We start from the raw sequence: 230,686 nt of genomic DNA on the forward strand, positions 1-230,686 counted from the left end.
CCAAAAACCATGGTATATCATTCCTAGCAATTAAAAAATCTACCTCTTTCCCATCTTTATTTCTAATAAAATATAATTCATATTTACCCAAACCTCTATCACTCCAACAGTTTAGTGCTTTTAATAAATGAGAAGCAATAAAATTTTCAAACCTTCTACCTTCATCCTTTATTAATGACCAGTCTACTAAATAAATTTTTGGCTCTTTAATTATACTCCTAGATATATTAGTGGACCATGGCTTGACAATAAAGCAATAAAAAAACTTTTCCAATACACTAATCCATTTGGAAATTGTTGGGACACTTACCTGTATTTTTTTACTCAAACTAGTTCTATTGAGAAGCTGTCCCGTTTGTTCTTTTAACAACTCTGCTAAAATTTCCAGTTGGCTTATTTCGTGTATATTGGATAAGTTTCGTATATCCTCATATAGTAGCTGTTTTTCTCTTAAAGAATGCCATTTATAAGTAAAATTTTTCGACGCTTTTAAAAAAGGTTCAGGAAAGCCTCCCATTTCATATAGATTGCGAAATTTTTCAGTATTGATTTCTAGGGATGCACCTATTTCATTTAAGGAAACACTAATTTCTTCTAATTCACGTCCAGATAGGGGATGAATACGCTGTAAAAAATATCTACCCATTAAACTATCTCCTCCTGCTTGATACACGTCAAGCCTGCTACTCCCTGTTACTAGAATGTGATATTTACCTTTATACAAATCATAAAAACCTTTTAAATAATTTTTCCAACTTTTAAATTTGTGTATTTCATCAAAAATTACTAACGGCTTTTCTTTTCGTAACTTATTTAAAGGTAAAATTTCTTCTATAAAGGTTTGACCTTGTAGGATAAGTGTCCTATCTTTTATCGTATCCCAATTTAAATATACATGTTCTAGATATTCTTTAGCAACAAGCTTAGCAATTGTAGTTTTGCCTACTTGCCTTGATCCTACTAAAAATAACATTTGTTCATTACTAGCAAAATGCTCTTGAACTAATAATATATATATTCGTTTCATTTATACTATACTTTAAATTAGACGCGGCTAATTTAAAGTATAATTAAATTTAGGTAAAAGTAAATATCTAATTGACTTAATTGGATTGTTAAAGAATCAAAAGTAAGCAAATAAAATTGTAGCTGACATAAAGAAATCTCTAATTTCTTCTAAAATAGAATAGTGCTTACAAAGCAATATCATTTAATATCTATGCTTTATTGCTTCGTTTTAGTAATATAAATTTAGTTTTTATATTATATAATTTCTCAAGTGTTTCTATAATCAATAAAGAATTTTGTATTGGTACATTAATTATTATTTCTTTAAAAGATTCTAAAACTTCAGAATTTTTGCTTTCTTTACTATGAAGAGGAAAATAACTTTTTATTGCTACTCCAAGTGTGCCAAGAATGCAGAATCAGAAGAAGAGGATGCAATGCTGTATTTGACATGGTGGAAGGTCCACCGGAATCGAGCTGGTATGAGCAGATTCCAAACAACCTTAAGCTGCTGTATTCTAAGGAATATGGTAGTGAGCGTTAAGGAAAAGGCCCGCAAGGGTCATGTGAGATTTATGTAGGTAAACGAAAGTGAATTGCTGTAATTAAGTGTCGAAAGAGGGTTAAGTTCTCTGTCAAAACCTTTGGCTTTTGGGGGCTGAAGGGATAAGTTAGCTAACTGTCATACAATAGTTGAGCTATCGGCGAGCGGCACAGGAGGCAGTACGAACATAAATTAGGGTCAGATATGGAACTTGGGAATCAATAGCACTTTCCAGCTATTGAGGCAGATGCAGTTGTAGTAGTGAAGAAGCTTCTGTAATGGGAGTGGAGCGAAGGGCTGCATGTGGAGCGACATAAAAAAAAAATTAACAACTAAGCTAATTAAAGAAGGATTAATTAATATTATGTCAAAGAGGTACAACATTGCCTCAAATCCACAAAGAGCCGTATGAGGCGAGAGTCTCACGTACGGTTCTGTGAGCACCTCTGGTCAATACAGGGGTGACTCGATCCGGCTTTCTTTGAAATAGTTGAGAAAGAAGCCGATCCACTTATGAAAGATTATGTCTATATTTCATTATATACCGGAGCAAGAAAAAGTAACGTATTATCAATGGAATGGCAGGAAATTAACCTAACGGATAAAACTTGGCACATACCGGCGCATAAAAGTAAAAACGGCATTCCTCACTTATTACCTCTTGCTGGAAAAGCTATCGAAATTTTAAGTGAAAGGAATAAAGAAAAAAATAACGGTTGGGTATTTCCAAGTCCTCGAAAAAGTAAAAGCGGACATTTTCAAGAACCTAAAAAGAAGTGGCAAAAAATTGTTAAAAAAGCAGGGCTTGAAGATTTTAGAATACATGATATTCGTAGAACTATGGGGAGCTGGATGGCGATTAACGGCGCAAGTCAGTATATAATCGGCAAAGCCCTTAACCATAAAAGCCCAAAATCAACTAAAATTTACGCAAGGCTTAGCATCGATCCGGTAAGAGCATTTATGGAAAAAGCTATTGATTCTATAACAGATTCAAAAGTTAAAAAATCTGCTTAGAAGATCAATTTATTTAATAATTAGTTACTACAACTTCTGTAGAGGTTTTAGTTTGACCGCTTATTAAATATTTAATTTCAACAGTGTTAATATTGTAATTCTTATAAAGATTTCTAATAAACGGCGTATCACTATTAGAAATTATAAATTTTATGGTTTTGCTATCTAGCTCCGTAGCAAAATCTTTTAGGTGTTCTGACGTAGAATCTCTTTTTTTTCCGGAAAAATTGTAAAAAAAATGTTTGGATAAGTTATTGAGAGTTTAATTTTCAGGTATTAGTAAATATTGACAATAATAAGAATAAGATTATTATTCAGGTACAGAAAATTCTGCTGTTTAACAAGTTTATTTTTTTGCATCTTTGGGCTGTTGGAGTCAAATATGCATTTATCGAAATTCATAAAGAAGAGTTGTAAGGGTATTAATAATTAAGATCGATATTTTCCAATATTTGCTTTATATTTATGGAATGATTTTTATTTTGAAACGTATATTGACCAAGAAAGTGAATATGATGATGCCAAGCAACGGGTGATATTTTTTTAATCATTGTTAGAAATCTTTTATTATTGGCAAGGTTTTCGTATTTCTCAAGAACTCCGGAGAGAATAATGGAATTGTAGTAAATAATTGCCAGAGCAACAAGTCTACCGCATTGATTGCTAATTTCTATATCAATATCTGTTTTACCGTATAATTGTTTCTTACCGCCAACCTTTGAAATAGCAGTTCGTAATTGGTGATATGATTCAATTCTATTCTGCGATTTACGGACAATTTTCTGTAATTGGATATCCATCATATATTTAAGGGTATAAATACTTCTCACTAATTTGTCGTATTCAAATACGGCTTTACGCAAGCTGTTTTCCAGCGGTAAATGACATAATTTTTTAATTAAGTTAGCTTGATTCATCTCTTTAAGTGCTAAGGTAGCAACCAGTTGATCAATACTATTTTTTTGTTCGATAATCACTTGGAGGTTGATCTGAGCAATGGGTTTAATCAAGCAATTGGTATATTCTTTAATATCATCGCCGCAATAAAGATTTTTTAGTTGATCATTAAGGTTGGTGAATCTTGGGTTTAGTGCTACTCCGAACCACTTCATGATAGCAAAGTTTGCTTTATTTATAACATGCATATCACCGGTAATTACCTCCGGAATAATTTCTGAGGTGTTATTGTACCAAATATCAAAGGCAAAATAACTTTCATGTTCATGGCTGCCGATAAGTTCACATTGCAAAGGCATATGATTTGCAAGTATAGTGTAGGCACTAACACCTTGACCATCTCTTAAATACTTACGTGAATAACGTGCTTTTATATTAGGGGTGTCCAATTCAAATTTCTGACCGTCAACGCTGCTATAAATTAATTCCAAATCTAAAGAGTAGTAAGGAAAAATCTTAAGCTTTGAAATGGTGTTGCTCATTATGTCAGTTGCTTCTTTCAATGTTGATAACCGTAAATATTGTTGGTATGTTGTTTCAAGTGAACGGTAAGAAATATCGCTAATTTGAGACATTTTATAATTGCCGTGGTTAAAAGCTTGAGCAAGAATCGTAGCTATTAATCTATCTTTATTATTTGACTCTTGTTTAGCATAACGTGGTTGTAAGGGAATAAAGGCTGATAAAAAGTTACAATCATCATTTACAAAGTTCAATACGTCACTGATATCGCAAACCGGCAATTGTCTAAAAAATTTATTTTGTAATTTTTCATCTTTACTAGCTTTAATTTTATTCCAGCAAAGTTTCTTCTTTTTTATATTGTATTTTAAGTGCGTAAACTTATCCTGTTTTAGATTTTTATTAAAAAGTAACCAAAGTCCGTGTAGTTCCTTTGTTAAATTATCTAATTGTTGATTAATTGGTTGTTGTAACCACGGGATATTTAATTTGTTTAAGATTTCTTCTTTTTGATTTATCACTACCAATTCATGATTAAAACAACGGTGATTGAGGCTATTTTCGATATAAAGCCCTCCTGTACTAATCTGTTTATTAATTTGGCAATAAACCCAATATTCATAACGATTACTATTAATAATTTTATTCTCTTCAGTATTACTCGCTAAAAGGTAACGTTGTAAATATTTTGGAATAGTGTCGTTTGGGCATTCATTAAAAGGTCTATCGGAAAGTTTTTGATTATTGGTAAATACTTAGTGTAGCCAGTTAGCGGATTTAAGCCATGGGTTATTTGTTAATTCACTGGAAAAACTGAGCTTCATAAAGAGTGATCGTAAACTTTTTCTGTAGCTTTTTTGAGCTTTATCAATTTCTTGCCATTTAAACTCTTTTTTACGATATGGCTTATTAAGCATATTTTGCCCAAGAGCTTGAATATTTTCTTTGGGCATAATTTTAAAAGCACAGTTACGAACATTACCAAATAAAGTTACATCGTCAAATTGTTCATCTACATAAAGCAATGGCTTTGTTGCATGGCTCGCAAGTAGAGTAGTCTCTTCGTTAAGGAAGAGGCGCTAAAAGTTAAGCGGCGTTAATAAAATTGATAACTTTGCACTTAATTTTAGCCTGAGTTGCCCTACTATCTTCACGTTTATTGGTTAAACGATCGCGGCAATGACTCTTGATTTGCCACATCGTAGTCTCCACCAACGAGCGAGCATGATAACTGCTTTTCTCCTTCCAAGACTTGCGAGCAAGGCTCTTGTCTCCGTTTATACTATTATAATTTATGTAATTAATTGCTTCATCTCTTTCCTGTAATTTTTCTCTATCTTCCTTCTTAATATTTCGATTCTTACTAGATATTCTAGCTGTTCTTTTTGGAGGTATCAGCTGCCTTGCTCCTGATTGCTTAATTGCCTTCCGACAGTCCACACTATCATATGCCATATCCCCACATACTGCCGTTATATCTTCTTCTATTGCTTCTAAAAGAGACGCTAGTTCTACACAATCATTAACCGTTGATTTTGTATATTTCCCTTCTAATATCTCACCGGTTTCTACATTAATTGCTACATGCAGCTTCCGCCATTTCTCATAGCCTGGCTTCTTCTCTTTATGTTTCAACCTTCTCCATTCGCTCGACCAATATAATGATAATCCTGTTGAATCTATTGCTACCGTTATACTTTCTTTTCTACTATTTATTAGCTGCTTCTTGTCTCGTATTTTTACCTTTAGACTCCCAGCTCTTCTTGATAGTGTCGTATAGTCGGGTATTGCTAATTTTACTTCCAGCTTCTCTAACACTGACTCTACAAATCCTTCCGTTTGCCTATAAGCTAGCTTATAAAATTCTTTCATTAACAAGCATAACTCTATTACATGCTTGCTATATATTACTTTACCTCCAGGCTTCCGATATCCTCTATAATGCCATCCTTCGATTGCCTCTTCGGAAATAAAAAATTCTATTCTTGCTATTTTCTTTAATTTCTGGTTATATAACGACCAGTTGCGCTGTTGTCTGTACTTTTTCATCATACTTTCTTAATAGCGCAACTACTCTACTCTTTCAACCTCTTTTATACTCTTTCAATCTCTCTTCTCTTTTTCTTCCTTTTTTACAAACTCCTAATCATCTTTACAACAGCCATGCAGCAACGCCTCGCCTGCGCGGGAATGACATACTGCTGCTTTTATCGAGCCATGCAACAACGCTTGCAGTCGCTCGCAATGACGTTTTGGGTATCCACCCAACAATGCCGCGCGGGTATGCCATCGAAAACTTAAAATTATGGAATATTTGAAGAATAAATTAAGGATTTAAATCAGAGCTACTAACAAATTTATAAGCAGTGGGGTCGCTAAATATTTGTCGTAAAAATTCATTATTTAATGTATGGCTAGTTTTATAACCGTTAATTGCTCCGATAAAATTAGCGCCGCTAGTATATAAATCACCGCATAAATCTAGGAGTTTATGACGAACAAATTCATCTTCATGCCGCAGACCGGCAGGATTTAAAATAATATCTCGGTCGATACCTATAGCGTTATCAAGAGAAGCTCCTTGCGCAAGACCTTTACTTTTTAAATAATCAACATCTTGTACAAAACCGAAAGTTCGAGCGTCGGCAATATTTTTCTCAAAAGATTCTTTTCCGGAAAAAAATAAATTTTGTCTGCCGATAACTTTACTAGTAAAGTCTATAGTTAAATCTATAGTCATATTAGGGGAGGGATAGCAAAATAACTTACAATCTTTATTACTTACTTTTATTTCTTTTAAAATTTTCAAATATTTCTTAGAAGCTTTTTGTAATTTTTTACCCGCGCACTCAATCATAAAAACAAACGGTTTACTACTACCGTCCATTATCGGTACTTCCGGACCGTCAATTTCTATTATAGCGTTATCGATTCCGCAGCCCCAAAGCGCCGCCATTAAATGTTCAATCGTTGAAACATATACGCCGTAGGAATTTTTTATACTTGTAGATAGCAAAGTGTCGGAAACGTTTAAATAGCTACTTTGGATATAATTGGTTTCCTCTACCGATATATCGGTTCTAACGAATACAATACCCGTATCTTCTTTAGCGGGTTTTAAAGTTAATTGAGCAGTCTTACCCGAATGAACTCCTATTCCATAACAACTAACCGGTTTCCGTAGTGATACTTGCATTAATTTATATCATATTAAAAATATGATAGAATATTAATATTTAACGCTGATATGTACAAGCTATATTATGTTACAAAATATTACATACTAACGTCCTAATGTCATTCTGCTAAAAGCGGGAATCTAGAAAATAATAGTCATCCTGAATTTATTTCAGGATCTATTAAAAGAGATGCTGAATCAAGTTCAGCATGGCATAGAAAAGCCTGGATTCCTGCCTTCGCAGGAATGACATAAGGAGCAGCAGGAATGACATAAGAGGCAGCGGGAATGACATAGAACACGTGCAAAAACCATAACAACTATTAGCGTCTATATAATCTATGTTTAATAAAGTACCAAAAATAATAAACTACAAAAGTTCCTACCACGGCAAAAATAGAAAATAAAAAGTCATCTCCTTCAACTAATCCATACGGTGTGCTGGCAGATAAGGCGCCGGCATATATTCCTACTGCATACATGGAAAAATATGAAAATATTGCGGTTCGGAGATCATATGCTTTAAACTTATCTAATAATATTAATAGATTGCAGATAAAAATCGAGCATAGGCAAATACCGATTAGTATTATAAGTAATATATTCCGGTTTTGATTCATCCCGTATAGAGGTAATAAAATAAAACATCCTAAAAGTATTAATATTAACAGTAGGTTAGCAAAATATTTGTTAACTTTATTTAGTATATAAGACATTGGTATTATAGAAAAAAATATAGCTTTGAATATGTAAGCAAATATAATGTTTGAGCTTATTAATACTAATTCTTGTTTAAGAGCAAAAGCTTCATAATACCATAATATGTCAAAAGCAACATAAGCTACTATAAAACCCGTTAATAATTGTAATTCTATATTTTTTATTAATAAGGAAAATTTGGAATTTGATTCTAAGTTGTGAGGAGTTTTATTAGTATGCAATAATTCCGTTAAAATATTGATGCAGTAAAGTAAGGCGCAAATTACCATCGTATAAGAATTAGGTTTTAATAAGGGTTTTAGAAAAGATACGGCAATATGTCCGCCCGCCCAAAAAAAAATGATAAGAGATAAAAAAAGATATTTTTTATCATTTGTGGATTCAATAATATGCATTATTACAGCGGTAAAATAGGCAAATGCCGCACAGTTCATTACGACAAGACTAATTTTAATTATAGTATAATTATTGAATATAATAAGATTTATTATATTAATTATAACTATAAATAAGCTAATAATTATGATTTTCTTATTGCTTAATTTATTAATTAATTGGGTCAAAGAAAAGGCGGCTATTATAAAACCGAGAAGTCTCGTTTGAGCAAGGTGTTCTAGTTGTTCCCCGTTTAAACCTTTAATTAGTAAAAAAGGTTTAAGTATATAAAAGTAAGTACTATTAATACAAGAGAAGAAAAATATTCCCAGCAGAGAGAAAAAAATTGTTTTATAATCGACTTTTAAAGGCATAAATAATTGTTTGCTAAACACAAATACATGGTATATAAATTATGGTCAAGAATATGATTATTCTTGCCTTCAAATTATATAGCTCATAATTAAATTTAATATAATTTATTTCCCCTAAATCTATATTTTATTGTTATCTATATTTTATGATTGTTTAATAAATTCATATACTTACATGTATATTATGTTAAAGTATTATATTTGATTTGTATATAACTTTATCTAAATCTCATAAAGATTTTAAAAATACATGTAATGTAACTATATATTTAACCCCAACTATGGATAAGTTTTTAAGCTAAAACTTATCCATAGTTCGCGTTATTTAATTTTACGGTAAATATAAAAATTCTAATAAAAATAATAATATGAGGATATAGCAGGTAGCTGTTCTTTAATTATATAAAAATTCAAACCGAAATAGGACAATAATAAACTTATAGATTATTACTATTTTGTGTTTAAGTCATAGTGAGCAAAATTAATGAGTAAAAAAATTATAATTGACGCTAATTTTCCTAATGAAACAAGAGTAGCATTATTAGGACATAGCGACAATATAGAAGATATTGAATATGAAACGTCAATAAAACAACAAAATAAAGGTAATATTTATTTAGCAAAAATAACAAGGGTAGAGCCGTCTTTGCAAGCTGCTTTTATAGAGTACGGTATGGATAAAAGCGGATTTTTACCTTTTAGTGAAATCCACCCTAATTATTATAATTTACCTCAGACGGAGAAAAATTTTCCCGTTAATGAATTTCCGGAAATAATATCGCACGATATTATTTTAGAAGAAGGCGATGAAATCCCTTTAACGGCTTCTTACGATCCTTTAATGGATAGTGAAGAAATTGATTTAAAAGTTATAGAAGAATTAGTCGACAATAAATTTCAGTCGGAATTTAATTTAGAGGCAGCTGACGATGTCGAAATTATTACTAATATTAAAGAAGAAAATACGCCGCATAAACAGTATAAAATTCAGGAAGTAATAAGAAAAAATCAAATATTATTAGTCCAAGTCACCAAAGAAGAAAGAGGTAATAAATGCGCCTCTTTTACCACTTATATATCGCTTGCCGGAAAATATTGTGTTTTAATGCCTAATAAACCAGCTCAAAACGGTGTATCACGAAAAATATCTAATGCTGACGAGAGGAAGAGACTTAAGAATATTATTAGTAAAATAATAAATAACGAGAATGCTAAAAATATCTCTAGCGTAATTGTTCGCACTGCAGGTAAAGGGTGTACTACTCTTGACTTAAAGAAAGATTATAATTATTTAGTGCAATTGTGGAATAAAATTCGCAAAACTACTACCAAATTTCCGGCTCCCTGTTTTATACATGCAGAAGATAGTATAATTCGTAAAACTATCAGGGATATGTGTGATCACAGCGTCAAAGAGGTCATAATCCAAGGGAAAGATGCTTATCTGGCTGCCACACGATTTATGCAAGATATTTTACCTTCGGAACTTGTAAAGCTTAAAGAGCATAAAAATAAAATACCGATTTTTACTAAATTTCAAGTTGAAGAGCAATTATCCAAACTTTATCAACCGGTTGTTACTTTACCTTCCGGTGGGTATATCGTAATTAACCCAACCGAAGCACTTATTTCTATCGACGTAAATTCCGGTAAATCAACTTCTGAAAAAAATATAGAAGAAACGGCATTAAAGACTAATTTAGAAGCGGCAAAAGAAATAGCAAGGCAAGTTAAGCTTAGAGATTTATCGGGCTTGCTAGTCGTGGATTTTATCGATATGAGTGAGCTTAGAAATCGTAAAATCATCGAGCGATCTTTTAAAGAGTTTTTAAGTCGTGATCGCGCTCGCATACAAACCGGTCATATTAGTCAATTCGGTTTGCTTGAATTTTCTAGGCAAAGATTGCGTTCCTCTTTCTTGGAAGCTAATTCGGCAATTTGTTCTCATTGTAACGGTAAGGGGATAGTACGTGCCGATGAATCCAATGCCATGTTAATTTTACGGACGGTAGAAGACGAAATTTGTGAGGAAAAGGTTGATATAGTAAATATTTTTGCAAATATTTCTTCAATAATTTATCTGCTTAATAGCAAACGCCGAGAAATTAAATTTATTGAAGAAAAATATAATATAAAACTTAATTTTTATTCCGATCCTAATGCTACCTCGGATAATTATTCTATTGAAAAAATAAAATTGCTTAAAAAAAATAATGTCAACGAAGCAATAAGCAAACCGATGATCCAAAATGATAGTGCTAATTATCATGAAGCTAACAATCATGAGGGAGCCGGACAAAGGAAAGAGGTACTACGCAAAGGTAAACAGAAATGGAAAACTAATAATAATGAATCGGTAGCTTCTGAAGAGTTAAAAAATAAAGATGCGGAAGCGGTAAAAATTCTAAAAGAACCTGTTACAAACGATATTGAAAACGTACCGCCGGTAAATGATTCAGAGGGAGAGGGAAATTATACGGCACCTGATGATAAAGCAATAGAGGGAGTTGAGGCAAAAGCGATGCCGAAACGTAAATATCGCAATAGAAGAAATTATAAGCGTTCACCTGCCGGTAATTTTAATAAAGATACTTCTAAAGAAAATAGTGAGCAACCGCCGATAACTTAAATATATTGTTGATGTCATTCTTAGGTCAGCACTTAGCGGCGTTGTTGTATGACTCGATCTTACCCCGTCATTGCGAGGAGGGACGTAGTCCCTACGTGGCAATCCAGGAAAAAATAGCAAAAAATGCTATGAAACTTATTATTTTCTAGATTGCCGCGCTCCTTCCAGTCGCGGCGTTGTTGCATGGCTCGAATTTTTGCAAAGCGTTCGGTGTTATCTAGTTGCTTGACCACGGCATCCAGTCTTTTTATTAAGGCTTTTTCCGGATACCGTGGGAGGGGCCTCGGTATGACACCATACTTGTAATAACTATATGCGGTAAATTATGAGCCATGCAACAAATCTTATTCCAGGCGGGAATTACATCTTCCGTATAACTTAGTCGATAATTATGTCCAAAACGTTAGTTACAAAATGGTTATCCCTATGTTGTCTTACGGTAATATTCATGATCTTTATCGGCGGGGTAACCAGGCTTACAGGATCAGGATTATCAATTGTTGAATGGCAACCTATAACCGGTATTATCCCCCCTCTAAATGCTCGGCAATGGCAAATAGAATTTGCCAAATATCAAACATTTCCTGAATATCATATTCGTTACGGTATGACCTTGCTCGAATTTAAATTTATTTATTGGCTGGAATTTATTCATCGTTTAGTCGGAAGAGCTACGGGTTTAATATATCTCCTACCTTTAATATATTTTTATTTAAAAAGAGAAATTAAAAGATACTCAATTTTACCGTATATCTCTGTATTAATATTGTTTTTCATGCAAGGTTTTATGGGATGGTATATGGTTAAAAGCGGGTTAGTTAATCATCCGGCAGTTAGTCATTTTAGGTTAGCTTGTCATCTAATTATTGCCGTTATTATTTATCATTTACTTTTTTATCAATTAATAAAAAATAGCTTTGATATTCTCTTAATTTCTCCGCAAATAAATTTAAAAATACCGTTATTCTTTTGTTTAGTTGCTATTGCTATAGTCTACGGGCAAATTTTCTTGGGCGGCTTAGTTGCCGGTTTAAACGGCGGTCTTATATATAATAGTTTTCCGTTGATGGGTGATAGTTTTATTCCTCTAGAGATAAAAAATAATTTTTCTAATATAAATAATTGGTACGATCCGGTTTTTGTCCAATTTATACATAGGTTAGGGGCTTATAGCGTATTTATTATTGTATCGTTCCTTATAGTGAGTTTATTAAAAATTCGGCATCCAAAATTAAATAAAGTAGCTTACTACTTAATTATTGCTTTGTTAATGCAAATGCTAACCGGCATTCTGACTATTTTATATGCTGTTCCACTTATAATTGCTCTTATACATCAAATTTTTGCTATAATTCTGTTATCTACTATAGTATGGTGCTATTTCCTAGTTTAAAGACACTTAAACTTGAGCTGTCATTCTCGCACGGCATTGGCGTTGTTGCACGGCTCGAAAATTAATAAAAAAACTCGTCATTGCGAAGCCACGAAGTGGCTGCGGCAATCCAGGCTATCCCGAATGTAATGAGGGATTTAATTAGAATACTAAACAAGTTTAGTATAAAAATATGTTTAACTGGATTGCCACGTCGGCATAAATGCCTCCTCGCAATGACGATTCCGGTATCCATGCAACAACGCCCACGGCATTGTTGCGTGGTTCGATAAAAGAGCAGTATGTCATTCCTGCGAAGGCAGGAATCCACGCTAAAAAGCCTTAGCTTGTAAGGCTTTTTCTATATAATTGTAAGTTATCATTACATCTTTATTTTAATTTTTCTGGATTCCCGCCTGCGCGGGAATGACATAAAGGGGATGTGTTTATTGATCTACGCAGACAATGCTAAGTTAAGAATGACCTTGGAGAGTTTTATTTAAAATGATTATCAAAGTAGATGTTACAATTCCCTGCAGGTTAGACAAATATCTAAGGCGTCTATATCCAAAACTTACTCAAGGAATTATTGAGCGAGCTTTACGACAAAAGCAAATAATTGTTAATGGTCAGAAAGCCGAAGCAAGCTTAAGGGTAGGAGAGAGTGAGGAAATTTTTATAAACGACAAATTAAATTTACCTAAAAATTTTCCGCAAGAAGAAACTTCAAAAATAATCTTTTCTGATTCGGTAATTAAATTGGCAAGCAAAATTACCGAAGATTATTTAACCTATGAAAATGAGTATTTTATAGCGATTAACAAGCCTGCCGGACTTGCAACGCAAGGCGGAACTAAAATCAATCTTTCTATTGATGATGCATTAAAATATTTAAATTATAAGTTAGTGCATAGGTTAGATAGGGAAACAAGCGGTTTATTATTAATTGCTAAAAATTATGAAACTAGTGTAAAGCTTACTGATGCTTTTAAAGAAAAGCTCATTTCAAAAACTTATATTGCCGCGGTTTTCGGTAGACCTCTTGAAAGCTTGGGAGAGATTCGCGGACTAATAGGAAAAAAAAGAGATGGAGCGTATGAAATTGTAACTAGTGATAATGAAAACGGCAAACTCGCAATTACTCATTATAAATTATTAAAACATCTTAATAATAACTTATCGTTAATAGAATTTACACCAATTACCGGTAGAATGCATCAGCTAAGATTTCATGCAAAATTATTAAATTGTCCGATAGTAGGCGATACAAAATATGGTTCTGCACAATCTTCTTCATATTCTAAACATATGTTGCTTCATGCAAGCAAGATAGTCTTGCATAAAAAAATATTCGGTGAAGAAATTACTTTAGAGGCAAAATTGCCGAATTATTTTATAAATATAAAATAATTTCTTTAACTTCATATTTTTTAGAAGATTTTACTTTATATGTATATATTATTAATCTGGATTGGCTTTGGTCGCTCGCAATGACGTTTGGGGTATCCACGCAACGAGGAAAGCATATTTTTTATAAGGAGTGATCGTGACACGTAAATATTTTTTGTTATTTATTTTTTTATTAATTAATAGCGTAGATAGTTTTGCAGATATGCAGGAAAGGATTATCGCTGCTGAAAAAAATTACTTAGCCAACAGATTTCTGAATGCAGTTTTTAAGTTTGAGGATGATGAAAAGATTTTAATAACAGGAGCTAAGGGAATTTTTTCTTTAAACGGTGATCAATTAAAGACTAATGAAGTAATGCCTGTTTCTTCCGGCATAAAACCGATCACGGCTGCAGGGATTTTAAGACTGCAAGATAAAGGATTGTTAAATGTTAACGATAAAATCTATCAATATCTTGATGCCGATATTTGGCAGGGCGTTATACCTGATTGGGCATATAAAATATCAATTCATAATTTACTAACTCATACAAGCGGTCTTGCCGAGTATTTTGGGCTTGTTAAGCTAGATTTTAATATGCCTCAGAAAGAGGTTAATAAAAAAATAATACAATATGTTACTACAAAACCTTTAGAAGTACAGATCGGTAAAAAATATAATTATAGTCATACTAATTTTATTTTACTAGGCATGATTATTGAAGAAGTAAGCGGTCAAAATTTAGCTGATTTCTTTCGAGATGAATTTTTTAATCCTCTACATATGAAATCTACAAAACTTGCTTCATTTCATGAAGCTATTGAATTTCAAAAGAATAATGTTAGTGCAAATTACCCTCTTAGATATTTTGTTGAACCTACTAACGGTAACAGTAAGCCTATATTTTCTTTAGCAAATCTTGATTTTGTTGCTCGTCCTTATGCAGATATAGGTATTGTTTCCAGTAGTTGTGACCTTATTAAATGGTATAAAGCTATAAATCAAGGAAAAGTTTTGTCTAAAAAATCGTATAAACTTATGACAACTAAATATTTTTTAGCAGAAGATGATAATGGGCATACCACATATACCGGTTATGGAATCTTTATTACTGAACTCGATAAAAAACATGTAGTGATTCATCATTCCGGAAATGCCTTAGGAATAAGAAGTGAAGTAGGGTATGTTGTACCCAACAATTTTTATTTTGCTATATTAAGTAATGTAATAGTAAAAATCCCTGACGAGAAAAAAGATAAAATTAATATGGATAATCCGGCAAATCAATTGGATATAGTTTATTTTAGGGATGCAATAATAAATGCCGCTATTGCTGAAGATGAAGACGAGTAGGGGCGGTATTGCGGTGGCGGATTATAAACTTAAGGAGTAACGTTTGTCAAGCCACGGTATGACAGTATTCCTTATATACAAACAGTATACAATGAAAATAGTTACTTGGAATATCAATTCCATCAGGTTCAGAATTAACCTATTAAAAAAACTGATTGATGAGCATCAGCCCGATATTATATCGTTGCAAGAAACAAAAGTTGAGGATGCGTTATTTCCTATTCAATTTATTAGAGATATGGGATATGAATATATAATTTATTCTGGACAAAAATCTTATAATGGAGTAGCTATTTTATCGAAATTGCCTTTTACCGACTCTTTATCGTTAGAATTATATAATAATGATAAAAGACATATTGCGGTTAAAGTCAAGGACATAGAGCTACATAATTTCTATGTTCCCGCCGGCGGCGATATAGCTGACATAGATATAAATTTAAAATTTAAGCATAAGTTGGAATATATAAAATTAATGCAAAGGTGGCTAACTAGTAATCGGAGTCAAAGCGATAAAATTATCATTACCGGAGATTTAAATATAGCGCCTCATGAACATGATGTTTGGTCAAGCGTTCAATTACGTAACGTTATTAGTCACACCGACATTGAACGCTCATTATTAATAGAGCTACAAAATTCTCTGGATTTTATTGATAGTGCTAGACATTTTACGCCGTTTAGTGAAAAATTTTATACATGGTGGAGTTATAGAAATATTGACTGGAAAAAATCTAATAGGGGACGGAGGCTAGACCATATTTGGATTAGTAGAAATCTAGAAGATAATTTATCTTCTATCGATTTATTAGCTAATGCTCGTGATTGGTTGCAGCCTTCCGATCATGTACCGTATTGTGTGACAATTAAATAAAACTATAAGGATAGTGAATGATTAAAGTTGGTATTTATAAGCCGAGTAAGGAGCAGTATCTAGAAGCTTACAAAAAAATGCTATTGCTACGGCGTTTTGAAGAAAAATGCGGTCAATTATACGGTATGGGAGAGATAGGCGGCTTTTGTCATTTATATATCGGGCAGGAAGCCGTAATTACCGCCATAGATATGATTAAGCAAAAAGGTGACAGCACTATTACCAGCTACCGTGATCATGCTCATATTATTTTAGCAGGTACTGAGCCGAAATACGTACTTGCCGAGCTGATGGGACGAGCGACCGGTTGCTCGAAAGGTAAGGGCGGCTCAATGCATTTATTTGACATACCGAATAAATTTTACGGCGGTCACGGAATCGTCGGCGCACAAGTGCCGATCGGTACAGGGCTAGCCTTTGCCGAAAAATATCTTGATACTGATAATATTTGTTTTACATTCTTGGGAGACGGAGCCGTTAATCAAGGGCAGGTATATGAAGCTTTTAATATGGCAGCCTTGTGGGGGTTGCCGGTAGTCTATGTTATTGAAAATAATGAATATTCTATGGGAACTTCCGTTGAGCGTTCTACCTTTATGCGAGAGCTGTACAAAAAAGGCGAATCATTCGGCATAAAAGGCTTTCAGCTTGACGGGATGAATTTTGCAGATATATATAACGGTGCTAAACAGGCTGCCGAATTTGTACGAAAAAATAGTTGTTCGTTAATATTAGAGGTAAAAACTTATCGTTATCGCGGGCATTCAATGTCCGATCCGGCAAAATATCGAAGTAAAGAGGAAGTGGATCAATATAAAGGACGCGATCCTTTATTATCGATAAAAAAAATAATATTAAGCAATGCTTATGCTAATGAAGAGGTTTTAAAGCAAATAGAGCAAGAAGTTAAGGAGATCATCAAGGAGACAGTAGAGTTTGCCGAAAACTCACCGTTGCCGGATGAAAAAGAGCTTTATACTAATATATACTGCTCGTGAATTGTTATGCACACTATCCTTTATGTCATTCCTAGCTAAAGGCGGCGTTGTTGCATGGCTCGAAAATTAATAAAAAACTCGTCATTGCGAAGCCACGAAGTGGCTGCGGCAATCCAGGCTATCCCGAATGTAATGAGGGATTTAATTAGAATACTAAACAAGTTTAGTATAAAAATATGTTTAACTGGATTGCCACGTCGGCATAAATGCCTCCTCGCAATGACGATTCTGGTAGCCATGCAACAACGCCGCTAAAGGCGGAATCTAGAAAAATACTTTTAAGTCATGCTGAATTTATTTCAGCATCTGTTGTAAAAGATCCTGAAACAAGTTCAGGATGACTATATATTTTCTGGATTGCCACGTCGGCATAAAGCCTCCTCGCAATGACGATTCTGGTAGCCACACAATAACGTTGGCATAGTAACAACTGATAAATAAATAGGAATAAAAATAAAATGCAAATAACGGTACGTGAAGCACTGCGCGATGCAATGAAGGAAGAGATGCTCCGTGATGAGAAAGTTTTTATTATGGGTGAGGAAGTAGCGGAATATCAAGGAGCATATAAGATAACTCAAGGATTACTTGAGCAATTTGGGGCCAAAAGGGTTATCGATACGCCGATAACGGAATACGGCTTTACAGGTATTGCGGTAGGTGCCGCATTTGCCGGTCTTCGTCCGATAGTGGAATTCATGACTTTTAATTTTGCTATGCAAGCGATGGATCATATAGTTAACTCGGCTGCTAAAACGCATTATATGTCCGGCGGGCAAGTAAAATGTCCTATAGTATTTAGAGGACCGAACGGTGCAGCAAGTAGAGTAGCGGCGCAACATAGTCAAAATTATGCCGCTTGTTATGCGCATATCCCGGGTTTAAAAGTCGTGGCTCCTTATAGTGCCGAAGATCATAAAGGTCTTTTAATAACGGCAATTAGAGATGATAGTCCCGTTATCTTTTTAGAAAATGAAATTTTATACGGTCATCATTTCGAGATGCCAGAAATAGTCGAGCCAATCCCGTTCGGTAAAGCAAGAATTTTATTAGAAGGAAATGACGTAACTATAGTTACATTTTCGTTGCAGGTGAAGCTGGCTATGGATGCAGCAAATGCTTTGCAAACCGACGGTATTAATTGCGAGGTTATTGATTTGCGTACTATTAAACCATTAGATACTATTGCGATAATAGAATCGGTTAAAAAAACTAATCGTTTAGTCGTGGTAGAAGAAGGTTGGTTTTTCGGCGGAATCGGTGCAAGCATAGCCGCTATTGTTATGCAAGAAGCATTTGATTATTTAGACGCACCGGTAGAAATTGTTAGCGGTAAAGACGTGCCGCTTCCTTACGCCGTTAATTTGGAAAAACTAGCACTGCCCACTAGTGACGATATAGTAAATGCCGTTAAAAAAGCGTGTTATAGAGGGTGATGATGTTTTGATTGTCCTTATGAAGGCATTGGGCATTGTTGCATGGCTCGAATTTTTGCAAAGCAAACCGGTGTCATGCCGTGGCTTCGCCATGACGATTCTGGTAGCCATGCAACAACGCCCTGCACGCTATCCAAATACAAATCCAACTTATTTAATCCAGTAAGATTTATCTACTAAACAGGCTTGACATTTTAGCTTTATCCTAGTAAATTTAACATTTACTAGGATAAAGATGATAGAACGTTCTTTAACAAATAATGTTGCATCTCTTTTAAATGAATTTCCTGCAGTGGCTATTTTAGGACCAAGACAAGTAGGAAAAACTACAATGGCAAGAGAAATAGCGCAGCATATATTGCCACCGCCTTTATACTTAGATTTAGAAAGACCTTCTGACCTTGTTAAATTATCTGATCCGGAGCTTTATTTTCAGACACATTCTAACCAATTGATTATTATTGACGAAATCCAAAGAATGCCTAAGCTTTTTCAGCTTTTGCGTAGTATCATTGATGAAAGACGCCAAAAAGGACAAAAAGTTAAGCAATTCTTGCTTCTTGGTTCTGCCTCTAAAGAACTGCTAAAACACTCTTCTGAATCATTAGCAGGACGTATAATTTATACGCAGTTAAGTGGTTTTACTGTTCAAGAAATTAGGAAAGCCGGTTATGATAATGACAACTTACTATGGCTTAGAGGTAGCTTTCCTGATAGTTTTCTTAGCCCTTCAGATAGTGTCAGTATGAACTGGCGACAATCTTTTATTATGACTTATTTAGAACGCGAAATACCTCAACTTGGCTATAATATATCTGCTGAAATTTTACGTAGAGCATTGACTATATTTGCGCATAGTCAAGGCGATTTGCTAAATGCAACTAAAATATCTGCAGGACTTGGGATATCAGTAACAACTATAATAAGGTATATAGATTTATTTGAAGATTTATTTCTTGTAAGATTACTTCGTCCGTGGTCAAGTAATGTAAAAAAACGATTAGTCAAAGCTCCAAAATTATATATTAGAGATAGCGGCGTAACACATGCGCTATTAAACATCAAATCATATGAGGAGCTACTAGGACATTATGTACTTGGAGGAAGCTTTGAAGGGTTTGTAATAGAAAATATATTATCCATTGTTAATAATAAAATGAGTAGTTGGTTTTATAGAACTGCTGCCGGTGCCGAGGTAGATTTAATACTTGAATCAGCAGCAAATAACCTGATAGCTATTGAGATTAAAAGATATCTTACTCCTTCTATGTCCAAGGGTTTTTATAATGCTTTACTAGACATAAAGCCTAATAAAGCTTATATTATATATCCCGGTAATGATAGATATTACTTAACTCCTCAAGTTGAAGTAGTATCTTTGCATTACCTTCTTAGCCTGCTAACGGAATATTAATACGCCGGTTTAGGATAACGGTAATATTTATAGATAATTATCTTCCCCCTACTTTCCGGCTCTTTTTCGGTCATTCGGATCAAGGAAAGCTTTCCGTAGGCGGATGGATTTTGGCGTTACTTCTACCCTTTCATCATTTTCGATATAACTGATTGCTTGCTCTAAAGTTAAAATTACCGGCGGCGTTAATCTCATTGCTTCGTCTTTGCCGGAAGCTCGGACGTTGCTTAATTGTTTTGCTTTCAGAGGATTTACTTCTAAATCGTTATCGCGATTATGTTCGCCGATAATCATCCCTCTATATACCGATTCCCCGGGATTTATAAACATTTTTCCGCGCTCTTCAAGATTCCATAAAGCATATGCTACCGACTGACCGTCGCCGTTAGAAATCAATACGCCGTTACGTCTTCCTTCTATAGGACCTTTGTAGGGTGCGTAACCGTGGAAAATACGGTTCATAATCCCGGTGCCGCGTGTTTCGGTTAAAAACTGACTATGATAGCCGATTAGGCCCCTAGAGGGACCAAGGAAGGTAACTCTACTTTTACCGCCGCCGGAAGGGCGCATATCAATCATTTCCGCCTTTCTAGATGCTAAGGATTTAACCACTACACCGACAAAATCATCATCAACGTCCACCTGGATTTCTTCCATAGGTTCTTGTTTTTTACCGTCCTTATCGGTTTGAAATAATACTTCCGGTCTACTAATTGATAGCTCGAATCCTTCCCTGCGCATAGTTTCAATTAATATGCCAAGCTGTAACTCTCCGCGTCCGGCAACTTGAAATGCGTTTTTCTCAGCAGTTTCGGTAACACGAAGTGCTACGTTACTTTCAAGTTCCCGCGTTAACCTATCACCTATTAACCTTGACGTAACTTTTGAGCCTTCCCGGCCCGCTAGCGGGGAGTCGTTAATGCTGAAAGTCATCGATAAAGTCGGTGGATCGATCGGGATTGACGGTAGAGCCGCTAATATTTCGGGAGCGCAAACGGTATCGGCAACGGTAGCATTTTCAATACCGGCAATGGCTATGATATCGCCGGCTTCTGCGGAATCTATCGAAACTCTCTCTAGTCCGCGAAATGCGAGTATTTTACTTATACGACCGTTTTCTAAGGTGTTATTTTCACGATTTAATACCTTAACGTTTTGATTTACTTTGACGATGCCGCTATATACTCTGCCCGTTAACACCCTACCGAAATAAGGATTATATTCTCTGGTAGTAATAAGCATAGAAAACGGCGCTTCCGTGTCTGCAATCGGCTGCGGTACATGTTTAACGATAAGGTCAAAAAGAGCCGAAAGGTTATCTGGCTGCTCTTCTAAATTAAGAGATGCCCAACCGGCACGACCCGATGCATAGACGATCGGAAAATCAAGTTGCTCGTCATTGGCTTCAAGAGCCATAAATAATTCTAATATTTCATCGACGACTTCCTTAACTCTTCGGTCAGGGCGGTCAACCTTATTAATAACCACAATCGGTTTTAGACCCAGCTTTAAAGCTTTGGATAATACAAATTTTGTTTGCGGCATAGGTCCTTCCGACGAATCGACAAGCAACACAACGCCGTCTACCATGCTAAGTATACGCTCTACTTCGCCGCCAAAATCGGCATGCCCGGGCGTATCGACAATATTGATGCAAATATCTTGCCACATAACCGAGGTGCATTTGGCAAGGATGGTAATACCGCGTTCACGTTCTAAATCATTGGAATCCATTGCTCGCTCGGCTACTGCTTGATTCGCTCTAAACGTACCGCTTTGTTTAAGCATATTATCAACAAGCGTAGTTTTTCCGTGATCAACGTGAGCAATAATGGCAATATTACGAATAGCGGGCATCTTTAAAATTCTCATAAATTAGTTATAATTACACGCATGATAACATAAAATGCTGCCAATTGGAATAAAGTTCTTGAAAAACTAATTAATTCAATTAAAAAATAAGACTATAGCAAGTTTTACAATTCAACTTTAAGGGAGATTTATGGGAAAAGGAAAAACAGAATTAAGAGCAACCAGTGAATTAATGGTTGTTGAACAAGATATAGTTAGAGATGATGATGTGGTATTTTGTTTTGATGTTGATGGTACATTAGTTAATGGGAATTCCCACAACGATGTAGGAAATAAGTTATTTCGGAAATACGGTAATGTTGCAGAGAAAGGGCGAGAAAATGAAATTAGAGGATATATGCAGAAATTTCTTGCTAATCCTATAGTGGGCTGGAAAAATAAAAAAGAGACAGAAGAGCTAATGAGCAAAATATTTGAAGCAGGTTATAAAATTGCTTTAGTAACTCATAATATTTTTCATGTAGCAATTGAATATTTAGTAGAGCAACTAGAGCTATCCGCCGGAGATAAAAGTAAAATATTTGTGGTTTTAGGTGATTCCGGTGGCAGTAGACAAAAGCAAATAGAAGAAGTAAAGAAACATTTTAAAATAGATAAATTTCAAAATATGGTTTTAATTGATGATAATGATGATAATATTATGGTTGCACAAGAAGCGAAAATGAAAGTAGTTATAGTTAACCAATATGGAAAAGAATATTTAGAATATGCCTATAAATTATTAAGAAGCTTCCTTAACCCTGATGATGTTTCGACTGAAAAAGTAAGTAGTGATAATTCAAGTGATGAGGCTATGGATATTAGTGCTGATTTTAAAAATTGGAATTTATCAGATAATTTATCAGATGGGGAATATACACCTTGGCTGGAAGACGCTATGCCATTAGGAGATATCCACCATTAATTTTTTTCGTAGTAGACAAATTATTATATATTACTTATTCTTATTTGATAAATTACGGGAGTTGTTACAAGTCATGATGTCATACCGTGGCTTGTCCACGGTATCCAGAAAAAACTTAGTAAAAAGACTGGATACCGTGGACAAGCCACGGTATGACATAGAACATGCTTTAGCCTATCCACGCAACAACGCTTAAATTACGGGATTATATTGTGCAATACTATAAACGAATATTATTTATTTGCCTCTTAATAATAAGTTTGCCTGTTTTTGCTAAGCAGGAAAACATTCAAAATAAAGAAGATAATTTTAAAGTTAGAGTGGCGGTCGTTGATATACAATCTATTTTAGAAGGCTCTATTGCTATACAAAATTTACGAAAAATTGTTGAGCAGTTTAATCAAAAAATTCAACAAGATATTGCAACAAAAGAAGCGGAATTTAAACCTTTGGAAGAGAAGTTAATAAAAGAACGTCAATTGCTAAGTGAAGCTGATTTTGAAAAACGAGTAAATGAATTTAACGCAAAAGTTAGTGAAGCTAAAAAAGAAATTCAGGTTAGAAAAACAAGACTTGAACAGGCACACGCGGAAGCTATGGGTATGATTCACGAAATGACTATTACTATCATTAGTGAGCTTGCGGAAAAACATAATCTGAACTTAGTAATTCCGAGTACTCAAATTTTATATGCCAAGAATAATCTTAATATAACTGCCGAAGTAACTTTTATTTTAAATGAGCGTTTAAAGGATGTTACGGTTAATTATTAAATATACGTTCGTTTTTCAAAAATTGGTCTTTCATTTTATCGCATGTAATTGTCACCCCGTGCCTTGACCACGGGGTCCAGTCTTTTTACTAAGTTTTTTTCTGGATGCCGTGGTCGTAGCCACGGCATGACACTGAGCTTAACCACGGTATGACACCATTAAAACCATAAGAGTACATAATATGAAAGAATTTACACCGATTACGGTTGCATATGGGGACGGTATAGGTCCTGAAATAATGGAGGCAGTGCTTTATATCTTACAAAAGGCAGAGGCTCGTATTCGTTTAGAGACGATAGAGGTCGGTGAAAAATTATATAAAAAACATTATACTTCCGGGATAAGTGAAGAAAGTTGGGAAGCTCTACAGCGCACTCATATATTACTTAAAGCGCCAATTACTACCCCGCAAGGCGGAGGATATAAAAGCTTAAACGTTACGATTAGGAAAGCTTTGTCTCTTTATGCTAATATTCGTCCTTCCGTTTCCTATCATCCATTTACTACAACCCTTCATCCTGACTTGAATTTAACAATCATCCGAGAGAACGAAGAAGATTTATATGCCGGTATTGAATACCGCCAAACACATAATATGTATGAGTCGCTGAAACTAATTAGCCGCATTGGGTGCGAGAAAATTATTAGATTTGCTTTTGAATATGCCGTAAAAAATAATCGTAAAAAAGTGACGGCGCTCAGCAAAGACAATATTATGAAATTTTCCGACGGAATTTTTCACAAAGTTTTTGATGAAATAGCAGAGCAATATCCACAAATTAATCATGAACATTATATTATCGATATAGGCACGGCACGACTTGCAACTAAGCCGGAATTATTTGACGTAATAGTAACTTCAAATCTTTACGGCGATATTATTTCCGACGTTGCGGCTGAAATTTCCGGCTCGGTCGGGCTAGCCGGTTCAGCAAATATCGGCGAAGATTATGCAATGTTTGAGGCGGTACACGGCAGTGCGCCCGATATCGCCGGTAAAAATATCGCTAATCCATCTGGTCTTTTAAATGCGGCAATAATGATGCTAATACATATAGGGCAGGGTGATGTTGCTAATTTAATAGAAAATGCTTGGAAAAAAACTATCGAGGACGGTGTGCATACGGCAGATATTTATAACGAGCAAACTTCCGGTAAGAAAGTAGGGACTAAGGAATTTGCCGATGAAGTAGTGAAGAGGCTAGGAGAATATCCAAGCGTGCTTACTAAAGCTGAATATCCGTTATCGGCAATAAGCACGAAAAATAATATAACTTATTCAATAAATATTGATGAAACTAAAAAGCTGGTCGGTGCCGATATATTTGTTAATATTAATGTCTCATCTGCTCATGATATAGCGGAAAAAATCGAAAAGCTTGATTTGGATAATTTAGAGCTAAAAACTATATCCTCTAAAGGTTTGAAATTATGGCCTAGAGATGTGAGGTTTGAGACTATTTCCGATCATTGGTGTTGTCGTTTTACGGCAAAAGACGGCGCAATCTTAGAGCATTTAGCTATAGCGAAGTTACTTGAAACATTAAGTAACGCGAATATCGACTTTATCAAAGTTGAAAATTTATTTGAGTTTGACGGCAAGCCTGGGTTTTCGCTTGCACAAGGAGAATAGGGTTCCGTTCGTCATTGCTATATGGATTGTTATAGCACTTTCTATGTCATTTCCGCGCAGGCGGAGCATTTGTTACATGGCTACCGGAATCGTCATTGCGAGCCGCTGTAGGCGTTGTTGCATGGCTACCGGAATCGTCATTGCGAGCCGCTGTAGGCATTGTTGCATGGCTACCGGAATCGTCATTGCGAGGAGGCATTTATGCCGACGTGGCAATCCAGTTAAACATATTTTTATACTAAACTTGTTTAGTATTCTAATTAAATCCCTCATTACATTCGGGATAGCCTGGATTGCCGCAGCCACTTCGTGGCTTCGCAATGACGAGTTTTTTATTAATTTTCGAGCCGTGCAACAACGCCGCCGCTGTAAGCGGTGTGGCAATCCAGGTTATCCCGAATGTAATGAGAGATTTAAATTAGAATGCTAACTAAACAAGTTTAGCATATCTGGATTGCCGCGCTCCTTCCAGTCGCGGTCTTGTTGCATGGCTCATAATTTACTGTATTATGGTTATTACAAGTATGGTGTCATCTAGTTGCTTGACCCACTACTGTACGAACGTTGAAAAAAGGCTGTGTCATGCCGTGACTTGATCACGGCATCCAGGAAAATAAAACCATATTAGACTTATTTTAGAATCTTTTTATGATATTATAAGCTGGATTCCGTGGTCGTAGCCACGGAATGACAGAATTTTTACCTCTTTATTTAAACGTTCGTACAGTAGTGGGCTTGACCACGGCATCCAGTTAGGCTTTTTTATTTTTTCTGGACCTAATTAGCAAGCCGCGGGGTGACAGTTTTAGGCACTTTTTACCATCCACGCAACAATGCCTGCGCGGGAATGACATAGAACAAGCTTAACCTATCTGGGCAACAATGTCATAAATTACATAACGCAAACATTAGGAGAATATTAATGGTATTACATTACATCGGTACATTATTAATAATGGGGGGAGGATTCGCCATATTTTCCGGTATCGTCGGACTTTTTCGGTTGCCGGATTTTTATACAAAACTTCATGCCGCAAGTGTTATAGAATGCGCAGGCGTACCTCTTTGTTTAATCGGTCTTGCTTGTCTGCAATCTAGTATCGGCAGTTGTTTTAAATTAATTTTAGCAGCTTTTTTAGTTTTTCTATTAAACCCGGTTTCAACTCATGCCTTAGGTAAGGCATCGTTATTGATGAAAGTTAGAGCTTATTATAATATAAACGCTCCTTCGATGTCATTCCCGCGAAGGCGTACGGGTGTTAACTTAAGAAATAAAAGTCTATATGTCCGTCATTGCGAGTAGGGACGAGCGTTGTTGCATGGCTCGATCTTACCCCGTCATTGCGAGGAGGGACGTAGTCCCGACGTGGTAATCCAGGAAAAAATAGCAAAAAATGCTATGAAACTTATTATTTTCTAGATTGCCGCGCTCCGCACAAATGCGGCGTTGTTACATGGCTAGAATTTTTGCAAAGCAATCCGGTGTCATCTAGTTGCTTGACCGCATAAGTGTTGAAAGTGAGAAGTAGTCAATTAAATTAGATGAAAAATATAGTATAAAAAGTTATAAAATAGTGTTTTTTTGTAGTGAAAATCATATTTTATACTATATCTTTCGGAGTTAAAATTATAACCCCTTCTCACTTTCAACACTTATGGGCTTGACCGGCGTTGTTGCATGGATCAAAAAAAGTGCCGTATGTCATTCCTAGCTAAAGGCGGGAATCCAGACTCTTCTTTGTCATGCTGAACTTGTTTCAGCATCAATTAAAGAGATCCTGAAATAAATTCAGGATGACTGTAATTTTTCTGGATTTCCGCCTGCGCGGGAATGACATTGAAAATTCGAGCCATGCAACAATGCTCGCAATGACGATTCCGGTAGCCATACAACAACGCCAAAATACTCAAAATATAGCAATTATTTCTGTAATTTTAAGTAAGTATCGGCAAGAGTGACATAATTTTTTACGTTATCTTTCATATATTCTAAATCTTGATCGGTTAAATGCCTAACGAATTTTGCCGGCGATCCCATCCATAATTCTTTTGATTTAATTATTTTATTTGGAGGAATAAGACTCCCTGCGGCAATAAAAGCATATTCTTCAATTATAGAATAATCCATTATAGTAGATCGCATACCGATAAATGCATTATTATGAATTGTGCAGGCATGTATAAGAGCAAGATGACCGACTGTTACGTTATTTCCTATCTCTACGGGACCGTTAAACCGAGAGGTATGAATTACCGTACCGTCCTGTATGTTAGTGTTACTGCCGATTTTGATCGAATTAACATCACCCCTAAGAACGGTATTAAACCAAATACTGGATTTACTACCGACTTTTACCGCTCCTATTAAAGTGCAGCTAGGTGCTATATAAGCTTCTTTATCAATTTCTGGAGTAACCCCTTGATAAGGAATAATATTAAAAGACATTTAATTAATTATTATAGTCTATCCAAGAAATATTACCGTCTTTGCGATAATAAACTATATTAATACGATCATTCTTGCTATTTTTAAATAATACAGCCGGTAGATCTTCTAAATCCATTTTCATTACTGCTTCTTTTACCGATAATGTTAATATTTCTAAAGATTTTTCAGCAATAATAATAGGATTATTATCGCTATCGTTATAATTTAGTTCTTCATCTTCATTTTCCGAATGTTTCTTGCTACTAATAATATATTTTGTTCCTTCAGAGGCTATTTCAGAAATTTTTACCTTGTCAGTATGATGATTTTTAAATTTTGACTTATATTTTCTAAGTTGTTTTTCAAGCTTTACAAGCGACATATCAAATGCAGAATATATATCGTCACAGCTAAAACCGCTTTTTACTATATTATGTTTTCCGGTGCCGTATTTTACTACGATATTGCAAGTAAAATGGGAATTATCTTTTGAAAAATGTATATTTGTATTTATTATATCGGCAAAATATTTTTTTACTATTTGGGTAGTACGTTCTTTTGAATGTTCCTGTAAGGCGCTACCGATAGAAATATGTTGCCCCGAAACTGATATACTCATAAATACCTCTATGATTTAGTAATAAAAAAGTTGATAAATATAATTTAATATCTATTTCCTAATTATACAATAATTATTATTATATAGGGAGCTAGAGCTTAAATACCCTCTATATAATTAATAGATAATTAAATTAAACTCAAGTCCTTATTATTAAATAAAATTTTGACTTTTAAGTTTATCATAAAAATACCGAAATAAGCTATATTAATAAGTAAATTTTTTTGTATTTTTATTTGTATTTTTAGTAGATTTTGATTTTAAAGATGTGTCCCTTTTATCTCCAAATCTCAATTTACTCTTATGTAATTTAATTAACTCTTTAGTAACTTTAACTACTAAAGAAGGGGTAATTTCTGCTTCAGAACAAGTTGAAAGAAACTCTTCACTTCCTCCAAAAATCCATTCTTTTGCCTCATATTCTATTTTTTTTGCCTCTCGTTTCGGTGAAGTATTAGTTGCATCAATCATTGCTTGTGTAATAATCGCTCTGCGAAGCGCAATTTCCGGTGAAACATTATATATTTTTATGCGCTCAAATGGGGTAGCCAATCTAATTACATTTGGTTTAGTCACTTCATGCCTCTTATATTAGTAAATTATTAAATTTTATTAGGGGTGAATCAGGTGAATTTGGTGATAGGCAGCGAGGGTAGAGCCTAGAGGTAATAAGCGAGACGACGAGCAACGAAGTACCAAGTTCAAATTAATTTGAAAAATTTTTTTAAATAACAAATATAAAATCTCCTTTTTAATGAATTTTAAAAAGTATAATAATTTTTTAAGGTGCAACTAATAGCTAGACTGTAAAATAATTGATCCATTCTAGGACTTAGATATTAAAGTGTGACTATCTTTGTTGGTTAGACCTTCTGCGTAACGGGCAGAGGGTCAAGGGTTCGAGTCCCGTCACGTCCTATTAAGCTTTCGTGGTTTTAGATGATTCTCCAAAAAAATTCATATCTTGCATTAGTTTAATTGAGCTAGACTTTAAAATAATTAATCTATTTGAGATTTTAGATATTAGGCTGTAGCTACAGCGTCATCTCGATCGCTTGATACAAGCGAATTTTTCGGCATTCGCCTGTACTTACGTACTTTAAGTACGGTAGCTTATCTTCCTTAAATTCATCTTGTCTGAAGCTTTCTGAATTTAGCTGTACCTTTGGCGTTGTTGCATGGCTACCGGAATCGTCATTGTGAGGAGGCATTTATGCCGACGCGGCAATCAAGTATAAACTTGTTTAGTATTCTAATTAAATCCCGAATGTAATTCGTGATAGCCCGGATTGCCGCAGCCACTTCGTGGCTTCGCAATGACGGTGTTTTTTTATAAGGATTTCGAGCCATACAACAACGCCTTTGACTTTAGGGGATGACTAAGTAATTTTTGTAAGAGATCAAAACTTTATTTGATATAATAAAATTTACTCTTGCAGGGGGAAGTTAATTGATATATATTACGCCTGTTACCCATTCATATTAGAAGGGGGTGTAGCTCAGTTGGTTAGAGCGTCTGCCTGTCACGCAGAAGGTCGCGGGTTCGAGTCCCGTCACTCCCGCCATAAAAAATAAAACTTTCTTTTAGAACTATAGTATCCATAACCTTCCAGCCTCTCATTGTAATTAATACCCGTAGCCTACTCAATATTGCCTTATCTGTTAATTGTCATCAAATACCGCATCAGTTTCCAATCAAACAGAACATATTTGGAACATCGAAATAGTATTTTTATTTATAATATTTTTCATTATTTAAATTAAGACTTGCAGACTCTTTTTAACAGCGGTATCTGTGCAATCCACAATTAAGTATTAAGTGCAGATTTTAAATAATAACAACAATATTAGGAGTTTACAAAATGAAGAAAAATTTATTTAATTTTACCCACAACGAGCTTATGAAAATAAAACCTCCTAAAAAAGGTCGAGACAAATATAAAGATGGTAAAGAGCAAGGATTAGTATTAATAGCGTCTTACGGCGGTAGTAAGGTTTTTTATTACGGTAAAAAAATAGACGGAGACTATAAATTACTATGGATAGGACATTTCCCTGAGATATCGCTTATAGACGCTCGAAAGAAAGCAATTGAATTTAAAACTCTAATTGCTAATGGTATTGATCCTACAGAAAAACCTAGTATTGTAGCTGAAGAAGTAGCTACTGAGTTAACTTTTAAAGAGCTTGTTGATAGATATATAAACGAATATGCACAATATAAAATAAAAAGTTATAAAGATGTTATTGCCGATATAAAAAGACAAGCAAGCCATCTTTTTGATAGGAAAATATCTACTATACAGAGAGAGGATATGCAAGAAATCTTTAATAACCTTACCAAGGAGGGTAAATTCAGAACGGCAAATTTAGCTATTCAAAGATTTAAAAGAATATTTAACAAAGCTATTGAATGGGAATTATTAGAGAAAAATCCGGCAATCGGTATAGCTCAACATAAGGAAGTAGAACGTGACAGATATATAACTTCCGAAGAAAAACCGGCTTTCTTTGAAATAGTTGAGAAAGAAGCAAATCCACTTATGAAAGATTATCTTCTTATCTCTTTATATACCGGTGCAAGAAAAAGCAACGTATTATCAATGGAATGGCCGGAAATTAACCTAACGGATAAAACTTGGCATATACCGGCGCATAAAAGTAAAAACGGCATTCCTCACTTATTACCTCTTACTGAAAAAGCTATTAAGATTTTAAGTAAAAGGAAAAAAGAAAAGAAGAATAATAAGTGGGTATTTCCAAGCCCTCGAAAAAGTAAAAGCGGACATTTTGAAGAACCACAAAAATCGTGGCATAAGATTAGACAAAAAGCCGGTATTCCGGATGTAAGAATACATGATATTCGTAGAACTATGGGAAGCTGGATGGCGATTAACGGCGCAAGTCAGTATATAATCGGCAAAGCCCTTAACCATAAAAGCCCGCGGGCAACACGAATTTACGCAAGGCTTAGCATCGATCCGGTAAGAGCATTTATGGAAAAAGCTACTAACTCTATAACAGATTCAAAAGCTAAAAAATCTGCTAAGAAGATCAATTTATCTAATAATTAGTTACTACAACTTCCGTAGAGGTTTTGGTTTGACCGCTTATTAAATATTTAATTTCGACAGTGTTAATATTGTAATTTTTATAAAGATTTCTAATAAACGGCGTATCACTATTAGAAATCATAAATTTTATGGTTTTGCTATCTAGCTCCGTAGCAAAATCTTTTAGTCTCGTTTGTTCGGCTTCATTAAAAGGTAACCTGGTATAAAACCTCTCTCCTACTTTATGGTAAGGCGGGTCAAAATAAACAAAATCGTCTTTTTGCGGTTCGATAAAAGAAAAATCTATCGTATAAACTGGTACGTCGCTTAAAAAGCTACTACATTGTTTTAACCTTTCCTCTAAATTATCATTATTAATTTTTTTAGTAGAAAAGGAAGAAGCAAAATCCCCTCGTTTGTTAATTCGGTAAATTCCCTTAAACGCATATCTATTGAGATATAAAAACCTAGCAGTAATTGCCGTCGGGTTATTGTTACAATCGTTATTTCTGATTTTATAATAATATTCTTTTGAGTGATTTTCGGTATAAGAACTATATAATTTGGCTACTTCGCTAGGATTCTTTTTTACCGCATTATAAGAGGTTACCAATTCATGGTTAATATCGGATAAAAAACATTTTTTAAACTTATCTTTAACGGCAAAGAATAAAGCCCCTCCCCCAAGAAAAGGCTCATAGTAATTATTTAGATATGAAGGAATATATGAAAGTAATTTATCGGCAAGTTTTCTTTTGCCGCCGACCCAGTTTATAAACGGTTTAATGTTAGGCTTAGCAATAGTTTTAGGCATTTCAATCTATTTATTTATTATTAAACAATAATTATATCATAATTAAAGCTTAAATACCATGAGCAATAGAGGGTTTGAGGACGAAGGCAGGTAATTTTATTAAGAAGATAAGGGGCAATTAATATTAATTACTTTTAATTAATTAGAGGCACCGGTTTAACTACTGTCTCGACTTTGCCACTCTTGGGAAATTTTAAAGGCACTATTTTTATTAAAATAAAAATGCACTGTACTTTAACAAACGATAGAGCTAGATGTATGAGATAATATTACATGGTGTAATATTAATAGAAAAACACAGAAGTTAGAACAGCTATCAACTAAACCTAACTCCTGCGTGCCATTCATTACAAAACAGCGAGGTAAATATTATGCCGAATAATCATCAGGCACAACAGAAAAATAAAATTAATAATCCTACTAATAAAACAAATTCTTTTGATGTGATACAAAAGCATCACAATTATTTACACACGACCTTTTCTGCTTTAAAGTCTAGTTTTCCGGAAGTTAATACGCTTAATTATAATGTAAATAAGGATGATAGCGATCCTAACGGTATTATTGAAAAACTACACTTACTATTTCACCAAGTTTAAGAAGCCGAGAAAAAGCTCCAAAACAACAACCGGCAACAGCCCCAATTTTTTACCGATATTGTAAATAATATAAAAGTCCATTGTCTTGCCGTTTATAAAGACTTACATCTTCTCTTTATAGATGCAAAAGATTTAGATGAGAAAAAAGATTTAATAGAAAGCGCCTTTCTTGTCGGGAAAATTCTTGATTACTATAACGGCTTAGAAATTTTATATAAAGCTTCTCTTGGGTTAATTCCCGTAACCTGCCAAGAAATTAATTTAAAAGAATTAGTTGATACGCTAATTACTAATGCAAGACCCATAGCCTCTTATAAACAATTGCAACTTGATTTTAAATTAGCAATCGATATGCCTGATTTAATAATAAGCGATCAATATAGATTACAGTCCATATTAGAATATTTAATTAAAGATGCCGTTAAGTCTAGCAATAAAAATAGTATTTTTTTAACTATTAATTTCTTTAAAAGCGACCAAGGAAAAGATAATGAAGACTTTACCTTACAGATAATATTTCGTAGTACCGGCTTAATTCTTGCAAAAGAAGAGCAGGAAGCTTTAAAAGACCGATTTATTTCTTTTAGCCGTTTTTTTGAGAATAAATCTAAAACAGTCGGGTCTGGGCTAGCATTAGTTAAGCAGTTTATTTATGATCTGAACGGCGAAATTGAAGTTACCAGTAACGAGAAAGGTACAGGTTTTTTCTGCTATATACCGGTAAAGTTATATAATAAGTAACCTATGATTAGGATAATAGAGAATTTTACAATTACATGTTATAATTAATATAGAAAAGGAATAATTTATGAAAAAACAAAATAATTTAGAATTAGAATTTAGGAACTGCTTTTATTCAACTCGATTATTAGATAAAATTTTTCATTTGAATAAAACAAGCATGCAACAAATAGATATCAGCGAAATTAACAAAGCTATCTATTATGCCAGAAAATACCACGGCAATCAGATAAGGCAAACCGGTGAGCCATATTATGCTCATCCGTTAGAAGTAGCGTATATGGTAGCAAATTATACTGCTACCATGGCACCTGAGTTTTATCAAACCTATATGCTAGTAACATCAATATTACACGATACTATTGAAGATACTGAGCTTACAGAAAAACTAATAACCGAAGGGTTTGGCTGCAAAATAGCAAATCAGGTTGAATCTTTAAGCAGAAATAAAATACATGGTAAAATTAGCTCTGAAGAAATTTTAAATATATTAGCGGCAAGCCGGAAATATGATACGATAATAATTAAATTCTTCGATCGAATCGATAATCTGCAAACCCTCGGTATAAAATCCCCGGAAAAAGCACAAAAAATTATCGATGAAACAAGGCACTCATTTATACCTTTAGCTGCTCAGTTAAATATGCCGGTAATAGAGAGGCAACTTAATGAGCTGTGTAATAGGCATTTAGCAAAAAATCACTCTTTGCTTCAAAATTTTCCTATGGCTATTTTTGAGGATAATTTTCAACCTTGTTGGTAACTTTTCAACTCATAATTTTATTAAATATTAAAAGTTGAAAATTTATTAAATTTCAGTTGCAAAGTTAAATTTAATAGCTTAGGGTTTTTAATAACTAAAGGTTTTGAATTTTTAAAAGCATATATATCCAAACATTTTAAGTTCATATTTATATATTTAACAAGCATCATAACCTTAAGTAAAGAATAATTATTCATAGGATATTTGATAAAATCTATTTCAGCCTATCGGTTAATTATTTTTAGCTAGTGAAATATTATCAATTTAACAAATAAATAAGGAGAAATAATATGTTTCCAAAAAGCCCCACCCCAAGCACTGCAGGACAATGCAGTAATGAGACAATTTTAATCGGTGAAAATTACGGTGATGAATCAGGCTATTCTGTCAGTAGCATAGGAGACCTAAATGGCGACGGAATACCTGAGGTGCTTATTGGAGCACCTGGCTATCCTAAAAATTATCAAGGAGCAACATATGTAGTATCAGGAGCTAATATTAACCTCAATGCTGGCGGTAGCTTTTCTATAGCTCCTGCTCCTGGTATTGTTAGGTTTATAGGAGAAAACAACAAGGACTTTTTAGGTGGTTCTGTCAGTAGCATAGGTGACCTGAATGGGGACGGAATACCTGAGCTGCTTATTGGGGCAATAAACTATCCTAGCGGTAATGGACAAGGAGCAACATATGTAGTGTCAGGAGCTAGTATTAACCTCAATGCAGGCGGTAGCTTTTCTATTGCTCCTGCTCCTGGTATTGTTATGTTTGTAGGGGAAAACAACGGTGATCAATCAGGCTTTTCTGTCAATAACATAGGAGACCTAAATGGGGACGGAATACCAGAGCTGCTTATTGGAGCACCTTACTATCCTAGCGGAAACCTTCAAGGAGCAACCTATGTAGTATCAGGAGCTAGTATTAACCTCAATGCAGGCGGTAGTATTTCTTTAACTGGCTGGTCTACTGCAGGTAATGGTATTGTCAGATTTGTCGGTGAAAACTCAGGAGATTTTTCAGGCTATTCTGTCAGTAGCATAGGTGACCTGAATGGGGACGGAATACCTGAGCTGCTTATTGGTGCAGACGCCTATTCATATGCCCAAGGAGCAACATATGTAGTATCAGGAGCTAGTATTAACCTCAATACAGGCGGTAGCTTTTCTATTGCTCCTGCTCCCGGTATTGTTAGGTTTGCAGGGGAAAACCCAAGAGATTTTTCAGGCTATTCTGTCAGTAGCATAGGAGACCTAAATGGGGACGGAATACCTGAGCTGCTTATTGGGGTACCTTACTATTCTAACGGAAACGAACTAGGAGCAACATATGTAGTATCAGGAGCTAGTATTAACCTCAATGCTGGCGGTAGCTTTTCTTTAACTCCAGTCACCGGTATTGTTAGATTTGTAGGAGAAAACGACGGTGATCAATCAGGCACTTCTGTGAGTAGCATAGGAGGCCTAAACGAAGATGGAATACCTGATCTGCTTATTGGAGCAGAGGGCTATCTTAATGGAACTGACCAAGGAGCAACATATGTAGTATCAGGAGCTAGTATTAACCTCAATGCAGGCGGTAGCTTTTCTTTAACTCCAGTCACCGGTAGTATCGACAGATTAGTAGGTGAAAGCAACAATGATTACTTCGGTGCTTCTGTAAGTAGTACAGGATATCTAAACGGCGACGGAATACCTGAGCTGCTTATTGGAGCACCTTTCTATCCAAGTGGTACTTCAAAAGGAGCAACATATGTAGTATCAGGTGCTGCACTTGGTTCTTGCCTCAGCAATTTACCTGAAGAAGTGTTTTCTGTCAATGAGGTTCATCAGCCTAGGATAGTAGATGAGATAAATACGGATGGGATACAACTACATATTCGTGATACCGAAAATGCTGATACACAGCTTCATAGAGCCATTCGCAATACGGACGATGATAGTTTTAGCTTAAAAACGCAACCGATGTGGCATGATTTACCTATTATACATGCAGCACAAATTCCACTAATTCAAACCGGAGTTCATTTAATAAAACAAGGCTATAATAAAATTATAAATTGGTGGCAATCAGATAGTAAAGTTGAGCAAACTACCGAAGCACCAAAACTAATACCTGTAGAGCAAGTAGCAGAGGCTTTAACCGGGTATAATAATGTTTCTCAGAAATTGGAGCATATTATAGAGCAGCTAGAGCCGGTTACTCTCACAAATAAAGACCTGTTAAGCTGGCTTAAAAAATCACTTCTAGAGCATAAAGTGCTGGGACAGCAATTATTAGATAAACCTGTTATCATGCAAGAACTTTTAGCAAGTTATTTTGAAAATGTTAAGGTTTTAACTAAAGATTTAAACGAATTTGTCAAACAACAAGGAGGCGACAACCTAGTTTTATCTTATATTAAAGCAGGATTAGCAGGCACAAATCAAGCACTAGAAAACTTGTCGCAAGTGCAGTTAGATACTGTTAAAAATATAGAAATGCTAAATGATCTGCCAGCTCAAACTCAAGCAGATAATATGCAGCCTATATTATGTGCTGATGCAGGTAACTTACCTACAAACAATATTACAGACTATTTGGTTGATTCTTCTCTATTAATTGGGGAAGTTCCTTTACTGCTTGGATAAAGGTATTTATAAGTTAAAACCTAGATGTCTTCCTTACTTTTTTAAGGAAGACATCTAATCCTTAAAATTTCATAGAAATATTTAAAATCTTTTTTTAATAATGAAGTCGGTATTTCTAGCTAAATATGTACTCATTAAAGATTGAAAACTCGCTCTAAACCCATTCGCTATTTTCATTTGAGGAATAATTACTTATACAGACTCTCTAGCAGTTTTCTAAAACTACCTACTTAAGGAACTTCAGTATTGGTTAAATCTACTCTCATCGAGCCGCTTAACGTCATCTCTTCTTCTCTAATATCATCAACATTATTTTCTTTAAGTTTTGCAGTCATATCATAATCAATTGTTGTTTCTTGCTTTTTCCTTAAAACTGATAAAGCTACTTCCTTATTATAGCAAGCAAAGGTATGATCCCGCTTATATTTGATAGCTTGATCATAAGCAATGACCGCTTCTTTATATCTATCGGAAGAAACCAAGGCATCGCCCTTACAATTGTAAGCATCTGCAAATTCCATATCTAGTTTGAGTTTTATTGCTTGATCATAAGCGATTTTAGCTTCTTCATTTCGCCCTAAAGCAAATAAGGCTTCACTCTTACCATTGTAAGCATCACTAAAATCAGGTTTGAATTTTATCGCCGTATCATAAGCAATAACTGCTTCTTCATAATAGCCTGAGAGAAATAAAACTATTGCTTTATTACAGTGAGCAAGCGTGTGATCATATTTATACTTGATAGCCTTATCGTAAGCAATAATTGCTCCTTCGTAGTCACCTAAAGCTGATAAAGCATTGCCCTTACCGTTATAAGCTTCAGCAAAATCAGGTTTGAATTTTATAGCCATATCATAAGCAATAATCGCTTCATCATTTCGTTCTAAGTCAGATAAGACGTTACCTTTGCAGTTGTAAGCATCTGCATAGTTTGGGTTGTACGTGATAATCCAATCGTAAATTGTTATTGCTTGCTGTTTATAATTTAAGGCAGATAAGGCATGAGCTTTAACAAACCAATCTTCACTACTATGACAGCCTAGCTTTTCTGCTAAATGAAACCATTCTAGAGCGGCTTCTTTTTCGCCTATAACAGATAAAACTCTAACTCGTTGATAATAAGCTATAACATAATTAGGACTTAACTCTATAGCTTGATTTATACATTCTAGTGCTTGCATATAATCACCTGAAAAACGTAAAACATTACCTTTTTCTGCGTAAGCTTGCACATACCAATGGCATAGGCTTATTGCTTTAGTAAAGCACTCTAAAGCCTCTTGTACTTTATTTTGTTTGTAATAATAATCTTTACCTTTTAGATAATACGTTTCTGCTATATCTTCTACTACTTTAGAAAAGGCAGAATTGCTGCGGTTATCCTGGTTATGAGGATTATATACAAATTGTTTCATAACTTTTTCCATAATTAAATGTTGCTATGAATATACTGTTCTTAACCTTATGCTTTTAACTAGGAGATTAAACTAGAAAGTATTTAATCTTTAAGAATGTCGTATTATGAACTGGTAAAACACTAATCTTTAAAACAAATATTTTCAACTATAATTTAATTAATATTTAATTTTTCAACCAATCATTAATTTATATTAAGTTTTAGGTGATAAAAGCAAAGGAACTTTAATTGCAGAGAAAAGTTTTTGACAAGAAGGAAAATATTTTGGTAAGAGGTTAATAGTTAGGATCAAGGATAGTATTTTTGTTTGGCTATTTGACTCTTAGCCCAATCTAAAGACTCTATTGCTTGATTCTTTCTGAAATAACTCGTACATCAAAGGATATTCAGTTTTGAAAGAGGTAAGGTCGAAGCTGCTGCGGCTGTGGCTTTTCCAGGTAACAAGGCATTTATTGTTAAAGGTTAGTTTGCTATGTAATTGCATGTAATTCATGACGCTCACCTTTAAAATGTCTTCTTTTTCCAGCAATTGTTTTTTTAACTCTTCTAATTTATTCAGATCTTCCACTATGGTAACGATATCCTTCGTAGCTTCGATGGTACTATCTAATGCGTTGCTATACAGATCCCGCGCTTCATTCGTTGTTATCGGTTCGCGGACTTTTGGTGCAGGGGACTTAGTAGAAGCTTTTGCGGTGTTTAACTCTTGATCCAGAACCTTTAAAGCTTCCGGTAAATTTTCAAGTGTAGTAGTGATTATAACGCTCATCTTAACCTTCGGTAATTTTATTTAATATTTCTTTTCTATATATTTATGTTTAAATATTTCAAGCCGGTTTAATTTTCTTGAAAAAGCCTTTAATTGCATTAGCAATAATGTTTAATAATGGAGTGTTGTGAGCAGACTGAAGAGGTAAGCTATTCGTATTTCTTGCAAAACTTATTACATTATTCGGCAAATATCCATTAACTTCCTCTAAAAATACTGACCGCTCTAATGCTCGGCGTTTAACGAGTCCCCGCAACCTTACACCTTTAGAATCATGCACCCATCTAAGTAGCTGATTAGCAGCTTCGTAGTATTCCTCTCGGTTTAATTTTTGCCGCAACGTCGACGCTTGAAACTTCCCACTACCACAATTGAATATAAACGAGATTAAGGCGACTTTTTGCGGTATGCTTAAATAGACACTGCAATATCTATATAGCACCGCTTGTGCCTGTTTTACATCTTCCTCAAGTAATAGCTCGGCTTGCTCTTTGGTGATTTTATTACCTATTTGTGCTTGTTCATGCCGTTTTATCACATGCCCGTAGCCGATTGTTCTTAAACCTGCAGGACAGCGATAAGCGGTTAGGCTCAAGCCCTCAAACTGCTTGATTAGTTCTTTTGCTAGTTTTCTAGTACCCATTAGCATTGCCCTTATTGCTTATTTTTGTTAAAGGCTCGATTGCCGAACCAGAAGCCTATAACCGTACCGAATATGCCGCGATCTTCATCATTCCATATTTCGGCTATAGCCACGTCATCACCTCCTCCGAAAAGGATAATTTTCAAGTAAACATACAGACCAAAAAAGGCGTAAGTAATAAAGGGACGCACTAAAGCAGCAAACGCATCAACCCATTTCACTTTACTAGGGGCGGCATGCAAATATAAATATTTACTTTCTTCCGTATCCGCTTGAATCTTCACCGCTTCGAGCTTAGTGTTTTCGTTGGCTTTCGCTGCTTCTATTTGCAAATTGATTAGTTTTAATTCGTGTTCCTTGTCTTTCTTATCCTTGAAGAAATTAAAAACTTCCGGCACAAAACTACTAAAGAAACCTACTAAACTGCCGATAATTGCTAACATATTGATTTACTCGTTATTTTTCATTATTTTTATCTTGCATCTACACTACCGCAACTGTTCCCGCCGATCGTCAAGCTTCGATTTGCAATATTAAGTACAACATTCCCTACTACATTATCAATTGTTGCACTATAATTTACATTTGTTCTGCTCATCGGACTGCAATTTAGACCAGCGCCCCCTGTGAGGTTACCGTTTATGTAACTTGGTATAAATATAGTCCAGTTTTGATTACTAACTTGGTTCTGTAAATTGTTGTTAGTATTACGTAAAGAAGTAATTTGACTATTTAAATTATTCACTTGAGCTTGTAGATTAGTTATTTGCGTAGTCTTGGCAGTTACGTCATTTTTAGCGTTGTTATAATTATTCTGTGCCACTTCTATTTCCTTTTTCAGCCGCTCTATTTCCTGTAATAATCCTTCAACGTTATCTTCGGTAAAACTATCATCAGACCAACTATAATCTTCTACCGACTGAGTAACCACGCTTAGAGCTTGAGTTATATCTTGGTTAGCTTGCGGTACCGGGTTAGTATTTTCCTCAAGATTAATATATAACGTATAAGTCAGGCTTTGAGGTATGAAGGGGATTTTTTTGATGATATTCTTTAAGATATCTTTGCCTTCTCTACTATTAAGCTCCCAAGGTAAGACGATATATTCACCTGCCAAATTTGAGTCGTTATCAATTATAGTAAAAGGCAGTTCAGTGCCGCTTAAAAATGTTAGGGAGTTTTTTGGCACGGTAATTAACTCTTTATGAGTTAGGCTTTTTATCTCAATCTCGGCTCGCTCTACTTGATGCGGAATTAAAGCCTTCTTTAGATTCAGTTTAGCAATATCGGCTATTTGATTTGACGCTGCCGAATAAACAGCCTTCATGATATCTTTTAACTTAATAATTTTCTTTCTTGATTTGAATGTTTTAATAATCTTATGCATCTCAAAACCTCTATAATATCAGCATTTAGAGCTGTTATTATAACATGGAAAAAATGTATTTGCATCAGATTAATCACATTTAGATCGCATTATTTGCTCATTTTTTCAATCGCAAATAGAGCGGGTAGTAGGTAAAATAAGTTTCGTCCGGGGATGTTTCTTTTTAGAGTTCTAGTTAACAATTCTTGGGCTTTAGGATCGCCGCTTTTTGCCATCACAGATAATTTGCCGAAATCTATTAAATCGCCGCCGAACGGTCCGGCTAACTCTTGAAGTAAATTATGGTTATAACGATTATATTCCCCAAAGAGAAAATCCCCATATATGCCAAGCCCGCCGCCTTTAAGTACAGAAGCAGTAAATGCTCCTTCATCGTTTGGAGCGAGTAATTCTTGCCCTCGTAGTAACCTTCCGGCATTAATCGATAAATAGCCAAGTCCGGTAGTACCCATTAATAACTGCGAAAGTATTTTTAAAGTAGTAGGGTTTTCTAAAGATTTACCTAAATCTTGCCAAGTACCCTTATCAAATAAGCCGTAGCCTCGTTGCTCATGAATCGGGATTTGATCGATAGTTGCAGCTTTAAGTGATCTTGCCGCATAAGTATAAGCAAAGGTTTTAAACTGCATCAGACATTTAACGACCGCCGCTATCGGTGTACCTTGCTGTATGCCGAGATTGCCGAGTTGCACGGCGTTCCTTTCCGCAGTATGAGGGGTAGGAATTGCCGTATCTACTCGATCAATTAAGTATCTACGAAGGTTATTGGTTATATTCTGCTTAAATCTTGTCCTATTAAGTTCGTTTATTCCCTTGCCCTCAAGTATTAAATGGGCGTTAATGAGCTTATCGGGTAATGAATTTAATAAATTAACATCGGGGATTAAATATTTTTTACCTTCGACAGTTTGGATAAGCTCTTTATATAAATGCCAATTATTTTCGTTAATATTATATCGCTCTAATAAAGTTTGTAGTCCTGTATATAAAGCTCTAAATGGTTTTTCTACTGACAACTCCATAGCCAAATTATGAGATAGTACGTTAGCAACAGCCCCCTTCCAAGCATTGTCCCACCATTCCATACAATTTAACTTAAAAAAAGCGTTCATTAATTTTGTTATACTGCCCGCTACTTCTCCCTCGCCGCTTAGTCTTGAATAAATACCGCCGAATAGTGAGTCGACCCCTACACCGAGTAGCATACCAAATTCCTTCTTTTGTTTAGGGTTAAAACTAGAGCTAAACACTTGAATAATATTACGATAGGACTCAAGGAAGGGGATGCCGTTATTTTGTAATTCAGCAACAAAAGTAGCAGCATCGGCAAAAGAGCTGATTACCGTACTGCCGAGATTACTGATACATTTCCAAGCACGGTAAGCTCCGAGTATCCTATCTACTCGCGGCACTTCAGAACGCACCCCTAACATTAAAGCTAGTTGATTATCAAATTTGCTATTACCCTTTAACCCTTCTAAATCCTTAAATATGGCGGTATTTTTAGTGGAAGCTGCTTGCAACTTGCCGGCATTTTTAGTGGCGGCTGCTTGTAATTCGCCGGTAGCAGTTTCTCTTAAAGTATTTAACATTTCTTGTGGATTTGATCCCATAGTTTCTAAAATGCCGATGCTTTTACTAAGTTTGCTTAAGTTACTAACAATAGATTCAGCTATAAATGATTTTGTAGGTATTAGGGGATTTAAAACTTTGTCAACAACATTAGGAGGAGAGTAATTACCGAACTCATATAAATATTTTAGTTCTGCTTCGGCAGTTTTAAAATGTAGCTTTCGACATGCCGATACCTTGTTGGCTACATTACCGATGCCGCCGCTTTTATTTGCTGTTTTATTGCTTTTAAACGATAATTCCGCTTTCCACTGCTCATTTTTAAAATGTAGCTTTCTGTCTTCCGGAGTCATATCGGCTATATTATCCTTGGTACTATTTTTATTCTTGCCTTTATCTCGTTTAAAAGTGAACACTAAATATTCGTCTACATCGTTTAAATGCGTTTCAGTTGCTAGATTATTATATATTTTCCTAAAATCTACTTTACCGGTCTTTTCACGGTCAAGTAACGGCTCTATAAACTTTAACCACTTCTCAAAGCCTGCTTCCAGTAGCTTTTTTGCATCATGAGTTCGCCTGGTAATATAGCCCTCGTACGGGATAATATAAGCTCCCGCCAAATTGGCACGATTAATTGCTTTCATTTGCCATTTATAAATAATAGATGCAATATCTTTAGCTCTATAACTACGGGTATCTTTTTTGTTTGGATGGGTTATATTCCACAACTCCTGCACTATATCAGCCTCATATTTTTTGTTGCTGAAATCGGCAGTTAAGCCGGCTTGTTCTAAATCTCGCAGCAATCCGTATAAAAACTCCCGCTCTACTGCTACTTGCCTTAAACACACTTGTCGCAAATACTCTAGAGTGCCTCTGGTCTTGTTGACAAACCTACGAATAAAACTCTCTCCTTCAGCTTGCTTAATTAATTTTAAAGCATTATCTCTTTTTCTTAAAAAACTTTTTTCTTTAAAGTCACTTACAAACATGTCGATCTCTTTATTTCGCTCCAATAGTGCTAATTTTCTGTTCCCGGTATAATCCTTATGAAGAGTTTTTAATTTCCCGACTAACTCCTTATCAACTATCGAAAGAGTATTTAAAAGAGCTGCTAGTGATTTTTCATTTCCTCGTTTTTTTATTCTGTTAATTACTTCACCGACGAGCTTTTCAATTTGTTCCTCGGTAATTAGCTCTTCCTTATAGCTAGCTTTATGCTCTTCAGGTAAATTTGCTACTTCATCTTTAAGCGAAGCTACTTGCTCTGCTAAGCTAGCTATTTCAGTATTTGTAGCATTGTCTATAGTTGTTTCTTCTTCTGCTCCTCTTTTTTTTCTTGTTTTTCTTGCTGTTCTTTCTCCTTCTACTGATCCATCTCCTTCATAAATAGACACTGCCTCGTGTGGATTATCTAGATTTATATGTTTTCCCTCGTTTATTTGGTTACGTGCTATATATAAATTTTCAGGTGATAAATCATAAGCTCGCAGCTCATACTGCTCTTTTCTTAGATTAACTTTTATCCGGTTGTTTAATTTCTTTTCTTCAGTTAAATATTTCTGAAATTCAGGCCGGTTAATATATTGCTCCTTCAATGTTTTCAACTTTGCCTTTTCCTGTTGTAAACTCTTCTTTAAATGTTTCGGCAACTTCTCTGTCTTATTGCCGGTATAAAACTGTTCATGTAACGATTGCTCTAGAGTAGCAAGTTTCTTATATTGATTAAAATACTGCGGAAATTGTTTTTCGGCTTTGCCTATTAATTTTAATTTTGCCGCCTGTAATTTTGCAAGAATAGGAACGGGTGAAAGAGTAGTAGAATCATTTAAAGCAGAATTATTTGAATCAAGGTTATAAGATTCAGTATTGTGGGGTTCGGTAGCTAATTGTTGTGGATCGCTTTCTGCAAGTACTGCTAAAGTATTTTCTTTAAATTGACTATCTACTATGGGATGATCGGTTTTAACTTCCGGAGCTAAAGTTTCGCTCGTGACAAAATAACGGTTTTTTAAATATTTAGCCGAATAGCCTAGACCATGTAATGCCCCGCCGAATAAACCGCTTTGCAGAATATTAACGACACTATCCTTTAAGCCGTATTCTCTTTGCTCGCGATTTCGCTCATAATGTGTAATAGGTTCAAGAAATACTTGTCCTGCCGCTCCGCCTACAACACCTTTAGCGAGTGTTGTTTTTAACGCTCCGTATTTTAAGGCTGCTGCCGCCCATCTAGCTTGCCCGCCGATCGGCACAAAAGACGCCGCTATATTTATCGGCGATAAATTGCTTGCCACTATTTCTACGCCAAACTTGCCGATTGCTTCAACGAGTCCCCCTTTGCCTCTTGAGATGATATATTCGTTTATTTCTCGCTGCTTGTCTTTCTCTAAAATACTTTTTATTTCATCTTCAGTAAAATTAGGATCGTATTTTAATCTTGTATCTTTATATTTTGCTTCAAATTCTTCTTGGGTAATTTTTTTCTCATAAGAGTAATCGTCTGAAACTAATATCCTCATACTTCGTAGCTGAAGACCGGTAAAATATTCTATATTTTCCGGATTAAATACACTGCTTAAGCTCGGGCTATCATCGTAAGCCTGATGTGCTGCGGCTCGCCAGACGTCCATTTTGCTACTGCCGGCAATATCAATTATGCTTTTATGCTCCGGTAAATCAGGAATATAAACTTGCAGGTACTTACCAAACATGGCTATTTCCTTTAATTTTCATAAGGGGTATTGGAGATGGCGTTTAAAAAATTTTGCTTTTGTCTCTCTAAGCTAGCCGGATTATTTAAATCAACTAAATCAAATTTTAATATTTTATTTGGTGCTGCCATTACCGGTAAATAGCTGCCGTCTTTCGTTAAATAAGTATAATAGACACTCTTTTTGTCAGGGGTCATTTTCCATCTACCTTGCCGCAATACTTCTGCTCTTATACGGCTAGCTGCCTCTTCACCTATAGCATCCTCCCCGGATATTCCAAAGCAAGTAGGGTAATCATATGGCACAGTGCCGTTAATAATTCCTCTTTGCAGTTCAACAAGATTTGCTTCAATATAATCTTCATCCAAATTATGGATCATATTACCGGCTATTATTTGCCTTGGGATCTGTAATTGTTTGTTTTCGATATTCATATATACTTCATCAATAAGTTTTTCTCTCGCTTTATTTACCGCTGCTTCCGGTGATAAACCTTGTTGTGAATGATAATAAGCCGCTAAATATTTAATGCCGTGTTTTACTTGTTCTATTTCTGCACCATTTTGAATATTCTGCCATTTTAAATTATTAGACCATTTTTCTACATTCTCATCTTCTTCAATGATTCGGTTAAACTCTTTCTCTTCAGTTTTGCTAAATAAATTATTTGCTCCTATCATCTCCATAAACGCCTCGGCAGTATCACGGTTATATAACCTATTCTCGGCATAGTGATGTATTAACAATGCTAACTTATCATTTTTATTAGTAGCTAAAAGTTCATCCATAACCTCAAGCCCATACCGGTTGCCGTTATCATCACGAAGGCCAATAATACTATTTACCGTATTTTTTATTTCGTTAATATCACCACTATTTAATTTTCTTAAAAACGCATTACTCTCGGCATTTATTAAATATTTCTGTGCATAAGAAGGTATACCTTTCTGCTCTTGTAATTGCTTGCGGAGTATATAACGCTGTTCCATAGATAAATTTTGCGGTATCTCATCTTTAAATAATTGCTCGACAAAAGCAGCTGGGTCAGTACCGGCTAGTCTCATCTGCTCGTGATGGTATTTTACTAACGTATGATGCATTCTCTCTTTACTGTCGTAATCAAGATCGCCGGCTTTAGGAGCAATTGCTTTTAAAATATTATCTCCTTCACTTAAAGGCACAGTTTTTAATTGCTGTGTTATAAGAAATGCTTGTTTATAAACTGCTTCATCCTGCTTTAGCTTATAAAGATTCGGATCATCACTACTGAAAGCTACCCGCAAAAGGTTATCTATGGCTTTAATACCTTGGCCGGTTTCAAGGATGCTAGCTAAATGAGGCTTCCATGATGATTTTACCTCCTGTTGCAACATTAATTGTTTATGATGAATTAGGTTATTTGCTTGATTCTCTAGCTTTATTCTTTGCTCAAATGATAGATGCTGTTGCCATAACGGCTGGGCTTCAGGTGGCAGAGCGTGTCCACGTATTATAGCTTCTGGTGAATGTGCTACTGCTCCCATTGCGGCCGCTCCCGCTAGTTCTTCTTTGGCTTGGTGTAATAACTGCTCTTTCTCTTGCGGTAGTAAGGATAATGAATTTACGGCAATAGAGCAGTCCTGTAAGTGACTCTCGTAAAGCTGTGGATTATCGTAAGTAGCACTTTTTGATTTCTCTATTGCTTCAATAGCCATATTATGACGTTTGCCGTCAATTAACCTTACTTCGGTATTGCTAACCTTATCTGCCAAATTTACTCGATAATCACCGATTTTGCTTTGTAGGATTTTCTTAGTAATTGGATTTTTAACATTCGCTAGATACCCCGCCGCTCTTTGATCGTATTTATCAAGAGTATATTTCAAAAACGGCTTGTTATTTTCTAAAAAATCCGGATGTAGCTCATCAAATTGTGTCAGAGCAGTTAAACTGCCTGTCTTCTCATCATTAGCGATTTCAAGATTGCTTTGTGATTGATGTAAATGTTTGGTAGTATCATTAATAAAATCCGACCAAATATCCGGAATTTGAACAGCAGCGTCTTTCTCAAACTTACGGACTAAATAGCCCCTAGCTTCCTCGTTAAGTTGACTTGTAACACCCGCTATTGCTTGCCATTTCATTGATCTACTCTCCGGTTCTAGCAATACTCGCCAAATCCCTAACACCGCCAATAAGTGTACCCAAATTTTGCCAAGGTGCAGCTGATTTTATGCCGCTTATATTGCGGTTTATTAACTCTTTGTTTAAATCTGACATTGCTGAATTGATATTTGATCTTGGCCTGCCACTATAATATTCAGCTTCGACAGACCGAGCTTTCATTTCGTCCATATAAGCCTGATGACGCAATAATAAACCTGCCGAATCCGTGCTAGTAATACCGATACCGCTTTTGAGGATATTATACCCTAGCTGCTGCCGATTCGATAATTGGTTTTGCCGAAGCATATCAACGTGATAATTACAGATCTCGCTATATTCTGCTTTACGCTCCTGTGATTGCCTTGAGTCAAATCTTTCTTGTTCTCTCAATACTCTTAACGCATGTCTTTGGCTGTATAAAGCATTTGCTGCTTGCTCCTTATTAGCCCTTAATTGTGCATAGCTATTAAGTAAAGACGCTCCCGTGGCAAACACCCCTGCACCGCCGCCAAAAAATTCCAGAAAATTAAACATAAAAATTAACCTTATGCATACCTGTCATTGCGAGGAGGTACGTAAGTACCGACGCGGCAATCCAGTTAAATAACTTCCTCATATAAATCTCTCCATTCTGAATTCAGTTGCTCAATAAATTCCATTTTCCTTTTTCTTGAACCTGCTTTAATTTGTTTTTCTCTTGTTATGGCTGATTCCATAGAGTCATGTAACTCATAAAATACTAGAATTTTACAATTATACTTTTTAGAAAATCCCTCTAAAAGTCCGTTTTTATGCTCATATATGCGTTTTATAAGATTAGAAGTTACACCAGTATAGAGAGTACCATTTCTTTTGTTTGCAATAATATATACTACTGGTTGTTTCATAATATTTTCTAGATTGCCACGTCGACATAAATGTCTCCTCGCAATGACGATTAGTTATTTTTCATAACCCCTTATAATTAGCTAATATTTTTGCCTTAGCATATATTTTTAGAATGCTGGCAGGATAAGGTTTATTGACGACAAAAGTAAAATCTACATCGGTTTGAATTCCGGAATTTAAAACAAAATTTACCCACCCAGATTTATAAGGCCTTGCAAGGACATTTGTAACTTCCTTGGTAGCTAAGTATTTCTTTTCATTGACGAATCTGATTAAATTGTCGGTATCTAAGTAGCTACTGTTAATATGCTGCTTATTAATCTCGCCGTTAGGTAGTTTTTCCTCAATATAGCCGCCTTTAGTGTTAAATAGCTTCAAGCCGATCTCAACGCTGCCTTTAGGCGCATGCTCAACTTCATCAGGGAAAATAAACGGAAATGTCTGTAACACCGAAGAATAGTTAAATCCTAATGACAAAAACCTAACAGGATATTTTAGTTTAATTAGTTCATTATCTAAAATCTTTATGCCGTGCAGTTCTTCATCGCCGATAATAGCAACTAGGTTATTTTGATAGATCTGTAAAATACCCGAAAGCTGAACTTGCTGAAAAGACGGCAGGCAATGCTTGGCTATTACTCCTATTTCATGTTGTCCTAAGCGTGGGAACATCTTTTTAAATAACGGCATATATTTTTTGGATAGTAATAAATACTTCTCAAGCTTGATGCTATTTTCATCTTCTAAGATATTTTTAAGTAAAGCAGCATTGTTATTTGGCATAATCAGCCCGCAATATTCAATGATACTTCGCTGAAAATTACTTAAATTTTCCTTTAGCTCTTGCATGAAAGTATATACTTCATCGCTTATTTTTTCCTCTTCATCATCTCCGCTTTGGGCATTTTCTGACCCGTCACTTCTTTCACTGCCATAAATTGGTTCAACAAATTCATAACTTTCAACTATTTCATTGATAATTTCGCTTAATTGATCATTAAGTAAAAACTCTTTATTTTTTTCATTTAAGTTTTTCTCTAGCATTATTGACTGCAATAACTTATATATCTCTTCCCGTCTTTTATCAGATACTATTTCCTCAAATTTTCTATTGCCGTATCCTTGTTCAAGCTTGGTAAGGAGCTGTTTAACTATTGCGGTAATTTTTTCCTTTAACTGCTCTTCGTTGGTATTTTGATCAATATCTGTCAAATGCTCCGTTATAAACTTCTTAATATCACTACCAAATAAATACTCCGTTAATGTCGGATGAGTGATATTTAACAACTCACTATAAAAACCGATCGTTTTTTGTTTAAAGAATTTTTTTATATTAACCGATAACTCCTGCTTATTATCATGATCCCGATTTGCATAATATAGCAGTAATTTTTTATTTAATTTTGCAACGCTTCTACGTAGTTCGTTTAATTCGTGTTCCTGCTCAAACTGTAGATTAATAACAGTTTTTGCGGCTTTAATTATTTCTTTCGCAAGTCGTAAAGTAGCTTTTATAGAATCAAGATTTAATTGTTTGATTTTTAGACAGATGGCAGGATAAAATGCAAATGCACTATTCGGTAGATATTCGATTAATTCGTTATTACTCAAACTTGTTGGAACTTGCCAATTTTGTTGTATTATATTATTTATAGTTTGGATTATATCACCGACAAGTTTTTCCCCTTCATAAAGTAATTGCTCGGCTTCAGCTAAACTTGCAGGCTCACCGCTAAAAACATTTTCTAAATTGGCATAGATTTTTGAGAAAATACGATAAAAGGCAAAAGAAACGCCAAGCAGCTCCATAATTGCCGGCATTTGCTCTTTGTAGTATTTCGTTAGAAAAGTTTTTATTGCTTCACTCTCAACGCCGTAATCTCTCACTAATTTATTGCCGTATTTAAAATTATTATCGATATCGATATTATCAATATTTAGCTTTAAAATATTTGCTGCTTGAGATTGGACTATAGTTTCCAGCTTAGTAATGCCGCCTCTAAATTCTACACTACTATCATCCTTTAAAGCTTGCATGATAGTATGATCTATTAATTGCTCGCCGGGTCTACTAATATTAATATGACAGTCTGCATATATAGGCTTATGCATCTCATTATTTTTAGCAGTAAAATATTTAGGGTGTAGTGCTTCTAGATATTCTTTTGTGCCAACACCTATATCGTCATTTCTTCGTACGTGAAAATATAATTTATCTTCATTATCGCCATAAATTGGTGCAACACTTAGTACGAGAGCATTGTTACCGCCGAGTAATTGGGGTGTCCAGCCCATAATTTTTAAATCTTGCGAATAGGTAAAACTATTAAATGACCCATCTTTAAGTACTGCAAAGACCATCGAGAATGGACTATTAATACCGACTATTTGCCTTATGCCGGAGGTAAACATGTGTTCTGCAAAAGCCGTTATATCGTATAACTGAAAGCCGCCTTTTTCTTGTGAGTAATATAAGCTATTAATCTTATTACCGCTGCCTTCGACAAAAAAGATTGTTTTACCGATGATAACCGGTTTTATCGGTGATACCGGCACATCCAGCTCTTTATGGATTTTGATAAACTCGCCTTTAGCTCGATCCCCTTCTTTTACTAAATATATGCCGTCTGTTGTCCCCAGCAATAACTCCGAAGAAAAAGGAATTGACCATAAAACATTATCAAAAGTAGCTGAAGAGAATGTTGCAGAGAAGGCTGTTAACGGATTACGTGCCTCTAGCAGCGTTTTATACGCCATACGGAAATCGCTAAAGTCGCCCTTATAGCTTGCCCAAATTGAGTGAATATTTTTATTAACCCCAAAACACCATAAGCGATTCTCAAATGTTACTAGGTGAGTGGCATATATTTGTGCTTGCTGTTGTTCATAGATATTAGCGGCACTTTGGGTATGCAGTTTTTTTAGCTCATCGTTTATTTTATCAATTTCAGCATTATATATTACTTCGTTAAACGGTTTTTGTATTGCTTGGTTATTTTGCTTATAATAATTCACATGACATTTTAGCGGTTCGATTATAAACATCTTATCTTTATCGGGAAAATTTACTGCCGTTGCTAGAGATGATGAAACAGCACCGCTTGAAGATGATAGCTGTTGCTGCGTTCCTAAATGAGCGTAAAACTTTTCAACAATTGCTGGATCGACTGAGAATTTAAATATTGGTCTATTGATACCAAAACTTATATAGGCTATTCCTTGAAAGCAGCAATAGGAAAAATCCTTAATTCGAAAGGTAAAATTCTGTCCGTTATCTAGCAGCGTTTTACTAGTTAAAAACAGTTCACCGCCGACAAAAAACGAGCAAGTAGTTTTGTCTCGATGAGCCTCAAAAATCAGCAAATAAGATAACTTCCTTGAGAACATTATACTTATTATTTTCCGTGGTACATTATCCTTAAATAAATGTACAAACTGCGTACCGTGCCGGCGCATAATACCGCCTGAAGGTAACAGCATGAAGTTAATTAATTTCTTCACGCCGTTTTGATATAACCCAAGCTCGGTGCGTCCTTCAATAGTCGGCGTTAGCTCACCGCCTGAAAAGTTATTTTTTTGTGAATAGATGAATTGTTCCGGCATAAAAGTTATTTATCAGTTACGCAAATAAGAATATTGATAGTTTGAAATTATCCATGAAATACGGTTTTATATTTCACCGGAATTGATTAAATTGTAACCGATAGAGTGGATGCGCCTCGCTTCCTCAAGCCTGATTAAATATTGTCTTTTTAAGCCGTCGGCAAATAAACTATCTGAATACATGGCAAAAGCTACTTGCGAGGCAAGTCCTAAACTACAAAGTAATTTGAAGCTTTGCGGTATCTGACGCCAAGCCGTTTTATCATTATCAAGTAAATATTCTATGCTCTGCTGCGAGTAATAAAAAATCGATGTTAACTTACCGCCTTTAAAATATACTCTTCCACTCTCAATATAAAACTCTAAGTTAGAGGGAACTATAACTGCTACTTTTACACAGTCATTTATCCCCGGTATCGGCTTAAAGCTACTTTCTTCACCTTCAATATTATCAATACGCTTTAATGCAAATCCCCATTTAACCGACAAGACATTTTCTTCAATTGCAGCTTCGACAAATTCCTCGCAAAGATTCTCGGCTTTATTAGCAGCATTGCCGCCGGAAATATTACCCTGAATATTACTATTTGAACCTAACAATACTAATGCTTTGCGGATTATTTCTTCTTTCATAGCTTACAAATTTTACTTTAATAATAACGGCTCCAATGCATCAACTACAATATTTGCCGTATTATCGACATTACGACATTGCGCTCCAATCATCTGCCGTGGGACGATACTTGCATGCACTGCACCGTTAAAATGCGCATCATCTGCTGCTGCCTGCCAATGTTCTCCCGTATGTCCTGCAACATCAGCCGGCTCTAAGCATTTAATGCAAACTATTTGTCCCTCTTCCGTACGAGTAGCCCCAAAGCTTTCGGAATAGTATAAACTCGGTGCATAGTGATATTGCACTAACCTATCTATTTGCCGCTCAACTGAACCGGTAACACTACCGAATCTTATAGAACTTTCCGTAAAGGCATAACAATCTCTTATGGAGTTGGTCGTACCTCTTATGCCTCCTAGCATCTCGGTAATGATAAAATTAAAGCCGACAAATGAGTTTATTTCCCCGCTTACTAAGGCTTTAACGCTGTTATAATCGTAGCTTGTTACTTGGCTATCTCGGAGTAAATTGCCGATTTGATGAGAGGAGCAAACTAAATAATATTTTTCATCTGCACCGAAACTGTGTTTTTTAAGTAATTGTTGAGTTTTAAGTAGTTTCTCGACTGTTAATCCGCCGGTTCGCATTGCTTCCTTGGCGTTTGCTCCTTGCTGCCCGTTATGAACCCCTGCTAAGCTATTTGCATGCAGTGCAAGCGTCGTATCAACCAGCTTAACACCGACCGGAATAACGTTATTTGCTACGTCAAAGTAAATAATATTTTGCCCCGTTCTACCGCCGTTAACAGGCGAGGCAAAGCTATTGATAATAATTTGATCTTGTTTCCTACCTATTGCCCAGCCTGCAAGTTTTGGGAATTTACTGGTCGGATCGCTAAGCAGATTAAGCTTATCGTTTCTATCCATGGCAGCCGTCCAATAATAGGCTTGCGCTGTTGCTTGGCGTCTAGTAATTCTTGGAGTTTTAAATTCGGTTAATTTTTCAAGTTTATTCTCATTACCGTCACCGGGTTCATGATAGCCTGCTGCCGTTCTATGTCTCGGCAAAGCTTCGTGAGTGTGCATCGTTTCAAATTGGATGACTTCCGTCTCTTGAGTTTCATTTGTAACGAACTTACGGAGTTTTGAGCCTTCTTGTTGAATAACGAGTCCGATATTGCGAGCGAATTGCTCTTTTAGACCATCGGTAATTTGTTCCATGTTTGTAACCTCTTAAAATTGTTAAACCTAAATAATTAAATATCCGGATATTAAAATATCTTGATATTAATACGTTGATAATTATTTGTGGCTTCTTTTTAAAAGGTTACCGCTATGTTAGCGACCTTACGAGAAGTTATCACTCGTGATTTATCACTTCTTATTGTAAGCAATATCGTATAATTGCTCCATCTGATTCACTGCTTCAGTGTGACCGGTATGATTTTTATCTTTAAATTTTACCATAAAACCCTCATCGGATTCAAGTCTTTTAATCTCTTTTAATGCCGATTCCGCTCCTGTAATTATAGGCTTCTCTGTTCCTGTTATAAGTGAATCGGATTTTAACGTTTCGCCGACTTTAACGAGCAAGTCTACCAGGGCAGGAGAGTAGCTTGATTCTTCTATTAATCCCGCCAATTCTTTCGTTCCGAATTTAGACAAAGCCGCCTGCATCACCTGCATTTTACTATCAAAACCGTCATTATAATGCTTTTTTAACCAATCTATATTTGAACGGCGCAATCCCTCTATTTCTTCCTGCTGTTTTTTTTGTAGATCCATCGAGAAATTATACAAGCTGCCGAGCAGCTTCTCTCCCTGCCTTTTGCTCAGACCGCTTTGGTAAAACATCTCTTCATATTGCTTTAAATACTCTTCATCTTCCGTAGTTCTTTTATCAGTATATTTTTTATCTTCAGGCAAACCTAAACGAGCATAAAACTTATTCCATTCTTCATCAGCTGCATCATTCTTTGGAATAGCAACACGACTATTTAAGCCCTTCTCGGCTTCCAAATAGCTGCTTGCCAACGAGGAAACATCTTTAAACTTACTCAACGATTCTGCTTTTTGCAGATCTTCCGGCAAAGCCGACAACCATGACGTGCTGGCTGCTTCCAGGGTATTATCACTTTGTAATTCTTGCTGTTCTTCCATTTTTCTTATCCTTTATTACCTAAAGAAATTGTAACGGTATTTTCAACCTATTCTTATAATTAATTCTTGTAGGTTGAATCTTTTAGTATTATAATAAACATACGCTGTGACTACGTCGTTTCGTAGGTTTAGGTACTTACCTAACACAGCGTCATAAAAAAGAGCATAAGCCGTTAACTGCGTAGCGGGTAACGACCTCCTTATAGCTATTCAGGCTTTTCGTTCCTTAATTTCTCGATCTCTTCTATAGATAAACCGGTTGCTTTTGAAATCGTGTTTACATTTACTCCATCCACTAACAAGTTTCTGGCTACTTCTTCGATGCCTTTTTCTCTGCCTTCTTCTCTGCCTTTTTCTTCAGCAGAAACAATATAATCACGCTCCTTTAAGGTTTTGTTCATATAGTCTCGATAAGCTTTTAATTCTTTAGGAGTCATCTTAAGTATGCTAAGCTTCTCGGCTATTTTCTTCATGTAAGGTGATTTAAAATCTTCTCTTACTTCTGAATGTTTTGCCATATATAGCCATTCATCCATTTCATCTTTTACAACATCATCAAATAAAGGTACAGATATTACAAAATACTCCGGAAACAAATTATAATTGTCAAATATTCTGCCGCCCATGTCGGCTAAGTGCAAGTGCATAGGATGTTTGTGGTCAACCTCTCTAAAAACAGTTTTTCCGTGATATAACGGTACTTTCATATTGGCAAACGGAAAATATAATAAATTAATATGGAATACTTTTTTGATAGTAGAGTAGTCCTCGCTTTTAGAAATACTATCGACGATTAAACGGCTGCTGTTAAAACAAGCTTTATTAAGGAAAAGATTAGTATGTGAGCGATCTATTTCCACTATATATTTATGTCCTTGTTCGTCTTCAACTACGACGTCTGCTACACTAGACTTTAATGTTTCTTTTTCCTTATTACTTTCACTTTCAAGTACTGCTGTTATTTTTACTGCACTATATCCTGCATCTTTAAGAATAATCGAAATAAACCCCTCAACTATGTCATAATCGCCTTTATTTCTTAATAAATTTTTAATAGCGTAATCAAAACTGACTATATTACTCATAAATTTCCTTCCATATTGTTAATGTTATTTTCCAGCTGCGAACAGATATATAAAAACAACGATCTTTGTCCTTCTAAATAAGCCGTGTGCCTATCATTATCGGCTATAAAGTTGCTTCTATACATGCCGCTCATATTTGCCAGATCTTCTAAGATCATTTTACCATCATTTGAGGTAAAAATTCTACTATAAATTTGTGTTAAATCTTTTGCCTTTTGAATTACTATATTTATATCAGAATTAATTTGCTCGCTTTGAGAGTTATTTGTTTCAATTAGAATTTTCATAATCTACTTATATTTTAAATTAAATCAATCTATTTTTTATTGTATCGGTAATTGCGATTGCTGAGCTTGCATTTGCTGTACCTGAGCCATTTTCCGTTGCTGTCTGATTTGCATTACTTCTTTGTCGGGTCTAAGGATCGATTGCGGTATCCCTCTATGTTCGGCAAGTAGTTTAAAACATAAATCCCAGTTGATATTGTCGTAAATCTCCGGGCAGAAATTACTAATACCGCTACGTTGGAAGAATCCTATTACTTGCTCAATACTATTAACTGCCGATGATTTTTGCGCTCTGGTTAAAGGTGAGACATAACTAACTTCAATGTCGGGTAGAGCATTTATTCCTTCTAATATCGGTAATTTGTTATACTTGGCTAAGATTCCGTAAATAGCTCTAATTAGCGGATTTAAAAACTCCGTTTCAATTCTGCCGACCATCGGCGACATCATCCGCATTTGCTCCTCATTTCTTATTTGCACCTCGGTTGCCGTCATTTCTTTATTTTCTTTCTGCATGCGAAATATATCAATATAAGAAGCCTTAAATATCGCATCTCGGCATTTATCTTGTTGCAGCTCCGTACACATAGGATTTTCCACTCTATTTAGCGGGCTTATCTTGTCAAGCGTGCCGTTGCGAAAAAAATTACTCGCTCCCGGCGTATCACGAAGCGGCAAGTGATAGCCGTCCTTCGGTATTAACCAAGAAGGTTGCTCCTGTTTTTGTACAACTTGTATGCCGGTTTTTCTAAAGGAATTTAACAGCTTAATATCCGGTAAAACGTGATGAGCAGGCGCATAGCCGTATACTTCACCTTCCTCCTTAATCCACCTGGTGACGAAAAACGGAAAGTAGGAATAACCGGACTCGGAGATAATTTTTTGCTCAGCTAAATAAATATATTCCGAGCTATAGCCGTGCTGATTGGTTTTACGATTAGTTTTGCTCTTTTCATTGGCAGGAGCTACGATATGTAATATCTCTATTTGTTCATCGGGGTCTTTTAGTAGCTTCTCTTTAAACGGCGCAAAGTCAGACCATTTGTTTGCCGCCGTCTTGACGTTCACCGTAAAAAGTCGATACATCGAATTAACAAAGCCGTATTTATCTTCTTCAAAATAACATTCTTTTAGACTAATATTGCGAAAAAACAGCCCTGACCGCAAATCCGGCTCTTCTTCGACATAAAATATACTAGTGCCAAATGCAGCAAGATTTAAAAAAAACTCGTGTATTTGATTATAAAAATTCGATCCCGGATTATTAAAAATATTTAAGATAGTGTTTTCTATCGTCTCCAACCATAATTTAACTTCCGGTAGCTCGTTTAATGGTTGTTCATCCTCGCTACCTTCTTGCTCTAACAAATTAATATTAAACCATTTAATAGCTCGATTAACCATTAAACTTTGCAAGCCTGAAGCTAATTGCTCCCTTGACCAAATAGAGGTTGAATCAAATATTTCCTTATTGCCGGTGGTTTGCGGACAGACATATTTTTTTAATTCGTCCCACACGGCGTTCCATTTCTCTCGTTTGGTCTTTAGCGTCTCAAAATATTCTATTTTATTACTTAATTCATCACGCATAACTATTTACTCTTTGGGAATAGGGATAATTTGTATTTGCTCTTAAATAAGGTGTTCCTAAACTTCTCGATACTTTTTTAAGTTTCTTCAAAAAATTCATATCATATAATACTTCCGAGCTGTATTTTTTGCCGTCTGCCGAAGTCATTTGCGGTAGCCCTAAACTTAAAGACTCAATATCTCCGAGCGAGGCAATTTTACCTAACGACTCCCCAAGCTGCGGCAAATCCTGTAATTTCGGTATTGTCGGCATATTAAAATGCGATAGCGATTGTTTTAAGCCGCCAAGCTCCGGAATTGCGGTTTTGTTACCGAATAAATCCTGCTGCCGTGAGAAAGGCGTATTACCGTATCCTCTTGCTCCTCTCTCAAACGTTGCTCTCTCAAGTCCTCCAAGACTTTTGCCTTTATTCATCATATTCATATAATGACCGATACCGAGTAAAGGTGCGGCATATTGTAACCCCGTTCCGAGTGACCCAAGCATAGAAGCACCGAAAGACCCGGATGTAGCAGCTGCACCTGCCGTAGCTCCGGTTGTTGCTGCTGCTCCGGTCGCACTACCCGCGGCAGCGGCAGGAGCAAGATACATACCTGCACCGAATGTTAAAGCTGCAAGTGCTGCTCCTTGCGTCAAACCCGTTAGCCTGTTAGCTTTTTTAAGTTTATTTGCCCGAAAACCTACCGCATTTCCCAAATTATCTAAATGTGCTTGGGCGCTATTGCTGTAATTATCTAACTGACTATTTAGGTTTTCAGTCTGTGATTTATGGCTGTTATATTCATTTTCTAATCTTTGTTGTTCATTCTGATAATTGCGGATAACATTCTCTAGTGTACTGCGAGCATTATTAAAATTGCCGGTATCTTGTAATAGCCTATTTTGTTGCGAGCTATAGGAGGACAACCTATTTTCTAAATTAGCTTTTTCACTCTCAAGCCCCGTATGCTCTTTGGTTATGGCGTCCATCTGCTGCCTTATGTTATTCTCTGCTTGCTCTCGCTGCTTCTTTAAATTATCCACGCTAGCGTGATATTTATTTATCTCGCCGCCGGCTTCTTCTTCGGTTAAACCTCTAAGCCTATCCTTTTGCTGTAAAACCGACTCGAACATTGATTGGAAATTACCCGGCAGCTTCTGCATTTCGCTTATTTTACCGGCAAGCGACGGAGCTTTACTTTTAAAAGCTTCAAAGGCTGCCTGCAATTCGTTTGCTTCCGATCCTAAACTTGTTTTTTGCTGCTCTAGATTCTGCAATCCCCTTTGATACTGCTCCACCTGATTTTGTAAGCGTCCGCTACTTTGTCCATGTTGATATTTCTGTTGTTCGATACTTTGCAATCTCTGTGCCGATTCGTATAATTGGTTGCTTAAATTATCAATAGCCGTTTGTGCTTCCGAGGCATAGCTGTTATATTCATTTAAGGCATTGTTATAATGGAATTTTTGCCTCTCGGTTTCTCTACCGGTTAAGTACTTGCCGCCCGGTACGTATTTACTTATCGCTCCGGTAATTGCCTTAAACGGCTTTTTAAATAATCCTCCCATTTTTTTAATCCCTTTTATTTATTATTTTTTATCTTTCTAAAGCGTTATAATCACTAATAACTTTATTATAGCGTAAATAATTAATATTAAAGCTTTCCTGCTGCGTGCCGGTTTTAGCATCCATTGCCAGATAACAAAAACTCTCTACTATATCGGTACATCTAGTCGAGCTTGAATGAGTACCACGCTTACTCGCATCAAACTCATATAAGCCGTTTAACCCTTCTCGGCATTTTCTCTCGTCTATTCGTAAATAGCTCGCCGTAAGTAAATTACGGGCTTTGTTTATCATTTCTTCCCGTAAGTATTTTCGTCCTAGCTCAAAAGGTACAAAGCCTAGCTTTTCCGCTATCTCGTTTGCTTGTTGTAATCGTGTATCCAAGGTCGGCATTTGACGCCTAGCCATATCATGAGGCAGCACATTTCTTCCATAAATATAGGGGCGAAGCCTTAAATGATTTAAATAAAACTCTAAGCCTTTGCCTCTGTTAATATAGAAATCTATAATATCCAGCCCCTTTTTCTTTTCCTGTACAAACCAAATACTAGTGTAATCAACTATGCCGATATCCCAATAAGTATTCACCTTGTAAGCCGGATCGTAAGGCAGCTGAGTTATGCGTCCTTCCGCTTCGGCAAGTCTTAACTGCTCGACAAACGTACCGCCTTGATCGGCGCGTTTGTAACGATAGGCTTCAAAGTCGCAATAAAATTCTCGGCGGATTTCTTCAGTTGTCATGTCTACTGATTTAAGGCTTGCAACCGCCACTAAAGGCTTGCTATCATGATCCGTAGTATCTTCAATGGTTTTTATTTCGCAAAATGCCGTTTTATCGTCTTTATATTTTAAATATAACTCTTCGCCGTGTATTAATTTTGGATCATCGGCAGGCGTATATAAATAAAGCAGCCACGAATTATTGCGTATTACCATCGGCTCTATTACCGAACTCATCGCCCTTGGGTCGTGATAAGAATATTCGGAAATCACTGCTCCTTTAATACCGCTTCCTCTAATACTACTATAGCGATCACTACCGACAAACTGAATTACCGAACCGTTTTTAAATACTATTCGCTGCTTATATTGCTGTGATTTAGCAATAGCTGCCTCCGGAATAAAAGACATATAAGGGCGCCCCTCTAAAGTCATACCCTGCCATATCGCCTTTTTAGCTTGTTCATAGGTTGGATATACATACCAGTACAGCCCAACTTCACGTAGTGCGGCTGCCGTAATCCAGTTAATACCCATTATGTCTTTACCTGATCTTCTATGCCATACCGCTATTGCTATCTTGCCGCCATTATACAGATAACGCCACAAAGGTAATTGAAACGGATAAGGTGACCAATTAACAGGGAATTTTATAGTTTTTTGTTTACTTGTTTTGTTATTACTAGTTATTTGCTTCTTCTTCATTTTCTGCTTCTGCTCTATAAGCTTCTATCTCAAAAATATCCATGTCATTTGAATTTATCTGCATATTATCCGGTTTTTTAATTTCGCTAACGTTTTTGATATTAGTTTGATATTTCGGTGAATTAGCCTTTAAATACTCCAGCAAACTCCTAGAACAATATTTTTTCTTACGTGCTATGCATTCACCTTGTTCGTTATAAGTTAATTCCTCATAGCCGTTAATAGCCCGATCATAGAGTACGGCTTCAGCTCTTTCGGATGCGTATCTAAGCGCAAGACTGACGCATTTAGTTAAATATTTGTCATCATGAATTAGTTTGTGTAAATGTATAGGAGATCCTACTATTACCTTCTTAGCAGCAAGACCGATATTGCCTATTTCGCATAGCTCTTGCAGAAAAATAACAATATTATCCCGGGAGCCGAATTTATCAATCGTGCTAGCTGCTATTTTATTTAAATGTTTATCAAATAATTTGTAATTTTTTGAGCTATAAATTTTAATCACAAAAATACCTCCAATCCCTGTATTATAGAGGCTTTTACCATGGATTACAAATGGAAGAGATCATAAAATATATCTTAATCATTGTTAAGCTTTTCTATTTATATGATAAAATACTCATATAAGATTATTATTTAGAATTTAAAAGAAGCTATACTTGCATCATACATTAAATATTAATAAAAAGTTATTGAGTAATATATCAAACTTGATATATTACCTATATGAAAAAATGGACTATAGAATTTATAAATAAAGTTGCAGAAAAAGAAGTAAAGAAGCTTACTTACGATCTGCAAGCCGATTTTTTATATGTATGCGAATTGCTTATTGAATTTAGCCCACATAATGTAGGGATGCCACATACAAGAAATATAGAAGGCAAATTTTGGGAATTAAGGTTACGTGGTAAAGATAATATAGCAAGATCAATATATTATTTAGCTATAGATAAGAAAATAGTTATATTGCACACATTTATCAAAAAAACGGAAAAAACCCCTAAAGCTGCCATTTTAATAGCTAAAACTAGATTAAAGGAAGGTTGTTATGAAAAACTTTGAGGAATTTAAAAAAGAGTTATTATTGAACCCTAAAGTAGCAAAAGCTTATGAAGAACGGAAAATAGAATTTGAGATAGCAGAAACTTTAATAAGAGCACGTATTGCCTCTCATATGACTCAAAACGATGTTGCTAAAAAAATGTCTACTTCTCAAGCTCAAATAGCAAGAATGGAAAGCGGACATCATATCCCTAATTTTCTAAGTATCCAAAGATATGCTAAAGCTGTAAAACAAAAAATTAACGTATTAATCACGCCATAGATTCTAATAATAATTCAGAAGAAACAGTTTAACCCAAGCTTATAATAATATCTTACTAGCTTGAATATTTTTTAATTTTTCTTCGATAAGTTATTACTAAAAAGAAACCAAAGAGATTTTTTAAAATCTGATATTCAAGATATTAATAAGCAAATAGAAGATGCTGAAGATCAATATTTTTGTTATAAAATACTTTCAACTTATGATAAAGACAGCTGTTGATTAATGTAGGTTATTGATTAATGATTAAACTACTAAACTTTAGAAAGGGATTATTTACGTGATTGAAACGCCTCAATTTTTTATAGATGATTATCATACATGGTTAAAAGATAAAACAGATTGGCAGCAATTAACAAATTGCATAGAGATCACTACTCCCTACCTTGATCGGCATAATGATTATATCCAAATTTATCTAAAGCAGGAAAAAAACTATTATATCCTGACTGATGATAGTTATACTCTTGAAGATTTAGAGCAATCAGGATATGCATTGGACTATCCCGCTAGACAAAAATTTTTAGAAACGACACTTAACGGCTTTGGAATAGAGAGGAACGACAACGAATTATTTACCGAAATTAACCATCGGAATTTTGCCTTAAATAAACATAACCTTATCCAAGCAATTTTAGCTGTTAATTATCTGTTTTATAGCAAGGTTGAATGTTAAATTATTATTTGAATAGATTAGCTATTTACAAAAATATAAATTTATCAAAAAACGGAAAATTTTTTTTTATTAACCGATTAATTCCCTCCGCAAAAATTTTTTTCAAACTCCCCCCAAGTGTGCCAAGAATGCAGAATCAGAAGAAGAGGATGCAATGCTGTATTTGACATGGTGGAAGGTCCACCGGAATCGAGCTGGTATGAGCAGATTCCAAACAACCTTAAGCTGCTGTATTCTAAGGAATATGGTAGTGAGCGTTAAGGAAAAGGCCCGCAAGGGTCATGTGAGATTTATGTAGGTAAACGAAAGTGAATTGCTGTAATTAAGTGTCGAAAGAGGGTTAAGTTCTCTGTCAAAACCTTTGGCTTTTGGGGGCTGAAGGGATAAGTTAGCTAACTGTCATACAATAGTTGAGCTATCGGCGAGCGGCACAGGAGGCAGTACGAACATAAATTAGGGTCAGATATGGAACTTGGGAATCAATAGCACTTTCCAGCTATTGAGGCAGATGCAGTTGTAGTAGTGAAGAAGCTTCTGTAATGGGAGTGGAGCGAAGGGCTGCATGTGGAGCGACATAAAAAAAAATTAACAACTAAGCTAATTAAAGAAGGATTAATTAATATTATGTCAAAGAGGTACAACATTGCCTCAAATCCACAAAGAGCCGTATGAGGCGAGAGTCTCACGTACGGTTCTGTGAGCACCTCTGGTCAATACAGGGGTGACTCGATCCCCCTTCCTAAAGCCAAACTACCCCCTACCGTAGATTTAAGTCTCAGATCCGGCAAAAAAATAAGAAAAAACGGCAAAAAGTGGCTAAAAAACAACAATATTTGCCTTAATTTGTTAAATTATCCTTAGCCCTCTGCTATTCCATCAGAGGGCTAAACACTTAGAACCCTAATAACTATAAGGATTTGATTAGGCTTTTAGTTTCATATGCTCCTTATATGTTCCGGGCAACGAATAACCGGGAAAATAAATATTATAATTACTATAATTTCTTCCTGCTCATACAATTAATCTATAAATATATAAATAACTACTTACTTATTATTAACTATTAATATAAATAATACTTTTATTATATTTAATAATTAAATATTAAATATTTCTTAATAAAGCTCCTCTAATTTTCTTTCAAAAAATAAAAAATTATAAGTTAATAATAATTAGTATTATTCTTTATTATTTCGTTGTTTTGTTCAATGTTCCCCTTATTGCCGCTGAAAAGTCACAAAATTTTTATAATTTTGGTAAATATTAAAAAAATTATAAAAATTATTATTTTATCCGCTGTACTTCAAAAATTTCCCACGGTAATGGTGGTCTAAAGCGTTATTTAACTAATAACGTTTTATATATTAATAATTACTAACTATAAACTTAACAATTAATAATAGGTTTTTTATGTTTAACGTTAAAATTGACGGTACTAATTTTTATAAGCTTCATAATATTGACAAACATGATTTGACTAGAGCTTTTTTTCAAGGCGAAGTAGAATTTAATTTTAAATTAATAATAGAATATTACAGAAAAAATAAACATTTTAATAATATATACCAAAAAATTTATGAGGATTTGACTGCTTGGAATATATATTATGAACCACATGAAACCCAAACTTTTAAAGAAGAATTAATTATGAAGCAAGGTTTTCTTCCTTTTAGTTATGAGGGTAAAAACTTGATCGCTTTATGTAGAGATTTAAATGATGGTTGGTTTCACTGTTACGAAACGCAATTAGAAAAATACGCTCAACAAGTAACTAAAAAAAGTACCGAAGTTTACAATGATAAAGTATTTTATTTAAATAGCTATCGTTGATAAAAAAAGCCTAAAGTTAAGCTAATTTATAAGCTTAACTTTTCTTTTATAAGCACTATATAAGTTTAATTTAAGCTTTATTTAATAATAATAATTTAATTAGCACAAAATATTATATAAGCGTTGTTATTGTTTCGGGGGTAGTAACCTAATTATTTTTTTACTTAAGTAATACAATTAATCTATAAACAGATAAGTAATTTATGAATTACTTATCATTAACTATTAATATAAATAATATCCTTATTATGTTTAGTAATTAAATATTAAACATTTCTTAATAAAAATCTTCTAATTCTTCTTTTAAAAATAAAAAATTATAAGTTAAATAATAATTAGTATTAATATAGCTAGTAATTAATAATTGCTAGCTATATTTAATTGCTAACGAAAAATAGCAAATTTATTATTTTATAGTTTTTATAATAAAATATAGCCCAAATATTTAAATTCCCTAACTTTGCCGCAAGAAAGAGACACTAATAAAAATAATTATAATAACAATAAAATAGTAATAAAAAATCGTAAATACTTATCTTTCCTACTTTATAAAGTTTGTAACAAACTTACAAATCCTTATTCTTATCAGGTTTTTACCCTTTTACCGCCAAAAAGAGACAGTAGTAAAAATAATTACAATAATAATAAAAATAATGATTTCCCGCCTTGACTTCAAAATTACTTCATGACATCGATAGGATAACGACAAAAAAACTAATAATTATATATAAGTAAAAAAATTACACTAACAATAGTAATAAATAAATTTATAAATAAATATTTTTTTATCGTTATGAAGTAAATAGATCACAATAACAACTTAACTATTAATAAATTGTGAAATTTAAAACTTTAATAAACTTAACAATTAATAATTAATAATAAAAAACGAGGTTAATTTATGATTATTTCTAAAGAGTGGACAGTGCCGGCTAATTTAAAATTAATAAAAGTTACCGAGTACAATTGTAACAAAGTGCTAGTCGGATTATTTGCGGAGGAATTTGAAGCGATTATAAGATACGTAACCGGAATAACACTAGCTAGCGAAGTACAAGTTGATATAGAAAATGACCAATACCTATGCTCACAGGGAGGAGGCAAATTTATCCTTACTATTGAACGTAAAAACTTTTCTATCACCCCCGACGATTATCAAGGCAAGCAATTAGAAACTAAAAATTTTGATTTGTTTATCGGTACGTTTAACCATAAGCGGGAAAATATAAATATTAAAATAGAAGCTATGCTTGTGGACACGATTACCAAAAAGCCGACCACTATAGATAAGGTCTTATAAATAATAATAATAAAATACGAGGTTAATATGGCTAAATATAAAATTACTAATACTAAATTAAACATCGATGATATTAAAACCAAAATTATTTACTCTAATAATAATGGTTGTACGGAAAAAGAAGTAAAAGAATTGTCAGATATATTTGAAACGCTAATAACGTGCATAGTGATAGCAAGAACGTCGGAAAATTTAAGCGAACGTTTTAATATTTATTTAAATAACAACAAAATATCGACGAAAGCAAGCGGCAAGTACGGCAACAAGTGCAGTAATTTTCAATTAAAAATCAATCGTGTAAGACAAGAATCCGACGATGACGAAGACCACGCTGACTTTTGGTTACCTTATGACTGTTTTAAGGGAGTATTTAAACATAAAATGACTAATAAAGCATTAGCAATAGGTGGGGCTATTACTGATAGCCGGGGTGAAGAACTTATATTTGAACAGATTGCACCTATTTAAACCGGCTTAAGCTACGCTAAATTATTTATTTAGCGTACCTTCGTAACTTTTTTAATAAACAATTAACAATAAAAAACGAGGTTAATATGACTAATGAAAATGATTATAACAAACTTATAGTACACAAAATAGACTTTACGGTTAATGATGATTTTGAAACAGTAGAATATAACGAGGAATTAATCGGCGAATATTATCAAGATGAATTAGAGCCGACCAATGACTATAACGACTGGGCTGATCAAATCAACGAAATGTTTTGGAGCGAAATAGGTTGCCAAGGCACGTATTATGAACCTAAAACTTTCAATGAAGCAATAGCTTTGGAATGCACTTTAATGCCTTTTAAATATCAAGGTAAAAATATGTTAGCTTTGCAGAATCGAGAGAAAGGTCATTATACTGCTCGGCTAAGGGCATATAAATTATTAACGGATGTTATAATTACTAATAATATATACTATTTTACCTCCGAAGGTAAATTTCATGATTACGCTGAAACTTTTATAGAAAAGGATATGCTTGATATGATTCAAAGAGCATATACACGAGCATTAAAGTATAACCACTTAGTCTCCGGCGATAAAATTCAAGACTATCAACTTCCAAAAACTAGCTCTTAAACCGAAGGTATTTTACTTTTTTAATAAACTAATAACAAACAACGAGGTTAATATGATTACTAACTATTTGAGCCGACTTAACAAAAAATTTTATATTATACGTAAAATAGACTTTACGACTAACAGCGAGGCTGAGGCGTTAGAATATAACGACGAATTAATTACTACGTATTACAAAGACAAGCCGGAAATAACTAATAAGAATAATTCGCTGGAGGATAGGCTTGATTTAATATTTTGTAATAATAACTTAGATTATGGCATATATTATGAACCTTTAATTTTTAACGAAATAATAGCTTTAGAATGTGGCTTAATACCTATTAAATATAATAAAAAGGGTATGTTAGCTTCGCCCTGTTACGGAATGGAGTTAATCACTTGGCTAGGAAATTATGAATTATTAGCGAACATTATAATTAATAACCGAGGTAACTTTTTTACCTCTACCGGTAAAATTTCTAAGAATTTCAAAAATCTTATGGACAAAAACCTAGCCGAGAAAATCCTAAAAATATATTTAAAAGTATCAAAAACCCTTAACAATAAAACTAAAGAGAATTAGGCTTTTACTAATTCAAAAGTAAAATTATAACTTTCGCAAGCCGCCCTTAGTGCTTGGGCGTAGTTGCCTGTAATCCAGCTACCGATAAAAGGTGTTTCCGGTTTAAGTTTTATTTGTTTTGAATCGTTATTTTCTTCAACCGCTTCTAATCTACTAAACCAAGATTTATCCACAGCCTCGCCGTAATGTGCTATCAAATATTGCCTTACTTTATACCATATCGAATTAGGATTTAACCCCGCAAGCCCGATATAGCCGTTGCTAAGCGTTTTTGCTGTTTGTTTAGGCGCATTGCCGGTAAAAGGCAAGATTTCCAAACGCTGTATTTCCTGCCCATACACCGCTTGTATTTCTTGAAGCAATCGAGTTTTAACATAATCGGACAAAGTAATATTTTTTGTTAATTTTAGTTGATAAGCCTCCGAGGCAATTTTAGAAAACTCACAAGAGCGTAATAAAGGCTCAGCGATATCCGGTTCAAAAACTGCCGCTATCTTTCGCTCTAATTGTGCCTTTTGACTTGTACCTAAGCTATATTCTTTTTCAGCTAAATACTCATCTCGTGCTTTAGTAGCTTCATCCGTTTTAAACCTAAAGCCCTCATTATTCACGACCGGTGCTTGTCGCAGCTCATAAGTCAAAGCTTTAGCCATGTAATTTAAAACCGCTTTTTTGTTATAAAATTTATTATTTGGGTATTGCTCAGCAAGTTTCATCAGTAATTTATTCATATAGCTTAAGTTAAATTCTCGATTTGATCGAAGCCGCAATATGCCTGCCTCTTCTTCGGTTAACGGATGGAATTCGGATAATTTCCTACCACCACACCATTTTTTTGCCTTATCGATAAGCGTAGAAATGGGATTAGAGGAAGCAGGAGGGGGAGCGGAAGCACTAGAACCGGAATCGGTGGAGTGAGAATTTGCTTCTGACGGGGGTGTAGGAGTTTTTGCCGGGTCGTTTTTATTACTTATTTCTAAATTTTTATTAACAAAATTAGATTTATCTATATCTATATCTTTATCTCTATATTTATACTTAGATATAGATATATCTATTATATTGTCTTGTTGAAAATTATTTTCGGTTAACCCGAAATTTTTTTCCGGTTCAGTGGAAATATTTTTCTTATAAGGTTCAAATTTTTTTACCAGCTTTATACACGGCACATTACGGCATTTTACATAATGTTTTACCACTGTATTTAAAGTAAGCTTAATAAAACCGCCGTCATGCAATTCAAGCAAGCACTGCCTTATACGTTTCTGACATACCCCTATTAGCTGCTCAAAATAATAATAACTTTCCTGCAATTCATTTAATTCATCATTTGCCCCCTCTAAAATCTTATCGTTTTGTAATCGCGAAACTATCAATGATAAAACTTGCCGTGCGGATTTACTTAAAACTTTACCCTCGCTAGAGGTCAGCGTACGCCACTCAGGAGGGATGAAATTACCGACTATATTATAAAAAATGGTATCGCTAGAATTAGAATTTTTAATAGAAATTGCGTCAAAAGGTGTAACTATTTTTGACATATTACCCCCCTCTGAAACCCAGTTAAGAAGAGGCTTGGCGAGCTATTACGCCGATCGAAAATTAAGTCAAAAGGCGAATAAAAGGAGCATATGGGGTTTTTAGTATATTTTAATAAAGCCCTAAAACCCGATAGTAATGCGGTGAGGCGAGGGGGGCTTGCACCCCAGACCTTCTGCCTGTCACGCAGAAGGTCGCGGGTTCGAGTCCCGTCACTCCCGCCAGTTCCTGCTGGGGTTTTCAGGGCTTTCTGGGGCTTTTCTAAATTTTCTAAAAACTCCGTATGTTCCTTTTATTCGCCTTTTGACTTAATTTTCGAGCGGTGTAATAGCTCGCCAAGCCTCTTCCTGACTGGATTTCAGAGGGAGGTAATATGCAAAAAATAGTTACACCTTTTCCTACTTCCACAACTGTAAATGATACTATTTTTTATAATTTAGTCGGTAATTTTATACCGCCTGAATGGCGTAATTTGACCTCTAGCGACGGTAAAATTTTAAGTAAAACCGCTCGGCAAGTTTTATCATTGATAGTTTCGCAGTTACAAAATGATCAGATTTCCGACGGGGTAAATGATGAGTTACAGGAAAGTTATTATTATTTTGAGCAGCTACTCGGGGTATGTCAGAAACGTATCAGGCAGTGTTTGCTGGAATTACGGGACGGCGGTTTTATTAAGCTTACTTTAAATACAGTGGTAAAACATTATGTAAAATGCCGTAATGTGCCGTGTATAAAACTAGCAAAAAATTTTGAGCCTTACCGGAAAAATCTTTCTGCTGAACCGGAAAAAAGTTTCGGGTTCAACGGAAAGATTTTAGAAGCAGACAATATAATAGATAATAGTATATCTATAAATAAATCTAGATATCTCGACGAATCTAATTTTATAAATAAAAATTTAGAAATAAATAATAAAAACAACCCTGCAAAAACTCCTACACCCCCGTCAGAAGCAAATTCTCACTCCACCGGTTCTGGTTCTAGTGCTTCCGCTTCTGCTTCCTCTAATCCCATTTCTACGCTTATCGATAAGGCAAAAGAATGGTGCGGCGGTAGGAAATTATCCGAATTCCATCCGTTAACTGAGGAAGACGGCATTTGGCTAAGAAATAAATCAGGACGTGAGTTTAACCTGCGATATATCAATAATCTACTGATGAGACTAGCCGAAAAACTCCCAGATAATCGATTTTACGGCAAAAAGTCGGTATTAAACTATATGGCTATGGCATTGCTGTATGAAAAGCGTACGGTAGAAGTTGCCAATAACGAAAGCTTTAATTTTGGGCTTGAAGCTGCCGTTAAGAAGAGGGAAGAATATTTAAAGAAAAAAGAATATAGCCAAGAGACAACACCGCAAGCACAATTAGAGCGAAAGATAGCGGCAGTTTTTGAACCGGATATAGCTTACCCTTTATTACGCTCTTGTGAGTTTTCTAAAATTGCCTCGGAGGCTTATCAACTAAAATTAACAAAAAATATTACTTTGTCCGATTATGTTAAAACTCGATTGCTTCAAGAAATACAAGCGGTATATGGTCAGGAAATACAGCGTTTGGAAGTCTTGCCTTTTACCGGCAATGCGCCTAAACAAACAGCAAAAACGCTTAGCAACAGTTATATCGGGCTTGCGGGGTTAAATCCTAATTCGATATGGTACAAAGTAAGGCAATATTTGATAGCACACTATGGCGAGGCTATTGATAAATCTTGGTTTAGTAGATTAGAAGCGGTTGAAGAAAATAACGATTCAAAACAAATAAAACTTAAACCGGAAACACCTTTTATAGGGGCGTGGATCATTAGTAAAAACCTAATTCTCTTTAGTTTTATTGTTAAGGGTTTTTGATACTTTTAAATATATTTTTAGGATTTTCTCGGCTAGGTTTTTGTCCATAAGATTTTTGAAATTCTTAGAAATTTTACCGGTAGAGGTAAAAAAGTTACCTCGGTTATTAATTATAATGTTCGCTAATAATTCATAATTTCCTAGCCAAGCGATTAACTCCATTCCGTAACAGGGCGAAGCTAACATACCCTTTTTATTATATTTAATAGCTATTAAGCCACATTCTAAAGCTATTATTTCGTTAAAAATTAAAGGTTCATAATATATGCCATAATCTAAGTTATTATTACAAAATATTAAATCAAGCCTATCCTCCAGCGAATTATTCTTATTAGTTATTTCCGGCTTGTCTTTGTAATACGTAGTAATTAATTCGTCGTTATATTCTAACGCCTCAGCCTCGCTGTTAGTCGTAAAGTCTATTTTACGTATAATATAAAATTTTTTGTTAAGTCGTTCTAAATAGTTAATAACCATATTAACCTCGTTTTTTATTGTTAATTGTTAATTTTAAGTTGTATTAAATTATACTTTTAAATTTGTTATTTTTTAGTTGCCTTCTATTTTATCGTTTTGTATACTAAGCTTTCATTTTGTTGTTATTGTTATTAATTTATTAAAAAGTTTCTAAGGGTTACGAAGGTACGCTAAAAACTAGCGTACTGCTAGTCCGTTGCTTTTAAATTATTTTTAAAATCCTCTCGGCTATGTCTTTCCCTATGACATCTTCGGCGTCCTTAGAAATTTCCCCTTCTCGTATAAAGAATTTACTTTTTGGATCAATTGTATTGCTAGTTAACAATTGATAAGCTTCTAGTCGCAAAGTTACGTTCATATTGTTACTACACAAAGCTAACATATTCTTACCCCGATATTGAAAAGGCGTTAAGTCGCACTCAAAAGCTATTGTCTCGTCGAAAATTGAGGGCTCGTAATATGTATTGTAATAGCTTAAGCCGTCCCAAAATGTTTGCTCTAATTCCGCCTCTAGTTCGTCAGGGTCAATATTTACGTCCTCTTCATCGCTGTGATATTCCGCAAATAATTCTTTGTTATATTCTACTTGCTCATAATTATATTTCGCTTCTTCACAATTATTTTCTTCTTCAAAGTTTATTTCGTGAATAGTATAAAATTGTTTTTCAAGTCCGCTATTTAAATGGTAGATAGTCATAAAAGCCCTTTTTATTAATTGTTAAGTTTATAAAGTTTTAAATTTCACAATTTGTTTTATAAAGTCCTTATTGTGATATATTTACTTTGTTAGACAAAAAATAAGTTATTTATAATTTTATTTATTACTATTGTTAGTGTAATTTTTTTACTTATATATAATTATTAGTTTTTTTGTCGTTATCCTATCGATGTCATGAAGTAATTTTGAAGTCAAGGCGGGAAATCATTATTTTTATTATTATTGTAATTATTTTTACTACTGTCTCTTTCTTGCGGCAAAGTTAGGGAATTTAAATATTAGGGCTATATTTTATTATAAAAACTATAAAATAATAAATTTGCTATTTTTCGTTAGCAATTAAATATAGCTAGTAATTATTAATTACTAACTACTAACTATATTAATACTAATTATTATTTAACTTATAATTTTTTATTTTTAAAAGAAGAATTAGAAGAATTTTATTAAGAAATGTTTAATATTTAATTACTAAACATAATAAAGATATTATTTATATTAATAGTTAGTAATAAGTAATTTATGAATTATCTATATATTGATAGACCAACCGTATTACTTAAGTAAAAAAATAATTAGGTTACTACCCCGGGAAACAATAACGACGCTTATATAATATTTTATGCTAATTAAATTATTATTATTAAATAAAGCTTAAACTAAACTTATATAGTGCTTATAAAAGAAAAGTTAAGCTTATAAATTAGCTTAACTTTAGGCTTTTTTTATCAACGATAGCTATTTAAATAAAATACTTTATCATTGTAAACTTCGGTACTTTTTTTAGTTACTTGTTGAGCGTATCTTTCTAATTGCGTTTCGTAACAGTGAAACCAACCATCATTTAAATCTCTACATAAAGCGATCAAGTTTTTACCCTCATAACTAAAAGGAAGAAAACCTTGCTTCATAATTAATTCTTCTTTAAAAGTTTGGGTTTCATGTGGTTCATAATATATATTCCAAGCGGTCAAATCCTCATAAATTTTTTGGTATATATTATTAAAATGTTTATTTTTTCTGTAATATTCTATTATTAATTTAAAATTAAATTCTACTTCGCCTTGAAAAAAAGCTCTAGTCAAATCATGTTTGTCAATATTATGAAGCTTATAAAAATTAGTACCGTCAATTTTAACGTTAAACATAAAAAACCTATTATTAATTGTTAAGTTTATAGTTAGTAATTATTAATATATAAAACGTTATTAGTTAATTAACGCTTTAGACCACCATTACCGTGGGAAATTTTGGAAGTACAGCGGATAAAATAATAATTTTTATAATTTTTTTAATATTTACCAAAATTATAAAAATTTTGTGACTTTTCAGCGGCAATAAGGGGAACATTGAACAAAACAACGAAATAATAAAGAATAATACTAATTATTATTAACTTATAATTTTTTATTTTTTGAAAGAAAATCAGAAGAGCTTTATTAAGAAATATTTAATATTTAATTATTAAATATAATAAAAGTATTATTTATATTAATAGTTAATAATAAGTAAGTAGTTATTTATATATTTATAGATTAATTGTATGAGCAGGAAGAAATTATAGTAATTATAATATTTATTTTCCCGGTTATTCGTTGCCCGGAACATATAAGGAGCATATGAAACTAAAAGCCTAATCAAATCCTTATAGTTATTAGGGTTCTAAGTGTTTAGCCCTCTGATGGGACAGCAGAGGGCTAAGGATAATTTAACAAATTAAGGCAAATATTGTTGTTTTTTAGCCACTTTTTGCTGTTTTTTCTTATTTTTTTGCCGGATCTGAGACTTAAATCTACGGTAGGGGGTAGTTTGGCTTTAGGAAGGGGGATCGAGTCACCCCTGTATTGACCAGAGGTGCTCACAGAACCGTACGTGAGACTCTCGCCTCATACGGCTCTTTGTGGATTTGAGGCAATGTTGTACCTCTTTGACATAATATTAATTAATCCTTCTTTAATTAGCTTAGTTGTTAATTTTTTTTTTATGTCGCTCCACATGCAGCCCTTCGCTCCACTCCCATTACAGAAGCTTCTTCACTACTACAACTGCATCTGCCTCAATAGCTGGAAAGTGCTATTGATTCCCAAGTTCCATATCTGACCCTAATTTATGTTCGTACTGCCTCCTGTGCCGCTCGCCGATAGCTCAACTATTGTATGACAGTTAGCTAACTTATCCCTTCAGCCCCCAAAAGCCAAAGGTTTTGACAGAGAACTTAACCCTCTTTCGACACTTAATTACAGCAATTCACTTTCGTTTACCTACATAAATCTCACATGACCCTTGCGGGCCTTTTCCTTAACGCTCACTACCATATTCCTTAGAATACAGCAGCTTAAGGTTGTTTGGAATCTGCTCATACCAGCTCGATTCCGGTGGACCTTCCACCATGTCAAATACAGCATTGCATCCTCTTCTTCTGATTCTGCATTCTTGGCACACTTGGGGGGAGTTTGAAAAAATTTTTGCGGAGGGAATTAATCGGTTAATAAAAAAAAATTTTCAGTTTTTTATAAAATTTTAATAATGTCCTTTGCAGCTTTCTATTTCTATAATTTGAGTTTTTTTATTAAAAGAATATACTAATCTATGCTCATTATCTATTCTTCGAGACCAAAAGCCGCTTAAGTTATATTTTAAAGGCTCCGGTTTTCCTTTTCCAGTGCAAGGAGTTAGAATAATATTATCTATCAAAAGCTGGATTCGTTTAATTATTTGAGGGTTATTACGTTTCCAAAACTCTAACTGCTCTAAAGCTTCATCAGACCAAATGACTTTCAATTTTTTTACCTTCTTTTTTCTGTTTAGCTTTTAAGAGCTGCTCTGTAATATCTTCGGCAGGTACACCACTATCATAATTCATCCACCATTGATCTTCAGCGTTTTCTATTTCTTCTATATCTTTTGGAAGCAGTAATAAAAAATTATCTTTGGTATAAGTATCAGTAAAAAACTTTTGAAAAAATTTATGCATTTCTTGCTTAGTAATTGTTGTGTCTTTTCTTTCTATTGCTTCTTGCCAAATAGAATGCATATGAGTTAAGTCACTTAAACGATGTGCTGAAATTTCACCATATATGGAATATATTTTATAAATGAAGTGTTTTTGTTGCTCAGTATAAATATCAAAGTCCATTTCACCAGGAGCTGGAATTGGTACTCTTTTTAGGTTGCCAAACGGTATACGTAATTTTGGTGCTACCGGTCCGAATTCCCAAGCTTCAATCTCTTCATTAAAAAGCGGTTTATCAAATAAAGCAAGGTGAATGCCTTGAGCAAAATAGATTAATTTTTGCAACTTTAATTGAGTTATAATATCTCCGGCTTCTCTATCTATTAAAACCAGAAAATAATTAGCTACATCGAAACAACTTAATATTGAATCTTTTTGATTTGTATCCATAATTATTCTTAATTCTACCTCCTGGTTATATTTTATTTTAATCATAATTTTACGACTTATAACACAAATAAATTATTATCAATAGAGTAATTTGAAATAATTAAAAAATAATTGTGTTAGTATTAAAGATTATTTGGAGTTGTAAAAAGGCTCAAAAACCTCTATAATACAGGGATTGGAGGTATTTTTGTGATTAAAAATTATAGCTCAAAAAATTACAAATTATTTGATAAATATTTAAATAAAATATCGGCTAGCACGATTGATAAATTCGGCTCCCGGGATAATATTGTTATTTTTCTGCAAGAGCTATGCGAAATAGGCAATATCGGTCTTGCTGCTAAGAAGGTAATAGTCGGGTCTCCTATACATTTACACAAACTAATTCATGATGACAAATATTTAACTAAATGCGTCAGTCTTGCGCTTAGATACGCATCCGAAAGAGCTGAAGCCGTACTCTATGATCGGGCTATTAACGGCTATGAGGAATTAACTTATAACGAACAAGGTGAATGCATAGCACGTAAGAAAAAATATTGTTCTAGGAGTTTGCTGGAGTATTTAAAGGCTAATTCACCGAAATATCAAACTAATATCAAAAACGTTAGCGAAATTAAAAAACCGGATAATATGCAGATAAATTCAAATGACATGGATATTTTTGAGATAGAAGCTTATAGAGCAGAAGCAGAAAATGAAGAAGAAGCAAATAACTAGTAATAACAAAACAAGTAAACAAAAAACTATAAAATTCCCTGTTAATTGGTCACCTTATCCGTTTCAATTACCTTTGTGGCGTTATCTGTATAATGGCGGCAAGATAGCAATAGCGGTATGGCATAGAAGATCAGGTAAAGACATAATGGGTATTAACTGGATTACGGCAGCCGCACTACGTGAAGTTGGGCTGTACTGGTATGTATATCCAACCTATGAACAAGCTAAAAAGGCGATATGGCAGGGTATGACTTTAGAGGGGCGCCCTTATATGTCTTTTATACCGCAATCGGCTATAGATAAAGTTTTAAAATCCGAACAAATAATACTATTTAAAAACGGCTCGATAATTCAGTTTGTCGGTAGCGATAGACATACAAAGCTTAGAGGTGTCGGAATTAAAGGAGCGATAATATCCGAGTACTCTTATCATGATCCGGTGGCGATGACTTCGCTAATAGAGCCGATGGTAGCTCGAAGTAATGCCTGGGTACTTTACTTATATACGCCTGCTATTAATCCACAATAACCTTAAGTCGTTAAGTATGAACATGGCTGAAAGGCGTAGAGAGCTTTATTGCGATTTTGAGGCTTATAAGTATAAAAAAGCCGATGAGGGCGGCACGTTTGTAGAGCAGCTGCGTATTGTGGAAAGCGAGGGGCGTATTACGCACATACCTTATGACCCTGCATATAGAGTAAATACCTATTGGGATATCGGTATAGTTGATTACACGGCTATTTGGTTTGTGCAGGAAAAGAAAGAAAGTATAGATATTATAGATTTCTATATTAACAGGGGTAAAAATTTAGAGTTTTATTTAAATCATTTAAGGTTTAGACCTTATAACTACGGACGAAATATATTGCCGCATGATATGGCTAGGCGTCAGATGCCGACTTTAGATACGAGGCTACAACAAGCAAACGAGATAGCCGAGAAGCTTTGCTTTGCTCCTTTTGAGTTAGGAAGAAAGTACTTACGTGAAGAAATGATAAACAAAGCTCGTAATTTACTGATGCAAAGTTATTTACGAATAGACGAGCGAAAATGCCGTGATGGTATAAACGGACTTTATGAGTTTGACGCAAATAAACGCACTGCTCATTCAAGCTCGACAAGATGCACGGATATAACGGAAAGTTTTTGTTATCTGGCAATGGATGCTAAAACCGGCACGCAGCAGGAAAGCATAAGTCACAATTATTTACGTTATAATAAAGTGATTAACGATTATAACCCTTTAGAAATATGATAAAGATAAGTAAGAAATTAAGAGTTTAAATATGGGAGGAATATTTAAAAAGCCGTTTAAGGCAATTACCGGAGCGATAAGTAAATACGTACCGGGCGGCAAGTACTTAACCGGTAGAGAAACCGAGAGGCAAAAATTCCATTATAACAATGCCTTAAATGAATATAACAGCTATGCCTCGGAAGCACAAACGGCTATTGATAATTTAAGCAACCAATTATACGAATCGGCACAGAGATTGCAAAGTATCGAGCAACAAAAATATCAGCATGGACAAAGTAGCGGGCATTTACACCGGCAGGCGGAGCAATATCAACGAGGCTTACAAAATCTAGAGCAGCAAAAAACAAGTTTAGGATCGGAAGCAAACGAATTGCAGGCAGCCTTTGAAGCTTTTAAAAGTAAAGCTCCGTCGCTTGCCGGTAAAATAAGCGAAATGCAGAAGCTGCCGGGTAATTTCCAATCAATGTTCGAGTCGGTTTTACAGCAAAAGGATAGGCTTAGAGGTTTAACCGAAGAAGAAGCCGGCGGCGAGATAAATAAATATCACGCTAGCGTGGATAATTTAAAGAAGCAGCGAGAGCAAGCAGAGAATAACATAAGGCAGCAGATGGACGCCATAACCAAAGAGCATACGGGGCTTGAGAGTGAAAAAGCTAATTTAGAAAATAGGTTGTCCTCCTATAGCTCGCAACAAAATAGGCTATTACAAGATACCGGCAATTTTAATAATGCTCGCAGTACACTAGAGAATGTTATCCGCAATTATCAGAATGAACAACAAAGATTAGAAAATGAATATAACAGCCATAAATCACAGACTGAAAACCTAAATAGTCAGTTAGATAATTACAGCAATAGCGCCCAAGCACATTTAGATAATTTGGGAAATGCGGTAGGTTTTCGGGCAAATAAACTTAAAAAAGCTAACAGGCTAACGGGTTTGACGCAAGGAGCAGCACTTGCAGCTTTAACATTCGGTGCAGGTATGTATCTTGCTCCTGCCGCTGCCGCGGGTAGTGCGACCGGAGCAGCAGCAACAACCGGAGCTACGGCAGGTGCAGCTGCTACATCCGGGTCTTTCGGTGCTTCTATGCTTGGGTCACTCGGAACGGGGTTACAATATGCCGCACCTTTACTCGGTATCGGTCATTATATGAATATGATGAATAAAGGCAAAAGTCTTGGAGGACTTGAGAGAGCAACGTTTGAGAGAGGAGCAAGAGGATACGGTAATACGCCTTTCTCACGGCAGCAGGATTTATTCGGTAACAAAACCGCAATTCCGGAGCTTGGCGGCTTAAAACAATCGCTATCGCATTTTAATATGCCGACAATACCGAAATTACAGGATTTGCCGCAGCTTGGGGAGTCGTTAGGTAAAATTGCCTCGCTCGGAGATATTGAGTCTTTAAGTTTAGGGCTACCGCAAATGACTTCGGCAGACGGCAAAAAATACAGCTCGGAAGTATTATATGATATGAATTTTTTGAAGAAACTTAAAAAAGTATCGAGAAGTTTAGGAACACCTTATTTAAGAGCAAATACAAATTATCCCTATTCCCAAAGAGTAAATAGTTATGCGTGATGAATTAAGTAATAAAATAGAATATTTTGAGACGCTAAAGACCAAACGAGAGAAATGGAACGCCGTGTGGGACGAATTAAAAAAATATGTCTGTCCGCAAACCACCGGCAATAAGGAAATATTTGATTCAACCTCTATTTGGTCAAGGGAGCAATTAGCTTCAGGCTTGCAAAGTTTAATGGTTAATCGAGCTATTAAATGGTTTAATATTAATTTGTTAGAGCAAGAAGGTAGCGAGGATGAACAACCATTAAACGAGCTACCGGAAGTTAAATTATGGTTGGAGACGATAGAAAACACTATCTTAAATATTTTTAATAATCCGGGATCGAATTTTTATAATCAAATACACGAGTTTTTTTTAAATCTTGCTGCATTTGGCACTAGTATATTTTATGTCGAAGAAGAGCCGGATTTGCGGTCAGGGCTGTTTTTTCGCAATATTAGTCTAAAAGAATGTTATTTTGAAGAAGATAAATACGGCTTTGTTAATTCGATGTATCGACTTTTTACGGTGAACGTCAAGACGGCGGCAAACAAATGGTCTGACTTTGCGCCGTTTAAAGAGAAGCTACTAAAAGACCCCGATGAACAAATAGAGATATTACATATCGTAGCTCCTGCCAATGAAAAGAGCAAAACTAATCGTAAAACCAATCAGCACGGCTATAGCTCGGAATATATTTATTTAGCTGAGCAAAAAATTATCTCCGAGTCCGGTTATTCCTACTTTCCGTTTTTCGTCACCAGGTGGATTAAGGAGGAAGGTGAAGTATACGGCTATGCGCCTGCTCATCACGTTTTACCGGATATTAAGCTGTTAAATTCCTTTAGAAAAACCGGCATACAAGTTGTACAAAAACAGGAGCAACCTTCTTGGTTAATACCGAAGGACGGCTATCACTTGCCGCTTCGTGATACGCCGGGAGCAAGTAATTTTTTTCGCAACGGCACGCTTGACAAGATAAGCCCACTAAATAGGGTGGAAAATCCTATGTGTACGGAGCTGCAACAAGATAAATGCCGAGATGCGATATTTAAGGCTTCTTATATTGATATATTTCGCATGCAGAAGGAAAATAAGGAAATGACGGCGACGGAAGTACAAATAAGGAATGAGGAGCAAATGCGGATGATGTCGCCGATGGTCGGCAGAATTGAAACGGAGTTTTTAAATCCGCTAATTAGAGCCTATCAGTAAATAAAAATTAAAGAATAAATAGTAGAAAAATAGAAGAAGAAATGTTATACAAGGTAGCAAAAAAGCAAAAGAATTATGAGCTATCCAAGTGAATTAGGGGATGAAGAGTGGGAAATAATAAAAGAATATTTTGCCTATAAGAAGAAAGGAAGGAAAATAAAAATAGATAGAAGATCAATAGTAAATGCAATATTTTATCAGAGCCGTACAGGGTGTCAGTGGCGATATTTACCAAAAGAATATCCAAATTATAAAATAGTTAATGAATATTATAATAAATGGAATCGTAGAGGATTATGGCAAAAGATAAATGAAGAACTGGTTTCAAGATGCCGAGAATCAATGGGGAAAAAAAGCAAATCCGAGAATTGGAATAATTGATTCGCAATCAATTAAGAATACGCAAAGAAGTGAAGTAAAAGGGTATGATGCCGGTAAAAAGATAAAAGGAATAAAGCGTCATAGTTATCTATAGTAAAGAGAAAATCAGAAAAATTTGAAATCTTACCGATTAGATGGATAGTAGAGCGTACTTTTGGTTGGTTAAATAATTTCAGAAGGTTAAGTAAACATTACGAACATACTGTCAAATCTGCTACTAATCAGATTTATATTGCTATGATTCGGTTAATGCTTAATAAACTGATTTGTTAACACTTATTTACTGATAGCCTCTTAGACCCGACAAAGAAGTAATGCAAATCAGACAGCAACGGAAAATGGCTCAGGTACAGCAAATGCAAGCTCAGCAATCGCAATTACCGATACAATAAAAAATAGATTGATTTAATTTAAAATATAAGTAGATTATGAAAATTCTAATTGAAACAAATAACTCTCAAAGCGAGCAAATTAATTCTGATATAAATATAGTAATTCAAAAGGCAAAAGATTTAACACAAATTTATAGTAGAATTTTTACCTCAAATGATGGTAAAATGATCTTAGAAGATCTGGCAAATATGAGCGGCATGTATCGCAGCAACTTTATAGTCGATAATGATCGGCACACGGCTTATTTAGAAGGACAGAGATCGCTATTTTTATATATCTGTTCACAGCTGGAAAATAACGTTAATAATATAGAAGGAAATAACTAATGCATACGTTATTTATTGATGAATCAGGAGTAACTTTACCTATAAATAAAAATGAAGAATCACCATTTTTTGTATTAGGAGGAGTAATAATACCGGAAGAATTTTGGCATAAAATAAAAGCTGATCTAGAACGTATAAAGAAAAAATTTAAAATAAATGGTGAAATCAAATGGCGATACTTTGCACCACACAATAAAGAATTAAAAAAACATTCTTTAAGTCATTTAACAGTAGAAGAAAAGGAATTAATAAGAAATAATTTATTTACAGTTTTAAGACGCTATAAATCAATAAAGACTATGTGCGTTATAACAGAAGTAAATAAAGCTTATAAACTTGAAAAAATAAAAACTCCTAATGATATATATTGGAATGCATATAAACAAATAATAGAAAGATTTAATTATTATTTACGAGATATAAGCCAAGTGGCGGGACAAAAAATAAACGGAATAGTAGTTTGTGACCATCGTGCGCCTAATGATGATAAACGTCTCCAAGAATTACACGCGTCACTTTTAACGGATGGCGAAGAGATAAATTTTGGTCATGATAACTTAATAGAAGGTGTGTTTATTGCTCCTTCTCACTTAAGTGTTGGAATACAATTTGCAGATTTGGTAGCGGGCGCAACATTAAGATTTGTAAAATCAAATGATGAAAGATTTTTCAATCAATTTTCAACAACTCTAAGAAGATCAGAAAACGGTGAGGTGGAAGGATATGGGTTGGTAAGGTTTCCTAAGGAATAGTAAGGCGTCGTGTCGGGCTAAAAGCCCAATCCTGCTAGACGACGCAGTCACGACGTACTTTTACTTTACCATTAAACAATTCAACATGCAAGAATTATTTATAGTAAAAAGATTGAATAAGCAAAATTTTTTTGATTAGGAATAAAAAATATGGTAGAAGAGCAACAAGAATTACAAAGTGATAATATCGGGGAAGCAGCTAGTACGTCATGGCTTGGGGCTTTGCCGGAAGATCTGCAAAAAGCAGAATCGTTGAGTAAGTTTAAAGATGTTTCCTCGTTGGCAAGCAGCTATTTGGAAGCCGAGAAGGGCTTAAATAGTCGTGTTGCTATTCCAAAGAATGATGCAGCTGATGAAGAATGGAATAAGTTTTATGCTCGTTTAGGTTTGCCTGAAGATAAAAAATATACTGATAAAAGAACTACGGAAGATGAAGAGTATTTAAAGCAATATGAAGAGATGTTTTACCAAAGCGGTCTGAGCAAAAGGCAGGGAGAGAAGCTGCTCGGCAGCTTGTATAATTTCTCGATGGATCTACAAAAAAAACAGCAGGAAGAAATAGAGGGATTGCGCCGTTCAAATATAGATTGGTTAAAAAAGCATTATAATGACGGTTTTGATAGTAAAATGCAGGTGATGCAGGCGGCTTTGTCTAAATTCGGAACGAAAGAATTGGCGGGATTAATAGAAGAATCAAGCTACTCTCCTGCCCTGGTAGACTTGCTCGTTAAAGTCGGCGAAACGTTAAAATCCGATTCACTTATAACAGGAACAGAGAAGCCTATAATTACAGGAGCGGAATCGGCATTAAAAGAGATTAAAAGACTTGAATCCGATGAGGGTTTTATGGTAAAATTTAAAGATAAAAATCATACCGGTCACACTGAAGCAGTGAATCAGATGGAGCAATTATACGATATTGCTTACAATAAGAAGTGATAAATCACGAGTGATAACTTCTCGTAAGGTCGCTAACATAGCGGTAACCTTTTAAAAAGAAGCCACAAATAATTATCAACGTATTAATATCAAGATATTTTAATATCCGGATATTTAATTATTTAGGTTTAACAATTTTAAGAGGTTACAAACATGGAACAAATTACCGATGGTCTAAAAGAGCAATTCGCTCGCAATATCGGACTCGTTATTCAACAAGAAGGCTCAAAACTCCGTAAGTTCGTTACAAATGAAACTCAAGAGACGGAAGTCATCCAATTTGAAACGATGCACACTCACGAAGCTTTGCCGAGACATAGAACGGCAGCAGGCTATCATGAACCCGGTGACGGTAATGAGAATAAACTTGAAAAATTAACCGAATTTAAAACTCCAAGAATTACTAGACGCCAAGCAACAGCGCAAGCCTATTATTGGACGGCTGCCATGGATAGAAACGATAAGCTTAATCTGCTTAGCGATCCGACCAGTAAATTCCCAAAACTTGCAGGCTGGGCAATAGGTAGGAAACAAGATCAAATTATTATCAATAGCTTTGCCTCGCCTGTTAACGGCGGTAGAACGGGGCAAAATATTATTTACTTTGACGTAGCAAATAACGTTATTCCGGTCGGTGTTAAGCTGGTTGATACTACGCTTGCACTGCATGCAAATAGCTTAGCAGGCGTTCATAACGGACAGCAAGGAGCAAACGCCAAGGAAGCAATGCGAACCGGCGGATTAACAGTCGAGAAACTACTTAAAACTCAACAATTACTTAAAAAACACAGTTTCGGTGCAGATGAAAAATATTATTTAGTTTGCTCCTCTCATCAAATCGGCAATTTACTCCGAGATAGCCAAGTAACAAGCTACGATTATAACAGCGTTAAAGCCTTAGTAAGCGGGGAAATAAACTCATTTGTCGGCTTTAATTTTATCATTACCGAGATGCTAGGAGGCATAAGAGGTACGACCAACTCCATAAGAGATTGTTACGCCTTTACGGAAAGCTCTATAAGGTTCGGCACTGTTACGGGATCGGTGGAGCGGCAAATAGATAGGTTAGTGCAATATCACTATGCACCGAGTTTATACTATTCCGAAAGCTTTGGGGCTACTCGTACGGAAGAGGGGCAAATAGTTTGCATTAAATGCTTAGAGCCGGCTGATGTTGCAGGACATACGGGAGAACATTGGCAGGCAGCAGCAGATGATGCGCATTTTAACGGCGCAGTGCATGCAAGTATAGTCCCACGGCAGATGATTGGAGCGCAATGTCGTAATGTCGATAATACGGCAAATATTGTAGTTGATGCATTGGAGCCGTTATTATTAAAGTAAAATTTGTAAGCTATGAAAGAAGAAATAATCCGCAAAGCATTAGTATTGTTAGGTTCAAATAGTAATATTCAGGGTAATATTTCCGGCGGCAATGCTGCTAATAAAGCCGAGAATCTTTGCGAGGAATTTGTCGAAGCTGCAATTGAAGAAAATGTCTTGTCGGTTAAATGGGGATTTGCATTAAAGCGTATTGATAATATCGAGGGTGAAGAAAATAGCTTTAAGCCGATACCGGGGATAAATGACTGTGTAAAAGTAGCAGTTATAGTTCCCTCTAACTTAGAGCTTGTCTGTAAATATCTATTAAGGGTTTAATCTATTAAGCATCAATCGGATTAAAGCAATATAAATCTGATTAGTAGCAGATTTAATAGTATGTTCGTAATGTTTACTCAATCTTCTAAAATTGTTCAACCAACCAAAAGTACGCTCCACTATCCACCTAATGGGCAGAATTTCAAATTTTTCCGCTTTTCTCTTTACTACAGATAACAATGATTTTGTATTCAAAAAACACCAATTTTGCAAATTTCCACTATATCCTCCATCAGCAAAAAATCTTTCAATGGATGGATATTTGTCCTTTGCTTTAACTAAGCTATCTTTAGCACCATCTCTATCCTGTACACTTGCTGAATGCACATTAACTGTTAGTATTAAGCCATTCGTATCTGTTATTATATGACGTTTTACCCCTTTGATTTTTTTGCCCGCATCATACCCTTTTTCTTCACTGCATTGCGTATTCTTAACTGTTTGCCAATCAATTATCCCTATTGTCGGTTTTGGTTTTTTTCCCCTTCAAAACTCGGCATCTTGATACCAAATCTTCATTTATTTTTTGCCATAATCCACTACGATTCCATTTATTATAATACTCGTTAACTGTTTTATAATTTGGATATTCTCTTGGTAAATATCGCCACTGACAGCCGGTTCGACTCTGATAGAATATTGCGTTTACTATTGCTCTTCTATCTACTTTTATTCTTCATCCTTTTTTCTTACTACCAAAATACTCTTTTACTATTTCCCACTCTTCGTCTTTTAAATCATTCGGATAACTCATATTTTTCTAGCCTTTTTGCTAGCTTTATAACATTTCTTTCCTTTATTTTCTACACCCTATACCTTAATTTTTCTTTACAGATAAGCTCTAAGTGCGCACTTTGTGAATTTTTACTATTTATGCTTTAATGTTATCTTCTATAATTTTCCATGCTCATAGTTCATATAGAGGGTGAGAGTAAGAGGGCTTATCACCCTCTTACTCTTGTTTTTTTTCCTGAAGAATGATTTTATTTATTAATATAACACTACTAACACATTATTGACACACTAAGTATAACTATATATAGTTACAATATGAGCCAACACAAAAAACTTTTTAGCAAAGCTGAACGAAATCCTTCAGGATTAGATTTTTCTGAGCTTCATACTTTAATGATACAATGCGGTTGGGTCAAAGATAGACAAAGGGGAAGCCATCAAATTTGGTATTCTCCAAAAGGTATGCGGCTTTCTATTCAGATGCGTAATGGAATGGCTAAAGGGTATCAGGTTCAACAATTTTTAAGTATTGTAAAAGAGGAAGGTAAAAATGAAAACAACTGATGAATTTGATGGCTTTACAATAGAGCTTTTTAAAGATGAAGAAGACGAGTGGCTAGCTCGTTTTGAGGAACTTCCAAATGTTTCAGCTTTTGGATATTCGCCAGAAAAAGCTTTACAAGAATTACAAGAAGCCTGGAAAGTTATGAAAGAAAGTTATTTAAGCCATAATAATCCTATTCCTTTAGCTCCTGCTAGGAAAGGGTACAGTGGACAGTTTAATATTCGGATTGATAAGCGTATTCATCGAGCTCTTACACTTGAAGCGACTAAAGCAAAAATAAGTCTAAACGCTCTTGTTGCCCAAAAACTAAGCTTGTCTGTAAAGCAAGTACTTTAGATTATCCAAATTAATTTTTATTGAATTTCATTGATAGCTAAAATTGCTTGGATAAGGTTATGTTTATTTAAGGCAAAATTCCGATGGTTAATTTCGGTAAATAATTCGTTGTCGTTCCTCTCTATTCCAAAGCCGTTAAGTGTCGTTTCTAAAAATTTTTGTCTAGCGGGAGAGTCCAATGCATATCCTGATTGCTCTAAATCTTCAAGAGTATAACTATCATCAGTCAGGATATAATAGTTTTTTTCCTGCTTTAGATAAATTTGGATATAATCATTATGCCGATCAAGGTAGGGAGTAGTGATCTCTATGCAATTTGTTAATTGCTGCCAATCTGTTTTATCTTTTAACCATGTATGATAATCATCTATAAAAAATTGAGGCGTTTCAATCACGTAAATAATCCCTTTCTAAAGTTTAGTAGTTTAATCATTAATCAATAACCTACTATTAATCAACAGCTATCTTTATCATAAGTTGAAAGTATTTTATAGCAAAAATATTGATCTTCAGCATCTTCTATTTGCTTATTAATATCTTGAATATCAGATTTTAAAAAATCTCTTTGGTTTCTTTTTAGTAATAACTTATCGAAGAAAAATTAAAAAATATTCAAGCTAGTAAGATATTATTATAAGCTTGGGTTAAACTGTTTCTTCTGAATTAAAGGTATTAGGAAGAATCGTGCGTAAATACACGCTAAGGGACAGGTTTAAGAAATCAAGCTGTTAAAGGTAACAGCTTTTTTCCTGGCTCTTTTAATGAGCCATCACTATTTACATAAGTATAAAGTGTTGCAGTGGTTATATTAAGTTGCTTAGCTATTTCAAAGGCAATAGTATTTGGGTCTGCCATGGCGGCTGATGCAATACGTAAAGTAGAAGCAGTCATTTTACGAGGGCGTCCTCCTAAACGACCTCTAGCACGTGCTGCTTTTAATCCTGCATGAGTTCGCTCGATAATTAATTCTCGTTCATATTCAGCAAGTGTTGCAAATAATCCAAATATTAATCTACCATTAGCAGAGGTAGTATCAATTTGAGTACCATGTCCTGCTAAAACTTTAAAGCCAATATTACGCTGACGTAATTCGTCTATAATAGTAATCAAATGTTTTAAATCACGACCTAAACGATCAAGCTTCCATACTACTAGAATATTACCTGGTTGCAAAGCTTTGAGACAAGCTTGTAAACCCAATCTTGCTTCTTTTTTACCGGAAGCAATGTCTTGATAGAGACGTTCCTCACTTACACCTGCAGAAATAAGAGCATCTCGTTGTAAATCGAAAATTTGTGAACCATCATTTTTAGAGATACGCATATAGCCAATTAGCATAGTACAATATTATTTTATTTGTTTGCTTAAAAACTTACTGGCATAATATCAAACTTAGCGTTATTTTTTCAATGAGTTTTTAAGTGGAAATTAGGTGCTTAAAACAAGCTATCTGCAACTACTTAAAAAACGCTCGTTTTTTGAGCGATTTTAAAAGAAATTTTTTAGGAAGTAAAATTTGAATAATCAAGAAATCGTTAAAGCATTACCAGAATCAGTTGTTATTCAGCTTGCTACATTATCCGAGCAAGATAGAAGTGTGATTCAAAAATGCCGAGGTCAACATAACCGTCTAGGTTTTGCTTATCAACTCATGTTTGTTAAGGTCTTTAATTATTTTCCTAATCAAGCTTTATTGGAAATTCAGCCACAGATAATCACATTTGCTGTTTTACAGCTTGGTATCAAAACAGAACTCATCAATGCCTATCAAAAACGCCAGCAAACAGTTTCGGAACATCAACAACAAATTCGTGATTATTTAAGGCTGAGTAGTTTTGATAAGTCTGCTATTGCTCAAGTCAGTGAATTTTTATTTATTGAAGCACAGCGTACGGACCATGTCAGTATTTTATTGATCAAGGCAGAGCAATTTTTAAAAGAACAATGTATTTTACAACCTGCACGTGATACGTTAGAACGGTTAATTATCATGCAAAGGCAAAAAGCACGGCAGTTTATTTATGATAAAATACTGACAAATCTAACTGAAGTACAATCTAAGCACTTAGATGACTTACTTAAAACAGATGAATCTCGCATATCTCCTTTGCAGCAGTTAAAGCAGCCGCCTGCCAAGCCTTCTCCAAAAGCACTTATAGCATTGACCCAAAAATTGGAATTAATTCATGTTATTGATATCGCTAAGCTAGATACCAACTGGCTGAATAACAACTATCAACGTAGCCTCACTAAATATGTCCTACGTTGTTCTGCTAAACGTTTAAGAGATTTGCAAGCCTCCTATCGTTATACTGCACTGATTTGTTTTTTAAAACAGTTAAATCTAGATACAATTGACTACATTATAGATATGCACCATAAATTAATGCTGAAAGTGTATAACCGTGCAGATATGCAAATGGATGAGGCACTAAGAAAACAGCGCAAGCATTTTAAGCAAGGGCAGGTTTTACTCAACACTATTGCAGAGCTTGTATTGGATAGCTCTATTGAAGATACTAAATTACGAAAAGCTATTCTTAACCAAGTAAATCGTGAAACCTTGGAACAGCACCTTTTAACCTCTCAAGCTTGGCTCACAGGTAAATTCAGTCATCTCTTTCACTTGGTAGTGGAACGATTTAGTTATTTGCGCCAATTCTCACCTGCATTAATTGCGCATTTAAAATTTGAAGCTAAAGGAGAACGAGCGACCAATTTGCTTAAAGCGATCGAACTACTGCATGAGCTGAATCAGCAACAAAAACGTAAATTGCCAGACGATGCCCCAATCGATTTTATTCCTAAAAAATTAAGATCATTGGTAAAACCGCAAGGTATATTGGATAAACCGGCATGGGAATCTGCTTTATTGACCAGTATCCGTGATGAAATTAAAATAGGTAACCTGACGGTCAAAGATAGTAAACGCTTTGGCAATTTTGATAATTTTTTTATGCCCTGTACAGAGTGGAAGAAAGAACGGATAGCTTTTTTTAAGAGAGCAGGATTACCTGAAAATCCACAAAGCGTTAAAGTTTACTTAACAGAGCGATTAAATAAGGCTTTTGATACATTTTTAGCCACTGAGTCATATAACACCTATGCTAAAGTGGAAAATGGCAAGTGGGCATTATCCATTGATCCAACAGAAGAAAACTTACCTGAGGAAAAAGAATCGCTGAATACCTTACAAACTTGGCTTAAAAAATATATGCGTTCCATCAAGCTACCACAGTTACTGATTGAAGTAGATAATGATTTAGGTTTTACAAAAGGATTCATGCTTCCGCACCAGCAAAGCAACCGTCAGGTTGATGATGTTTGTGCGATTTTGGTTAGCATTATGGCACATGGCTGTTTCATTGGTCCATACACCATGGCAAGATTAACGGAAGGTGTAACCTACGATCAAATTAGCCATATTACCGACTGGCAACTCACTGAAGAAACACAGCGTTCTGCACTTGCCATGATTGTAAATGCTATCACTAATCTTGATATTAGTAAGCAATGGGGCGATGGCAAAACATCTAGCAGCGATGCTCAACGCTATTCTTACTCACGACGTACGTTACAACAGACATATAGCACAAAATTCCGTGATTTTGCTCTAGAGTTTTATACCTTTGTCGCTGACAATTATGCACCATATTTTAGTCTTCCGATTGAGTGTACAGACAGAGATTCACCTTATGTGATGGACGGCATATTGTATAATGAAAGCGATTTAGTCATTGAAGAGCATTATGTGGATTCTCATGGCTATACCGAAATCAACTACGCTGGCTTTGCTATGATAGGCAAAAAATTGTCAGCACGTATCCGTGGTATACAGCATCAACGGCTTTACCGAATAGATGAAACCAAAAATTACGGCAGCTTAGTTTCTAGTTGCAGGTAAAGATAAATTAATTCGCATGGATTGGATTGAAGATCAATGGGACAAGATAGGGCATTTTTATGCATCCTTAGCAAGTGGACACACAACTGCCTCTACAGCACTAAAACGCTTGACTGGCTTTAGTCCCAAGAATCACTTTTACCGTGCAAACCGTGAGGTAGGACGTATTTTTAAAACAGAAAATATTTTAACTTATATGTCCGATCCGCTGCTACGGCAAAATAGACGGCGAGGTCTCTTAAAAGGAGAATAATTACACCAACTTGCACGAGAGGTAGGCTATGGCAAACGGGGGCGTATTAGTGCTAACGATTTACAAGCACAGCGCAATACTTGTAGCTGCTTAACCCTCATCATCGCTTGCATTATTTACTGGCAAGCAAAAGAGATTACCCATATTATCAAAATCTATGGCAATGAATTGGATGAGCGACATTTAGCAATGTTACCTCACATTAGTCCAATTGGCTGGGATAATATTATTTTATACGGAGAATATGTATTGGATAGAAGTTTAATCAAATAGCAAATAAATTTCTTAGCGTGTATTTACGCACAATTCTTCCTAATACCCTATAATAACTCTTTTTTAAATTCCTCAAAGTTTTTCATAACAACCTTCCTTTAATCTAGTTTTAGCTATTAAAATGGCAGCTTTAGGGGTTTTTTCCGTTTTTTTGATAAATGTGTGCAATATAACTATTTTCTTATCTATAGCTAAATAATATATTGATCTTGCTATATTATCTTTACCACGTAACCTTAATTCCCAAAATTTGCCTTCTATATTTCTTGTATGTGGCATCCCTACATTATGTGGGCTAAATTCAATAAGCAATTCGCATACATATAAAAAATCGGCTTGCAGATCGTAAGTAAGCTTCTTTACTTCTTTTTCTGCAACTTTATTTATAAATTCTATAGTCCATTTTTTCATATAGGTAATATATCAAGTTTGATATATTACTCAATAACTTTTTATTAATATTTAATGTATGATGCAAGTATAGCTTCTTTTAAATTCTAAATAATAATCTTATATGAGTATTTTATCATATAAATAGAAAAGCTTAACAATGATTAAGATATATTTGTGAGCGTTCACGGATATAAATAAAAAATAAATAAGGAGTTGAAAAAGGTTATAGAATTGTATAGAAATAGATAGGACAAGAATAAGTAGGAGCATCAATGAATAATGTTCTATCCGATCGAATTATAGAGTTAGAAAAGCTAGTAGAATTACTAGAAGTAACCAATCAACGGCTTTTACAAGAAAATAAAGAATTAAAGATTAAGCTAATAGAGTTGGAAGATAGGCTAAATAAGAATTCTAGCAACTCTGGTCTTCCTAGCTCTAAAGATATATACCGGATAGAGAAGAAGACAAGACCCAAGAGTGATAAAAATCCCGGGGGACAAGCAGGTCATAAATATAACGCTTATCAAATAAAAACGTCAGATATCAATGTTGATATTATGCCCGATGAAGAGATTTGTAAGTGCGGTGGTTCATTGTTATTAGAAGAAAAATATAGAACCCATCAAAAAATAGAAATTCCTATTATCAAGCTGGTTGTTACGGAATATAGGTTGTATAGGAAAGTATGCTCTTTATGTAATAGAAGATATAAAGCAAAACTAGATAATTACCGATTATTAGGGAAGAACGCTGAAAGTATAATTAGTTCTTTAAGTGGATTCTTTAATAATAGTAAGAGAGAAGTACAATCAATATTAAACCAAATATTTAACCTTGATATTAGTCTTGGCTTGATCTCAAATACGGAGAACAGAATATCAGTTAAGTTAGAAGATAAATATAATGAATTATTGAATAAAATTGAAGAAAGCAGTTACCTTCATTTAGACGAGACAAGTTCTAGTAATAAAGGTAGTAAACATTGGTGCTGGGTAGCTACGAACAAAGCTTTTACGGTATTTAAGCTAGCTAATTCAAGAGGACAAAAGATATTAGAAAGTTTTTTACCTGAATATGAAGGGAAAATAATAAGCGATAGATATGCGGCTTATAATATGTTTGACAGCAGCAATCGTCAAATATGTTTAGCTCATTTGCGTAGAGATTTTAAAAGATTCGCTCATAGTCACAATGCCTCTCTTGCTAAAATTGGTTCAGACCTTCTTTGCGTAACTGATACGATATTTAGGCTTTATAATTTACATAAAGAAAATAAGTTAGATAAACCTCGATATTTAACAGTAATGCAGAAAATTAAAAAGATTATGCTGTATTACTTGCAAGATGTCGCTAATACTGAATACTTACAAGCCCAAAGAGTAGCAAATAATATATCCAAAAGAAGTTTTCAATATATTACCGCAATAAATGTAAGCTACGTAAAAACACACAGGCCATATGCATTGTATTAAAAAGAATGACAAAATAGTTTTTTTATTAACTTTTTTATTCCATATTAAGTTATTTTGTAATATTTTCTCATCTACATTTAACTTTTCCAAAGTCTTTTTCATATATCGTTTTGCGTCTGCAAATTCTGGTGTTTCTCTAAGGGCTGTCCTAGCAGTTGTCCCAATTAATGCAACCCCTGCTCCAAACCAAAAAGCCATACGCCAATTAAAATCAAATGATGTAACTAGGGAAGCGATACCTAACGCAACCGCAGAACCTACACTGGCAAAAATAGACATTAGTGCGACTGCTGGGTATTGGATAGGAGGGTTAATTGTTTCAGTTAAATAAAGTTCTGCACCGACTATTTCTCCCATAGACGATATACCTTGAATAATACGGCATATTGTTACTAACCATGAGGCAGTAATCCCTATTTTGGCATATGGAGATAAATTAGCCATAATAAGACAAGAAATAGCCATCAAAAAAGCTGTAATAATAACTGTAGATTTACGACCTATACTATCCCCTATCCAACCAAAAATTAAGGCACCGACAGGACGAAAGATAAATGTAGAACAAAAAGCAAAAGAAGTAATTAAAGTATCAGAAAAAGAATTATCTGGAGAAAAAAATAGCTCATTAAGCAATACCGCCATATGTACGTAAAGCATTAGATCAAAATATTCTAAAAAAGTACCTATAGATAAAATACCTATTGCTTCTTTTTCTTCTTTTGTTAAGCTTCTTTGCTCTTTCTCATATCTTAACAATTTCTTTACATTTTTATTAAATTGCAAAGAAGTTATATTTTTTCTGTTAAAAGTCAATAAAAAATTTTGCGTTTCACGATAAAAAAATGAAGCGTGGCTTAAACGCTTCATAAGAATCAGAAATTTTTTGAGGTAGGCTTAGGATATTTCGCAATGCTCTTTAGCACCTTCTTGCCCCATAGGCTTAACAGCGTTATTATTAGCTGACATACTATCTTCAATTGGCTCTACATAGTATGCAAAAGATTTCATTCCTATATCATTTTTAGTATGTATGGTTTCACAATAAGAATGACCGGAATTTTTACTTATAAAATAGTCGAAAGCTTTAGCTCTAGCCATTATTTCTTCGCAACTAACATCTCTATTTTTTACGCCTGCTTCATGTTTCTTGATTTGAGCAATACATTTATCGGCAAATTGCTGAGTGTTTGAAGGAAGTGGCGGCTCACCTTCTAATAGTTTAATTGATCGCTCATCCCCAAGCTTGATACCTACAGCTAAGGTTAAGTTACTTAAAAACTCATCTCGATTAACACCATAACCGTTTATGTAGCTTGATGCTAGATAAAAAGAGGTTTCTTTGACTCCTATAGTAAAATTTAAGAATAAATCCCACGCAGTATCTTCAAACCCCTTTTCTCTTATTTCTCTTGCTTCTGGATCGGTTAAATATAATTCATGTTGTTCACATTTTCTATCATCTAAATATGTCTCTCTAATTTTTTGAAAATTTCCTTTTCGAGCGTAATTTTGACTTAAACAATTATCTACTACTTGATAATCATTTTTAGAAAGGGTAGACATATTAACTCTTTTAAATCTAAATGGCATAATCATTCTCCTTATTTTTATTCAATACCTTTTGTTTTATTAGCCAGTCTTTGCATATTCGGGCTTGGTCCAGGTGCTATAGGAAATTTAAACGGTGCAGTATTTACTTCGGTACCATTTTTAATTTGTTTTACCGCATGTATGGACCTCCCCAATAATGCAAGAAAAAAATAATATTTAATAGTCAACAAGCAAATGCAGTCATGTATTCGGCTTATAATTGATAAATTACTTTAAATTTATCACTTTAAATTTATCAATTAGCCCTGATGGAATTCGCTACCTACTAACTTTTACTTATCACTTTTCCGGCTTCATTAGAGCCTGTGCGGTAATCAGTTTTTTTGTAGGTTAAGGTTTGTCTTATTTACCATCAATATTATTATCTCACGCATATTTCAGGTTGGAATATATTAGTCTCTATTTTAGAGTAATACTTATTAATATTTTATTTACTAAATTTTGTTAACTTATCAGTTACAAACTTTAGTTTCATTATAATCATTGCCGGTGCGTAATACTGCAAATACTACTCGTGCTAATTTATTCGCTATTGCAACAGTAGTTTTATTATGCCCACATCGTTCTAATAAATTAAACATCCATTTAGTAAATTTACTAAAATCTTTTTTATTTTTTTGTGCTTCAGTTGTAAACCTTAGCTTAGCATTTAATACCGCTCTTGCTCCTTGAATTAATAAAGTACGTAAATAAGTATCACCTCTCTTGCTTATACTAAGTAACCTTTCTTTACCTCCACTCGAATATTGTTTTGGTACTAAACCAAGCCAAGTTGATAATTGTCTACCATTACTAAAATTTTTTGCATTACCTATCGAAGCTATTAATGCTGTAGCAGTAATTAAACCTATACCGGGTATAGCTGTTAATCGTTTATATTCTTCTAACTCACCTGCTAGTATTTTTAATCTTTTTTCTAACTCTATTATTTTTTTATCATTATCTACAAATTCTTCTTTCAACTCGCTAAACGTTTGATAACTAAGACGGCTTAAAGTTTCACTATCTAAAATCTCTGTTAATTTACTGATAACTTTATTTATCCCTTGTGGAATAATTAAGCCAAATTCATACAATAATCCTCTAATCTCATTAGCTAGTGCAGTACGATTTCTTACTAGCCTTGCTCTTATTCTATGAATTGATAAAATATCCTGCTGCTCTACACTTTTGATTGGTACAAATCTCATATTTGGTCTCGCTACTGCTTCGCATATTGCTTCTGCATCAGCTTGGTCGTTCTTATTAGTTTTAACATATGGTTTTACAAATTGTGGTGCTATCAATTTAACCTCATGTCCTAATTTTGTTATTTCTCTTCCCCAATAATTAGCTCCGCCGCATGCCTCCATTCCTACTAAACATTTTGGTAAATTAGCTATAAAGCTTAATACTTGATCCCTAATCAATTTTTTCTTTAATATTGTCTTGCCGTTTTTATCTACTCCATGTATTTGAAAAATTCTTTTTGCAATATCTATGCCAATTGTGTTAACTTCCATTTGGACCTCCTTATTGTTGTCTAGGATTAATTTCCTATTCTAGAACTATAACTACTGTTATTGATTCTGTATATAGGGAGGTCCATTCCATTACTTTTACTGCTTCATCTGAAATTTTGCCGTTTATTTTTCCTTTTAACAAATTTTCTGCAATGCTAGAGTTCGGTTTATTTTTTACTTTTATGACTTCGTGATTTGAGTTTTTGGAGGGTTGATCTTTAATGTTTTTTGAAGTATCCTCATTTTCTACCTTAGTAGAGGAGAGAGGGGGTGGTATATTTCTTTTTGCTGTGCCTAATTCTGTTTGAGGCTCTACTTTCTTTATTATTTCTTGTAATTTTTTTAATTCCTGATAGTCAGGGTTATTCTCAATTTGTGCTTTATATTGTTTATCATATTGTTCAATATGTTTTTCTATTTTTGCTTTAGCAAAATCAGGTGACTTTTCTGCTAATTTTAAAAGTGCTTCCCTTTCCTCATCTATTTTTTTGTTAATGGGTTCAAGCCGTTTGTTTAAAGCTTTATTTCTTTCCTCTTTTCTTTGTTGATATTCCTGCTTTTCTTGTTCTAAATCTTTTTTAACATTCTCATTTAGAGGTGCTTTTAATTTTTCATCAATTTCCTTAATTCTGCGATCATCATGCTCATTAGCTTTTTTCGTATCATCCATAATATTAGACAACACATTTAGGTGGCTGTGTTTTCTCTTTTCCTCACTTTCATAAGCTAATAATGCCTCGTCCAATTCCCCTGAATTAAATAATAATAGCCCTTTACAATAGTAAACTCCGGCACAGCACTTACTTATAGCCTTTTCATATGCAAGCAACGCCATATCTTCTTTTTCTGCTAAAGATAATGCTACACCCTTACACATGTAAGCAGTTCCCATTATATCTTGATTCTCTAACTCAATCGCTTTATCAAAAGCTACAACTGCCTCTTCATATTTTCCAAGATTATACAAAGCATACCCTTGATTAAAGTAATTTGTTTCTTCTTCTGTTATATGGTTTTTCATCTCTTCACCCATTGATCACTTTTAATTATTTTTTTTAGAAAATCTATTGCCTTCCCTGGCATATCTTTTTTATTTGCTAAATAGTATAATACTTGTTTTTTATTAAAAATTGCTCCTGTAAATTTAGGTTTCAGCTCTATTGCTTTATTATAAGCCTCAAGTGCTTCATCATATTTTCTAAGATGAAATAAAGCGTTTCCTTTATTACTGTAACTTTCTGCATAATCTTCCTTCAAGCTTATTGCTTTATCATATAATTTAATTGCTTCCTTATTTTTACCTAATGATTGTAATACATTCCCTTTACCATCATAAGCTTCAGCATAATCCGGCTTTAGCTCAACCGCTTTTTCATATGCTATTAATGCTTCTTCGTTCTTTTCTAGTGAATGTAACGCATTCCCCTTATTATAGTAGTACATGGCATGCGGTTTTAAACCTATCGCTTCATCAAAAACTATAATCGCCTCTTCATATCTTCCTGAATTATATAATTCATTCCCTTGTACATTATAATATTCTGCATTTTGTTTTTGCTTAATTGCTGATTCTAAAAATGCAATTGTTTTATCGTATGCATCTATTGCTTCCCTTTTTATAGATTCTTCTTTCTCTTTTAATGTTTCAGCATTTTCTGAATCCAGCTTTAATGCTTCCATAAACGTACTTATTCCTTCTTTGTATGTTTTAAGATTAAATATACTTTCCCCTCCTTTCCCAATAACTTCTGAATGAATTTTTTTCTTTGCTATTAGTTTACTACACATTTCCACAGCTATTTTGTATTGATCCGTGTCAGCTATTACATTCCTTTTTTCTTTCATAAAAAAACTCATAATTTATAAACTTATAGTTTTATGCTATTTGCTTATTTTTCAATATTTGTTGCCAAAAAATTAATTAATAAAACTATACCATTCTTAAATTACCTTCTCAAAATAGATTATTTAAAGTAGTAGTGTATTATACTATTACTAGTAACAATTATACACGTATGGGACTTTTCTTAATTTTTTAATCTCGATTTTTTTAGAAGTGAAAGGAATAAAATCTATTAGCTGTAATTATGTTGCTATTTAAATATTATTTGTTCATACGTAATTTTAACTTCCTAAGATAGAAAATAAATAAATTAAGTTGAAATAATAATAAATTATATTACTATAGGTTATTTATATCAGTAGCCGTTAAAAATATGCTTAATCAAATAAATATTTTATATCCGATATTATTTGCCGCTCTTATTGCCACAATTGTAATTCTTATTATTCAATTGTTGCATTACAAGAAAAAAATAGTAGAGAATGACTTGAGAATAATCCAATTTTATTTAGACAAAAAATTTCTTGATAATAAACTTACTAAAAACTTCGAGCTTCAAAATTCACAAAAATATCCTGATTCTTTTTTTGAAGACATTAAATTTTATTTTAAATTAGATGATGCGAGAATAATATCGATTCAAGACCTAGAGGAAGATAAAGAACTAAGTTTTTTATTTAAAGAGAAATTAGATTCTTCTATTGCCGCCTTTTTATCTGAACCGCAAAGAAATATAGCGGCTTTATACAAAGTTTTAGATAGGAAATTAAGTACTGAACCTGCTTATGTTCACAGGTTGTATGTATTTTTACCGCATGAAAAAATAAATCAAAAAGACCAAAAGACCCTTATTTATGCAAAGATTCCATATATTTTTAACAAAGACGAACTTGAAACTTTAGATATTTACATGCATCTTGTTAAAAGATTTTCTGAAAAAACGTAATTTTAAAATATGAGCTACATGATAGTTACATAATACGCTAACCCTGAACAACAAACCCATTATCTCATGGAAAAACTGCCATCGTAGCAGCCTCGACCTTCCAGCCTTCAAAACTGAATATCCTGAACTTTACGGGCTATTTCTCAAAGAAACGACTAGTAGATTTAGATTAAGCTAACCCCACTGAAATTTTATAATAATATTCCCTAGTTATTACTTCGCTTTTTAACGCCACTTTTTAACGTTATATTTTAATTTGTTAATCTTTTTTTATTTGACTTGTTACCGATATACTTGTAATTATTTTAGCAACTATAAAGGTTAACTCATGGTTAACAGATTTTAATAAACACAAGCTAAAGAGGTAATTATGTTTGTACGGAAAGGATTAACGAAAAAATCAGATGAAGAATTAACTAAAACGCCAAAGGAATTATTAATAGATTTTTTAGAGAAAAAAAGTTTTACTTCCTGCGTTGATAGCTTAAGAAATAACAATACTATTCTTGAACTTACATATAGGAATATAGGAGATGAGGGAGCAAAGGTACTTGCGGAAGAATTAAAAAACAATACTGTTCTTACTAGACTTATACTTTATCATAATGAAATAAAAACTGAAGGAGCAAAAGCAATTGGGGAAGCTTTAAAGATAAACAAGGCTTTAAAATTTCTTGAATTAAGGGATAATCAAATAGGAGATGAAGGAGCAAAAGCAATTGGGGAAGCTTTAAAAAGTAATTCTACTTTGCGGTATCTTAACCTTTATAGTAGTCAAATAGGAGATGAAGGGGCAAAAATAATTGGGGAAGCTTTAAAAAGTAATTCTATTTTGCGAAATGTTATTCTTAGCGACAATCAAATAGGAGACGAAGGGGCAAAAGTATTCGGAGAAGTGTTGAAAGGTAATTCTACTTTGCAGTATCTTGACCTTGGCATTGGTAGAATAGGAATTGAAGGAGAACAGTATTTGATAGAACCTCTTAAAAATAATACTTCTATTATAGGACTTAATTTTAGCTATCGTATAGAAGATGAAAGAGCAAAAATAATTAAAGAATATTTACAAAGAAATAAAAATTTAGCATTTGATAAAGTATTTTTAGCAATAAGAGAAAATAGGCTACAAGATGCAGAAAATTTAGCTAAAGGACATGGACTTCCAATTAGAGAAGTCGATAATAAAGGTAATACACTGTTGCATTATGCAGCAGAGAAAGGCATGGAGTCAGTATGTGATATATTTATCTCAAAACTATACCTAGGTGATCCAGATAATCCCCCTAATGTTTTTGATGTTACCAATGAAAAAAAAGAAACTATATTAATTTCTGCTGTCATAGGAGGTTTACCAAAAATATGTGAGTTGTTGATTCTTTGGATGGATTCACGGCAGATTAGTCGTGCTACCGATACCAATGAAACAGCATTAACTTTAGCTGCTAGTAAAGGCTTAGAAAAGGTTTGTGAACTATTAATACCCAAAATGACCGAGCAGGCTATTAATCAGGTTACTAATAACGGCAATACGGCTTTAAGTTTAGCTCAACAAAAAGGTTTTAAAAATATATGCGATTTATTGGAATTAAAAATAAATAAAGAATCTAGTATAATCACATTTATAGTAAAAGAAATAATTTATGACAAGTCGCTTTTGAATCACCCGGAATTACTAGGGGCTGCTATGGAAAAATTTAGCTTAAAGGAAATAGGCGAGCGGATTGATGAATTAAGCCCGCGTTTAATAGATGTAGCAATTAATAGTGAAGACGGCGAGCTTATTATATTAGGTGGTTTGATGAGTTTAGACAATAGCGCAGCACCTGGGAGCTAGTTTATATTAGAAGTACAAAAGAGAAAGGGGCAATTTGTCCCTCCTGTAACTAGGTTTTTGTTACTAGGTTTATTAGTAAGAGACTTTTAAATTACCGATATAATAAGGCTTTGTTAGGACATCAATCAACTTCAACCTATACTGATTTAGGGTTCGCATTGCGTACCACGCTCCCCGCCGGTTCCTACTGGGGTTTTGGGAGTTTATAGGATTCTTCGGAAAATTCATATTAACTATAACTAAAGGTAGAAAATTCTCATTAGATATTCTGCATATCGGTAACCCCAAACTTCCCGCGATAATGTTAATTTAATTTCTAAAATTTACAGCTCCCTTAGTGGATCAAATAAAGTGTTATATAATTTTTATATGTAATAAATATTTGAGACCATTATGATCAGGAAATATTTGAAGAATATTTTTAAAGACCAAAACCGTAAATCACAATCTTTTATTGAGTTTAATAATATAGCCTATAGTGATTTGCGAGAAATCAAAGTCGGTATAGATGCTTATCGAAAAAACGTCATAGTTTATAGATGCGTTAATTTAATAGCTCAATCGGCGGGGCATGTACCTTGGAAGTTAATGAGAAATAACAACGGTAATAATGAAGTAATTGCCGATCATCCGTTATATCATTTATTAAAAAGACCAAATCCGGAAAAAGCCGGAGCCGATTTTTTTAGTGAATTAATAGCCGGTAAATTATTATTCGGTAACAGCTATATTTTATCAACAACAGACACAAAGCCGCCGGAGATTTATTTACTTCATGCAACGGCTACGGAAGTGGTGTTAGAGCAGAATCAGGCAATTGCTTATAGATATAAGAGTAGCAACGGCGAAAAAATTTACCCTATTAATCCTATTAATAAAATGAGTAGGGTATTACATCTGAAAAACTACCACCCGACTAACTGGCATTATGGATTATCAGCTTTAGATGCTGCTTCTTTGCCGATCGATCTGCATCAACAAGCCACCTATTGGAATAATGCTTTACTGCGGAACGGCGCGCGTCCTAGCGGTGCATTGATAGTGAAAGACGGTAACGGTTATCTTAGCGATGAACAATTTGAAAGGCTGCAAGCGCAATTAGTCGATAAATTCACCGGTAGTAATAACTCCGGCAAACCCTTATTGTTAGAGGGAGGATTAGGGTGGCAAGAGATGAGTATTAACCCCAAAGACATGGATTTTATTGAATCAAAAAATTCAGCAGCAAGGGAGATAGCTTTAGCCTTCGGCGTACCGCCTCAATTACTCGGTATTAACGGCGACAATACTTATAGCAATATGCAAGAAGCACGGCTTGCTCTATGGGAGGAAACGTTAATTCCTTTACTTGATAAGCTAGCGGATGCTTTAAGTAATTGGTTTTCACATCTATATCAAGAGGAGATTGTTATCGATCTTGATCGCGATAATATCTCGGCATTAACCGAAAAACGAGAAAATTTATGGGCTAAAATAGCCGGTGCCGATTTCATGACGTTAAATGAGAAAAGGGCTTTTGTCGGGCTTAAACCTGTTGCCGGCGGCGATAATTTATGACTAAAGATATAATAGATACTATAGATAGCCTATATAATTTTATTGCTAAGCTTATTATTTTACTAGAAGACGAGCTTACTGTGCTGACCTTGCAAAGAAACGAGAATAATATAGTAGCTACGAAAAATATTGCCGAAACCCTGAATAAATTAGTAAATTTGATTGCTCAATTAAATAAGCTTTCTAATTTGACGCCGACTTCTACGGAAATAGGTGAAAAGGACAAAATAATTATTGATAATTTTTTAAAAAATTATCAGACTAAGATGTTGTTTTAAGTAAAATGTCATTCTAGCTAAAGGCGGGAATCTAGAAAAATATACAAAAAAGTCATCCTGAATTTATTTCAGGATCTACTAAAAAAAGATGCGGCAAACTTGTTCAGCATGACAATAAAAAAGCCGGATACCGTGATCAAGTCACGGTATGACACCATACTTGTAATAACCGTTCTTAACCAAAACCTTACGCAATAATATTACCGAAGCGATTAATATTATTAATAAGCTTATAAAAAAACACAGTGTTATAGGTAATGACTTAAAATTTTGCCATAATAACATACTAAAAAACGGCGTGGCAGAAGATAAAATTATACCCCCCAAAGAGTGGGATAAGCTATACATTCGCACTTTGCTTGTCGTAATAAATAATGATTGGATAATAATTTGTAACGGTACGGCATAGAATGCCGCTAGCCCTATAAGAATTACGGGACAGTAAATTATAAATATTTGATTATATAATAAAATTTGCATAATTAATGCGGTTCCAAGGCTCAAAGTCAAAGAAACTATAATTTGTTTTAAAGGGTTTATTTTGTCGGCGAGCAAACCGGAAAATATTGCAGCAATTGCGTAGGTAATAATTAAAATTATATTCATAGTTTGAGCTTGATTATGCTCAATGGTGCAAGCTATTTTTGATAAAAAGACTCCTAAAAAAATTACTAAAAAATGATAAACGCCGCCGATAGATCCGTTGATAAGCATAGCTATAATAAATTTTAGTTTGATATTTTGTAAGATTTGCCACAAGCCGTTATCATCTTTATTAGGATGTTTTTTTCGGTAATATAAAAATTCTTCGCTCTCCTTAAAAAATTTTCTCATTAAAATAGCAAGCATGCCAAAAATTCCGCCGACGAGAAAATTTAATCGCCATAAATATTCGGACGCGTTAAAGTTACTAGCATAATAATACATTATAGCGGCAAGTAACGCGCCGACTTGACTACAACTAACAACTAGCCCGTTAGTTAGATTTTTGCGGTTGCTGCCGGCTTTTTCAGCTACATAAATTTTTATGGCATCGACTTCACCGGCAAGGCTCATTAAAAAAACCATTCGGCAGAATATCAATATGATAACGGCAAAGTTGCCGATTTGTGCGAAGCTAGGAGTGATAGCGATTAGACTTGTTGAAATAGTAGCGACAATTACTGAGATTTTAACCGATTTAGTACGACCGTATTTATCTCCTATAAAACCGAATATTAACGAGCCTATCGGTCTTGCTACAACCGAACCTCCGAGTATCGCAAAGAAGCCGAGTATTTGCACATCATGCTCTAGAGGCGGTAAAAAATTCTTAGCTAAGATACTAGCCGAAAGACCGAATAAAGCATAATCATAATAACGAATGATCGTTATAAAAAAGGCAATTAAAAAAGCCGAATGTTGCATATAGTTATAATTCAGAGTATAATTAGTTTTATTAGTCTCGTAAGGCATTATTGCGTGGATACCCCAAACGTCATTGCGAGCGACTAAAGGCTTTGTTGCAGGGTTCAAATTTTTGATGTCATTCCCGCGAAAGCTAGAATGACACCGAGAGCGTTTTTAACCATTCATGCAACAAAGCCCCGCCTTTAGCTAGAATGACATCGATAATGTAACAACTCTTCATTCTAATATATAATTATAACAGTAATAGGAAATATTTATGAATTGTTTTTTTAAATTAATAAAATATTCGGCTTATGCTTTTCTATATTTAGCGGTTACCATTATAGTAGCCTATATTGTTTTTGCTGAAGGCATAACTGATGACGGGCAATGTCATGCTATGGAGCGACCTTTACTTATTCATTATATTTTAGCATTTATTATTACGGGATTGCCGATGCTTGCACTCATATATTGTAAAAACAAAAAATTAAAAAAAGATAAATAACAAATCATGATCGGTAAGTTAAGCGGTAAAATAGATTCTTGTTACGATGATTATATTATAATCGACGTGAACGGGGTAGGGTACTTAGTATACGCTTCCGGTAAAACTTTGCGTAAATTGCCGGAAGGAGAATTTTGTCGATTATTTATCGAAACCCATGTCAGAGAGGATCATATTCATCTCTACGGATTTTTATCTTTAGAAGAAAAAGCCTTTTTTAATTTATTACAATCGGTTAGCGGTATCGGTACCAGAATGGCTTTGTCTATTTTGTCTAGCTTGACGCCGCTAGAGATTCAACTAGCCGTAAATCAGGCGGATAAGAACAGTTTCAAAGCCGTTTCAGGGGTAGGAACAAAACTTGCCGAAAGGATAATTATGGAGTTGAAGGATAAAGTTTTAATAGGAACCGGCTCTAACGCCGCAATTAAAAGCGATTTAAATTTAGGCGGTATTAGCCCGGTTGCTAGCTCTGAAGTGATAAAGGCTTTAAGCAATCTCGGCTTTAATAGATTTGAAGCTCAAAATGTCGTGCAGGAACTTATTGCAAAAAATCCGGAAATCTCTATTAATGAATTAATTAAACTTGCCTTAAAAAATCGTGGTTCTAATGTCTGAAAAGGTTTCTGACAATATTTTATCGGCTGAAGAAAATTACAATGATCAACAAAATGATCAAGAATTTTCTTTAAGACCTTCCTATTTACAGGAATTTGTCGGACAGCAACAAATTAAAGAAAATTTATCAATTTTTATTAAAGCTGCTAAAGCAAGATCGGAACATTTAGACCATACATTATTTTACGGTCCTCCCGGTCTTGGTAAAACTACCTTGGCAAAAATTGTCTCCAACGAGATTGGCGGGAATTTTAAATCAACTTCCGGACCGGCAATATTAAAAGCTGCCGATCTTGCGGCAATTCTAACTAATTTAGAAAAAAATGATGTATTATTTATTGATGAAATTCATCGTCTTAACACTTCGGTTGAAGAAGTTTTATATCCGGCAATGGAAGATTTTGTCTTAGATATTATTATCGGTGAAGGACCGGCGGCTAGATCGGTAAAAATAAACTTACCGCCCTTTACCCTGATCGGTGCAACTACTAGGCTCGGATTATTAAGCAACCCTCTAAGAGATCGATTCGGTATCCCGTTGCGTTTAAATTTCTATAATATAGATGAGTTAAAATCAATATTAAATCGGGCAAGTAAATTACTTATAATTAATTTAACCGATTGCGGTTCCGAAGAAATAGCTAAAAGAAGTAGAGGAACGGCAAGAATTGCTCTAAGACTCGTTAAACGGATAAGAGACTTTGCCGCCGTTGAAGGCAAGCTAGAAATTGATAAAATTGTTGCAAACTCGGCATTAAACCGTTTGGAAGTTGATAGTATCGGGCTTGATAGTAACGACGATCGATACTTAAAATTTATTGCCGATAATTACGGCGGCGGTCCCGTCGGGATTGAGACAATTGCCGCAGCTTTGTCGGAACAACGTGATGCACTGGAAGAAACTATCGAGCCGTATTTAATTCAAATAGGATTTTTGCAGCGTACCCCTAGGGGAAGGGTAATAACGCTTAATGCTTTCCGGCATTTAGGATTACCGGCTCCGACTCGCAGCAATAGTGACAATAATAGTCAATATAACATTTTCAATGAAAATATTAACGAAGGATAAAATTTTGTCGTCAGTAAAAATATCAAATCAGGATTATAGTGCTACCAAAGTCATAAAAAGGCTACTTAAAAATTTTATTAAGCCTTATTCTAAAAAAATATTTCTGGCAATATTTTTTATGATTGTCTCGGCTATTTGTTCGGCAAATATTGTTAAATCTGTTCAGCCGATCATCGATCAAATATTTCTAACGCACGATAAGAAGATGCTTTTATTAATGCCTTTTATGATTACCTCAATGTTTTTTATAAAAGGAGTTTCAGAATATTATCAGAATTACTTAGTTAAATATATCGGACAATGTATTCTAACCGATTTGCAAATGAAGATGTATGAACATTTATTGTGTGCCGATATTTCTTTTATCCAGTCGCAATCATCGGCAAGGATAATATCACGCTTTACAAATGATATTACTATGATGCGTGGAGCAGTTTCAAATCTGCTTGTCGGCTGCGCTAAATATTTTTTTACCGTATTATTTTTAATAATAGTAATGTTTAAGTTAGAGCCGGTAATATCTTGCGTAACTTTTTTTGTTTTCCCTCTTGCTATTTATCCGGTGCAAAAATTAGGTAGAAGAATACGAAAAATATCGACGCAGTCACAAGAAGAGCTAGGGCATTATACTTCACGCCTTGATGAGACATTTCAATCGATTAAGATCGTAAAGTCTTTTGTCGGTGAGAAAATAGAAAGTAATAGAGCATTATTAATCGTCAATAATATTTTAAGCTTCTATAAAAAGACTTCAAAATTAGATGCTTTAGTTTCACCTATTATGGAGACGTTAAGCGGGATTGCTATCGGCGGTATTATATGGTATGGGGGCAGTTTAGTAATGGAGGGTAAAACTACCCCGGGTGCGTTATTTGCTTTTTTAACAGCTTTTGCTACGGCTTATAGACCTTTCAAAAGTTTAGTCTCGTTAAATGTTAATTTACAAGAAGGAATAGCTGCCGCAAAAAGGGTTTTTACTATTTTAGATACCGAGCCGGTTATAAAAGATCACGCAAATGCTTTACATGTCGATTTTACTAATGCGAAAATAGCTTTTAAAGAAGTTGGATTAAATTTTCAAAGTAAAGTAGCTATAAAATTAGTTGATTTAAAACTAACTCCTAATAAAATTATTGCCTTTGTCGGGCGTTCGGGAAGTGGAAAAACCTCTCTTAGTAATTTGCTAGTTAGGTTTTATGATCCAAGCGAAGGGACAATTTTAATTAATGATCATGATATTAAAGATATTAAAATTGCTTCGCTCCGAAAGCAAATTTCGTTGGTAACGCAAGATACCCATTTATTTGATACTAGTGTTGCCGAAAATATTGCTTACGGTAATATACATGCTACTAGGGAGCAAATAATTACCGCAGCAAAATATGCGGATGCCGATGAGTTTATTATGCGTTTGCCTGATGGCTATGATACCGTAATAGGCACGCAAGGGACGACTCTTTCCGGTGGACAACGTCAACGCTTATCGATAGCGAGAGCATTTTTAAAAAACTCTCCTATTTTAATTTGGGATGAGGCTACGAGTTCTTTAGACCAAAATTCCGAGCAAAAAATTATAGAATCATTAAAAAAACTTCGTCAAGGAAAAACTACTTTGATTATTACCCACCGCTTAGCAAGTATTACCGATGTTGACCATATAATTGTTATGAAAGCCGGCAGTATCTGCGAACAAGGTACCCATGCCCAATTGCTCGCAAATAAAGAGGAATATTACAAACTATATAATAAAGAACTGAAAGAAGGTAGTTGATACCCATGTTATTACAAATTCGGTGTCATGCCGTGGCTTGACCACGGCATCCAGAAAAAATCTTAGTAAAAAAGCTGGATACCGTGGTCAAGCCACGGTATGACACCGAGAGCTTTTTTTGATCCACACCACAATATCCTATCTACCCACCGAACTGTTCCTTAATAATTCGATCTTCCAGCGTGTGGTTTTTATTAAAAAGTAATTTAATAGCTTTGTCTTTTACTGATTTAATAGTCACCGATTTTATATTGTTAAATTCTTGGAAGTCTGCCGCTGCATTTATCGGTCTTTTATTCACTTCAAGTATTTCAAATTTGATGGAAGTAGAGGAGGGCAGTAACGCTCCGTGCCATCTTCGCGGTCTAAATGCACAGATAGGAGTTAAGCATAATACGTTTGACTCTAGCGGTAGAATAGGTCCACCTGCGGAAAGATTGTAGGCACTACTACCGGCAGGAGTGGCAACTATAGCCCCGTCGGCTATTAATTCACTCATCCGCTCAATTTGATTAACTTCAATTCTAAACTTGGCGGCTTGATTGGTTTTCCGAAATATTGAAACTTCATTTATCGCAAGAGCATGATGGCTATTGCCGTTAACATCTTCCGCGTGCATTGAAAGGGGATTTAAATAAGCAATCATACTTTCATGTAAATTTTCTAATAATTGCTCATTATTCACGGGGTTCATTAAAAAACCTAAACTGCCTAAATTAATACCGTAAAAAGGTAGATTAAGATTCATATAGCGATGAATTGCATGTAACAATTCGCCGTCTCCTCCTATTACGATAATCGCTTCAGCTTCTTCCGGCATACTAAAAGAAAAAAGTTTTTTAAGCTGCTCGGCAAGTGCAACGGATTTAGTAGTTTGTTTATAAACCACCGCTATTTTATTTATGTTCACTATACCTCTCTTAACTTTAAGTTTTGATGTCATTCCCGCACTCTATGTCATTCTCACGAAAGTGTTGTCGTGTGGATCGTATTTTGATGCCATTCCCGCGTAGGCGGGAATCTAGAAAAAAAATAGTCATCCTGAATTTATTTCAGGATCTATTAATGAGATGCTGAACCAAGTTCAGCATGACAAAGAAAAGTCTAGATTCCCGTTTTTACGGGAATGACATAGAACATGCTTAACCTATCCACGCAATAATGCCGTAGCTAGAAATGACCTCGCTGCAATTTTTGCCATGCTAAATATAATATATGATTAACTACTAAAATAATAAAACAAGACGCAGCGACATCGCTAAGAAAATGCCCGCCCATTAATATACGACTAAAGCCGACTAATGAACCGAAGAGTAGGGCGGTAATGTAAACCCATGAAAAATATATAGGCGGTAAAATATAAGCAAAGCTAGTGAAATAGTAACCCATCGCTGCATGACCGGAACAAAATGAGCAATTACGATCACATTGATCGGTTATTAACATAGCTCTAGTAAAATCTTTTTTGCCGCCGAAATTTTCTATTTGCGTTGGACGCGCTCTGCCGAAATTTTCTTTTAAGCCGTAATTAACTATTAGCCCCGGACCGATAGCCGCCGTAATAATGATATAAAAACTCCATGACAAAAAAATAGATTTTAATTTTTTATATTTAATAAAACCAAAAAATGCCCAAAATAAAGATATTATAATTAAAGCTTTTGTTAGTATCGGTATGGATAGAAATAAAAACCTCACTATATCGGTATTCTTATAAATAAAGCCGTTATTATTGTGATAAAAAAATGTGGAAAAATCTAGGTCTAGTGTAGGAAATAAAGTAAGTATAACTAAAATAGTTCCTGATATAAACATACTTATATAAACTAAACAATTATTAATCATAGACGATAGAACAAGAATAAGTTATAAGATAAGATTATAATAACTATAGAAATTAATTATGTCATCATTCAATATCAAAAACCATCAAAATGATTTACTCTTTTTGCCGCTCGGTGGAGCTAACGAAATAGGGATGAACGTTAACCTTTATCATTATAAAGGTAAGTGGTTGATGATTGATTGCGGTAGCGGGTTTGCCGATGATTATTTACCCGGCGTCGATATGGTAATTGCCGATATTAGCTTTATTGAAAAATATAAAAAAGATCTAGTGGGGCTTATACTTACGCATGCTCATGAGGATCATTTAGGGGGCGTACAATATTTATGGAATAGCCTGAAATGTCCAATATATGCTACTAGATTTACGGCAAATTTCTTAAAGCTGCGTTTAGCCGAATATAATTTTGCTAAAAATATCAAGATTCACGAAGTAGATGCCGGCGCGAAAATTAACATAGAGCCGTTTTCTCTTGAAATGGTGCCGTTAACACACTCGGCGCCGGAAATGCAAGCTATTATGATCCGTACCGAAATAGGCAATGTGCTTCATACCGGAGATTGGAAGTTTGACCATGATCCGGTACTTGGGCTTAAAGCCGATGAAGAGTTGTTAAAGAATTACGGTGATGAGGGAGTTTTAGCATTAGTATGCGATTCGACTAATGTATTTAATGAAGGTAGTTCCGGCTCGGAAGGCGAAGTACGTAAAAGCCTTATAGATATAATAGCCGGCTGTCCTAAATTGGTTGTAGTTTCAACTTTTGCCTCAAACCTTGCTCGATTAGATACTTTAATACATGCAGGGCAGCTAGCGGGTAGAAAGGTTGTTTTAACCGGCAGAAGCTTACACAGAATGATGAGCGCAGCACAAGAAAGCGGCTATTTTCAAGATATTGCACCCCTAATTAATGAACGAGATATAAGTAGATTTAAAAAAGAAGAATTATTAGTAATTGCTACCGGTTGCCAAGGAGAGCCGATGGCTGCGACCGCCAAAATGGCAAGTAATTCTCATCACTCAATAAAGCTTGCGCCAAAAGATACTGTTATTTTTTCTTCAAAAATCATTCCTGGTAATGAAAAGAAAATATTCCGGATGTTTAATATATTTGTTAAAGCGGGCGTTGAAGTGATTACCGAACAGGACCATTTTGTGCATGTATCGGGTCATCCCGCCATTGATGACCTTAAAAAAATGTATACTTTGATTAGACCTAACGTTTGCATACCTGTTCACGGTGAACCTGTCCATATTCACGAACATGTTAAGCTTGCTAAGAAAAACGGCATAAAACATGCAGTAGAGGTAGAAAACGGCAGTGTAGTATTGCTTGAGCCTAATAATTCCAGAGTAATTGCTAAGGTTAATAGCGGCTACTTAGCGGTTGACGGCAATTATCTATTACCGGTAGAGTCTTCAATCTTTAAAGCTCGTAGGCGCATGCGTGAGTCCGGCATAGTTATAGCTTCGGTGGTAGTAAATAACAAAGGCGCATTAGCGGCAAATCCTATGTTATCGATGCCCGGGCTACTTGACTCAAAAGAAGATATTAAATTAATTAATTTAATCAAAAACGATATTACTAAACTTATTGAAATTCAAAATAAGCAAGCAAAAAGAATTCTATCAACTGAACAAATTGAAGAAGCTATAAAGTCGACTATCCGCAAAACCTTAAAACATGAAATCAATAAATCTCCGATAATTAAAGTAAATATTGAAAAAATTATTGAATTATAGTACTCGTTCTTTTAGCTCATCTTAGTGGCTTTGTTGCATGGCTCGAATTTTCGATGTCATTCCTACACCCCATTATGTCATTCCCGCGTAGGCGGGAATCCAGACTTTTATTTGTCATGCTGAACTTGTTTCAGCATCTCTTGTAGTATATCCTGAAATAAATTCAGGATGACTTAAAGGCATTTTCTAGATTCCCGTCTTTAGCTAGGAATGACATACGGCACTTTTTAGAGCCAGGCAACAACGCCCGTATAATAGGAGGATGACCAAAACTTAAGAAAAAATTTGCAATAATATTCATAGTAATAATTTTATATATATTCTAATCTTGTATAGATATAAATTGCAAAAATGTATAGTCAAAAGTAATCTAAGAGTTGTAAATAAGGGATATTATGAATGAAGTATGTTTAATCGATAAGGTCTGTGTTCCGTGTCGAGGTGGCGTAGCTCCTTTAAATGATAAAGAAATAAACACATTTTTAACTCAACTTGAAAAGGATTGGCTAATTAATGAAATTGGGCATTTATATAGAAAATATATATTTAGTAATTTTATGGAGGCTATGGATTTTGCTAATAAAATAGCCGATCTTGCTGAAAAAGAAGCTCATCATCCGGATTTAACCGTATCGTACGGTATGTGTAAGGTAGAAATATGGACTCATAAAATCAAAGGTCTTACAGAAAGTGATTTTATATTAGCTGCCAAAATTGAAATCATTGCCGGTAGCAAAAAAATATAAATATGACGACAAACTAGCTGCCGCGTCGTGTAACGTTGTGCCTCCTAGCAAAACAACGCCCGCCTGGATCGGATAATATCAGCGTTGTTGCATGGCTCAATCTTACCTCGTCATTACGAGGCGGCGATGCTTGCGTGGATGTTAAACGTCATTGCGAGCGACCAAAGGCCTTGTTGCATGGCTCGAATTTTCGATGTCATTCCTACACCCCATTATGTCATTCCTGCGCAGGCGGGAATCCAGAAAGTTAATATGAGCAAATTAAATAGTAATTTATTATATAATTTTACTTATTTTAAGTATTTCTCTGGATTCCCGCCTGCGCGGGAATGACACCGAAGGCGTTTTTAACCATCCATGCAACAACGCCGGCTTGACCACGGCAGCCAGTCTTTTATTAAGTTTTTTTTCTGGATACCGTGGTCAAGCCCACTAGTGTACGAACGTTTAAATAAAGAGGTAAAAATTCTGTCATTCCGTGGCTACGACCACGGAATCCAGCTTATAATATCATAAAAAGATTCTAAAATAAGTCTAATATGGCTTTATTTTCCTGGATGCCGTGATCAAGTCACGGCATGACACAGCCTTTTTGTGAGCGTTCACGCCAATTTTAGTAAATGGCAGAAAGGGTTAATGCCTTGGAGTTTAGAAGTAGCATAAAGTGACTTAATCCTTTCTAAGAATCTGTCGCCCCTTAGTGACCATGTAAAAAAAGAATTCTTTCGATATTTAACAAAATGCTTTATCTGTCGTTCTGCCAAGTTATTAGTTAGCTCTATTTGTGAATCATCTAAAAAGAGCCATATCATATCGAATGATTTTAGTATATTATTTGCTACTCTTTGGGCTTGTAAGTATTCAGTATTAGCGACATCTTGCAAGTAATACAGCATAATCTTTTTAATTTTCTGCATTACTGCTAAATATCGAGGTTTATCTAACTTATTTTCTTTATGTAAATTATAAAGCCTAAATATCGTATCAGTTACGCAAAGAAGGTCTGAACCAATTTTAGCAAGAGAGGCATTGTGACTATGAGCGAATCTTTTAAAATCTCTACGCAAATGAGCTAAACATATTTGACGATTGCTGCTGTCAAACATATTATAAGCCGCATATCTATCGCTTATTATTTTCCCTTCATATTCAGGTAAAAAACTTTCTAATATCTTTTGTCCTCTTGAATTAGCTAGCTTAAATACCGTAAAAGCTTTGTTCGTAGCTACCCAGCACCAATGTCTACTGCCTTTATTATTAGAACTTGTCTCGTCTAAATGAAGGTAACTGCTTTCTTCAATTTTATTCAATAATTCATTATATTTATCTTCTAACTTAACTGATATTCTGTTCTCAGTATTAGAGATCAAGCCAAGACTAATATCAAGGTTAAATATTTGGTTTAATATTGATTGTACTTCTCTCTTACTATTATTAAAGAATCCACTTAAAGAACTAATTATACTTTCAGCGTTCTTCCCTAATAATCGGTAATTATCTAGTTTTGCTTTATATCTTCTATTACATAAAGAGCATACTTTCCTATACAACCTATATTCCGTAACAACAGGTTTGATAACAGGAATTTCTATTTTTTGATGGGTTCTATATTTTTCTTCTAATAACAATGAACCACCGCACTTACAAATCTCTTCATCGGGCATAATATCAACATTGATATCTGACGTTTTTATTTGATAAGCGTTATATTTATGACCTGCTTGTCCCCCGGGATTTTTATCACTCTTGGGTCTTGTCTTCTTCTCTATCCGGTATATATCTTTAGAGCTAGGAAGACCAGAATTGCTAGAATTCTTATTTAGCCTATCTTCCAACTCTATTAGCTTAATCTTTAATTCTTTATTTTCTTGTAAAAGCCGTTGATTGGTTACTTCTAGTAATTCTACTAGCTTTTCTAACTCTATAATTCGATCGGATAGAACATTATTCATTGATGCTGCTACTTATTCTTGTCCTATCTATTTCTATACAATTCTATAACCTTTTTCAACTCCTTATTTATTTTTTATTTATATCCGTGAACGCTCACGCCTTTTTTCAACGTTCGTACAGTAGTGGGTGGGGCCACGATATGACAGTATCAAGCTTTCTAAATGACGCTGTTACTTAATTAAAATATTTACGTTCTTTGATCACATTACCGTTTTCAGCGGTATTTTCTTCATTTCGTGTTCGTTTTTTGTTAGCTTCTCGTTGCTCTGTCTCGGTATTTTCCTTATCGTTGTTTTTCGGTTTTACATTAACTTTTGCCGTTTGTTCTGAAAGTACAACATTTTTTATAGTTAATTTTGCTTTGCCCTTATTATCAAAGCCGATAAGTTTAACTTTTACTATATCACCGTATTTTAACACACTAGCTACCGATTCAATTCTTTCTTCGGAAATTTCGCTAATATGCACGAAGCCGTCTTTGCTGCCGAGATAGTTAATAAATGCGCCGGAATCTAATACTTTTACTACGGTACCGTTAAATATTTCACCGATTTCAGGCTCAATGGCAATTGCTTTAACTTTATCGATGGCGATTTTTAATTTATCTTTGCCTGAAGCATAAATAGATACCGTACCGTCATCGCTGATATCGATTTTAGCACCGCTAGTTTCACAAATTTCTTTTATTACTTTGCCGCCGGCACCTATAACTTCTCTAATTTTGTCTTTATCAATTTTTATGCTTTGAGTACAAGGTGCATATTGACTGATATCCAAATTAGGTGAATTAATTACTTTATTCATTTGTTCAAGAATATGCAAACGACCGTTTTTTGCTTGCTCTAAGGCTTTTTTCATTATTTCAAAAGTTACGCCGGATATTTTTATATCCATTTGCAGCGCGGTTATTCCTTCACTACTACCGGCTACTTTAAAATCCATATCCCCTAAATAATCTTCATCGCCTAGTATATCCGATAATACGGCAAATTTACTGCCTTCCTTAACTAGTCCCATAGCAATACCGGCAATCGGTGCCTTTATAGGAACACCTGCATACATCAAAGCAAGTGAAGTACCGCAAACCGTTGCCATTGAAGAAGAGCCGTTAGATTCGGTAGTTTCGGCAACTATTCTGATTGAATAAGGAAATTGCGCTTTAGTCGGTAAGACGGAATTAATAGCACGCCATGCGAGTTTACCATGTCCAACTTCTCTTCGTCCCGGCGCTCTCATCGGTGTTGCTTGCCCAACGCAATAAGGCGGGAAAATATAGTTAAGCATAAACCGCTCTTTATACTCACCTTCTAGACTATCAACGATTTGTTCATCTTGAGTAGTGCCAAGCGTTGCGGTCACTAAACTTTGCGTTTCGCCTCTAGTAAATAAAGCCGAGCCGTGAGTTCTTGGTAAAACTCCTACTTCACAAGCAATTTGTCTGATATCGGTAGATTTACGTCCGTCAATACGAGAGTTATTTTTTAAAATATCATTACGTAATATATTAGCTTCAACTGATTTAAGAGCAGATTCAATTTGATAGCTGCTATAATTTTTATTAGCGATATCCTCGGCAAAATGCTCAAGAACTTTAGCAGGGATAGCATCTAAAGTAGTACTAAGTTCCTGTTTTGAAGTTATAGTAAAAGCTTCTTTTATTTCTTTACCAACCATTTGCTCGATTTGTTCTTTTAAATGAGCAGGGTATAAATCCTTCATTTGTAATTTTGGTTTACCGGCTTCTTTGCTAAGTTCTTTTATTATCTGAATTACCAGCTGAAATGCGTCATATCCGAACTTTACGCCTGCAAGCATTTGATCTTCGGACAATAAATTAGCTTCTGACTCAACCATCATTACGGAAGATTCAGTACCGGCAACGATTAATTCTAATTGACTAGATTTTAAGGCTTCAAATGATGGATTTAAGACAAATTCACCATTAATAAAGCCGACTTTACTAGCGGCAATAATTTCCGTATATGGAGCAGGGGAGAGTGCTAACGCTGCCGAAGCACCGATAACTGCAAGGATATCGGTACTACATTCAGGATCATATGAAAGAACAGTACAAACTACTTGCGTTTCATTAACAAAAGCGGGATGAAATAAAGGTCTGATCGGTCTGTCGATTAAGCGAGATATTAAAACTTCTTTATCTGATGCTTTACCTTCGCGTTTAAAAAATCCGCCCGGTATTTTACCGGCTGCACCTGCCATTTCTCTATAATGGGTAGTTAACGGGAAAAAACCTATGCCTTCTTTTGCTTCCTTAGCACTTACTGCCGTACATAATAATACGGAGTTACCCATTTTCACCATTACTGCGCCGTCTGCTTGCCTAGCAATCTTACCGGTACTTATCTCAAGGGTTTTCCCGCCCCATTCTACTGTTTTCGTTATTTCATTAAACATTTTATCTCACAATATTAATTGGTTTTTTTGTTAATTTAGCGTTTAAGCTTGTCATTGTTAGGAGGTGTTATTCCCGCTTTCGCGGGAATGACACCGCAAGGCGTTCTACCTTGGAACCCCTAACGCGTCTTTCTAATTCCGAGCTTACCTATTAGCTCTAAATAATTACTTACACTTTTTTTCTTAATATAATTTAGTAACCTGCGACGACGACCGACTAAGATTAATAATCCTCTTCTGGTGGTAAAATCTTTAAGATTAACCTTACAATGTTCAGTTAAGTTATTGATTCTCTCGGTTAAAATAGCACATTGTACTTCGCTAGACCCTGTATCGGCTTCCGTAAGTGAATATTCTTTAATTAGTTGTTGTTTACGCTCAGCTGTAATCGACATCGATAAATCTCCTTATTTTATTAAATTAAACACACGCATAGAATTAAAGCAATTCTTGTTTAAACTACCGATAGCAAGCAAAACACCTTCATAACGAACCCATAAAAGAGTAACGTCATCTTCAGACGGTCTAGAATTAAAATAACATTTCTGTCCGTATTTAATTTTTTGTGCTTGCTCAAAAGTAGCGTCAAGAACCAGGATGTCGTCCAGTATTGCCTCAATTCTTATACTCTTTTCCTCAAGAAACTCTTTTGTTATCTCTTGCTTTGATTCTTCAGGTTTTGACATTATAATAGCATTTTCCATTTTAAATGCCCCAACCTGAATACGGCGTAATTCTATCACAAATGCTAAACTTTGCAAGGATAATGCCATATCTTCCGCTAAACTTCTTATATAAGTACCTTTTGAGCATTCGACGCAGTAAGTAGCAGTCGCTTTTTCTTCATCGAAATTAATACATTTTAGGTTGTAAATCGTTATATTTCGTGCTTTTAATTCTGCTGCGAGACCTTGCCTTGCAAGTTTATAAGATCTAACGCCGTTAACTTTAATAGCCGAAAAAGCCGGAGGAGTTTGTGAGATTATACCGGTAAATTTAGAACTAACGCTGAAAACTTCTTCTTTAGAAGGAACATAACTAGCGGTATTTATTATTTTCCCCGAGTAATCACCGCTATCGGTTTGTGCGCCGAATTGCAAAGTGAAAATATAAGTTTTTTTAGCATCGATTAGTATTGGCATTAATTTTGTCGCTTCACCGACGGCTAAAGGTAAAATGCCTTCTGCCTCTACGTCCAAAGTTCCTGCATGACCGATTTTTACCTTACCGAGTGTTCTTTTAATTATCGCAACGGCTTTTGCCGAGCTTATACCTTTCGGCTTATAGATATTTAGCCAATAGTTGTTCATAGATTTTTAATAAAATTGTTACGTTGATACCCCAAACGTCATTGCGAGGAGGTACGAAGTACCGACGTGGCAATCTAGGAAAAAATACTTTGTTGTCATCCTGAATTTATTTTAGGACTACTAAGAGATGCTGAAACAAGTTCAGCATGACAAAGCCTAGATTGCCACGTCGCCTACGGCTCCTCGCAATGACGATGTTTTGATAATTTCCACTTGACTTAAATAAGAAAAATCTTTAATATAAGGTTCTAACCAAGCAACAAGTAGGTTAGGCTGAAAGATGACAATTATTCCGGACATTTCAAAAAATTCTTCTTCATCGTTAAAAACTAATCTAGACAAATCTGCTACCAAAATCAACAAATTTTTAGACTATATTTGGCCCATAGAGCGTGTTGAGCTTTCTAAGTTCTTAGCTATAACCTTATTAATGTTCTGTATTTTATTTATTCAAAATTTAATCAGAGCTTTAAAGGATAGCATCGTTAACACTATGATTGGTGTAGAGACTATTTCTTTCCTTAAATTTTGGGGAGTGATGCCGGCAGCCTTTTTAGTCACGGCTATTTACGTTAAGCTTGTTAATCACATGAAAGGGGAAAATATTTTCTACCTTATTATGTCAGTTTTCTTAGCATTTTTTGCACTATTTGCTTTTGTTATTTTTCCAAATTATGAAATGCTGCATTTAAATGCCGATACTGCTCGATCATTAATTCAATCTTTTCCTAATCTTAAATGGTTTATTCTCCTCTTATCGAATTGGAGTTTTTCCTTATTTTATATTATCGCCGAATTATGGCCTAATGTAGTTTTTGCCTTACTTTTCTGGCAATTCGTCAATAACGTTACTACGGTCGAAGAATCAAAAAGATTCTATCCGTTATTCGGTTTGCTCGGACAGACAGGGCTTTATCTAGCAGGACAGTTTTTAACAAATCTCGAATATATAAATAAATATTTTACCAATAAATTTGCTTTGCAAGCATCTTATAACACAATTTCAGTCCAAGTTATATTAACTATAGTTTTGATTTTAGGATTCATAGCTATTAAAACTTTTTGGTTACTTAATCATAAAATATTAGATAAGCAGCATCTTGCATTATTAAAGTTTAAAGTAAAAAAGAAGTCAATGACGCTTGTAGAAAGCTTTAAAATGATTGCATCGTCTAGACATATAAGATTAATTGCAACTTTACTTATTTGCTACGGGATAGCAATAAATTTAGCCGAAGGTCCTTGGAAAGCTGCCGCAACAAGAATTTATAAAACTCCTACCGAATATGCGGCTTTTATCGGTAGTTATTTAAGTTATACCGGTATATTTACTTTGATATTTGTTATTTTAGGTTCAAATATTGTCAGAAAACTTGGCTGGTTTACAGCGGCTATTATTACCCCGATAATGGTTTTTACCACCGGTTTATTATTTTTTTCCGTCAATAATTTTGAAGGATTTGCCGTGATAATAGCGGCTAGCTTTATCTTAACCGATCCGACTTTAATTGCCGTAACAATCGGCGCTATTCAAAACGTGCTTAGTAAATCCAGTAAATATACCTTATTCGATTCAACAAAAGAAATGTCTTATGTGCCTCTTGATAACGAATTAAAGATAAAAGGTAAAGCCGCCGCCGACGTAATAGGAACAAAACTCGGTAAGTCCGCTAGCGCATTTTTACAATCAATAGTTTTTATTATTTTGCCTTCTGCAAGTTATCAGTCGATTTCTCTGTGTTTAATGATAATATTTATTATTACTTGCTCAATATGGATTTGGGCAACAAAAGAATTAAATAAAGAATATAATGCGGCAATAGAAAATAGTGTTCAAAAAAATTGTCATTAGTAAGTTTTAACTTGAAATAATTAAATTTAAAACTTACTATTAAAATAGTTTAATTATTTCAATAATTATGGAGATGATATGAGTAAAGAAACCGATACCGGTAACGAGTCAGGTTATAAAACAGACACCGATGAAGTAGAGGCGATAAAGACTACTATAATACCAGCACGGGACGGTCTTTTTCAGTCGACGACGACATCAACACCGGAGCTTAATGTTTTATCTTCTTCTATAACTGACGAGGGAATAGTTGATCCAATTACTCAAGCTATAAGGGATCAAATCCTAACAGCGCAAAGGGAAATACTAAGACTGGAGATTAGTAGGCAAAACCCTGAGTTAGCAGAACAATTAGAAAATGATAAAAAGTTTAGAGAATTTTTAAAGAATCTTAAAGATGAGGAAGAAAAAAGAAAGTTAGTTTATGCAGTTCTCAATGATAAAGAGATTAAGGGGGAACTTGAAAAAATTGAAATAAATGGTTATAGAAATATCCATAAACAATTTGAAAATCGCTTTAAACCCATGTTGTGGGACGGTGATAAAGGAGAAGACGCTAATAAAAACACTACTCAATCCCAAAAAGTTACCAATGATGTCGGTGATGAAATTTGTACTTTAACCGAAACGACGCATGCAATTAACCCGATACAAATTTTAGACGGAAATAATCAGCCGGTAACAATTAAATCTTACCGTACCATAGATTTTCCGACAAAATTAGACGGTGCTGCCGGTAATATGCATTTATCGATAGTAGCGTTGGATAAAAACGGCAATAAGCCTTCTATAGATAAAGCAGTTTATTTTACCGCTCATTACGAAGAAGGGCCTAACGGTAAGCCGCTACTTAAGGAAATAAGCTCGCCGATGCCTATAAAATTTATGGGTGAAGGGAAAGAGGCAATCGGATATATTGAGCATGGCGGTGAAATTTATACGATGCCGGTAACACGCGGTAAATATGAAGCAATGATGCAAGAAGTCGCCGTAAATAAAGGTCATAGCGTAGATTTATCACAAACTGTGAAAGAAATAGCTAACGATAAAGTTATGAATATGAGCCAAGAGCAGGGCGGTAAAAGCATAGTGGACGGCTATAAAGCTATAGCTGAAAAATATGCTGATTTACAGAAAAATCCTGAAGGTAAATTGCCGGAAGAATTATCAAAAGAAGAATTGAAAGATAAAACGGCATTTATTAAAGACCTATCTAATAACAATAATTCATTAGGCGATAAAGATAAAGCAGTAATATTAGATGAGCTAGTAAAATATGAAACTGAGCGCGGCGAAAAGGCTATCGGTGACGGTAAAATAGCTATCGATAAAACAATTGAAATGTTAGATACTGAAAAAGGAATACTTAACGAAAGAATTACAGAGCAAGATAAAGCTAAGATAAATAGTGAGCAGCAACAACCTATTCTAAAAAACCAAGAGCAGGGCGGTAAAAGCATAGTAGACGGCTATAAAGCTATAGCTGAAAAATATGCTGATTTACAGAAAAATCCTGAAGGTAAATTGCCGGAAGAATTATCAAAAGAAGAATTGAAAGATAAAACGGCATTTATTAAAGACCTATCTAATAACAATAATTCATTAGACGATAAAGATAAAGCCGTAATATTAGATGAGCTAGTAAAATATGAAACTGAGCGCGGCGAAAAGGCTATCGGTGACGGTAAAATAGCTATCGATAAAACAATTGAAATGTTAGATACTGAAAAAGGAATACTTAACGAAAGGATTACAGAGCAAGATAAAGCTAAGATAAATAGTGAACAGCAACAACCTATTCTAAAAAACCAAGAGCAGGGCGGTAAAAGCATAGTAGACGGCTATAAAGCTATAGCTGAAAAATATGCTGATTTACAGAAAAATCCTGAAGGTAAATTGCCGGAAGAATTATCAAAAGAAGAATTGAAAGATAAAACGGCATTTATTAAAGACCTATCCAATAACAATAATTCATTAGGCGATAAAGATAAAGCAGTAATATTAGATGAGCTAGTAAAATATGAAACTGAGCGCGGCGAAAAGGCTATCGGTGACGGTAAAATAGCTATCGATAAAACAATTGAAATGTTAGATACTGAAAAAGGAATACTTAACGAAAGAATTACAGAGCAAGATAAAGCTAAGATAAATAGTGAGCAGCAACAACCTATTCTAAAAAACCAAGAGCAGGGCGGTAAAAGCATAGTAGACGGCTATAAAGCTATAGCTGAAAAATATGCTGATTTACAGAAAAATCCTGAAGGTAAATTGCCGGAAGAATTATCAAAAGAAGAATTGAAAGATAAAACGGCATTTATTAAAGACCTATCTAATAACAATAATTCATTAGACGATAAAGATAAAGCCGTAATATTAGATGAGCTAGTAAAATATGAAACTGAGCGCGGCGAAAAGGCTATCGGTGACGGTAAAATAGCTATCGATAAAACAATTGAAATGTTAGATACTGAAAAAGGAATACTTAACGAAAGAATTACAGAGCAAGATAAAGCTAAGATAAATAGTGAGCAGCAACAACCTATTCTAAAAAACCAAGAGCAGGGCGGTAAAAGCATAGTAGACGGCTATAAAGCTATAGCTGAAAAATATGCTGATTTACAGAAAAATCCTGAAGGTAAATTGCCGGAAGAATTATCAAAAGAAGAATTGAAAGATAAAACGGCATTTATTAAAGACCTATCTAATAACAATAATTCATTAGACGATAAAGATAAAGCCGTAATATTAGATGAGCTAGTAAAATATGAAACTGAGCGCGGCGAAAAGGCTATCGGTGACGGTAAAATAGCTATCGATAAAACAATTGAAATGTTAGATACTGAAAAAGGAATACTTAACGAAAGGATTACGGAGCAAGATAAAGCTAAGGTAAGTAAAGAAACAGAAACAGCTAAACTTTTTTCAGAGTTGCCGTTTCATGATAATAAAGCTAAAGAAGAAATATTAGGCGTTTCTGAAACAACAACTTCTCCGTTACAGCAAGTTAAAACTACACAACCTCCTCAACCATTGCATGCTGAAATGGATACAGTTAGTACTCCTTCATCTACTTCTGAAAATGTACAACAGGTAGAGGCGCTAACAGCTCAATTAATGGCAAATTTAGAAGGTAGTAGCTCAAACAGATCAACAGAGGAAGAAGCGGCAAAACAAAAATTTTATACATCCGCAAAAGCTGTTATAGATACAACAACAGAGCTAGTTGACAAAATACCCGACTCTAAAGTAATAGCTAAAGCCGATAATATAAAAAACATTCTTTCTAATTCTGCTCCTATATATTCAAAAGAAAATCAAAAAAAACAAATAATCGACGAATATAATAAGCAGAATACAATTGATGAGCAAAAAGTTTTTATTGAAAATAAATTAGTTCAAAATAAGGGCTTATCTAAAGAAGATCGTTTAGGCATAATAGATGACTTAATAAAGCAACAAGACAAAAGAAGATCAATAGCGGTTGAAGGTCCATATGATAAAGATAATAAAGCTGCAACTGTTAGTATTTCATTAGAAGAAACAGAATTAAAGCCGATTAGTGAGGAAAAACCGAATATAGAGAAAGCGCAAAGACAAGTCGATATAGACAAAGTCAATGTTAAAGGTGATGTATCAATAAGAGCTGTATTAACGGAAGCACGAGGTAAGATTAATGAGGAGCCGACTATATCGGTTCAAAATGTTGCTAATCCAAAAAGGCAAGAGATAAAAAGATGAAATTAATAAGTAGCCCGGTAAAAAAAGCTTTTTTAGAAGCTAGCCTTACTGCACAGAATTAATTTATCAACGTAAATTTAAAACCGAAGAGGAAGCTAAACATGTAATATTTGAATATATAGGTTGACATATCATTATTTAAAGGATGCATCTTAAAGGCAGCGCAAGAAATTTATCTGAAAAAGTGATTATTTCATTACCGTTATAAAGTATAATACCATGCATAATTCGCGGTGCTAGTGCTTCAGATAAATCTTTAAGCCCCATAAAATGCCGGCTCTGAATAGTTTCTGTGGCTTTACACTCTAAACCACAAAATATATCACCTTTATATAGAAGAAAATCAACTTCTTTTCCTAAATGTGTACGATAAAATGCTTGCTCTACACCCGTAGTTAAGGTTAATAACTTCCTAAGTTCTGCCCATAACCATGTTTCAAATATTGCCCCATAATAGGGGCTTTTTAACAACAAATTAGGAGTTGCTATACCATTTAAATATGAAGCATAGCCTGAATCATTCATATAGATTTTAGAGGTTTTAATTAATCTTTTACGCGTATTACTAAACCAAGGCGTTAATTGATTTACTTGAAAAGTTGTTTCTAGAATCTCTAAATATCTTGATATTGTTCTTTGATCTAACCCTATTTCAATACTTAGATTCTTTTGATTTAATAAATTACCGCTTTGTAAACCAATCAGGCGAAAAAGCTTAGCAAAAGAAACAACGTCTAAAAATCTATTTATATTTCGTACATCTCGTTCAATATAGGCTGATTGATAAGAAGAAAACCAACGCTCACGAAATCTTTCTTGCTTTTTTAATACAACTTCCGGAAATCCACCATAGAAAATATGTTCATTTAAAAATTGATTATTTATTTCCGGTTTATATCCTAATTCTTTAACCCATTTGTCTTTTAATTCATGAATAGTTAACCCTGAAAAAATATCTAATATAAAGGAAGAAGGTTTGTTTTGATTTAAAATTTCTCCTATGCTTAACCCTTCAAGATGTATTATATCAATGCGTCCTGCCAAGCTTTCAGATACTCCCGGGTAAGAAAAAATATTAGCCGATCCGGTTAAAAGGAAACGACCCGGTCTTTTATCTTCATCAATTGATTTTTTTATGGCTTTTAAAAGATCGGGAGCTCTTTGAATTTCATCAATAGCAAGAGGATAATTTGAATTTTTTATAAAGCCATGAGGATCGCCAGTAGCCGCTTCTAATTGAGAAATATCATCTAAAGTAATATATGATTTAAAAATTCCTTCATCATATAACTGCTTTACTACCGTAGACTTGCCCACTTGCCTAGCTCCAATAATAAGAACCGCAGAGAAATCTTTTAAAGATTGTTTTACAAACGATATTATATGTCTATTAATCATGTTGTAAATAATAACATATAAGTGCTATTATTTACAACAATAATTTTTACTTTTAATTTATCTCATTCAAATTTCTCTAAGATTTGCTTAGCATCCTGAATCTATAGGTCTGAAAGTTTTAAAAAACAAAGATACCCTATAATTATTAAAACATTTTCGTTATTTATGAAATAAAATTTTTAAAATGAAAAATAAAATCAAATGCTATTAAGGATATGTAGGGCATTGTTGCATGGCTACCGGAATCGTCATTGCGAGCATTTGCGCGGAGTGTGGCAATCTAGAAAAACATAGTCATCCTGAATTTATTTCAGGATCTACTAAAAAAAGATGCTGAAACAAGTTCAGCATGACAAGGACTAGATTGTCGCTCTAGACTACGCCCCTCCTCGCAATGACGGTGTTTTTTTATAAGGATTTCGAGCCATGCAACAACGCCGCATTTTTACGTAAATATTGCTAATACCCTTATTGAAGATAATATTAATTATCGTTTTTTTTGTTCTATGTAATTAATTTTATTATAAATTAGGAATCCGCGTAAAATTAAATAAGTAACACTACTCTTCAGATGAATTACCTCCCAATAAGGGATTGAACATTTCTTTTTTTTCTAATCCCGCTTCATCAATGTTATTATTATTTTCTATACAAAGTAATATTTTTCCATTTTGCCTTGATGCTTGTGCTGCTTCAACTGCTTTTGTTACGTTATCGATAGTATATTCTTTTTCTACAGGTAAAACAATTTTTAACTTTACAAAAGCTTTTATCATTTCTTGAATAATATTTTTACGATAATTTATTTCTTCGTTATACATCCATTCTCGTAAAAAATATGGTTTAATTGTTACATGTCTATAACTACTATTAGAATAACAGGAAGACGGAAGAGGAGTACCGGATAGTAAACCATAATTTAACATAACCCCACCGTTATTTACACATTCAGCTAATAATTCACCGTCTTTTCCACCAATTGCATCGAGAGCGTAATCTACACCTTTTCCATTAGTATATTCTAATATTACATTTTTAAAATCTTCTTCAGTTGTATTAATTACTAAAGAAGCCCCAATCTCTTTTAATTTTGTTATATAATCATTTTTACGTACAATAGATATTAAATTATACTCAAACAATTGTGCTAACTTAGCTATAATATAACCACAAGCTGAATTGCCTGCATTTATTGCTAAAGTTTTACCTTTTGTAATTTTTAACTCTTCCGTTAACATTAGCCATACGGTTAAAGGATTGATATATAGCTGTGCAGCGGTTTGATCGTTTATTTCCTTTGGTATGCAAATAACTTCTTGAGAAGAAGCTATATTATATTCTTGCCACGTCCCTTGTCCTTTTAACGGTAATACTCTAGCACCAAGCAAGTAAGAATCACGATCGTCTCCAATATCTTTAACAACACCTATTCCTTCAAATCCCGGTATTTTAGGCAATGATACTCGACTTTTATAAACCCCCTGGATAGTAAGTAAATCAGAATAATTAATAGAGCATAATTTCATTTGTACTAAAATTTCTCCTGCTCTAAGTTCCGGACGATTAACTTCTACAACCTTTAAAACGCTTGAAGGATTCCCAAATTCTTCATATATAACAGCTTTATATTTTTGAGGGATAAAATTTTTTATAGTTTTAGAATATTTCATCTACCTTTTCTCCACAAAGAAGGGTATTTTATTCTTTTTAAGTAGGATTTTCTCAGAAGGAACTAAAATATTATCTACAAAATCTTTAATCTTTGACTTTAAATTTAAATAATTTATATTCTTCTTCCGTCATCATATTTAATAATCTCTCTGTAAAGCAGAATGCTTATAATGAATTAATAATAGCAATATGTCAAAAACACACAATGAAATTCAAGGGAAATTTAAAAATAATAGTATCTCTTTAAAAGTAGCTTTGCTTACTTCATTAGGCTCCGGGCTTGAATATTACGATTTTGTTATATACGGAATGATGGCTAAATATTTATCGGATATTTTTTTCTCTATGCATGATAGCTTAAGCGGCATTATTCAAACTTTTATAGTTTTTGCCGTAGGATATTTAATTAGACCGTTTGGAGGAACTATTATAGGCATGATAGCCGATACTTACGGGCGAAAAAAAACATTTGTTGCTACTATGCTAGCAATGGGATTTTCAACAATGGGAATCGGCTTGCTACCGACCTATAATCAGGTAGGAATTATTGCACCTATTGGACTATTATTATGTCGCTTATGTCAAGGTATATCTTTAGGTGCTGAATTACCCGGCGCTACTACCATTATTAGCGAATATGCTCCTGCTAATAAATTAGGTAGATTATGTAGCGTAATGCTATCAAGTATCAGTATAGGCGCACTTATGGCTACAGCAATGGTGGCTATATTAAATAAACTATATAGCTATAAAGAAATTATTGAATGGGTATGGCGAGTACCTTTTATAATAGGAGGAGTATTGGCTATAATTTCTTACTATATTCGTAAAAATATTAGTGAAACACCGGAATTTCTACAAGAAGAGAATAGCCGAAATAAAAAAACTAACACTAATTTATTACTACCGTTAAAGTTATTACTGTCGCAAAACTTACCTACAATAGCTATAGGTTTCGGATTAGTATTTTTTCATGCTAATTTGGTTATTATAAATCTATATTTTCCTGTTTATATCAATAAATATTTTAATTATGAATTAGCTGATATCTACAGTAGTATGACGGTTAGTATGGTAACCTCTTTTATCTTTACAATTATTTTTGGCTGGTTGTCGGATTATATTTCAAAGTTAAAAATTTTATTATTCTCTTTAATATTTTTCAGCATATTTTTATTTTTATCGTTTACTTTACTTAATTATAAAACTTTTTGGTCACTGCAAATATTTTTTATAATCTATCAATTATTTATTTCTCTTTTTTTTACTAGCTACATGCCTATATTATCACGTTTATTTGCTACTAAAATGCGCTACACCGCTACAGCCTTAATTTATAATAGTGCTTATTCAGTAGCAAGCTTCATTCCGATTATAGCTTCTTATTTATTAGAAAAATATCAATCTCCTTTAATTTTAGGTATTTTCTTTATGGTAAGTATAACTCTTGCGCTTATTTCTGTTACAGCGATAATGATTCAAAATAAAAAGATAATATATTATTAGATATGTCTTACTAATAAACTCTAGTGTTTTATGACTTTAACAAACTTGGTTCAGGGTTTAGTTATAATGATAGTTAGATATGTCTTACTAATAAACTCTAGTGTTTTATGACTTTAACAAACTTGGTTCAGGGTTTAGTTATAATGATAGGCAGACTACCACCATCAAATAAAGAATCACAACCAAACGTAGAAGCAATAAAAAAATCTCTTCAAGAATTGGAAAAGTGGATTACTTAGTACTTTTTTTAATTTTATTTGTAAGCTTATAACGTGTAGCTTTACCTTGTCCTAATCGATTTAAACGTTTTAAATCCACTAATTTTTTAATTATAGACTCAACGGTACGTTCAGGAAACCCTAATGCGTTGACAGCATCTTTGCGGCTAAATTCTTCGATTCCTTCATTAATCCAGTTCCATAGAGCTAGCTGTTTTGCAGACAATAAATATTCTATATTATCCTCTTCAATAATTTGTAATGCTTGAGTACTTTGTAATTTAACGATATTTAAAAAAAATTTTAACCAAGAAGTAATATCTTCTAATTCTGTTTTCCATGTAGATTGAGTTTTATTAAGTGCTACATAATAATCAGTTTTATTTGCCTCTATAATGCGTTCATGAGAAACAATTTGAGTAAATAAATATCCATGCTTTAAAAGTAGTAGATTAGTTAACAATCTACTCGTCCTACCATTTCCATCTTGAAATGGGTGGATTGCTAAATACTCAAAAATAAAATTAGCAATAAGGATAAGCGGATGTTTTACTTTATTAGTAAAAGCCCAATTATACCAATCTATTAATTCTTGCATTTCTTTTTTTACCAAATAAGGTGGAGTCGGATCAAATATTACGCCAATTATATTACCATTATAATCTTTTGCTTCTACTCGGTTTGATCCAAATTTATAATTTCCTTTATGCCGTATATCCTTTTCACTATAAACCAACATGTCACTATGCAGCTTTAACACAAATGATTCTGTAATATAGATTTCTTGATAATTATTAAATATCAATTCAAGACATTGTATATACCCAACTATTTCCTGCTCATCACGCGTTTTAAATTTTTGAACACGCAAACCTCTGTATAAACTTTCTACTTGAGTATCAGTAAGCTTATTACCTTCAATACGATTAGAAGCCCCTGTAGATGTTATAATTACTGAACGTGTGAGTCGATCGATTGTTTGAGGTAAAAGCTTTTCGGTGATTTGCCAACTATTTTTTACTCCATCAATTTCAGAAATTGTAGTATATATTTCTTCAACAACAGAGGGGTTTAAATTTAGTCTTTTGTGTATACGAAAATCTTGCCAGTTCATTGTTTACCTCACATTACACTTATGTGAGATAATGTTAGATCATGTGGCTAAAGTCAATAAATATTGTTTATTTTTAATATAAAATAGAACAAAGAAAGGAGATAAAATAAGAAATATATTAACGGAGGCCCGAGCTGAAATTAATAAATATCTATGTTTTACTTTCCATAATATAGATTATAGAACTTTTGTAATATCTATATCTTAAATCTAATCTAGTCAAAGCTTAATTTTTGTAATATAATATTATTATGACCAATATGACCAAAAAGATTAATAATAATTATTCGGCTATTGCTAAAAGAGTTATCTTCGCAGAAGCTAGCGCTTTACAAAAATTATCCGACAATATACCGAATGATTTTGATAAAATTATAAATTATCTTTTACATTTTAAAGGCAGAGTAATTTTGACCGGTATGGGTAAAAGCGGTTATATTGCCAGGAAAATAGCAGCTAGCTTTGCCTCGACGGGTATGCCGGCTTTTTATCTTCATCCGGCAGAAGCAAGCCATGGCGACCTAGGTATGGTAACCTCTGATGATTTGGTTATTATGCTATCTAATTCCGGTGAGACTAAAGAATTAATTAATATAATTGAATATTGCCGAAACTTGTCCATAAAAATTGTGGCCATGACGATGAACGCTACTTCTAATTTAGCACAAAAAAGTGATTTTTTATTGATAGTTCCGAAATATGCGGAAGCTTCGTTAATCGGCGCCCCTACTATTTCTTCCTTAATAATGCTGTCACTCGGTGATGCTTTAATAACTGCAGTACATGAAGAGCGTGGCTTTACTAAAGATGATTTTCGGCTATATCATCCGGGCGGCAAGATTGGAGCAAATCTGACAAAAATCGGTGATTTGATGCGTACCGGTGATCAAATACCTTTAGTATATGAAGACACGCCTTTTACCGATACTATAATCATAATGAATGAAAAATGCTTGGGGTGTGCTTTAGTAGTTGATAAAGACTTACATTTACTAGGAATTATAACGGACGGCGATTTGCGTCGTCATATTAACGATAAGATAAATGCAAAATTTGCGATCGATATAATGACTAAAAATCCTACTTATATTTCGCCGTTTATCTTTGCCAAAGATGCATTGGATTTGATAAAAAACGAAAAGATCACTAATATACCGGTAGTTTTGAATAATATAGTTAAAGGTATTGTTCATATTCATGATTTACTAAGAAGCGGGGTTAGTTAAACTGGATCGTCATTTTTTTGATGTCCTTCCCGCTGCTTACTATGTCATTCCTGCGTAGGCGGGAATCCAGGCTTTTCTTTGTCATGCTGAACAAGTTTGCCGCATCTATTAAAAGATCCTGAAATAAATTCAGGATGACTATAATTTTTCTAGATTCCCGTTTTCACGGGAATGACATAGAACATGCTAACCGACCAGCCGGAAATAACACCATAACAACCCACATATAAATATCCGTATGTTATCTTATAAAATAAAAACTGCTTCATTAAAAATTTTCTCTTTTTTATGCATAATAGGAATTTTATATATCGGATATATATTAATAAAAAATACTTCTAATATGATTGAAAAACACGATCACAAGCTAAATACTCCCCTATCCTCTTCCGCCAAGGTCAATCATGCTACCGAGCATAATCTAGAATATAAAATTATATTAAAAGATTCTGTTTTTGAAGGGCTGAATAAAAATTTAAATTCATATACAGTTAAAGCCGAGCAAGCTATAAAAGATTCAGATGATAAATATAAATTAGATAAAATAAATGTATTGTATGAATTAAATGACAACCGCCTGCTTACTATTAATGCAAAAAACGGTTTTTTAAATAAGGAATCAAACATTTTAAACTTACAAAATGATGTAAAAGTTTTTTTAGAAGATATAGTATTTAATACTAATGACGCACAAATTGATTTAATTCAAAAAGATATAGTAAGTAACTCTTCCGTCACATTAACTTATAAAAATTCTAGTGTAATATCAAATAGTTTTAGTACTCAAAATGATAATAATCTTATAATTTTTAAAGGGAATGTTTTTACAACTATCAATCTATTAAATTTTTAATTGGAATTATGTTTATGTTCCGGTTTAGATTTAAATATAAGATACTATTTATTTTACTGTTTTTATTCGGAACGGAAATATTTGCAAAAGAGCAAGAAGTTAAAGCTCTTCCTTCTAATCTATATATACAATCCGATAGTTTAATTATCGATAGAATAAAGCAGAAAATAGAATATATAGGAAAAGTAATCGTATATTTTGAGGATGCAGTATTAAGAACAGAGATATTAGAAGTTATTTATAAAATAGAAGGAAATGAAAAAACCGTTGATCGTATTATTATTCCGACAAAATTAACGGTAAAGAGAGAAATGCATGATGAATTATTAATTGCCGATTCGGCAGAATATTTTTTAGACAATAAACAACTTATTTTACTCGGTAACGTAATATTACAGCATGACGGTAGTATTTTAAAAACCGATAAACTAATTTATTATATTGATTTAGACACTGCAATGAAAAAAAATTAATGGATAAATTAGAAATTAAAAATATATCAAAATCCTATAAAAAAAGGATGATACTGAGCGACATTTCTCTTGAGCTAAATAAAGGTGAAGTGGTTGGATTATTCGGTCCCAACGGAGCAGGAAAAACTACTTGTTTTAGTATTATTATCGGGTTAATGAAACCCGACAAAGGGAAATTATTATTAAATAATAAAAATATTACTAATTTACCGATATATTTAAGAGCAAGATTAGGTCTTGGTTATCTTCTTCAAGAACCTTCAATTTTTCGTGGGTTATCGGTCAAGGATAATATTAAGGCAATATTAGAAATATCCGAAAACGATAAAGAAATAATTGAACAAAAAACAAATGATTTATTAAAGAAATTTTCTATTTTACATTTAAAAGATTTACCTGCCGTAGGGTTATCGGGCGGGGAGAGGCGTAGGCTTGAAATTGCTAGAACTTTGGCTATCGAACCTAAATTTATTATGTTAGATGAGCCGCTTGCAGGGATTGATCCCCTTGCCGTTTCAGATATAAAAAACCTAATTACTTATTTACGTGAGTTTAATATCGGTATTTTAATTACCGATCATAATGTACGCGATACCTTAGATATTGTAGATCGAGCTTATGTTATTTTTGACGGCAAAGTACTATTAGAAGGTAATTCAAAAGAAGTAGCTACAAGCGCGGAAGTAAAAAAAGTATATCTAGGAAATACTTTTAGCTTATAATTTACTTAATAATCAAATAGTTATTGGAGATAATTATGAATGAGGGAAGTGAATCGGATAATTATTATGCTAAGGAACTATTTAATAAACTTGCTAAAAAAAATGAAATTGCAAAAAATAAAATAAATCTTAACGAAATCGAAAAAGCAATTTACTTTGCAAAAAAGTCTCACGGTGAGCAAAAAAGACATTCCGGAGAGCCTTATTATTCGCATCCTATGGAAGTTGCCTCAATGGTTTCGGATTATCTCTTTGATACGGATACTATTATCGCGGCTATTTTACATGACGTGATCGAAGATACCTCTTCTTCTCTTAAACAAATTGAATTACTTTTCAATAAAAGAGTAGCGGAAATAGTACCGAACACCAATTATCTAAAGAAGAAATCTTTTATAAAATCAATAACTTCCCTGACCTAGAGCGTAAAGCCTGCACTATTAAAGTTATAGATCGTTTACATAATATGAGGACTATTACTAATATAAAATCAATTGAAAAGCAAAAAAGAATTGCCAAAGAAACTTTGGATGTTTATATATCAATGGCAAACTGTGCGAATTTATCTGCGGTAGCAAAGGAGCTTAAGGAAATTGCAACTAGGGTTTACGAGGCGTAGGATGTCAGCAGTCGCGGCGTTGTTGCATGGCTAATAATTTACCGTATTATGGTTATTATAAGTACGGTGTCATACCGTGGCTTGACACCCAAGCACTTTGCAAAAATTCTAGCCATGCAACAACGCCCCGTTTTCACGGAATGACATCGAAATAAAAAACAAGCAAATATACTTTTAGAAAATAAATGCCCATCAATAAAGAAATTTTTAGAGCTTATGATATAAGAGGCAATAGCTTTACAGATATAACTGAAACAACCGCTTATAAAATTGGATTTTGTTTTGCCGAAACTACTATAAGCAATAACAATAATAAAATTTGTATCGGTCGTGACGGCAGGCTTAGCTCCCCTGCCCTTTATGATTCATTAATTAAAGGATTAGTAGACGGAGGCGCATCCGTAATTACAATAGGCATCGTACCGACGCCGATGCTATATTTTGCCGATAAACGACTAATGCCGGCAGCAAGTATCATGGTTACCGGTTCTCATAACCCAAAAGATGATAACGGCTTTAAGATGCTAGCAATGGGCAAGCCGTTTTTCGGTTCTCAAATACAAGATTTACTAACGAGGATTTTGGATAGCCGCTTCAATGTCATTCCCGCATCCCTTTATGTCATTCCCGCGAAGGCGGGAATCCGGGAAACAATAAAGAATAAACCGGATTCCTGCGATCAACGGAATGACATAGAGTGCGGTAATAACATAGAGTACAACAATGACATACAATCTAAATATCTAGAGCGAATTTTAAATAATATATCTATTAACCCTAAACTAAAAGTTGCTTGGGATCCGGGAAATGGAGCAGCCGGAGATATTACGGAAGCTTTAAAGACAAGGTTACCGAATAATAATATAGTTATAAATAGTAAGATTGACGGAAATTTTCCAAGCCATCACCCCGACCCGACAAGACCCTCCAACCTTAAGGAATTAATAGAAGTTGTGACTCAAGAAAATTGTGATATCGGTATAGCTTTTGACGGTGACGGTGATCGATTAGGCATTGTGAGTAGAACCGGCCAAATATTATTCGGTGATCAAATTGTTTGTTTATTTGCCGAAGATATTTTAAAGCAGCATCCTAACGCAACCATTATACTTGACGTAAAAGCAAGCCGGTCGATAATTGATCAAATTAAGTCATATGGCGGGCAGCCTTTAATATGGCGAACAGGTCATCCTTTTATAAAAAGTAAAATGCAGGAAACAAATGCTTTACTTGCCGGAGAAATGAGCGGTCATATATTTTTTGCCGATAAATATTACGGTTATGATGATGCGATTTATGCAGCTTTACGTTTTCTTGATTTATTATCTTGCTCAAACAAATCATTAGATGAGCTTATCCAAAATTTACCCAAATCATATAGTACGCCGGAAATGAAAATTTCTGTTTCCGACACGATGAAATTTAAAATAATTAGTGAGATAAAAGAACGGCTATTAAAAGAAGGAATAGAGTTTAACGATATTGACGGGATACGTGTCAATACCGAAACAGGCTGGTGGTTGCTGCGAAGCTCCAATACCGAACCTGCAATTATCGCACGAGCCGAGTCCACGACTGCTAAAGGATTAGAGGACTTAAAGTCGACTTTAGAGAAGTTGCTTACTAAGTATAGGCTGACTATAGAATAGTGTTCGATGTCATTCCCGCGCAGGCGGGAAGGTGTTGTTGTGTGGATCATAATTAATTTTAGTTATCCATTAAAAAACTTAAATTAAAGTGAAAAAAGAAGTAATTATTATATGCGGTCCGACGGCTAGCGGTAAATCTTATTTAGCCCACCATTTAGCTAAAACTTACAACGGCGAAATAGTAAATATCGACTCCATGCAGGTATATAAAGAAATTCCTATTATTACTGCATCGCCGCCGGAAAATTATAAAACCGAAATACCTTATCATTTATATAACTTTTTGCCTATCACCGAGGAATTTTCGGTAGTAAAATATTTGCAGTTAGCGGCAGAAAAAATAAAAGAAATAAGCTATAGAAATAAATTAGTAATATTAGTCGGCGGCACAGGTTTGTACGTTAACTCTTTGTTATTCGGTTATAATCAAATTCCGGAAATATCAAAAAATGTAAGAGAGCGGGTTAGAAGCTTACATGCTAAAATAGGTACAGCAGAATTTTTTAGTCAGCTGAAAAATATCGATCCTTTAGCGGCTGCTAAAATAAAGCCAAACGATACTCAACGTTTAGCTAGAGCTTATGAAGTATTTTTACAAACAGGCAAATCTATTTTTTTCTTTCAAACTCTTCCCAAGGAATCAGTTTTATCGGAATTTAATTTTAAGGTAATATTTCTTTCTCCTGAACGAACATTTTTATACAAAACATGCAATGAACGATTAGAAAAAATATTTAAGGAAGGGGCAATTACCGAAATAGCTTCAATGAAGGAAAATTTTGCAGGGTTTAACAGTTCTGCCTTAAAGGCTGTCGGAGTAAGCGAAATTTCGGCATATCTAAACGGCAATATAACTTTAGATGAAGCATTAATTTTAGCACAAAACAAAACTCGGCAATATGCAAAAAGACAAATTACCTGGTTTAAAAACCAAATAAAAGAAAAAACAACACTAGAATATTCTAACGAAAAGGAGTTTAATGAGCTTATTTCTGAAGGAATAGGCTTAAGTAAGCTAAAGAATGGTCACCCCGTGGCTTGACCCGCATTGTGTTGCATGGCTACCGGAGTCGTCATGGCGAGGCGCCTCTTGGCGCCGTGGCCATCTAAGTATAAACATATTTTTATACTAAACTTGCCACCTATATAAATTTTTTGGTATTCTAATTAAATCCCTCATATATTCGGGATAGCCTGGATGGCCACAGCCACTACGCGGCTTCGCCATGACGGATTTTTATTATTTTTTGAGCCATGCAACAACGCCTACGGCTCCTTAGCTCAGACGATTCCGGTATCCACGCCGGCAATAACTTCTTCGCAATGACGCTGTTTTTATTTTGACTAAAATATAAAGCTTCTCTATTATTTTTCAAATAAAACCCAATTTATTAATGGTGACCATGAAAAAGAATTTAAAATTATTTTTTTCAATGATTCTTATTACTTATAATATAAGTGCAAGTAGTAATATTTTAGCAGATGACGGCTATCCGCAAAGCGAGAGAGACAAAAAATGGGAAGAAATAGGGTCTGCGGCAGGCGGTGAAGGAATAATTTTTAGACCCGGTAAAGTTAAAAACGAATCAACCAAAGCAAGCGGATGTTTGGTTAACAAATATCTTTGGCAAGCTTCAATAGAAACTTTAAGCTTTGCGCCTTTAGCCTCAGTTGATTCAAACGGCGGGGTTATAATTACCGAATGGTATAGTCCTCGCGGTAAACAAAATTTTCGTTTTAAAATAAATATTTTTATTAAAGACGATGTAATCCACCCTGATGCATTAGAGGTAAAAATATTTGAAGAAATACTTAAAAATAATAATTGGCAGCAAAGTGATAGTAAATCCGACCTTGCTCTTATTCTTGAGGATAAAATTTTAAGAAAAGCACGTGCTCTTTACATTAATGCCGATAGAAAATAATAAAATTATGAAAGATATCGAAGAGAAATGGCAAAAAATTTGGCATGATGAAAAGGCTTTTGAAGTCTCAAATAATAGCAATAAACCCAAATATTACGTGCTGGAGATGCTACCCTACCCTTCGGGGAAAATCCATGTCGGACATGTACGCAATTACTCTATCGGTGATGTAATAGCAAGATTCATGACGGCAAAAGGCTTTAACGTACTTCATCCGATGGGCTGGGATGCTTTTGGGCTTCCTGCCGAAAACGCCGCTATCAAAAATAACTCGCATCCGAAAGAATGGACTTACGAAAATATCGCAACTATGCGTAAGCAGTTGAAGTTTATGGGTTTTTCCTATGATTGGGCTAGGGAGATAACTAGTTGCGATCCCGATTATTATAAACATGAACAAAAATTCTTTTTAGAGTTATATGAAAAGGGTTTAGCTTACAGAAAAGAATCGCTTGTTAATTGGGATCCCGTTGATAATACAGTGCTTGCTAATGAGCAGGTAGTAGACGGACGCGGTTGGCGCTCCGGCGCGTTAGTTGAAAAACGTTATCTTAAGCAGTGGTTTTTAAAAACCACTGCTTATGCAGAAGAATTATTAAACGAGCTACAAAATTTGACAGACTGGCCTGATTCCGTTCGTTTTATGCAAGAAAAATGGATAGGTAAATCAATCGGCGCTAATTTTCATTTTCAGATTAAGGATTATCAAGGTACTAGCATTGAAGTATTTTCAACTAGACCGGAAACTATTTATGGCGCAGCTTTTGTCGGAATTGCTTTTAACCATCCGATAATTGAGCAGTTAGTAGAAAAAACACCGAAAATAACTGATTTTATTACTAAATGTTCAAATGTCGTTAGTAACCTTGAGCTTGATAAGGCCGAGAAAGAAGGAATATTTACCGGTCTTTATGCGATTCACCCGTTTGATGCTAATATCGTTATGCCGGTTATTATTACCAATTTCGTTCTAATGGATTACGGCACGGGTGCAATTTTCGGCTGCCCTGCTCACGACGCACGCGATCATGAGCTGGCAATTAATATGAGTCTTCCTATCAAACGGGTAATAAATAATGATGATATTCTAATCAACTCTGATTTCCTAAACGGCTTAACTGCTTCGGATGCCAAACAAAAAGTTATCGAGGAGTTTGAAAAGCTTTCCATAGGTAAGTCCGTTACTAATTATCGCCTAAAAGATTGGGGGATATCTCGGCAAAGATTTTGGGGCTGCCCTATTCCGATGATTCACTGCGGGGCTTGTGGGGTAGTTCCTGTACCTTACAATAATTTACCCGTTACATTGCCTGATGACGTAACATTTGACGGGCATGGTAATCCGCTTGATAACCATCCTAGTTGGAAACATGTTAATTGTCCGAAATGTCAGCAACCGGCAATTCGTGAGACGGATACGTTTGATACGTTTTTTGAATCTTCTTGGTATTTTACCAGATATTGCCGACCTAATGCTGAAAAGATGACCGATAAAGCCGCTTGCGATTACTGGCTACCGGTAGATCAATATATCGGCGGTATCGAGCATGCCGTTATGCATTTACTATATGCAAGATTTTTTACCAAAGTAATGAATGAACAAAATTATTTAACTATTCGAGAACCTTTTACCGGCTTATTTACTCAAGGGATGGTCTTACATGCGACTTATCAAGATGCTAATAATAACTGGTTATACCCCGATGAAGTTATAAAACAAGGAGATAATTTTGTTCATAAAGACACCGGTGAGAAAGTAAAGCAAGGGCGCATCGAGAAGATGAGTAAATCTAAAAAGAATCTTATTGATCTTGAGACCATGCTAGCTAATTACGGAGCCGATGCAATCAGGCTATTCGTGTTATCCGATAGCCCGCCGGAAAAGGATTTAGAATGGTCGACAAGCGGCATTGAAGGCTGTGCACGCTTTATTATTAAATTTGAAAGTATGGGAATATTAGCGTCAGTAATAAAAATTGCCCCTAGTACTACGTATAATAAGGAACTCAATAGGTTAATTCACTCTACAATAAAACATGTCGGCGAGGATATAAAATATTTTCGCTTAAATAAAGCTATTGCTAGAATGCGTGAACTATTTAACGGCTTGGAGGACGAACTAAAAAAAGAAGAATTTGCAGATACAAGAACTTTTGAAAGAGGTTTTACTATTTTAACTCAGCTATTAAATCCGTTTATTCCGCATACTACTGAAGAAACTTGGCGAACGCTAGGCAATCAAACTCCTCTATATAAGGGAACATTTCCGGATTTTGATGAGTCTTTGCTTACGCCGGCGGCTTATATTATGGCAATTCAAGTTAACGGTAAGCTTCGAGATACCTATGAATTTACTATTTTTGCGGATGAAGAAGAAATAAAAAAAACTGTTACCTCTTTACCGAAAATCCAAAAATTTTTAGAAGGAAAAGAACCGAAGAAAATTATTTACGTACCGAAGAAGATCGTGAATATTATTTGTTAGAAATGGATACTCAAGTCAAAAATCTAAATCTGCATAGCAAATAGGGGGAGAGAAGCCGGGGATCCTATCTTGTAATAGCAATCTGAAAGACGGGCGTGACTTTATTAACGAATACCAGTGTTTAATATGAGGCCATTTTTCCCAATAAATTTCGCCAAAATAATCAAGAACCGATAAATGACAAGCACCGGCAATATCGGCGGCACTAAGAGAATCCGAAGCGATAAAGCTTCTTTGCTCAAATAGATTTGTCATATATTCTAAATGACGGTTTAAATTATTTTTAGCAGCACGCAAAAATTCCGTTCTTGGGCTACCCATATTTGAAATTGATCTTATTACTTTTTCATCGATAATAATTTTTGTTACTTCACGATAGAATTTATCGTTAAACCAAGAAAATAATCGACGAGTTTCACAACGTATATTTACGTCTTCATCTAAAAAATTAAAATTTGGATATTTTTCATGGATATACTCAATAAAAGGATAAATTCCGATTATAAATAATCCATAAGATTCTTCTAAAACCGGTAAAGTGCCGGCAGGATTTATTTTTAAAAATTCTTTATTGAATTGCCAATAATCTTCTTTAATCATTGTAAACTGAATATCCAGTTCTCTTAAAAATACTCTTGCTTGTCTTGATAAAGGGCAGATAGGATAATGGTATAATTTTTTCATTATTTTATGACTATTCAGTCTTAGTCGGCATCTTACTTTTCATTTCATAGGAGTATATAGCAAAAAGTACGCTGTCATACCGTGGCTTGCCCCACTACTGTACGAACGTTTAAATAAAGAGGTAAAAATTCTGTCATTCCGTGGCTACGACCACTTCAGTCCAGCTTATAATATCATAAAAAGATTCTAAAATAAGTCTAATATGGCTTTATTTTCCTGGATGCCGTGATCAAGTCACGGCATGACACAGCCTTTTTTCAACGTTCGTACAGTAGTGGGCTTGACCACGGTATGACACTGTACATATGGTCTATAAGCCGGATTCTGTAAGGACTATAGAGCGGTTAAGCTATTTCATCCATTGCAGTTATTTATCTGGGATAAATGTTACCATTTACCTCAAGCAATCCACCCGCGTTACAACCGGTTAGAGATGCCCGGGAACATGAAGTTCTGTAACGCCTATTTGATTTTGCTCCTGGCGGGGTTTTCCATGCGTAGTTTGTTACCAATCTACCGGTGCGCTCTTACCGCACCTTTTCACCCTTACCGAAAAAATCGGCGGTTTATTTTCTGTGGCACTATCCCTTAGGTGTTCTACCTCGCTGGGCGTTACCCAGCACCATATCTCTATAGAGTCCGGACTTTCCTCGTGAAATTCGGAAGAATTTAAACACGCAACTGCACGACCGTGTTAATTATGCTAAATTTTCCCCTTTTAGTCAATGATATTTAAAAAAAAATTTTATTCAGTAAATTCATATATTCTTAATTTATTATTGCGGCTATTTCCCTCATACTATATTATAAAATAGTTATAATTATTTTTGCTATATGAATAAATTAATTTACTATTTCGGGACTAGCGGCAGCGACGGTAATGCCGGCATGAAAAATATACTCGGTAATAAAGGCGCAGGGCTTGCCGAGATGTCTAATTTAAATCTTCCTATTCCCGATGGCTTTACTATTACTACCGAACTTTGTAATTATTTTTATAACCATAATCATAGTTTTCCTAAAAATTTCAGCAGTGAATTAAAAAAGGCTATTAAAAAGCTTGAGATAACTACCGGTAAAATTTTCGGCGATAGTAAGAATCCTTTATTATTATCGGTACGCTCAGGCTCAACAATTTCCATGCCCGGTATGATGGATACCATTCTCAACCTTGGTATGAACGATGAAGTTTGCACCGCACTTGCTATTTCTAGCAATGATAAACGTTTTGCCCTTGATAGTTATAAACGGTTTTTGGAAATGTACGGCTCGACCGTGTTATTTATACAAGCTGATTTATTTGATCAAATATACGAAGCGCATAAGATTCAAGCCAATATTTATAGAGATAACGATGTTACGATAGAAATTTTAGAAAAAATAATCGAAGATTTTAAAAAGATAATTATAAAATATACCGGTCAATTAATTAGCGATCCTTACAGCCAGCTAGAAGCAGCAATTAAAGCGGTCTTGCAATCATGGATGAGCAATAGAGCGGTAATATATAGAAGAATTCATAATATCAGTGAAACATTCGGTACCGCTATCAATATCCAATCTATGGTTTTCGGTAATTTAGGTGATAATTCGGCAACGGGTGTAGCGTTTACTCGCTCCCCTTCTACCGGTGAAAAAGGAATCTTCGGAGAATTTTTAATAAATGCGCAAGGCGAAGATATCGTATCCGGTACACGTACCCCCTTCCCTATCGTTTCAAAGGGTATAGGTTCAACTCCTTCGATGCAGATAGTAAAGCCGGAAATATTTGCCGAATTAGAAGAAATTTGTAAAAAACTAGAATTACATTATCTTGATATGCAAGATATAGAATTTACTATAGAAAATAATAAGTTGTATATTTTACAAACTCGCAGTGCCAAAAGAACTGCGCTTGCAAGTATTAAAATTGCCGTGCAGATGGTTCAAGAAAAATTAATTTCTAAAGATCAAGCTATAATGCGCATCGATCCTGAATCACTAAACCAGCTGCTGCATACAAGAATTGATTATAGTCAAAATCTTACTGCTATAACCGAGGGCTTACCGGCTTCCCCCGGAGCTGCGACGGGTATTGTGGTTTTTTCTCCTTATGACGCCGAAAAAATGTCTCATCACCATAAAGTAATTTTAGTTCGGCATGATACTAGCCCCGAAGATATCAACGGCATGCATGTCTCAAGCGGAATTTTAACCGTTAGAGGCGGCATGACCTCACACGCGGCGGTGGTTGCAAGAGGTATGGGGAAACCCTGTGTTTGCGGTACGAATAATTTAATAATAGACGAGAAAAATCAATTATTAAAAGCAGGCGGTATAACTATTAAACAAGGTGAAATGATAACAATAGACGGTGGAACCGGCAAAGTTTTTTTAGGGGCAGTGCCGTTAATTCAGCCGGTTTTTACCGAAGAATCGGAATTAATTTTAACTTGGGCTGATGAGATAAGTCATTTAAAAGTTCGAGCTAATGCCGAAACCGTCCTGGATGCGGCAGTATCTCTAAAATTCGGCGCTAGAGGAATAGGGTTATGCCGCACCGAACATATGTTTTTTGATAAAAATAAGATTCCGTTAGTTAGGGAAATGATTATTGCCCCTGACATAGAAAGAAGAAAACACGCAATAGATAAGCTATTACCTTTGCAGATTGAGGATTTTAAGGCATTATTTCGTATTATGCAAGGTAAACCGATAAATATTAGGTTACTCGATCCGCCTTTACATGAATTTTTACCGACAACCGAATTTGACAAACAAAATTTAGCGGATAATTTAAATTTACCGTTATCTTTAATTCATCAACGTTTGCATGCGATGCATGAAACAAACCCTATGCTTGGGCATCGTGGCTGCCGTTTAGGTATCTCATCGCCGGAGATTTATCAGATGCAAATAGAAGCAATTTTTACGGCTATGTATGAATTACACCGCGCAGAAAATATAGATTGCATTTTAGAATTAATGATTCCCTTAATTAGCAATGTTAATGAGATAAAAAAATTAAAATCTTATATCTACGAAATAGTGAATGACCTACAAAATCGCTATAAATATAAATTTTCTTTCATAATCGGTACCATGATTGAACTACCGAGAGCCGCTTTAAATAGCAGAGAAATAGCCAAGGAAGTCGATTATTTTAGTTTTGGTACTAACGATTTAACTCAAACTACTTATGGTATTTCACGCGATGACGTAGCTTCATTTTTTCCGTATTATCTAGAAGAAAAGATTTTTGATTTTGATCCTTTCACTATTTTAGACGAAGAAGGAGTCGGAGAACTAATAGGGATTTCTATAAAACGTGGAAAAGCTAGTAAAGCTAGTTTAAAACTCGGTGCTTGCGGAGAGCATGCAGGCAACCCGGCGTCCATAGATTTTTTTCATCGAATGAAATTAGATTATATTTCCTGCTCCCCTTACCGTATCCCCATCGCACGAATAGCTGCTGCACAAGCAAAAATTAAACATAATTAATTTCAATTAAGGTAAAAGTTAATTTAGATTAACTTTTACCTTGTTTCTTTTAAAAATAGTATTATATTATCATCCAATTTTTCTAATGAGATTGGCGTTGTCGCATGGCTCTAAAAAAGTGTCGTATGTCATTCCCGCAAAAGCGGGGTGTTGTTGCATGGCTCGAAAATTAATAAAAAACTCGTCATTGCGAAGCCACGAAGTGGCTGCGGCAATCCAGGCTATCCCGAATGTAATGAGGGATTTAATTAGAATACTAAACAAGTTTAGTATAAAAATATGTTTAACTGGATTGCCGCGTCGGCATAAATGCCTCCTCGCAATGACGATTCCGGTAGCCATGCAACAACGCCCAAAAGCGGGGATATAGGCTTTTTTTTGTCATGCTGAACTTGTTTCAGTATCTATTGAAAAAGATCCTGAAATAAATTTAGGATGACTATTAATTTTCTGGATTCCCGCCTGAGCGGGAATGACATCGAAAATTCGAGCCATGCAACAACGCCAATGAGATTTATAAATTAGAAAAATATATTTAGATAAGTTAAAAAGGAAAAATAACTATGGTCATTACAAACAAAGAAAAATACATAAATAAACCTATATCCTCTAGCTTAAAAGAAGAAAATACTTTTCCCTATCCTTCTGCTCCCTCTTACAATCCTCTTTATTCACCTCATCCTAACACTTATACGGTACTTTCTGATATTTTAGCGATATTATCCGATAGTTTCGATCAGTACCATATATTACCTCCTATATTAGAACGGTGCTTAGGAGATACAACATTTGATTGGGATCAAAAAAACCTAGAAGGATCATCTATTATTAAACAATTAGTAAAAACTGATTGTTCTGTATCATTACTAAAAAAAGTTTTAGACAAAGTTGATAATAAAAGTGATTTATATGAAGCACTAATAAATACAGATAATTCTATCGCAATTAAGTTGTTAGCTTCAAAAATATTAAATTCTAATGAAATAAGTCCTTATGAACATTATGCCTACGAACAACTAAAACATGACAAATTAGATTCTAGTATTTATAAAGATATACTAGCTCTTACTCCTGAAAAATATCTTGATTATGTTTTAAATTTAAAAAGTAACTCTCATTTAAAAGCTAAAGACATATATCAACTACAAAAAGATATATTAAAAATATGTTCCAAAGATAACGCGATTAATAAAACTATTCTTGATAAATTAGTAAAAAATGAGGATTCAAAATTACTAGAAAAGTTTTTAGAGATTCAAAAAGATATAGGAAAAACATCTTTAGAAGATAGCGTTAAGAATACAGATAATTATCATTTAGTTAAACCGTTAATCTCAAAAATATTCAAGGAGCATCACTCTGAAATAACCCCTTTAGAGGAGAAGGCACTTACCGCTTATTATAACTTCACAAAGGCAAAAGATCAGAATAATATAAACATGATGGTTCACTCTACACGTAAAATGACTGATAATCTTAGCAAGTTTTATATGAGTAGTAAAAAACATAATGAAGCTCAGTTAATAAATCCATTTATTAACAAAATGAAAGAGGAGTTAAAATCATCAATTGCAGGAGATGATATACCGTTAAGTAAAAAATCTTCAAAGAACTTAATAAAAATATTAGATGTTAATAATGATTCGGTAGTGATTAATAAGTTGATAAGTAAAAATCAGCATAGCGAAAAACACCTTATCAAGAAACTTTCTTCAGATTCTGAGAGTTATGAAGATGCACTTAATAAATTTATTTATATCAAGGATACAGATAAGATAGACTCAAGTAATAATGACGCTAACTATTATTCTTATTGTCAAAATATATTTGAAAATACCTGGGATAGTATACAAACTATAGGAGAAAACGTAGCATGGTATAGCAAATTCTTATCTTTTTAGAGTTGACTTTTAACCCCAACTATGGATAAGAATTATCCATAATTCGCGTTACTTTAACCTTAGCATCAGGGGGGCGGATATAAAGAGGTTCTATAGAATCGTTTATATCTTGCCCTGTATTGAGCTTGGCAGCTACATATTTACAAATAATTGATGCCTTGACTCCGGCAAAACGCGGTAGGATTATTAAATTCAGTAAATGCTTAATTTTAGAGTAAATAAATTCTGCACCGCTACCGGCGCAAACTATATTACCTTTTTCTTGTGCTAACAGATTAATAGCAAAATCATAATCTATTAGCACCGGCTTACTTGCCTCACCGATTTTGTTAAAAACTTGGCTATATAATTGCCCCCGATAAGCATTTAAGAATATGTATATCTTATCATAATCTTTAACCTGCTCTATTGCCCTAAAATAAGCAAATTCAAAATTACTTACCGCCACCCTATTGATTTTTGTACCGAATAAAATACCTTTAGCCACTGCCAAACCGATTCTAATACCCGTGAAGCTTCCCGGTCCGTTAGTTACGGCTAAATAATCAATATCATCATAGGTGCATTTACCGCTTTTAAGAACGTCTTCTATCATCGGTAAGATAGTTTCTGCTTGTCTAGAAGGCGAAAGCTCTTCTTGATAAGCTAAGATAGTTTCATTGTCCGAAAGTGCCACGGAAGCGCTATTATTTGCCGTATCAAATGCTAAAATTTTCATTATTTTATATTTAAATTGTGTAGTATAACATAATCAACTCAGCTCCATTTGCATACAAGGCGCGAGGAGCGAAGCCTATAAATTAATAGGCGAGCCGACGAGCAAGGATGTAGGCGAGTGGGGATCAGTTGATTATGTAATCAATAAAAGCCTGCCGTGCATAAGGCTGCTGATTATTATAAAAGAAATATCTATTAAAAAAATAAGTGGTTAAAGTTAGGGCTTGTTTTTTTTCGGATAAAGTAATTTCATGATTGCTTAAAGTTAGAAATCTTGGTAAAATCAATAGCTTATCGTGATAAGGTAATCCTATTTCCTCACATAACGCTCGCCCTGATTTGGGAGAAACGTAACTTAAATTGCTTGTTACCTTGGTAACTGCACACTTATCAAGCACTAGTTCATAACCCGCTTCGGCTAGCATCGCAAGCTCAAAATTAATATAATTCCGGAAACAAAAATTTTCTGTTAATTTCCCCAAATATTCTACCAGAAAAGTAAAAAAATTAGGATGGCTTTCTCGCTCATGAAAGGCAAGTTTAATTAAAGAGATAACAGAATTGAAAGCATAAAGCTTAGCTTTATTACTTAATAATAAACCGCTATAAGCTTTAATAAGCTCGCCCCTTGCTAGCCCTATATGCTCATGTAACCTTGCCTGCCAAAAAAAGTCTATAATATTTCCTTCTTGATATATCGCTTTAGTTTTTTTAGACGATTCTTTAGTGAATCCTGAATATAACCCATGATTTTCAGTAAAAACCGTAAGAATAAAAGAATTTTCTTTTAAAGGTTTTTTAGCAATTATTATTCCTATGTCTTTGAAGTTCATATATTTTTATTGCTTCAGCTGAATTACCGGTATATGTTATATCTTTATAGTTAAGCTTAATTGCCGTAAATAATGCCGGATGATTATCTTCTACATTTACAATGATTTTTACAATTTTCTCTAAAAATTCTTTAGTTAATTGCTTAAACATATAATCAACAACTAACATCCCATAATATTTCGTGCTACCGGCCTTATTTGTTAATATAATTGGAGCATCACAAGACAATAAAAAATTCCTAGCATCCTCTAGATTTTCTATTTCATAAACTACCGGCTGTTGTGTATTCATAATAAGCCCTTATGTCATTCCTGCAAGGAGTGAGCGTTGTTGCATGGATCGAAAATTGCTATATTTTGGGTATTCTTTAAAAGTACCGCGATGTCATGCCGTGGCTTGACCACGGCATCCAGTCAGGCTTTTTAATTTTTTCTGGATACCGTGGTCAAGCCACGGTATGACAAGTTTTAAGCGATTTTAACCATCCATGCAACAAAGCCTACAGCATTGTTGCGTGACTCTAAAAAAGTGCCGTATGTCATTCCTGCTGCCCTTTATGTCATTCCTGCGAAGGCAGGAATCCAGAAAAATAATGGTCATGCTGAACTTGTTTCAGCATCTATTGAAAAATATCCTGAAATAAATTCAGGATGACTATTAATTTTCTAGATTCCCGCCTGCGCGGGAATGACATAGAACATGCTTTAACCTATCCACGCAACAACAATTCTTGAAAGACGAGCAGTATATATTATTTTATTATCTCTTTTAACTCTCTTAAATGAGTAACAGAAGAAATAAAATCATATTGTAAATTTTCTAACTTAGAGCAAATAATTTTATTAAATCCAAGCTTGACGGCTTCTTTTATTCTAGCATTGGCTTGGGATGTTTTTCTTATTTCTCCGGATAAACCTATTTCCCCGAAAAATACGCTCTGCTCCGGTACCGCTATATTCGTTGCGGCTGAAATTAATGCGGCAGCTACCGCTAAATCCGAAGCCGGTTCGGTAATTTTAAGACCTCCCGCAACGCTTAAATACACTTCATGAGCAGATAAATTAAGCCCTATTCTACTACTAAGCACCGCTAAAATCATCGATAACCGATTTAAATCCCATCCAACGGCGGAACGCCTAGGAGTAACCATATTTGAAGGCACGATTAACGCTTGAACTTCCGTAAGTAGCGGTCTTGATCCTTCAAGACCCGCAAAAATTGCAATGCCGGTTACGTTTTTATCGCGTTTCATTAAAAATAATTCAGACGGGTTAGATACTTCCGTCAAACCCGTACTACTCATCTCAAAAACACCAATCTCCCCTACTCCGCCGAAACGATTTTTATAGGAACGTAAAATACGAAAATGGTTATTATGATCTCCTTCAAAATATAATACCGTATCTACCAAATGCTCTAATATTTTAGGACCCGCAAGTTGCCCGTCTTTCGTTACGTGACAACTAAGCAGCAGAATAATATTATTTTGCTTAGCATAATTTACTAGTTCGTAAGCGCAAGCACGAATTTGAGAAACAGTACCGGGCGGGGAAGATAATTCTTTTGTTGAAATGGTTTGGATAGAATCGATAACTACTAAATCAATATTTTCTTTATTTGCCTCAATGGTTGAAATAATATCTTCTAAATTAGTAGCAGCTAAAATATTTGTTTCTTTATTTACTAGCTCTAGCCTTAAAGCCCGGAGTTTTATTTGATCAAGCGATTCCTCACCTGTGATATATAAGCAATTGATATTTATAGGAAATGAGCTGGCGACCAACTGCAATAACAAAGTTGATTTACCGATTCCGGGATCACCGCCGATTAAAATAGCGGAACCGGTAACAAGCCCGCCGCCGAGAACTCTATTTAATTCGTGGATAGGTGTCGGGATACGTAATTGCTCGATCGCAACGCTTGAGAGTTTTTCTATATTTTGTTTACTACCGGCTTTTACAAGCGCTTTATTTGAGCTTACTATTTCTTCGAGAATTGTTCCCCATACTCCGCAATCAAAACACTGACCTGACCATTTAAGGCTAACATTACCGCAATTTGAGCATGTATAGTGTTTTTTTTCTTTGCTCATACTTTATATATGTATTCTTATGTTAGTGTCATTACTGCGAGGCGTTGTTAGGTGGATAGGTTAAGCGTGTTCAATGTCATTCCCGTGAAAACGGGAATCCAGGCTTTCTTTTGTCATGCTGAACTTGATTCAGCATCTAATTAAGGATATCCTGAAATAAATTCAGCATGACTCTATAATTTTTCCGGATTCCCGTTTTCACGGGAATGACATCATCTTTTAGACATTTCTCATTTCACGCAACCGTAACATAAGTATACCTTAAAACAAGTAACTTACTCTTACCATATACCTTATCTTTAATTATTTCTACATCTTTATCTAATAGGTAATTATCGGTTTTAGACATTTCAATAACTATAATAGAGCCGTTTTTTAACCAGTTATTTTTTATGAGTTCCTTCATTACTTTAGGCACTATATTATTGTAATATGGAGGATCAATAAAAACGAGGTCAAAAACTTTATTAGCTTTGGGTAGAATTAAAGCATTTATATTAACAAAATAAGCTTTATCCGACTCTCCTAACGTTTTAGCAAATTCTTTCGCCACTTTCAGACATTCAAGATTTGCATCGATCAAGGTAATAGTTCCGACGCCTCTCGATAAAGCTTCAAAAGCGAGGCTACCGCTACCGGAAAATAGGTCTAAAACATTAATGTTATTTTCAAATAATTTATAGTCAATAAATTCTCCGGAGCTTAAGATACTAAATAATGCTTCACGAAACTTGCCGGTAGAGGGTCTGTATTTCGCTTTTTCTAAAGTAGGTATTACTAGATTTTTATACTTACCGGCTATAATTTTTAACACTTATTTTGCCTTGACTTTTCCGGGATTTTTACTGTTACTAATAACTTTTTGCGTATGTTCTCCAACAACTGCTCTTTTATCTATTTTAATATCTTCTTTCTTACTCTTCACCTTAGGAGGCAAAACATTATGTTGCCGTAATATTGCTGCTTGTTTAGATTTATCAATATTATTCTCAACCTTGTTTAGATTATTTGCTTTTGCTTTTTCATTTTCTTTAGCATAATTCTGTCGTGCTTGCTGTGCTTCTTTTACTTTTTCATCAATATCTTCAGGCGGCGGCGAGATATATTTATCTATAGTTGCACTTAAATTTTTAGAAGCTTCTTTTTAATTTAAGTAAAGGTTTTTGAGTGATTTTATATGTAGCAATTGCAGCTCCCGTGCCAACTATAGCACCTCCTGCAGCTAAAGCAATTGCAGCTGTGGTTCCAATTCCTGTTACAGCAAGTATAGGCAATACGGCAAATGGAGCAGCTGCTACTGCGAGTCCCACTACCACCGCAACTGCTACCAATGCTTTTTTACTTGCCAGGAGATTTGTAATGCTACTAATTCCTTCCGTAGCTCCTTTACCGATTTTAGTACAAAATTGTCCGATAGTAGATTTTAAAAACCAACCGCTTTGTTCTCGAGCATGAATTTTATCTTTCAATGCGCTTATTTCATTAATTTCTGCTAAATTTTTAGTGCCGTTTGCATTATGATATTCTACCTGACCTTTTGCAACTCCCTTAGTATCATGTAGTTGCGTCCCGTCATCTATTTGCGCTCTATCAAAGTCTGCCGCTTCTTTATTAATTCCGCCTAAATTTGTTCCTTTAAGATTAGCTCGTCGAAGATTAGCTTCTTTAAATATAGATTCTGTAGCGTCTGCGCACTGTAGATTTACGTTTTCTAATACTGCCTTAGTAAAATCACCTTTTGATATAACTGCTCTTTCCGCAATAAGATTTTTCAAATTAGCTTCTCGAGCTTGTATATTTGCGGCAATTGCATCCGAAATATTTAAACCTTCTGCATTCGCCTTAGTCAAAATAGCATTACTTAGGTTACTAAATTGTGCGCTTGCGTTTTCAAGAGTTGCTCCGGTAAGATCGGCAAATGCAAGATTTGCTTGATCAAGTAAAGCTTTTTCCATAGGAGCGTTAACCAATTTAACCCTCTCCATAACAGCCTTTCTAAAATCTGCTTCCTCTAAAGATAACATCTCATTAAACTCTGCATCGCTAAAGTAAGATTCCCTTGCAACAACGCCTTTCATGTTACAGTCAGTAAATTTTACTCCTAAAGCGTGTGCATTATCTATAAAAGCTTTTTCAAAATTTGAAGAAATTATAGTAGCTTGATCTAACAATCCTTTAGTTAAGGTTGTTTCTCGCATTTTTACATCTTGCATATCGGCATAAGCAAGAGATATCCCTGTAAGGTTAGATTGATTCCATTCTGTATCTTTAACAGTTACTTTTTGGGCATCGGCATTAATCATTATAGTCGCATTAAAATTACTATTACTAATCTCTGACTGCGATAAATTCACTTTCGGCATATAAGCACGAGACATATCACTATCTTTAATGATACTTCCTTTTAAATCGGCAAAAAGAAATTTAGTATCACTAGCTAAAACTTTTTCAAATAATGCTTCTTGCAAATTTGCTCCTTCAAAATTTGCCGCTCTCATATCGCAATTAATGATTTTAGTATTTTCTAAGTTAGCACCGACAAATAAAGCTTTCCTAAGGTCAAGATTTTTAAGCTCTCTGCCGGCTAAATTTATGTCTGAAAGATCGGGAATTATATTTAAGTCCGCCGATAATTTTTTTTCCTTTCTAATAAATTCTATCAGAGATAATTTATCTTCATGCTTTGCAGCTTCTTTTAAATATGTTTCAAACTCTTCTTCTGTTAATTTTATCGAAGTTTTTAAAGCGCTTCTCTCTTGTGCATTTGAGCCTATACCGTAAGAGTGGTCTGTTTGAACGGGTATATTTTCATCTAATAATTGCTTAAAAATTGTATCAATATTATTGCCGCAAAACATTCTAAGATTATCGGAGGCAAATATTTCAGTTTCTAATATATTTGCTTCTTTTTGTAATTTTTCTATTGCTAATAAATTCTTTTGACGAGCTTCCTTAATATTTTCTTCACTATTCCAAAATCTATTAGCAAATGCCGTCAAAATACCCGGATTGTCTAAATTTTGTCGTAACGCTTTTAAGTCGTCTTTTTTTTCTTCTAACTCTTTTTGTTTTGCAGTTAAATCCTTTTCATTTTTTATATCTTTATCTATATATTTATTTAATTTTTCAATATCAGAAAAAGCTACTTTTATGCCGTTAATTTTTTCAGATAAATTATTGATTTCTAAAGTTTCTTCATTAATATCCGTATAATTGAAATCTGTATAATGAAGATTTGCGCCTCTTAAATCGGTATTAATAAACTGACACTCATTAAATTTTGTGTTCATTAAATCAGTATCGCATAAAACTGCATCAGTAAAATTACAGTTAGTAAATATAGCTTCCTTTAATATTACTCCTTGTAAATCGGCATTTGTAAGATTTAAATCATTTATTTCTTGGTTAGCTAAATTGGCAACAATAATTTTATTATTATCTTCTTTATAATATTTATCTTTTATAAAATCATTAAAAGGAATATTATTATTTTCTTTTAAGTAATCGATATAGTCTTTTAAATCTTGAGTATTGCATGAGTGAGAAGTAAGCAGTAGAGAACTGGGCATAATTTACCTAAAAATTTACTTAATTAAATAGCCTTCAATAAAAAGTATAAAATATTACATAACTTGTAAACTTTTTATATATTTTACTTCCTTATACTCCCCGGCTTTAAGATTATCCAGTGTAAAATTCCCATATTGAGTTCGGATTAAACGATTAACTTTTAAACCGAAATATTCAAATATTTTTCTAATTTCACGATTTTTTCCTTCAGTTAAAACTACTTCAAACCATGAATTAGTTGTGCTTTCCTGAATTAGCTTTATTGATTCCGGATTATAATATATACCGTTAATTTTTATATTGCGGTAATTACCATTTAATAAAGACTGAGGGTTTCCGTAAGCTCTTACCTTATATATACGCTTTATTTTATTTGCAGGCAATTCAAATTGCCTTGCTAAATCACCGCTATTAGTGAGCAATAACAATCCTTCACTATTTAAATCTAATCTACCTACTGAAATTACACGAGGCAAACCGACCAATTCTTCAAATACTGTTTTTCGAGCTAACGGGTCTTTATGAGTGGTAATTAAACCTACAGGCTTATAATATATCCAAAGCCTTGTTCCTTGCTGCTGATTTATTAATGTTCCTGATACTTCAATTTGATTGTCATCGTTAACATTTGTTGCAGGATATACAATTATAGAACCGTCAACTTTTACCTTACCTGCAATGATTAATCCTTCTGCATCGCGCCGAGAACACACTCCGGAATTACTAATTGCTTTGGCTAGTCTTTGCATATGATTTAGAGATTCATTTGAAGAGTTATAATTTGATGTTATTATTGCTGCGTGGATACCCCAAACGTCATTGCGAGCGGGCATTGTTGCGTGACCTCGTCATTGCGAGGAGATGCGATAGCATCGACGCGGCAATCTAGTTAAATAAATTTTTATACTAAACTTGCCACCTATATAAATTTTTTGGTATTCTAATTAAATCCCTCATTACATTCGGGATAGCCTGGATGGCCACGACGCCAAGAAGCGTCTCGCCATGACGGTTGGGGTATCCACGCCGCCACGGTATGGCACCATACCTATCATATCCTTCTATCAGTTTTATTTTGAAATTTTAAAGCTTCACTTTTATTTACATTAAGAAATAATTCAAAATCTTTACTATTAAATTTAAATTTAGCGATATTTTCATTATAGGATTTATTTTTATCAAATCTTGCATCTTTATTTTTATCGATAGCAAGTAATTTTATAAAATCTTCTTTTATTTTATCCGGAGTAGTAGCATCATTTAATCCATGAATCAAAGTTTTTAATGAGTTTGTATCGGCTTTTAAAGTATTATTGCGGCTAAGTGCTGCAACTATTACATATTCTTTAAGCTTTGTTTGCAATTCTTCAGGTGATAATGCTCCGGGTTTACAAAAAGATAATAACATCTTTGCTTTATCCTCTTGATTTTCAATAATACCGTCTTGCCATTTTGAAGGTTTTTGTTCATTTGAGGGAATTATCATCTCTAATAATTTCGTCCCAAAAGTCTTATTCAAGTTTTTATTGTTATAAGCCTCATAAACATTTAATAAAAATTTTTGATGCTCAAATGTTTTATCGGCTTCTTTACCTAATTGATGGTTATCTAAATACTCTCTAGTTTGACAATATCCTTTGATATGTAAATAATCGGCATATTTTTGTGCATCGTTAAAGTCAAGGGTATCTACTCCCTTGGTATTCAAAACTACGGTATTTAAAGCATTTTCACGTAATTGTTCATTAGTCTCTTTTAAAGTTTCGGTATATTTAAATTTTCCACTAACTCTTGCAAGAGTTTTAAACAGTATGTCAGCTAAAAACTTTACAACTTCACTTGGATTTCCAAATTTTTTAGCACTATATATAGCAATATTTGCATCGGCTTCCATACCGCTACCAAAAGCCATAGCTAAGGTTCTTCCTTGTTTTTTTGCTAAGGTAATTTCCTCCATATCATCGCTTACGTCTTTTATGTCAAACTTCGGTTCATTTCCGGAGAAATATTTTGTCGGTATATTATCCCTATAACCGCCGTCAACATATAACTTATCGTCAATTTCTACCGGTTCAAAAACTAATGGAATCGAGGCGGAAGCACGGCACGCTAAAGCAATTTCAACATTCGGAGTATCAAAACTATTAAAAATAGTTAACTCGCCGGTATCTTTTTGAACTGCGGTAACGACTAAATCTTTATATTGCACAGGGTCATATTGTCGCAGTAATGCTATATCCTTAAAATATATTTTTCCTTGATTTTGGTATCTTTCTCGTAGCTCATCAAGTGCTTTATCATCTGCTACATTTACGATATCCGATCTTTGCAAAAAATTTCCTATATTTTCTTTGATCGTACTCTCTAACAGATCATATAAGGGTTTACCGTCTTTATTTATCTGAATCGGTCCGGCAGAAAATCCTTTTTTCCCAAGTAATGACTGCATGTTAGTATTTTTAGAAATTTCTTCAAATTTTTCGGGGGTTGTACCGGTAGCAGCAAGTGCTGCGGTTATAGCACCGGCAGAAGAACCGGCAACGGCTTTAACTTCGTCAAATATTCCTGATTCTTTTGCAGCTGCATAAGCACCTGAATATATTGCACCTTTAGCCCCGCCGCCGCTAAAAGCTATATATTCAATAGGGTTTTGCTGCGCGTCTTGCATTTCTTTGATTTTAGACATGACTTATTTATACTCTTGTTGCTATACGAAGATCAACTTCAAAAAGAGTAAGGCAATTTTTGAAGTTCTATCTGAGTATACTATTTTATTAAATTACGTTCGGCAAATTCCCAATTAATCATATGTTTAATAAAGATATCAACATAATCAGGGCGTTTATTTCTATAATCAATATAATAAGCATGTTCCCAAACATCACAAGCTATTATAGGCTTCATTCCATTAACTATAGGAGTTTCGGCATTAGCTGTTTTTATAATTTGTAACTTATTATCATGATATATAAGCCACGCCCAACCGCTACCGAATTGCCCTATTGCTGCCGTTTTAAATTGCTCACGGAAATTTTCAAAACTACCGAAATCTTTATTGATTAATTCTAATATTTTGCCGGTAGGATTACCGCCGCCTTTCGATTTGATTGAGTGCCAAAAAAAACTATGATTCCATATTTGCGCTGCATTATTGAAAATTGCATAGCTTGAATTGCTAGAAGAATGAGCTATTAATTCTTCTAAATCCATTTTTTGTAATTCCGTATCGTCTTTTAATAAGTTATTTAAATTGGTAACATAGGTTTGATGATGCTTACCGTGATGATAGTCAAAAGTCTCGGCTGTAAAATGCGGCTTGAAACTATCTTTATCATAAGGTAAATCCGGTAAAACGAAAGGATAAGAAGTTTGATTAGATTTAGTACAGTAAACCATATATTTTTCTCCTATTTAATTTATATAACAATAATCCCTGCAGCTTGACTTGCATTTTTCAATAACTTATCAAAGGTTGCCAGTGGTAATCCAAAGCGTAATGCCAATTCCAAATAACTAGCGTCATAAAGTGTTAACTTATAACGTTCTGCTAATTCCATTGTTTCAAGCCAAGTATGTTCTAAGGTTGTTTGATCAACTTTTATATAAATATCTTTCAAGGTGTAAATTGCTTGATGACGTTGAATCGTGGTAAGACGTCCTGAGCGTTCTGCTGATAGTAAAGAATTACCTATTTCAAGCCCCCAAACTGATGGAACAATTGCACCCTCTTTTACAGTTTTATTTAATATTTTTAAATCTGCTATCTCGTCAGGCATAAACCACGAAAGCGTCACTGACGAATCTAAAACAAAAGATGTCATTATTACTTCTTCCCTATATCTCTATATTTCTTCCATTCTTCCCAATCGGCAGGTTGTAAATTAATTTCCTTAGCAAGTTTTCTAAGCCTTATAGCTGCTAGCTTTGCAACCTCAATATCGTGTGTAGTATTAACCGGTACAATCTTTGCAGCAGCAACGCCTCTTCTAGTAATTAAGATTTCTTCACCTTTACTAGCTCGATCAAGTATCTTAGAAAAATGGGTTTTAGCATCAAAGGCGGTAATTGAATTTTGCATGTAAGTAAACTAGTTTATTGTCTAGTATTATTATATTTTCTTTTTAAGAAAATGCTACTTAAATCTAGATCAACTTAAAAAAATCGGCAGCTAAGTAAAGTGAGCCGGTTATTATAATATTTGCTTTATTATTACCGCTTAATGCACTTATTTCTTTAATTGCATCCTCAAGCGAGTCGGCTGTCGCAAAATTAATACCGCTCCTCTCTCCTCTTTGGCTAATTATCTCTGCGCTATAACTTAAAGGTTCGGATAATACTTTAACACCGTACCCCTTAATTGTCAAACCCCTAAAATACGAACAAAATTCTTCAATACTCCTATTTTTAGTCATTCCGAGTATTAAATATATTGGAGGTTCAAGGTTATCATACGCCCAAGCGGCTAGCACTTGCGCGCTGCCGTTATTATGCGCACCGTCTACCCAAATTTGTACAGCATCATTCATAAAGCTTGATACAAGCGAATTTTTCTGGATTCGCCTGTACTCACGTACTCTAGTACGGTAGCTTAGCTCACCCTTAAATTCATCTTGTCTAAAACTTTCTGAATTTAGCTGTATATTACTTTTTGTTAATTTAGAATATTTTTGTCGATCAATTTTTTGAATTCTCGCCGGCCAGATAGTGTTTTTGAGTCCTTTTTCTATAGCTTTATTATCAATATTAAATTGCTTGTTAATTAAGGTTATTACGGCAATAACCGCAGCGGCATTTATTAATTGATGATCACCTAGAAGAGACGGAGCCGGAAATTCATAAGTAAAATTTTTTGATAAGTAAGAAAAACCTTCAGCTGTTTTTTTCATCCCAAAATCATATTCATAACAAAAAGCCGGTGAGTTTAGTGCTGCAGCTTTGGTAAGTAGCACTTCATAAACTTCCTCCACCTGCGCGCTAATAACACAAGGTACAAAGGGTTTTATAATACCGGCTTTTTCCTTCGCTATTAAAGGCAGAGTTCCCCCTAACCGCTCTATATGGTCATATGAAATCGGCGTAATTAACGTAATTAAAGGATTTGGCACTATATTAGTAGAATCTAGGCGACCGCCAAGTCCCGTCTCTAAAATTAATATGTCGGCTTTATTATTTGCGAATGCTAAAAAAGCCGCTGCCGTAGTACCGTCAAAAAAAGTCGATTCAACATTTGCTTTTATGCTTGCTATCCTAGTTTGCTCACAAACTTCCCAAAGTTCCGAATCAGAAATTTTCTCGCCGGCTATTACTATTCTTTCGTTAAATTCCAGCAAATGAGGTGATGTATAGACATGTACTTTATAACCGGCGGCGGTAAAAATACTTTTAAGCATAGCTGCGCTTGAGCCTTTACCGTTAGTGCCGGCTATATGAATAACAGGCGGGAGCTTTAGATGAGGATCACCTAAAGCTTTCAGCAAGATAGCAATATTTTCAAGATCGTATTTGTCGTTATTTTTCCAGGTTGGAACCGGAAAATGCGGCATTCTCATGTGTGTTTATTATGCTTATTTAATCTAGGTTTCACCAAATTAATAAGCCCGATTAATAATAACGGAGCAGAAATTGAATTAAACAACATAAAAATACTCCTAAATTTGTATTAGTAATGCATAAAATATAATCTTAAGCTAGATAAATCAAGTTATATTTTATTATTATAAATCAACTACCGGTAACTTTAGGAGTTTCGGAAACGAATTTAAAACACGGCATCCCTTCCCTATTTAAGGCCTTGTTGCATGTCTTGCAATACCGATAACTTGATAAAGCTTGCCTTGATAATGTTGATATATACCGGAGCGCATCATAAATCAAACTTTTACCGGCATAACGACAAAAATATCTTTTGGGGTTTCGGGGAATTTAATAAGCACCGGCGAAGAAGCATCAATAAAATATAACTCCACTAGGTCGGCTTTAGCTTTTAATACATCTTCTAAATATTGTGGGTTAAACCCTATTGTTAAAGGCTCTGCACCGTCATATTCATAAAAAGCCTCTGCTTCTTTAGAAGATTCAATAGTCTCTTTGGCGTCTCCTCTTGCTTCACCGGTAGCACTAATTTCAAGATCTTCCGCAGATAAAGTTAATTTCACCGCCTTAAATTTATCAACCGTTATTATAGCAATCCTATCTATAGAATCGGCAAATATTTTGCGGTTAATCACTAGTTTAGTGTTGCTACTCGCCGGAATAAAAGCCCCGTAATCAGGGAAAGTACCGTCTATTAGCTTGGATAGCATAATAGTGTCTTCATTACATATAAATTTAATTTTGTTCACACTTAAGAAAATCTCGATATCCGCTTGAATATTCTTGGCATCTTTTACTATTTTTAAAATTTCTTCGGCACTTTTTTGTGGAATAATAATACCGAAATCTTCTATTTTTTCTTTTAATGCTATAGATGAAACCGAAAGCCTATGACCATCGGTACTAGCAGCGCAAAACTCGCCGTCTTTCACATGTAGATAAATCCCGTTTAAATTATAACGGGTTTCATCGGTAGAAATTGAAAATTTTGTCGATTCAATTATTTTAGCAAAATCTATGCAAGAGATTTTTAAACTTGCTTCTACCTGAATGTTATCCATTACCGGAAATGAGGATGCCGGCAGAGTGAACAAATTAAAATGACAATTTTTACCTAATATTTGCAATCCCGATTTACCTAAATCAGTTAAAGTAAGCTCAGTATCAGGAAGTTTTTTAACTATATCATTTAAAGTTTTCGTTGATACCGTTAACTCCCCTTCATTTACTACCTGAACACCTATTTTTTGGCTCAAATATAAATCCATATTTGTGGAACTAAGTTCTAACATATTGTCCTTTGCCAATAATTTAATATTTGCAAGCTCCGATATTACGTTACGTTTTTCGACGACGGAACTGGCAAACGCTAAAGCATGAACTAATGATTTGGTATTAATTATTATCTTTAACCTGTTGTTATTTTCATTCTTATTAATTATTTCCATTTTGTCTCCTTAAATTTTTTATTAAAGTAAGCTAAACATCGATGTCATTCTCGCGCCATTGTGACGTTGTTGCATGGCTCGGAAATTAATACAAAAAAACCCGTCATTGCGAGGAGCCGTAGGCTTTGTTGCATGGATCGAAAATTGCTATATTTTGGGTATTCTTTAAAAGTACCGCGATGTCATGCCGTGGCTTGACCACGGCATCCAGTCAGGCTTTTTAATTTTTTCTGGATACCGTGGTCAAGCCACGGTATGACAAGTTTTAAGCGATTTTAACCATCCATGCAACAACGCCCCGCCTTTAGCTAGGAATGACATCGAAAATTCTAGCCATACACCGATAACGCTAAAATTTCATTCCCTTAATTTTCCTTGAAATTTTTGCTCAATATTAGCTATCAAGTCTTTACTAAATAAATTTAAATCTTGTTCGGTTAAAGTGCGATCATCTGCTTGCAGCTCAACTTTAATAGCTACGGATTTTTTATCCACAGGCAATTTATCCCCTACATAAATATCAAATAACATGACTGACTTAATAAGTTTTTTATTAAAGCCGTTTATGTACGATATTATTTCCCCAACCGGTTGATTTTCGTCCACAACAAAAGCATAATCTCGAAAACTTGCTTGAAAGTCTGATATGATAAAATCATCTCTTTTACCGAATTTTGCTTTAGTAAAAGGGATACTCATAATATTTAATTCAAAAGCAAATACTGCTTCTTCAATATTAAAATGTTTTAATATTTTGGGATGAATTTGCCCGAAATAACCTATTAAATTTTTACCTAAAGCTATACTTGCTGATCTTGTCGGATAAAAATACGGTAACGTAGCCTGATTTAATTTACATTTATCGATTGCAAGACCGGCATAATCAAATATCATTTCTAAATCGGCTTTAATATCAAAGACATCATAAGCGCGTCCTGCCGAATGAGCATTTTTTAAGCTATAAGAGCCGCATCTAACGCCTGATAAAAAAGTTAACTCCTCTTCCGGCTTAACACCCGTAAAAACAGGTCCGATTTCAAATAATGCTATATTTTTGATTGATCTAGTTAAATTTTTCTCTACTAGCTTTAATAAATTCGGGATAATGCTACCGCGCATATAATCGCTGTCCCGACTAATAGGGTTTAATAAAAATAATTCTTCTTTTATTTCCGAAAATAAAGTTGCTTCCTTGCTACTCATAAATGAGTTTGTTACTATTTCATCGTAACCTTGTACTGCTAATATTCTTTTAAAAGAAGAAATTCTTTTTTGTTCTTTAGATATAACTCTATCCTGCTCCATTTCCGGCAGTTTAATACTCTCTAGCTTATCATAGCCGTAAATACGGGTAATTTCTTCGACGATATCCTCTAAAATACTTATATCATGACGCCATGAGGGAACAGTTACTTTTATAATTTTAAGTTTAATATTAGTATTAAGCCCAAGTTGTTTTAACGTAACTCTATTAATTTCTTCAATTACATCCTCTATAATATTTATATCGTAATGTCGCGATGAAGGGATGATGTTCATAGTATCTTCTTTGATATCGGTAGCAAACCCGAGTTTATATAAAATAGATTCTATCTTTCTGATACTTAGTTTAATTCCGGTAATTTTTTCTAAATAGTCCTCCGGAAAATCTAAAGGTTTTTTTAACTCCTCTTTTTTCTCTTCTATTACTATCTCTGATACTTCACCGCCGCATATTGATAAAATCAAATTAGCAGCAATATCTAGAGCTTTAGGAGTAAATGCTCTATCAATATTACGCTCAAAGCGGTAACGTGAATCGGTATCAATTTGTAATCGCCTGCCGCTACTAGCAATTAGCTTAGCATCAAAACAAGCCGCTTCTAATAAAATATTCGTGGTTTCCTCAGTGCAACTACTCGCTGCCCCTCCTATAATACCGGCAAGTGCTTGAACACCGTTTGCGTCTTTTACTACCAAATCCCCTGCTTGTAATTCATATTCACGACTGTTTAGAGCTTGGAATTTTGCTGTCGATTTAAGTTGTTCAACACTAATCCCACCTTTCACCCTATCTAAATCATAAGCATGCATCGGTTGACCAAAGCTATAGGAAATATAGTTTGTAACGTCAACTATCGCCGAAATAGGCTTTACTTTAATATTTTGCAGTAGTTTTTTTAACCATTCGGGGCTTTGTTTATTTTTTAAATTTTTTATTTCTCGAAAAATAAATAACGGGCAAGCTATTTTATCTTTTATTTCTAAACTAGTTGTAGCCGTATATTTACTAGTTAGTTCTAGAATATCCGGCTCCTTTAACGTGCCGACTCCTTTAGCCGCTAAATCCCTTGCAATCCCGTAAACCCCTAAAGCATCACCGCGATTGGGAGTAACGTTAATATCAAAAACCGGATCGTCTAAGCCGTAATATTTAATAAAATTCTCTCCGACTATAGCATTTTGCGGCAGCTCAATAATACCTTCCGACTCAGGCGATAGTAATAACTCCTCTTCCGAGCATAACATGCCAAAGCTCTTCTCGCCTCTTATTACTGATTCTTTAATTTTAAATTTACCGTTCGGTATTTCCGTGCCGATACTTGCTAATACTACTTTAATATCATCTCTAGCGTTACTTGCACCGCAAACTATTTGTACTAAGCCATTTTTAGTTTGTACATTGCAAAGCTTTAACTTATCGGCTGATGGATGGGGTTTAGTAGATATAATATGTGCCACTTCAAAACTTCTTAACTCTTCGCTTTTGTCAATTATTTCTTCAACTTCTAAACCGATATCGGTTAAGCTCTCGGCAATTTGTTGAACTGAATACTGCGTATCTAAAAATTGTTTAAGCCATGATAAAGTAAATTTCATTTCGTTAACCCCGCTGCTAAATTGGGGATATCAAAACTAGAAAAATTATAATGTCTCAGCCAACGTAAATCGCCCTCAAAAAATTGCCTTAAATCTTTAATATTATATTTTAACATTGCAAAACGCTCTACGCCGAGACCAAAAGCAAAACCTCGATAAATATTGCTATCTATACCGACATTTTTTAATATATTCGGATGAACCATCCCGCAGCCAAGCACCTCAAGCCATTTATCGTTTTTTTGCGTGCGAATATCCACTTCGGCGGACGGCTCGGTAAAAGGAAAAAAACTAGGTCTAAAACGTAGCTCGATATCGACATTCTCAAAAAAACTTTTTATAAATTCAGTAATAACGTATTTCAAATGCCCCATATGAATATTTTTATCAATGACGAGTCCTTCAATCTGGTGGAACATCGGGGTATGAGTTATATCCGAATCCGATCTATAGGTTCTGCCCGGCGCTATAAACCTAAAAGGCGGCGGTCTTTTTTTCATCATTCTAATTTGCACCGTTGAGGTGTGAGTACGCAGTAATAAAGGCATTCCCTCCTCTTGTCCCTTTAAATAAAAAGTATCGTGCATTTGCCGCGCCGGATGGTCATCTTCAAAATTAAGCGCGGTAAAGTTATGAAAGTCTGTTTCAATTGTCGGACCGTCTTCGATAGAAAAACCGAATTTTGAAAATACTTGCATCAATTCTTCCGTCGCTTGCGTGATCGGATGAATTGAGCCTTGTTTATATTTTCTAGCCGGAATGCTTAAGTCAATTTTATCACTCGCAAGTTTTTGGTTTAACTCTTTTTCCTCTAAAACATCTTGTTTTGTTCTTATAATATTCTGTATTTCTTCTTTTAAGCTGTTGATTTTTATACCAAAATCTTTCCGCTCGGTTTCATTTAAAGCAACTAACTTTTTAAGCTCTGCCGTCACTATACCTTGCTTGCCTAAAAATTCTACTTTAAATTGTTGCAATTCTTGGCTATTTCGCACTAACAAAATTTTCTCTTCAGCCAGTCTTAATATTTGCGCCGTATTATCCATAACTTATATTTTATATCTTTTGGGGTATGAGCTTGGAGATGATTATACTCAATATTTAAAAAAAGTATAATAAAATATATTGAAAAAAAAAGATTTAAGTATATACAAAGGTAGTATTAATATATATAATATAAAACTACAAGATGCAAAAAATAAAAAGGAGTCAATATATGGTTAGCTTCAAAGAAACTTTTTATGCAAGGTCGGACTCCGTTATTGAAATTGAACGAATAACTGATACGAACTATTTTAGACCCTTTAAATTTATACCTATAGAAAATTCAGCCTATTTTCATTTTGGACGTAGAATAACTGAGAATCCATTAATATTACCTAAACTCTATGCAGCATTAACTTATCTTACAGGAGCAAGTGATGATGAATATGATGATTATAAAGGTTCATATAGCTTTACGTTTAAGCTCACAGTTAAAAAAAACAGCAAAGTTAGTAAATATTACTATCATATATTTCATTATCGTTCATATATAGAATTTTCTACTTCTCAACTAGTTTCAGAGGATGACCCACGAGAATCTAGCCATTATTATCAACCGGACGATAAATTATTTTCTGATAAAGACATATATAGTTTTAGCATATCATTCTGTGAGGATGCAATAATACGTGTTGAAAATTATAAGCACATACCTAAACCTTTTGTAAAATATTCTAATTCAAATTTATTATTATTTGGATATTTAAAAGATAAATATTTTTTTAAGGATTACGAAGACGAAAATATATATAAAAAGGAAAAAGCACTTTTACAAGAAGAATCGGTATCAGTTAATCTTTGATTTTTACCCTTAATTCTTGCTTAATTAATTTTTTGAATTCCCGCCTTTGCGCATGGGTGTTAACTTAAGAGATTGTCATTGCGAGGAGGCATTGTTGCGTAGATGGTTAAAATCGCTTAAAATTGTCATACCGTGGCTTGACCCACTACTGTACGAACGTTTAAATAAAGAGGTAAAAATTCTGTCATTCCGTGGCTACGACCACTTCAGTCCAGCTTATAATATCATAAAAAGATTCTAAAATAAGTCTAATATGGCTTTATTTTCCTGGATGCCGTGATCAAGTCACGGCATGACACAGCCTTTTTTCAACGTTCGTACAGTAGTGGGCTTGACCACGCTATCCAGAAAAAATTAAAAAGCCTAACTGGATGCCGTGGTCAAGCCGGCGTTGTTGCATGGATCAAATTTTTGATGTCATTCTAGCTAAAAGCGGGAATCCAGGCTTTTTTTGTCATGCTGAACTTGTTTCAGCATCTTTTTAATAGATCCTGAAATAAATTCAGGATGACTTTTTTATATTTTCTAGATTCCCGCTTTTAGCTAGAATGACATATTGCTGCTTTTATCGATCCATCCAACAACGCCGGTCAAGCCACGGCATGACAGCGCGGTACTTTTAAAGAATACCCAAAATATAGCAATTTTCGAGCCATGTAACAAAGCCTACAGCGGCTCGCAATGACGATTCCGGTAGCCATGTAACAATGCCTCCTCGCAATGACGGACTTTATAGACTTTTATCGCTTAAGTTGACATATATGCGCCTTTGGGGGAATGACATAGAGAACGGGAATACCAACCCTTTTGCAGCAATTTCCGATACAAGCAGAATAATAACCAATACTATTTAATCGCCTCAATCAACTTCTTAACGCCGTTGACTGAATTGTTAAATAATATTTTTTCTTCCGTATTTAACTCTATTTCTATTATTTTTTCTACACCGTTTTTACCGATAATGATCGGTACGCCGACATATAAATCGCGTACGCCATACTCACCTTGCAAGTAAGCAGCGCAAGTAAGAATTTGGCGTTTATCTTTTAGGTAAGATTCTAACATTAGGATCGCCGAAGCTGCCGGCGCATAGTAAGCAGAACCTGTTTTAAGTAATCCAACGATTTCTCCACCGCCGTTTCGAGTACGATCGATTATTTGCGCGATACGCTCCTTGGTAGATAAACCCATTTTTATTAAATCCGGTATCGGAATGCCTGATATGGTGGAGTATCTTGCTAGCGGCACCATCGCATCACCGTGACCGCCAAGTACCATGCTAGTAACATTCTCGACGGATACTTTAAATTCAACAGCTAGGAAATAATTAAATCTTGAAGAATCAAGCACACCCGCCATGCCGATAACTTTGTTATGCGGCAAACCGCTTTCTTTGAGCATTACATACACCATAACGTCAAGCGGGTTAGTAATTACTATAACAAAAGCATTCGGTGCATATTTTTTTATATTTTCCGCAACTATCTTCATGATAGCAGTATTAACGCTAATAAGATCGTCTCTACTCATACCCGGTTTTCTCGGTAAACCGGCGGTGATAATTATTGCGTCGGAATCTTCTATATCTTTATAATCGTTAGTACCTTTTATTGTAATATCAGAAGCCGTAACCGCATTTGCTTGAGAAAGGTCAAGAGCCTTACCTTGCGGCAAATCTTCCGCCACGTCGAATATTACTATGTCGCCGAGTTCCTTAATGCTAATTAAATGGGCAAGCGTTCCGCCTATATTACCCGCGCCGATTAATGATATTTTAGGATTTTTTTTCATTATTTCCTCCATATATTTTTATGTTTGATGTCATTTCTGCGGAGCATTGGCATTGTTGCATGGCTCGATTTTATCCCGTCATTGCGAGGAGAAACGTAGTTTCGACGCGGCAATCTAGAGAAAAAATAGCAAACAATGCTATGAAATTTATTATTTTCTAGATTGCCACGTCGCTACGCTCCTCGCAATGACGATTTTTGTAATGATTTCGAGCCATGCAACAAGGTCTACAGCGCCTCGCCATGACGGTTTGGATATCCACGCGGGCATTGCCTCACGGGAATGACCTACAACACGCTTTAACCTATTCATACAAACACCGCGCAGGAATAACATCTTTCATTAATAGTTTAGTAGAAATAAAAAAATATACAATAATCTTATGAATTCATTAAATCAAAAAATTCGCTATTAGTTTTGGTATTCTCTAATTTTTTCAGTAAAAATTCCATTGCTTCCGTTTCGCCCATTGGATTGATAAGACGGCGAAGCACCCACATTTTCTTTAAAGCGTCTTTATCGACTAATAACTCTTCTTTTCTAGTACCGGATTTGGTAATATTAATTGCCGGATAAATACGTTTATCGGCAATTTTCCGATCTAAGACGATTTCCGAGTTACCTGTTCCTTTAAATTCTTCAAAAATCACTTCATCCATCCGTGAGCCGGTCTCAATTAAAGCCGTTCCTATTATGGTCAGCGAACCGCCATTTTCAATATTTCGTGCCGCTCCGAAAAATCTTTTCGGTCTTTGCAATGCATTAGCATCGACACCGCCCGTTAATACCTTACCTGATGACGGAACAACGGTATTATAAGCCCGTGCAAGCCTTGTTATCGCATCCACTAAAATTACTACATCTTGTTTGTGTTCAACCAAACGTTTGGCTTTTTCAATAACCATTTCGGCAAGCTGAACGTGCCTACTTGCCGGCTCGTCAAAAGTAGAACTTACCACTTCGCCACGCACGGAACGCTGCATATCGGTGACTTCTTCGGGGCGTTCATCTATTAATAATACTATTAAAAATACTTCCGGATTATTGGTAGTAATAGCATGCGCTATATTTTGTAACAATACGGTTTTACCGGTACGCGGCGGTGCAACGATCAAAGCACGTTGCCCTTTGCCCATAGGAGAGACTAGTTCGATAACTCTGGTGCTAAAATCTTTACTGTTATCTTCAAGCTCTAAGCAAAGTTTTTCATCCGGATATAAAGGAGTTAAATTATCAAAATGTACGCGATGGTAAGATTTGGCGGGGTCTTCAAAATTAACTTTATTCACTTTCAGTAAAGCAAAATAACGTTCTCCTGCTTTCGGCGCTCTAATTTGACCTTCTACGGTATCACCGGTACGCAAACCGAAACGGCGAATTTGACTAGGAGAAATATAAATATCATCGGGACCGGCTAAATAATTCACTTCCGGCGAGCGCAAGAAACCAAAACCGTCAGGTAAAACCTCTAATACCCCCTCTCCCAAAATCAACCCGCCCTGCTCAACCGATTTTTTCAAGATTGCAAAAACTAATTCTTGTTTTAATAAAGAATTAATATTTTCGATTTTTAGCTCTTCGGCTTGTGCTTGGAGTTCTTCAGGTAATTTCCGTTTTAATTGTTTTAAATTAATAACATTAGTAGTTTCTCCGGGGATATTATTTATATTTTGTTCGTAACAATTATTAAACCTTTCTTTAGGTTCTTTATTTATTATGCTCATTGATTTTATTTTTTATGGATTTAGTTAAATATGGATGGATTAAATACTAGGTTCTGTGAATATTTTACTGAAAATTTATTTTGAGTAGCAACATTTACAGAGCCTATAACTTAAGAAAAAATCTAAAAATCCCTAAAACAAGGGAACGGCAATATAGCTTATTTTAGATTAAGGATAAAATTAGATTTTTCAGAAGCTTTGTACAACGTTATTCAGAAAGGTTCAGGGTGTTGTTGCATGGCTCGAATTTTCGATGTCATTCTAGCTAAAAGCGGGAATCCGGAAAATACTTAAAATAAGCAAAATTATATAATAAATTACTATTTAATTTGCTCTTATTAACTTTCTGGATTCCCGTCTTTAGCTAGAATGACATACGGCAATTTTTTAGAGCCATGCAACAACGCCAAGGTTCAGACAAGATGAATTTAAGGGATAGCCTGCTCAGCGTACAAAAAAGTACGTGAACACAGGCGAATACTGCAAAATTCACTTGTCTGAACCTTTCTGAATTTAGCTGTATACTGCTTAGAGTCAAAAATCAAATTTTATTTATGAGTACGGCAAGTATGATAAACTTAAGTGTATTCTAGCTTTAAATAAAATGAAAAATGATTTTTGAAAAATGAGTAGTTATATAGAACTCATTAGCTTTGCAAGCCATTCGGCTATTTGGTCTAGTATTATTGAAGTTTTAACAAGTTAAGAGCTAATTGTCAAGTAATTTGTCACGCTATACTCTATAATCATGTTACTTTTTATTATCTCTAATATCTTTAACCATAGTTTGTAATTGTACTAAATCTATTAAGCCGGGTATTAATCGACCGTTTATAATATAAACCGGAACGCCGTTAATTTTTAAATTTTTAGCTATTTCCATATTTTTCTCAATTAAGGCTTTAATTTCTTTACTATCTGCTACTTCTTCAATTTCCGAAACATTTAAATTATTTTCTGATAATAAGTCTTCTACTGATTTTTTAGTAATATCTTGTATTGTCATTAATCCGTCGTGAATAACTTTAAATTTACTAGGATTAACCTTATAAACAGCCAAAGCAACCTGCGCAAGATACTGAGAGGCGTTCCCTAGAATGGGTAACGGTCTTAACAACAATTTAATATTTGTATCATTTTGTAATAATTGATTTATAAATAAATCACCTTTTTTACAATAAGAACAATTATAATCAAAAAATGCTACTATCGTTATATCACCGTCTTCATTTCCCAGAGTCGGAAAACTTTTAATATTTTCAATATCTATTTGGTTACTTTTAATATAATCATTAACTTTATTTTCTTTTTCTTGGATTTTACGTTTTTGTAATCCTTCAATTGATTGAATAATTATCTCAGGGCTGTTTATTAAATATTCTTTTATAATTTCTTTAACCCTTTCTTCTTCACAAATTTTATCCACTGATTTACTTTCCGTAATGATTACGGAAACCGGTTTTGCAGACGAAACTTTTATAGTTTTATAAATAAATAAAGCCGCTATAGTAATTATAACTACAAATAGTATTTTACCGATGATATTTTGCATAATTTGTTTTATTTAAACTTATAATATAATTTATAGAAAATTTATTTTTTAAAGTAAAGTATAACAGTAGCTTTATAGATAAAATAAATTAAGGTTCTGTTATTAAATATTTTATTTCTGCCTCATTAACCTGCTTTGGTCTCTTTTCCAATCTTTTTCTTTAATAGTTTGTCTTTTATCGTGTAATTTTTTACCCTTTGCAATACCTAACTCAACTTTTATTTTATTTTTTTTATTAAAATATAACGAAAGAGCTACAAGAGTATAACCCTTTATCCTAACTTTACCGATTATTTTTCTTATTTCGCTAGCATGCAAAAGTAATTTTCTGGGTCTTCTAGTAGTATGATTAAGCCTATTAGCTTGCTCATATTCTGCAATATGACAATTATATAAGAATATCTCATTTAATGAATCTGCCGCATGGCTTTCTTCAATTGAGGCTTTACCTTGCCGTAATGATTGTACTTCGCTACCCTTTAATACTATGCCCGCCTCTAATCTTTCTTCGATAAAATAGTTAAATAACGCTTTCTTATTTTGGGCAATAATTTTTTTATATTCAGTCATAATATTAATTAGTTTTCTTCGTACGCTTCGATGTCATTTCCTAACAATGACCGTGTTGCATGGCTACCGGAATCGTCATTGCGAGCGATTGCAAGGAGCGCGGCAATCCAGAAAAATAATAATTTTCATAGCATTTTTTGCTATTTTTTCTCTAGATTGCCGCGTCGGGACTACGTCCCTCCTCGCAATGACGAGGTGAGATCGAGCCATGCAACAAGGCCGGCTTGACCCACTACTGTACGAACGTTGAAAAAAGGCTGTGTCATGCCGTGACTTGATCACGGCATCCAGGAAAATAAAGCCATATTAGACTTATTTTAGAATCTTTTTATGATATTATAAGCTGGATTCCGTGGTCGTAGCCACGGAATGACAGAATTTTTACCTCTTTATTTAAACGTTCGTACAGTAGTGGGCTTGACCACGGTATGACATCGTACTTATAATAACCATAATACGATAAATTATAAGCCAGGCAACAACACCCCTAACAATGACAATTTCTTTATAGCTTCTTCTATTTGTTGCTTAGTATTATGACTTGCCTCCGTTAAAGGTAGTCTAATCTCGTTACTAGATAAACCTAAATAATGAGCGGCGTATTTTACCGGAATCGGATTTGATTCAACAAATAATGCTTTATATAAAGGTAGCAGCTGTTGATGAATTTCAAGGCTACCTGCAACATCACTCTTATACCATTTATCTAATAATTCTTTGCATAATTTCGGCGCAATATTGGCCGCTACGGAAACCCACCCTACTCCGCCTTGCGCACTGTAAGCTAACGCCACCTCATCATTTCCCGTTAAAAGGTTAAAGTCCTTAGCGGCTATTTCCCTAATTCGCAGCGGTCGCTCTAAATCTACTCCACAATCTTTTAAAGCTACAATACGCGGTAACTTAGCGAGGTTTAATATTGTTTCATCGGCAAAATCTACCCCGCTTCTACTCGGTGCTGAATATAGCATAATAGGCAGATTGCTTGCCTCATGCACAGCTTCAAAATGCTTATAAATTCCTTCTTGAGTAGGTTTTAAGTAAGATGGCGGACTAGCCATAAAACCGTCAACCTTGATTTTTGTAGATTCAGCAGCAAGCTCTACGGCATAAGCGGTATTATTTGAAGAGCAACCGGCTATTACCGGAATACGCTTATTAATGATCTCTTTACTAGTTTGTAGCAATAATTTATATTCTTCAAAACTTAAACTGCTACCCTCGCCCGTCGAGCCTGCTACTACTATCCCGTCAATTTCTGCTGCCATTTGATATTTAAGGATTTTCTCCAGCGATGTTAAATCTAATTTATTGTTTTTAAAAGGAGTTATAACTGCCGTAATTAAACCTTTAAATATATTGTGCATTTTATTTATTCTTTATTTAGTTTTAGTTTATTTTTATGGTTATTATTAAGTACGGTGTCATGCCGTGACTTGACCCACTACTGTACGAACGTTAAGAAAAAGGCTGTGTCATACCGTGGCTTGACCACGGTATCCAGAAAAAAACTTAATAAAAAGACTGGATGCCGTGGTCAAGCCACGGCATGACACCGGAACACTTTGCAAAAAATAGTAAAAATTACTATTTCCTATCCACACAACAATGATGGATTCCAATTACGTACGTACTAATTTATCATATTCTTTTTTTAAAGAGTCGGTAATTTTATGATCCTTAAAAGTTATTTTTTTATTTCCCAAATCTATAGAACGAATTTTTTGTATTTCAACAGCCGTACCTGTGCCAAAGCATTCGGTAAAATTCTCTATATCTTCTAATTTTATATATTCTTCTTTCGTTTCTATCCCTAATTTTTTAGCAATTCCAATAATAGTCTGGCGGGTTATACCATTTAAAAAAGCATCAGCTATAGGAGTATATAATGTATTATCTTTAACAAAAAAAATATTACTACTGGTAAATTCGGCAATATACCCACGAAAGTCCAATAAAATTGCATCGTCATAGCCAAGAGCTGTAGCTTCTCTTCTACTTACTACCATCATATTATAATGCCCCGCTCCTTTGCATTGTAGCGGTAGGCTATCCGGCGATGCTTTACGCCAACGGCTAATATGTACATTTATTCCTTCTGCTGACAAGGGTGACGTAGAAGGAATAGCAACAATCATCACATTAACACTTAAACTTTCATGACTAATATTCATCGACTCACTACCGCACCAAATAAGCGGTCTTATATAAGCATCCTTGATATTATTCTTTTCAATAACTAATTTGTGTGCTTCTATAATCTCATCGACACTATAAGGAACTTGTAACTTTAAAGCTTCTGCTGATTTTATCAACCTTATCGTATGTTCTTTTAGCTTAAAAACTTTGCCGTTATAAGCTCTTTCCCCTTCAAATACTGCTCCTGAATAATGTAAACTATGCGTTAAAACATTAATTTTGGCATCAAGGCAAGAAATTAACTTACCGTTAATCCATATATAACCGGCAGATTGTTCTAGATAAACAGGTTGTTCTTGTAGAATTGTCATTGTCAATAAACTCTAATTAGATTAAACTGGTATTGTTGCATGGATACCCCAAACGTCATTGCGAGCGACTGAAAGGAGCGTGGCAATCCAGAAAATAATAGTCATCCTGAATTTATTTCAGGAGCTACTATAAGAGATGCTGAAACAAGTTCAGCATGACAAAACTAGATTGCCACGTCGGTACTACGTACCTCCTCGCAATGACGAGCTAAAATCGAGCCATGCAACAACGCCGATTAAACTTAAAAAAATTAAACCCTATAATATTTTAATTATGAAAGAATATAAAGCTCATATTTTAATTGTCGATGATGATAACAGAATATTAGCACTTTTGAAGAAATTTTTACATAAAAATGATTTTTTAGTATCAACGGCAGAATCTGCTATTGAAGCTAAAAATTTACTTGTGCATTCTAATTATGATTTAATCATTCTTGATGTTATGTTACCTGAGATAACAGGGCTTGATTTTGCCGAAACTATCAGGGATGCCGGTAATACTATACCGATCGTTATGTTAACGGCTTTATCCGAGCCTGATGATCGAGTTAAGGGGCTAGAAGCCGGAGCTTCGGATTATTTAACCAAACCTTTTGAACCAAGAGAGCTATTACTGCGGATAAATAATTTAATTAATAATTACAGCACGTATAAAAAAGAAAAAAATATAAAAAAATTCGGCAATAGTTATTATAACTTTGATTCCAAAGAATTTATTAAAGACGCTAAGCCGATATCGCTTAGTTCAACCGAGCAAAAATTACTTGAAATATTAATAGGACGGACGGGAAAAACAGTATCACGCGAAGAATTATCAAAAATAATGGGCGGACTTAGCCTACGTTCTATTGACGTACAAATTACTAGGATAAGAAGTAAAATTGAGGATAACCCTAAGGAACCTAAATATTTAAAAACTATGCGGAATGAAGGTTATGCGCTTTATATCTAAATTGCTACAGCATATTTCAGGAAGCTTCAGACAAGATGAATTTAAAGACGAGTCTGCGCAAGCAGTACCAAAAATACGTGAACACAGGCGAGTTCTGAAAAATTCGCTTGTATCAAGCTTTCTGAAATATGCTGTACCTAAAACATTATTTGCACGTTTCATGCTAATTATAATTATTCCGATTTTAATAGGACAAATTTTAGCAATATTTTTATTCTATGACCGCCATTGGTATAATGTTTCATATTATACCAGTACGATTATTATTAATGAAATGGAATCTTTAATTAAAGAATATAAAGATAGCGATCGAAAAAAAGCACAGTTAGAGGAAAATTACCTTAGCTTATCCTATCAATTTCAGCCAAATGCCAAGTTGCCTGCAAAGCAACCGAAATTAAACGAATCGTTAGAAATTTTTAAAAATATTTTAAACACCAAAATCACCGAAAAAAATATTGTTAAGTTAAATAACGACAATAAAATAGAAGCATCTTTTCAACTAGCACACGGAATATTACAAATTACTTTTCCGGCAAAGTTATTACTTAACCCGACGGTATATATTTTTGTTTTATGGTTAATATTTTTAACTATTATCTTACTTACCGTATCTATAATTTTTTCCAAAAACCAAATAAAATCAATTTTAGCATTAGCCGATGCAGCCGATGAATTCGGTCAAGGGATTTTAAATAGTAAAAATTTTAAACCTTCAGGAGCTTCAGAAATAAGAAAAGCCGGACTTGCTTTTTTAAAAATGAAAAATCGTATTGAAAAGCAAATTACTAAAAGAACTAATATGCTGGCTATGATTTCCCACGATTTACGTACTCCTTTGACTCGGATGAAATTACAACTGGAATTAATGGAAGCTTCCGAAGAAACAGAAGGTTTAAAGATAGATATATTAACCATGCAGCAAATGATCAATTCTTATCTTGATTTTGCCAAAGGCGAAAATGCCGAGGAATTTAAAACAGTTGTTATTGTAGATTCGATTGCATCTTTTTTAAATAAATGGTCGCATATAGATATAGAATTAATAAATTTAGGCAATATAGATAATATAAAAGTAAAGATTAAAGCTAGTTCATTTGAAAGAGCCTTGTCTAATTTAATAAGTAACGCTATAAAATACTCAACTAAAATAAAAATATCGGTGCAGTCTAATTCTTCTTTAGTAACGATAAAAATCGAAGATAACGGCACCGGCATAAGTGATAAAGAAAAACCGTTTGTTTTTAAGCCTTTTTATCGCTCCGATAAGGCAAGGCATCTTGATGATTCAGGCAGCGTAGGGCTTGGGCTTGCTATAACCCGTGAAATAATATTAGATCATAAAGGCGTTATTTCGTTAGAGGATAGTAAAACGCTTGGTGGATTAGCGGTAAGAATAGAGTTGCCTTTGTGTAAAGCACTCTAATTGTTGCGTGGATGGTCGCAACGTCATTGCGAGGAGGCATTGTTGGTGGGTAGGTTAAAGCGTGTTCTATGTCATTCCCGTGAAAACGGGAATCCGGAACGATTATAGTCATCCTGAATTTATTTCAGGATCTACTAAAAAAAGATGCGGCAAACTTGTTCAGCATGACAAAAAAGCCTGGATTGCCGCCTTCGCGGGAATGACATCAAAACTTAAAAATATAAAATAATGGTTATCGACATTAAACACCTAGCAATTATCATGGACGGCAACGCACGCTGGGCGGAAAAACATAATTTACCGAAAGCGGAAGGTCATCGCGTCGGAGCAAATAAAATCCGCGAGCTACTACCGGAGCTTATTAAACTCAAAATACCTTACGTAACATTATATACTTTTTCCTCGGAAAATTGGCAGCGATCAGAGTCGGAAATTTCTTTTTTAATAAAGTTATTAGGTGTGTATTTAACAAAGGAAGTAAATACTCTTCATAAAGAAGGTGTTAGAATAAAAGTAATAGGTCGACTTGAGCGTTTAAGCGCGGACTTACAAAAACAAATAAAAGATGCAATAGAATTAACGAAATCTAATAATAAAATCACGGTATGTATAGCTTTTAGCTATGGTAGCCGTGACGAAATAATCGATGCTTGTCAAAAAATTATTATTAGCGGTAAAAAAGAAATTACCGAAAATGATTTTAAAAATGCTCTTTACGATCCGGCAATGCCGGACGTAGATTTATTATTACGCCCGGGTGGAGTTTTTCGTATTAGTAATTTTCTTCTCTGGCAAGCGGCTTATGCCGAATTATATTTTTCTCCTAAATATTGGCCTGATTTTAATAAAGATGATATAATAGACGCATTAAATGATTATTCAAAAAGGAAGAGGACTTTTGGCAAGAGATAGAATACTGCTCTATTTAGTGCATGACTCTAAAAAAGTGCCGTATGTCATTCTAGCTAAAGGCGGGAATCTAGAAAGTTAATAGGAGCAAATTAAATAGTAATTTATTATATAATTTTGCTTATTTTAAGTATTTTCTGGATTCCCGCCTTTAGCTAGAATGACATACGGCTGCTTTTATCGAGCCATATAACAACACCGGTCAAGCCACGGGGTGACATTTTTAATTCTTAAAATATTAGACAATATTACTATGTTATTACGAATTTTATCAGCTATGGTTTTAGGACCGGTATTTATTGTTGCTATATTGTGGCTAAAACCGTTATTTTATGTTTTAATGATCTTAGTAGCAATAGGTATGCTATGCGAGTGGTATGATATGACAAGTTCCTCACTTTTACACTTGTTAACGGGTCTGGTTGTTATTCCGCTGCCTATTATCTCGCTAATGCTGTTACAGGCAGGGCATAATAACCAATGGTTAATATTGCTTTACTTTGTTATTATTTGGTCGGTCGATACTTTTGCAATGATCGGCGGTAAAATTATCGGGGGACCGAGGCTAGCATTTAAAATTAGCCCAAAGAAAACCTGGAGCGGCTTGATTAGCGGCATAATCTTGGCAGGATTTATTACTGTTTTTGTAAATTATTATTTTTTCCATAGTTATTTTTCGCGGGCTTTTTATTTATTTATAATAAGTTGTAGTCTGGCATTAATCGCGCAATTAAGTGATTTATTTGTTTCATATTTTAAACGAAAATTTAATATTAAAGATAGCGGTACCGTAATCCCCGGTCACGGCGGCGTGTTAGACCGATTTGATAGTATTATTTTAACAGCTCCTATATTATTATTTTTGTATCTTTATGACTATTTTTAATTTTATATTAAATAATAACTCTAAAAAATTAATATTTAATATTTCTTTAGCCTTATTGCTTGGGTATTTTGTTTTTCACTCAATTTACGGCAATAAAGGTATTATTGCTTATTTAAGAGTGAATCAGCAGCTTGAAAAAGCATATGCCGAACTCCGAACTTTAAGAGCGGAAAGAGTCGAGCTTGAACATAACGTAAAATTATTAAGACCGGAATCGTTGGATAAAGATATGTTAGATGAGCAAGCACGAAAAGTTTTAGGGGTAGCTTCTCCGCGCGAACAAGTATACACGGTTAAGTGATTTGATAATATCTATGATGTGATTCCAATTTTAGATGTCATTCTAGTTCAGCATTGTTGCATGGATTGAAAAATGGTCCCAATGTCATACCGTAGCTTGACCACGGGCTGAACTAGAATGACATCTTCGTACACTATTCCTTAAACATAACATTAATTAAAGGTAACTATAATATGGCTATTACGATTTATCAACACGACCTTCCGGATGATTTTAATCTTGAAGGAGATATTGCTATCGATACCGAAACAATGGGTTTAAATCTTCATAGAGATAAATTATGCCTATTGCAGCTAAGTAACGGCAACGGCGATGCTTATCTGATAAACTTCCTAAATAAAAATTATGATGCTCCTAATTTAAAAAAATTACTATTAGATAAAGAGAGAGGTAAAATATTTCATTTTGCTAGATTTGATTTGGCATCAATAAAAAAATATTTACAAATCGATTTAGAGAATATTTTTTGTACTAAAATAGCTTCAAAATTAGTGCGGACTTATACCGAAAGTCATGGGCTTAAAGAATTATGCCGTGAGTTACTTTCTATACAGCTATCCAAACAACAACAATCTTCCTATTGGGGAGCCGAGCAATTATCTAATGAGCAAAAAGAATATGCCGCTAAAGATGTGCTTTATTTACATCAATTAAGAGATATTTTACAAAAAATGCTAATCGCTGAAGAGAGGCTTGAAATAGCTGAAAATATTTTTAAATTCCTTCCAACCAGAAGTAATTTAGATTTGCTAGGTTGGAGTGATATAGATATTTTCATGCATTGATGGGAATATAACATATACATGCGCTATGTCATGTCCATGAAAACGGGGCGTTGTTGCTATGGCTACCGGAATCGTCATTGCGAGGAGGGACGTAGTCCCGACGCGGCAATCCAGGAAAAAATAGCAAAAAATGCTATGAAATTTATTATTTTCTAGATTGCCGCACTCCTTGCAGTCGCGGCGTTGTTGCATGGCTCTAAAAAAGTGCCGTATGTCATTCCCGCGCAGACGGGAATGACATCGAAAATTCTAGCCATGCAACAACGCCCTATAATTCTTCTCAATAGTTCGTGTTATATTATTACGCTCCTCTTCCTCCTCCTCTTTGGTTTTTTTCTTGGTTGATTACTTCTTGTTGCCACGTAGAAGTAGGAGTCTTAGGAAGAGAAACCGGTTTTACTTGTGGGATCTGTGGCTGTACTATTCCTGTTGTTACTTCAGGTGGTGGTGGAGGTGGTAATTTTTTTTCTTTATTAGGATTAGGAAGTTTAGGAGGCGGCGGTGGCGGAATATCTTCTTCAGGAGGCGGTGGGGGCGGCGGTAGTTGCTCCTGCATTTGTTGTTTTACTCGTATTGCTTCTGTCGGTATTTCTGCTCTATTTTCCGGTATAGCATTTGAAAAGATTTTATTATTAATTTCTTTCTCAACATATTCGTTATTTTTTAAAACATGCTCACCGGTAACTTTCTCTAATTTTTTACCGACAACATCTTGACGAAAAATAATAGTTTTAATTTTTTCCCACAAATTTGTTTTTGTAGCTTGCTGTAAATTCTCTGCAATATTTTTACTGTTCTCGGCTAAATAAGCAGGATCTATGCTTTTTAAGAATATATCCGTAGCTTTAGCAAGCTTCTCATTCTTACTTTCAAGTAATGGAGCAAAATTTTTAACTATTTCAGTACCTTTTTCTTGTATTTCTTCAGGCTTTAATTTACTTATTGTTGGTAACAAAGCTTGAGTAGATTTTTTATTTTGTTCTATATCTATGGGTCCTATTTCCTTCAAAGTCCCTTGTATTATGGAAAAAGCTTTAATATCGTGGTTAAATAGTTGAGTAAATTTCTCTATATTTTCTTTTAAGTTTAGTTTTTCTCTATCTAAAACACAATATAAGGGATTCTGTTCTCCATCTATTGCAAAGCACTCCGTAGTACGAAGAGTAGCAATATGTTGTAATGGCTCCAAAAGCTTGATATCTTTTAAACCTACACTTATAATTTCTGAACTAATGCTAATATCTTTTGCAATAAGTGTAATTATATCTCTTTTATCAGCAACTAACTTACCTCCCTTCTCAAACAACCCTATATTTTCTACTACTCCTTTAAGTTTAATATAGTCATTAACGATAGAAGTTATGCCTTCATCAGACGATAAGGAAGTCGTAATCTTTTTTTGATATTGTTCTAATTCATTTGTAATTCCATTAAAATTTTCTTCTCCTAACCCCTGCTCAGCTAATTTTTTTATTTTTTCTCCAATAGTACTTACGGTAGAAAATAAATTATATCCTGCGTTTGCTATCCTTTTTTCTTCCTCAATTCTTTGTTCTGCTGATAATGATTCATCTTGTACTTGCCCTAAAATTGTTTTAACAGTACCACGTAAATTCTCGTTTTTTGCTATATCTATAGAACCTATTTCCTGAACTTTTTCGTATAAAGTTCGTCCAATATAATTATTTAGAAGTACAATTTCCCCGCGCATCTCTTCAATTGCAGTATTTACTCTATTTTGTTGTTGCTCAGTCAATGCCATATTCTTCCTCTATTAATTAGTTGTTAATTAAATTAAAATTTATTATCCGTCCTTATTAACGACTATGATCTTCTTTTTTCCCTTGGGCATGGTTAGCTTTAGGAGTAACAGGAGGAGCACTATTTGCCTTACCCGTTGCTCCTTCTTTCATATACGCAACGAGCTTCTGCGCCGCTAACGAAGGCGTTTTTTCCATTTGTTGTTTAGGTGAAACAGAAAATCTATTAGGATTTGTATAGCTTTTACTTTGTTGCTCAAAGATGGATACAAGCTTATCTACATTTTCTGCAGCATAATCCCTAGAAGAAGCTTTAAAACCGAATCTTGCTGCTATTCTTTTCACAAGAGGCGGTTTTGCATTTGCAGCTTTTTGTAACTTCTCCGATATTTCTTTATTATTCTGTGCTAGATATTCTGGGCTTAATTTCTCTAAAGCATTTTTAACACTGGTGGCAATCGCCTTATTTTCACTTTTTAATAAAGGTGCAAAGTTTTTTACAACTTCAGCCGTTTTTTTATTTTCATTGAATTTTTTAATAAATTTATCTGCAGTTTTACTAGCGGCTTCTACAAAATCAGCTGAAGGCAATTCATTTTTTCTTGAATTAAATTCCTGCTTATCTGGATCGAATTTTTGGCTTTTATCCCCTTGCGTAATAAATTTTTCATATTTCTGCAGCTTATCGGCTGAAAACTCAGGAGTAGTCTTTTTAAGAATTTCCATAGTTTTATCTATTACCGCTTTGGCATATCTATCTTTCGATATATTCTGACCGCTTACTTCAACTAGAGCCTTTTTAACTGCATTTACAGGAATATCCAAAGCTTCCTGTATCGGTACTTCCTTATAGGGTAACTCGTTAAAATCTCCATCTCTAGCTAACGGTAAATCAAATCCTTTAAGCGCTGCTTCCGTTGTTGCAACACTAAATTTAAATTTATTTTTTCCTTCAGGAGAATCAACTAATTCCGCACATGCTTCAGCATGTCCCTTTACGGCATTAACTAGTTCTTCTATTTTTTTATCCGGTAAAGCTTTATTAAGAAGTCCTCTCCCTAACTTTAGCCCTGCTCCGATAGCATCACTCATTATAAGAGTTTTATCAACTAAATTACTACCTGGAGGGATCAAACTTTCATAACCATCTGTTCTACTTCCTACATTTGTAATATCACCTACATCATCCAATGCATATGGCGAAGAATTCTGACCCTCTGCAGCCATATTTTTCCTCAATTATTTATTTACTAACTAAAATTAAACAATAATTAGTTAAAGAAATCAAATTAAAGTAAAGTTTTAAAAAGAAAATTTATTGTGGTAGGGGTAGTATTTTTTTGTTGAGGAAGTTCTGATAGTTATTTCTTCGGGGATTTCGGCAAGGAATCTAGACGGGGAGGAACGGACTATTTCAAAAAATATTTTACGACTTTCGGCAAAAGTAATATACAACTCTTTCTTTGCTCTAGTGATACCGACATAAGCGATGCGGCGCTCTTCTTCAATGCCCTTTTCTCCGTCTTCGTTAAGGGTTCTTTGATGAGGAAACACCCCCTCCTCCCAGCCCGGTAAAAATACTACGTCAAATTCTAGGCCTTTAGCAGAATGGAGTGTCATTATAGTCACAGAACCGCCGAAATTTGTTTCCAGTACTTCATTTTCCATTACTAAACTCGAATGCTCAACGAAATCATGAATATCGTTAAAATCCGCTATGGCTCTTAGCATTTCATTGATATTTTCAATACGCCCCAAAGCTTCGTCGGTTTTTTCCTCCTGCAGCATTTCAAGATAGCCGGATTCATCTAGTATGGCTTTCGTAACGTCTAACGGGCTTTCTAAGTTATACCTTGCCTGCCAGCTCTCTATTTTGTTAATTAAGTCGTTTAAGCTATCATATAATTTAGCTTTAAATTCACCCTTTGGTAACATTTCTTTGATGGCTGCAAAAATAGAAATATTACCGTCTGCGGCATAGCTTTTAATACGAGCAACCGTCGTAGCACCGATTGAGCGCCGCGGCACATTGATAATACGCTCTAGGGCTAAATTATCATTATGATTTAAAGCAATCCTTATATAGCTTAGTAAGTCCCGTATTTCCATGCGTTCGTAGAATCGTAGCCCGCCGATAATTTTATAGGGCACGGCACTATTGATAAAAGCTTCTTCAAAACTCCTAGTTTGGAAGCCTGCCCTGACTAATATCGCAATACCGCTAGCGTTATATTTTCCTTCCCGCACTAACCTATCTATTTCGGAGGCAATAAATCTTGCTTCTTCTTTATCGCTCCAACATGAAACAATTTTAATTTTCTCTCCGCTATCTTTGTCAGTCCATAGCGTTTTACTGTGACGATTTTTATTATTGTTAATGACGTTAGAAGCAGCGGCAAGTATCGGCAGGGTTGAACGGTAATTTTGTTCTAATTTGATGATTGTCGCATTTGAAAAATCTTTTTCAAAACGTAATATATTACCGACTTCGGCACCGCGCCAGCCGTAAATAGATTGATCATCATCGCCGACACAACAAATATTTTTAGAAAAACTAGCCAGCATTCGCGCCCATAAATATTGCACTATATTAGTATCCTGATACTCATCAATTAAAATATACTTATATTTATCTTGGTAATATCTTAATATATCAGGGTTTTTAATAAATAATTCGTTATTGTAAAGCAGTAAATCCCCAAAATCTACCACATTAGAAATAAGTAAATTTTGTTGATATTCTTCGTAAACAAGTTTTGCTACGCGTTGAATAGGTAGGGTAATATCCGACTTTGATAGTTTAGAAGGGAGCAATCCCTGATCTTTCCAGCGTGAAATTATAATATGTAAAAGCTTAGGAGGGTATTTTTTTATATCAATATCCTTTTGCTTAACAATATCCTTAACTAATTTCATTTGATCATCGTGGTTAATAATCGTAAATCTGCTAGTTAAAGATAAATCTAAATGCTCGGCTTGCTCTCGAAGTATCTTCGCCGCCATTGAGTGAAAAGTACCGATATTAAGCCCATAGCAGCTAATCAAGCTATTAACCCGCTCGACCATTTCTTTGGCAGCTTTGTTAGTAAAAGTAACGGCTAAAATATTTTGCGGTTCCGCTAAATTCTTATAAACAATATTAGCTATCCGAGAAGTTAATACTTTCGTTTTACCCGTTCCCGCTCCGGCAAGCAACAATAGCGGTCCTTCGGTATGGAGAGCCGCTTTGCGTTGCTGATCATTTAAAGAATCTAGAAAATTTTGTTTGTTGAACATTAGATAAGTATAATTATTTATTTTGTTCGTAAATGAAGAATTTGAGATGTCACCCCGTGACTTGATCACGGGGTCCAGAAAAAACTTTAAAAAAAGACTGGATACCGTGGGAGGGACCTCGGTATGACAAGCGTTACTCCTAACTGATGCTTACATCAATAAGCCTTGATAATATTATCCTTTCTAATTTTATCAATCAAAATTCACCTTAATCTGCGAATATTTTTGACGATATAAGAAATGGTAGTTATCGGGTGACAAATAATTATTTTTATGAGTTTAATATAGGCTTTAAAATCCTTATCCTCAATAAACCACATATATAAATCATTGATCGGTTTATTTTGTTCTAAGATAACATATTTATCTTGATATATTTTTTTTAAAGTTTTTTTCGCGATTCTAATCTCTTCTTTACGCTCCCCCGTAAGGCTTTTAGGATGTACACGGTAAAAATATAAAGATTCTTTAAGATGAAAAAATTTGGTAATTAGTCCTAGGCGGAGCCAATATTCATAATCCTCTACTAAAAACATCTTTTCATTATATTCCCCTACTTGCCGAGCTAAACTAGCCCGATATAAAAAACAGGCACCGACGCAATCTCTAATAGGTAAAAATTCCGGTGGCTCTTGGTATATTCTGCTTCCTATTTCATTCTTTTCGTTAATTAAAATATAGTCTGTATATACAAGACCTATATCCTCTCTACTATCTAAACATTTATTCATTTTTTCTAAGGCATCTTTATGATATAGATTATCGTCGGAAATCCATGTAAGATATTGACTTTTAGCCTCTTTAAAGCCTATATTCAACGTAGCCGGTAGTTTTTTATTAGTTTTATTTTCTATTATTCCGATGCGGTTATCTTGGCTTGCATATTTTTGCGCTACCTTAAGACTGTTATCAGTAGACAAGTCATCAATTATGATAAGTTCAAAATCGGTGAATGTTTGCGTAAGGCAACTTTCAATAGTTTGAGATAAATAGTTCGCTCTATTATATGAAGGTAATATTATCGAAATTTTAGGAAGAAAGTTGGAATTCATATATATTTTTTGCAAAATTGTTTTTATATTTAACGTAAAAATTTGTTATCCCGTGGTTTGACCGGCGTTGTTGCATGGCTCAAATTTTTGATGTCATTCCAGCAACGGCGGGAATCTAGAAAAAACACTTTTAAGTCATCCTGAATTTATTTCAGGATCTACTAAAAAGATGCTGAAACAAGTTCAGCATGACATAAGTAAGGCTAGATTCCCGCTTTTAGCTAGAATGACATCGAAAATTTGAGCCACACAAAACACCTCATCGCAGTGACGGGTTTTTTGCGTTAATTTCTATCCATACAACAACCTCACCACGGTATGAAGCATATCTTTATAACATAACTTGCAAATTTACATATTTGGTGTTTAAATACTCAAATATTCCTTCAAATGAACCTTCTACTCCAAAACCGGAGGCTTTGCGTCCGGCAAAAGGGGCTTTAGCACTTCCCGGCCTTGGGGCATTAATTGATATCATACCGAAATCTAACTTAGCAGCAATTCTTTGAGCTTTAGCTGAATTTTGTAAATAAATATACGCTTGCAAACCGTACTGCGTGTTATTTGCTCTTTTTATAACTTCATCTTCAGTAGTAAATTTATAACAAGCAACCACCGATCCAAATATTTCAGTGTTAAAAATATCCATATTATCAGAGCAATCGGCAATAATCGTCGGTTCTAAAAAATTATCCGATGCTTTCCCGCCGCAAAGTAACTTAGCTCCTTTAGCTTGCGCATCTTTTAGTAAACTCTGAATTTTATCGATAGCCGCCTGATTAATTAGAGGTCCTATATCTGATTGCTCATTTAACCCGTCACCGACCTTAAGCTTTGCAAATTTAGCGGTAAAAATTTCTATGAACCGCTCATATATTGTTTCTTCAATAAATATTCTATTAGGAGCAGTACAAGATTGACCACTATTTCTAGTTTTAGCAATTACTAAATCATCGGCTACTTTTTCTAAATCCATATCGGCAAATATAATAAAAGGCGCATTGCCGCCAAGTTCTAAAGATAAGCGTTTAACCGTATTAGCCGAGTTTTGGTACAGTATTTTACCGACATTTGTTGAACCGGTAAAGGATAATTTGCGAATTCTAAAATCTTCACAAAATGCTTTACCGATAATATTGGAATCGCCGGTAATTACATTAAATACTCCTACCGGTAAACCGGCATCGCTGCCAAGTTTTGCAAGTGCCAAAGCAGAAAACGGCGTAAGGCTTGATGGTTTTAGTATAACGCTACAGCCGGCAGCTATTGCCGGAATAACCTTGCGTGTGATCATGGCATTTGGGAAATTCCACGGCGTTATGCACGCAACCGGTCCTACCGGCTCATACTCCGTGATAATTTTATGATCTTTATTATTACCCGGTTTTATAGTTCCGTGGATATTATGGATAATATTCGCATACCATTCAATAAATGATGCACCGTATAGAATTTCATTTTTTGCTTCCTTAAGTATCTTGCCTTGCTCTAGAGTTAATATATAGCTTAGTTCTTCGATATTTTCGAGTATTAAACTATGCCATTTTCGTAGTATCGATATTCTTTGCTCAAAAGAGCTTTCCGACCATATATTAAAAGTCTCTACAGTATTATCGATAGCGTTATTAATTTTAGGTAAAGCTAAATTCGGCACTGAGCCGATCTCTTTCAAGGTTGAAGGATTAATAACCGGCATTTGCTTTGCAGAAGTTAGCCACTCGCCGTTGATATAGTTTTTTCCTGTAATAGATTCAAGTAAATGCATAAAAACCTCTTTGAAATTTTTGCTGTCATACCGTGGCTTGCCCCACTAACTGTACGAACGTTTAAATAAAGAGGTAAAAATTCTGTCATTCCGTGGCTACGACCACGGAATCCAGCTTATAATATCATAAAAAGATTCTAAAATAAGTCTAATATGGCTTTATTTTCCTGGATGCCGTGATCAAGTCACGGCATGACACAGCCTTTTTTCAACGTTCGTACACTAGTGGGCTTGACCACGGTATCCAGCCTTATAGCCTTGCCTGCCTAGTCTTTCCCGGACCCCGTAGTCAAGCCACGGGGTGAGCCAGTCCCAATTCTTGAAAGATGAGTAGTATTACACACTAAACGATTTTCCACAACCGCATGCGGCTTTTTGATTTGGATTAGTAAAAACAAACCCCGATTTAAATTGACTTTCGACATAATCCATTTCAGTATTTATAAGATACATTAATGCTTTAGGATCAATCAATATTTTTACGCCTTTTTCTTCCACTACTTCATCAAATTGGTTTTTATCGTCAGCATATTCTACGTAATAAGAAGTTCCTGCACACCCACCTGATTTTACTCCGACTCTAATGCCGAAAGACGGCTTACCGCGTTTTTCAAATAATAACTTAACCTGTTTTGCTGCCGCTTCAGTTATTGAAATAACATTTTTCATGATGTTCAAACATTTTTCTTAAGCTTGTAATCGGCTATTGCCGCTTTTATAGCATCCTCGGCCAATAATGAACAATGAAGTTTTACGGGCGGTAGTGATAGCTCTTTTGCTATTTCCGTATTTTTAATAGTTTCAGCATCATTAACCGATCTACCTTTAATCCATTCCGTTACCAAAGAACTTGAAGCAATAGCGGAACCGCACCCGAATGTTTTAAATTTAGCATCTTCGATAATGCCGTTTTCATCAACTTTTATTTGTAACTTCATTACGTCACCGCAAGCCGGTGCGCCGACAAGACCCGTACCGACATTTTTATCTTCCTTATCAAGTGCGCCGACATTACGAGGATTCTCGTAATGATCAATCACTTTAGGACTATATGCCATTGTTATTCTCCTATTATTTAAATATTTACTATCAATGTCATTCCCCCGCGTGGAAGGCGTTGTTGCGTGGCTACGGGAATCGTCATTGCGAGGAGGCATTTATGCCGACGCGGCAATCCAGTCAAACATATTTTTATACTAAACTTGTTTAGTATTCTAATTAAATCCCGAATGTAATTCGGGATAGCCTGGATTGCCGCAGCCACTTCGTGGCTTCGCAATGACGGTTCTAGTATCCACGCGGGAATGACTACGGGCGTTGTTGCGTGGTTCGAGTTTTTTATGTCATTCCCGCGAAAGCGGGAATCCAGGCTTTTTTTGTCATGCTGAACAAGTTTTGCGCATCTTTTTAGTAGATCCTGAAATAAATTCAGGATGACTTAAAAGTATTTTTCCGGATTCCCGCTTTCGCGAGAATGACATAAAAGGATGCGGGAATGACATCGATCACATTTTTATCATTCTACGCAACAACCCCTAATTTAGTGAGCTGCCCATTTTATTTTCTTTAAATCTATTCCTTCCTGCATCATTTCCCAAAGGGGGCTTAACTCCCGTAACTTATTGATTTTTATGGTTATTAATTCTACTGCATAATCAATTTCTTCTTTAGTCGTAAATCTACCTATCCCAAATCTAATGGATGTATGCGCAAGCTCTTCATCAACTCCCATAGCTCGAAGAACATAGGACGGTTCTAAAGAAGATGAAGTACACGCAGAACCTGAAGAAACCGCTAAATTTTTAATAGCAAGGATAGTAGACTCGCCTTCAACACCGGCAAAGCTTAAATTTAAATTACCTTTATATCTCTTATCTTTATCACCGTTTAAATGCACATCTGAAATTTTTTTATTTATATTACTTAAAAATCTATCAAACAAATAATTTACGTGTTCGAGGTCTTTGTGCATTTCATTTAAGGCTATTTCGGCGGCTACGCCGAGGCCCACAATTAAAGGAGTCGGTAATGTTCCTGACCTCATTCCTCTTTCTTGTCCTCCGCCATTTATCAACGGCGTTAACCTTACTCGCGGTTTTTTTCTCACATATAACGCTCCGATACCTTTCGGACCGTAGATTTTATGACCTGAAATACTAGCAAGGTCAATATTATACTCGTTAACATTAATCGGGATTTTACCGAATCCTTGAGCGATATCCGAATGAAAAAATACCCCTTTTGCTCGGCAAATTGCCCCTATTTCTTTTAAGGGCTGAATAACCCCGATTTCGTTGTTAACCGCCATTACCGACACTAACATGGTTTGATCGGTAATATTATTTTTTAACACCTCTAAATCTATTAAACCGTTTGTTTGAATCGATAAATAGGTAACTTTAATGCCTTCCTGTTCTAAGTGTCTACACGCATCTAATACGCATTTATGTTCACTAACAACGGTAATAATATGATTTTTTTTGTTGCCATAAAATTTAGCTATGCCCTTAATAGCTAAATTATTAGATTCGGTTGCGCCGGAAGTAAAAATAATTTCTTTAGCTTCCGCGTTTATAAGCATAGCTATTTGTTTTCTTGCTTCTTCTACTGCTTCTTCTGCTTCCCAGCCGAAAGAATGACTACGTGAATGAGGATTGCCGAATTTAGTAGTAAAATAAGGAATCATTGCTTCCATTACCCTAGGGTCCATAGGCGTAGTAGCTTGATAATCCATATAGATCGTTGATTTTTCCGCTTCGCTCATATTAATTCCTGTTTATAAATTTCTTCAAACGCTTTAATAAAAATTTTAACGTCTTCCGGTGTTTCATTATGACTAAACGATACTCTAATAGAAGAGCTTATTTCCGTCTCATTCAAACCCATAGCACTTAGCACATGCGATTTAGATACTTTACCCGATGAGCAGGCAGAACCGGAGCTAACAGAAATACCCCGCAAATCAAAAGCTATTAATTTTGCTTGACCATCGGTTTTAGGTACTATAATTAACGAGGTATTAGGTAACCTTGAAACACTCTGCCCTACTATTTTCACATTTTTATATTTACTTAAATATTTCTCTAATAACTCCTGTAACATCTTTATTTTCTTGTATCTATCTTCTATTTCATCTGTTACTATTTCAGAAGCAAGACTGAAACAGGCAATTGCTAAAACATTTTCCGTACCGGAGCGTATATTTTTCTCTTGCCCGCCGCCAATCGTTATCGGCGTAAGTATATTTTTTGAGCTAGCAATTAATGCAGAACTACCCTGCCCCGCACCTATTTTATGCCCTGAAATTGTGCAAAAATCTAAGCCTAAGCTTTTGATATTTATTGGTATTCTACCGAATCCTTGCACGCAATCACTATGAAAAACCGCACCATATTTTTTAACAATCACAGCAATCGCCGCTATATCCTGAATAACACCCGTTTCATTGTTGGCAAGCATTATAGAAACTAGCTTTTTATTATTCTTACTTTGAGATAGCAGATTTTCTAGGTTTTCTAAATCAATAATACCGTTATAGTCAACTTTTATTACTTTGATGTTAGGAGCATATTTTACATGATTAAAAATCGATAAATGCTCAATAGCCGAAATAAAAATATCTCCGTCATAATAATTTTTTATTACTAAATTATTGCTTTCAGTACCCGAAGAAGTAAAAATAATTTCATATTCTTTTGAATTTATCGTTATCCCGACCGAGTTTGCTATTTGCTCCCGCGCCTCTTCTACTATTTTTCTAGCTAACCGCCCTTGTATATGAATAGAAGAAGGATTTAAAGCGCCCTCTATTAAACTTATCATTAATTCCTTAACTTGCGGCTCTGTAAAAGTAGTAGCGTTATGATCCAAGTATAACATACTTTTATTACATAAATTTTGATTTGTTATAATTATTTAAAACAATATCGGCAATAGATATTTTTTCAAAATAATTACGAATATGGCTAGTAAGACCTAACCACAAATGATGTGAATTGCATTTTACTTTATTAGGCATACAAGCCTTTGTTGAGTCTTGGTTTGTTAATTTTTGATAACATTTTGTCATTTCGATATTCTCGTCTACCGCGTCCATAATGTTGGAAATTTTTATTTCATTCAATGTAGTATTAAAAACATATCCGCCCTTAGGACCCTTAATCGATTTTACTAAGTTAGCTTTTTTAAGCTTGGCAAAAATCTGTTCTAAATAATTAACGGAAATATTTTGTTTTGAAGAAATTTCAGCTAAAGTAATAGGTTTATCGGTTGACCGCAAAGCCATTTCTAAAATAGCCATCACCGCATACCGACCTTTGGTTGTTAGCATCATATAATATTCCTTAAAAATTTAAATTATTTATAAATTAACTCCAACTATGGATAAGAATTATCCATAGTTCGCCTTAAATTAAACTACAATATCATACTAATTTAGTAAAGTATTATAATTTAATTATTTATTAATATTAATGAAAAAATTAATTTGTGAATGCAAGTTATTGCTGCATGGGGCGAGATCAATTAACTATTTATAAGCATAATTAATATTTCTTCTAGCAAGACCTATATTTTTTAAACGCTCGTATACTTTTTCAAATACTTGCTTAGGTAAGGTGTTTGAGGTAGTAATTTGGAGAAATTTATCATCTTTTAATTTAATAAAAAAAGACGGCTCGTAAAATTCCGGTCCGTCAATTTCCCTAGAAATTTTTATAAAATAACCGATTATGTGACTATTATAATAATCGCATTTACTAATCATTTTTTTTGCTATTTTATTAATATAAATATCTGTTCTAACGGTATAAGTAAAAGCAAGAGCAATGCCGAGCATCAGGCGTTGACGGTGACTAAAAGGAATATCGGAAGATAAAATAAATTCCGAAACGAAATTTGCTCTTAGAGTTTTATCGATATTTTTATTATACTGCGCCAGCATAATTGCCAGTTCTATGGTGATAAGCGTCGTAGCATCAGGATTAATTAAAAGATATTTTATTGCTTCAACATATTTATCAATTTTACAAATATCTTTATCAAATTTTACTAATTTTTTTACTCTCTCATAAATAATATCTTTTTTCTGTTCATGGTAGGGAAGCGAATCAAATCTAACCCCTTCTTTCAAACCGTAATTTGAAATTATTATTTTTTCTGGCGAAAACACCTTAATCATCGACTTTACTACTAAAACAGCATTATAATTAATAGCTTTTTGTTCATAATAACTTAGTTTTAGTTTGTCAATGTGAGATAATTTTTCAAGATAAAATTCAAACTCAGCTCGGTTTATTTCAAAATTATGTAAATTTTTAAGGGGATAATTGATAGATTCCATATATAAACGACCCATCAACCTTAAAGCTCCGCCGATTAAATATAAATTAGGATAATGTTTCTCTCCGAATTCTTCTTTAATCATTTTAGTAATCGAATGAGTATCAAAGTTACTACTAGGAATAACTTTTGTACCTAAAGGCAAAGACTTTAATTTACCGACCTTTTTATTTTCAATTTGCGCAAGCTCAAGACTTCCTCCGCCTAAATCTGCCACCACCCCGAAAGCATCGCTTATGCCTGAAATCAAACCGGCAGCAGTTAAATAAGCTTCTCGCTCGCCGGAGATAATTTCAATATCTATATTAAATTTCTTTTTAATTATTTCCTTAAATTCTTTAGCTTTGGGGTGACCTCTAAGTATTGCGGTAGCAACGCATTGTATGTTACTAACGGAAAGCCTAGTAAAAATATGAATAAGATATTGTAGTGACAGGTAAGTTTGATGCTTGATTTCTAAATTGTCTAGATCGAGTAAATTTATAATATAACTTTTAAATTTATAATTAAAAATCTCAGGAGCTCCTAGTTCATCACATTCATAAACTACGGCCCTTACGGCATTAGAACCTATATCAATAATAGCTGAACGCATGTTTATATATTATTTATTCGTTTCAGCAGAAATATTTTCCGTTTCTGCCGATATTTCTTCGGAAGATTCACTATTTGCTTTAGGATCATAAGGCACTTGAGTAGGTACAAATGTAGGAGGTAATAACCTACTGGTAAAAAACTTATCCTCATAATATTTAATCTTACGAGATTTTATAGGAGGAAAAGACTCTATTAAAACAATCTGCTCATCCTTCGGTAACTGTATTACTTCTTGAGGTAAAAGTAAAGCTCTTTGAACCTGTGATACATTTTGCGTTCTAGTCGAAATATTAAGATCGAAAAATATAGGTTTACTAAATGATCTTTGTTCTACTGTTTTATTACCGACAAGTTGCGATATTAAATTAGCCGTTTCGTAGTTATTAGCCGCAAAAGTAATTCGATATGTAGCATTTGATAAAAACGAATTCATGCCGGCATCTTCATATGTTCCTTTGAGCTGCTGAGTATCCTGAATAATCAAAAATAACCGAACTCTGTATCCTCTAAAAAAAGCAATACCGGCTTTAAACGTATCCATTTTGCCGAGCGTCGGAAATTCATCTAATAAAAACATCACGCCGTACGGCTCTTCCTTAAGATCGGGCATTTTTCGGCTTAAAAATTCCGTAGCTTGTTGATAAAATACCTGCATTAATTTCTGCAAACGCTGGATATTATCAGGAGTAAGACCGACATATATCGTGGTTTTTTTTCTTTTTAATTCTTGGATATTAAAATCGGAGGAAGCAGTAGCGGCATCAATCAACGGATTTGCCCATAATTCAAGTGAAGAGTTCATTGTAGAGATAACACCGGAACGTTCCTTATCGGCTTTCTGCAAAAACGCCGCAATATTCATATATGCAACCGGATGTATTACTTTACCTAAAGTATCAAGTACCACCGCTAAATTATATACTACGTCATCACTGCGCATTGTTCTAACTACTTCTCCGAAGGATTTAGTCTTATTCGGATCGGCAATTAAATATAGCGTTACCCCCAAGAATAAGCTGCGTGCTTCGTTATTCCAAAAATCTTTTTCCGGCATAATGAGGTTAGAAATTTTTTGGACGTCATCAACCATTTGACCGGGCTTAGTACTAACCCAATCTATAGGATTATAACAATGAGTTACGCCATCGGGATTTGACGGCTCCCAGACAAAAACCGCTTGCCCTTGCTTTTGCCGCCATCCGCTAGTTAAACCGTGATTCTCAAGCTTAATGTCATGTACGACTATCGAATCACTCCAAAATAACAAATTAGGAATTACAAATCCGACACCTTTTCCCGATCCTGTCGGAGCAAATAACAGGGCATGCTGAAACCCGTCGGCAACAAAATAACCTCCACTATCAACTCCTATTAACATACCTTTTTTGGCACGAAGACCCGCAGCTTCAATATCGCTATAGTTTGCCCAACTTGCATCACCGTATACTTTTTCTTGCTGTTTAAAAAACTGTAATGCCTTTATTCTGTCAAAATTTTTAATATAAAAAATTATGACAATTGCCGAAGGAGCAAGAAGAGATACTATTAATTTTAATTTTAAATAGTTATAATCCGTAAATTTTAATTGTCCCCATACATTGATAAGCCAATAAGCCCATTTATAAGCAATATTTATAGCATTTACATTTACTCCCAGACCGCCAAGTTCATTAGTAGAAATTGCAACAAAAACTCCGCTTACCCATAATGTACAAAAAATAACAATCGGATGAATTATGGCATGACCGAATATATTTCTGGTAACTTTAAGTATCTTATACCACTCCATTAATATTCCTATTTTTATACTCGAATGATTTTAAAAATTGCTCTTTCATTTTATCAGGGACTCGTGTGCTCACTTGACTCAAGTGTACGCTGCGCGCACTCACCCTTCAAAATAAAATTCAATTCTTAAAATCATTCGAGTATACCTAAAATTATTTTGTCTTTCGATGTCATTCAGAATTCGATGTCATTCCCGCGCAGGCGGGAATCCAGAAAAATTATAGTCATCCTGAATTTATTTCAAGATATTTTCGTATTAGATGCTGAAACAAGTTCAGCATGACAAGAAAGCCTAGATTCCCGCCTTTAGCTAGAATGACACCCTTTTTATGGCAATTTCTAATCCATGCACAACGCCCCGTTTTCGCGGGAATGACATCGAATACGTTTAACCTATCGACACAACAACCCAATACACCTAAATCATACTTTCGGCACTTTTATTTTTCTTATAATACACCTCGGAAACGTATCTTTTTCCGCCGCTACCACGCTTTAATTGTACTACGATATCGACCACGGTTAGAATATATTTTTTTACCTCTTCAGGCGGCATACCAAGATCTGCTTGCATAACCATTAGCTTCATTTGTTCTATCGCCATAGCCGGACTATCGGCATGCAGAGTTGATATAGAACCGGGGTGACCGGTATTAATTGCCCGCAAAAAACTAAAAGCTTCCGCACCTCGTAGCTCTCCGACTATAATTCTATCAGGTCGGAGCCGTAGGCACGCTTCTATTAAACTTTGCGTATTAACATTAGCACGACCCTGCCCGCCTTTAGAAGAAAGTAAATGTACTTTATTAGGATGTTTCGGCAATAACACTTCTCTTGCATCTTCTACCGTAATTATTCTCTCTTCTATCGGTATTTCACCAAGAGCCGCATTAGTAAAAGTAGTTTTACCGGTAGAAGTTCCGCCGCTAATAATAATATTTTTCTTTGAAATCACCGCATGTCTGACAAATTCTTTTATCTTTTTTTCTGCTAAGTAATTATTTAGAATTCCTTCATTTTCGTCTATTATTGCTTCAGTAACGGTTGCATCGAAAGCCCCCATTTTAGCATATTCATCTAATGAAAGATTCATAGTACTACCTTTCCTAATCGAGTAGATAATTTGTCCTATCTCACAAGCAGGCGGGAATACTATTTGAATACGATAACCATTCGGCAAAGAAGCTGAAAGCAACGGTTTTTCTTCAGAAATAATTTGCTCTGTAGATTGCGCAACTAAACGCCCCAGCGACATAAGATGCTCAAAATCAAGGTCGGGTATTTGCTTAGAATATATTTCTCCTTTCTTTTCAACCCAAACTTCCCCCGGTTTATTAACCATGATCTCATTAATACCTTCCTCGGCAAATAAATCCTTAAAGGGCAATAAAAATGTTTCTAACGCAGCAAATTCATCTGCCATACATATACTCTTTTGCTTTCAAGAATTGCTCTTTCATTAGACTTCTTGCATAACTTGCTTCTAAGGGTAATTTGTACGTCAATCCGGTACTCGCATCCTCACGTACGTTAGAGTACGCTGCGGTGCTGCGTTCCGTGTTTCCTTCAAATTCCTCCTTATTAGCTACGTTATGCAAGAAGTCTATTTTATCAAGGACTCTTGTACTTACGTACCAAGAGTACGCTGCGTGCAGTCGCCCTTCAAAATAAAATTCAATTCTCGAAATCATTTGAGTATACCATTCGTATTTCAAGAATTGAGTATTATTCCCGTGATCAAGTTGCTATATGACAGGGGTAGCCCATGAAAAATTGCTTTTGTACATTTAATTTCAGAATTTGGTATCATTTCATTAACCTTGATTTTAATAATACAGCTTTCGGAAATTTATAATCTTTATTAACATATATTTTAATCGCGGTTCCCTGGTCAATAGTGGTAGTCGGCTTAAACTCCTGCTGGCTTATCATATCTTTAACCGTATTAGTTACATCAGTAAAAGCTTGAGTAGATGCTTGCTGTGCTTGTGTCGGAGCAGAAGCGGTAGTAGCCGTAGTCAATAAACTTGCAGCAGCCGAGTTAACCGCTTGCACCAATGCCGCAAGCCTTTGAGCCGCAGTATTTGCCGTTGCCGGATTTTGTGCGGTAGTACAGCTTTGACTCATGGAAGAATAAGCCGCCGAAGTTGTATCGGTAATAGCACCGAGTACGCTAGTACAAATCATTACAATCCTTACATCTTCAGTCATACCGGTATTAGCAGCATTTGATTGAGCTATATTTTGTATTTGCGTCGCAACAGCACTATTCGCCGCCGCAGCTTGTGAGTTAATAGGCGGTGCAACTACTTTGTCAAGAGCATTGGCAAATGCAATATTAAAGGCTGACTGCAATATAGAGTTAGCAAAACGTTCTTTAAATTTATTATCCACCCTTCCTTGAGTTCCTTTTCTTCCTAAATTATCTACGGCAATAGCGTCAAACTCTATAGTGTAACCATTAGTAAGGTCTATTCTACTCCATATTACGGAAATTCTGCCGTAAGTTTCCGCTGAAGCTCCATAAGTTCCAAAAATCTTTGATCCCTTTGGAATTAAAGGAACTTTACCTTTTTCCGAAAATACATCTCTACTAATCACCGCTCTTACTTCACCGCCAAAGTCGCTATTTATAGCCGTTTCTAATACTGCATCAATTATTTTACCTCTCCCAAGAACAAAATTCATGTCGCCACGATCTTTAAAAGTCGCTTCTTGCGTCACTTGTTCCGGAGTTTTTTTAACTTCCGTCCCCCCGATTAATACTATAGAAGATTTTCTTTTTGCTTCACGACGTTGTTTTTCTGCATCACTATCGACTAAATTTGACGGAGCAGACGGCAAAGAAAGAGAGGGAGGTAGCGGCGCTTTATCTTTGTCTTCCACCGGAGTAGGCAAAACCGGCGGCGCTACTACTACAGGCGGCGGAGGCGGAGCAGCCGGCGTCTCAAGTTTAGGAGGTTCCGGTAATTTAGGAATTTCGGGAATATTATCCTGAACATCTTGAGCCGGTTTTGCAATATTAACAACAGGCGGCACCGAATCCTGAGAATCATCCTTTTTATTACTAAAGAAAAGATAGAAAAATATATATGCAAAAATACCACAAATTATCACTAAAATAGCGATACTTTTGTTAAAGCTAACGGAAACTTTAGAAAGCTCTTTTTGAACCTCGGGTAACTCGGTCGCTGAAGAATTAGGGTTATTAATATTTTGCTCTTCGGCCATAATTAAATTTGTGTTATTATATTAATTTTAAATGCTTTTAAGGTATACTACTCGATTAACTTGAAAAGCTGTCATTCCGTGGCTTGACCGGACTTGTTGCATGGCTCGAATTTTCGATGTCATTCCCGCGTAGGCGGGAATCCAGAAAAATTATAGTCATCCTGAATTTATTTCAGGATCTTTGTGTAATAGATGCTGAAACAAGTTCAGCATGACAAGAATGGATTCCCGCCTTTAGCTAGAATGACACCCTTTTTACGGCAATTTCTTATCCATGCAACAACGCCGATGCCTCCTCGCAATGACGCTTTACTCTCAAAAATCACTAGACCTTTTCTTAGGATAATAAAATCTAATTACATATACTAAGTCTTTTTCGCGTCCTTCTTCGAGTTCCATAGACGCAATATCAAACTCATAAGTTCTTTTATTAGTTATTATAGTCATATTTGTTCTAATATCTTTTTCCAAGGGTTTTATAAACAACCTATTAGCTAGCGGCGTTATTTTCCACGCGTAAGCATCCCCCAAAGTTATAGTTTGAATTTCTTCATTCTTGGCAAATTCTATATGAGATTGAAAACCGAAATGTAAAACTAATAAATAAACCTCATTGGGATTATATATATAAGTTTTTATTCTATTATCGGTAGTTATAGATAAATCATCGATATAATTATCATTATATGATCTAGCCGGTCCTAAAGAACACTCAGCCTTTATCGTGAAGCTACTTAATAATACTATAATTAAAAAACAAAATTTAGCTATTGTCATCGTCTACCCTATATCCGCTTACTTGAAAACCCACCGGATTTATATCAAGCTCTACGTCTGTTAATTCCATCGGTACATAAGCAAAACTTATCACCGATATTTTGTTAAAAATTCGCTGGTCTCCTGATGTTTCACTTATAGAGAACCTTACTATATATTTATCTTGAGCTAATTTTGACCATGATTTTATCGTTAAAAAAGTAGTGTTATCCTGGGCATATTTTAAGGTAGGATCATTATCTTTGTTTTTTATAAACCCTAGATAATTATAGTAAACACTGCTTGTGGAAAATAATCGAACGGTAGTACGAGCGATAGTTGTAAAATCTACGGGATTATAAGTTTCTCTTGCTACAAGATATTTTTTTATAAAATATCTTGTAAGAGAATCATCGGCAGCAAGTAGCGTTGAAGAAGCAGGACTCACTATTGCCGCCCTTCCCGTATTATCATCAAGCTGAATTACAAACGGATAAAATTGTTTGGAATTTACTACAAAAGCAATTACCAAAGTAGCTATAACCATAAAGCTTGTAAGAATTATTAACAATATCATTAATAAATTACGCTGAACGATTATTTTATCTGATCGTTCTTCATACCAATTTTGAGTAGCTTTTAATGCGTTAAGCGGTTTGTCGCTTACTTGATTTTGCTGTAAGCTCTCTTCGGTTTGCAGTTGCCCATTTTCTAGCTTATTAGCACTTGATTTTAAGAAGCTAAATATATCACTTATTTTGAACATTATATATTATCACATTATGAATGGTTATTTACATAAATAAGTATTACATTGTAATTTATTAAAATAATAAGCATTAATTTTTTAATTTTACAAAGAAAAACCGATATTTAATTTAAAAAAAATAATCTTTAATTATTACGCTATATCAACTACTGAATTAACCGGTCTACGAACACACGGATTTATGGGCGCACTAAATAAGTCATTTGATTCAGCCGATACGCAAGGGCTTTTTATTTCATAAGGAGCCGAAGGCGTACATGATAACAACTGCAAAAGTATAACCAATGATATTGAAAGTTTTAATAATCTTAACATTATTAATTATATTATAAAATTTCTTGTTCTGCTTTAAATTAACTTAGTATAAAATACTTCTCAAGCATTTTTTATAAAAAATTTACTTTTACGTGAAAATAAATTAATAAAGCTTGTAAAGTTTCTAATTACTATAGTCTATAATAAACAACAGTTATTATAAATTTAAATTTACAAATTAGTTTTTTTAGTTCAAACTTATATTATGCACCTGACATAGTAGCAACAAAATAAACTTATTTATTAGTTTAAATAACCAAGCATGTTAATAAATAATAATTATATTTAAATAAATATGCTAGACTTTAGCAAATTAAACGAATAGCTATTAAATAACTATGGATCCAATACTTAGCTCCGTACAAGAATATATTAAATCGGGAGAATATTTTGCCGATGCAAAAAAATGGTATAATTTTAAATATGTAACTCCCTTAAGTCAGAGGTCTTTATTACTTTTAACTTGTACTGTTTTCTTGATATTACTTCTAACAATTTGTGTAAGTATTAACGCCTTATTACCGATAAAGCAAAAAGTAAGCTATGCCATACAATCAAAAACGGAAAAGCATACAACGATAACGAATACAAGCCAAACTACGCAACATGATCCTTATACTTCCCTTGTTAATATTATGATTAAAAATTATTTATCAAGACGGGAAACGTATAATTATAATATGATAAAAGAACAGTTTACTTTTATTCAAAATACTTCAACTCGAATAGTTTACACGCAATTTGTTAACTTTATGAATATCGATAACCCTTTATCACCGGTTATGAGATATCAAAAATTATTTAGACGTTCCGTGGTTATATCATCAATTACCAATATTAATGATAATGAAGTAACCGTTATTTTTGAATCATTAGCAAAAAATACTGCCGGTGAAATTTTAGAAAATATGGTATGGGAGGCAACAATAGGTTTTATAATGGACTCAATTAGTTTAGATTTAGCTCCGGGGTCACCATATAATTTTACCGTTACCAGCTATAAATTAAAATTATTAAAAGATAAAAATAAGAAATAATATGAAGCAATTATTGATATTTTGTATATTAATATTCTTTACGCTAAATGTATTTGCCGTTAGAGAATCAAGACCGTTAGGCACTGATCCACGCATAAGGATTATGGTTTATAATCCTGACGATGTTTTTAAGTTTACCGGCTATTACGGCTATCAAGCAAGTATAGAACTTGCAAGAGATGAAGAAATCGTCAGTATTTCTATGGGTGATACTACTTCTTGGCAGATTGTGCCGGCAGGACATCGAATTTTTATAAAGCCTATGGAGCAAGACGCTACCACTAATATGACGCTTATTACTAATAAGCGCACTTACTTTTTTGAATTATATGCAGCGGAAACTCTTGATATGAGAGACCCGGAAATGGTTTTTAACGTAAGATTCATCTATCCCGATGACGAAACGGATAGTAGCGGTCATATGCAAACTTATACGGCATCTTCGGCTAGTCCTGATTTAGCTCACCCCGAAAAATATAACTTTAATTACTCTGTTAGCGGTAACGAAGAAATCGCTCCTATCAAAATTTTTGATGACGGAGAATTTACATATCTACAATTTAGGGATAAAAACGCCGAAATACCGGCTATTTTTGCAGTTGACGAAGCCTTAAGAGAGTCTATGGTAAATTATCGCTTAGCACAGGACAACCCTAACATGATCATTATCGAACAGGTTTTTCCAAAATTATCGATACGCAAGGGTAAAAAAGTCACATGTGTATTTAACGACTCCTTTAAGGCTTATTAAAAGAATCGTTCATTGCAAGGAGCCGTAGGCGTTGTTGCATGGCTCGAATTTTCGATGTCATTCTAGCTAAAAGCGGGAATCCATTTTATATGTCATCCTGAATTTATTTCAGGATATCTTTTAATAGATGCTGAAACAAGTTCAGCATGACATAAGCAAGACTGGATTCCCGCTTTTAGCTAGAATGGCATAGAACAGGCTTTAACTTATAACAACGCCCGCTTGCAATGATGATGTAACTTTATGCACCTTTCAATCTATTTTTTCGCATTAATAATTTTAACATGCGGATTATTTATAATGCTTACCGGTCATAATTATATTCATAAAATTATAGGGCTTGGGGTTTTTCAAAGTTCCGTATTGATTTTTTACTTAGCTCTCGGCAAAATTAACGGCGGCGGAGTCCCTATTCAGCAAGAAGGAATAACCGCTTATTCTAGTCCACTGCCTCATGTATTAATGCTCACCGCTATCGTCGTCGGATTCGCTACTTTATCGGTAGGGCTTAGTTTAATATATCAAATCTTCAAACAATTCGGTACTATATCGGAAGATGAAATTAATTTTAACGATAATATTTAGTTTAAAGAAGAATGATTTTAATAACACAATTCCCGTCTTTACAAATATTATTACCGCTCGCAGGCGCTTTACTAATAATATTTACTTATCAACATATTTTAATCGCTAGGCTAATTGCCGTTAACTGTATTCTTGCAAATCTTATACTTAGTATTTACGGCTTTATTACTATGGACGGACAACTAATATCCTATACTTTTGGGGGATGGGCTTCCTTCGTCGGTATTGAATATCAATTAAATCATTTCAATCAATCTATTATTATCTACCTTAATCTTGTTCTATTATTTTTTTTAGTTTTTTGCCGCAATCTTATTGAAGATACGGTTACAAAATTCATTAACGATAAAAGAAAATCTCTATTTTACTCGGTATTATTATTTGCTCATACGGGGTATTTAGGGATGGTTAGTACTAACGATTTTTTTAATCTCTATGTATTTATTGAAATTTCATCGCTTAGCAGCTACGTTTTAATGGCTCAAGGTAATAACCTCAAATCTTTAGTGGGAGCTTTTGATTATTTAATAATGGGTAGTATCGGCGCAACCTTTATATTAATAGGCATTGGATTTTTACTTAGCTTTACCGGCAGCCTTAATATGCTAGACGTAGCAACCCGTATTCAAGAATATTATAATTCTCGGATAGTAATAGCTGCTATCGGTTTCTTTTTAATCGGGGTCATTCTTAAAACCGCTTTTTTCCCTATGCATTTCTGGATGGTAAGAGCTTATACGGCTACTGCTTCGGTTATTCTAATCTACTTGGCAGGTATCTCTACCGTAATAGGTATTTACATAATATTTAAATTTAGCCGCCTTACGTTAAATTACGATGAAATAGCTGTAGCTATAACAAATTTTATAAGACCGATAGCTTTATTTACTATTATTATAGCCCCATATTTTGCTTTTAAAGCGAAGGGCTTAAAAACTATTATAATTTACTCCGGGCTTACGCAAATCGGTTATGCGTTCCTACTATTAATAACAAAAGAAGGGGAAACAATTTTACCGATTTTTTTAATAGCCGATAGCCTTAACAAAATGGCTTTATTTTTAATTACCGCCTATAATGAAACATATAGTAAGATTATTCATGGCAAAATATCTTGGCGTATTTTAGTAATAATTAGCATAATTTGTAGTGCCGGATTACCCATAAGCCCATTATTTATAATTAAAATCAATATTTTTGATTTACTAATTAGACAAAATTTATGGCTAGATTTTATCGTAATCTTAATAAGCTCGGTAGGATCGCTCTTTTATCATTATAAAATAGTTAAGATATTATTTTGGGAGCGGAGTAATGACATTAATTTAATAAAAAACTCGTCATTGCGAGGAGGTGCATAGCACCGACGTGGCAATCTAGGAAAAAATAGCAAAAAATACTATGAAAACTATTATTTTTTCTAGATTGCCGCGTCGCTACGCTCCTCGCAATGACGAGTTTTGTAATGATTTTGAGCCATGCAACAAGGCTTTCGCTCGCTCGCAATGACGTTGAGATTAAAACCATATTAAATACAACCATGATTGAATTATTTGCCGTACCTAACCTTTTGATATTCTCGACATTACTGGTAGGTATATTAAATTTAACTATTCCTTTTGTCACCAAGGAAGATAGCTTTATCCGTAATTTCCTACTAATTGCGGTTAGTATTTTTTTCTTCGGTAATATTTTAATTATTGATTGGTTATTTTTAAAAGGCATAAGAACAAATATTACCTTTAACATCTCAGGCAATTATTCTATAGGCTTATATCTTGAGCCTCTCGGTCTTATTTTTTTGAGCCTGCTCGGATTTTTATGGATTTGCGCATTACTTTACACACCCAAATATTTAGCAATTAATAATATTGAAAATTCCGATAGGTTTTTATTTTTCTTTAACTTAAGCATTCTTGCCGGTGTTTTTATTGCGCTGTCAGCTAATCTTTTTACGATGTTTATTTTTTATGAAATTCTAACTTTATCTACTGCTTTTCTTATCGGTCATTCCGGCGGAAATAACGTTATGACCGGACTATATAAATACTTAAAAATTCTGATGATTTCAGCGATGCTATTATTCTTACCTGCCATAATAATTATTTACGTTAAAACCGGCAGCGGAGATTTTACTAGCGGCGGCTTTATGGATAATTATTTTTCTAAAAATCAATCTATTATTTTGCTGCTAATGTTTATTTTCGGCATAGCTAAAGCAGCTTTATACCCTGTGCATTCATGGTTACCGGCGGCTATGGTTGCCCATTATCCGGTAAGTAGTTTGCTCCATGCCGTGGTGGTCGTCAAAACCGGTCTGTTCTGCATTTACAAAATTTTAATATATATCTTCGGCTTAACATATTTACAATCAATATTTGAACCTTTTAACTGGCTGATCTTTCTCCCGATAATAACCATATTTTATAGCTCATTCAAAGCTCTTCAAACTGATAATATCAAGAAAATTCTTGCCTACTCAACCATGAATCAATTAGGATTAGCGTTGCTTAGTGCCTTTATGCTAACCCCGAAAGCGTTAGGTGCTGCAACAATGCATCTTGTTTCTCATTCATTTACCAAAATTTGCTTATTTTATAGTATGGGAAGTATTTATAGTTTGAAAAAGACTAATCAAATACAAGATTTAGTCGGAGTAAGCAAGGAACTACCGATGATAGCTTTTATCATATTTATTGCCTCGCTATCATTAATAGGAATACCGATTTTTAGCGGCTTTATTAGTAAATTTTCAATTATACTTGCCGCTGCCGAACAAAATCAAATTCTAGTAATGGCGGTTATAATAATTAGTAGTATATTCTCGGCTCTTTATCTTATAAAAATACTGAGTTTTATCTATAAATCCCCGTCCGAAGAGCAACCGGAAATAACAAAAAAACTACCCTACCCTATGCAAATCAGTCTAGTTATATGTTCGTTAGCTATAATATTATTTTATTTTATCCAAATTTTAATTAAAGAATTTCTAGTATATATTGTATAACTATTGCGTGTAATCAGATTATCTGATAATATTATTATATGATTTTTATGGAGAAACAATATGGCACAAATTATTAGAGCAACAGAAGTAGTACGCTCTTTTTCAGATATTATGAACAGGGTTTATTATAAAGGAGAAAGTTTTGATATTCAAAAAGGACATAATATAGTAGCAAGAATAACTCCAATTCATCCTAAATCCAGTAAAACTACAAAAAATTTACATGAATTCTTTGAAAATGCTCCTAAGCTTGATCCCGATGATGCAGAGCAATTTATAAAAGATATTTATGAAGCACGACAAAAATATGACTTTAAAAAGGATAACAAATGGGATTAATTATCGATACATCAATAATTGTAGCTTTAGAAAAAGGTAAATTGAATCCTGAAGTATGGGGGGCGTATAAACAAGGATATATTAGCCCCGTTACACTAACAGAATTATTAATAGGTGTCGATAGAGCGGATAATGAAAATAGACGTATAAAACGTTTAGCTTTTATTGAGCATATATTAGCTTCACTTCTTATATTACCTTTTGGAGGAGAAGAAGCACGAATATATTCAAAAATTATCCATAATTTATATAAAGAAAGAATAACTCTTGATACTAATGACATGCTAATTGCTACGTCAGCAATAGCCAACAACTACCCTATATTGACTCTAAATGTAAAAGATTTTAAAAGAATTCAGGGGCTTGAAGTGTTAACAGTCCCTTTGAAAGATTAAAATGTTTATCCAAAATAACCGACTATCATTTCTACTAGCCAATTTTGAGTTTATTTTTGATTTCAGTCCGCAAAATAAGTTAATTGCTTTAGCATTTTTAATTATTACAGCAGTTACCGGTTTATACGCGCTTAGTCAAAATAGAAAATTTGAAGCTCTAATTGGCAGTTTATATTGCCTATCTTCGCTTGCTTGCTTATTTGCAGGTGATTTTATTTCTATGATTATCTCTTTGGAATTTATGACCGTATTCGCCTGTATGCTTATTTTTTACGGCGATCGCTTAAATAATATGAAAATCATAAGGCAATATTTTCTTACCCATCTATTTAGTAGCAGCTTGATTCTTATCGGTATTAGCCTGATAATTGCTAAAACTAACGATACAAAAATTATCCCTTTAACAGAACTAGCTAGCAACTACGATTTACCGGCAATATTGATATTCATCGGCTGCCTTATTAATGTCGGTGCCGTATTTTTTACCGGTTGGATAGTTAATTGCTATCCTACCGCTTCCGGTTCGGGGTTCATATATTTAATTAGTTTCACTAACAAAATTGCCGCAATAATTTTGCTAAAATTATTTAGCGGTTTTCTAGTCCTTAAATTCTTCGGCATAGCGATGATCTTATACGGTATAATATATGCTTTAATTGAGCAAAATCTCAAAAGATTATTATGCTACCTTACTATTTCACAGCTTGGTTTTATAATAATAGCTATCGGTACAAACTCTGTTATGGCGACCCGGGCTATTACCGCCTTTCTTTTTATCCATATATTATATAACGGCTTACTTGCTCTATATATCGCTGTACTTAGCGATTCTCAAGATATAAAAAATTATCCCGAACTCAAAAATATCTCGTTATTACAACATCCTATATTATTAATTAGTTTAATATTTAGTGTAGCAATAGCCGCCGGTCTACCGCTATTTGCTACTTTTACTACCAAAATTGCCTTGATGAATTTAATAGAGTGTAATATTAGTTATTACGCTATCCTCTTTTTAAAAATATCTACTTGTATAATATTATTCTCAATATTTCTAGAGCATGGGTTTTTATCACAAAACTCTACTAATTCTACTAAGTTTTTTACAAATTTTAGTCTTTTCATCATGTTTAGTATTACGATGACTATTTGCTTATTATTACCGCAAATATTATTGATTACTTGGCAAGACTATCCGGTTGAGATACTAAGCGCACAGCGATCCGATATAATTAAACAAATAGGTATTATAATAATTTCGGCAATTTCGACTTTAATATTTAGAAAAATCCCAAGATTTTCAACCGAGTATATTAACCTTGATTTATTTCGATTAATCGAGATAACCGCACGGTATTTTGTTAATAGATATAAGACAGAGCCTGTTGACTCCGAAGAAGAAGAGCAATATTTTTACTTAAAGCCTTTCACACAAAATATTTTAAATAAAATAACTATTTTGCATACTCAGCAAACTAGTATATTTACGGTATTGCTGTTATTAATTACTTTAATTTACATATTATTGTAAAAAGCATCTTCGATGTCATTCCCGCGCAGGCGGGAATGACATCTTAGCAATAACAAAAAAATAGAGAATAAAATGAAACAGCCTATTGCCACTAAACAAAATTATAGCTTTGAAATTCACGGACAAACTATTAATGACGAATATCACTGGCTTCGTGATTCTAAATGGCCGGATGTACAAGACTCAAAGATTTTGGAATATTTAAAAGAAGAAAATAAATATACCGAAAATTTCTTTGCTGATTTACAGCTAGAAAAAGAAAAGATTTTTGAAGAGCTAAAAGCTCGTATCAAATTAGATGATATATCTACCTATACTAAAAAAGAAAATTATTATTATTACTATAAGACAGAAGCTGATAAAAATTACCCGATATATTGCAGAAAGCACGGCAGCTTAGAAGCTGAAGAAGAAATAATATTAGACGTTAATATATTAGCAAAAAATCGAGATTTTACGGATGTTGCCTTAGTTGCTATGTCACCTGATCAAAATTTAACGGCTTATAGTGTTAATTTCAACGGTAATGAAAAATACGACATAAAAATATATGATCTTAAAGCACAAAAATATTTACCTGATGAAATAAAAGACGTTAGCGGGTCTATAACTTGGCATGAAGAACTAAACGGTTTTTTCTATATCTCTATTAATGAAAATTTACGTCATGATAAAGTTATGTTTCATCATTTAGGCAATGATTCTGCACAAGATCAATTAATATTTAATGTAACCAATCCACTTCATCAAGTCGATATAGAAAAATCCGCCAGCCGCCAATATGTCTTTATTAACTCAGCCGATTATAATGAAAATGAAGTTTATGTAATTTCAATGCAAGATCATAATTTTATACTGCAACTAGTGCAAACTGCACAAAATGGCATATTCTACGATATCGCTCATAACGGTGATTATTTTTATATCAGAACTAATTTAGATGCTAAAAATTTCCGAATCGCTAGAGTAAAAACAGATAATTTTGAAAAAAGTGATTGGCATGATAATTACATTAAGGAAGAGAACGATAAATATTTATCAAGCTTTGATATTACCAATAATTATTTGATATTAAATTATCGCGATCATGGCTTGCCGCTGATTAAGGTCAAAAATCTGGAGGGCGGCATAGAAAATAATATTCACTTTCCCGATAGCTCATTTACGGCAAGTAGCTATTCAACAAATTTTGACGAAGACGATATTAGAGTAAACTACTCTTCACTCGCAAGACCTACTACTACTTATAGTTATGATTTTAATAAGGATAAATTATCGATATTAAAAGTACAAGAAATCCCTAGTGGTTTTAATCCTGATGAATATCAAGTAGAGCGAATATTTGCCGATAACGAAGGGGTGCATGTTCCGATTACGTTATTTTATAAAAAATCATTATTTAAAAAAGACGGCTCAAATCCTTTATATTTATACGGTTACGGCTCTTACGGGATTAGCCTACCGGCTGCATTTAGAAATACCGCTATTTCTATCGCCGATCGCGGGTTTGTTTACGCTCTTGCTCATATTAGAGGTGGTGATGATCTTGGTCATGACTGGTATGAAGCGGCTAAATTTTTAACTAAAAAAAGAACTTTTGAAGATTTTATAGCTTGTACTGAGGCGTTAATCAAAGAAAAATATACTAGTAAAAATAATATAGTGATTATGGGAGGTAGTGCCGGCGGTATGTTAATGGGCTATGTTATCAATGAACAACCGGAATTTTATAAGGCGGCTATTGCACATGTGCCGTTTGTTGACATACTTAATACCATGCTTGATGAAAGCCTGCCGCTAACGCCGATCGAGTTTAAAGAATGGGGTAATCCTAAAGATATCGAATATTTTAATTATATCAAATCTTACTCCCCTTACGATAATGTAAAACCCCAAAATTATCCTGCTCTATTTGTAACTTGCGGTCTATCCGACTCACGAGTAGGATATTGGGAAGCGGCAAAATGGGTGGCAAAACTCCGCACTAATAAAATAGATAATAATATTTTACTGTTAAAAACTAATATGGACGCAGGTCACAAAGGCGCATCCGGTCGTTTTGATTACCTTAAAGAAGCCGCCGACGAGCTAGTTTTTATTTTTAAAATTTTCGGTATAAACAATTTAGACTAACGCGAACTATGGATAAGTTTTTAAGCTAAAACTTATCCATAGATCGAGTCACCCCTGTATTGACCAGAGGTGCTCACAGAACCGTACGTGAGACTCTCGCCTCATACGGCTCTTTGTGGATTTGAGGCAATGTTGTACCTCTTTGACATAATATTAATTAATCCTTCTTTAATTAGCTTAGTTGTTAATTTTTTTTTATGTCGCTCCACATGCAGCCCTTCGCTCCACTCCCATTACAGAAGCTTCTTCACTACTACAACTGCATCTGCCTCAATAGCTGGAAAGTGCTATTGATTCCCAAGTTCCATATCTGACCCTAATTTATGTTCGTACTGCCTCCTGTGCCGCTCGCCGATAGCTCAACTATTGTATGACAGTTAGCTAACTTATCCCTTCAGCCCCCAAAAGCCAAAGGTTTTGACAGAGAACTTAACCCTCTTTCGACACTTAATTACAGCAATTCACTTTCGTTTACCTACATAAATCTCACATGACCCTTGCGGGCCTTTTCCTTAACGCTCACTACCATATTCCTTAGAATACAGCAGCTTAAGGTTGTTTGGAATCTGCTCATACCAGCTCGATTCCGGTGGACCTTCCACCATGTCAAATACAGCATTGCATCCTCTTCTTCTGATTCTGCATTCTTGGCACACTTGGGGTTAAGGTATATTTGTATTTAAGTTTTACAGAATGATATTTTTAAAAATGGTGATTTGAATCGACTCGCATATTATTAAAATTAATTTGTAGTTCCTGCTCTAAAATTTCATATAATTTAATATCGGTTTTTGTTTGCCAAATACCTAATTCATAAAAAAAATGGTAAGGACCGCTAATAGGCGAAGATAACCAAATTTCCTTAGCCGCACTATGCTTGTTAATTACAAAAATACCTTTATCGGTAATTAGATTTAAAATATCACCCTGAAAATCTACATCTATGAGGCAATTTTTATCTTCCGTTTCAATTATATCGGCTATCAAACTAATTGTTTTTTCCGCTATTTTTGCAAATTCGGTATTTTCCATTATTTCATTATTATTAAAATTAATCATTTATATTTATTATATCTGTCGGCAGTATTTCTATTTGCGGTGTTTTAATAATCAAACTTTTTCTGTAGCTGTCTACATGCCTATTATGATCAGCAATATTATTAGAAAAATTATGTCCCCCTTTACCGTCGACCACAAAATATAGTGAGGTAATTTTAGCCGGATTTACTACCGCTTCTAGCGATCCCTTGGAAGGACAACAAATCGGACCGGGCGGCAGCCCTTTGATATAATAAGTATTATACGGTAATTCTTGTAGCAAATCTTTTCGAGTTAAAGACCTACCTAACTTAACTTTTCCTTCGGTTAGTGCATATATCGTAGTCGGGTCGGCTTGTAATTTCATATTTTTCCGAAGACGATTTAAGAATACTGCAGCAATCATAGGTTTCTCTAAATTTGAACCGGCTTCTTTTTCAATTATAGAGGCAAGCGTCAACACTTCAAGCCTAGTTTTTAACGGCGAATCCGGTGAAAGCTTGGCCATAGTCTCATCTAAATTAAAAGACATTAGCTTTCTCATCCTATCAATTATTTGTTCTTTCTGATCACCGTAAGAATAAAAATAAGTTGAAGGCATCAAAAAACCTTCAGGAATAATACCTTTTATCTCACCTATTAAACGATCTTCTTCATTAATCTTTTTTACGATTTCACTGACCCACACCCCTTCGGGAATAACTAACTTATGTATGATGGATTTGCCGCTTGCTAAAATTTTTAAAGTTTGCAGCGGAGAGATATTACTCGTAAAAATATATTCACCGCTTTTAAGCGGATTTTTTAAAGAATAAAGCTTGGCAATGATTGTAAATAGTTCCGGATATTTGATTATATTGTTATTATAGAGCTTTGTAACAATTTGATTTACGGAAAGTTTAGGCTCAATAATTAATGTTTTATTTTCAGGCAACGATCCCGGCACAAAAAGATAAAATATACTAAAATTTAAAAAAGTAATAAATAAGATTAGCAATAAAATTATAAAAGTAAACTTAACTTTCAACGTTTTTTTTAACATGGTAACTGTATATATATTAACAATATTAACACAAAAAACCCGTCATTACGAAGAGGCATTGTTGCGTGGATGGTTAAAAGCACCTTTGATGTCATTCCCGCGCAGCATTGTTGCGTGGTTCCAAATCCCCCGTCATTGCGAGGAGGGACGTAGTCCCGACGTGGCAATCCAGGCTATCCCGAATATAATGAGGGATTTAATTAGAATGCCACGCCGCTTACAGCGGCGACCTTGTTGCATGGCTCGAATTTTCGGTGTCATTCCCGCGCAGGCGAGAATCCGGACTTTTCTTTGTCATGCTGAACTTGTTTCAGCATCTATATCATTTGATCCTGAAATAAATTCAGGATGACTATGTTTTTCTGGATTCCCGCCTGCGCGGGAATGACATACGGCACTTTTTTAGAGCCATGCAACAAAGCACCTTCACGGAAATGACATCAAAAATTTGAGCCATGCAACAACGCTGCGCCGGTGCCGGAATGACATCGGAAAAATTTACTAAAAACGCACTTCTTAAACTGACACTTATACGCCACGACATGACAATTTAAGCGATTTTAACTATAGCTGATTTATTTCCTCTAAGCTTAATTTAGTTACTTTTGCTACAACCATAGGGGGCATTCTTAATTTTATTAATTCTATAGCAACATCTTTCAATATTTCTTTATTATTAGCGGTAATAAATGCATTCGTTATATTAGCTTTATTTAATTCTTCGTCCGGTAAATCCATTTTTTTAGGTCTAATTTCATTCAAGCGCGCCGGAATCGTAATAATGTAATTTGCTTCGGCAAAACGATTTAAGGTAAGAACAATTTTACCGTAATGAGCGCTAATTATTTTTTGTATCCCTTCAGAGCGAATTTCATTTATCGTATTATATGCAGGACGTATCATTTTTCTAATATCTTCTTGAGTTAAAGTAGAGTTTTTCGCGATAATTAAAATTTTTATTGCATCACGTTTAAGTTGTTGAGAATTATTCAATGATTCAAGGTCATATTGTAATTCACTATCTTCAATTATTACCGAAATATTCGGCGTAGAAGAATTCATGACGGCATGATTAAAGCAATCAAAGAGTGTTTCTTTAATCAGCTTCGGATCAAGCTGTATTTCTGTTAATTTACTTTCAAAATCAATCGGTATTTCAAGATTAGAATAACCGTGAAGTTTTTTATATTCACTAATTACATTTTGTAGAAAAGGTTGAAATTTTATTTTTTCAGGAAAAATTTTAATTTTATTTTTTATTTGAAAAATTACGGTATCTAAATACTCTGCTCCGGATTTTAGTTTTTCTACAATAGTTACCAATTCATGTTTTATATTTTTTAAATTGTTGGGATTTTGATTATGTAACTCCTGCTCTAAGTTATTAATTTGTCGATGAATTGATTTAAATACCGCTATACATTGATCATCAAGGCGGGAGATAAAATCTTCACGATAATTTGCAAGTTTTATCAACTCTAACTGTTGTTGTTTATTATTATCGTTAAGGTAATTTCTTATTGTTTCAGCTATTTCCTCATTCTGTTGTTTCGGTTTAAGGAAAATAATTATTACGGTACCTATCAAGAGAAGAGCATATAAAATAAATTGATTATATTCTATAACCATTTTAACATTACCGCCCATATAACGGGAGTATACTTCAATAGCCAAATATACTCCCGATATAATCATTATAAAAGCAATATTCCACCGTATTATAATTGCCGCTACTACAATATTTAATATAAATATTGTAATTTGTAAGTGTGAAAAGTTGCTTAATAAAACAAAGAAAGTACTACAAACTATCAATAAGTAAAAAACCGATATATACCATGCCGGTCTTATAATAATATTATTTTTAAGGCTAATCGGCCAAATCGGATAAGTCAAAAAGCTAATAGAAAGAATTAACATACTTTCAAAGAAAAACAATAATGTTTTATTACCTATTATATTTGTTACGGAATACATACTGCTGATAGTCGAAACTATACAGAATACTCCGAAGCCTGTATAAATTAACTCATTTTTAGGCGCATTTTGGTTAAAAAACGTTACAATATTAAATTTCTTAACAGAATTAATTACCGTATTAAACTTATTTGTCGATCTAATAACAGGCTTCTTTTTTTTCCATCCTCCGGGTTGCTTTAGTAAATAATGACTTCCCATTAAAAATATGAAATTAACTACCATACCGGGCAGAATACTATCGACATTTGTAATATCCATAAAATATATTCGCCATATTATAACAGCGATAAGACCCGCTCCCATTCCTATAAATACGGATTTAGTTGAGGTACGAAACCCAAGTATTGCAAGGATAAGAGGAACATCGATAATAGGGATATAAAAGCTTTGCGTCATAAAAACAAGCGGCAATAAATCATATTCTAGCAAGGCCAAATATATGGAAATAATGCCGAGTGTAATAGAAATAATTTTAGATAAAACTAGTTCATTTTTAAATTTAATATTTAACGGACCGCAAAAATCGTGAGTTAAAAGTACTGAGGAAGCATTTATATTTGAATCGGCCGTAGACATACACATCGCGACAATTCCTATTAATATAAAGCTTTTTAATCCCGTGTGAGAATATTGACCTATTATATATTGAACCAAAGAAGTCGGCTCAAGGTTAGGGTCTATACTATATAGTAAAAAGGCAATCCACGCCATGCCGAGTAAAATTACCATCAATATAAATGCAGAAACGGTAAAAGCTTTTTTTACCTGCGGTATATTTCGTCCCATCGCTACCCTTTGAAACATCACAGGGTTAATATCCGGCAAAGAAAATAGTATAAATAATAATAATAATGACCAAAAATTTGGATTTGAAAAACCCCAAAATTGTTTGTAGTCAAATATTGGGCTGGTTAATGCATTGGCAAAAGTAAAATTAGGTTGGCTATTAAAATCACTCCATAATATAAATCCTAGAACCGGTATTAATACCCCAAAAGTAAAAAATTGTATTATATCGGTGAAAGTAACGGACTTAATACCGCCGAAAGCAGAATAAATTATTACTATGCTAGCTGCTAAAAAAATCGGCGTATTACCGGATAATCCAACGAAATTTTTAAGAACTTCGCCGAAAACTTTAAATTGAACGGCTATAAAACCTGCAGACGCTATAGTACCGGAAATAGCCGAAATAATACGAACATTTTTACCGTATAATTTTCCCATTGATTCCGCAACTGAAATGCTACCTAAAAACTCCCCCATTTTAGGAATAAATAAATATGCATTTAAAAGCAGACAGACTACCATACCAAGACAACCAATGGTGTAATGTAGCCCTGTATTATAAACTTCCGCTAAAGTAATAAAGAGATAATCCCCGCCGATCCACGTAGCGATTATAGTAGAAACTAAGGCACCCGTGCTAAAATTTCTTCCGCCAAGTGCATAATCTTCTATAGTTTTAACTTTTCTACCGTGATAAAGACCAAACGATAAGTTAACTAATAAAAAACTAAGAAAAATAATCGTATCTAAATTCCAATTAATATTCATGCATAATTCTCCTGATAAAAATTTGCCGTCATTATACTAGTGTGTCATTCTCGCATAACGTTGGCGTTGTTGCATGGCTCGAATTTTCGATGTTATTCCCGTAAAAACGGGAATCCAAGCCTTACTTATGTCATGCTGAACTTGTTTCAGCATCTAATTACCCAAATATCCTGAAATAAATTCAGGATGACTTAAAAGTATTTTTTCTAGATTCCCGTTTTCAAGCGTTGTTGCATGGCTCGAATTTTTGCAAAGTGTTTCGGTGTCATGCCGTGGCTTGACCACGGCATCCAGTCTTTTTATTAAGGTTTTTCTGGATACCGTGGTCAAGCCCACTACTGTACGAACGTTGAAAAAAGGCTGTGTCATGCCGTGACTTGATCACGGCATCCAGGAAAATAAAGCCATATTAGACTTATTTTAGAATCTTTTTATGATATTATAAGCTGGATTCCGTGGTCGTAGCCACGGAATGACAGAATTTTTACCTCTTTATTTAAATGTTCGTACAGTAGTGGGTCAAGCCACGGTATGACACCGTACTTATAATAACCATAATACGGTAAATTATTAGCCATGCAACAGCGCCCCGCCTGCACGGGAATGACATAGAACGTGCTTTAACCTATCCACTTACAGTAATATTAATTTAATTTTTAAGCATAAATATTAATAATTTATATAAAAAAAACAATCATTAATTGTAAGTATTACATAAAACTTATTTATCCTGAAACATAATTATTATTAAAATCCATTTTTCTGTAGTTTAATGCTTCGGCAATATGTAACTTATTCACTTTATCTGAATTCTCAAGATCGGCAATAGTTCTTGCTACTCGGAGGATTTTGTTATAACCGCGCATAGATAATCGGAATTTTACTGCCGCCTCATTTAACAATTCTTTCCCGTCATCTATCGGCATTGCATAATCTATTAGTAACTGCCCGTCTAACCGATTATTTGTTTTGATATTATATCCTTCATATCTTTTTTGCTGTATAAGACGGACTTTTTCCACTCGGACGGCAATATCGCCGGAGTTTTCCTCCTCCGAATGATTATTATAATTTAAAAAATTCATATTATTAGAAACTTCTATATTTAAATCAAACCTATCCATAATAGGACCTGATATTTTCATTTGATAATCACTCCCGCATTTAGGAGCTTTTACGCATGTTTTATAAGGATCACTTAAATAACCGCATTTACACGGATTCATGGCAGCTATTAACTGAAAATCTGCCGGATATTTTATATGAGAATTTGACCGTGAAATTAATATTTCGCCGCTCTCTATCGGTTGCCTTAAAGATTCAATAACATGCTGCGGAAATTCAGGCAATTCGTCTAAAAATAATATCCCGTTATGAGCTAACGAAATTTCCCCCGGTTTAACTTTTTTCCCTACTCCTCCCCCTACCATCGCAGCTATCGAACAAGAATGATGCGGCGCTCTAAACGGTCTAACCCTAGTAAGTTTACCCCCTGAAAGTTTACCGGCAATGCTTGCAACAATACTACATTCTAAAATTTCTTCCGAAGACATTTTAGGCAATATTCCCGGCATACACTGAGCTAGCCTTGATTTACCGGTACCCGGAGGACCGAACATTAAAAGATTATGTCCTCCTGCCGCTGCAATTTCCAAAGCTCTTTTTACGGTTTTTTGACCTTTTATATCCCTAAAATCGGGATAATTTATTAAGCTATTGTCAGCTTGCGGCTCAGGAGCCGTTAAAATTTGTGAACCTTTAAAATGATTTACTAATTCAATTAAATTACCGGCTACTAAAAGATTATTATTACCGGACCAAGCAACTTCCGAACCGTTTTGACTTGAGCAGATAAGCCCTTTACCTCGTGCTAAAGCTCCAATTGCCGCCGGCAAAGCTCCATTGACCGGTAAAATAGAACCGTCTAACGATAATTCACCCATTATAAGATATTCTTGTATTTCAATATTAGGCAAAATATTCATTGCCGTAAGTATAGAACAAGCAATAGCAAGATCAAAATGACTTCCTTCTTTAACTAAATCGGCGGGTGCTAAATTTATTAGAATTTTCTTTGTAGGCAGCGCAAGCCCGATCGAAGAAAGGGCCGCTTTTACTCGTTCTTTTGATTCCGCAATAGTTTTATCGGCAAGCCCTACTATAGTAAAAGACGGAATACCCGGCGATATCTGTACTTGCACATCAACATCAGTAATTTCGATTCCGTTAAATGTTAAACTAGCAATGTGAACTATCATGAAATTTTTTGGTATATTCTAGGTGTGATTGTTATTTGGATATATCGGCATTCCTGCATGTATAGATTTTTATGTCATTCCCACGGAAGCGTATGGGTGTCAACTTAAGGAGCAAAAACGTAAGTCCGTCATTGCGAGGAGGCATTGCCAGCGTGGATACCCAAACGTCATTGCAAGCGACTAAAGGCTTTGTTGCATGGCTAATAATTTACCGTATTATGGTTATTATAAGTACGGTGTCATACCGAGGCCCCTCCCACGGTATCCGGAAAAACCTTAATAAAAAGACTGGATGCCGTGGTCAAGCCGGTGTTGTTGCATGGACGGTTAAAAACGCTCTCGGTATCATTCCCGCGAAAGCGGGAATCTAGGCTTTTCTTTGTCATGCTGAACTTGTTTCAGTATCTATTGTAAAAGATCCTGAAATAAATTCAGGATGACAAGGACTAGATTGTCACGTCAGGACTACGTCCCTCCTCGCAATGACGATTCCGGTAGCCATGCAACAAAGCCACGCGTAGGCGGGAATGATATAGAATACGCTTTAACCTATCCACGGAACAAAAAATACCGCTCTACCCTCAATTGAAAAATTATACTATAATATAAATTTTGCTAAGTCAAGGTTAGTTATTATTTTTGATAATTGTTTTTCCACAAATTCTTTATCTAGAGTGACTTTTTGCCCTTTCATTTCGCTAGCATTAAAACTTATATCTTCTAATAAATTTTCAAGGATCGTGTGTAGTCTTCTGGCACCAATATCTTCTACTTCTAAGTTAACAGTCGTAGCGTAACTAGCAATTTTTTCAATAGCTTCTTCAGTAAATTCTATCGCTACTCCTTCCGTTGCAAGTAAAGCCGAATATTGTTTGATTAAACTCGCTTCCGGTTCCAGTAATATTTTCACCATATCATTTTTAGTTAACGGATTTAATTCCACTCTAATCGGTAATCTACCTTGCAGTTCCGGCAATAAATCGGCAGGTTTTGTTAAATGAAAAGCTCCTGAGGCAATAAATAATATATGATTGGTTTTAACCGGTCCGTATTTAGTATTAACGCTGGTTCCTTCGATTAAAGGCAGTAAATCTCTTTGAACTCCTTCGCGGCTTATTTCTGAACTCTTTGCACCTGACGCAGAATTAGAAGCTATTTTATCGATTTCATCAATAAACACTATCCCGTCATTTTCAACTAAATTTATAGCTTGCCCTATAATTTTTTCTTGATCTATTAATTTTTCCGACTCTTCCGAAAGGATGATATTCATTGCCTCCTTAACAAGCATTTTTTTCAGTTTAGTTTTATTACCTCCCAAAGCTCTACCGAGCATATCCCCTAAATTAAGAACACCCATAGAGCTACCAGGCATGCCGGGAATTTCAAAATTACCGCTACCTAAAGGCAAAGCAGTATCGGCAATATTTATCTCAATTTCGGTCTCATCAAGTGCGCCGCTTAAAATTTTATCACGAAATTTTTCTCTGGTCTCGGTACTAGAAGACTTACCGACTAAGCTATCTAATATCCTTTCTATTACTTTTTCTCTAGCATTGATATTTACTTCAATTTTAGCTTGAGATTTCTGAGTATTAACCGCTATTTCTACAAGATCGCGTATTATTGATTCAACATCACGCCCGACATATCCTACTTCCGTGAATTTAGTCGCTTCTATTTTAAAAAACGGTGAACCGCTAAGACCCGCAAGCCTTCTGGCGATTTCAGTTTTACCGACACCCGTGGGTCCAATCATTAAAATATTTTTAGGAACAATTTCATTACGGAGTATACCTTTAATATTTTTACGACGGCAACGATTTCTAAGAGCAATAGCCACCGCTTTTTTAGCCTTGTCTTGCCCGACGATAAATCTATTAAGTTCACTAACTATTTGAGAAGGGGTAAGTCCCATAGAATTTATAGAATCTTTTTTTTGAGTAGCAGTCATACAACTTTTTCCAGAATAATATTATGGTTAGAAAAAACACAGAGATCAGCAGCTATATTCATTGATTTTAATGCAATATCCTCTGCCGTTAAATTATTATCGCAAGACATTAAGCCTCTGGCGGCTGCTAACGCAAATAACCCGCCGGAGCCTATTGCCGCTACATTATTTTCAGGTTCAATTACGTCACCGTTACCGGTTAGAATTAAGATATGATCACTATCGGCAACTATCATCATTGCCTCCAAACGTCGTAAATATTTATCGCTACGCCAGTCTTTGGCAAGTTCCACGGAACTCCTAAGCAAATTATGAGAATATTTCTCTAATTTCGCTTCTAACTTTTCAAACAAAGCAAGCCCGTCGGCAGTAGAGCCGGCAAAACCGGCGATGATTTTATTATTGGCGATAGTTCTAAGTTTTCTGGCTCCGGCTTTTAATATTGTGTTGCCGTGCGACACTTGTCCGTCGGCAGCTATAATTACTTCTGCATTTCTTTTTAAACAAAGTATCGTCGTACCGTGCAGAGCTAGATTATTTGACATAATAAAAATTTTAAATGTTGATATTAAAAGGTTAATTAGGTAGTATATACCTGTTTTAGTTAATCATTTTTTCCTAAATTTCAAGGCTTGTTAATGAATATATACGCAATATATATTAACCATGAACAAAAAAGTAATAATTTTATTATTGTCAGAGAAGGATTTTCATGGATGGCCTTGCTTTTAAATGTTTTTTGGGCAGTTTATCATAAAATGTGGCTAGCTTTATTTTTAGTTATAATAATTAATATAATTATAACGACAATTAATATTCAAGGACTAGCATTTATTAGTAAATTAACTATAATGCTGATATTCGGTTTTTTTGCTTCCGATATAAGGGAATATGATTTACAACGAAAAAATTATCGATTGAGAGATGTGGTATTTGCCCGATCTGAAATAGATGCTGAATTAAAATTTCTAGAGCGCTCGGCTAATTGAGTATTTTTAGAAACGTCATTACGAAAATGCATTGTTACGTGGGATAACAACGGTCTCGATGTCATTCCCGCGTAGGCGGGAATCCAGAAAAATTATAGTCAGCCTGAATTTATTTCAGGATATCTTTGTAATAGATGCGGCAAACTTGTTCAGCATGACAAAGAAAAGTCTGGATTCCCGTTTTCACGGGAATGACATCAAAAATTCTAGCCACGCAACAATGCCTCCTCGCAATGACGGTATTTTCTGTAACAATTAAGTAAAAAAATATAATATGTACGATGAAAAAAATATTTTTGCTAAAATTATCAATAAGGATATTCCGGCAAAAATAATTTATGAAGACGAAAAACTGTTAGCATTTAAAGATATAAATCCGGTAGCACCGGTACATTTAATCGTTATTCCTAAACAAGAATATATTGATTACGATGATTTTATTGCTAAGGCTTCTTCTGAAGAAATAAAATATTTTTTTGCTAAAATTTCTGATATTGCAAAAGAAGCCGGCTTGAATGAATCGGGTTACCGGCTAGTAACTAATAAAGGGGAAAATGTGGGTCAGAGCATTTTTCACTTTCATTTTCACATTATAGGCGGAAAAAAAATTTCCGGTCTAATCGGTTAGAAGAATATGAACACAAAATATAACGTTGCCATAATAGGGGCTACCGGCAATGTTGGAAGAGAAACCCTTAGTATCTTAGCTGAGCGTTCTTTTCCTATTAATAAACTTTACGTTGTAGCGTCAAATAATTCTATGAACACCGAAATTAGTTTCGGCGACGATATAGTAAAAACAATTAGTTTAAATAATTTAGATTTCGGTGATGTTGATATTGCTTTTTTCTGTGCCGGCTCAGATATTTCAAAAGAATATATTCCTAAAGCTGTTGCTCAAAATTGTATAGTGATCGATAAATCTTCCTTTTTTAGACTTGACGCAGAAGTGCCTTTAATTGTTCCTGAAGCTAATTTATCAAAGTTAAAGGATTATTCGGTTAAAAATATTGTTGCTAACCCGAATTGTTGTACTATACCGCTGGCAGTAGTGCTAAAACCTTTAGATAACGAAGCAAAAATTAAAAGGATTATTATCTCTACCTATCAATCAGTGTCCGGTGCAGGTAAAGCCGGTATGGACGAGCTTTATAATCAAACTAAATCCAAATATACTTTCGGGGGAGTTGATGCAAAAACATTCCCCAAGCAAATAGCCTTTAACTTATTTCCTTATATAGGTCATTTTAATGAAGACGGCTATACAAGTGAAGAATCTAAAATTGCTCTTGAATTAAAAAAGATTATAGGAAATCATATAAGTACTAGCGTTACTTGTGTTCGAGTACCGGTATTTGTTGCTCATTCTATGGCAGTTAATATTGAATTTAATAGTAAAATGGATGCATTTGAAGCAGAAGAAATATTAAAAGAAGCCGACGGAATCATTACAATCTCTACGCTTAATGAAACACCGTATATTTCTCCTATTGAAGTAGTAGGCGAGGATTTAGTATATGTCAGCAGAATTAGAAACGACAATACGCAAGCAAACACTATAAATTTATGGGTCACATGCGATAATTTACGTAAAGGGGCTGCACTAAACGGCGTACAAATTGCTGAAGAATTAATTAAGAATTATTTACAATAAACAATTTTTTTGCTTTATCTTGTTAACTTTGTCTTTATAATGCTATGCTTACTATAATAACCCCCAACCATGTATAAGTTTTAGCTTAAAAACTTATACATAGTTCGCATTATAATATAGTTAATTGTTATTATAAATTTATTAATTCTAACTTAATTTTAAAAGATTTATAAAAAAGCTACCTAAACTTGAGATAAATACATGCATAAAAATAATGTTATAACTAACAAAAACCCTTTAATACAGGCACTAGACCAATGTAAAACGGCTTTTTGGATAGTTTTTTGGTTTGCTTTCGTAATTAATGTTTTAATGTTAATTACGCCGCTTTATTCTTTACAAGTTTTAGATAGAGTTCTTGGCAGCGGCAATTTATCAACTTTATTATTTTTATCGATAATAATAGCTTATATTTACTTTGTTTACGGGCTGTTACAAGTTGCAAGATCCTTTACCCTAATTAAAGTAGGAGAATGGCTTGATAGAACGGTAGCACCGGTAGTTTTTTCTATTTCTATTTCCGCAGCGGCAACCAGGTCTAATATGGGTTCTAGCCAGTTGCTTAGGGACTTCCAAACGGTTAAAACCTTTTTAACAAGTACCGGCATTAATACCTTATTCGATGCTCCTTGGAGTATTATCTATATTATAGTTATTTTTTTAATTCATCCGTATCTTGGAGCTATTACGGTTTTAGGAGCAGTTATTATAGTCTCGACTGCTTTTTTTAATGCGGCGGCTACTAATAAAACTCTCGGTGAAGCTACCGAATTTTCAATAAAAGGTATGACACAGGCAGATATCGCCAATAGAAATGCCGAAGTAGTTGAAGCTATGGGGATGATGAAAAACGTTACCGGCAATTGGCATAAATTCAATTTAGCAGCCTTAGACAAGCAATCGGTGGCTAGCTACCGTAACGGCGTAATCTCTAACTTTTCAAGATTTATTCGTAACGTTATGCAAATGGCGGTAACTGGTGTCGGGGCTTACGTTGTCGTCACCAGCGGCGGTAGAGACATGACGCCGGGAAATATGATTATGAGTTCGATAATAGTCGGCAGAGCATTAGCACCTTTCGATAACGCTATTGAATTATGGAAGAGTATGAGCGGCGCTCTTAAATCCTATAAAAATATTAACCAACTATTTTCGACATATACGTCAAGAGATGAAGCTATGCCGATCCCTAACGTCGAGGGGCATCTCACGGTGGATAATATTTATTATGCTACCCCTATTCCAAGCCATTTACCGCAACCGCCCGTACCGAAATATATTTTAAAAGGAGTAAGCTTTGCCGTCCAGCCCGGAGAAATACTTGCAGTTATTGGACCTTCGGCGGCGGGAAAATCTACTTTAGCTAAGATTATAGTCGGAGTATGGAAGGCATTATCCGGTTCAGTGCGACTTGACGAGGCAGAAATTTACCGGTGGAATAGAGAAGATTTCGGTAATCATGTAGGATATTTACCGCAAGGGATAGAGCTTTTTAGCGGTAGTATTAAACAAAATATAGCCAGAATGCTTGAGAATCCCGATCCACAAAAAGTTATTGAAGCGGCAAAAATAGCCGGCGCTCATGAGATGATTTTAAGATTTTCCGACGGTTATGATTCCGATATCGGTGCCGGCGGCTCAAATCTTTCCGGCGGGCAAAGGCAGCGTCTAGGGCTAGCGAGAGCCTTTTACGGTAATCCGAAACTTATTATTTTAGACGAGCCGAACGCTAACTTAGACGAAGCCGGCGAAGTAGCTTTAGCAAACGCCTTGAAACAAGCAAAAGCTAAAGGAATTGCCTGTGTGGTAATTTCTCATAGACCCTCGGTATTATCCGTGGTAGATAAAATTTTAATATTACAAGACGGCGCGGTAGCTGTTTACGGTGATCAGGAAGAAATCCAAAACCATTTTAAAACTTTAAAGGGCGGCACAATTCATATTAACAATTAATATACTCCTGTGAAATGAAGAGTTGGCATACCGAAATTCAACTTGGAAAAGAGCAAGGAGACTGTAAGCCGAGGATCGCAGCGTACACTTGAGTCAAGTGAGAACCGGAGGACTTACAAAAGTTCAACAAGTATAAATATTATGCAAGAATCAAAAAACAATAAGCCTCAAATTACGCCGGAACAATTAAAGCAATTATTGTCTTTAAAAAGTGATGCAATGTTTGCTAAGGGTTCTAAACGTAAAATATTATCTAATAAAATACTTACCAGAATTTCTAAAATAATAGAATTTTTACTGATCAAACTTGATAGATTCGTTAATTTTATTACTAGAAAAACGGATAAGGATCGTAATAATGTGGTGCAAACTGCAAGATCACCGATTATTTTCGGCGTTTACGTAATAATTTTCTTAGTTTTAATCGGCGGCATGTGGGCAAGCTTTGCGCCGTTAGATAGCGGAGCCGTCTCAGTCGGTATGGTAATGCCGACTACCAACAAAAAGACAATTCAACATCATGAAGGCGGAATTATTGCCGGTATCTTTGTGGCACAAGGTGACAAAGTTAAAGCCGGAGATAAATTAATCGAACTTGATGAAACTAAAATCAAAACCGAACATGAAAGTATCTTAAATCAATATAGAAACGCTTTAGCTACCGAAAACCGTTTAATTGCCGAACGGGATAATTTAGAACAAATTGAATTTGCAGACTTTTTAATGGAAGATATAAATATTTCCGAAGTGGCAAAAATAATTCATACGCAAGAAAATTTATTTAGGTCCAAAAAAGAAGTCTATAGGTCAGAAAAAAATGCACTACATCAAAGAATTGCACAGCTAGAGAAAAAAATCGAAGGGCTAGAAGCTAAAAAAATTGCTGCTAAAAAAACTGCGGAAGTATTGCAAGATCGGCTAAAAGCTGTCAAAACTTTAATGGAAAAAGGTTTTGCTCAGAAAGCAACTTTGCTGGAAATGGAAGCAAAAGAAGCTAATTCTAGAAGTGAAGTTGCCGGGGCGGATAGCGAGATTGCCGGCACAAGGCATGCTATTACCGAAAGTGAAATTAGTATCATAAATTTACAAAATAAATATACCGAAAAAACATTAACCGAGCTTCGAGAAGCGCAAGTACAGGTGGCACATCTGAGAGAAAAATTTACTTCCCTTACCGATTCGCTTAATAGAATAGTTATAAGATCACCCGTTGACGGAGTCGTTAACTCATTAAGATATCACACTATAGGCGGGTTTATTAGCCCGGGGCAACCTATTTTAGAGATTTCTCCGACTAACGATGCTTTAATAATAGAGGCGAAAGTATCTCAAAAAAATATTGATGCCGTGCATGAAGGGCTAGTAGCTAAAATACGTTTCAGTGCTTTTAAATCAAGAACGACACCGTTATTTACCGGTAAAGTCGTAAAGATATCGCCCGATATCGTGCAGGATCCAAATCAAAACCCTGCTCAACAAGATAATTATTATGTTGCACGCATTGAAATTGATATGGACGAGTTCAATAAAATTGCCAAATCTAGGAAATTAGAGTTACATCCGGGCATGCAAGCCGAAGTACAAATCGTTACCGGTACCAGAACGCTTTTAAGATATCTTCTTGATCCTCTAATTGATACGGCATTTAAGGCTTTTAGAGAAAAGTAATATATGACGATTTCGGCAATCAACTATGAAAACCACCCTGCCCAAACGCTCTATCGGTGTTCAAAATAGACCGGATTATGCAATCCATCAAATTTTAGAAGTTGCAAGAGAGCAAATTGCGATGATTATCCTGTTCGGCTCTTATGCAAGAGGAGCATTGTTGCATGGCTTGATAAAAGCGGCAGTATGTCATTCTAGCTAAAAGCGGGAATCCAGAAAAAAGTATAAAAGTCATCCTGAATTTATTTCAGGATCTACTAAAAAAGATGCACAAAACTTGTTCAGCATGACAAGAAAAAGTCTGGATTCCCGCCTTTAGCTAGAATGACATCGAAAATTTGAGCCATGCAACAACGCCCTCTTATGCATGAGGCGATTGGGTACAAGATATAGCCAACGGTTATCATAGTGATTTAGATATTTTAATCATACTAAAAAAAGGTAAATATAAAGGTCATGCTATTTTAGGTGTAGAATCTAAGATAGAAAAAAAATTAGAACAGGTTGTTAAATCTTGCTATTAAGTTTTTTGAAAATATCTTGCACTTTTAAAAGGTTATTTATATTATGAGTCTTCAGTAATTTTGAAAATTTTTGAGCCAGTATGGAAATATTTTTTTTAGCAATATTTTTTATTTATTTTTTATGTCCACTTATAGCATCTTGTTTTATTGCAACATATCTGACTAAAAATATAATTACTCCTTGGATCAAAATAACTTGTTGGATATGTATATGTGTAATAAACATATTTATAATATGGGTTATTATAAGTTACACTCCTATGGCAGCAATTTTCAGAAGGTAAGTTTATATTTCTTTTTTTGTAACCAAATTATAAATTCTATAACGAGTAAATTAGGCATAAAACCTAACCAGGCCTCTATAATATAAAGCTTATAAGGACTTATAATTAGGGTAGTAGAAAGAATAGCATGCCAAGCTCTAAGAGTAATTGCTGAAAATGTTAGCGCATAGCTACGCATCATATTAAATTTATGTGCAATAAATTTTTTTTCACGCACATTAATGAATGCTTTGTATGTAAAAACAAACCATAGAAAATCAAGCAAAACAAATGCTATCTTGCCTAGTAAGCCACCATTAGCATATATCGCCAAAATCATCCCAACCGGAAAATTAATGACTAAAATAGTCACAACATAAATTTTACCAAAAATACGATGTAATCTTATGAATCTTTTAAGAAAATCTTTTGAAAATTGAGAAAATCCAGCAAAAAGAGTAATTATTGCAGAAAATACATGAATATAAAAAGCAGTTTTCCATATTTTGTTATCTATATATTCTTTTTTAAAAAGTAAAAACTGTACATCATTTTCAAAAGAGCTATAACCTAAAATTATATTCAACATTAAAACACATGAAATACACATAACTGCGTAAATAAAAAAAATCTTAATAATAAATATTATATTTTTTAGCGTATTATCAGTACAACCTATTTTCATGTATCCCTCTTTAAATTTAATAATATTATACATAACTATGATCAAAGATACTGTCAAGTTAAGTGAGGGGTGTTGTATTAGATAGATATAAGAAGATTCTGAAATAAATCAATTTCCTTGGATTGCCGCGTCGCTTACAACTTCGGCGTTGCCCGCGTGGCTCGAATTTTCGATGTCATTCCCGCGCTAGGCTGGGCGTTGTTGTATGGCTACCAGAATCGTCATGGCGAGGCGCCTCTTGGCGCCGTGGCCAGTAAGTATAAACATATTTTTATACTAAACTTGTTTAGTATTCTAATTAAATCCCTCATTATATTCGGGATAACCTGGATGGCCACAGCCACTTCGTGGCTTCGCCATGACGGATTTTTATTAATTTTTGAGCCATGCAACAACGCCCGCCTTCGGGGCGGGAATGACATCGAGAACGTTTTAAAACCATCCATGCAACAACGCCAATGCCTACTCGCAATGACTTTTGAAATTTGGATGCTTCCTATAAATATAAATCACTATTCATTTCCCGTAACCTTGATACGGTGCGCTTAAACTCCTCTCGTCTAGCTGCTCCTTGATATATTTTTTCCGGCTGATCTTCGAGAGTCATAAATAATAATATTTTATAAAAATAAGCATTATCGATGAAATTGATGAATCTAACGGCTATATCGGTGTTATCCGGTCGGATTATTTGGACATTCTCAACTATGATAATATTGAACTTTCGGCAGATATTAACGTAATCTATATAACTAACTTCTCCGGTAAATAATTCATCAAAATTAGTAAGTAATATATTTTTATGAGCTTTTTTAAATGATAAAACCCGACCAAAAACCTCAATATCGTGAGGTAAAAAATCACCGTTGCCGATATCTAAAACAACTTGCTTTAATTTATTTTTGTTCTCTAAAGTTAAAGGATAAGTTATCCTTTCAGTAGTTGCTTCTAAAGCTTTGTCAAATCTATAATCATGATCATTATCCAATTGCATAATGTAAAATTCGGCATATATTTTATCAATAAAAGGTAAAAATGACTCTCTTTGCAAGCCGTCTTTATAAAGATTATCGGGTCTTGTATTACTCGTTACAAAAATAAATACCTCTTGTTTGATTAATTCCGCAAGCAAACTACCTATGATCATCGCATCGGTGATATCTTTAATTTCAAACTCATCAATACAAAGTATCTTAGTTTTTTTTGCATAATTTTTGGCTATTTTAGGGAAGATATTATTCTTTGCTTCCTTTTCTTCTTGTAATTTATGAATATTCTGATGTATTTCCTGCATAAAATTTTGATAGTGGATAATTATTTTCGGTATATTTAATAACTCAAAAAAATAATTCATCAACATAGTCTTACCCGTACCGACAGGACCGTATAAATAAATACCGCTTTTTAGATCATTTTTATTGAAGATATTAAATAAGCCCTTAGGTTTATTAAGCTTAGCTACTAGAATTTTTAATTTTTCTAATAAAGCAGTTTGTTTTACATCTAATATTAATGAAGGATACAAGTTTAAAGTCATCCAAAATATTTTTTCTCTAATTTGTTATATGTTTTTTCCAAAATCGGTAAGTACAATTTAATATTTTCAAAAACTCGTTTTGCATCTTCATATTTATCAACATGAGAAGTATTATTGCGCTCATCAAGCATTTTTAACCATATTTCTTCATTATCAATAATACTAAATTGAAAAGCTTTACTTAAAACATCTCTTGGAGTAGTACTGTCAATTTTTTCGTAAGTAAGTATTTTTTTTAAAACCTTCCAAAATAGTTCAATAACGAATTCAAATCTTTTTATAGAAGCATCTAATACATAATCATTTTTATCTACTTTAGAACTTTCTATAACATTATGTAATCTGGTAATTGCTGGCCTAGTATGTGGAAATAATCTTTCCAAAATATTTTTTCCATTAAAACATCTCCTTTTTATAAAGAATTTTTTTAAATTGAATGATATTTTGTTTAAGTTTATCATCGTCATTTAATGTATCAAATCGTATACAGTCTATTTTTAAATAGCGTATCTGCATTATCTATTATATTTAAAATTTTGTGCCAATCACCTTCGCTTGCAGTAGGACAAATAATAGCAATATCAATATCGGAACGCTGAGTATTATCTCCTCTTGCACGCGATCCAAAAAGCCAAATTTCCTTTATAAAAGGTAATTTAGTTAAATTCGTTAAAAAAGAATATTGCATTGTATTGTTTATATTAGTAGCTCTAGGCGTTGTTGCATGGTTACCGGAATCGTCATTGCGAGCGACCAAAGGCTTTGTTGCATGACTCTAAAAAAGTGCCGTATGTCATTCCCGCTTAGCATATAAAAGCGTTGCATCGCCATAGCTAAAAAACCGCATCTTTTCTTTTATAGCATATTTATATAAATTATGCATCTCTTCAAAACCGGCAAAAGCACAAGTAAGTATGAACAAAGTAGATTTAGGGAAGTGGAAATTGGTAAGCAGCATATCGACCATCTGAAACTTATAGCCGGGTTTAATAAAAATGTCTGTTTCAAAATTACCTGCTACTACTTTATTATTTATACATGAACTCTCTAAAGTTCTTAAACTAGTAGTACCAACGGCAATAATACGCCGCCCTTCTTGTTTTGCTTTATTGATTATTTCAGCCGTTTCAGAACTTATTGAACAATATTCCGTATGCATTTTATGCTCATTAATATTTTCAGACTTAACGGGCAAAAAAGTCCCTGCTCCGACATGTAAGGTTAAAAAGGCAGTTTGCACACCTTTTGCTTTAATTTGTTTAAGTATTTCATCCGTAAAATGCAAACCGGCAGTCGGCGCTGCTACCGATCCTTTGACTTTACTATAAACTGTTTGATATCTGTCGTTGTCTAGTACGTCGTCATTTCCGCATAAGCGGGAATCTATTTTTAATTTTTCTGGATACCCGCTTTCGCGGGTATGACATAAAGGAGTATTAACCTGAAGCTTATCACGCTTAATATAAAGCGGCAAAGGCATTTCGCCGTATTTATCCAAAAATTTAAATATACTCTTCTGATTTGAGTATATTTCTTTATCCAGCTCAAACTTAACCTCTATTTCGCCCATTGTTAGCTTTTTAGAAATAATTACTTTATGATTATCAAAAAAAAATTCATCTCCTTCATATAATTTGCGTGCCGGCTTTGCAAAGGCTGACCAACTATTATCTGATAATATCTTGTTAAGATTTACGGTAATTTTCTTGTCGTTTTTTGTAAGAGATAATTTAGCTTTTATTACTTTACTATTATTGAAAACTAATAAGTCACCCGGTAATAAATAATCAATTATATTATAAAATTTGGTTTTTATCGGACCGTTTTTTCCTGCCACTAATAAATTTGAGTTGTCGCGCTTTTCGCTAGGCGTTTGCGCTATCAATTCCGGCGGCAAATTAAAATCAAAATCAGATAGTTTCATTAAACCTCGCTGTCATCTAGTTGCTTGACCACGGCATCCCAAAACAAAAAGTCATGCTGAACTTGTTTCAGCATCTCTATAATAGATCCTGAAATAAATTCAGGATGACGACAAGACTGGATACCGTGGTCAAGCCCTCTAGTGTACGAACGTTTAAATAAAGAGGTAAAAATTCTGTCATTCCGTGGCTACGACCACTTCAGTCCAGCTTATAATATCATAAAAAGACTCTAAAATAAGTCTAATATGGCTTTATTTTCCTGGATGCCGTGATCAAGTCACGGCATGACACAGCCTTTTTTCAACGTTCGTACAGTAGTGGGTCAAGCCACGGTATGACAGTAATATAGCTCATACTATCAACCCCTTTACTTGTGAATTCCACAGCCTTTGATAGAGTTCACTGTTTTTTAACAATTCCGTATGTGAGTTATCGTCAACTATACTACCTTCATTAAACACTAAAATCCTGTCCATGTGCAATAAAGTAGATAATCTATGGGCAATAACGATCACGGTTTTATTGCTCATTAAATAACGCAGAGAATCTTGAATTAAATTCTCGGTTTCGCTATCTAAACTACTGGTAGCTTCGTCAAGAATTAATATAGGAGCATTCTTTAATATTGCTCTTGCTATTATGATTCTTTGCCTTTGTCCTCCGGATAGATTATTACCGCGCTCCCCGCACATAGTATCATAGCCTTCAGGTAAATTCATTATAAAATCATGAATGTGAGCAGCTTTTGCAGCAATTATAACCTCCTCAATATCGGCATCTTTTTTGCCGTATTTAATATTTTCTATAATTGTTCTGTGAAATAAAATCGGCTCTTGCGGGATGACGCTAATCGCTTTCCGAAGAGAATCTTGCGTTACGTTCCGGATGTTTTGACCGTCAATCAAAATCATCCCCTCCTCTATATCGTGCAACCTAGTAATTAAACTTACAAAAGTTGTTTTACCTGAGCCGGAAAACCCTACCAGTCCTACTTTTTGCCTGCTTGGAATTAGTACCGATTTATTTTGAAATAAGTTATTATTGCGATAATAATTAAAACTAACATTTTTAAATTCTATTTGTCCTTTATCTACATTTAAAGGTGTAGCATTTTCAATATCGGTGATAATATGCGGTGCCATTAAAGATAATCCTTGATTAAATGCACCGATTTGTTCAAACATATCGCCGATTTCTTGCGTTAACTCCCAAATATCATCGGAAACACTTACACAAAGCGTTAAGACAAGTACACAATCCCCGATGGTAATAGATAATTGCGAGCGGAGCGATGATAAATAATAAATCATTATAAAAATCATTATTGAGCAAGACAGACCTAATACATAGCGTAATTTGAACATAAAAAACTGCATAGTCTGTTCGTCGGCAACGGCATTTTCTATTCTGGTTTCTAAATGGTGACGTTCAAATTTATGCGAGGTGAACATCCTAACCGCACTAATATTAGTAATAGCGTCAACAATACTACCTGAGACTAGCGATTGACTTCTTGCATAATTTATTGAATATTTATTAATTTTACTTGAAAAGAACATGCTAATGCCGAAGAAAACGGAAATCCATATTATGAAGATAGTGGCAGTTATGTAATGCACCGAATATAAAGCAATAAGAGCAAAAACAATAATTGCTATCTTACGAATAATTTTCTCGCCCAATATTGAAATAATCATCTCGAAAGACC

General features: G+C 34.5%; 244 protein-coding genes, 1 tRNA gene, 1 other RNA gene and 6 pseudogenes (2 of these 252 running past the window's edge). 118 read left to right on the plus strand and 134 right to left on the minus strand.

The features are described from left to right. A protein-coding gene (locus AAGD64_RS04875) for an ATP-binding protein (protein ID WP_341794083.1) crosses the window boundary here: on the minus strand, nucleotides 1-1,027 show its 5' portion. It extends 182 nt beyond the left edge of the window; 1,027 of the gene's 1,209 nt are visible here — the first part of the coding sequence; its start codon is at nucleotides 1,025-1,027; the stop codon falls past the left edge of the window. Between the two features lie 1,038 nt (nucleotides 1,028-2,065). Here AAGD64_RS04875 and AAGD64_RS04880 point away from each other — a divergent pair. Continuing rightward, complete coding sequence (locus AAGD64_RS04880; RefSeq protein ID WP_341794084.1) at nucleotides 2,066-2,569, plus strand: tyrosine-type recombinase/integrase; 504 nt, start codon at nucleotides 2,066-2,068, stop codon at nucleotides 2,567-2,569. Nucleotides 2,570-2,582: 13 nt separating this feature from the next. On the opposite strand, the pseudogene AAGD64_RS04885 reads toward AAGD64_RS04880, so the two are convergent. The 8 genes and pseudogenes from AAGD64_RS04885 to AAGD64_RS04920 form a co-directional block, all read right to left on the minus strand. Next, nucleotides 2,583-2,747 (minus strand): annotated as a pseudogene (locus tag AAGD64_RS04885) (DNA adenine methylase); the annotation flags it as partial. 244 nt (nucleotides 2,748-2,991) lie between these two features. Continuing rightward, nucleotides 2,992-4,509 (minus strand): Tn3 family transposase, encoded by a 1,518-nt coding sequence (locus AAGD64_RS04890; RefSeq protein WP_341794085.1) that lies wholly within the window; start codon nucleotides 4,507-4,509, stop codon nucleotides 2,992-2,994. A 234-nt stretch (nucleotides 4,510-4,743) separates the two neighbouring features. Further along, nucleotides 4,744-5,013, minus strand: coding sequence for a hypothetical protein (locus AAGD64_RS04895; protein ID WP_341794069.1), 270 nt, complete (start codon nucleotides 5,011-5,013; stop codon nucleotides 4,744-4,746). A gap of 61 nt (nucleotides 5,014-5,074) precedes the next feature. Continuing rightward, nucleotides 5,075-6,040, minus strand: coding sequence for an IS5 family transposase (locus AAGD64_RS04900; RefSeq protein ID WP_341794068.1), 966 nt, complete (start codon nucleotides 6,038-6,040; stop codon nucleotides 5,075-5,077). Between the two features lie 100 nt (nucleotides 6,041-6,140). Next, nucleotides 6,141-6,278, minus strand: coding sequence for a hypothetical protein (locus AAGD64_RS04905; RefSeq protein WP_341794086.1), 138 nt, complete (start codon nucleotides 6,276-6,278; stop codon nucleotides 6,141-6,143). Between the two features lie 36 nt (nucleotides 6,279-6,314). Beyond that, entirely contained in the window at nucleotides 6,315-7,184 is an 870-nt protein-coding gene (gene lpxC, locus AAGD64_RS04910) for a UDP-3-O-acyl-N-acetylglucosamine deacetylase (protein ID WP_253307696.1), read from the minus strand. A 137-nt stretch (nucleotides 7,185-7,321) separates the two neighbouring features. Continuing rightward, on the minus strand, nucleotides 7,322-7,486 hold the full coding sequence (locus AAGD64_RS04915) for a hypothetical protein (protein WP_341794087.1): 165 nt from the start codon (nucleotides 7,484-7,486) through the stop codon (nucleotides 7,322-7,324). Nucleotides 7,487-7,489: 3 nt separating this feature from the next. Beyond that, nucleotides 7,490-8,635 (minus strand): MFS transporter, encoded by a 1,146-nt coding sequence (locus AAGD64_RS04920; protein WP_341794088.1) that lies wholly within the window; start codon nucleotides 8,633-8,635, stop codon nucleotides 7,490-7,492. Nucleotides 8,636-9,119: 484 nt separating this feature from the next. On the opposite strand from AAGD64_RS04920, the gene AAGD64_RS04925 reads away from it, so the two are divergent. Then, complete coding sequence (locus AAGD64_RS04925) at nucleotides 9,120-11,264, plus strand: Rne/Rng family ribonuclease (protein ID WP_341794089.1); 2,145 nt, start codon at nucleotides 9,120-9,122, stop codon at nucleotides 11,262-11,264. A 59-nt stretch (nucleotides 11,265-11,323) separates the two neighbouring features. Here the strand turns inward: AAGD64_RS04925 and AAGD64_RS04930 are convergent, their stop codons facing one another. Continuing rightward, nucleotides 11,324-11,449, minus strand: coding sequence for a hypothetical protein (locus tag AAGD64_RS04930; protein WP_341794090.1), 126 nt, complete (start codon nucleotides 11,447-11,449; stop codon nucleotides 11,324-11,326). On the opposite strand from AAGD64_RS04930, the gene AAGD64_RS04935 reads away from it, so the two are divergent. The 8 genes from AAGD64_RS04935 (at nucleotide 11,448) to AAGD64_RS04970 (ending at nucleotide 17,506) form a co-directional block, all read left to right on the plus strand. Further along, nucleotides 11,448-11,570, plus strand: coding sequence for a hypothetical protein (locus AAGD64_RS04935; RefSeq protein ID WP_341794091.1), 123 nt, complete (start codon nucleotides 11,448-11,450; stop codon nucleotides 11,568-11,570). The genes AAGD64_RS04930 and AAGD64_RS04935 overlap by 2 nt on opposite strands. An 85-nt stretch (nucleotides 11,571-11,655) precedes the next feature. Continuing rightward, the gene (locus AAGD64_RS04940) at nucleotides 11,656-12,657 is read left to right on the plus strand and encodes a COX15/CtaA family protein (RefSeq protein WP_341794092.1); all 1,002 of its coding nucleotides are present in this window, start codon (nucleotides 11,656-11,658) and stop codon (nucleotides 12,655-12,657) included. Between the two features lie 95 nt (nucleotides 12,658-12,752). Further along, the gene (locus AAGD64_RS04945; RefSeq protein ID WP_341794093.1) at nucleotides 12,753-12,929 is read left to right on the plus strand and encodes a hypothetical protein; all 177 of its coding nucleotides are present in this window, start codon (nucleotides 12,753-12,755) and stop codon (nucleotides 12,927-12,929) included. 211 nt (nucleotides 12,930-13,140) lie between these two features. Further along, complete coding sequence (locus tag AAGD64_RS04950; protein WP_341794094.1) at nucleotides 13,141-14,046, plus strand: RluA family pseudouridine synthase; 906 nt, start codon at nucleotides 13,141-13,143, stop codon at nucleotides 14,044-14,046. Nucleotides 14,047-14,182: 136 nt separating this feature from the next. Next, nucleotides 14,183-15,379: a serine hydrolase domain-containing protein gene (locus AAGD64_RS04955; protein WP_341794163.1), complete on the plus strand. Its 1,197-nt coding sequence runs from the start codon at nucleotides 14,183-14,185 to the stop codon at nucleotides 15,377-15,379. Between the two features lie 91 nt (nucleotides 15,380-15,470). Continuing rightward, entirely contained in the window at nucleotides 15,471-16,253 is a 783-nt protein-coding gene (gene xth / locus AAGD64_RS04960) for an exodeoxyribonuclease III (RefSeq protein ID WP_341794095.1), read from the plus strand. 17 nt (nucleotides 16,254-16,270) lie between these two features. Then, nucleotides 16,271-17,251 (plus strand): pyruvate dehydrogenase (acetyl-transferring) E1 component subunit alpha, encoded by a 981-nt coding sequence (pdhA, locus tag AAGD64_RS04965; protein ID WP_341794096.1) that lies wholly within the window; start codon nucleotides 16,271-16,273, stop codon nucleotides 17,249-17,251. A 54-nt stretch (nucleotides 17,252-17,305) separates the two neighbouring features. Next, nucleotides 17,306-17,506, plus strand: a complete 201-nt coding sequence (locus tag AAGD64_RS04970; protein ID WP_341793224.1) for a hypothetical protein — start codon at nucleotides 17,306-17,308, stop codon at nucleotides 17,504-17,506. A gap of 28 nt (nucleotides 17,507-17,534) precedes the next feature. On the opposite strand, the gene AAGD64_RS04975 is transcribed toward AAGD64_RS04970, so the two are convergent. Beyond that, on the minus strand, nucleotides 17,535-17,657 hold the full coding sequence (locus tag AAGD64_RS04975; RefSeq protein ID WP_341794097.1) for a hypothetical protein: 123 nt from the start codon (nucleotides 17,655-17,657) through the stop codon (nucleotides 17,535-17,537). Between the two features lie 52 nt (nucleotides 17,658-17,709). Between AAGD64_RS04975 and AAGD64_RS04980 the strand changes: the two genes are divergently transcribed. The 3 genes from AAGD64_RS04980 (at nucleotide 17,710) to AAGD64_RS04990 (ending at nucleotide 20,101) form a co-directional block, all read left to right on the plus strand. Then, nucleotides 17,710-18,687, plus strand: coding sequence for a pyruvate dehydrogenase complex E1 component subunit beta (locus AAGD64_RS04980; protein WP_253307688.1), 978 nt, complete (start codon nucleotides 17,710-17,712; stop codon nucleotides 18,685-18,687). After that, nucleotides 18,656-18,853, plus strand: a complete 198-nt coding sequence (locus tag AAGD64_RS04985; protein ID WP_341794098.1) for a hypothetical protein — start codon at nucleotides 18,656-18,658, stop codon at nucleotides 18,851-18,853. Before AAGD64_RS04980 ends, AAGD64_RS04985 begins: the two co-directional genes overlap by 32 nt. A gap of 69 nt (nucleotides 18,854-18,922) precedes the next feature. After that, nucleotides 18,923-20,101 carry an ATP-binding protein gene (locus AAGD64_RS04990; protein WP_341794099.1) on the plus strand — a complete coding sequence of 393 codons (1,179 nt, stop codon included), beginning with the start codon at nucleotides 18,923-18,925 and terminating at the stop codon, nucleotides 20,099-20,101. A gap of 48 nt (nucleotides 20,102-20,149) precedes the next feature. Here AAGD64_RS04990 and typA read toward each other — a convergent pair whose 3' ends face one another. Then, complete coding sequence (typA, locus tag AAGD64_RS04995; protein ID WP_253310033.1) at nucleotides 20,150-21,958, minus strand: translational GTPase TypA; 1,809 nt, start codon at nucleotides 21,956-21,958, stop codon at nucleotides 20,150-20,152. A 145-nt stretch (nucleotides 21,959-22,103) separates the two neighbouring features. Between typA and AAGD64_RS05000 the strand changes: the two genes are divergently transcribed. The 4 genes from AAGD64_RS05000 to AAGD64_RS05015 all read left to right on the plus strand — a co-directional run bounded on the left by AAGD64_RS05000 (nucleotide 22,104) and on the right by AAGD64_RS05015 (nucleotide 25,283). Further along, on the plus strand, nucleotides 22,104-22,877 hold the full coding sequence (locus AAGD64_RS05000; protein WP_341794100.1) for a hypothetical protein: 774 nt from the start codon (nucleotides 22,104-22,106) through the stop codon (nucleotides 22,875-22,877). 61 nt (nucleotides 22,878-22,938) lie between these two features. Continuing rightward, nucleotides 22,939-23,073 carry a palindromic element RPE4 domain-containing protein gene (locus AAGD64_RS05005; protein WP_341794101.1) on the plus strand — a complete coding sequence of 45 codons (135 nt, stop codon included), beginning with the start codon at nucleotides 22,939-22,941 and terminating at the stop codon, nucleotides 23,071-23,073. Nucleotides 23,074-23,116: 43 nt separating this feature from the next. After that, nucleotides 23,117-23,650: an OmpH family outer membrane protein gene (locus AAGD64_RS05010; RefSeq protein WP_410525894.1), complete on the plus strand. Its 534-nt coding sequence runs from the start codon at nucleotides 23,117-23,119 to the stop codon at nucleotides 23,648-23,650. 181 nt (nucleotides 23,651-23,831) lie between these two features. After that, the gene (locus AAGD64_RS05015; protein ID WP_341794103.1) at nucleotides 23,832-25,283 is read left to right on the plus strand and encodes an NADP-dependent isocitrate dehydrogenase; all 1,452 of its coding nucleotides are present in this window, start codon (nucleotides 23,832-23,834) and stop codon (nucleotides 25,281-25,283) included. 72 nt (nucleotides 25,284-25,355) lie between these two features. Here AAGD64_RS05015 and AAGD64_RS05020 read toward each other — a convergent pair whose 3' ends face one another. Further along, the gene (locus tag AAGD64_RS05020) at nucleotides 25,356-25,589 is read right to left on the minus strand and encodes a hypothetical protein (RefSeq protein ID WP_341794104.1); all 234 of its coding nucleotides are present in this window, start codon (nucleotides 25,587-25,589) and stop codon (nucleotides 25,356-25,358) included. Here AAGD64_RS05020 and AAGD64_RS05025 point away from each other — a divergent pair. The 3 genes from AAGD64_RS05025 to AAGD64_RS05035 all read left to right on the plus strand — a co-directional run bounded on the left by AAGD64_RS05025 (nucleotide 25,577) and on the right by AAGD64_RS05035 (nucleotide 27,242). Next, the gene (locus AAGD64_RS05025) at nucleotides 25,577-25,705 is read left to right on the plus strand and encodes a hypothetical protein (protein ID WP_341794105.1); all 129 of its coding nucleotides are present in this window, start codon (nucleotides 25,577-25,579) and stop codon (nucleotides 25,703-25,705) included. The two genes, AAGD64_RS05020 and AAGD64_RS05025, sit on opposite strands and share 13 nt — an antisense overlap. 500 nt (nucleotides 25,706-26,205) lie before the next feature. Then, the gene (locus AAGD64_RS05030) at nucleotides 26,206-26,586 is read left to right on the plus strand and encodes a Na+/H+ antiporter subunit G (protein WP_341794106.1); all 381 of its coding nucleotides are present in this window, start codon (nucleotides 26,206-26,208) and stop codon (nucleotides 26,584-26,586) included. A 491-nt stretch (nucleotides 26,587-27,077) separates the two neighbouring features. After that, nucleotides 27,078-27,242, plus strand: a complete 165-nt coding sequence (locus AAGD64_RS05035) for a hypothetical protein (RefSeq protein WP_341794107.1) — start codon at nucleotides 27,078-27,080, stop codon at nucleotides 27,240-27,242. On the opposite strand, the gene AAGD64_RS05040 is transcribed toward AAGD64_RS05035, so the two are convergent. From AAGD64_RS05040 to AAGD64_RS05060, 5 genes and pseudogenes are all read right to left on the minus strand, one after another. Next, nucleotides 27,205-27,729, minus strand: coding sequence for a gamma carbonic anhydrase family protein (locus AAGD64_RS05040; protein ID WP_253307681.1), 525 nt, complete (start codon nucleotides 27,727-27,729; stop codon nucleotides 27,205-27,207). The two genes, AAGD64_RS05035 and AAGD64_RS05040, sit on opposite strands and share 38 nt — an antisense overlap. Nucleotides 27,730-27,733: 4 nt before the next feature. Further along, the gene (hpf, locus tag AAGD64_RS05045; RefSeq protein WP_253307680.1) at nucleotides 27,734-28,330 is read right to left on the minus strand and encodes a ribosome hibernation-promoting factor, HPF/YfiA family; all 597 of its coding nucleotides are present in this window, start codon (nucleotides 28,328-28,330) and stop codon (nucleotides 27,734-27,736) included. A 207-nt stretch (nucleotides 28,331-28,537) separates the two neighbouring features. Continuing rightward, nucleotides 28,538-28,906 (minus strand): hypothetical protein, encoded by a 369-nt coding sequence (locus AAGD64_RS05050; RefSeq protein WP_341794108.1) that lies wholly within the window; start codon nucleotides 28,904-28,906, stop codon nucleotides 28,538-28,540. A 456-nt stretch (nucleotides 28,907-29,362) separates the two neighbouring features. Then, nucleotides 29,363-29,493, minus strand: a pseudogene (locus AAGD64_RS05055) (palindromic element RPE3 domain-containing protein); the annotation flags it as partial. Nucleotides 29,494-29,524: 31 nt separating this feature from the next. Next, complete coding sequence (locus AAGD64_RS05060; protein ID WP_341794110.1) at nucleotides 29,525-29,680, minus strand: hypothetical protein; 156 nt, start codon at nucleotides 29,678-29,680, stop codon at nucleotides 29,525-29,527. Between the two features lie 138 nt (nucleotides 29,681-29,818). Between AAGD64_RS05060 and AAGD64_RS05065 the strand changes: the two genes are divergently transcribed. Together AAGD64_RS05065 and AAGD64_RS05070 are read left to right on the plus strand one after the other, a co-directional pair. After that, nucleotides 29,819-29,895, plus strand: a tRNA-Asp gene (locus AAGD64_RS05065). Between the two features lie 297 nt (nucleotides 29,896-30,192). After that, on the plus strand, nucleotides 30,193-31,404 hold the full coding sequence (locus AAGD64_RS05070) for a tyrosine-type recombinase/integrase (RefSeq protein ID WP_341794111.1): 1,212 nt from the start codon (nucleotides 30,193-30,195) through the stop codon (nucleotides 31,402-31,404). Here AAGD64_RS05070 and AAGD64_RS05075 read toward each other — a convergent pair. Beyond that, entirely contained in the window at nucleotides 31,394-32,197 is an 804-nt protein-coding gene (locus AAGD64_RS05075; protein WP_341794113.1) for a Dam family site-specific DNA-(adenine-N6)-methyltransferase, read from the minus strand. The genes AAGD64_RS05070 and AAGD64_RS05075 overlap by 11 nt on opposite strands. A gap of 371 nt (nucleotides 32,198-32,568) precedes the next feature. On the opposite strand from AAGD64_RS05075, the gene AAGD64_RS05080 reads away from it, so the two are divergent. The 4 genes from AAGD64_RS05080 (at nucleotide 32,569) to AAGD64_RS05095 (ending at nucleotide 36,924) form a co-directional block, all read left to right on the plus strand. Continuing rightward, the gene (locus AAGD64_RS05080; protein ID WP_341794114.1) at nucleotides 32,569-32,796 is read left to right on the plus strand and encodes a hypothetical protein; all 228 of its coding nucleotides are present in this window, start codon (nucleotides 32,569-32,571) and stop codon (nucleotides 32,794-32,796) included. 321 nt (nucleotides 32,797-33,117) lie between these two features. Further along, nucleotides 33,118-33,537, plus strand: coding sequence for a sensor histidine kinase (locus AAGD64_RS05085; RefSeq protein WP_341794115.1), 420 nt, complete (start codon nucleotides 33,118-33,120; stop codon nucleotides 33,535-33,537). A gap of 67 nt (nucleotides 33,538-33,604) precedes the next feature. Then, the gene (locus AAGD64_RS05090; protein WP_341794116.1) at nucleotides 33,605-34,300 is read left to right on the plus strand and encodes an HD domain-containing protein; all 696 of its coding nucleotides are present in this window, start codon (nucleotides 33,605-33,607) and stop codon (nucleotides 34,298-34,300) included. Between the two features lie 290 nt (nucleotides 34,301-34,590). Then, nucleotides 34,591-36,924, plus strand: coding sequence for a hypothetical protein (locus AAGD64_RS05095; RefSeq protein ID WP_341794117.1), 2,334 nt, complete (start codon nucleotides 34,591-34,593; stop codon nucleotides 36,922-36,924). A gap of 230 nt (nucleotides 36,925-37,154) precedes the next feature. On the opposite strand, the gene AAGD64_RS05100 is transcribed toward AAGD64_RS05095, so the two are convergent. From AAGD64_RS05100 to AAGD64_RS05190, 19 genes are all read right to left on the minus strand, one after another. After that, nucleotides 37,155-38,339 carry a tetratricopeptide repeat protein gene (locus AAGD64_RS05100; RefSeq protein ID WP_341794118.1) on the minus strand — a complete coding sequence of 395 codons (1,185 nt, stop codon included), beginning with the start codon at nucleotides 38,337-38,339 and terminating at the stop codon, nucleotides 37,155-37,157. A 324-nt stretch (nucleotides 38,340-38,663) separates the two neighbouring features. Beyond that, the gene (locus AAGD64_RS05105) at nucleotides 38,664-39,110 is read right to left on the minus strand and encodes a hypothetical protein (protein WP_341794119.1); all 447 of its coding nucleotides are present in this window, start codon (nucleotides 39,108-39,110) and stop codon (nucleotides 38,664-38,666) included. Between the two features lie 58 nt (nucleotides 39,111-39,168). Next, nucleotides 39,169-39,753, minus strand: a complete 585-nt coding sequence (locus AAGD64_RS05110; RefSeq protein WP_341794120.1) for a lysozyme — start codon at nucleotides 39,751-39,753, stop codon at nucleotides 39,169-39,171. 11 nt (nucleotides 39,754-39,764) lie between these two features. Continuing rightward, nucleotides 39,765-40,196, minus strand: coding sequence for a hypothetical protein (locus AAGD64_RS05115; protein WP_253308254.1), 432 nt, complete (start codon nucleotides 40,194-40,196; stop codon nucleotides 39,765-39,767). Between the two features lie 29 nt (nucleotides 40,197-40,225). Continuing rightward, nucleotides 40,226-41,140, minus strand: a complete 915-nt coding sequence (locus tag AAGD64_RS05120) for a hypothetical protein (protein ID WP_341794121.1) — start codon at nucleotides 41,138-41,140, stop codon at nucleotides 40,226-40,228. Between the two features lie 89 nt (nucleotides 41,141-41,229). Further along, entirely contained in the window at nucleotides 41,230-45,429 is a 4,200-nt protein-coding gene (locus tag AAGD64_RS05125; protein WP_341793367.1) for a hypothetical protein, read from the minus strand. Nucleotides 45,430-45,440: 11 nt separating this feature from the next. Continuing rightward, nucleotides 45,441-47,552 carry a hypothetical protein gene (locus AAGD64_RS05130; RefSeq protein ID WP_341794122.1) on the minus strand — a complete coding sequence of 704 codons (2,112 nt, stop codon included), beginning with the start codon at nucleotides 47,550-47,552 and terminating at the stop codon, nucleotides 45,441-45,443. A 4-nt stretch (nucleotides 47,553-47,556) separates the two neighbouring features. Continuing rightward, nucleotides 47,557-48,108: a hypothetical protein gene (locus AAGD64_RS05135; RefSeq protein WP_341793365.1), complete on the minus strand. Its 552-nt coding sequence runs from the start codon at nucleotides 48,106-48,108 to the stop codon at nucleotides 47,557-47,559. Between the two features lie 65 nt (nucleotides 48,109-48,173). Next, nucleotides 48,174-48,461: a GIY-YIG nuclease family protein gene (locus AAGD64_RS05140; protein ID WP_341793364.1), complete on the minus strand. Its 288-nt coding sequence runs from the start codon at nucleotides 48,459-48,461 to the stop codon at nucleotides 48,174-48,176. 61 nt (nucleotides 48,462-48,522) lie between these two features. After that, nucleotides 48,523-52,065, minus strand: coding sequence for a hypothetical protein (locus tag AAGD64_RS05145; RefSeq protein ID WP_341794123.1), 3,543 nt, complete (start codon nucleotides 52,063-52,065; stop codon nucleotides 48,523-48,525). Between the two features lie 66 nt (nucleotides 52,066-52,131). Next, complete coding sequence (locus tag AAGD64_RS05150; protein WP_341794124.1) at nucleotides 52,132-52,698, minus strand: hypothetical protein; 567 nt, start codon at nucleotides 52,696-52,698, stop codon at nucleotides 52,132-52,134. 12 nt (nucleotides 52,699-52,710) lie between these two features. Beyond that, nucleotides 52,711-53,901, minus strand: coding sequence for a phage capsid protein (locus tag AAGD64_RS05155; RefSeq protein WP_341794125.1), 1,191 nt, complete (start codon nucleotides 53,899-53,901; stop codon nucleotides 52,711-52,713). 153 nt (nucleotides 53,902-54,054) lie between these two features. Then, nucleotides 54,055-54,840, minus strand: a complete 786-nt coding sequence (locus AAGD64_RS05160; protein WP_341794126.1) for a hypothetical protein — start codon at nucleotides 54,838-54,840, stop codon at nucleotides 54,055-54,057. A gap of 206 nt (nucleotides 54,841-55,046) precedes the next feature. Continuing rightward, on the minus strand, nucleotides 55,047-55,925 hold the full coding sequence (locus tag AAGD64_RS05165; RefSeq protein WP_341794127.1) for a PD-(D/E)XK nuclease family transposase: 879 nt from the start codon (nucleotides 55,923-55,925) through the stop codon (nucleotides 55,047-55,049). Beyond that, nucleotides 55,922-56,212 (minus strand): hypothetical protein, encoded by a 291-nt coding sequence (locus tag AAGD64_RS05170; protein WP_341794128.1) that lies wholly within the window; start codon nucleotides 56,210-56,212, stop codon nucleotides 55,922-55,924. The genes AAGD64_RS05165 and AAGD64_RS05170 overlap by 4 nt, the downstream gene beginning before the upstream one ends. Before the next feature lie 36 nt (nucleotides 56,213-56,248). Then, nucleotides 56,249-57,802, minus strand: coding sequence for a portal protein (locus AAGD64_RS05175; RefSeq protein WP_341794129.1), 1,554 nt, complete (start codon nucleotides 57,800-57,802; stop codon nucleotides 56,249-56,251). Next, on the minus strand, nucleotides 57,795-59,351 hold the full coding sequence (locus AAGD64_RS05180; RefSeq protein WP_341794130.1) for a hypothetical protein: 1,557 nt from the start codon (nucleotides 59,349-59,351) through the stop codon (nucleotides 57,795-57,797). The genes AAGD64_RS05175 and AAGD64_RS05180 overlap by 8 nt, the downstream gene beginning before the upstream one ends. A gap of 28 nt (nucleotides 59,352-59,379) precedes the next feature. After that, a complete protein-coding gene (locus tag AAGD64_RS05185) occupies nucleotides 59,380-60,774 on the minus strand; it encodes a hypothetical protein (protein WP_341794131.1) in 1,395 nt (464 codons plus the stop codon). Next, nucleotides 60,752-61,282 (minus strand): hypothetical protein, encoded by a 531-nt coding sequence (locus tag AAGD64_RS05190; protein ID WP_341794132.1) that lies wholly within the window; start codon nucleotides 61,280-61,282, stop codon nucleotides 60,752-60,754. The genes AAGD64_RS05185 and AAGD64_RS05190 overlap by 23 nt, the downstream gene beginning before the upstream one ends. 221 nt (nucleotides 61,283-61,503) lie before the next feature. Between AAGD64_RS05190 and AAGD64_RS05195 the strand changes: the two genes are divergently transcribed. The 9 genes from AAGD64_RS05195 (at nucleotide 61,504) to AAGD64_RS05235 (ending at nucleotide 67,566) form a co-directional block, all read left to right on the plus strand. After that, on the plus strand, nucleotides 61,504-61,842 hold the full coding sequence (locus AAGD64_RS05195; RefSeq protein ID WP_341792645.1) for a type II toxin-antitoxin system RelE/ParE family toxin: 339 nt from the start codon (nucleotides 61,504-61,506) through the stop codon (nucleotides 61,840-61,842). Then, nucleotides 61,829-62,104, plus strand: coding sequence for a helix-turn-helix transcriptional regulator (locus AAGD64_RS05200; RefSeq protein WP_341792615.1), 276 nt, complete (start codon nucleotides 61,829-61,831; stop codon nucleotides 62,102-62,104). Before AAGD64_RS05195 ends, AAGD64_RS05200 begins: the two co-directional genes overlap by 14 nt. Before the next feature lie 280 nt (nucleotides 62,105-62,384). Continuing rightward, a complete protein-coding gene (locus AAGD64_RS05205) occupies nucleotides 62,385-62,780 on the plus strand; it encodes a DUF1828 domain-containing protein (RefSeq protein ID WP_341792616.1) in 396 nt (131 codons plus the stop codon). Between the two features lie 1,410 nt (nucleotides 62,781-64,190). Beyond that, a complete protein-coding gene (locus AAGD64_RS05210; RefSeq protein ID WP_341792617.1) occupies nucleotides 64,191-64,610 on the plus strand; it encodes a hypothetical protein in 420 nt (139 codons plus the stop codon). Between the two features lie 460 nt (nucleotides 64,611-65,070). After that, complete coding sequence (locus tag AAGD64_RS05215; protein ID WP_341792618.1) at nucleotides 65,071-65,280, plus strand: hypothetical protein; 210 nt, start codon at nucleotides 65,071-65,073, stop codon at nucleotides 65,278-65,280. A 231-nt stretch (nucleotides 65,281-65,511) separates the two neighbouring features. Then, nucleotides 65,512-65,910: a hypothetical protein gene (locus AAGD64_RS05220; protein ID WP_341792619.1), complete on the plus strand. Its 399-nt coding sequence runs from the start codon at nucleotides 65,512-65,514 to the stop codon at nucleotides 65,908-65,910. Between the two features lie 27 nt (nucleotides 65,911-65,937). Next, the gene (locus AAGD64_RS05225; RefSeq protein ID WP_341792620.1) at nucleotides 65,938-66,378 is read left to right on the plus strand and encodes a hypothetical protein; all 441 of its coding nucleotides are present in this window, start codon (nucleotides 65,938-65,940) and stop codon (nucleotides 66,376-66,378) included. An 86-nt stretch (nucleotides 66,379-66,464) separates the two neighbouring features. Further along, on the plus strand, nucleotides 66,465-67,001 hold the full coding sequence (locus AAGD64_RS05230; protein ID WP_341792621.1) for a hypothetical protein: 537 nt from the start codon (nucleotides 66,465-66,467) through the stop codon (nucleotides 66,999-67,001). A 52-nt stretch (nucleotides 67,002-67,053) separates the two neighbouring features. After that, a complete protein-coding gene (locus AAGD64_RS05235; RefSeq protein ID WP_341792622.1) occupies nucleotides 67,054-67,566 on the plus strand; it encodes a hypothetical protein in 513 nt (170 codons plus the stop codon). Here the strand turns inward: AAGD64_RS05235 and AAGD64_RS05240 are convergent. Beyond that, a complete protein-coding gene (locus AAGD64_RS05240; RefSeq protein ID WP_341792623.1) occupies nucleotides 67,563-69,107 on the minus strand; it encodes a DnaA N-terminal domain-containing protein in 1,545 nt (514 codons plus the stop codon). The genes AAGD64_RS05235 and AAGD64_RS05240 overlap by 4 nt on opposite strands. A 371-nt stretch (nucleotides 69,108-69,478) precedes the next feature. Between AAGD64_RS05240 and AAGD64_RS05245 the strand changes: the two genes are divergently transcribed. Then, complete coding sequence (locus AAGD64_RS05245; protein ID WP_341792624.1) at nucleotides 69,479-70,957, plus strand: hypothetical protein; 1,479 nt, start codon at nucleotides 69,479-69,481, stop codon at nucleotides 70,955-70,957. On the opposite strand, the gene AAGD64_RS05250 is transcribed toward AAGD64_RS05245, so the two are convergent. The 5 genes from AAGD64_RS05250 to AAGD64_RS05270 form a co-directional block, all read right to left on the minus strand. Next, a complete protein-coding gene (locus tag AAGD64_RS05250) occupies nucleotides 70,922-71,434 on the minus strand; it encodes a hypothetical protein (protein WP_341792625.1) in 513 nt (170 codons plus the stop codon). The two genes, AAGD64_RS05245 and AAGD64_RS05250, sit on opposite strands and share 36 nt — an antisense overlap. 202 nt (nucleotides 71,435-71,636) lie before the next feature. Further along, nucleotides 71,637-72,131, minus strand: coding sequence for a hypothetical protein (locus AAGD64_RS05255; RefSeq protein ID WP_341792626.1), 495 nt, complete (start codon nucleotides 72,129-72,131; stop codon nucleotides 71,637-71,639). 749 nt (nucleotides 72,132-72,880) lie between these two features. Beyond that, a complete protein-coding gene (locus tag AAGD64_RS05260; protein WP_341792628.1) occupies nucleotides 72,881-73,300 on the minus strand; it encodes a hypothetical protein in 420 nt (139 codons plus the stop codon). Between the two features lie 1,372 nt (nucleotides 73,301-74,672). After that, nucleotides 74,673-74,933 (minus strand): Txe/YoeB family addiction module toxin, encoded by a 261-nt coding sequence (locus AAGD64_RS05265; RefSeq protein WP_341792629.1) that lies wholly within the window; start codon nucleotides 74,931-74,933, stop codon nucleotides 74,673-74,675. After that, on the minus strand, nucleotides 74,914-75,555 hold the full coding sequence (locus tag AAGD64_RS05270) for a Panacea domain-containing protein (RefSeq protein WP_341792630.1): 642 nt from the start codon (nucleotides 75,553-75,555) through the stop codon (nucleotides 74,914-74,916). Before AAGD64_RS05270 ends, AAGD64_RS05265 begins: the two co-directional genes overlap by 20 nt. 189 nt (nucleotides 75,556-75,744) lie before the next feature. Here AAGD64_RS05270 and AAGD64_RS05275 point away from each other — a divergent pair, with 189 nt between their 5' ends. The 13 genes from AAGD64_RS05275 (at nucleotide 75,745) to AAGD64_RS05325 (ending at nucleotide 84,770) form a co-directional block, all read left to right on the plus strand. Next, nucleotides 75,745-76,275, plus strand: a complete 531-nt coding sequence (locus tag AAGD64_RS05275) for a hypothetical protein (protein WP_341792631.1) — start codon at nucleotides 75,745-75,747, stop codon at nucleotides 76,273-76,275. Next, nucleotides 76,253-76,804 (plus strand): hypothetical protein, encoded by a 552-nt coding sequence (locus AAGD64_RS05280; protein ID WP_341792632.1) that lies wholly within the window; start codon nucleotides 76,253-76,255, stop codon nucleotides 76,802-76,804. Before AAGD64_RS05275 ends, AAGD64_RS05280 begins: the two co-directional genes overlap by 23 nt. Before the next feature lie 16 nt (nucleotides 76,805-76,820). Next, nucleotides 76,821-77,531 carry a hypothetical protein gene (locus AAGD64_RS05285; RefSeq protein WP_341792633.1) on the plus strand — a complete coding sequence of 237 codons (711 nt, stop codon included), beginning with the start codon at nucleotides 76,821-76,823 and terminating at the stop codon, nucleotides 77,529-77,531. Nucleotides 77,532-77,562: 31 nt separating this feature from the next. Continuing rightward, a complete protein-coding gene (locus tag AAGD64_RS05290; RefSeq protein WP_341792634.1) occupies nucleotides 77,563-79,119 on the plus strand; it encodes a hypothetical protein in 1,557 nt (518 codons plus the stop codon). After that, the gene (locus AAGD64_RS05295) at nucleotides 79,112-80,320 is read left to right on the plus strand and encodes a portal protein (protein WP_341792635.1); all 1,209 of its coding nucleotides are present in this window, start codon (nucleotides 79,112-79,114) and stop codon (nucleotides 80,318-80,320) included. The genes AAGD64_RS05290 and AAGD64_RS05295 overlap by 8 nt, the downstream gene beginning before the upstream one ends. 75 nt (nucleotides 80,321-80,395) lie before the next feature. Continuing rightward, entirely contained in the window at nucleotides 80,396-80,701 is a 306-nt protein-coding gene (locus AAGD64_RS05300; RefSeq protein WP_253307783.1) for a transposase, read from the plus strand. Continuing rightward, the gene (locus AAGD64_RS10590; protein ID WP_410526063.1) at nucleotides 80,631-80,795 is read left to right on the plus strand and encodes a transposase; all 165 of its coding nucleotides are present in this window, start codon (nucleotides 80,631-80,633) and stop codon (nucleotides 80,793-80,795) included. Before AAGD64_RS05300 ends, AAGD64_RS10590 begins: the two co-directional genes overlap by 71 nt. 44 nt (nucleotides 80,796-80,839) lie before the next feature. Continuing rightward, nucleotides 80,840-80,974, plus strand: a complete 135-nt coding sequence (locus AAGD64_RS10595) for a transposase (protein ID WP_410526089.1) — start codon at nucleotides 80,840-80,842, stop codon at nucleotides 80,972-80,974. A gap of 155 nt (nucleotides 80,975-81,129) precedes the next feature. Beyond that, entirely contained in the window at nucleotides 81,130-81,420 is a 291-nt protein-coding gene (locus tag AAGD64_RS05305; protein WP_341792636.1) for a hypothetical protein, read from the plus strand. Beyond that, nucleotides 81,420-82,172 carry a DUF3800 domain-containing protein gene (locus AAGD64_RS05310; protein ID WP_341792637.1) on the plus strand — a complete coding sequence of 251 codons (753 nt, stop codon included), beginning with the start codon at nucleotides 81,420-81,422 and terminating at the stop codon, nucleotides 82,170-82,172. Before AAGD64_RS05305 ends, AAGD64_RS05310 begins: the two co-directional genes overlap by 1 nt. Before the next feature lie 150 nt (nucleotides 82,173-82,322). Beyond that, nucleotides 82,323-83,111: a hypothetical protein gene (locus AAGD64_RS05315; protein ID WP_341792638.1), complete on the plus strand. Its 789-nt coding sequence runs from the start codon at nucleotides 82,323-82,325 to the stop codon at nucleotides 83,109-83,111. Between the two features lie 153 nt (nucleotides 83,112-83,264). After that, entirely contained in the window at nucleotides 83,265-84,455 is a 1,191-nt protein-coding gene (locus AAGD64_RS05320) for a phage capsid protein (RefSeq protein ID WP_341792639.1), read from the plus strand. A gap of 12 nt (nucleotides 84,456-84,467) precedes the next feature. Beyond that, complete coding sequence (locus tag AAGD64_RS05325) at nucleotides 84,468-84,770, plus strand: hypothetical protein (RefSeq protein WP_341792640.1); 303 nt, start codon at nucleotides 84,468-84,470, stop codon at nucleotides 84,768-84,770. On the opposite strand, the gene AAGD64_RS05330 is transcribed toward AAGD64_RS05325, so the two are convergent. Next, the gene (locus tag AAGD64_RS05330) at nucleotides 84,759-85,232 is read right to left on the minus strand and encodes an IS5 family transposase (protein ID WP_341794164.1); all 474 of its coding nucleotides are present in this window, start codon (nucleotides 85,230-85,232) and stop codon (nucleotides 84,759-84,761) included. The genes AAGD64_RS05325 and AAGD64_RS05330 overlap by 12 nt on opposite strands. Then, nucleotides 85,219-85,443 (minus strand): transposase, encoded by a 225-nt coding sequence (locus tag AAGD64_RS10600; protein ID WP_410526090.1) that lies wholly within the window; start codon nucleotides 85,441-85,443, stop codon nucleotides 85,219-85,221. Before AAGD64_RS10600 ends, AAGD64_RS05330 begins: the two co-directional genes overlap by 14 nt. A 377-nt stretch (nucleotides 85,444-85,820) precedes the next feature. On the opposite strand from AAGD64_RS10600, the gene AAGD64_RS05335 reads away from it, so the two are divergent. Next, a complete protein-coding gene (locus tag AAGD64_RS05335) occupies nucleotides 85,821-86,069 on the plus strand; it encodes a type II toxin-antitoxin system HicA family toxin (protein ID WP_253307673.1) in 249 nt (82 codons plus the stop codon). Continuing rightward, nucleotides 86,056-86,406 carry a toxin-antitoxin system HicB family antitoxin gene (locus tag AAGD64_RS05340; protein ID WP_253307672.1) on the plus strand — a complete coding sequence of 117 codons (351 nt, stop codon included), beginning with the start codon at nucleotides 86,056-86,058 and terminating at the stop codon, nucleotides 86,404-86,406. Before AAGD64_RS05335 ends, AAGD64_RS05340 begins: the two co-directional genes overlap by 14 nt. A gap of 17 nt (nucleotides 86,407-86,423) precedes the next feature. Here AAGD64_RS05340 and AAGD64_RS05345 read toward each other — a convergent pair whose 3' ends face one another. Both AAGD64_RS05345 and AAGD64_RS05350 read right to left on the minus strand, forming a co-directional pair. Next, nucleotides 86,424-86,801 (minus strand): DUF1828 domain-containing protein, encoded by a 378-nt coding sequence (locus AAGD64_RS05345; RefSeq protein ID WP_341792641.1) that lies wholly within the window; start codon nucleotides 86,799-86,801, stop codon nucleotides 86,424-86,426. Nucleotides 86,802-87,126: 325 nt separating this feature from the next. After that, a complete protein-coding gene (locus AAGD64_RS05350) occupies nucleotides 87,127-87,744 on the minus strand; it encodes a recombinase family protein (RefSeq protein WP_341792642.1) in 618 nt (205 codons plus the stop codon). Between the two features lie 178 nt (nucleotides 87,745-87,922). On the opposite strand from AAGD64_RS05350, the gene AAGD64_RS05355 reads away from it, so the two are divergent. Both AAGD64_RS05355 and AAGD64_RS05360 read left to right on the plus strand, forming a co-directional pair. After that, complete coding sequence (locus AAGD64_RS05355; protein ID WP_341792643.1) at nucleotides 87,923-90,310, plus strand: Tn3 family transposase; 2,388 nt, start codon at nucleotides 87,923-87,925, stop codon at nucleotides 90,308-90,310. A 16-nt stretch (nucleotides 90,311-90,326) separates the two neighbouring features. Beyond that, nucleotides 90,327-90,836: pseudogene (locus AAGD64_RS05360) on the plus strand (Tn3 family transposase). A gap of 72 nt (nucleotides 90,837-90,908) precedes the next feature. Here the strand turns inward: AAGD64_RS05360 and AAGD64_RS05365 are convergent. Next, nucleotides 90,909-91,247, minus strand: coding sequence for a type II toxin-antitoxin system RelE/ParE family toxin (locus tag AAGD64_RS05365; protein WP_341792645.1), 339 nt, complete (start codon nucleotides 91,245-91,247; stop codon nucleotides 90,909-90,911). Between the two features lie 254 nt (nucleotides 91,248-91,501). Between AAGD64_RS05365 and AAGD64_RS05370 the strand changes: the two genes are divergently transcribed. Continuing rightward, nucleotides 91,502-92,704, plus strand: coding sequence for an IS66 family transposase (locus AAGD64_RS05370; RefSeq protein WP_341792646.1), 1,203 nt, complete (start codon nucleotides 91,502-91,504; stop codon nucleotides 92,702-92,704). Here AAGD64_RS05370 and AAGD64_RS05375 read toward each other — a convergent pair. The 6 genes from AAGD64_RS05375 to AAGD64_RS05400 all read right to left on the minus strand — a co-directional run bounded on the left by AAGD64_RS05375 (nucleotide 92,597) and on the right by AAGD64_RS05400 (nucleotide 97,662). Next, complete coding sequence (locus AAGD64_RS05375; RefSeq protein ID WP_341792647.1) at nucleotides 92,597-93,571, minus strand: MFS transporter; 975 nt, start codon at nucleotides 93,569-93,571, stop codon at nucleotides 92,597-92,599. The genes AAGD64_RS05370 and AAGD64_RS05375 overlap by 108 nt on opposite strands. Before the next feature lie 27 nt (nucleotides 93,572-93,598). Then, nucleotides 93,599-94,294, minus strand: a complete 696-nt coding sequence (locus AAGD64_RS05380) for a hypothetical protein (protein ID WP_341792648.1) — start codon at nucleotides 94,292-94,294, stop codon at nucleotides 93,599-93,601. Nucleotides 94,295-94,311: 17 nt separating this feature from the next. Continuing rightward, entirely contained in the window at nucleotides 94,312-94,449 is a 138-nt protein-coding gene (locus AAGD64_RS05385) for a hypothetical protein (protein ID WP_341792649.1), read from the minus strand. Between the two features lie 318 nt (nucleotides 94,450-94,767). Continuing rightward, on the minus strand, nucleotides 94,768-95,817 hold the full coding sequence (locus AAGD64_RS05390; protein ID WP_341792650.1) for an IS110 family transposase: 1,050 nt from the start codon (nucleotides 95,815-95,817) through the stop codon (nucleotides 94,768-94,770). Between the two features lie 34 nt (nucleotides 95,818-95,851). Further along, nucleotides 95,852-96,850, minus strand: a complete 999-nt coding sequence (locus AAGD64_RS05395) for a tetratricopeptide repeat protein (RefSeq protein WP_341792651.1) — start codon at nucleotides 96,848-96,850, stop codon at nucleotides 95,852-95,854. Beyond that, nucleotides 96,835-97,662: a tetratricopeptide repeat protein gene (locus AAGD64_RS05400; RefSeq protein ID WP_341792652.1), complete on the minus strand. Its 828-nt coding sequence runs from the start codon at nucleotides 97,660-97,662 to the stop codon at nucleotides 96,835-96,837. Before AAGD64_RS05400 ends, AAGD64_RS05395 begins: the two co-directional genes overlap by 16 nt. A 371-nt stretch (nucleotides 97,663-98,033) precedes the next feature. Between AAGD64_RS05400 and AAGD64_RS05405 the strand changes: the two genes are divergently transcribed. The 4 genes from AAGD64_RS05405 (at nucleotide 98,034) to AAGD64_RS05420 (ending at nucleotide 102,275) form a co-directional block, all read left to right on the plus strand. Next, nucleotides 98,034-98,606, plus strand: coding sequence for a hypothetical protein (locus tag AAGD64_RS05405; RefSeq protein WP_341792653.1), 573 nt, complete (start codon nucleotides 98,034-98,036; stop codon nucleotides 98,604-98,606). 370 nt (nucleotides 98,607-98,976) lie between these two features. Continuing rightward, nucleotides 98,977-100,440, plus strand: coding sequence for an ankyrin repeat domain-containing protein (locus AAGD64_RS05410; protein ID WP_341792654.1), 1,464 nt, complete (start codon nucleotides 98,977-98,979; stop codon nucleotides 100,438-100,440). 393 nt (nucleotides 100,441-100,833) lie between these two features. Then, entirely contained in the window at nucleotides 100,834-101,997 is a 1,164-nt protein-coding gene (locus AAGD64_RS05415; protein WP_410526064.1) for a phage portal protein, read from the plus strand. After that, nucleotides 101,994-102,275 (plus strand): hypothetical protein, encoded by a 282-nt coding sequence (locus tag AAGD64_RS05420; protein WP_253307654.1) that lies wholly within the window; start codon nucleotides 101,994-101,996, stop codon nucleotides 102,273-102,275. The genes AAGD64_RS05415 and AAGD64_RS05420 overlap by 4 nt, the downstream gene beginning before the upstream one ends. Nucleotides 102,276-102,416: 141 nt before the next feature. Here the strand turns inward: AAGD64_RS05420 and AAGD64_RS05425 are convergent, their stop codons facing one another. Continuing rightward, nucleotides 102,417-103,682 carry an MFS transporter gene (locus tag AAGD64_RS05425; protein WP_341794165.1) on the minus strand — a complete coding sequence of 422 codons (1,266 nt, stop codon included), beginning with the start codon at nucleotides 103,680-103,682 and terminating at the stop codon, nucleotides 102,417-102,419. Nucleotides 103,683-103,941: 259 nt separating this feature from the next. On the opposite strand from AAGD64_RS05425, the gene AAGD64_RS05430 reads away from it, so the two are divergent. The 4 genes from AAGD64_RS05430 to AAGD64_RS05445 are packed head-to-tail and all read left to right on the plus strand — an operon-like array spanning nucleotide 103,942 to nucleotide 107,630. After that, nucleotides 103,942-104,172 (plus strand): Holliday junction ATP-dependent DNA helicase RuvA, encoded by a 231-nt coding sequence (locus AAGD64_RS05430; protein WP_253307653.1) that lies wholly within the window; start codon nucleotides 103,942-103,944, stop codon nucleotides 104,170-104,172. A 6-nt stretch (nucleotides 104,173-104,178) separates the two neighbouring features. Continuing rightward, complete coding sequence (gene ruvA / locus AAGD64_RS05435) at nucleotides 104,179-104,790, plus strand: Holliday junction branch migration protein RuvA (RefSeq protein WP_341792656.1); 612 nt, start codon at nucleotides 104,179-104,181, stop codon at nucleotides 104,788-104,790. After that, nucleotides 104,783-105,859, plus strand: coding sequence for a Holliday junction branch migration DNA helicase RuvB (ruvB, locus tag AAGD64_RS05440; RefSeq protein WP_341792657.1), 1,077 nt, complete (start codon nucleotides 104,783-104,785; stop codon nucleotides 105,857-105,859). The genes ruvA and ruvB overlap by 8 nt, the downstream gene beginning before the upstream one ends. Continuing rightward, nucleotides 105,837-107,630, plus strand: coding sequence for an ABC transporter ATP-binding protein (locus AAGD64_RS05445; RefSeq protein WP_341792658.1), 1,794 nt, complete (start codon nucleotides 105,837-105,839; stop codon nucleotides 107,628-107,630). Before ruvB ends, AAGD64_RS05445 begins: the two co-directional genes overlap by 23 nt. 142 nt (nucleotides 107,631-107,772) lie before the next feature. Here AAGD64_RS05445 and AAGD64_RS05450 read toward each other — a convergent pair whose 3' ends face one another. Together AAGD64_RS05450 and AAGD64_RS05455 are read right to left on the minus strand one after the other, a co-directional pair. After that, nucleotides 107,773-108,540, minus strand: a complete 768-nt coding sequence (locus tag AAGD64_RS05450; RefSeq protein ID WP_253307648.1) for an NAD kinase — start codon at nucleotides 108,538-108,540, stop codon at nucleotides 107,773-107,775. A 260-nt stretch (nucleotides 108,541-108,800) separates the two neighbouring features. Beyond that, complete coding sequence (locus AAGD64_RS05455; protein ID WP_341792659.1) at nucleotides 108,801-109,445, minus strand: phosphatase PAP2 family protein; 645 nt, start codon at nucleotides 109,443-109,445, stop codon at nucleotides 108,801-108,803. A gap of 88 nt (nucleotides 109,446-109,533) precedes the next feature. Between AAGD64_RS05455 and AAGD64_RS05460 the strand changes: the two genes are divergently transcribed. Continuing rightward, nucleotides 109,534-111,219, plus strand: coding sequence for a ribonuclease J (locus AAGD64_RS05460; RefSeq protein ID WP_341792660.1), 1,686 nt, complete (start codon nucleotides 109,534-109,536; stop codon nucleotides 111,217-111,219). A gap of 163 nt (nucleotides 111,220-111,382) precedes the next feature. Here the strand turns inward: AAGD64_RS05460 and AAGD64_RS05465 are convergent, their stop codons facing one another. Next, nucleotides 111,383-111,520 carry a hypothetical protein gene (locus tag AAGD64_RS05465; protein ID WP_341792661.1) on the minus strand — a complete coding sequence of 46 codons (138 nt, stop codon included), beginning with the start codon at nucleotides 111,518-111,520 and terminating at the stop codon, nucleotides 111,383-111,385. Between the two features lie 94 nt (nucleotides 111,521-111,614). Here AAGD64_RS05465 and AAGD64_RS05470 point away from each other — a divergent pair, with 94 nt between their 5' ends. The 3 genes from AAGD64_RS05470 to AAGD64_RS05480 all read left to right on the plus strand — a co-directional run bounded on the left by AAGD64_RS05470 (nucleotide 111,615) and on the right by AAGD64_RS05480 (nucleotide 112,481). Then, a complete protein-coding gene (locus AAGD64_RS05470) occupies nucleotides 111,615-111,965 on the plus strand; it encodes a 4a-hydroxytetrahydrobiopterin dehydratase (RefSeq protein WP_341792662.1) in 351 nt (116 codons plus the stop codon). A 35-nt stretch (nucleotides 111,966-112,000) separates the two neighbouring features. Beyond that, nucleotides 112,001-112,216, plus strand: coding sequence for a hypothetical protein (locus tag AAGD64_RS05475; protein WP_341792663.1), 216 nt, complete (start codon nucleotides 112,001-112,003; stop codon nucleotides 112,214-112,216). A 106-nt stretch (nucleotides 112,217-112,322) separates the two neighbouring features. Then, a complete protein-coding gene (locus tag AAGD64_RS05480) occupies nucleotides 112,323-112,481 on the plus strand; it encodes a hypothetical protein (protein ID WP_341792664.1) in 159 nt (52 codons plus the stop codon). A gap of 86 nt (nucleotides 112,482-112,567) precedes the next feature. Here the strand turns inward: AAGD64_RS05480 and tnpC are convergent, their stop codons facing one another. The 5 genes from tnpC to AAGD64_RS05505 all read right to left on the minus strand — a co-directional run bounded on the left by tnpC (nucleotide 112,568) and on the right by AAGD64_RS05505 (nucleotide 117,943). Further along, nucleotides 112,568-113,917, minus strand: coding sequence for an IS66 family transposase (gene tnpC / locus AAGD64_RS05485; RefSeq protein ID WP_341792665.1), 1,350 nt, complete (start codon nucleotides 113,915-113,917; stop codon nucleotides 112,568-112,570). Between the two features lie 175 nt (nucleotides 113,918-114,092). Next, complete coding sequence (gene pnp / locus AAGD64_RS05490) at nucleotides 114,093-116,333, minus strand: polyribonucleotide nucleotidyltransferase (protein WP_341792666.1); 2,241 nt, start codon at nucleotides 116,331-116,333, stop codon at nucleotides 114,093-114,095. Between the two features lie 119 nt (nucleotides 116,334-116,452). Further along, nucleotides 116,453-116,728 (minus strand): 30S ribosomal protein S15, encoded by a 276-nt coding sequence (rpsO, locus tag AAGD64_RS05495; RefSeq protein WP_253307642.1) that lies wholly within the window; start codon nucleotides 116,726-116,728, stop codon nucleotides 116,453-116,455. Nucleotides 116,729-116,740: 12 nt separating this feature from the next. Beyond that, nucleotides 116,741-117,643, minus strand: a complete 903-nt coding sequence (truB, locus tag AAGD64_RS05500) for a tRNA pseudouridine(55) synthase TruB (RefSeq protein WP_341792667.1) — start codon at nucleotides 117,641-117,643, stop codon at nucleotides 116,741-116,743. 156 nt (nucleotides 117,644-117,799) lie between these two features. After that, on the minus strand, nucleotides 117,800-117,943 hold the full coding sequence (locus AAGD64_RS05505) for a hypothetical protein (RefSeq protein WP_341792668.1): 144 nt from the start codon (nucleotides 117,941-117,943) through the stop codon (nucleotides 117,800-117,802). Here AAGD64_RS05505 and AAGD64_RS05510 point away from each other — a divergent pair. Beyond that, nucleotides 117,924-119,495 (plus strand): Npt1/Npt2 family nucleotide transporter, encoded by a 1,572-nt coding sequence (locus AAGD64_RS05510; RefSeq protein WP_253307640.1) that lies wholly within the window; start codon nucleotides 117,924-117,926, stop codon nucleotides 119,493-119,495. The two genes, AAGD64_RS05505 and AAGD64_RS05510, sit on opposite strands and share 20 nt — an antisense overlap. A 78-nt stretch (nucleotides 119,496-119,573) precedes the next feature. Beyond that, on the plus strand, nucleotides 119,574-123,233 hold the full coding sequence (locus AAGD64_RS05515; RefSeq protein ID WP_341792669.1) for a Sca4 family spreading effector: 3,660 nt from the start codon (nucleotides 119,574-119,576) through the stop codon (nucleotides 123,231-123,233). 138 nt (nucleotides 123,234-123,371) lie between these two features. Here AAGD64_RS05515 and AAGD64_RS05520 read toward each other — a convergent pair whose 3' ends face one another. Together AAGD64_RS05520 and AAGD64_RS05525 are read right to left on the minus strand one after the other, a co-directional pair. Next, nucleotides 123,372-124,631, minus strand: a complete 1,260-nt coding sequence (locus tag AAGD64_RS05520) for an ATP-binding protein (protein WP_341792670.1) — start codon at nucleotides 124,629-124,631, stop codon at nucleotides 123,372-123,374. Nucleotides 124,632-125,191: 560 nt separating this feature from the next. Continuing rightward, entirely contained in the window at nucleotides 125,192-126,301 is a 1,110-nt protein-coding gene (locus tag AAGD64_RS05525) for a zinc-dependent alcohol dehydrogenase family protein (RefSeq protein WP_341792671.1), read from the minus strand. A 190-nt stretch (nucleotides 126,302-126,491) separates the two neighbouring features. Between AAGD64_RS05525 and AAGD64_RS05530 the strand changes: the two genes are divergently transcribed. Further along, nucleotides 126,492-127,808 (plus strand): MFS transporter, encoded by a 1,317-nt coding sequence (locus tag AAGD64_RS05530; protein WP_341792672.1) that lies wholly within the window; start codon nucleotides 126,492-126,494, stop codon nucleotides 127,806-127,808. A gap of 231 nt (nucleotides 127,809-128,039) precedes the next feature. Here AAGD64_RS05530 and AAGD64_RS05535 read toward each other — a convergent pair whose 3' ends face one another. Further along, the gene (locus AAGD64_RS05535; protein ID WP_341792673.1) at nucleotides 128,040-129,140 is read right to left on the minus strand and encodes a Fic family protein; all 1,101 of its coding nucleotides are present in this window, start codon (nucleotides 129,138-129,140) and stop codon (nucleotides 128,040-128,042) included. A gap of 260 nt (nucleotides 129,141-129,400) precedes the next feature. On the opposite strand from AAGD64_RS05535, the gene AAGD64_RS05540 reads away from it, so the two are divergent. The 9 genes from AAGD64_RS05540 (at nucleotide 129,401) to miaA (ending at nucleotide 135,724) form a co-directional block, all read left to right on the plus strand. Further along, nucleotides 129,401-130,366, plus strand: a complete 966-nt coding sequence (locus AAGD64_RS05540) for an SIS domain-containing protein (protein ID WP_253307632.1) — start codon at nucleotides 129,401-129,403, stop codon at nucleotides 130,364-130,366. Between the two features lie 238 nt (nucleotides 130,367-130,604). Next, on the plus strand, nucleotides 130,605-131,219 hold the full coding sequence (gene lptC / locus AAGD64_RS05545) for an LPS export ABC transporter periplasmic protein LptC (protein ID WP_341792674.1): 615 nt from the start codon (nucleotides 130,605-130,607) through the stop codon (nucleotides 131,217-131,219). Between the two features lie 8 nt (nucleotides 131,220-131,227). After that, the gene (locus AAGD64_RS05550; protein ID WP_341792675.1) at nucleotides 131,228-131,692 is read left to right on the plus strand and encodes an LptA/OstA family protein; all 465 of its coding nucleotides are present in this window, start codon (nucleotides 131,228-131,230) and stop codon (nucleotides 131,690-131,692) included. Further along, nucleotides 131,692-132,414: an LPS export ABC transporter ATP-binding protein gene (lptB, locus tag AAGD64_RS05555; RefSeq protein ID WP_253307629.1), complete on the plus strand. Its 723-nt coding sequence runs from the start codon at nucleotides 131,692-131,694 to the stop codon at nucleotides 132,412-132,414. Before AAGD64_RS05550 ends, lptB begins: the two co-directional genes overlap by 1 nt. Nucleotides 132,415-132,449: 35 nt before the next feature. Further along, nucleotides 132,450-132,836, plus strand: coding sequence for an HD domain-containing protein (locus AAGD64_RS05560; protein ID WP_341792676.1), 387 nt, complete (start codon nucleotides 132,450-132,452; stop codon nucleotides 132,834-132,836). 44 nt (nucleotides 132,837-132,880) lie between these two features. Beyond that, nucleotides 132,881-133,033 (plus strand): hypothetical protein, encoded by a 153-nt coding sequence (locus AAGD64_RS10605; RefSeq protein ID WP_410526065.1) that lies wholly within the window; start codon nucleotides 132,881-132,883, stop codon nucleotides 133,031-133,033. A gap of 26 nt (nucleotides 133,034-133,059) precedes the next feature. After that, nucleotides 133,060-133,188, plus strand: a complete 129-nt coding sequence (locus tag AAGD64_RS05565; protein ID WP_341792677.1) for a hypothetical protein — start codon at nucleotides 133,060-133,062, stop codon at nucleotides 133,186-133,188. 30 nt (nucleotides 133,189-133,218) lie between these two features. After that, nucleotides 133,219-134,682, plus strand: coding sequence for a phosphomannomutase/phosphoglucomutase (locus AAGD64_RS05570; protein WP_341792679.1), 1,464 nt, complete (start codon nucleotides 133,219-133,221; stop codon nucleotides 134,680-134,682). Between the two features lie 88 nt (nucleotides 134,683-134,770). Beyond that, on the plus strand, nucleotides 134,771-135,724 hold the full coding sequence (gene miaA, locus AAGD64_RS05575; protein ID WP_341792680.1) for a tRNA (adenosine(37)-N6)-dimethylallyltransferase MiaA: 954 nt from the start codon (nucleotides 134,771-134,773) through the stop codon (nucleotides 135,722-135,724). Nucleotides 135,725-135,893: 169 nt separating this feature from the next. Here miaA and AAGD64_RS05580 read toward each other — a convergent pair whose 3' ends face one another. After that, nucleotides 135,894-136,058 (minus strand): hypothetical protein, encoded by a 165-nt coding sequence (locus tag AAGD64_RS05580; protein ID WP_341792681.1) that lies wholly within the window; start codon nucleotides 136,056-136,058, stop codon nucleotides 135,894-135,896. Between the two features lie 27 nt (nucleotides 136,059-136,085). Here AAGD64_RS05580 and AAGD64_RS05585 point away from each other — a divergent pair, with 27 nt between their 5' ends. Further along, a complete protein-coding gene (locus tag AAGD64_RS05585; protein ID WP_341792682.1) occupies nucleotides 136,086-136,607 on the plus strand; it encodes a DUF3576 domain-containing protein in 522 nt (173 codons plus the stop codon). A 7-nt stretch (nucleotides 136,608-136,614) separates the two neighbouring features. Beyond that, on the plus strand, nucleotides 136,615-139,092 hold the full coding sequence (gene leuS, locus AAGD64_RS05590; protein ID WP_341792683.1) for a leucine--tRNA ligase: 2,478 nt from the start codon (nucleotides 136,615-136,617) through the stop codon (nucleotides 139,090-139,092). Between the two features lie 15 nt (nucleotides 139,093-139,107). Here leuS and AAGD64_RS05595 read toward each other — a convergent pair whose 3' ends face one another. Together AAGD64_RS05595 and rnpB are read right to left on the minus strand one after the other, a co-directional pair. Further along, the gene (locus AAGD64_RS05595) at nucleotides 139,108-139,776 is read right to left on the minus strand and encodes a glutathione S-transferase family protein (RefSeq protein WP_253307623.1); all 669 of its coding nucleotides are present in this window, start codon (nucleotides 139,774-139,776) and stop codon (nucleotides 139,108-139,110) included. A 297-nt stretch (nucleotides 139,777-140,073) separates the two neighbouring features. Beyond that, an RNA gene (gene rnpB / locus AAGD64_RS05600) (RNase P RNA component class A) lies at nucleotides 140,074-140,473 on the minus strand. 137 nt (nucleotides 140,474-140,610) lie between these two features. On the opposite strand from rnpB, the gene ppdK reads away from it, so the two are divergent. From ppdK to AAGD64_RS05615, 3 genes are all read left to right on the plus strand, one after another. Beyond that, nucleotides 140,611-143,256 carry a pyruvate, phosphate dikinase gene (ppdK, locus tag AAGD64_RS05605; RefSeq protein ID WP_341792684.1) on the plus strand — a complete coding sequence of 882 codons (2,646 nt, stop codon included), beginning with the start codon at nucleotides 140,611-140,613 and terminating at the stop codon, nucleotides 143,254-143,256. A gap of 157 nt (nucleotides 143,257-143,413) precedes the next feature. After that, complete coding sequence (locus AAGD64_RS05610; RefSeq protein ID WP_341792685.1) at nucleotides 143,414-143,626, plus strand: hypothetical protein; 213 nt, start codon at nucleotides 143,414-143,416, stop codon at nucleotides 143,624-143,626. Between the two features lie 193 nt (nucleotides 143,627-143,819). Further along, a complete protein-coding gene (locus tag AAGD64_RS05615; RefSeq protein WP_341792686.1) occupies nucleotides 143,820-145,157 on the plus strand; it encodes a hypothetical protein in 1,338 nt (445 codons plus the stop codon). Nucleotides 145,158-145,176: 19 nt separating this feature from the next. Here AAGD64_RS05615 and tsaB read toward each other — a convergent pair whose 3' ends face one another. The 3 genes from tsaB to AAGD64_RS05630 form a co-directional block, all read right to left on the minus strand. Continuing rightward, a complete protein-coding gene (gene tsaB / locus AAGD64_RS05620; protein ID WP_341792687.1) occupies nucleotides 145,177-145,875 on the minus strand; it encodes a tRNA (adenosine(37)-N6)-threonylcarbamoyltransferase complex dimerization subunit type 1 TsaB in 699 nt (232 codons plus the stop codon). A 124-nt stretch (nucleotides 145,876-145,999) separates the two neighbouring features. Beyond that, complete coding sequence (gene recO / locus AAGD64_RS05625) at nucleotides 146,000-146,707, minus strand: DNA repair protein RecO (protein ID WP_341792688.1); 708 nt, start codon at nucleotides 146,705-146,707, stop codon at nucleotides 146,000-146,002. Further along, on the minus strand, nucleotides 146,673-146,999 hold the full coding sequence (locus AAGD64_RS05630; RefSeq protein ID WP_341792689.1) for a hypothetical protein: 327 nt from the start codon (nucleotides 146,997-146,999) through the stop codon (nucleotides 146,673-146,675). Before AAGD64_RS05630 ends, recO begins: the two co-directional genes overlap by 35 nt. Nucleotides 147,000-147,218: 219 nt before the next feature. Between AAGD64_RS05630 and AAGD64_RS05635 the strand changes: the two genes are divergently transcribed. Beyond that, nucleotides 147,219-147,362 (plus strand): hypothetical protein, encoded by a 144-nt coding sequence (locus tag AAGD64_RS05635; RefSeq protein WP_341792690.1) that lies wholly within the window; start codon nucleotides 147,219-147,221, stop codon nucleotides 147,360-147,362. A 97-nt stretch (nucleotides 147,363-147,459) separates the two neighbouring features. Here the strand turns inward: AAGD64_RS05635 and radA are convergent, their stop codons facing one another. The 13 genes and pseudogenes from radA to pheS form a co-directional block, all read right to left on the minus strand. Further along, entirely contained in the window at nucleotides 147,460-148,800 is a 1,341-nt protein-coding gene (radA, locus tag AAGD64_RS05640; protein WP_341792691.1) for a DNA repair protein RadA, read from the minus strand. Between the two features lie 235 nt (nucleotides 148,801-149,035). Then, nucleotides 149,036-149,614 carry a 16S rRNA (guanine(966)-N(2))-methyltransferase RsmD gene (gene rsmD, locus AAGD64_RS05645; protein ID WP_341792692.1) on the minus strand — a complete coding sequence of 193 codons (579 nt, stop codon included), beginning with the start codon at nucleotides 149,612-149,614 and terminating at the stop codon, nucleotides 149,036-149,038. A 571-nt stretch (nucleotides 149,615-150,185) separates the two neighbouring features. Further along, a pseudogene (locus AAGD64_RS05650) lies at nucleotides 150,186-152,369 on the minus strand (pentapeptide repeat-containing protein); the annotation flags it as partial. A gap of 54 nt (nucleotides 152,370-152,423) precedes the next feature. Then, nucleotides 152,424-153,119, minus strand: a complete 696-nt coding sequence (locus tag AAGD64_RS05655; RefSeq protein ID WP_341792694.1) for a pseudouridine synthase — start codon at nucleotides 153,117-153,119, stop codon at nucleotides 152,424-152,426. A 302-nt stretch (nucleotides 153,120-153,421) separates the two neighbouring features. Next, a complete protein-coding gene (locus AAGD64_RS05660; protein ID WP_341792695.1) occupies nucleotides 153,422-155,056 on the minus strand; it encodes a patatin-like phospholipase family protein in 1,635 nt (544 codons plus the stop codon). Nucleotides 155,057-155,136: 80 nt separating this feature from the next. Beyond that, on the minus strand, nucleotides 155,137-155,766 hold the full coding sequence (locus AAGD64_RS05665) for a superoxide dismutase (protein ID WP_341792696.1): 630 nt from the start codon (nucleotides 155,764-155,766) through the stop codon (nucleotides 155,137-155,139). Between the two features lie 20 nt (nucleotides 155,767-155,786). Beyond that, a complete protein-coding gene (locus AAGD64_RS05670; RefSeq protein ID WP_341792697.1) occupies nucleotides 155,787-156,191 on the minus strand; it encodes a type II toxin-antitoxin system VapC family toxin in 405 nt (134 codons plus the stop codon). A gap of 2 nt (nucleotides 156,192-156,193) precedes the next feature. After that, nucleotides 156,194-156,448 carry a type II toxin-antitoxin system Phd/YefM family antitoxin gene (locus AAGD64_RS05675; RefSeq protein ID WP_253307610.1) on the minus strand — a complete coding sequence of 85 codons (255 nt, stop codon included), beginning with the start codon at nucleotides 156,446-156,448 and terminating at the stop codon, nucleotides 156,194-156,196. A 64-nt stretch (nucleotides 156,449-156,512) separates the two neighbouring features. Then, nucleotides 156,513-157,919, minus strand: coding sequence for a palindromic element RPE3 domain-containing protein (locus AAGD64_RS05680; RefSeq protein WP_341792698.1), 1,407 nt, complete (start codon nucleotides 157,917-157,919; stop codon nucleotides 156,513-156,515). 234 nt (nucleotides 157,920-158,153) lie between these two features. Continuing rightward, nucleotides 158,154-158,237, minus strand: a complete 84-nt coding sequence (locus AAGD64_RS10610; RefSeq protein ID WP_410526091.1) for a DUF1653 domain-containing protein — start codon at nucleotides 158,235-158,237, stop codon at nucleotides 158,154-158,156. Nucleotides 158,238-158,240: 3 nt separating this feature from the next. Next, nucleotides 158,241-159,410, minus strand: coding sequence for a DNA polymerase III subunit beta (dnaN, locus tag AAGD64_RS05685; RefSeq protein ID WP_341792699.1), 1,170 nt, complete (start codon nucleotides 159,408-159,410; stop codon nucleotides 158,241-158,243). Nucleotides 159,411-159,767: 357 nt separating this feature from the next. After that, nucleotides 159,768-162,269 carry a phenylalanine--tRNA ligase subunit beta gene (gene pheT, locus AAGD64_RS05690; RefSeq protein ID WP_341792700.1) on the minus strand — a complete coding sequence of 834 codons (2,502 nt, stop codon included), beginning with the start codon at nucleotides 162,267-162,269 and terminating at the stop codon, nucleotides 159,768-159,770. Next, a complete protein-coding gene (pheS, locus tag AAGD64_RS05695) occupies nucleotides 162,266-163,315 on the minus strand; it encodes a phenylalanine--tRNA ligase subunit alpha (RefSeq protein WP_341792701.1) in 1,050 nt (349 codons plus the stop codon). The genes pheT and pheS overlap by 4 nt, the downstream gene beginning before the upstream one ends. A gap of 170 nt (nucleotides 163,316-163,485) precedes the next feature. On the opposite strand from pheS, the gene AAGD64_RS05700 reads away from it, so the two are divergent. The 4 genes from AAGD64_RS05700 (at nucleotide 163,486) to AAGD64_RS05715 (ending at nucleotide 164,969) form a co-directional block, all read left to right on the plus strand. Beyond that, nucleotides 163,486-164,115 carry a hypothetical protein gene (locus tag AAGD64_RS05700; RefSeq protein ID WP_341792702.1) on the plus strand — a complete coding sequence of 210 codons (630 nt, stop codon included), beginning with the start codon at nucleotides 163,486-163,488 and terminating at the stop codon, nucleotides 164,113-164,115. Nucleotides 164,116-164,167: 52 nt separating this feature from the next. Continuing rightward, nucleotides 164,168-164,356, plus strand: a complete 189-nt coding sequence (locus tag AAGD64_RS05705; protein ID WP_341792703.1) for a hypothetical protein — start codon at nucleotides 164,168-164,170, stop codon at nucleotides 164,354-164,356. Between the two features lie 35 nt (nucleotides 164,357-164,391). Then, nucleotides 164,392-164,541, plus strand: a complete 150-nt coding sequence (locus AAGD64_RS05710) for a hypothetical protein (RefSeq protein WP_341792704.1) — start codon at nucleotides 164,392-164,394, stop codon at nucleotides 164,539-164,541. Between the two features lie 281 nt (nucleotides 164,542-164,822). Continuing rightward, nucleotides 164,823-164,969: a hypothetical protein gene (locus tag AAGD64_RS05715; protein ID WP_341792705.1), complete on the plus strand. Its 147-nt coding sequence runs from the start codon at nucleotides 164,823-164,825 to the stop codon at nucleotides 164,967-164,969. Here AAGD64_RS05715 and mdh read toward each other — a convergent pair. From mdh to dapA, 8 genes are all read right to left on the minus strand, one after another. Further along, a complete protein-coding gene (gene mdh, locus AAGD64_RS05720) occupies nucleotides 164,962-165,906 on the minus strand; it encodes a malate dehydrogenase (RefSeq protein WP_253307603.1) in 945 nt (314 codons plus the stop codon). The genes AAGD64_RS05715 and mdh overlap by 8 nt on opposite strands. 150 nt (nucleotides 165,907-166,056) lie before the next feature. Continuing rightward, complete coding sequence (locus tag AAGD64_RS05725; protein ID WP_341792706.1) at nucleotides 166,057-166,242, minus strand: hypothetical protein; 186 nt, start codon at nucleotides 166,240-166,242, stop codon at nucleotides 166,057-166,059. Between the two features lie 44 nt (nucleotides 166,243-166,286). After that, nucleotides 166,287-167,630, minus strand: a complete 1,344-nt coding sequence (gene rho, locus AAGD64_RS05730) for a transcription termination factor Rho (protein ID WP_253307602.1) — start codon at nucleotides 167,628-167,630, stop codon at nucleotides 166,287-166,289. 364 nt (nucleotides 167,631-167,994) lie between these two features. Continuing rightward, nucleotides 167,995-168,168, minus strand: coding sequence for a hypothetical protein (locus tag AAGD64_RS05735; RefSeq protein WP_341792707.1), 174 nt, complete (start codon nucleotides 168,166-168,168; stop codon nucleotides 167,995-167,997). 213 nt (nucleotides 168,169-168,381) lie between these two features. Next, nucleotides 168,382-169,182, minus strand: coding sequence for a DsbA family protein (locus AAGD64_RS05740; protein ID WP_341792708.1), 801 nt, complete (start codon nucleotides 169,180-169,182; stop codon nucleotides 168,382-168,384). 111 nt (nucleotides 169,183-169,293) lie between these two features. Next, the gene (smpB, locus tag AAGD64_RS05745; protein WP_253307600.1) at nucleotides 169,294-169,752 is read right to left on the minus strand and encodes an SsrA-binding protein SmpB; all 459 of its coding nucleotides are present in this window, start codon (nucleotides 169,750-169,752) and stop codon (nucleotides 169,294-169,296) included. A gap of 75 nt (nucleotides 169,753-169,827) precedes the next feature. Then, nucleotides 169,828-170,034: a hypothetical protein gene (locus AAGD64_RS05750; protein WP_341792709.1), complete on the minus strand. Its 207-nt coding sequence runs from the start codon at nucleotides 170,032-170,034 to the stop codon at nucleotides 169,828-169,830. A gap of 182 nt (nucleotides 170,035-170,216) precedes the next feature. Continuing rightward, nucleotides 170,217-171,119 (minus strand): 4-hydroxy-tetrahydrodipicolinate synthase, encoded by a 903-nt coding sequence (gene dapA, locus AAGD64_RS05755; protein ID WP_341792710.1) that lies wholly within the window; start codon nucleotides 171,117-171,119, stop codon nucleotides 170,217-170,219. Here dapA and AAGD64_RS05760 point away from each other — a divergent pair. Beyond that, the gene (locus tag AAGD64_RS05760) at nucleotides 171,114-171,305 is read left to right on the plus strand and encodes a hypothetical protein (protein WP_341792711.1); all 192 of its coding nucleotides are present in this window, start codon (nucleotides 171,114-171,116) and stop codon (nucleotides 171,303-171,305) included. The two genes, dapA and AAGD64_RS05760, sit on opposite strands and share 6 nt — an antisense overlap. Before the next feature lie 69 nt (nucleotides 171,306-171,374). Here the strand turns inward: AAGD64_RS05760 and AAGD64_RS05765 are convergent, their stop codons facing one another. Continuing rightward, entirely contained in the window at nucleotides 171,375-172,262 is an 888-nt protein-coding gene (locus AAGD64_RS05765; protein WP_341792712.1) for a branched-chain amino acid transaminase, read from the minus strand. A 274-nt stretch (nucleotides 172,263-172,536) separates the two neighbouring features. On the opposite strand from AAGD64_RS05765, the gene AAGD64_RS05770 reads away from it, so the two are divergent. From AAGD64_RS05770 to AAGD64_RS05800, 7 genes are all read left to right on the plus strand, one after another. After that, the gene (locus AAGD64_RS05770) at nucleotides 172,537-173,217 is read left to right on the plus strand and encodes a response regulator transcription factor (protein WP_253310029.1); all 681 of its coding nucleotides are present in this window, start codon (nucleotides 172,537-172,539) and stop codon (nucleotides 173,215-173,217) included. Continuing rightward, the gene (locus AAGD64_RS05775) at nucleotides 173,201-174,643 is read left to right on the plus strand and encodes an ATP-binding protein (protein WP_341794166.1); all 1,443 of its coding nucleotides are present in this window, start codon (nucleotides 173,201-173,203) and stop codon (nucleotides 174,641-174,643) included. Before AAGD64_RS05770 ends, AAGD64_RS05775 begins: the two co-directional genes overlap by 17 nt. A gap of 61 nt (nucleotides 174,644-174,704) precedes the next feature. Further along, a complete protein-coding gene (locus AAGD64_RS05780) occupies nucleotides 174,705-174,872 on the plus strand; it encodes a hypothetical protein (protein ID WP_341792713.1) in 168 nt (55 codons plus the stop codon). After that, the gene (uppS, locus tag AAGD64_RS05785) at nucleotides 174,872-175,555 is read left to right on the plus strand and encodes a polyprenyl diphosphate synthase (protein WP_341792714.1); all 684 of its coding nucleotides are present in this window, start codon (nucleotides 174,872-174,874) and stop codon (nucleotides 175,553-175,555) included. The genes AAGD64_RS05780 and uppS overlap by 1 nt, the downstream gene beginning before the upstream one ends. Before the next feature lie 250 nt (nucleotides 175,556-175,805). Next, nucleotides 175,806-176,438, plus strand: coding sequence for a phosphatidate cytidylyltransferase (locus tag AAGD64_RS05790; protein WP_341792715.1), 633 nt, complete (start codon nucleotides 175,806-175,808; stop codon nucleotides 176,436-176,438). After that, complete coding sequence (locus tag AAGD64_RS05795; protein WP_253307594.1) at nucleotides 176,425-176,739, plus strand: FtsB family cell division protein; 315 nt, start codon at nucleotides 176,425-176,427, stop codon at nucleotides 176,737-176,739. Before AAGD64_RS05790 ends, AAGD64_RS05795 begins: the two co-directional genes overlap by 14 nt. A 173-nt stretch (nucleotides 176,740-176,912) precedes the next feature. After that, the gene (locus AAGD64_RS05800) at nucleotides 176,913-177,524 is read left to right on the plus strand and encodes a ribonuclease H-like domain-containing protein (RefSeq protein ID WP_341792716.1); all 612 of its coding nucleotides are present in this window, start codon (nucleotides 176,913-176,915) and stop codon (nucleotides 177,522-177,524) included. Here AAGD64_RS05800 and AAGD64_RS05805 read toward each other — a convergent pair. The 7 genes from AAGD64_RS05805 to AAGD64_RS05835 all read right to left on the minus strand — a co-directional run bounded on the left by AAGD64_RS05805 (nucleotide 177,489) and on the right by AAGD64_RS05835 (nucleotide 185,466). Further along, entirely contained in the window at nucleotides 177,489-177,716 is a 228-nt protein-coding gene (locus AAGD64_RS05805; RefSeq protein ID WP_341792717.1) for a hypothetical protein, read from the minus strand. The genes AAGD64_RS05800 and AAGD64_RS05805 overlap by 36 nt on opposite strands. A gap of 109 nt (nucleotides 177,717-177,825) precedes the next feature. Next, on the minus strand, nucleotides 177,826-179,286 hold the full coding sequence (locus AAGD64_RS05810; RefSeq protein WP_341792718.1) for a hypothetical protein: 1,461 nt from the start codon (nucleotides 179,284-179,286) through the stop codon (nucleotides 177,826-177,828). A 55-nt stretch (nucleotides 179,287-179,341) separates the two neighbouring features. After that, nucleotides 179,342-180,511: a hypothetical protein gene (locus AAGD64_RS05815; RefSeq protein ID WP_341792719.1), complete on the minus strand. Its 1,170-nt coding sequence runs from the start codon at nucleotides 180,509-180,511 to the stop codon at nucleotides 179,342-179,344. Between the two features lie 75 nt (nucleotides 180,512-180,586). Continuing rightward, a complete protein-coding gene (gene pcrA / locus AAGD64_RS05820; protein WP_341794167.1) occupies nucleotides 180,587-182,560 on the minus strand; it encodes a DNA helicase PcrA in 1,974 nt (657 codons plus the stop codon). A 203-nt stretch (nucleotides 182,561-182,763) separates the two neighbouring features. Then, nucleotides 182,764-183,612, minus strand: coding sequence for a glycosyltransferase family A protein (locus tag AAGD64_RS05825; RefSeq protein WP_341792720.1), 849 nt, complete (start codon nucleotides 183,610-183,612; stop codon nucleotides 182,764-182,766). 331 nt (nucleotides 183,613-183,943) lie between these two features. Further along, nucleotides 183,944-185,377 carry an NAD-dependent succinate-semialdehyde dehydrogenase gene (locus AAGD64_RS05830; RefSeq protein ID WP_341792721.1) on the minus strand — a complete coding sequence of 478 codons (1,434 nt, stop codon included), beginning with the start codon at nucleotides 185,375-185,377 and terminating at the stop codon, nucleotides 183,944-183,946. Continuing rightward, a complete protein-coding gene (locus AAGD64_RS05835) occupies nucleotides 185,323-185,466 on the minus strand; it encodes a hypothetical protein (RefSeq protein WP_341792722.1) in 144 nt (47 codons plus the stop codon). Before AAGD64_RS05835 ends, AAGD64_RS05830 begins: the two co-directional genes overlap by 55 nt. A gap of 87 nt (nucleotides 185,467-185,553) precedes the next feature. On the opposite strand from AAGD64_RS05835, the gene AAGD64_RS05840 reads away from it, so the two are divergent. Next, nucleotides 185,554-185,682 carry a hypothetical protein gene (locus AAGD64_RS05840; RefSeq protein WP_341792723.1) on the plus strand — a complete coding sequence of 43 codons (129 nt, stop codon included), beginning with the start codon at nucleotides 185,554-185,556 and terminating at the stop codon, nucleotides 185,680-185,682. A gap of 31 nt (nucleotides 185,683-185,713) precedes the next feature. Here the strand turns inward: AAGD64_RS05840 and AAGD64_RS05845 are convergent, their stop codons facing one another. The 15 genes and pseudogenes from AAGD64_RS05845 to AAGD64_RS05915 form a co-directional block, all read right to left on the minus strand. Continuing rightward, entirely contained in the window at nucleotides 185,714-186,046 is a 333-nt protein-coding gene (locus AAGD64_RS05845) for a HesB/IscA family protein (protein ID WP_253307587.1), read from the minus strand. Between the two features lie 5 nt (nucleotides 186,047-186,051). Continuing rightward, nucleotides 186,052-186,435: a Fe-S cluster assembly scaffold IscU gene (gene iscU, locus AAGD64_RS05850; RefSeq protein WP_253307586.1), complete on the minus strand. Its 384-nt coding sequence runs from the start codon at nucleotides 186,433-186,435 to the stop codon at nucleotides 186,052-186,054. Nucleotides 186,436-186,452: 17 nt separating this feature from the next. Beyond that, nucleotides 186,453-186,641 (minus strand): hypothetical protein, encoded by a 189-nt coding sequence (locus tag AAGD64_RS05855; protein WP_341792724.1) that lies wholly within the window; start codon nucleotides 186,639-186,641, stop codon nucleotides 186,453-186,455. 115 nt (nucleotides 186,642-186,756) lie between these two features. Further along, nucleotides 186,757-186,879: a hypothetical protein gene (locus AAGD64_RS05860; RefSeq protein WP_341792725.1), complete on the minus strand. Its 123-nt coding sequence runs from the start codon at nucleotides 186,877-186,879 to the stop codon at nucleotides 186,757-186,759. Between the two features lie 38 nt (nucleotides 186,880-186,917). Next, complete coding sequence (locus AAGD64_RS05865) at nucleotides 186,918-188,141, minus strand: IscS subfamily cysteine desulfurase (protein WP_341792726.1); 1,224 nt, start codon at nucleotides 188,139-188,141, stop codon at nucleotides 186,918-186,920. Further along, nucleotides 188,138-189,256: a cysteine desulfurase family protein gene (locus tag AAGD64_RS05870; RefSeq protein WP_341792727.1), complete on the minus strand. Its 1,119-nt coding sequence runs from the start codon at nucleotides 189,254-189,256 to the stop codon at nucleotides 188,138-188,140. Before AAGD64_RS05870 ends, AAGD64_RS05865 begins: the two co-directional genes overlap by 4 nt. A gap of 7 nt (nucleotides 189,257-189,263) precedes the next feature. Further along, nucleotides 189,264-189,710 carry an Rrf2 family transcriptional regulator gene (locus AAGD64_RS05875; RefSeq protein ID WP_341792728.1) on the minus strand — a complete coding sequence of 149 codons (447 nt, stop codon included), beginning with the start codon at nucleotides 189,708-189,710 and terminating at the stop codon, nucleotides 189,264-189,266. A 195-nt stretch (nucleotides 189,711-189,905) separates the two neighbouring features. After that, nucleotides 189,906-191,312: a Ppx/GppA phosphatase family protein gene (locus AAGD64_RS05880; protein WP_253307582.1), complete on the minus strand. Its 1,407-nt coding sequence runs from the start codon at nucleotides 191,310-191,312 to the stop codon at nucleotides 189,906-189,908. A gap of 9 nt (nucleotides 191,313-191,321) precedes the next feature. Next, complete coding sequence (locus AAGD64_RS05885) at nucleotides 191,322-193,103, minus strand: type IV secretory system conjugative DNA transfer family protein (RefSeq protein ID WP_341792729.1); 1,782 nt, start codon at nucleotides 193,101-193,103, stop codon at nucleotides 191,322-191,324. Nucleotides 193,104-193,520: 417 nt separating this feature from the next. Continuing rightward, nucleotides 193,521-194,525, minus strand: a complete 1,005-nt coding sequence (virB11, locus tag AAGD64_RS05890) for a P-type DNA transfer ATPase VirB11 (protein ID WP_341792730.1) — start codon at nucleotides 194,523-194,525, stop codon at nucleotides 193,521-193,523. 40 nt (nucleotides 194,526-194,565) lie between these two features. Further along, a pseudogene (locus AAGD64_RS10615) lies at nucleotides 194,566-194,709 on the minus strand (palindromic element RPE1 domain-containing protein); the annotation flags it as partial. Nucleotides 194,710-194,908: 199 nt separating this feature from the next. After that, the gene (locus AAGD64_RS05900; RefSeq protein ID WP_341792732.1) at nucleotides 194,909-196,333 is read right to left on the minus strand and encodes a TrbI/VirB10 family protein; all 1,425 of its coding nucleotides are present in this window, start codon (nucleotides 196,331-196,333) and stop codon (nucleotides 194,909-194,911) included. Nucleotides 196,334-196,648: 315 nt separating this feature from the next. Further along, complete coding sequence (locus AAGD64_RS05905; protein WP_253307578.1) at nucleotides 196,649-197,110, minus strand: TrbG/VirB9 family P-type conjugative transfer protein; 462 nt, start codon at nucleotides 197,108-197,110, stop codon at nucleotides 196,649-196,651. Then, on the minus strand, nucleotides 197,097-197,846 hold the full coding sequence (locus tag AAGD64_RS05910) for a virB8 family protein (RefSeq protein WP_341794168.1): 750 nt from the start codon (nucleotides 197,844-197,846) through the stop codon (nucleotides 197,097-197,099). Before AAGD64_RS05910 ends, AAGD64_RS05905 begins: the two co-directional genes overlap by 14 nt. A gap of 144 nt (nucleotides 197,847-197,990) precedes the next feature. Further along, a complete protein-coding gene (locus tag AAGD64_RS05915) occupies nucleotides 197,991-198,173 on the minus strand; it encodes a DUF2706 domain-containing protein (protein ID WP_253307576.1) in 183 nt (60 codons plus the stop codon). Nucleotides 198,174-198,511: 338 nt separating this feature from the next. Between AAGD64_RS05915 and AAGD64_RS05920 the strand changes: the two genes are divergently transcribed. The 9 genes from AAGD64_RS05920 to AAGD64_RS05960 all read left to right on the plus strand — a co-directional run bounded on the left by AAGD64_RS05920 (nucleotide 198,512) and on the right by AAGD64_RS05960 (nucleotide 207,951). Beyond that, nucleotides 198,512-199,210, plus strand: a complete 699-nt coding sequence (locus AAGD64_RS05920; protein ID WP_253307575.1) for a virB8 family protein — start codon at nucleotides 198,512-198,514, stop codon at nucleotides 199,208-199,210. Between the two features lies 1 nt (nucleotide 199,211). Continuing rightward, on the plus strand, nucleotides 199,212-199,961 hold the full coding sequence (gene virB9 / locus AAGD64_RS05925) for a P-type conjugative transfer protein VirB9 (protein ID WP_253307574.1): 750 nt from the start codon (nucleotides 199,212-199,214) through the stop codon (nucleotides 199,959-199,961). A 243-nt stretch (nucleotides 199,962-200,204) separates the two neighbouring features. Continuing rightward, nucleotides 200,205-200,546, plus strand: coding sequence for a Na+/H+ antiporter subunit C (locus AAGD64_RS05930; protein ID WP_253307573.1), 342 nt, complete (start codon nucleotides 200,205-200,207; stop codon nucleotides 200,544-200,546). An 11-nt stretch (nucleotides 200,547-200,557) separates the two neighbouring features. After that, nucleotides 200,558-201,907, plus strand: coding sequence for a proton-conducting transporter membrane subunit (locus tag AAGD64_RS05935; protein WP_341792733.1), 1,350 nt, complete (start codon nucleotides 200,558-200,560; stop codon nucleotides 201,905-201,907). Between the two features lie 179 nt (nucleotides 201,908-202,086). Further along, entirely contained in the window at nucleotides 202,087-203,553 is a 1,467-nt protein-coding gene (locus AAGD64_RS05940) for a proton-conducting transporter membrane subunit (RefSeq protein ID WP_341794169.1), read from the plus strand. Between the two features lie 60 nt (nucleotides 203,554-203,613). Further along, a complete protein-coding gene (locus AAGD64_RS05945) occupies nucleotides 203,614-203,892 on the plus strand; it encodes an antitoxin (RefSeq protein WP_253307571.1) in 279 nt (92 codons plus the stop codon). Next, nucleotides 203,883-204,287, plus strand: a complete 405-nt coding sequence (locus AAGD64_RS05950) for a PIN domain-containing protein (RefSeq protein WP_253307570.1) — start codon at nucleotides 203,883-203,885, stop codon at nucleotides 204,285-204,287. The genes AAGD64_RS05945 and AAGD64_RS05950 overlap by 10 nt, the downstream gene beginning before the upstream one ends. A 1-nt stretch (nucleotide 204,288) precedes the next feature. After that, complete coding sequence (locus tag AAGD64_RS05955; protein ID WP_341792734.1) at nucleotides 204,289-205,818, plus strand: proton-conducting transporter membrane subunit; 1,530 nt, start codon at nucleotides 204,289-204,291, stop codon at nucleotides 205,816-205,818. Between the two features lie 72 nt (nucleotides 205,819-205,890). Then, entirely contained in the window at nucleotides 205,891-207,951 is a 2,061-nt protein-coding gene (locus tag AAGD64_RS05960; RefSeq protein WP_341792735.1) for a S9 family peptidase, read from the plus strand. Between the two features lie 702 nt (nucleotides 207,952-208,653). On the opposite strand, the gene cyaY is transcribed toward AAGD64_RS05960, so the two are convergent. After that, entirely contained in the window at nucleotides 208,654-208,983 is a 330-nt protein-coding gene (cyaY, locus tag AAGD64_RS05965; protein WP_253310027.1) for an iron donor protein CyaY, read from the minus strand. 19 nt (nucleotides 208,984-209,002) lie between these two features. Beyond that, on the minus strand, nucleotides 209,003-210,031 hold the full coding sequence (mltG, locus tag AAGD64_RS05970) for an endolytic transglycosylase MltG (RefSeq protein ID WP_341792736.1): 1,029 nt from the start codon (nucleotides 210,029-210,031) through the stop codon (nucleotides 209,003-209,005). On the opposite strand from mltG, the gene AAGD64_RS05975 reads away from it, so the two are divergent. Further along, nucleotides 210,030-210,383: a hypothetical protein gene (locus AAGD64_RS05975; RefSeq protein WP_341792737.1), complete on the plus strand. Its 354-nt coding sequence runs from the start codon at nucleotides 210,030-210,032 to the stop codon at nucleotides 210,381-210,383. The genes mltG and AAGD64_RS05975 overlap by 2 nt on opposite strands. Here the strand turns inward: AAGD64_RS05975 and AAGD64_RS05980 are convergent, their stop codons facing one another. From AAGD64_RS05980 to AAGD64_RS06000, 5 genes are all read right to left on the minus strand, one after another. Further along, nucleotides 210,384-210,575, minus strand: coding sequence for a hypothetical protein (locus AAGD64_RS05980; protein WP_341792738.1), 192 nt, complete (start codon nucleotides 210,573-210,575; stop codon nucleotides 210,384-210,386). It abuts the gene before it with no gap. Nucleotides 210,576-210,595: 20 nt separating this feature from the next. Further along, nucleotides 210,596-213,568: a sodium:solute symporter family protein gene (locus AAGD64_RS05985; RefSeq protein ID WP_341792739.1), complete on the minus strand. Its 2,973-nt coding sequence runs from the start codon at nucleotides 213,566-213,568 to the stop codon at nucleotides 210,596-210,598. A gap of 153 nt (nucleotides 213,569-213,721) precedes the next feature. Continuing rightward, a complete protein-coding gene (locus AAGD64_RS05990) occupies nucleotides 213,722-213,937 on the minus strand; it encodes a palindromic element RPE4 domain-containing protein (protein ID WP_410526066.1) in 216 nt (71 codons plus the stop codon). Nucleotides 213,938-213,999: 62 nt separating this feature from the next. Further along, a complete protein-coding gene (locus AAGD64_RS05995; protein WP_341792740.1) occupies nucleotides 214,000-214,146 on the minus strand; it encodes a hypothetical protein in 147 nt (48 codons plus the stop codon). Between the two features lie 147 nt (nucleotides 214,147-214,293). Then, nucleotides 214,294-215,826: a YifB family Mg chelatase-like AAA ATPase gene (locus AAGD64_RS06000; RefSeq protein WP_341792741.1), complete on the minus strand. Its 1,533-nt coding sequence runs from the start codon at nucleotides 215,824-215,826 to the stop codon at nucleotides 214,294-214,296. 71 nt (nucleotides 215,827-215,897) lie between these two features. On the opposite strand from AAGD64_RS06000, the gene AAGD64_RS06005 reads away from it, so the two are divergent. Both AAGD64_RS06005 and AAGD64_RS06010 read left to right on the plus strand, forming a co-directional pair. Further along, entirely contained in the window at nucleotides 215,898-216,197 is a 300-nt protein-coding gene (locus AAGD64_RS06005) for a hypothetical protein (protein WP_341792742.1), read from the plus strand. Nucleotides 216,198-216,262: 65 nt separating this feature from the next. After that, nucleotides 216,263-216,415, plus strand: a complete 153-nt coding sequence (locus AAGD64_RS06010) for a hypothetical protein (RefSeq protein ID WP_341792743.1) — start codon at nucleotides 216,263-216,265, stop codon at nucleotides 216,413-216,415. A gap of 9 nt (nucleotides 216,416-216,424) precedes the next feature. On the opposite strand, the gene hslU is transcribed toward AAGD64_RS06010, so the two are convergent. Together hslU and hslV are read right to left on the minus strand one after the other, a co-directional pair. Beyond that, nucleotides 216,425-217,780 (minus strand): ATP-dependent protease ATPase subunit HslU, encoded by a 1,356-nt coding sequence (gene hslU / locus AAGD64_RS06015; RefSeq protein ID WP_341792744.1) that lies wholly within the window; start codon nucleotides 217,778-217,780, stop codon nucleotides 216,425-216,427. Further along, on the minus strand, nucleotides 217,777-218,325 hold the full coding sequence (gene hslV / locus AAGD64_RS06020) for an ATP-dependent protease subunit HslV (RefSeq protein WP_253307562.1): 549 nt from the start codon (nucleotides 218,323-218,325) through the stop codon (nucleotides 217,777-217,779). The genes hslU and hslV overlap by 4 nt, the downstream gene beginning before the upstream one ends. Nucleotides 218,326-218,418: 93 nt before the next feature. Here hslV and AAGD64_RS06025 point away from each other — a divergent pair, with 93 nt between their 5' ends. From AAGD64_RS06025 to AAGD64_RS10620, 8 genes and pseudogenes are all read left to right on the plus strand, one after another. After that, entirely contained in the window at nucleotides 218,419-218,769 is a 351-nt protein-coding gene (locus AAGD64_RS06025; RefSeq protein ID WP_341792745.1) for a DUF2628 domain-containing protein, read from the plus strand. A gap of 58 nt (nucleotides 218,770-218,827) precedes the next feature. Beyond that, nucleotides 218,828-219,028, plus strand: a complete 201-nt coding sequence (locus AAGD64_RS06030; RefSeq protein WP_341792746.1) for a hypothetical protein — start codon at nucleotides 218,828-218,830, stop codon at nucleotides 219,026-219,028. A 15-nt stretch (nucleotides 219,029-219,043) separates the two neighbouring features. Further along, nucleotides 219,044-219,397 (plus strand): histidine triad nucleotide-binding protein, encoded by a 354-nt coding sequence (locus AAGD64_RS06035; RefSeq protein WP_253307560.1) that lies wholly within the window; start codon nucleotides 219,044-219,046, stop codon nucleotides 219,395-219,397. Nucleotides 219,398-219,403: 6 nt separating this feature from the next. Further along, nucleotides 219,404-220,423 carry an aspartate-semialdehyde dehydrogenase gene (asd, locus tag AAGD64_RS06040; protein WP_253307559.1) on the plus strand — a complete coding sequence of 340 codons (1,020 nt, stop codon included), beginning with the start codon at nucleotides 219,404-219,406 and terminating at the stop codon, nucleotides 220,421-220,423. A gap of 201 nt (nucleotides 220,424-220,624) precedes the next feature. Beyond that, entirely contained in the window at nucleotides 220,625-222,376 is a 1,752-nt protein-coding gene (locus AAGD64_RS06045; protein WP_253307558.1) for a type I secretion system permease/ATPase, read from the plus strand. A 141-nt stretch (nucleotides 222,377-222,517) separates the two neighbouring features. Further along, nucleotides 222,518-224,044, plus strand: a complete 1,527-nt coding sequence (locus AAGD64_RS06050; protein ID WP_341792747.1) for an HlyD family type I secretion periplasmic adaptor subunit — start codon at nucleotides 222,518-222,520, stop codon at nucleotides 224,042-224,044. Between the two features lie 25 nt (nucleotides 224,045-224,069). Next, on the plus strand, nucleotides 224,070-224,246 hold the full coding sequence (locus AAGD64_RS06055; RefSeq protein WP_341792748.1) for a nucleotidyltransferase domain-containing protein: 177 nt from the start codon (nucleotides 224,070-224,072) through the stop codon (nucleotides 224,244-224,246). Between the two features lie 187 nt (nucleotides 224,247-224,433). Next, a pseudogene (locus AAGD64_RS10620) lies at nucleotides 224,434-224,547 on the plus strand (nucleotidyltransferase); the annotation flags it as partial. 294 nt (nucleotides 224,548-224,841) lie between these two features. On the opposite strand, the gene AAGD64_RS06060 reads toward AAGD64_RS10620, so the two are convergent. After that, nucleotides 224,842-225,516, minus strand: coding sequence for a DUF2306 domain-containing protein (locus AAGD64_RS06060; protein WP_341792749.1), 675 nt, complete (start codon nucleotides 225,514-225,516; stop codon nucleotides 224,842-224,844). A 122-nt stretch (nucleotides 225,517-225,638) separates the two neighbouring features. Between AAGD64_RS06060 and AAGD64_RS06065 the strand changes: the two genes are divergently transcribed. Next, nucleotides 225,639-225,773, plus strand: a complete 135-nt coding sequence (locus tag AAGD64_RS06065; RefSeq protein WP_341792750.1) for a hypothetical protein — start codon at nucleotides 225,639-225,641, stop codon at nucleotides 225,771-225,773. Here the strand turns inward: AAGD64_RS06065 and AAGD64_RS06070 are convergent. From AAGD64_RS06070 to AAGD64_RS06100, 7 genes are all read right to left on the minus strand, one after another. After that, nucleotides 225,738-225,962 carry a hypothetical protein gene (locus AAGD64_RS06070; RefSeq protein ID WP_341792751.1) on the minus strand — a complete coding sequence of 75 codons (225 nt, stop codon included), beginning with the start codon at nucleotides 225,960-225,962 and terminating at the stop codon, nucleotides 225,738-225,740. The two genes, AAGD64_RS06065 and AAGD64_RS06070, sit on opposite strands and share 36 nt — an antisense overlap. 50 nt (nucleotides 225,963-226,012) lie before the next feature. Next, nucleotides 226,013-227,053: a cell division protein ZapE gene (gene zapE / locus AAGD64_RS06075; RefSeq protein ID WP_341792752.1), complete on the minus strand. Its 1,041-nt coding sequence runs from the start codon at nucleotides 227,051-227,053 to the stop codon at nucleotides 226,013-226,015. Next, nucleotides 227,050-227,436 carry an HI0074 family nucleotidyltransferase substrate-binding subunit gene (locus AAGD64_RS06080; RefSeq protein ID WP_341792753.1) on the minus strand — a complete coding sequence of 129 codons (387 nt, stop codon included), beginning with the start codon at nucleotides 227,434-227,436 and terminating at the stop codon, nucleotides 227,050-227,052. The genes zapE and AAGD64_RS06080 overlap by 4 nt, the downstream gene beginning before the upstream one ends. 92 nt (nucleotides 227,437-227,528) lie before the next feature. Beyond that, complete coding sequence (locus AAGD64_RS06085) at nucleotides 227,529-227,810, minus strand: nucleotidyltransferase domain-containing protein (protein ID WP_410526067.1); 282 nt, start codon at nucleotides 227,808-227,810, stop codon at nucleotides 227,529-227,531. Beyond that, nucleotides 227,750-227,878: a hypothetical protein gene (locus tag AAGD64_RS06090; RefSeq protein ID WP_341792754.1), complete on the minus strand. Its 129-nt coding sequence runs from the start codon at nucleotides 227,876-227,878 to the stop codon at nucleotides 227,750-227,752. Before AAGD64_RS06090 ends, AAGD64_RS06085 begins: the two co-directional genes overlap by 61 nt. After that, a complete protein-coding gene (queA, locus tag AAGD64_RS06095; protein WP_341792755.1) occupies nucleotides 227,847-228,977 on the minus strand; it encodes a tRNA preQ1(34) S-adenosylmethionine ribosyltransferase-isomerase QueA in 1,131 nt (376 codons plus the stop codon). The genes AAGD64_RS06090 and queA overlap by 32 nt, the downstream gene beginning before the upstream one ends. 351 nt (nucleotides 228,978-229,328) lie before the next feature. Next, a protein-coding gene (locus AAGD64_RS06100) for an ABC transporter ATP-binding protein (RefSeq protein ID WP_410526092.1) crosses the window boundary here: on the minus strand, nucleotides 229,329-230,686 show its 3' portion. The gene runs 379 nt beyond the window's last position; 1,358 of the gene's 1,737 nt are visible here — the last part of the coding sequence; its start codon lies off the right edge, out of view; the stop codon is at nucleotides 229,329-229,331.

Source organism: Rickettsia endosymbiont of Ceutorhynchus obstrictus (assembly GCF_964026565.1).
GTDB lineage: Bacteria > Pseudomonadota > Alphaproteobacteria > Rickettsiales > Rickettsiaceae > Rickettsia.

Bases quoted from the DNA above. Each gene is read 5' to 3' on its own strand.
- AAGD64_RS05470 (WP_341792662.1), top strand. From the start codon at position 111,615: ATGAATGAAGTATGTTTAATCGATAAGGTCTGTGTTCCGTGTCGAGGT.
- pdhA (WP_341794096.1), top strand. From the start codon at position 16,271: ATGATTAAAGTTGGTATTTATAAGCCGAGTAAGGAGCAGTATCTAGAA.
- AAGD64_RS05540 (WP_253307632.1), top strand. From the start codon at position 129,401: ATGACCAAAAAGATTAATAATAATTATTCGGCTATTGCTAAAAGAGTT.
- AAGD64_RS05315 (WP_341792638.1), top strand. From the start codon at position 82,323: ATGGTAGAAGAGCAACAAGAATTACAAAGTGATAATATCGGGGAAGCA.
- AAGD64_RS05240 (WP_341792623.1), bottom strand. From the start codon at position 69,107: ATGTCAAAAATAGTTACACCTTTTGACGCAATTTCTATTAAAAATTCT.
- AAGD64_RS05550 (WP_341792675.1), top strand. From the start codon at position 131,228: ATGTTTATGTTCCGGTTTAGATTTAAATATAAGATACTATTTATTTTA.
- pheS (WP_341792701.1), bottom strand. From the start codon at position 163,315: ATGGATAATACGGCGCAAATATTAAGACTGGCTGAAGAGAAAATTTTG.
- AAGD64_RS05480 (WP_341792664.1), top strand. From the start codon at position 112,323: ATGCAACAACGCCGGCTTGACCACGGCAGCCAGTCTTTTATTAAGTTT.
- rho (WP_253307602.1), bottom strand. From the start codon at position 167,630: ATGAGCATAATAAATAAAGAACCTAAAGAAAGGTTTAATAATTGTTAC.
- AAGD64_RS05295 (WP_341792635.1), top strand. From the start codon at position 79,112: ATGCGTGATGAATTAAGTAATAAAATAGAATATTTTGAGACGCTAAAG.
- AAGD64_RS05570 (WP_341792679.1), top strand. From the start codon at position 133,219: ATGCCCATCAATAAAGAAATTTTTAGAGCTTATGATATAAGAGGCAAT.
- AAGD64_RS05160 (WP_341794126.1), bottom strand. From the start codon at position 54,840: ATGGAAGAACAGCAAGAATTACAAAGTGATAATACCCTGGAAGCAGCC.
- pheT (WP_341792700.1), bottom strand. From the start codon at position 162,269: ATGAAATTTACTTTATCATGGCTTAAACAATTTTTAGATACGCAGTAT.
- AAGD64_RS05775 (WP_341794166.1), top strand. From the start codon at position 173,201: ATGCGCTTTATATCTAAATTGCTACAGCATATTTCAGGAAGCTTCAGA.
- AAGD64_RS05140 (WP_341793364.1), bottom strand. From the start codon at position 48,461: ATGAAACAACCAGTAGTATATATTATTGCAAACAAAAGAAATGGTACT.
- AAGD64_RS06000 (WP_341792741.1), bottom strand. From the start codon at position 215,826: ATGATAGTTCACATTGCTAGTTTAACATTTAACGGAATCGAAATTACT.
- AAGD64_RS05175 (WP_341794129.1), bottom strand. From the start codon at position 57,802: ATGCGTGATGAATTAAGTAATAAAATAGAATATTTTGAGACGCTAAAG.
- AAGD64_RS05835 (WP_341792722.1), bottom strand. From the start codon at position 185,466: ATGACAGAATTTTTACCTCTTTATTTAAACGTTCGTACAGTTAGTGGG.
- AAGD64_RS05975 (WP_341792737.1), top strand. From the start codon at position 210,030: ATGGTAACTGTATATATATTAACAATATTAACACAAAAAACCCGTCAT.
- AAGD64_RS05395 (WP_341792651.1), bottom strand. From the start codon at position 96,850: ATGGGTGAAGAGATGAAAAACCATATAACAGAAGAAGAAACAAATTAC.
- AAGD64_RS05715 (WP_341792705.1), top strand. From the start codon at position 164,823: ATGCCTCCTCGCAATGACGGACTTTATAGACTTTTATCGCTTAAGTTG.
- AAGD64_RS05420 (WP_253307654.1), top strand. From the start codon at position 101,994: ATGACTAAAGATATAATAGATACTATAGATAGCCTATATAATTTTATT.
- AAGD64_RS05595 (WP_253307623.1), bottom strand. From the start codon at position 139,776: ATGAAAAAATTATACCATTATCCTATCTGCCCTTTATCAAGACAAGCA.
- AAGD64_RS05725 (WP_341792706.1), bottom strand. From the start codon at position 166,242: ATGTTATTCCTGCGCGGTGTTTGTATGAATAGGTTAAAGCGTGTTGTA.
- AAGD64_RS05805 (WP_341792717.1), bottom strand. From the start codon at position 177,716: ATGCAACAACGCCGCGACTGCAAGGAGTGCGGCAATCTAGAAAATAAT.
- AAGD64_RS04970 (WP_341793224.1), top strand. From the start codon at position 17,306: ATGGCTCGAAAATTAATAAAAAACTCGTCATTGCGAAGCCACGAAGTG.
- AAGD64_RS05565 (WP_341792677.1), top strand. From the start codon at position 133,060: ATGGCTAATAATTTACCGTATTATGGTTATTATAAGTACGGTGTCATA.
- AAGD64_RS05040 (WP_253307681.1), bottom strand. From the start codon at position 27,729: ATGTCTTTTAATATTATTCCTTATCAAGGGGTTACTCCAGAAATTGAT.
- AAGD64_RS06060 (WP_341792749.1), bottom strand. From the start codon at position 225,516: ATGAAAATAGGTTGTACTGATAATACGCTAAAAAATATAATATTTATT.
- mdh (WP_253307603.1), bottom strand. From the start codon at position 165,906: ATGAAAAAAAATCCTAAAATATCATTAATCGGCGCGGGTAATATAGGC.
- AAGD64_RS05340 (WP_253307672.1), top strand. From the start codon at position 86,056: ATGAAAACAACTGATGAATTTGATGGCTTTACAATAGAGCTTTTTAAA.
- AAGD64_RS05270 (WP_341792630.1), bottom strand. From the start codon at position 75,555: ATGGATACAAATCAAAAAGATTCAATATTAAGTTGTTTCGATGTAGCT.
- AAGD64_RS05955 (WP_341792734.1), top strand. From the start codon at position 204,289: ATGTTTATCCAAAATAACCGACTATCATTTCTACTAGCCAATTTTGAG.
- AAGD64_RS05535 (WP_341792673.1), bottom strand. From the start codon at position 129,140: ATGAACTGGCAAGATTTTCGTATACACAAAAGACTAAATTTAAACCCC.
- AAGD64_RS05905 (WP_253307578.1), bottom strand. From the start codon at position 197,110: ATGACAATAGCTAAATTTTGTTTTTTAATTATAGTATTATTAAGTAGC.
- AAGD64_RS05770 (WP_253310029.1), top strand. From the start codon at position 172,537: ATGAAAGAATATAAAGCTCATATTTTAATTGTCGATGATGATAACAGA.
- AAGD64_RS05425 (WP_341794165.1), bottom strand. From the start codon at position 103,682: ATGCAACATTCGGCTTTTTTAATTGCCTTTTTTATAACGATCATTCGT.
- AAGD64_RS05860 (WP_341792725.1), bottom strand. From the start codon at position 186,879: ATGTCATTCCCGCATCCTTTTATGTCATTCTCGCGAAAGCGGGAATCC.
- AAGD64_RS05075 (WP_341794113.1), bottom strand. From the start codon at position 32,197: ATGCCTAAAACTATTGCTAAGCCTAACATTAAACCGTTTATAAACTGG.
- AAGD64_RS05220 (WP_341792619.1), top strand. From the start codon at position 65,512: ATGATTATTTCTAAAGAGTGGACAGTGCCGGCTAATTTAAAATTAATA.
- AAGD64_RS05670 (WP_341792697.1), bottom strand. From the start codon at position 156,191: ATGACATCTTTTGTTTTAGATTCGTCAGTGACGCTTTCGTGGTTTATG.
- AAGD64_RS05135 (WP_341793365.1), bottom strand. From the start codon at position 48,108: ATGTTTAATTTTCTGGAATTTTTTGGCGGCGGTGCAGGGGTGTTTGCC.
- dnaN (WP_341792699.1), bottom strand. From the start codon at position 159,410: ATGGAAATAATTAATAAGAATGAAAATAACAACAGGTTAAAGATAATA.
- AAGD64_RS05455 (WP_341792659.1), bottom strand. From the start codon at position 109,445: ATGTTTATATCAGGAACTATTTTAGTTATACTTACTTTATTTCCTACA.
- AAGD64_RS05445 (WP_341792658.1), top strand. From the start codon at position 105,837: ATGAAAATATTAACGAAGGATAAAATTTTGTCGTCAGTAAAAATATCA.
- AAGD64_RS05230 (WP_341792621.1), top strand. From the start codon at position 66,465: ATGACTAATGAAAATGATTATAACAAACTTATAGTACACAAAATAGAC.
- lpxC (WP_253307696.1), bottom strand. From the start codon at position 7,184: ATGCAAGTATCACTACGGAAACCGGTTAGTTGTTATGGAATAGGAGTT.
- AAGD64_RS05185 (WP_341794131.1), bottom strand. From the start codon at position 60,774: ATGAAGAAGAAGCAAATAACTAGTAATAACAAAACAAGTAAACAAAAA.
- AAGD64_RS05400 (WP_341792652.1), bottom strand. From the start codon at position 97,662: ATGAAAGAAAAAAGGAATGTAATAGCTGACACGGATCAATACAAAATA.
- AAGD64_RS05900 (WP_341792732.1), bottom strand. From the start codon at position 196,333: ATGGCCGAAGAGCAAAATATTAATAACCCTAATTCTTCAGCGACCGAG.
- AAGD64_RS04930 (WP_341794090.1), bottom strand. From the start codon at position 11,449: ATGCAACAACGCCGCGACTGGAAGGAGCGCGGCAATCTAGAAAATAAT.
- AAGD64_RS05370 (WP_341792646.1), top strand. From the start codon at position 91,502: ATGAATAATGTTCTATCCGATCGAATTATAGAGTTAGAAAAGCTAGTA.
- AAGD64_RS05740 (WP_341792708.1), bottom strand. From the start codon at position 169,182: ATGCAAAATATCATCGGTAAAATACTATTTGTAGTTATAATTACTATA.
- AAGD64_RS05505 (WP_341792668.1), bottom strand. From the start codon at position 117,943: ATGTCCGGAATAATTGTCATCTTTCAGCCTAACCTACTTGTTGCTTGG.
- AAGD64_RS05380 (WP_341792648.1), bottom strand. From the start codon at position 94,294: ATGCCATTTAGATTTAAAAGAGTTAATATGTCTACCCTTTCTAAAAAT.
- truB (WP_341792667.1), bottom strand. From the start codon at position 117,643: ATGAACAACTATTGGCTAAATATCTATAAGCCGAAAGGTATAAGCTCG.
- AAGD64_RS05210 (WP_341792617.1), top strand. From the start codon at position 64,191: ATGTTTAACGTTAAAATTGACGGTACTAATTTTTATAAGCTTCATAAT.
- AAGD64_RS06025 (WP_341792745.1), top strand. From the start codon at position 218,419: ATGAATATATACGCAATATATATTAACCATGAACAAAAAAGTAATAAT.
- tnpC (WP_341792665.1), bottom strand. From the start codon at position 113,917: ATGAATAATGTTCTATCCGATCGAATTATAGAGTTAGAAAAGCTAGTA.
- AAGD64_RS05680 (WP_341792698.1), bottom strand. From the start codon at position 157,919: ATGAGAATGCCGCATTTTCCGGTTCCAACCTGGAAAAATAACGACAAA.
- AAGD64_RS10605 (WP_410526065.1), top strand. From the start codon at position 132,881: ATGAGGACTATTACTAATATAAAATCAATTGAAAAGCAAAAAAGAATT.
- AAGD64_RS05110 (WP_341794120.1), bottom strand. From the start codon at position 39,753: ATGGGTACTAGAAAACTAGCAAAAGAACTAATCAAGCAGTTTGAGGGC.
- typA (WP_253310033.1), bottom strand. From the start codon at position 21,958: ATGCCCGCTATTCGTAATATTGCCATTATTGCTCACGTTGATCACGGA.
- AAGD64_RS05170 (WP_341794128.1), bottom strand. From the start codon at position 56,212: ATGAAAATTCTAATTGAAACAAATAACTCTCAAAGCGAGCAAATTAAT.
- AAGD64_RS05305 (WP_341792636.1), top strand. From the start codon at position 81,130: ATGAAAATTCTAATTGAAACAAATAACTCTCAAAGCGAGCAAATTAAT.
- AAGD64_RS05815 (WP_341792719.1), bottom strand. From the start codon at position 180,511: ATGGCTGCAGAGGGTCAGAATTCTTCGCCATATGCATTGGATGATGTA.
- AAGD64_RS05410 (WP_341792654.1), top strand. From the start codon at position 98,977: ATGTTTGTACGGAAAGGATTAACGAAAAAATCAGATGAAGAATTAACT.
- AAGD64_RS05795 (WP_253307594.1), top strand. From the start codon at position 176,425: ATGACTATTTTTAATTTTATATTAAATAATAACTCTAAAAAATTAATA.
- radA (WP_341792691.1), bottom strand. From the start codon at position 148,800: ATGAGCAAAGAAAAAAAACACTATACATGCTCAAATTGCGGTAATGTT.
- AAGD64_RS05525 (WP_341792671.1), bottom strand. From the start codon at position 126,301: ATGAAATATTCTAAAACTATAAAAAATTTTATCCCTCAAAAATATAAA.
- hpf (WP_253307680.1), bottom strand. From the start codon at position 28,330: ATGAGTATATCAGTTTCGGGGCAACATATTTCTATCGGTAGCGCCTTA.
- smpB (WP_253307600.1), bottom strand. From the start codon at position 169,752: ATGACTGAATATAAAAAAATTATTGCCCAAAATAAGAAAGCGTTATTT.
- uppS (WP_341792714.1), top strand. From the start codon at position 174,872: ATGGTTATCGACATTAAACACCTAGCAATTATCATGGACGGCAACGCA.
- AAGD64_RS05145 (WP_341794123.1), bottom strand. From the start codon at position 52,065: ATGCCGGAACAATTCATCTATTCACAAAAAAATAACTTTTCAGGCGGT.
- AAGD64_RS05560 (WP_341792676.1), top strand. From the start codon at position 132,450: ATGAATGAGGGAAGTGAATCGGATAATTATTATGCTAAGGAACTATTT.
- AAGD64_RS05790 (WP_341792715.1), top strand. From the start codon at position 175,806: ATGTTATTACGAATTTTATCAGCTATGGTTTTAGGACCGGTATTTATT.
- lptB (WP_253307629.1), top strand. From the start codon at position 131,692: ATGGATAAATTAGAAATTAAAAATATATCAAAATCCTATAAAAAAAGG.
- AAGD64_RS04900 (WP_341794068.1), bottom strand. From the start codon at position 6,040: ATGATGAAAAAGTACAGACAACAGCGCAACTGGTCGTTATATAACCAG.
- asd (WP_253307559.1), top strand. From the start codon at position 219,404: ATGAACACAAAATATAACGTTGCCATAATAGGGGCTACCGGCAATGTT.
- AAGD64_RS05465 (WP_341792661.1), bottom strand. From the start codon at position 111,520: ATGAATATTATTGCAAATTTTTTCTTAAGTTTTGGTCATCCTCCTATT.
- cyaY (WP_253310027.1), bottom strand. From the start codon at position 208,983: ATGGAAAATACCGAATTTGCAAAAATAGCGGAAAAAACAATTAGTTTG.
- virB11 (WP_341792730.1), bottom strand. From the start codon at position 194,525: ATGGCAGATGAATTTGCTGCGTTAGAAACATTTTTATTGCCCTTTAAG.
- AAGD64_RS05235 (WP_341792622.1), top strand. From the start codon at position 67,054: ATGATTACTAACTATTTGAGCCGACTTAACAAAAAATTTTATATTATA.
- AAGD64_RS04925 (WP_341794089.1), top strand. From the start codon at position 9,120: ATGAGTAAAAAAATTATAATTGACGCTAATTTTCCTAATGAAACAAGA.
- AAGD64_RS05200 (WP_341792615.1), top strand. From the start codon at position 61,829: ATGAAAAACTTTGAGGAATTTAAAAAAGAGTTATTATTGAACCCTAAA.
- AAGD64_RS05810 (WP_341792718.1), bottom strand. From the start codon at position 179,286: ATGGCATTGACTGAGCAACAACAAAATAGAGTAAATACTGCAATTGAA.
- AAGD64_RS05660 (WP_341792695.1), bottom strand. From the start codon at position 155,056: ATGTCTAAAATCAAAGAAATGCAAGACGCGCAGCAAAACCCTATTGAA.
- AAGD64_RS05935 (WP_341792733.1), top strand. From the start codon at position 200,558: ATGATTTTAATAACACAATTCCCGTCTTTACAAATATTATTACCGCTC.
- AAGD64_RS05865 (WP_341792726.1), bottom strand. From the start codon at position 188,141: ATGAGCGAAGCGGAAAAATCAACGATCTATATGGATTATCAAGCTACT.
- ruvB (WP_341792657.1), top strand. From the start codon at position 104,783: ATGTCTGAAAAGGTTTCTGACAATATTTTATCGGCTGAAGAAAATTAC.
- AAGD64_RS05430 (WP_253307653.1), top strand. From the start codon at position 103,942: ATGAATTGTTTTTTTAAATTAATAAAATATTCGGCTTATGCTTTTCTA.
- AAGD64_RS04950 (WP_341794094.1), top strand. From the start codon at position 13,141: ATGATTATCAAAGTAGATGTTACAATTCCCTGCAGGTTAGACAAATAT.
- AAGD64_RS05105 (WP_341794119.1), bottom strand. From the start codon at position 39,110: ATGAGCGTTATAATCACTACTACACTTGAAAATTTACCGGAAGCTTTA.
- AAGD64_RS05155 (WP_341794125.1), bottom strand. From the start codon at position 53,901: ATGGAACAAATTACCGATGGTCTAAAAGAGCAATTCGCTCGCAATATC.
- AAGD64_RS05260 (WP_341792628.1), bottom strand. From the start codon at position 73,300: ATGTTTAACGTTAAAATTGACGGTACTAATTTTTATAAGCTTCATAAT.
- AAGD64_RS05885 (WP_341792729.1), bottom strand. From the start codon at position 193,103: ATGGAGTGGTATAAGATACTTAAAGTTACCAGAAATATATTCGGTCAT.
- AAGD64_RS04940 (WP_341794092.1), top strand. From the start codon at position 11,656: ATGTCCAAAACGTTAGTTACAAAATGGTTATCCCTATGTTGTCTTACG.
- AAGD64_RS04935 (WP_341794091.1), top strand. From the start codon at position 11,448: ATGGCTCGAATTTTTGCAAAGCGTTCGGTGTTATCTAGTTGCTTGACC.
- AAGD64_RS05880 (WP_253307582.1), bottom strand. From the start codon at position 191,312: ATGCGTTCAGCTATTATTGATATAGGTTCTAATGCCGTAAGGGCCGTA.
- AAGD64_RS05800 (WP_341792716.1), top strand. From the start codon at position 176,913: ATGGCTATTACGATTTATCAACACGACCTTCCGGATGATTTTAATCTT.
- ppdK (WP_341792684.1), top strand. From the start codon at position 140,611: ATGAATAAATTAATTTACTATTTCGGGACTAGCGGCAGCGACGGTAAT.
- hslV (WP_253307562.1), bottom strand. From the start codon at position 218,325: ATGTCAAATAATCTAGCTCTGCACGGTACGACGATACTTTGTTTAAAA.
- AAGD64_RS06090 (WP_341792754.1), bottom strand. From the start codon at position 227,878: ATGCAACGCTTTTATATGCTAAGCGGGAATGACATACGGCACTTTTTT.
- AAGD64_RS04920 (WP_341794088.1), bottom strand. From the start codon at position 8,635: ATGCCTTTAAAAGTCGATTATAAAACAATTTTTTTCTCTCTGCTGGGA.
- AAGD64_RS05940 (WP_341794169.1), top strand. From the start codon at position 202,087: ATGATTGAATTATTTGCCGTACCTAACCTTTTGATATTCTCGACATTA.
- lptC (WP_341792674.1), top strand. From the start codon at position 130,605: ATGTTATCTTATAAAATAAAAACTGCTTCATTAAAAATTTTCTCTTTT.
- AAGD64_RS10590 (WP_410526063.1), top strand. From the start codon at position 80,631: ATGAAGAACTGGTTTCAAGATGCCGAGAATCAATGGGGAAAAAAAGCA.
- AAGD64_RS05255 (WP_341792626.1), bottom strand. From the start codon at position 72,131: ATGACTATCTACCATTTAAATAGCGGACTTGAAAAACAATTTTATACT.
- AAGD64_RS06070 (WP_341792751.1), bottom strand. From the start codon at position 225,962: ATGGATGGTTTTAAAACGTTCTCGATGTCATTCCCGCCCCGAAGGCGG.
- AAGD64_RS05280 (WP_341792632.1), top strand. From the start codon at position 76,253: ATGAAGAAGAAGCAAATAACTAGTAATAACAAAACAAGTAAACAAAAA.
- AAGD64_RS06055 (WP_341792748.1), top strand. From the start codon at position 224,070: ATGAAAACCACCCTGCCCAAACGCTCTATCGGTGTTCAAAATAGACCG.
- AAGD64_RS04985 (WP_341794098.1), top strand. From the start codon at position 18,656: ATGCCGTTAAAAAAGCGTGTTATAGAGGGTGATGATGTTTTGATTGTC.
- virB9 (WP_253307574.1), top strand. From the start codon at position 199,212: ATGAAGCAATTATTGATATTTTGTATATTAATATTCTTTACGCTAAAT.
- AAGD64_RS05095 (WP_341794117.1), top strand. From the start codon at position 34,591: ATGTTTCCAAAAAGCCCCACCCCAAGCACTGCAGGACAATGCAGTAAT.
- xth (WP_341794095.1), top strand. From the start codon at position 15,471: ATGAAAATAGTTACTTGGAATATCAATTCCATCAGGTTCAGAATTAAC.
- AAGD64_RS05120 (WP_341794121.1), bottom strand. From the start codon at position 41,140: ATGCATAAGATTATTAAAACATTCAAATCAAGAAAGAAAATTATTAAG.
- AAGD64_RS05225 (WP_341792620.1), top strand. From the start codon at position 65,938: ATGGCTAAATATAAAATTACTAATACTAAATTAAACATCGATGATATT.
- AAGD64_RS05310 (WP_341792637.1), top strand. From the start codon at position 81,420: ATGCATACGTTATTTATTGATGAATCAGGAGTAACTTTACCTATAAAT.
- AAGD64_RS05705 (WP_341792703.1), top strand. From the start codon at position 164,168: ATGGGTGTTAACTTAAGAGATTGTCATTGCGAGGAGGCATTGTTGCGT.
- AAGD64_RS05365 (WP_341792645.1), bottom strand. From the start codon at position 91,247: ATGAAAAAATGGACTATAGAATTTATAAATAAAGTTGCAGAAAAAGAA.
- AAGD64_RS04880 (WP_341794084.1), top strand. From the start codon at position 2,066: ATGAAAGATTATGTCTATATTTCATTATATACCGGAGCAAGAAAAAGT.
- AAGD64_RS06005 (WP_341792742.1), top strand. From the start codon at position 215,898: ATGTCATTCCCACGGAAGCGTATGGGTGTCAACTTAAGGAGCAAAAAC.
- AAGD64_RS05390 (WP_341792650.1), bottom strand. From the start codon at position 95,817: ATGGAAGTTAACACAATTGGCATAGATATTGCAAAAAGAATTTTTCAA.
- AAGD64_RS05070 (WP_341794111.1), top strand. From the start codon at position 30,193: ATGAAGAAAAATTTATTTAATTTTACCCACAACGAGCTTATGAAAATA.
- AAGD64_RS06050 (WP_341792747.1), top strand. From the start codon at position 222,518: ATGCAAGAATCAAAAAACAATAAGCCTCAAATTACGCCGGAACAATTA.
- AAGD64_RS05125 (WP_341793367.1), bottom strand. From the start codon at position 45,429: ATGTTTGGTAAGTACCTGCAAGTTTATATTCCTGATTTACCGGAGCAT.
- AAGD64_RS05415 (WP_410526064.1), top strand. From the start codon at position 100,834: ATGATCAGGAAATATTTGAAGAATATTTTTAAAGACCAAAACCGTAAA.
- AAGD64_RS05325 (WP_341792640.1), top strand. From the start codon at position 84,468: ATGAAAGAAGAAATAATCCGCAAAGCATTAGTATTGTTAGGTTCAAAT.
- AAGD64_RS06035 (WP_253307560.1), top strand. From the start codon at position 219,044: ATGTACGATGAAAAAAATATTTTTGCTAAAATTATCAATAAGGATATT.
- AAGD64_RS05530 (WP_341792672.1), top strand. From the start codon at position 126,492: ATGTCAAAAACACACAATGAAATTCAAGGGAAATTTAAAAATAATAGT.
- AAGD64_RS05245 (WP_341792624.1), top strand. From the start codon at position 69,479: ATGCAAAAAATAGTTACACCTTTTCCTACTTCCACAACTGTAAATGAT.
- pnp (WP_341792666.1), bottom strand. From the start codon at position 116,333: ATGTTTAATGAAATAACGAAAACAGTAGAATGGGGCGGGAAAACCCTT.
- AAGD64_RS05100 (WP_341794118.1), bottom strand. From the start codon at position 38,339: ATGAAACAATTTGTATATAATCCTCATAACCAGGATAACCGCAGCAAT.
- ruvA (WP_341792656.1), top strand. From the start codon at position 104,179: ATGATCGGTAAGTTAAGCGGTAAAATAGATTCTTGTTACGATGATTAT.
- AAGD64_RS05630 (WP_341792689.1), bottom strand. From the start codon at position 146,999: ATGAATACACAACAGCCGGTAGTTTATGAAATAGAAAATCTAGAGGAT.
- AAGD64_RS04980 (WP_253307688.1), top strand. From the start codon at position 17,710: ATGCAAATAACGGTACGTGAAGCACTGCGCGATGCAATGAAGGAAGAG.
- tsaB (WP_341792687.1), bottom strand. From the start codon at position 145,875: ATGAAAATTTTAGCATTTGATACGGCAAATAATAGCGCTTCCGTGGCA.
- AAGD64_RS06045 (WP_253307558.1), top strand. From the start codon at position 220,625: ATGCATAAAAATAATGTTATAACTAACAAAAACCCTTTAATACAGGCA.
- AAGD64_RS05080 (WP_341794114.1), top strand. From the start codon at position 32,569: ATGCCGAATAATCATCAGGCACAACAGAAAAATAAAATTAATAATCCT.
- AAGD64_RS05990 (WP_410526066.1), bottom strand. From the start codon at position 213,937: ATGACACAGCCTTTTTTCAACGTTCGTACAGTAGTGGGCTTGACCACG.
- AAGD64_RS05350 (WP_341792642.1), bottom strand. From the start codon at position 87,744: ATGCTAATTGGCTATATGCGTATCTCTAAAAATGATGGTTCACAAATT.
- AAGD64_RS05665 (WP_341792696.1), bottom strand. From the start codon at position 155,766: ATGGTTTACTGTACTAAATCTAATCAAACTTCTTATCCTTTCGTTTTA.
- AAGD64_RS05875 (WP_341792728.1), bottom strand. From the start codon at position 189,710: ATGATGCTAACAACCAAAGGTCGGTATGCGGTGATGGCTATTTTAGAA.
- AAGD64_RS05375 (WP_341792647.1), bottom strand. From the start codon at position 93,571: ATGAAGCGTTTAAGCCACGCTTCATTTTTTTATCGTGAAACGCAAAAT.
- AAGD64_RS05655 (WP_341792694.1), bottom strand. From the start codon at position 153,119: ATGCAAAGACTAGCCAAAGCAATTAGTAATTCCGGAGTGTGTTCTCGG.
- AAGD64_RS05960 (WP_341792735.1), top strand. From the start codon at position 205,891: ATGAAACAGCCTATTGCCACTAAACAAAATTATAGCTTTGAAATTCAC.
- rpsO (WP_253307642.1), bottom strand. From the start codon at position 116,728: ATGTCGATTACAGCTGAGCGTAAACAACAACTAATTAAAGAATATTCA.
- AAGD64_RS05130 (WP_341794122.1), bottom strand. From the start codon at position 47,552: ATGAAATGGCAAGCAATAGCGGGTGTTACAAGTCAACTTAACGAGGAA.
- AAGD64_RS05830 (WP_341792721.1), bottom strand. From the start codon at position 185,377: ATGCATTTACTTGAATCTATTACAGGAAAAAACTATATCAACGGCGAG.
- AAGD64_RS05300 (WP_253307783.1), top strand. From the start codon at position 80,396: ATGAGCTATCCAAGTGAATTAGGGGATGAAGAGTGGGAAATAATAAAA.
- AAGD64_RS05090 (WP_341794116.1), top strand. From the start codon at position 33,605: ATGAAAAAACAAAATAATTTAGAATTAGAATTTAGGAACTGCTTTTAT.
- AAGD64_RS05515 (WP_341792669.1), top strand. From the start codon at position 119,574: ATGAGTAAAGAAACCGATACCGGTAACGAGTCAGGTTATAAAACAGAC.
- AAGD64_RS05030 (WP_341794106.1), top strand. From the start codon at position 26,206: ATGGTATTACATTACATCGGTACATTATTAATAATGGGGGGAGGATTC.
- AAGD64_RS05700 (WP_341792702.1), top strand. From the start codon at position 163,486: ATGGTTAGCTTCAAAGAAACTTTTTATGCAAGGTCGGACTCCGTTATT.
- iscU (WP_253307586.1), bottom strand. From the start codon at position 186,435: ATGGCATATAGTCCTAAAGTGATTGATCATTACGAGAATCCTCGTAAT.
- AAGD64_RS05510 (WP_253307640.1), top strand. From the start codon at position 117,924: ATGACAATTATTCCGGACATTTCAAAAAATTCTTCTTCATCGTTAAAA.
- AAGD64_RS05610 (WP_341792685.1), top strand. From the start codon at position 143,414: ATGGCTCGAAAATTAATAAAAAACTCGTCATTGCGAAGCCACGAAGTG.
- AAGD64_RS05150 (WP_341794124.1), bottom strand. From the start codon at position 52,698: ATGAAAGAAGAAATAATCCGCAAAGCATTAGTATTGTTAGGTTCAAAT.
- AAGD64_RS05165 (WP_341794127.1), bottom strand. From the start codon at position 55,925: ATGAGTAATATAGTCAGTTTTGATTACGCTATTAAAAATTTATTAAGA.
- AAGD64_RS04990 (WP_341794099.1), top strand. From the start codon at position 18,923: ATGATAGAACGTTCTTTAACAAATAATGTTGCATCTCTTTTAAATGAA.
- AAGD64_RS05675 (WP_253307610.1), bottom strand. From the start codon at position 156,448: ATGCAAAATTCAATTACCGCCTTTGATGCTAAAACCCATTTTTCTAAG.
- AAGD64_RS04905 (WP_341794086.1), bottom strand. From the start codon at position 6,278: ATGGCATACCCGCGCGGCATTGTTGGGTGGATACCCAAAACGTCATTG.
- AAGD64_RS05615 (WP_341792686.1), top strand. From the start codon at position 143,820: ATGGTCATTACAAACAAAGAAAAATACATAAATAAACCTATATCCTCT.
- AAGD64_RS05950 (WP_253307570.1), top strand. From the start codon at position 203,883: ATGGGATTAATTATCGATACATCAATAATTGTAGCTTTAGAAAAAGGT.
- leuS (WP_341792683.1), top strand. From the start codon at position 136,615: ATGAAAGATATCGAAGAGAAATGGCAAAAAATTTGGCATGATGAAAAG.
- hslU (WP_341792744.1), bottom strand. From the start codon at position 217,780: ATGACTGCTACTCAAAAAAAAGATTCTATAAATTCTATGGGACTTACC.
- AAGD64_RS05920 (WP_253307575.1), top strand. From the start codon at position 198,512: ATGGATCCAATACTTAGCTCCGTACAAGAATATATTAAATCGGGAGAA.
- AAGD64_RS05320 (WP_341792639.1), top strand. From the start codon at position 83,265: ATGGAACAAATTACCGATGGTCTAAAAGAGCAATTCGCTCGCAATATC.
- AAGD64_RS10610 (WP_410526091.1), bottom strand. From the start codon at position 158,237: ATGATGCGCTCCGGTATATATCAACATTATCAAGGCAAGCTTTATCAA.
- AAGD64_RS05915 (WP_253307576.1), bottom strand. From the start codon at position 198,173: ATGTTAAGATTATTAAAACTTTCAATATCATTGGTTATACTTTTGCAG.
- zapE (WP_341792752.1), bottom strand. From the start codon at position 227,053: ATGACTTTAAACTTGTATCCTTCATTAATATTAGATGTAAAACAAACT.
- AAGD64_RS05985 (WP_341792739.1), bottom strand. From the start codon at position 213,568: ATGAATATTAATTGGAATTTAGATACGATTATTTTTCTTAGTTTTTTA.
- AAGD64_RS05825 (WP_341792720.1), bottom strand. From the start codon at position 183,612: ATGAATTCCAACTTTCTTCCTAAAATTTCGATAATATTACCTTCATAT.
- AAGD64_RS05520 (WP_341792670.1), bottom strand. From the start codon at position 124,631: ATGATTAATAGACATATAATATCGTTTGTAAAACAATCTTTAAAAGAT.
- AAGD64_RS05015 (WP_341794103.1), top strand. From the start codon at position 23,832: ATGAAAGAATTTACACCGATTACGGTTGCATATGGGGACGGTATAGGT.
- AAGD64_RS05845 (WP_253307587.1), bottom strand. From the start codon at position 186,046: ATGAAAAATGTTATTTCAATAACTGAAGCGGCAGCAAAACAGGTTAAG.
- AAGD64_RS05765 (WP_341792712.1), bottom strand. From the start codon at position 172,262: ATGACAATTCTACAAGAACAACCTGTTTATCTAGAACAATCTGCCGGT.
- AAGD64_RS06030 (WP_341792746.1), top strand. From the start codon at position 218,828: ATGTCATTCCCGCGTAGGCGGGAATCCAGAAAAATTATAGTCAGCCTG.
- AAGD64_RS05945 (WP_253307571.1), top strand. From the start codon at position 203,614: ATGGCACAAATTATTAGAGCAACAGAAGTAGTACGCTCTTTTTCAGAT.
- AAGD64_RS05035 (WP_341794107.1), top strand. From the start codon at position 27,078: ATGACTGTAATTTTTCTGGATTTCCGCCTGCGCGGGAATGACATTGAA.
- queA (WP_341792755.1), bottom strand. From the start codon at position 228,977: ATGAAACTATCTGATTTTGATTTTAATTTGCCGCCGGAATTGATAGCG.
- AAGD64_RS05060 (WP_341794110.1), bottom strand. From the start codon at position 29,680: ATGGCTCGAAATCCTTATAAAAAAACACCGTCATTGCGAAGCCACGAA.
- AAGD64_RS05995 (WP_341792740.1), bottom strand. From the start codon at position 214,146: ATGGCTAATAATTTACCGTATTATGGTTATTATAAGTACGGTGTCATA.
- AAGD64_RS05335 (WP_253307673.1), top strand. From the start codon at position 85,821: ATGAGCCAACACAAAAAACTTTTTAGCAAAGCTGAACGAAATCCTTCA.
- AAGD64_RS05930 (WP_253307573.1), top strand. From the start codon at position 200,205: ATGCACCTTTCAATCTATTTTTTCGCATTAATAATTTTAACATGCGGA.
- AAGD64_RS05870 (WP_341792727.1), bottom strand. From the start codon at position 189,256: ATGTTATACTTGGATCATAACGCTACTACTTTTACAGAGCCGCAAGTT.
- AAGD64_RS05290 (WP_341792634.1), top strand. From the start codon at position 77,563: ATGGGAGGAATATTTAAAAAGCCGTTTAAGGCAATTACCGGAGCGATA.
- AAGD64_RS05180 (WP_341794130.1), bottom strand. From the start codon at position 59,351: ATGGGAGGATTATTTAAAAAGCCGTTTAAGGCAATTACCGGAGCGATA.
- AAGD64_RS05000 (WP_341794100.1), top strand. From the start codon at position 22,104: ATGGGAAAAGGAAAAACAGAATTAAGAGCAACCAGTGAATTAATGGTT.
- AAGD64_RS05115 (WP_253308254.1), bottom strand. From the start codon at position 40,196: ATGTTAGCAATTATCGGCAGTTTAGTAGGTTTCTTTAGTAGTTTTGTG.
- AAGD64_RS05460 (WP_341792660.1), top strand. From the start codon at position 109,534: ATGTCATCATTCAATATCAAAAACCATCAAAATGATTTACTCTTTTTG.
- AAGD64_RS05195 (WP_341792645.1), top strand. From the start codon at position 61,504: ATGAAAAAATGGACTATAGAATTTATAAATAAAGTTGCAGAAAAAGAA.
- AAGD64_RS06010 (WP_341792743.1), top strand. From the start codon at position 216,263: ATGACAAGGACTAGATTGTCACGTCAGGACTACGTCCCTCCTCGCAAT.
- AAGD64_RS05585 (WP_341792682.1), top strand. From the start codon at position 136,086: ATGAAAAAGAATTTAAAATTATTTTTTTCAATGATTCTTATTACTTAT.
- AAGD64_RS05405 (WP_341792653.1), top strand. From the start codon at position 98,034: ATGCTTAATCAAATAAATATTTTATATCCGATATTATTTGCCGCTCTT.
- AAGD64_RS05285 (WP_341792633.1), top strand. From the start codon at position 76,821: ATGAACATGGCTGAAAGGCGTAGAGAGCTTTATTGCGATTTTGAGGCT.
- AAGD64_RS05980 (WP_341792738.1), bottom strand. From the start codon at position 210,575: ATGTCGTGGCGTATAAGTGTCAGTTTAAGAAGTGCGTTTTTAGTAAAT.
- recO (WP_341792688.1), bottom strand. From the start codon at position 146,707: ATGAACTTCAAAGACATAGGAATAATAATTGCTAAAAAACCTTTAAAA.
- dapA (WP_341792710.1), bottom strand. From the start codon at position 171,119: ATGCACAATATATTTAAAGGTTTAATTACGGCAGTTATAACTCCTTTT.
- AAGD64_RS05250 (WP_341792625.1), bottom strand. From the start codon at position 71,434: ATGGTTATTAACTATTTAGAACGACTTAACAAAAAATTTTATATTATA.
- mltG (WP_341792736.1), bottom strand. From the start codon at position 210,031: ATGTTAAAAAAAACGTTGAAAGTTAAGTTTACTTTTATAATTTTATTG.
- pcrA (WP_341794167.1), bottom strand. From the start codon at position 182,560: ATGTTCAACAAACAAAATTTTCTAGATTCTTTAAATGATCAGCAACGC.